The following is a 230,686-nucleotide window of genomic DNA, read 5'->3' on the forward strand; positions in this document are numbered from 1 at the left end:
CCAGTGTGGTGGCGATAGCGAGAAGGATACACCTGTTCCCATGCCGAACACAGAAGTTAAGCTTCTTAGCGCCGATTGTAGTGAAGGGTTTCCCTTTGTGAGAGTAGGACGCCGCCGCGCGATTGTTGTACTTATGGAGGTTTAGCTCAGCTGGGAGAGCACCTGCCTTACAAGCAGGGGGTCAGCGGTTCGAACCCGTTAACCTCCATATGAGTCGTTAGCTCAGTTGGTAGAGCATCTGACTTTTAATCAGAGGGTCACAGGTTCGAGCCCTGTACGACTCATAACATGCGGGTGTGGCGGAATTGGCAGACGCACTAGATTTAGGATCTAGCGCCTAACGGCGTGGGGGTTCAAGTCCCTTCACCCGCATAAAAAGCCGGCTTAGCTCAGTTGGTAGAGCATCTGATTTGTAATCAGAGGGTCGAGGGTTCAAGTCCTTTAGCCGGCATAAGAGAATGCGGAAATAGCTCAGTGGTAGAGCACCACCTTGCCAAGGTGGGGGTCGCGGGTTCGAACCCCGTTTTCCGCTTCGTCAAAGCGCCGGGGTGGCGGAACTGGCAGACGCACAGGACTTAAAATCCTGCGGTGAGTGATCACCGTACCGGTTCGATTCCGGTCCTCGGCATAGGTACAAATAATAAGATGCGCCCATAGCTCAACTGGATAGAGTGTCTGACTACGGATCAGAAGGTTAGGGGTTCGACTCCTCTTGGGCGCGTTTTCGGGAAGTAGCTCAGCTTGGTAGAGCACTTGGTTTGGGACCAAGGGGTCGCAGGTTCGAATCCTGTCTTCCCGATATAAGATTTAAGATTGTTTTGGGGCCTTAGCTCAGCTGGGAGAGCGCCTGCTTTGCACGCAGGAGGTCAGCGGTTCGATCCCGCTAGGCTCCATTTTATATTCGCGGTGTAGCTCAGCTGGCTAGAGCGTCCGGTTCATACCCGGGAGGTCGGGGGTTCGATCCCCTTCGCCGCGATTATTTTTTTAAGAGCTTGGACCTTTAGCTCAGTTGGTTAGAGCAGACGGCTCATAACCGTCCGGTCGTAGGTTCGAGTCCTACAAGGTCCATTGTGACATTGTTAGTATTTCTTATATTATGGAGGATTACCCAAGTCCGGCTGAAGGGAACGGTCTTGAAAACCGTCAGGTGTGTAAAAGCACGCAAGGGTTCGAATCCCTTATCCTCCTTTTTAAAATTATCGCGGGGTGGAGCAGTCAGGTAGCTCGTCGGGCTCATAACCCGAAGGTCGTAGGTTCAAATCCTGCCCCCGCAATTGTTTAAACAGTGTTTGAACGAAAATGAATAAGGTTCCGTGGTGTAGGGGTTAACATGCCTGCCTGTCACGCAGGAGATCGCGGGTTCGATTCCCGTCGGAACCGTTTTGGCTCGGTAGCTCAGTTGGTAGAGCAATGGATTGAAGCTCCATGTGTCGGCAGTTCGATTCTGTCCCGCGCCATCCTATTAATGCGGGTGTAGTTTAGTGGTAAAACCACAGCCTTCCAAGCTGTTGTCGCGAGTTCGATTCTCGTCACCCGCTTTAATGGGCCTATAGCTCAGCTGGTTAGAGCGCACGCCTGATAAGCGTGAGGTCGATGGTTCGAGTCCATTTAGGCCCATTGGGGAAGTACTCAAGTGGCTGAAGAGGCGCCCCTGCTAAGGGTGTAGGTCGGGAAACCGGCGCGAGGGTTCAAATCCCTCCTTCTCCGTTCTAAGTAGGCCCGTTGGTCAAGCGGTTAAGACACCGCCCTTTCACGGCGGTAACACGGGTTCGATTCCCGTACGGGTCATTTTTATTTTTTATGGAGGATTACCCAAGTCCGGCTGAAGGGAACGGTCTTGAAAACCGTCAGGTGTGTAAAAGCACGCAAGGGTTCGAATCCCTTATCCTCCTTTTTAAAATTATCGCGGGGTGGAGCAGTCAGGTAGCTCGTCGGGCTCATAACCCGAAGGTCGTAGGTTCAAATCCTGCCCCCGCAATTGTTTAAACAGTGTTTGAACGAAAATGAATAAGGTTCCGTGGTGTAGGGGTTAACATGCCTGCCTGTCACGCAGGAGATCGCGGGTTCGATTCCCGTCGGAACCGTTATTTTTTGCGGGTGTAGTTTAGTGGTAAAACCACAGCCTTCCAAGCTGTTGTCGCGAGTTCGATTCTCGTCACCCGCTTATGGGCCTATAGCTCAGCTGGTTAGAGCGCACGCCTGATAAGCGTGAGGTCGATGGTTCGAGTCCATTTAGGCCCATTGTTTTTTACAGGCCCGTTGGTCAAGCGGTTAAGACACCGCCCTTTCACGGCGGTAACACGGGTTCGATTCCCGTACGGGTCATTAATATCAATAAGCGGTAGAGAGCTACCGTTTTTTGATTTAATCCCTTTGGAAGCGTTGACAAACGTATTTTTATCATGTAATCTGTGATTAGTGGTATTAAAACTGAATGATTAGATGTTGGATAGTGATTGTTTAATTACAAGCTAAACCTAGTTATTTCTAAAAAGATGAATTTTTGTCGTCTTTTTTGAAGTGGTTAGGTTTTTTGTTTTTGAATAAGCGAATAGAAGCTGTTTTTTTATTCAGAAAGGGGGTTAAGATGTTAGTTCATAAGATACTTAATAATAATGTGATCATTACTGCTGATGATCGGGGGCATGAACTAATAGTTATGGGTAAAGGATTGGGGTTTCAAAAGAAGCCAGGTGATTTTATCTCCAAAGACTATGTAGATAAGATTTATCAGCTAAAAAATGAAACTAATTCTTTGCGATTTCAGGAGCTGTTGGCGGATATACCATTGGAATATTTAGAAATATCAGATGAAATTATTGAGTATGCGAAGAAAGAGATTAATGAAAGTTTGAATGAAACGATTTATATCTCTTTAACGGATCATTTGCATACAGCAATTGAACGAGTGAAAAAGAACGTGGAAGTTAAAAATGTTCTTTTGTGGGATATAAAGCGTTTCTTCTCTGATGAATTTAAGGTTGGTATGGAAGCAATTGAAAAAGTAAAAGAGCGATACGACATTCAATTATCAGAAGACGAGGCTGGTTTTATAGCCTTACATATTGTGAACGCGCAGCAAGATGGCGAGAGTCCGGGAAATACATACGAGATTACAAAGATTATGCAGGAAATTATGAATATTATAAAATATTATTTCAAAATCTCGTTTGATGAAACATCCGTTTATTTTTATCGCTTCACGACGCATCTTAAGTTTTTTGCTTATCGCTTAACAACGAAGAAACAGTATTTGGAAGAGACAGACAATGAACTGCTGGATGTTATCAAGGTAAAATATAAGAATGCCTACAGTTGTGTGAATACAATAGGTACTTATTTGCAGGATACGTATAATTACACAATTTCTAATGATGAAAAACTATATTTAACCATTCATATTGCACGTCTGGTGTCAAAGAACAGTTAAATTGTTTATAAAATATATAGTAAGGAGGATAGAGAAAAAAGTAATGTAAATACCCTGTGATGTCTGAAAAGACGTGGCTTTTGGATAGTGACATTAAGTTGGCTAAACCTTCAAATAACTATTGAAAAATAGAAAATGGAGGAAATAACAATGGGTAAATATCATGATTTAGCAGAAAAAGTAGTACAAAATGTAGGTGGGAAAGAGAATATTAACAGCTTAACGCACTGTATCACTCGGTTGCGCTTCAAATTGAAGGATGAGAGCAAGGCTAATGATGACGTACTTAAAAACATGGACGGCGTAGTTACAGTGATGAAGAGCGGCGGTCAGTATCAAGTAGTTATTGGAAACCATGTACCGGCGGTTTATGAGGAAGTAGTAAGTATCGCAGGAATTTCTTCAGATACTGAACAAGAGTCTTCAGGAGGAAATATTTTTAATCGTCTGATTGATATTTTGAGCGGCTGTTTCCAGCCATTTTTAGGGGCTTTAGCGGCTGCCGGTATGGTAAAAGGGTTTAATGAATTATTTGTCTTTTTAAAATTTTATGAGAATACCTCTGGGACTTATACAATGTTGAATGGTATTGGCGATGCAATCTTTTATTTCATGCCTGTTATTCTTGGTTACACGGCTGCTAAGAAATTTAAGCTGCACCCGATGGTGGGGATCGTTATTGGAGCAGCATTATGTTATCCCTCTGTTCAAGGTAGTGCATTACAATCTACGTATGAAATGACTGCCGGGATAGGAGGAGCTGCACCATACAGCTTGTTAGGTCTGCCTGCTTACGATACATTTTTGGGGATTCCTTGGGTAGGTGCCAGCTATACAAGTAGTGTTGTACCAATCATCTTTATTATTGCTTTTGCGGCTCAAATTCAAAAGCTTTTCAAGAAAATTATTCCTGAAGTGGTTCAGACATTCTTGGTACCATTCTTTGTATTATTAATTGCATTACCAATTGGGTTTCTGGTAATTGGTCCAATTATCAGTATGTTAACGGAGTTGTTAAGCGCAGGTTTCCAAGGCTTGATGGACTTTTCACCAGCATTATATGGAGTCATTCTTGGCTTCTTCTGGCAGGTATTGGTTATCTTTGGTTTACACTGGAGTGTTATACCATTGGCAATCATGCAAATTACACAAGATGGATTCAGTCAGGTTTTAACAGGTTCATTTGCAGCAAGTTTTGCTCAAACTGCAGTAGTTGCGGCAATGTTCTTCAAATTGAAAGATAAGAAGATGAAAGCTCTGTGTCCACCAGCAATTATCTCTGGGATTTTTGGAGTAACAGAACCAGCTATTTATGGTATTACATTACCTAAAAGGACTCCGTTCATTTTCTCAATGATTGGCGCAGCAGCAGGTGGTCTCTATCTAATGATTGATCAAGTAACTTCATATACAATGGGCGGATTGGGAATTTTCGGGTTTTTGAATTTTATCAATGGTGATGATGCAAGCGGTGTTGCCAATTCAGTAATAGGGATTGCTATTGCTGCAGCTATTGCTTTTGCTCTAACATTCTTCTTTTGGAAAGATGAGGCAGTTGAAGAAACAACAGCTACGGAACCCGTGCAAAAAGCAATGAAAGAAGCTGTTTTAAGCCCTGTGAAAGGAACAGTGTTACCTTTGGCAAAAGCAGCAGATCAGGCATTTGCTCAAGGCGCATTAGGTAAAGGGGTATTGATTAATCCAACAGAAGGGATTGTAAGAGCACCGTTTGACGCTACTGTAATGACCTTATTCCCGACAAAACATGCAATCGGTTTGATTTCTGATCAGGGAATGGAATTGCTGATTCATATTGGTATGGACACGGTTCAACTGGATGGGAAATACTTTGAAGCCCAAGCCGCACAAGGTGATAAAGTTAAAAAAGGTGATGTTCTGGTAACATTTGATATTGCTGCAATTAAAGAAGCTGGATTCAGTGTTGAAACGCCAGTTATTGTAACGAATTCAGGAGATTATCTGGATATTGTGGAGACACAAAACAGAGAAGTTACTTCAAATGATACGTTGATTACAGCGTTGGCTTAATTTAAAATAAAAATGAACAAAAAAATGAGATGATTTTTTTCGGAAGACGTTTTGGAGAGATGAGGGGTGTAATAAAACCGTACTCCTTCCAAAGCCTCTTCTGGCTCATCTCTATAGTAGGAGAGGATTTTATACATGGCATTTAGAAAAGATTTTTTATGGGGCGGCGCAACAGCAGCCAACCAGTGTGAAGGCGGATATAATGAAGGCGGCCGTGGTTTGGCGAATGTGGATGTTGTTCCAATTGGCAAAGACAGATTTCCGATTATCTCTGGACAGATGAAAATGTTTGATTTTGATGATAAGCATTTCTATCCTGCAAAAGAAGCAATTGATATGTACCATCGCTACAAAGAAGATATTGCATTATTTGGTGAAATGGGCTTTAAAACCTATCGTTTATCTATTGCCTGGACTAGAATTTTTCCAAATGGAGATGAGGCAGAACCTAATGAAGAAGGTCTGAAATTCTATGAAGATCTCTTTAAAGAATGTCACAAATATGGGATTGAACCATTGGTAACGATCACACACTTTGATTGTCCAATGCATTTGATTAAGAAATATGGTGCATGGCGCAGTCGTGAACTGGTTGGGTTTTACGAAAACTTGTGTAAAGTAATTTTCAATCGTTATAAAGGGCTGGTTAAATATTGGCTGACATTTAATGAGATCAATATGATTCTGCATGCACCATTTATGGGAGCAGGGCTTTATTTTGAAGAGGATGACAACAAAGAACAAGTGAAATATCAGGCTGCTCACCACGAATTGGTAGCAAGTGCAATCGCTACTAAAATTGCGCATGAAGTTGATCCTGAGAACAAAGTCGGCTGTATGCTTGCTGCAGGCAGCAACTATCCATATACACCAAAACCGGAAGATGTATGGGCAGGAAAACAAAATGATCGTGAAAATTACTTCTTTATTGATGTGCAGTCTCGTGGAGAATATCCAGCGTATGCATTAAAAGAAATGGAACGCAACGGGATTGAAATCAAAATGGAAGAGGGCGATAAAGAATTACTGAAAGCTCATACTGTAGACTTTATTTCGTTTTCTTATTACTCTTCACGTGTTGCAACCGTTGATCCAGAATTGCTGGAACAGACTCAAGGAAATATTTTTGCATCAGTTAAAAATCCTTATCTTGAAGCGAGTGAATGGGGTTGGCAGATTGATCCTCTTGGGTTAAGGATAACAATGAATGATCTGTATGATCGTTATCAAAAACCATTATTTATTGTTGAAAATGGCTTGGGTGCTGTTGATACACCTGATGAAAATGGTTATGTTGAGGATGATTACCGTATTGAGTATCTGGCAGCCCATCTTCAGGCTATGAAAGATGCTGTAGAATTAGATGGCGTAGATTTATGGGGCTATACAACCTGGGGTTGTATTGACTTGGTGAGTGCTGGAACAGGTGAAATGAAGAAACGCTATGGCTTTATTTACGTTGATCGTGACAATGAAGGAAATGGTACATTAAAACGTACGAAGAAAAAATCATTTGACTGGTACAAGAAAGTGATTGCCTCAAATGGTGAAGATCTAAGTAATTAAATAACTAAGCGGGCTGAGAAAAGTCTTGTTATTCATCTCAGCCCATTTCTATGTTTTTGAATGAAAACGATTTATTTTTTTATTTAAGCAAAAGGGTCGATAAGTTGTTCTCAATGTATCTTTATGATACTTCTGAGAAAAAACAGAAGGAGTAATGAGCAGATGGCATTTCCTAAAGACTTTTTATGGGGTGGTGCGACAGCTGCCAATCAATATGAAGGCGGCTATTTATCCGGAGGCAAAGGATTAAGTACTTTAGATGCGATTACAGGTGGGAGTCACACTGAGCCAAGAATGATTACGTATAAAACAAAAGATGGAAAAATCGGATCCTGTTCAAGAGAAAAATCTTTGCCTGAAGGGGTATCTGACTAGAAAGCGCTTAATAATAATAAGTGAAATTATTCTATGGATGGTTATCTAGAGGGAAATAAGGTTAATTTTAAAAATGAAAAAGTTAAATTACTATCAATAATTATGAAAAGTTTATTCGCTTAGTGTAGTTGCACTTTTCAAGCGTAGTCGTATCTGCGGTTCTTGTTAGACTGCGGTCTGAATAGGCTACATTTTGTTTGACAATTTTTCTGTGGAAATTAGAGTGTTAAAAAACACGATCTAGTGTGGTTTGTTGGCGAAGTGAACCATTGACAATGAGTTGGGGGATGTTATCCGGAGGGAATCGTCTGTGCCGTTTCTAGACTCAGGCGACAAAACGAAGACACATACCCCAGGAGGCTCATTGTCAAGGGCAACCGTAACAGAACAAACGGATGTATCACAACTATTTATAGAAACTGTCAAAAAACTGTTGCCATTCCAGTCCATGATACAACAGGCTTATGTGACTCTTAAACATTGTATCTGCGGTTCTCGTTAGACTGCGATCCTCGATACAAACGCGTTTATGTGAAGATGAAACGCGTTGGCTACCGGACCACAGGAAAAAAATTAATTGATTTATGCTCGTATTAAAAATCAATTAATACCAAAAATTGTAAGGAGTGCCATTAGTTCTTTGTGGTTCTACCACTTAGAAATACTGGACATCGGACCACGGGAAAAAAATTAATTGATTTACGCTCGTATTAAAAATCAATTAATATCAAAAATTATAAGGAGTGCCATTAGTTCTTTGTGGTTCTACCACTTAGAAATACTGGACATCGGACCATAGGAAAAAAATTAATTGATTCACGCTCGTATTAAAAATCAATTAATACCAAAAATTATAAGGAGTACCATTAGTTCTTTGTGGTTCTACCACTTAGAAATACTGGACATCGGACCACAGGAAAAAAATTAATTGATTCACGCTCGTATTAAAAATCAATTAATACCAAAAATTATAAGGAGTGCCATTATTTCTTTGTGGTTCTACCACTTAGAAATACTGGACATCGGACCACAGGAAAAAAATTAATTGATTCACGCTCGTATTAAAAATCAATTAATACCAAAAATTATAAGGAGTGGGAAATATGAAAAAAATGTTTAAAGTAATTGGAGTATTGGGGCTGTCACTATTATTTGCAACGGGGTGTGGTAATCAAGCAGAAGACGATGAGAAAACAACTACGGCTGAGAAACCTGAGGAGTTGACTATTTATGTTGTTCGTCATGGTAAAACTATGCTTAACACGACAGATAGAGTACAGGGGTGGTCTGATGCAGTTTTGACTCCAGCTGGGGAAGAAGTTGTAACAGCAGCAGGTATTGGTCTGAAAGATGTTGATTTTCAAAGTGCCTACAGTAGCGATAGTGGTCGAGCAATGCAAACAGCAAAAATGATTCTTGCAGAAAACGCAACTGCCTCAGAACTGCCATTAAATGCAGACGAGCGTTTTAGAGAGTTCAATTTTGGAACATACGAAGGTGATTTAAACCACACTATGTGGCAGGATATTGCTGACGATCAAGGTGTGACATTGGAAGAATTTATGAAAAATATGACACCGGAATCTTTTGCTGATAGTGTGGCAAAATTGGATGAAGGCAGGGATGAAGAAGGCTTAAACTGGCCTGCTGAAGATTATGAAACTATTACTGCTCGTTTAACAGCTGGTTTAGATGATTTAGTGAAAAAAGAGTTGGATACTGAAGGCTCCGGTGATGTGCTTGTTGTTTCGCATGGTTTAAGTATCTCTGCTTTGCTGGATACTTTATTTGATGACTTTGAGATTCCGGAAGGCGGACTGAAAAATGCCAGTGTATGTACAATCGTCTATAAAGACGGCAGCTACACATTAGATAAAGTAAACGATTTGAGTTATATAGAAAAAGGACAAGAGAAATAAACTATTATATTGACTGATTTAAACCTGAGCTATGCTCCTCATCCAAGAAATGTATAGCCGATCCAGTAGTAGTATTACATATGAGGCAACTGGATCGGCGATGAGCATTCCAAGAAGCTCAGGAGCACATTCTTACATGACCATAAGACATGCGCCAATAGAAATGAACAGCTGCTCGTTCTCATTCTTGCTATTGAAGCATGCAGGGGAACATTTCCTATCATTGAACATCATTTATAGACTATCTTTTAGTGTAAGTTATAGTTTTGTCAAAATGCCATTTCTAAGTATTTGTTACTTCGTTTTAAAAGATAGGATAATGAGTGAATTATAATCAAGTGATATAAAACTGACAAAAAAGTTTTATGTCACTTTTTTTGTTCAAATGACGTTTGATTATTCAGAATTTTCTAAAAAATATTGACATACACTGTCAAGAACGTAATAATTAATACTATCACTTCAAAAAAGAATAACTAGCGGAGGACTTTAGCTATGATAATTAAACCAACTTTACCTCAGGAAATGACCATTTTTTTTGATCAGGAAAATCAACCAAATAAACGGGTTCAGATGGGTGTAGTTACGCTGGCGCCTGGTGAGAAACGACCGATGGAAGGATTTTCCAGACATGATCAGGACGAATATTCCTATGTTGTTTCCGGTTTAGCACATACAATATTAGAAGATGGGCAGGATCTTGTAGGAAAACCTGGAGAAGCCCAACTCATTGAAGCAGGGGAAGGGCATATTAATTATAATGATGGAGATGAGCCGGCGGTTGTTGTTTGGATGCTTGTGGAACGAGAGTAAGAAAAAATGAAGTAGAAAGGGAGATAAGAATGAAAAAAGCAATTAAAGCACTAACGGGATTAGTGGCAGCAGGTATACTTATGGTTGGCTGTACAGGCAGCACTCAAAAAGAAAGTGGGATTGAAGAAACAACTCCGCTGCAGCTGATGTCTGCATCAGAATTGACAACATTGGATACATCTGTGATGCTGGACTTCCCTGATGCCATAGTACAGACAGCTGCTTTTGAAGGTTTATATGCTTTAGATGAGAATGATGAGATTATTCCAGCAGTGGCAGAGAGGATGCCGGAAATTTCTGAAGATGGTAAAACCTATACGATTTATTTACGTGAAGATGCAGTATGGAGTAATGATGATCCAGTAACAGCACATGATTTTGAATACGCCTGGAAGAAAATGATTGATCCGGCAAATGGGCTTGTGTACAGTTTTCTAATTGTAGAAACGATTGAGAATGGTTTGGAAATATCCAACGGGGAAAAAGAACCGGATGAATTAGGCGTTAAAGCGTTAGATGACTATACACTGGAAGTTATATTAGCGGATGCAAAACCTTATTTTACTTCAGTTTTAGCCTTTCCAACTTTCTTTCCTCAGAATGAAAAGATTGTGGAGGAATTTGGTGCTGACTACGGAACGACTAGTGAATCTGTTGTATATAATGGTCCGTTTCTAGTTGAAAACTGGAAACAGAATGATTTGAATTGGGATTTGGTAAAAAATGAAAAATACTGGGATAAAGACAATGTAAAATCCGAAGAGATCCATTATGAAGTAGTCAAAGAAGCTTCTACAGCATTGAATTTATTTGAAGATGGACAATTAGATGTTGCAACAATTACAGGGGAAATAGCTAAGCAAAACCAGGATAATGAAAACTATCACTCTTATCCGACGGCAACGATGAACTATATTCGGTTGAATCAGGAGCGTATGGGAAAAGACACACCACTTAAAAATGAAAACTTAAGAAAAGCTCTTGCTTTAGGAATTGATAAAGAAACACTGGTAAACAATATTATTGCGGATGGGTCAAAACCGTTATATGGTGCAGTAACGGAAGGTTTTGTTTCAAATCCTGAAACCGGAAAGGACTTTAGAGAAGATGCGGGTGATTTGATGGTCTATGATAAAGAAACAGCTTTAGACTATTGGAAAAAAGCACAAGCAGAACTTGGAGAAGAGATTGAATTGGAATTAATGGTTACTGATGATGGTTCCTATAAAAAAATGGGTGAAGGTATACAAGGTGCGCTTCAGGAATTATTTGATGGACTGACTGTCAATGTTAAAGCTCTTCCTACAGAAACTGCACTGAACTTCGGTCGGGAAAGTGACTATGACATGTTTTTGATTTACTGGACGCCGGACTATAAAGATCCTATTTCAACGTTGAAGATGCTTTATACTGGTAATGACAGGAATTATTCGAATGAAACCTATGATCAGCTGTTAGATGATGCGTCTCAAAAATATGCGATGGACCCGGTAAAACGCTGGGAAACACTGATTGCTGCTGAAAAAGAAGTGATTGAAGAAACAGCAGGGATGATTATTATCAGCCAAAATCAGCAATCAGTTATGCATGGCGAGCAAATAAAAGGTCTTAACTATCATACGTTTGCTGCCCCGTTAACATTAAAGAATGTTTATAAAGCAGAGTAGCGAATAGATAGAAAGCCGGAATTCCAGTCGTTTGGATTCCGGCTTTTTTGAGTGTGCCAGGCGTGGCACTTATCTAGCTGGTGAAAGTCCAGTCGCGGGTAGTTACCGCCAAGCGTAGCGAACCACAAGCCGAAGTCAGTAATGGCGGGGTGAAGGAAGTGGTGTAGCAAAACTTTGAGCCTACGAACAGAAACTTGATGAGGCTAAATGGTGGATGAGGTTGCTCAACAAACCGAAGTCCAAAAGGTAAACGTAAAACCAAGACAGTAAATCAAGAGGTTGTAAAGTGAATGTAGCGCCGTATACGAGACCCGTACGTACGGTGCAATGGGAGGGGCGGAATTTATTTCCCCTCTACCCTATTAAATAAATAATTTGCAGATACTGAAAAATGATAAGCCTTTATATTGCTCATTTTCAGATGCTGTAGACATAATAGTTTCTTAAATAGCTTGAAACGTGTACTATTAGGAAGATAGGGCAGCTCAAAAGAATCTATAAAAAACTGACTGATTAAAGAATCGGTATGCTTAACAAAGAGTCCCCATCATGGAGTATTCCGGCAATAAAAAGCCTAGCAAAGAAATGTGTCAGAATAATTATTGCATCTCAATGCTGTTCAGTGTAAAGTGTTCGCTTTGCCACCTAGGATGACGTAATTAACTTGATACAATGGAGTAAGAATAAAAACAGGCGGTGAATTCTTGTATATCAAGGATTTGGAGGTTTTAGGCGAATATATATTGAATTAGCGAAAATATAGGGGAGGAAAAGGATGTGAAAAAAATTTTTTCTAAAGATAAACTGGAAATGATAACTATCTCAGATGTTGAAGAAGAAATCCGTAATTTTATACTGGAAAAAAATCCAGATTTGACAATGGGGGCACAACTTACATACTCTCAGCTTTTGAGTTATCGATTAAGTTATGTCCGTACCCTTTTAGCCGATGAAACATTGAAAAATGAGCAGTTAAATCAACTGGTTTATAAAGAACTGAAGGGAAATGAGGATATTATAAACAGATCTGCCAAAACAAGTGTGGAGGAGCTGACATTAGGGCAGAAAGCAGCAGATGCGATAGCAAAGTTTGGCGGCAGCTGGCCGTTTATTTTTATATTTATAGTGGTGATTATTTTATGGATAATTCTGAATACTGCCGGATTTTTTATTCAGCCTTTTGATAAGTATCCTTTTATCTTATTGAATTTGGCTCTTTCATGTCTTGCTGCCATTCAGGCACCGATTATCATGATGAGTCAGAATCGAGAAGAAGAACGAGATCGGGAACAGGCTAAAAGTGACTACAAGGTGAATTTGAAAGCGGAGGTGGAAATAAATCTGCTTCATGAAAAAATAGATTATCTGATTAATGATCAGTGGCAGCATTTAGTAGAAATTCAAAATATTCAGCTGGAGCTTTTAGGAGAACTTCAGGAGCAATTGGAAAGAGTTAAAAATAAGAAAAGATAGTAATAATATAAATAAATTTTTCTTAGGTAATTTTGGATATTATATGCGGTAAAATAAAAATAAATTTGTTTTTTGAAATTTTTCCCGACCATATTACTTGAAAGAAAAGGATAGTCGATACTATAATAACATTATGAGCAATTCGTTTGACTCGCTTGGAAGGGGAGAGTTTTATTATGTTTGACTACACAGATACAATTTTATCAGTAATGCAGAGAGTCGAAGTGTATAACGAAATTTTTACAACGGTTTCCAAGGAAATACAACAAGAGGGCTATGAACAAATTGCAAACAGAAAAAAGAAAGATACGTATGTTTTTTGCAGAAACAATGTAAATCGGCTGTTTGTCGAAGATGAAAATTTTCGGAAAATCTTAAACCCTTATGATGGGAGATCGGCAACACAACTTTTATGCGAAGGCTTGGATGCATACAAAAGAGGCGTTTATTATTGGCTTGATGCAATGGATGAACATTGCATGATTGTGGATACTGTAAAATATGGACATGGAATTAATGGGATACAAACATCTTTTGATCTGATCAATCAGGCTTGTCGTGAAGCATGCGGCGGGATCAAAAGTGCACACAGTGTTCATAAAATGTAGATATTATTTCCAGAGATATTTGAATAATCAGATAACAGAGAGTATTTAAAGATTGCTTCAGCTGTCTTCAGAGCTGCACTGACAGTTTATGTTGTTGGTGCAGTGATGATAAAAGAAACAGGATTGTGTATTCTGCAATATGGCTTTAATCAGTTAGGATTAAAATGAAAGTGCTGAAGAATTTTTAGAGGGCGGGATGAGACTTTTCTTGGTTTTTCCAGCTCTTTTCTTATTTATCAAAAATTTTTCAGCCACTCAAAAATTAAGGCTGAGGAATAATTATGTCTTAATTTGATTTAAAGTGAGCTTTTTCAGAAATTGTTTGCTATACTGGTTACGTTACAAGTTCCCGAAAGGATTTGCAAAAGGTTTTATCTTCAAAAAAGAAATGAAACGTATGCAAAGATGCCTTGTAACCGAATATAAATTAGGGGGAATATCATATTATGGCAGAGAAACATTTATTTACATCAGAATCAGTTTCAGAAGGACATCCGGATAAAGTAGCTGATCAGATCAGTGATGCAATTTTGGATGCAATTTTGGAGCAGGATCCAAAGGCCAGAGTAGCCTGTGAAACATCTGTTACAACAGGTCTGGTTTTAGTTTTTGGAGAAATTTCGACAACAGCGTATGTGGATATTCAAAAAATTGTTCGTCAGACAGTGAAGGATATTGGCTATACTAGAGCAAAATATGGGTTTGATGGAGAAACAGTAGCTGTTCTTTCAGCAATTGATGAACAGTCGCCTGATATTGCACAAGGTGTGGATGAAGCCTTGGAAGTTCGTGGTACAGAAGCTGCTAAAGATGAAATTGGAGCAGGAGATCAAGGCTTGATGTTTGGATTTGCGGTGGATGAAACACCGGAGCTTATGCCTTTGCCGATTTCTTTAAGCCACCAGCTGGTTCGTCGTCTGGCAGATTTGAGAAAATCTGGAACTTTATCCTATCTTCGTCCGGATGCTAAATCTCAAGTTACAGTAGAATATGATGAAGCTGGATTGCCAGTGCGAGTTGATACAATCGTTATCAGCACACAGCACGATGAACATGCAACGCTGGAACAGATACAAAAAGATGTTAAAGAACAAGTGATCAATAAAGTAATCCCGGAAAAATGGTTGGATGATGAGACAAAATATTTTATCAATCCTACTGGTCGTTTCGTCATTGGCGGACCTCAGGGAGATGCAGGGCTGACAGGGCGCAAAATTATTGTTGATACTTATGGCGGTTATTCACGACATGGCGGTGGAGCATTTTCAGGAAAAGATGCAACAAAAGTAGACCGTTCAGCAAGTTACGCAGCTCGATATATTGCTAAGAACATCGTTGCAGCAGGATTGGCTAAAAAAGCTGAAGTACAGTTGGCTTATGCAATTGGAGTGGCACAGCCAGTATCAATTTCCATCAATACATTTGGGACGAGTGACATTCCTGAGAGTAAACTGATTGAAGCAGTTCGGGAAAATTTTGATTTACGTCCGGCTGGCATTATTGATATGCTGGATCTGGGTCGTCCTATTTATAAACAAACAGCAGCATATGGACATTTTGGTCGTACAGATATTGAATTGCCTTGGGAGCAGACAGACAAAGTTGATGCTTTAAAAGCCAGTTTAAAGGAATAAAAGAGGCGGCTCTGTTAAACAATTAGCAGAGCGGCTTTTTAATTTGTATAAAAGTAATGAAATTATTGTAATTTGAAAGAAAGTGGAAAAGTTTGAGCATCCAAGGAGAAGTATCCTGCCGGTTCAAATTTCTTCTGGAAGAATACGGAGATGAATGAATGGAACGACAGACAAATACGAAATTAGTAACAATTGGTGTATTTACAGCCACTTTTATGACAGCAATCGAAGGAACCATTGTTTCTACGGCCATGCCGACGATTGTTGGTTCGCTTGAAGGAATGGAAATTATGAACTGGGTATTCTCCATTTATTTGCTTACAAATGCTATGCTGACACCGGTTTATGGTAAACTGGCTGATAAAATCGGCAGAAAACCAGTATTTTTGATAGGGATCAGTATTTTTATTTTAGGATCTTCCTTATGCGGAATTGCTCCCAGCATGTTGACGCTGATTATAGCCAGAGCTGTTCAGGGAATCGGAGCTGGTGCAGTTATGCCGGTCGCTCTGACAATTATTGCAGATATTTATCCTACAGAAAAAAGAGCGAGAATCCTGGGCTTGAACAGTGCTGCGTGGGGTGTAGCCAGTGTGTTTGGTCCTTTGGCCGGTGGTTTTATTGTGGATACAGTCGGCTGGCATTGGATATTCTTTATTAATGTTCCAATTGGTCTTGCTTTGCTGGCATTAATCAGTGTGTATCTGATAGAAAACAAGCACGAAAAAACAAAGCAGCCGATGGATATTTTGGGTAGTGTGATGTTGATGATTTCTTTGCTGACATTACTGTTGAGTTTCCAAATGATTGGAGATGAAGGGTTCTCATTTAAGATCTTAATAGGTCTGATAGTCACAACTATTTTTATAGCAGTTTTTTTCTTTGTGGAAAAACGGGCAGAAGATCCGGTTATTGCACTCCATCTGTTTAAAAATAATTCATTTATGCTGGTTAATTTGATTGCTGCGTTAATCAGCGGTTTTCTGATGGGAGTTGAGGTTTATATTCCCATGTGGATGCAGGGCGTTCTAGGAACCAGTGCAGGGCTGGGCGGACTTGCATTGGCACCCATGTCCGTGTTGTGGATGGTCGGTTCTTTTGTCGGAGGCAGCTTAATGGTCAAGTTGAAAATGACTAAGGTTTTGCTGATTGGTCTGAGTATTATTTTGATTGGCGGACTTTGTCTTGTTTTACTTCCTGTTTCAGTACCAGTGATTCTATTTTTTATTATTTCGGCTGAGCTCGGTATTGGGTTTGGAATTACCATTACAACGACTACTGTAACTGCACAAAATGGTGTAGAGAGTACTGAGGTAGGAGTTGCCACTTCATTTAATACATTGTGTCGGACAATCGGACAGACGATTATGATCTCTGTTTTTGGTGTTTTGCTGAATTCTTTAATAGCTGTCAGTCTAAATCAAAGCAATTTGAGTGTGGATAAAGGGATGATGAATCAGCTAGTCAACCCGCGCACTGCCGGAGATATTCCTAAAGAAATTTTAGTACCGCTTAGAACTATTCTGTTTGACGGACTGCATGGTGTCTTTATCGCCGGACTGATGTTAGTCGCTGCCGCATTGCTGCTAATTCTTTTTTTACAGAGACCAAAAAGAGCAATTAGTGCTAAAATAAGGTAATGAAGAAAAGGTGAGGGGATTACAATGGCATTTTTACAGGTAAATATGTATTCAACTGTTTTGGGAATGGAAGTAATAATGAACGTTTTACTGCCGCAAAAAACAGTAAAGCTTATAGGAAGAAGCAGTCCGGGAAATACAACGGATGTACCAGTACTTTATTTGCTGCATGGCATGGGTGGTAATCACAGTGTGTGGGAGAGAAGGTCAAATATTGAACGTTACGCATCAGATCTTGGCATTGCTGTGATTATGCCCTCTACAGATCTTGGCTGGTATACAGATACGCAGTACGATATGAGATATTGGACATTTCTTTCACAGGAACTTCCCAAAATTTGTCATGAATTATTTCCTCAGCTAAGTAAAAAAAGGGAAAAAACATTTGCGGCCGGTTTATCTATGGGAGGATATGGAGCGTTGAAATTGGGACTCCTTCAATCAGATCAGTTTGCAGCCGTTGCTTCTTTATCAGGACCGCTGAATATTGCAGCACGAGTGGAAGATTTGTTGGCGATAAGAGGAAAGACCTATTGGGAAGGTGTTTTTGGTCCGCTGGAAAATTTTAAGAACTCAGAGCATGATTTGGTTTTTCTTCTTCAGAAAGCAATCAGAGAAAATCAGGCGCTTCCAAAGATTTTCCTGGCCTGTGGAGAGCAGGATCCATTGCTGCATGCCAGTCAGGATGTATCTGCTATTCTTGATGAAGCAACTATTTCTCATTTCTTTGAAACAGCTGCAGGCGAGCATGACTGGATCTTTTGGGATCAGTGGATACAAAAATTTCTTTTATGGCTTCCGCTTAATGAAGCGAATAAATAAAAAAATTATACTGATCCATCAGAAACGTCATTAACTTTTGTTGACGAGGCAATGAGTAAAATAATCGGAATCAATACACTTTAATTTGAAGTATATTGGTTCTTTTTTTATTAGTTTCTCATTTTTAGTGCATAATTTTTGAAAAAAATATATTTTATCCTTAGAATAAAAATGTAAGGAATTATAGTCTGAATGGAGGAAGAGGTGTTGAACAGAGGGAAAAAGCTTATTTTAGGCTTACTGGTTATTGTTGGTTTGACATTATTAGCTCCGTTAATTATCTACAATAGTCAGGCAGCAGTTCTTTCATTACCAAAAATGAAAATTACTTATTCTTTATTTATTGGTCAATACCTTAACCTGTATTTATTTTGGGCTAGTTTGATTTTATTTATTTTATTGATCACGCTCTTTTTTGTCATCCTTTTTTGGCCGAAGAAAGAAAGAGCTGTTACTGTCAAAGATTCTAATGGTGAAATGGAATAGGTTCACAAGAAGCAGTAATTACAGAACAAGATCAAAATGCAGTAAAAGGCGAACTGACTTATGATGCTAGGGTACTTCAAAAAATTAAGTGATTTCGCGGAAAATAAAAGTGAATTTGCTTCTAATCAAACTGATAAAGCGAAAAAAGCAATTAACAGAGAAATAGACCAAGCGAAAGAGCAAATGGAAACAAGGGTACAATTAATATGCAACTGAAAAAATCATGAGAAAGAAGGAATAGAAAATGGGATTGATATGGTCATTATTAGTAGGAGCGTTAATTGGTGTGATTGCAGGAGCAATTACAAATAAAGGTGAATCAATGGGCTGGATTGCAAACATTGTAGCAGGGTTAGTGGGATCTGCCATTGGACAATCTTTACTTGGCAGCTGGGGACCCAGCTTGGCAGGCATGGCATTAGTTCCGTCTATTATCGGTGCAGTAATTTTCGTCGCAGTTATTTCCTTCTTCTTTGGAAGAAGCAATTAAGCCCAATTTATTGATAAGATTGAATAATAAATGAGTTTTCTCCATGTGTCTGCGGTTATTCGCCGCATTAAAGAGCATGTAAGTGCTTCTGCATCTGCAATTCTTGCTACACTACACTACACTACACTACACTACACTACACTTCGTTTCGATCTCATCAATTTCTAAACGGCAGAGCCATTAAGAATTGAAGGACTTCGTTTCGATCTCATCAATTTCTAAATGGCAAAGCCACTAAGAATTGAAGGACTTCGTTCCGCTCCTCGAAACAGTCATTGTTTGCTTCGAGTTGTCAGTTCCACCCTTGTCAGATTTTTTAGTGGAAGAATAGAAGTGCGATAGTCAAATGAATTAGTAGATCATTCATTCCAGAAAGAGAAGCAATTAATCGCAGAGGCATGGAGCAGCTTTGCAGCATCAAGGGTCCGGGACATACTAAATGTCACAGACCTATTTTTATTTATAGAAAAAGAGTAAACCTACTTTTCTGTTTCCAGACTATTTAAAAAGAGAGTAATCATTTTTCTGAAAATATCTTTATGCTTTTCATTTTGTCTGTAACGGAAGCTTTCTTCAACATGTTTCAACTGATGCTCCTGGATAGACTGCTTCATCAAAACAACCTGTTGGCTTAAATACTGATCGCCGTTAAGAATTTTAGAGTAAATCTGCTGTTCTTCATGCGCATCCACTAATAATCCGAAAAGCAGATGTCGAAGAGAACTGACCGCAGTAAAGCTTGTTTCCACAGAAAAACCAGCCATCCTCAAGACTCCCAACATATTATTGTAGTGGATCAGTCGGGAAGGAGAAGAAGGGATTGTTTGTATCTCAATTTCCAAAGCACAAGGGATGCGTTGATACAGTTCATAATAGTTTTCCATATATAGGAACAAGGTGTCTTTCCAGTTTTCCTGTAGGTCAGGTTCCTGCAATTGACTTTCTATATCTTCAGCCATACTTTGCAGAAGGGCCTGCTTATTTTGAAAATACCAGTAAAGAGCGGGAGCCTGAACGCCAATCTTTTTTGCAATATTGCGCATGGACAGTCTTTTTATATCAGGGGTTTCTTCCAAAAGCTGGAAAGCTGTCTTGATAATTTTTTCCCGTGATAACTTTGTTTCCATTTTTCTCATCCTTTAGTCTGAAATTTAGGCAGATGGCTTGTATTTTTTGCACAGAAATGGTAAATTGTTATGCGGTCTATTTTACGGTGTTAAATAACTGGGATAAAGCTGTTAGTCTGTGTCTCGCTAACTGTCTGCTTCTATGTTTATAATAACACATTCCTCTTCAAATTAAAGTAACGTGCTGAAAGAGGGAATAGACTAGTTTTACAGGGAAGAAGGGGAATAAATGAACATTGTGATGGATTATGTAAAAAAGTATAAAAAAGAAACCATCATTGCGCTATTTACAGTGATTATCATGGTTATGTCTGCACTTTGGCAGCCAAAACTGCTTCAGCAGGTATTGGAAGCAATTATAAAAGAAGACGATAATCAGATGAAATCATTAGGAATGTATTTAATTGGGATTGCTGTTTTGGGCTTGATAGCCGGTGTATTTAACACAATTTTTTCTGCAAAAGTAGCCCAGGGAGTCAGTGCAGATATCAGAGAAGCAGCTTTTCGAAAGATCCAGACATTTTCCTTTGCGAATATTGAAGAATTTTCAGCAGGGAGTCTGGTAGTTCGGTTAACAAATGATATTACTCAAATTCAGAATGTCATCATGATTGCGTTACAGTCATTATTTAGGATTCCCATACTGTTTATCGGCAGTTTTGCTTTGGCAATGATTACACTGCCGCAGTTGTGGTGGATTATTATTTTATTGGTTGTTAGTGTTGTAATTATTACGATGCTCTCTTTTTCTCAAATGGGAAAGCACTTTACAATTATTCAGGATTTGATAGATAGAGTAAATTTACTGGCAAAAGAAAATTTACTTGGTATTCGTGTTGTGAAATCTTTTGTTCAGGAAAAAAATGAGTTAAAGAGATTTTCCAAGGTCAGTGATGATTTGACGAAGCATAATGTGATTGTTGGGACATTATTTTCTGTGATGATTCCATTGTTTATGCTGGTAGCCAATCTGGCAGTGGCAGGTGCTATTTTTTTTGTCAGTGATCTGGTCAAGGGAGATCCGACAGTTATTGGCGGGATGGCTTCTTTCATGAGCTATCTGATGCAGATTATGATGGCGATTATTATCGGTGGAATGATGATGATGATGACATCACGTGCTGCTGTTTCAATCAAGCGGATTAAGGAAATTATGGAAGCTGTTCCGGCTATTACTTATGTAGACGGTCCAGAGCAAGAACTTGACGGACAGGTTGAATTTGAAAATGTCACATTCCATTATCCCGGAGATGATATACCTACATTGAAGGATGTTTCGTTTTCGATTAAGCAAGGAGAACAAATTGGGGTAGTCGGTGCAACAGGAGCTGGGAAATCTACCTTGGCTCAATTGATTCCTCGCCTGTTCGATCCATCAGAAGGTACAGTTAAAGTAGGTGGTGTAGACTTGCGTGAAGTGAATGAACACAGTCTGCGTAAAACTGTTTCCTTTGTCCTTCAGAAAGCTATTTTATTTTCAGGAACCATCTCAGAGAATCTTCGTCAGGGAAAGAAGGACGCGGATGAAAAAGATATGAATCGTGCAACTCAAATTGCACAGGCTAGAGAATTTATTGAAAAACTTGGTTTGCAGTATGAAGCACCTGTTGAAGAACGCAGCAGCAACTTTTCAGGTGGTCAGAAGCAAAGATTGTCTATTTCCAGGGGGGTTATCGGAGAACCTAAAATACTGATTTTAGATGACAGCACCAGTGCGTTGGATGCCCGTTCAGAAGGTCTGGTAAAAGAAGCACTGGAAAATGATCTGGGGGATACGACAACAATTATTATCGCTCAAAAAATATCTTCTGTTGTGAATGCAGACCGCATTCTGGTCTTGGATAAAGGGCGTCTGGTTGGGGAAGGAACCCATAAAGAATTGGTAGAAACAAATGATGTGTACAGAGAAATTTATGAGACTCAAAAAGGAAAGGATGAGGATGAATGACTGATTTAATTAAAGCAAGTAAATTCTTTTATCATTATTTGAAGAAATACAAACTTTCCTTTCTGATTATTTTCATTACAATTGCAGTTGCCACTTATCTGCAGGTAAAGGCTCCTCAGTTTGTGGGTGAAGCAATAGAAGAGCTGACAATATATGCGCTCTCATTGAGTCAGGGTGTCGATGATAAGAGTGCATTCATCAATGTAATCTGGAAACTGTTGATTTTTTATGTGCTGACGAGTGCAGCAAACTTCATCTACAGTATTTTATTTACCCAAGTTGTAGGGGAATCAACAAACCGCATGCGTATAGGCTTGTTTAATAAATTGGAAAGATTGACGATTCGTTTCTTTGATTCTCACAAGGATGGAGAAATTTTAAGTCGATTTACCAGTGATCTGGACAATATTCAAAACAGCTTGAATCAGGCACTGCTTCAAGTGCTGACCAACGCGGCGTTAATAGTTGGTGTGATTATTATGATGTTCCGGCAAAATGTGGAGCTGGCATGGGCGACTATTGCTTTAACACCGGTAGCGATTGTCATTGCTGTAGTCATTATTCAAAAGGCACGAAAGTATGTGGATCTTCAGCAGGATGAAGTCGGAAAGCTGAATGGTTACATGGATGAAAAAATTAGCGGGCAGCGTGTCATTATTACGTATGGTCTTCAGGACGAGACGATTGACGGCTTTATGAAACAGAATAAGAAAGTTCGGGAAGCGACTTTTAAAGGGCAAGTTTACTCAGGTCTGCTGTTTCCAATGATGCAGGGAATGTCTTTAGTCAATACCGCAATCGTTATCTTTTTTGGAGGCTGGCTGGCGCTTAACGGGCAGGTGGATCGTGCAGCTGGTTTGGGACTGATTGTAATGTTCGTTCAGTATTCGCAACAGTATTATCAGCCGTTGATGCAGATTTCTTCTGGATACAGTATGATTCAGCTTGCGGTAACAGGGGCTCGCCGAATTAATGAAATGTTTGATGAGCCGGATGAGATCAACCCGGCTGATGGAAAAGAAATCAGCGGAGTCAATGAATCAGTTGCATTGAATCATGTTGAATTTGGGTATGATCCTGAAATTCCAATTTTGAAAGACGTATCAATTAAAGTTAATAAAGGTGAAATGGTCGCTCTAGTTGGGCCGACAGGCTCCGGCAAGACAACCATTATGAATCTGCTGAATCGTTTTTACGATGTGAATCAGGGCTCGGTTACTTTTGACGGGACAGATGTTAGAGAACTGAGCCTGGAAAGTTTGCGTTCTCACGTGGGAATTGTTCTGCAGGATTCTGTATTGTTCTCAGGAACAATACGGGAAAATATTGCTTTTGGCAAACCTTCTGCAACAGACGATGAAGTAGTCAATGCAGCAAAACAGGCAAATATTCATGAATTTGTCATAGGGCTGGAAAATGGCTACGATACACTGATTACGGAAGAAAACAATGTATTCAGTACAGGACAGAAGCAGCTTGTCAGCATTGCACGAACGATTTTGACAGATCCATCCTTGTTGATTCTGGATGAAGCAACAAGTAATGTGGATACGGTAACAGAGGCAAAGATTCAAAAGGCAATGGATGAAGCGATTAAAGGAAGAACGAGTTTTGTAATTGCTCACCGTTTGAAGACAATTTTAAATGCTGACCGAATTGTGGTGCTGCGTGATGGGAAAGTCATTGAAGAAGGCAGCCACCATCAGCTGTTGAAACAGCATGGATTCTACTCTGAGTTGTATCATAATCAGTTTGTATTGGAATAGAACAGATAAAGAGAACGTATGGAAACTTTCAGTTTCCATACGTTTTTTGTAAACAATAAAACAATGCAGATAAATAACTATTTTAATTTTACTCTATTAATAATAATGTTGATTAACTAAAAAAAGTATTATTTTCAGTAATGTATGTGTATACTAAAATATGGATATACAATTGTTTTGGGGATGTTACTTTTGTAAGAAAGTTAATAATTGTGTTTAGGGAGGCTTTTTAAATGCGTAAAAGGGTATTTTCTATTTATTTACTTCTTGGTGTATTTACATTAATAGGTTGTGGTAGTCAATATGATTCCACAAGTACAACTTCGGAAAATGCAAAGGACATGGTTAACAGCAGTACTATTGTAGACGAGGTGAAAGTATTAACATTAGCTCCTTCAGAAATGAGTGTTGAAGAATTGTGCAAAGTTTTCGGTTATGGAAAAACAGTTGATTTGATAGAAGACATTGACACTTACTACAGCGATTCAGATCAGGTAGTAATTCTTGATAGTCATACAATTCTGACAGGAAGTGCGATTATTGAAGGAACCCCTGTAGATGCAACTACAGACCAAAATAGTGTAACTATTAAAGAACTTAAATATTTACTAAATGATAAAAAGGGAGAAATTGATTCATTTTATGAAAAGGTGAAATAACTTACTAACTTAAATAAGGAGAGAAGCAAATAAAAAAAGTATTATTTTTAGTTTTATTTAGCGGTGTTTTTTTGGTTTCAAATCTAGAAGTTGATGCAGCTCAATACAAAGAGCCATAAGTTGCCATTGCTGAAGATCCGATTAAAAAAGGAATTTTGGAAAGTGGTGATGATTCTGAAATATTCTTTGGAGTCAGTGATACAGATAAGGTTGTTGAATTACCTGACGGGGCATTCCTGTATGGACAGGCTGTCGTAACGACGAACAATCAAGAAACAGAAATTGACAGTGAGAACGATTCAGAAGCTATATTAGTGGAAGAAGCTAGAGAGATATTAGAAGAAAGAGCTGAGAAGGCCGGAAATGTTCAAGGCCCTGTATTAGCAAGAGGAGTAACTCCAACATTTACTCATGTGCTTTTGAAGTATGGCGCAAGAGGGACAGGCACTTTCCCTAGTGGAATAGGTTGGCATTCAATTAGTTGCGTTTATCAATCAACTGATGGTGGTCCATATACAAGGTGGGAAACATTAGGGGACTCTGCTATGGTAGGAACAGCAACACAGGCGACACGGACTTTTAATGGAACCCTTTCAGGGACAGCTTTGCCATCGGGAGCTCTCTGGTATTTTTCTGGTGCTAATACAATTTATACTTATTATAATCATAACTCATATGTGGGACAAATATGGGAAGCGAGAAATATTTAAAACCAAAAAAATAAACTTTATAAAGAATCACTGAAGATAAAGGCTCATTGTCAACTAGTGTTGGTAAAAGAAATACGCTAGAAAAAGCAAACAGGGAACATATTAATCCATGTCACCCTGTTTGCTTTTTCAGTGTTGCTTTTGGTTTCTTCTTGAGGAAATAGGTTCCTCTATACAAAAAGATCCGCTCAGTGAAAGCAGCACTGACGGCAGTAGGTTACAAAAGCATTGAACTGAAAGCAGAGCTGTCTTTTGATGGAAACTTTTTGAAAAAAATTCTCTTCAAAAGAAAGGTTAGGGTCTAGAATATCTAAGGAATCTTTGGTCTGCTCGGATAAAGACGTTTTGAAACACTCCTGCAGGTTGGTTTTGGTCGACTTTACTTCTAACGGATTTCAAGATATCTTTCCTGTTTTTTTCAAAAAGAAAAAGTGCCGGTGAATATAACCTTACCAACACTAGATATTATAGAGCCTGAAAAAAATCATAGAATAAAAGAATGCCCACAACTTTTCTGAAGATGTGAACATTCTTTTATTCATTTCTACCTATTTTTTCTCAATACAATATAAAATCGGCGGATGATTCATTTGATTGATAAACTGATAACTCAGAACATTATAGTTCTGTTGTGGAAGGTTTCTGCAAAGAGCTTCAACCATAGACAGCTCCTCTTTACCTCCTTCGTGCCCATAATAGACGACCAAAATGATTCGTCCCTTAGATACCAGACGATCAAGGAGCGCATCAACAGCTGCTTTTGTCGTGTCAGGCTGAGTGATAATTTCTTTATCACTTTTTGGGAGATAGCCTAAATTAAAGATAGCTGCTTTAATGGGAGTTTCTATAGTAATTACATCCTTGATTGTCTCATGGCCCTGATGAAACAAGGTGGACTGCTCCATCAGCTTCTGCTCACTCAAACATTTACGTGTTGCATCAATTGCTGCTTTTTGAACATCAAAAGCATAGACTTTACCAGTGATTCCCACAAGTTTTGCCAATAGAGCAGTATCATGTCCATTTCCCATAGTGGCATCAACTACCTGATCGCCAGGCTGAATGATTTCTTCCAGCAGTCGGTGGCTGAAATGAAGGGATGTCTGAAGCATTATGCTAATACCTCCCCGTTAGTCCGGACATTGTATTTTCCTTGATAACTGTCGCGGTCTTTCAGTTCATTATCGATGGCATTTAATACTTCCCATTTCTTCAGACTCCACATAGGACCGATTAAAGAATCAAAAGGAGAGTCCCCGGTTAATCGATGAATAATTATTTCCGGGGGAATCATTTCCAGCTGATCACAGATCACAGAGACATAATCTTTACGGGTCATCAACTGAAGACGACCTTCATTGTAATCCCGCATCATTTTTGTGTTGGTCATCAAGTGAAGCAAGTGCAGTTTGATTCCCTGAATGTCTGAATCTATAATTGTTCGGCGGACATTTTCCCGCATCATATCCAGATTTTCCCCTGGCAGGCCATTAATCAGATGGGTACACACACGAATATTATGCTTTCTCAGTTTTTCTACGCCGTCTAAATAGGTTTGGTAATCGTGTGCACGGTTAATGGCATTGCTGGTTTCTTCAAAGGTTGTCTGAAGTCCTAGTTCTACCCATAAATAATAGCGGTTATTCAGCTCAGCTAAATAGTCTACTACATCATCAGGCAAACAGTCAGGGCGGGTTCCAATTGCCAGCCCGACAACACCTTTTTCGTTAACAACCTGTTCAAAGCGATGACGAATAACTTCAACAGGTGCGTGAGTATTGGTAAAATTTTGGAAATAAACAATGTATTGTTCCACATTTGGCCATTTTCCATGCATCATTTGAATTTCTTTTTGAAATTGCACTGGAAGCGGATCGTGAGGTGCAACAATCATGTCTCCAGATCCGGATACACTGCAAAATGTACAGCCGCCCTTAGCAACTGTACCATCGCGATTTGGACAGTCAAAGCCGCCATCAAGAGGCACCTTGAAAATCTTGCCGCCAAATTGCTGACGTAAAGCATAGTTCCATGTATGATAGCGTTTATTAAGATCATCAGTATAAGGAAAAGTTTTCATTTTTAGTCTTCTTTCTAAGATTGAATATTTTTAAATCGCCATATAAAACGCAGCTTCTGGTAAACGGGATAGCTGATTAAAAGCCATGAAAGACCAAAACAAAACCCTCCAAGTATGTCACTTGGAAAGTGAACGCCTAAGTAGACCCGGCTGATTCCAATAAAGAGGATACCAATTCCCAATAGGATTTGGTAAGTCAAGCGCAGAGAATCTTTTTTGACAAATAATGGCAATAATAGAATGATTGTACCATAGAGCAGGACACTTCCGGTAGAATGACCACTGGGAAAACTGTAGCTGTGTTCTGTTACTAGATGTTCCAGATCCGGACGTTCCCGTAGAAATATCAATTTTAGCAGCGAATTCAGAATACCTGCAGCAAAGCCTGTGTTAATCAAGAGCCACAGAGCTTCTGCATAATACTTTTTCAACGCAAGTACTCCTACAATTGTCATTGTTAAAATGGCAACAGTCAATGGATTGGCAAATTTTGTGTACCAGATAAATTCCTGATTAAGTGCAGGGTAAGGAGTTCGAATAATTGCAGTGAGTGTTTGATCAAAGCCGTTCAGCCATTCGGAGTAGAACTTCACTGTGTATCCAAGAAATATAAAAACGAGAAGAAAGCAGCTGCCGGCAAACTGATAATAAAGGTTGTTTTTCATTAATATAAGTCATTCCTTTTAGTCATTTGTTTTTCTACAGAAAATTTTTGACACGCTTATTCAGTATACCGCATTATGGTTTATTAAAAAATGAGTCGGAGCTTATTTAATAAATTTTAATGAAAAAAGCTGAAGCGAATAAATGATTATCTGCTTCAGCCCTATTATGTTCTATTTAGATGGAATACTGTGAAAATAACTATTCTTCGTATTCTTCATACTCTTCCTCATAATAATATATATCATAAACAGAGATATCTCCTGTATTAGTTTTTAGTTCAAATTCACTACCGTTTTTTCCGCGTTTATAAGTAGAGCTTTCTTCATCTAAAAGATCTACATCTCCCAGTTCGGATTCGGCTTTGATTGTGATATTATCTACTCCCTGGGGTAAATCGATTTCAATATCTCCGTGTTCCATCACAGCGTTCATCTTTTTAGGAAGATTCTCTCCAGCCAGGTAAATAGAGCCGCTTTTCCCGGTCAGCTCCACATCCCCCCGGAGATCAATGATATAGAACTCTCCATTTTTAGAATCTGCGGTTAATTTAGAAGTTTTTACATCGTTTAAGTCTATATTTCCACTTGAAGTAATGATTTCAACCTCATTACCTGTAAAGCCATAAATACTGGTATTACCATACTCACTTTTTAGAGATAGTTTCTCAATGCGGCTGTCACCATAAATATTAATATATCCATTCCTGCTGTTTATATTTATCTCTTCTGATGTATTAGAAATAAAATTGATATCGGCATGATCAATTGTTGCTTCCAACTTGGTAGTGATAAAATCATAGACGTCAATTGTGCCTGATGCATCACCATCAATAACCAAGCGCTCAATATCTGCTGGGATGGTCAGTTCAATTTGGGAATCTTCAAGATGGAAAAACTGAAAGTCAAACTGTTCAAAAGTTTCATTTTTTTGATTTCCGCTGACAGATACTGTGAGCGTTTCTTTTGATTCCTTTGCATCAAAGGAACTGTTAATGGGTGTAGTAACACTGCTTTGAGTATTCATGGACACCTGATTATCTGTTGAAGACCGCAGAATGTAAGCAGCATTGCCGGAAAGAGTTAAATGCAGCTCTTTGATATCTTTTTTATTTTTGATAGTATAAGCTTCCTGCTGATTTTTTACCATTGATATTTTCGCCCGCTGATAGAATACTGCACTGCCAATCCCGCCGACGGCTATTGCCAGAATACCGAGAATCAGAAAGAAAATAGTGACTTTTTTCATTATGCCCGCCCCCTAAACACTTTACCATGCCATTTGATGTAATTCTTTAATGAACTGAAGAATAACCGTGTAAGCGGCAATAAAATAACTACACCAATAATTCCGATACCGGAAAGAAAAATAGTGAAGAACAGCTGAAACAGTCCGGCATCATTAAATCCAACGATCAGTGAATATGTTCCTAGAATTGGTGAAAGAACCAGAACGATCGCTGCAATCCAACATGAAAAAACGACCGCGGCGAAAGCAACAAACATCCAGATCATAAACAGAAAATCAAAAGCCAGCAATGCACAGCTTTTAAAAACACGCATGCCTATTTTTTCAGGAGGCCGTGTATCAAAGAGTTCTTCTTTATAGGGATGTTCTGATACGAATTTTTCAAATTCAGTGTATTCGTCATATTCCTCTGATGAGGGAATCTCCTGCCAGCCATCTCTGGTCAGCTTTTTTTCAGGGATATCAATACCAAACTCCTTTAGGATTTCTTCTGCGATAGAACGGGGTTTTCCCAAACTTTTAGCAATTTGTTCTTCTGCTTCTCCAGCAGCTGTCCGTTCTTCAAAAAGTGTGTCATATTTTTCTAGAACAGCTGCCTGATGTTGAGGAGAAAGGGGTTTTAAATATATTTTGAGTTCGATCAAAAAATGCTCTTTATTCATACGATTCCCTCTTTTCATTCAATAATTTCTACGATGTTTCTCTCATGTACACTATAAGTTTTTACGAAAAGAATAACAAGTAGTTTTGCGGAAAATCGGTCTAAGGTAAAGAGTAAAGTAGGTCTTAAGACGGAGAGGATTTAATACTATAAAAACTAAACGTAAGAAATATTTCTAAAATGAATATAGATGTTATATTTTTATAAATCTTTTATTTTTTATTAAAAACATGTATACTTATAAAGAAGAATTTTTTTCTATTATAGATGGAGGACCTACTTATGAAAAAGCTGTCACGAAAAGAAAGAAGGAAAGCAGAACAACACTATAAAGCGGTTGAACAATTAAAAAAAGGAACTACGATATTCAGTTCAGCCTTGGCTGTCTCTTCTATTGCCAGTACAGCGGCTTTATTACCAGGTGTTGCAGAAGCAACAGATGGGGAAGCAGACAGTGCAGAAATTGCGCCATCGGCTACTGATACATATCTGGACAATATACAAACAACAAACATAGAAAACACAGCAGATGATTCCTGGGCGGAGGAGACCGCTTCTTCAGAAATAATAGACGACTCTGAAATGTCTATAGAGGAAACGATCCAAAGTGAAGCTGTAACAGAAGAATCGACAGCAGCAGAAGAAAATCCAGTCTCTTTAGATGAACGTACTGAACCTGCTCCTTTTGCAGCAGCAAGTGCGTCTGTCAGTACGTCCTCTTTTATAAACAGTATCTCCGGGCATGCTCAAACCGTTGCAGCAGCAAATGACTTATATACCTCGGTAATGATTGCTCAGGCTATTCTTGAAAGTGGTTCAGGGGCGAGCTCGTTAGCTCAGGCACCGTATTATAATTTGTTTGGGATTAAAGGAAGCTATAATGGTCAATCAGTATACATGAATACCTGGGAATATTTGAATGGGGAATGGGTCGCTAAAAATGAAGCGTTTCGTAAATATCCATCATTTACGGAATCTTTTCATGATAATGCCTATGTTTTAAGAAATACATCATTTCAGTCCGGCGTATATTATTATTCCGGCGCTTGGAAAAGTAATACAAGTTCTTACAGGGATGCAACAGCATGGCTGACAGGACGTTATGCAACTGATCCAGCATATGGTGCAAAATTAAATACTCTGATTGAGGCCAATAATTTGACTCAGTACGACACACCGTCAACCGATGGGAATACTGGAGGAAACACAGACAGTAGTACCGATGGAACAGGAACTGGCGGCGGTTCTTCGTCAAACAATCAGGATGTGATTCACACCGTTGTCTCCGGAGACAGCTTGTGGGCACTCGCCAGCAAATATGGAACGACCATTACCAATATTAAAAACTGGAATAATTTATTCGGCGACACTATTTATATTGGACAAAAGCTGGTTGTGCAAAAAGGTAGCGGGACATCTTCCGGAGGGAGTACTGGGGATACCGGCGGCTCATCCTCCGACAATAACAACAATAATTCTGATAATACCGGAACAACAACAAATACGTATTATACCGTGAAGTCTGGTGATAGTCTGTGGGTAATTGCTAACAGCAACGGAGTGAGTATAGCGAATCTTAGAAGCTGGAACAATATTAGCGGCGACCTGATTTATCCTGGTCAACGACTGATTGTGAAGAAAGGCAGCAGTACTTCCTCAGATGGAGGCACAGGAAGTACAGGGGAAAGTTCTTCAGACAATAATAATTCAGGCAATACTGGAACGACAACAGATACGTATTATACCGTGAAATCTGGTGACAGCCTGTGGGTAATTGCTAACAGCAACGGAGTGAGTATAGCGAATCTTAGAAGCTGGAACAATATCAGCGGCGACCTGATTTATCCCGGTCAACGCTTGATTGTAAAAAAAGGCGGCAGCACAGGAAATACCAATACCGGCGGCAGTTCTTCAAACAATAATAATTCAGGCAGTACTGGAACGACAACGGATACGTATTATACCGTGAAATCTGGTGACAGCCTGTGGGTAATTGCTAACAGCAACGGAGTGAGTATAGCGAATCTTAGAAGCTGGAACAATATCAGCGGTGATCTGATTTATCCTGGGCAACGTTTGATTGTGAAAAAAGGCAGCGGGGCATCCAGCGGCGGCAGCTCCGGCAGTACCAATAATTCCAACAGCTCAAGCAGCAAGACACATCTGGTGAAAAGCGGCGATACATTATGGGAGCTGGCTAACCAGTACTCTACAACAATTCAAAAAATTAAACAGCTGAATAATTTAACCGGAGATATAATTTATATTGGACAGCAGTTGAAAGTTGCGTAAAAGGATTGAAATGCGCAAGGAAATTTGTTAGTATAACGTCATATATAACTACAGCAATGATAAGGAGTAGTAGAAAGAACTCTGTTTTAGAGAGCGTATGGCTGGTGAAAATACGCACAGAAGCTTTTGAACTCGCCTTGTAGCTGATTCTTGTTGAATTAAACAGTAGATAAGAACGGCGGCGGCCGATAGAGCGCTGAAGATTTGTCTGTGCAAGCAGCAAATAAATTTAGGTGGTACCACGTTGTATTCAACGTCCTATGGGAAAGTTTTCCTGTAGGGCGTTTTTTTATTAAGGTGTTGTATTGCCGAAACTTGTAGCAGCGAATACAGTAATTAATGAATCAGGAGGAGAAAAATGAACTACGACCACAAGAAAATAGAGAAGAAATGGCAGAAGTACTGGGCCAAAAATAATTTGTTCAATACACATGATGATCCGGATCAAAAGAAATTTTATGCACTGGATATGTTCCCCTATCCGTCCGGTCAAGGACTTCATGTCGGTCATCCGGAAGGCTATACAGCAACAGATATTATATCCAGAATGAAACGAAGTCAGGGCTACAATGTTTTGCATCCAATGGGATGGGATGCTTTTGGGCTTCCGGCAGAACAATATGCTTTGGATACTGGAAATGATCCAGCAGAATTTACAAAGAAAAATATCGAAACGTTTAAACGCCAAATTAATTCTCTGGGGTTCAGCTATGACTGGAATCGTGAAATTAATACGACAGATCCTGAATATTACAAGTGGACACAATGGATTTTTACCAAGCTGTATGAACATGGACTGGCATACGAAGCTGAAGTGGCGGTTAACTGGGTACCTGAGCTGGGAACTGTGATTTCCAATGAGGAAGTGATAGATGGGAAAAGCGAACGCGGCGGTTATGATGTTGTCCGTAAGCCTATGCGTCAATGGATGCTGAAAATAACTGATTATGCGGATCGTCTATTGGACGACCTTGAGCTGGTTGACTGGCCTGAAAATATTAAGGAAATGCAGAGGAACTGGATTGGCCGTTCAGAAGGTGCTAATGTTACGTTTAAGATTGCAGACACAGATAAAGAGTTTACGGTATTTACAACGCGTCCGGATACACTTTTTGGAGCGACTTACAGTGTGCTTGCACCTGAACTGGCACTTGTACAGGAAATAACAACAGATGAACAACGCTCAGAGGTAGAAACATATATTGCAGAAGCCGCAAAGAAATCAGAGCTGAACCGAACAGATCTGGCAAAAGAAAAAACGGGTGTATTCACCGGTGCGTATGCAATCAATCCAGCAAATGGGACAAAAATCCCGATCTGGATTGCAGACTATGTTCTTTCTTCTTATGGAACAGGTGCAATTATGGCTGTCCCTGCTCATGATGAACGGGATTATGAATTTGCCAAAACATTTGGATTGGAAATTACTCCGGTTGTTGCCGGTGGAAATACAGCTGAAGAAGCTTATACAGGCGATGGGCTCCATATTAATTCAGCGTTTCTTGATGGATTGAATAAAGAAGAAGCGATTGTAAAAATGAACGACTGGCTGGAAGAGCAGGGTGTCGGTAAAAAGGAAATCAGCTATCGGTTGCGTGACTGGCTGTTTTCACGTCAGCGTTACTGGGGTGAACCAATCCCGATCATTCACTGGGAAGATGGCACGACGACGACCGTTCCTGAATCAGAATTGCCGTTGTCATTACCTAAAACGGATGATATCAAACCGAGCGGAACGGGTGAATCACCTCTGGCAAATATCGAAGAATGGATTAATGTTGTTGATCCTGAAACAGGAATGAAGGGTCGTCGGGAAACAAATACGATGCCTCAATGGGCAGGGAGCTCATGGTATCATCTGCGCTATGTTGATCCTCATAATAAAACAGCTATTGCAGATCCTGAGAAACTGAAGTGCTGGCTGCCGGTGGATATTTATATTGGCGGAGCAGAACATGCGGTGCTGCATTTGCTGTATGCACGCTTCTGGCACAAATTCCTGTATGATATCGGTGTAGTTCCGACAAAAGAGCCGTATCAAAAGCTGTTCAATCAAGGAATGATTTTGGGTCAAAGCTTCCGTGACAGTCGAGGTGCACTGGTACCTACAGATATGGTTAAAAAAGCTGAGAACAATGGCTGGGTAAGTATTGAAACTGGGGAAGAGCTGGAAGAAGCTCCGGCCAAAATGAGTAAATCACTGAAAAATGTGGTGAATCCGGATGAGGTGATTGAAAAATACGGAGCCGACACGCTGCGTCTGTATGAGATGTTTATGGGACCTTTGGAAGCAGCGATTGCCTGGAGTGAAAATGGTTTGGAAGGAAGCAGGAAGTTCCTCGACCGCGTTTGGCGTCTGATTGTTGATGAGAAAGGGAAAATGCGGGATCGTATCACTACTATGAACGATGAGAAACTGACAAAAGTTTATCATCAAACGGTGAAAAAAGTCACAGAAGACTATGAACAGCTTCATTTTAATACAGCGATTTCTCAACTGATGGTTTTTGTAAATGAAGCAAATAAAGCAGAGGTTCTGCCTTATGAATATATAGAAGGATTTGTTCAGCTGCTTGCACCGATTGTTCCTCATCTTGGAGAAGAGCTGTGGTCAATTCTTGGAAATGAAGAAAGCCTGACTTATGCTGCTTGGCCAACCTATGAAGAAAGCCAATTGGTTGAAGATGAAGTGGAAATTGTTCTTCAGGTAAATGGTAAAGTCAGAGAAAAACTGGTAGTTGCTCGGGGACTTGATCGAGGAATTTTGGAAGAACAGGCACTTGCTTCAGAAAGTGTGCAGTCCTTCATTGAAGGAAAGGCTGTGCGAAAGATTATCGTTGTACCAGATAAATTAGTCAATATAGTAGCAAATTAACTGATTGAAGGTTGGACCTTAGAGCGTGAGTGTATATTTATGATACGCTCTCTGAGGTCCATTTTTTTATTGAAAGCAGAGATTTTTTATGGAAGGATTAAGTCATATCACGTTTATCGTTAAAAACATTGAAAGAACAACTAAGCTGTTTAAAGAAGTGTTTGCTGCAGAAGAAATCTATTCAGGCGGAGAGGATGTATTTTCTGTATCAAGAGAAAAGTTTTTTTGGTTCAGGGGGTGTGGATCGCAGTTATGGAAGGAGAGTCTTTACCGTCAAAAACGTATAATCATGTAGCTTTTAAAATTGACAGGGACAAACTGGCTGAGTATTGGGATAAAATTGCTTCACTTGGATTGGAGATCAAAGATGGTCGAAATAGGATAAAGGAAGAGGGGCAGTCTATTTATTTTTATGATTATGATAATCATTTGTTTGAACTGCATACCGGAACATTGGGAGAGCGCTTAAACAGATACAGGAAGGGAAATAAATAGAGGCGGTTGCGGTGTCGTCAGCATCATGATACAATAACAAAAAAAGACAAGGTGGTGAATAGGCGTGATGGCAGTTATGGGAAAAATAACATACAAAGTCTTTGACTTTCTAGGGTTTATTTATTTTTGCTATAACATTATTTCCAATTTTTTCTTCCAAGGGACAAGTGTGTCTAAATATGGAAGAAAAATTTAAATAAAGAGACCATTCAGGCTTATTTACGCAGATATGTTAAAGATAATAAATAACAAACAAAGCCATGGGTATTTTTCCTGCGGCTTTTTTCTTTGATATGAACAAATCTGTTTTTAGTATGCTGAGCGGCAGAAAGAGGCAATAGATGTTAATACAACTACAGGGAATAGAAAAAAACTATAGCACATATCCGTTATTTGAAGAGCTGAGTTTAAAAGTTGAAAAAGGAGAACGGATTGGAATAGTGGGAACAAATGGTTCCGGAAAATCCACTATTCTTAAAATGATTGCAGGATTGGAGGCTGCAGATAAAGGCACGATCAGTATTCAAAAAAATGTAACTGTGGGTTATCTGGCTCAACTTCCTGAAGCTGAGCCAAAACCGGTTCGGGAATACTTGCTTGATTCGTTTGAGACTGTCAATCATATACAAAAACATCTGAAGTATTTAGAAGAGAAAATGACCGATCCGCAGGCTGATTTTGGGAAGCTGCTTTCACAATATGGCAAACAGCAGGAGTTGTTTGAAGCAGCAGGCGGTTACGAGGTAGAGAATCGTTTGGAGATGATTGCAAATGGATTGGAGGTAGCTAACCTTATGGATCAAAGTTTTGATGCATTAAGTGGTGGGGAACAGACAATCATTAATCTGGCACGTATTCTTCTTCAGCAGCGTGAAGTGCTGCTGCTGGATGAACCGACGAATCATCTGGATATTCAGCGAATCAGCTGGTTGGAAGGTTATCTGCTTCATGAAAAGAGAACTTGTCTGATTGTTTCACATGACCGTCAGTTTTTAAATCAAGTGGTTGAGAGAATCGTTGAGATAGAGGATGGTAAATGTTGGAATTATAAAGGCAGTTACTCTGCTTATAAGGAACAAAAAGAAGCGCGTATTGAAAAATTGAGGAAGGATTTCGCTGAGCAGCAAAAGGAAATTCAAAAGATAAAGCTGACGATCCGTAGATTCAGACAATGGGGGCATGAAGGAGATAACGAAAAGTTCTTTAAAAAGGCAAAAGAGTTGGAACGTCGTCTGGAAAAAATTCAAAAAATACCCAAACCCAAAGGAGATAGCCAGAAACTTGGGAAGGGTTCTTTCCGCATAGCTGATCGTTCAGGCAAAGAAGTCCTTATTGGCGAAAGGCTTAAAAAGGAGTATGATGATCGCGTGTTGTTTAAGAACAGCAGTTTTTCTTTATTTTGGAAAGAGCGGGTTGCGATAATCGGTGAGAACGGGGCCGGAAAAACAACATTGATGAAGCTGATTCTGGAAAAAGAATCTCTAGATAGTGGTGAGCTTAAACTGGGAAGTAATGTGAAGATTGGCTATTTACCCCAAGCTATTCAATACGATTATCCACAGCGGTCCATCTTACAGGAGTTTATGTATGAGTGTTCTTTGGACGAACAGGAGAGCAGGCGGCTGCTTGCTGGATATTCATTTTATAAGGAGGATGTGCTGACTCAACTGCGGTTTTTAAGCGGCGGAGAGAAAATCCGCCTCGAATTGGCAAAACTGATGCAGCAGAAAATTAATTTTTTGTTGCTGGATGAACCGACAAATCATCTGGATATTGAAACAAGGGAAGAGGTGGAAGAAATTCTAGAAGACTTCACTGGGACATTACTGGCTGTTTCGCATGATCGTTTCTTTTTAGAAAAAATATTTCCTGATTTTTTGGTGATTAAAGATGAACGAATCACTAAGATAACATGCAGCTATTCTGATTTTTTTAAACAGGAAATCTAAGTTGGGAAAATGAAAGATATAAAAAAAGGCAGAGATAAAATTAAATTTTACTCTGTCCTTCTTTTGTAGTCTTACACAGTCTTTTGATGCTGAACGGCTCAGCAACTTTCAGATTATTTATTATTCAGTAACATCTTCACCAAACCAGGTTTCAGATATTTCAGCGAGCGTCCCATTTTCACGCAGTATTTTGAAAGCCTCGTTAATTTTTTCAGCTAATTGCGGGTCGGTTTTGCGTATACCAACAGCAAATGTCTCGCTTTCGAAGGCTCCGGGAATAATGGAATAATTTGCAAGATTCTCTTCATGTGAAAGGTAATAGTTGGCATAAACCCGATCAATCAGGAGACCGTCAATACGACCGGATTTTAAATCCATGAAAGCCTCATTAAATCCATCATATAAAACAGCTGTCTGGTCTTTTACCAGATCTTTCAGGATCTCCGGCTCTTCTTCAAAGCCATGATACCCGGAAGAGCCGTTTTGAGCACCTAAAATTTTATCTTTCATATCAGAAAACTGGTTGATATTGTTCTTTTTCAATGATACAACAACCTGTTCATTCTTCATGTAATCGTTACTGAACAGCACCTTTTCTTCTCGTTCAGCTGTTTTTGAGTAGCCATTCCAAATTAAATCAATGGTCTGATTTTGCAGTTCGTTTTCCTTCATTGACCAGTCGATTGGCTGAAAATCAATCTCAATATCATACAAAGCAAAGACGGCTTTTGCCAAATCAACATCAAAGCCGATAATCTCTCCTGCTTTATTTTGAAAGCCCATAGGGACGAAGGAATCATCCAAGCCTATAATGATCCGTTTCTCCTGATTAATTCGTTCCCATTGGTCTCCGTCAGTCTTTTTTCTTCCGCAACCGACGATCAGTAAGGAGGAAATCAGCAAAATAGGGATCAGCCAATATACGTTCTTTTTCATAAAATTCTCCTCCTATTGAACAGGGGCGACCGTTAACAGCTGGTCGGCAATATTTTCAGCAAACTGCATATCGTGAGTCACAACGATTTGCGTGATGCCCTGTTCTTTCAAACTTAAAATGACTGCTTCCACTTGCTGACGCAGCTCAGGGTCCAGTGCGCTGGTAGGCTCGTCATATCCCAAGACTTTGGGTTTCATTGCAAGAGCTCGAGCCAAAGCTACCCGTTGCTTTTGACCACCAGACAGCTGATAAGGGAAAAGTTCCTCTTTTCCTGAAAGGCCAAATTTATTTAGCAGCTCCAGTGCCTCGGCTCTGCTTTCTTCCTTGGGCTGTTTCAGCGACAGGACAGGTGCTAATGTGATATTATCAAGTACTGAAAGATGAGGAAACAGTTGAAAGTCCTGAAAAACAATACCTACAACCTGATCTGCATTATCCATTGCAACAGGATCAAAGGTTTGTCCATCAATAGACAATTCTCCTGAATCAATGGTTTCCAGACCGGCAAGACAACGAAGTAATGTCGTTTTTCCACCACCGGAAGGACCGACAATTGTCAAAATTTCTCCATCCGGAATTTCTATAGATAATTGATCAATAATCATTTTAGTATCAAATCGTTTTGTTAAATTTTTTATGACCAGCATGTCTTTTCCTCCTTTTAGCGGTAATATTGATAGTATTTTTCGATTTTTTTAGACAGCAGCGTCAGAACAGCTGTGAATAATAGATAAATGACCCCGACCAAAGCCAGCGGCAATATGGTTACATCTCTGCTCATTGCAATTTTTCCGGCTCTTAACAGGTCTCCCAGTCCGATAACATAAATCAGTGAAGTGTCTTTCACCAGGTTGATGACCTCATTGCCAATGGAAGGCAGGACGATTTTAACGACCTGAGGCAGAATAATTTTTTGAATGGTCTGCAGTTTTGTCAGACGAAGCACTTTAGCTGCCTCATACTGCCCTTGAGGAATTGATTGGATACCCCCACGAAAAATTTCAGCAAAATAAGCAGCATAATTTAATATAAAAGCAAAAAGTGCTGCATCGTATCGTTCGAAAACAATTCCAACTAACGGCAAACCGTAAAAAACAAAAATCAACTGCAGTAACAATGGTGTTCCCCGCATCAGCCAAATATACACGTTGATAAGATAAGTCAGTGGCTTAAATCGACTTTGAAGTCCAAAGGCGACAATAATTCCCAAAGGAATTGACCCAAGCAAAGTAAAAATAAATACCTTAATGGTCATTCCAGCACCGCTTAATAAAGCCGGTAAAATTTCCCCTACATAATCCATGATACAACCTCCAGTAATTTCTTTATAAAGACTATGTTAAAAAATGAACCGTTTTACCGCTCATTTTAAAAACCAAAAACAATGTTGTGTTTTCCTCTTTTCATCAGACAATACAGTCTCGACCAAATAAAAAGAACCTCCCGGCATAAGAGCCAAGAGGACGAAAATATCGTGGTTCCACCTCATTTTACTTCTGTCTTGCAACAAAAGCCTCATGAGCAGTTGGCTGTATAAACCGACTGCTGCCTCGTTAACGGTGAGCTGCCGCATTTTCTTACTGAAAGCTTCAGAAAATGACTTCTTCAGATGTGTTCATTATTGTCTTTCTGCTGCTTCTTTCAGCGGTTGAAGCATTCTCTGTCAGTAAGGGGGCAATAATTACTCGTTCTGTTCATTAGTTTTAGATAATAAAAAAAAAGTCCTTCGGCATATCAAATGCCAAAGGACGAAATATCGTGGTTCCACCTTTGTTCACTGTTATCTCACAATAATAGTCTTAGAAAGTCTATGACTCTATGCTGTAACGGGCCGTCCCGGGTTTGTTTACTGAAGTTCAACAAACCAACTCCCAGATGTGGTTCACTTTGTCTTGTGCCTTTTTTCACCAACCAAAGACTCTCTTGAACAATGACGAAAGCTACTCTTCTGTTCTTTGTTTTTATTTACTTTATCATCGGGATTACAATCTGTCAATGTGAAAAGGAAAAAAATATGAAGCATATAAATTAAGCAAATAATTTTTTTCAGGTAAAATAGAATATAATAGGTATACGTGCAGTTTTTTTTGTACTTTTAGCGGGATTTATTTGGAGGAGGAAAGAGAATGAAGAAATTTGGTTTATTAATGGCAGCAGCTGTACTATTGCTTAGTGCCTGTAGTTCAGGGTCTAAAAATAAAAGTGAGTCTGGAAGCACGACTGAACCGGAGCAAGTGATTAATGTAGCTTCCGGTGGTGAATTATCAACTTTAGACAGTGCTCATTATACAGATGTTTACAGTTCCGATATGATTGGGCAGTTGGCTGAAGGGCTGTATCGTTTGAACAAAGATCAGGAACCGGAACCGGCGATGGCAGCAGAAGAACCGACAGTAAGTGAAGATGGGCTTGTTTATATATTTAAGTTAAGGGAAGCTGAATGGTCAAATGGGGAGCCGGTCACAGCAAAGGATTTTGTCTACTCTTTTAAAAATGTTGTTGATCCTGCGTATGGCTCAAGCAGCAGTAATCAGATGGATATATTTAAAAATGGACGAAAGATTCGTGAAGGTGAACTTACTTTAGATGATTTTGGTGTAAAAGCTGTGGATGATCAGACCTTGGAGCTCACGCTGGAATATCCGATTACGTACTTGTCTCAAGTTTTGACAGGTACACCGTTTATGCCGAAAAATGCAGAGTTTGCAGATGAAAAAGGAACTGCCTATGGTACTTCTTCAGATAACTTTGTAGGGAATGGCCCGTTCTTGATTTCCGGGTGGGATGGTACAACGGAAAGCTGGCAGCTGACTAAAAATCCGAATTACTGGGATCAGGAAAAAGTAAAGCTTGAGGCAATCAATGTACAGGTTGTGAAGGAAATTGCGACAGGAACGAATTTATTCGACAGTGGTGATTTGGATTATACTGGATTGGCCGATACCTATGCATTGCAATATAAGGATTCACCTCAGGCCTACTTTGTTCCCAAAGCATTGGTCGGTTATCTGAGTCCAAATCACAAGCGTGAAGTAACAGGGAATGTGAATGTTCGTAAAGCAATCCTGCAGGCTATTGACAAGGAGGCTTTTGCAGCAGATATTTTGGGTGATGGCTCGACTGCTTTAAATGGATTTGTACCCAAAGATTTTGCGAGAAATCCGGCAAATGGAGATGATTTCAGGAACGAAAATGGTGATTTGCTGCCCTATGATTTAGATGCGGCGAAGGAAAGCTGGGAAAAAGCGAAGAAAGAGCTTGGAAAAGAAACGATTGAACTGGAATTGCTTTCTGCTGACTCGGCAATTGCTAAAAAAACGATTGAATTTGTACAGGGGCAGCTGCAGCAGAATCTTTCCGGCTTGACAATCAACTTAAAATCTATACCGTTGCAAAACAGATTGGACCTTCAGACAGAAAGCGAGTTTGATTTGGTATTTGGAACATGGACACCAGATTATGCGGACCCAATTAACTTTTTGGAGTTTTATGATTCAAAGAGCGGATTAAATACAGCAGGATACGACAATTCAGCGTATGATGCCGGATTGAATGATGCACAAATCACACTTGCCAATGAACCCGAACAGCGCTGGCAGGAATTGCTGAAGCTGGAGAAAATGCTTGTTGAGGAAGATGCTGCGGTGCTTCCGCTGTATCAGGGAGCGATTGGTTATCTGAAAGCAGATCGACTAAAAGATCTTCAGGTATTTTCATTTGGTCGGACGATCTCTTATCGTATGGCTTATGTTGAGGAATAATGACTGATTGAAGAAACTAAAAATGAAAAAAGACACAAGGAACGGTTTGAAGTGACCCCAAAACGTTCTGTGTCTTTTTTCATTTAGCTGTTTATACATATGCTTTTTAATGAATAATCTCGGTAGGCAGTAATATTGTTTCCCTTTGTCCATCATCAACTGCTAAAACTCGTTCAGGATAATTTGAAGAGTAAGGAAAATCCAGATCAACTGCCATTTCTACATCGCTGAATTCTTGTGAAAAGTGGAGAGTTACCTTGTCGTTATTGGACAGAACATCAAAAGTGAGCATAGTTGTTAAAGGAATCACACCTTTTAGATTACGGTCAATAATAAACCAGATACTATCTATCAGCTCTCCCGGAAGAGTGGTCACAATGCCTAAAGAGGCATAACGGCTGCGATTTGTATCAAATGATTTAAACATAGAAATCCCTCCTTCATTTCACTTACTATTAGTATAGCGCAAACAACTGGAAGTTTGGAATGGGGTGCTTCTTTTTCTGTGTCTATAGTTCTTGCTGAGCTTCGTTTCAATTTCAACAATCTCTAAATGGCAAAGCCATTAAGAATTGAAGGACTCTGTTTTGAACCTCTGAGCAGTCATTGTTTGCCTCAAGTTGTCAGTTCCACTTTTGTCAGATTTTTTAGTGGAATGATAGGAGTGCGATAGTCAAATGAATTAGCAATTATTCATTCCAGAAAGAGAAGCAATTAATCGCAGAGGTATATAAAGTCTGGAACACTAGGGGCTGCAACATAATGTTACAGCCCCGATAATAATCCTTTGTTTGATAATAATCCTTTATTTCTGTAATAAAAAATTGGGTTGTGTAAAAGGATTTTTATTATTCTTTTTCTTCTCCGATCACTTCTGGTTCAGAAGTTTCTCCTGGAGTTTCTTCTTCTTCGTTGGACTGAGCTTCCGTAATGTTGACAATTTGTTCGTCACCATCAGTTACAATAGTGAATTTATCATTTTTTGGAAGATCAGCAACAGTTAATGAATCACCGATTGCCAACTTGGCAACATCAACTTCTACACGTTCAGGCAGATTTTCAGGTGTAGCGGATACAAGAACAGAATACAGATTTTGAGTAAGAGCTCCACCGGCTTTCACACCTTTAGCTTCTCCCACTAAAACAACTTCAGCTTCCACTTCTGTTTCTTCAGTCATGTTAACTGCCAGAAATTCAACGTGTTTAATCTTACCTGTAAATGTATCAAGCTGTGTTTTATACACCAAGGTATTTACTTTTTTTCCATCAATAGTCAATGCAATAACTGTGTTGGCACCATTATCGCGTAAGACCTTAGTTAATTCTTTCTCATCTACAGTGATTGGAGTGCTTTCGATCTGATAGCCATAAACAACTGCTGGAATTTTTCCTGAGTGACGTAACTCATTTCTAAGTGAACGGGGACGGACGGCTCTTTTCTGAACTTCTAATGAAACTGACATAACCTAAATTCCTCCTTTGATAGTGAGTGAATTTATTTGGTTAAACAAAATGCAACATAAAGAAATTCCAACGAACAAAAAAGGACTGATTACAACATAATCAGCCCTGGAACTTCACCTATGATACCTTTTCTCTTCCAGGTCATTACGCTGTTTTTGAGAAACCTATGATTCACTTTACTTATTAACCATAACGTGATTTTAACTTTAAGTCAAGGGAAGTGAAATTTTTGGCTTGAATTGAACAGATCTTAATGTATAATTAAGGATTATTATGTTAAGGAGCTGCTATGCGTTTAGATAAATTTTTGGAACAGCAGAATATAGGTTCTAAAAAGTCCGTCAGACGATTACTTCAGCGAAAAGCTGTAACCGTTGACGGTCAGATAGTAATAGAAGAAAATATAAATATTGATCCGACTGTCCATGAAATAAAAGTGGCGGGTAAAAGGATAAGAGGTGCAGGGCATTCCTACTTCCTGCTGAACAAACCGCAGGGAACAGTTACAGCTGTAAAGGATGCTGAACACCAAACAGTCATTGATCTTATCAGAGAAGAGGATCGAAAAACTGGTCTTTATCCAGTTGGCAGGTTGGATAGAGATACTGAGGGACTGGTTTTGATTACAGACAACGGACAATTGGGGTATCAGCTGCTTCACCCCAGCAGGAAAGTAACAAAGCGATATCTTGTTACGGTAAATGACCGACTGACTGAAGAAGATTGCCGGTGTTTTTCAAAGGGAATCGTTTTTATTGGCGGAATACAGTGTCTTCCGGCTGAGTTGGACATTCTTACTAGCTCTTCAGATAGAAGCAAGGCTTATCTGGATATCAAAGAGGGCAAGTTTCATCAGGTGAAAAAGATGTTCCTGTCCGTTGGGAAAAAAGTAACCTATTCTTAAGCGGATCAGCATAGGACCGATTGTTTTGGAGGATGATTTAAGGAGCGGAGACTATCGGTCGTTAAATCAGGAAGAAATAAGGCAGCTGCTTCCTGTTGTAAAAAAGGTAAATATAGATAGAAATGGGTAGTGAGGATGAAATACAAGACATTATTATTTGACGTAGATGACACATTATTGGATTTTCGGACAACAGAAAAGCGTGCTCTGTATACGTTGTTTTCAGAAGAGCAGCTTGAACTGACGAAGGAAATTGAACAGACTTATCAGGCAATCAATCATCAGTTGTGGCAGGATTTCGAGCATGGTAAAGTTGCAAAAGAAACCATCAGCGAAACGCGCTTCGGTTTATTGTTTGAGCAGCTGGGGAAAAAGGTTGATGGAAAAGCACTGGGTGCAAGATATCAGAAGCACCTAAGTGATGGTCATGATCTTCTGGGAAACAGTAAGAAGATTTTAGAAAAATTACAGCCAGATTATGATTTGTATGTGGTCACAAACGGGATTGCTGTAACACAATACAAGCGATTGAAAGATGCTGATCTTTATCCGCTGTTTCAGGATATCTTTGTTTCTGAAGAAATTGGATATCAAAAGCCGATGAAAGAATATTTCGATTATGTATTTGATCAAATCCCTGATTTTGATAAGGAAAAGACGGTCATTATTGGTGATTCTCTTAATTCAGATATTGGCGGAGGACAGCAGGCAAATATTCAAACGGTTTGGCTGAATCCAACCAGACAAGCAGGCAAACAGGAAATTCAGCCTACGTATGAAATTCAACAGCTGGATCAGTTGTTTTCGATATTAGGTTAAAGAAGGTTAAGAAACCACTAATCTTAGTATGTTTATTTTGAAAGAAGTTTGTTAAAAATTTTTTATTTATAAATCCAGACTTAAACGAACCATATCATTCAGAACTTGACCATTGTCAATAATTTCTTCATCATAATGGCGAATGAAAAAGTCTTTATCTATGCCTGTCATGCGAAATCCGCATTTCTGATAGAGATAAAGTTGGGCGAATCCTGTACTTCCTGTACCTACTTCCATCGTCTTAATTCCCTGCTTTCTTGCATAGTCAAATGCGAAGGCAATCATTTTTTGTGCATAGCCTTGATTTTGAAAGGCTTCGTCTACTGCAATGTTCACCAGTTCCAATGTATCAGGACGAGTTGGCAGCAGGACCATAATTCCAACCAGTTCAGGATTCAGAGCAGCAAATACTGTTCCCCTTTGTGTATAGTCGTCGATAAGTCGTTTGGATGGATCGGCTTTAAAGAGTAATCTGTAGTGATCATCTGTCAGTAGTTTGATTTTATCGAGCTTCAAATTTTTACCTCCAGTAAATTTTTATTGAATTCTAAAAAAGCTCATATTTTCTGTGGCATTCTTTCCGCTTTTCATTATAATAGATAAGGACGACAATGACTATAGCTGAAAAAGAAAGAGGTTTTCCTGCATGAAAAACAATCAACCGATAATCATTGGTGTAACCGGGGGCTCAGGGAGCGGCAAAACAAGTGTCAGCCGAGCAATTTTCAATTACTTTCCTGATCATTCCATCATGATGCTTGAGCATGATTCTTACTACAAAGATCAAAGCCATTTAAGCTTTGAGGAGAGATTAACAACCAACTATGACCATCCGTTTGCGTTTGATACGGATTTATTGATTGAGCACTTAAAGCAGCTGTTGAACTGCCAGCCTATAGAAAAACCGGTCTATGATTATGTGGCTCATACCAGAAGTTCGGAGACTGTTATACAGGAGCCGAAGGACGTGATTATTTTGGAAGGAATTCTGATTTTGGAAGATCCCAGACTGCGGGAGCTAATGGATATCAAGCTGTATGTGGATACAGATGACGATACTCGGATTATTCGGCGGATAAAAAGGGATATGGAAGAACGAGGACGGACACTGGATTCGGTGATTGATCAGTACTTGACCGTAGTAAAGCCGATGTACCATCAATTTATTGAACCTACAAAGAGATATGCCGATGTAATTGTTCCAGAAGGCGGAGAAAATCATGTGGCAATTGATTTAATTACGACTAAAATAAAAAGTATTTTGGATTAAGCTGACCATACAAGATAAAAAAAGCGGGATTTTCAAATTGAAAATCCCGTTTTTTCAGCTAATCATCATTTTGTCAAGCAGTGCTGTCTTAGTTGTGAAGGCCGGTGTGAATATCGTCGATGATTTTAAGCTGCTTCAAAAAATCTTTTCTCAAGACAGCCCATTTTTCATAATTTTGCATAGAAAATGTATGATTATTTGAGCGATTGTCTTTAACAATATTGAGCGAGAAGGCTTCATCATGGATACAGATAAAATCAAAGTTGAATGATTCGGCATTCTGATCATAAGTGTAACTACATTTTTTAATGTAGTCTAAGGCTTCCGCCTTTTTGGAAAGTATGGTACATCTTTCAAGTAAGTAGTTCAATTCAGACTTGTTGAAAGGTCGATTAGGTGAAATTTTAATCGAATAGATATTCATACAGCGCTCCTTCTATCAATAATGGTGATTCTCTAACCATCCCCCTAAAGTAAATAAGGGTCAGAAGCTGACCCCGAAATACAATATAAGTTTATCATAAAAGCTTTTGAATATCTATTCAACTTGAACTTTAACAGGAAAAAGGTCAAAAAAGGTCATGAATTGAAAGTTTTTTTTGCAGTTCTTTTTTTTTTGATAATATGTCAGTTATTCTACTATAAATTATCAAATATTTGCTTATTCTTTTAAAATCTTGAAAAACATTTCTGTACGAATCATGTTATAATTTGTAAAAAGATGTTATCCTCGGAAGGGGGAGATAAAAGAAATGATACGCAGGGGAGAAATTTTTTACGCAAATCTGTCACCAGTCGTTGGATCTGAACAAGGAGGAATCCGGCCGGTTTTGATTATTCAAAATAATAAAGGAAATTTATTTAGTCCAACATTGATTGTAGCGCCTATTACAAGAAATATCAGAAAAAAAATGCAGCCGACACAGGTTAAGGTGAACATTCCGCATGAAGAGGAACTAACTCCTTCGCTTATTTTACTGGAACAAATTCGGACACTGGATAAGGAACGAATTTTGCAGAAAATCTGCAAGCTGCAAGAAGGTGATATGGAAAAAGTAAATCAGGCGCTGAAGATAAGTATAGGAATTCGATAGGCTCTTTAGCTGATACATAGAATGATGAAGTGTGAAGAATGGGGAAGATGAGGTTATGACAAATCTTTATTTGTCCTGAGCTGCCAGTCCTGCTTGCCTAATAGTAAGCTAGCAGGATGGTATGCGAAGCTCTGATGGAGATAAATTTGTCAGAATTTATTCCATATACAATGAGATAGCTGACTGCAGAGGCAGAAGTGCCTAGCTTTTAGCATCGGGCAGGTATCATGCATCATCTGCTCTGACAAATCAATCGGAGTGAAATCCTTCAATTCTTAATGACTTTGTCATTTAGAAAGTAATGAGATCGAAACGAAGTCCTTCAATTCTTAGTGGCTTTGCCATTTAGAAATTGATGAGATCGAAACGAAGTGTAGTGTAGTGAGAACCGTAGAGCAGCTTGCAGGAACGTGCTGCTACTATGCCTTGAGTTGTCAGTTCCGCTTTTGTCAGATTTTTTTAGTGGAATGATATATGTGCGATAGTCAAATGAATTAGCGATCATTCGTTCCAGAAAAAGAAGCAATTAATTGCAGTGGCAACACAACACGTTCCTATGCGCCTTCCTACTTGATGCGCCACAAATTTTTGGTGATTAGGCAGGTGTTGTTCATCATAGCTCATAGGCACTAAATGTTATGTCTTGAGTAACCGCAGGTACAAAAGAGACTTTTACTTCTGGAACACTGTTTATTCAGTTTTAAGGGTCTGGGGCATACTAATGTCGCAGACCCATTTTGTTTGTTTATTTTTAAGGGGTTTGCTTTGCAGGATTTGAAATTTTATTTTTTCTCAGTATAGTAGAGTAGATAAGGAGGGTTTAATTTGAAAAAGATTCGCTATGGGATTTTAAGCACTGCGCAGATTGTTCCGCGGTTTGTTCAGGGGATCAGAGAAAGCAGACAAGGAGAAGCAGCAGCAATTGCATCCAGAGACTTGACAAAAGCAAAAGAGGCAGCGGAAAAGCTTGGGATACCAAAAGCCTATGGAAGTTATGATGAACTTTGCCGGGATAAAGAAATTGATGTGGTCTACATCGCAACATATAACAAAGGTCATTATTCAGCAGCCAGGCTGGCTTTGGAGAACCACAAGCATGTGCTTCTGGAAAAGCCTTTTACACTTTGTATCAGTGAAGCAGAAGAGCTATTTGAGTTGGCCGAAAAAAATAATTGTTTTTTGATGGAGGCACAAAAAGCTGTTTTTCTGCCGGTAACTGCTAAAGTTAAAGCTGCTGTCCAAGAGAATAAAATTGGAAAAGTTCTGTATATTCGATCCGTGACTGCTTATCCGAATATTGATCACCTGAAGTGGTTTCATTCAATGGATGCCGGTGGTGGTGCATTGCATGGATCAGGAAGCTACCCGCTTGAGTATATTCAGTTTATTCTGGGAGAAGCAATAGAGAGCTGTACCGGGCAGGCATCTATTGAGCCGGGAAAAACAGACGCACGTTTTGACCTCTCATTAAAATTTTCAAATCAGCTTTTGGCCAGTATATTTATAACTGTAAATCTTGACTTACCTAGTGAGATGACGATTTATGGTGAAAAGGGAAAAATAGAGATTCCATCATTTTGGAAAGCAAAGCAGGGAATGATTCATTATGCAGATGGAACAACAGAAAAACTAACCAGTACATTTAACAATGAATTTTCATTTGAAGTAGACCATGTCAATGATTGTTTGGAGAAAGGACTTCTGGAAAGTCCTGCTATGACAAAGAAAATAACTCTTGATACGGTGAAATTAGTGGAAGAAATGTACACCCGGTGGACTGAATAAAAAACGGATATGAAGCAGCAGAAGTATAAGAGTACCTGAAAGGGACTGAAACTGAAATCTTATACGTGAGTAAAGCGTCTATCATATTTTGTTTCAGGATAAAGTGCTGTGTAACTCCGGCTAAGAAACTTGGACAGGATTTTCTAAATAAAGAATAGTCATTCGATTTTTGGAATCCGGTTGAATTAAGGACAAAAGTGTGCTAGAGTAGTTCTCATGCGACGAGTTGACTCAACCTGACAGTTTCTGACTGTTCCGATTCATCGGCTTGAGGTTGGTTAAAACAGAGGCACAGAAGTTCAAGGTACCCCCTTGTTCATCAGCTACCGCATTTGTAGTGTGTCGGATAAAGTCTTTGTGGAGAAGTCGTTATCTATTTATAACCATATAAATACTGTGTAAAAAGAAGATGAAAATCTTCTTTTTTTTTGCAAATTTCCATAAAATATTGGAGAATTCAAGTTAAGTGCAGGTATGCTTTTTCTGTTATTTTTAAAATGTTTTGCACTTAAGGAAATAAAAAAGCCTGTAATGCCAGCTTTTAACAAAGCAGTGGAAAGAGGCTGACAAGAGAAACAGCTCAAATTTAGAGTTATAAAAAAGATATCTGATTAAGGTTGCACTTACAAAAGTGCAACTTTTTTGTGTTGTTACACTAATAAAATCAGGCTATAGTTGCAAATGTAAGGGAAGGAAATGAAGGTGGTGAAAGATGTCGCTGCACTTATCAAAACGAGAAATCAATCTGCTGCTGCTGCTTTTGGATATGGAAAACAGTATTACCACGAAAGAGCTGGCAGAGAAGTTTAAGGTTAGTGTCCGCACAGTCAAATATGATTTAGATAAAGTCCGTGAATGGTTTTGGGAGCGCGGAATTATACTGCAGGCACGAAGGAATAAAGGAATATGGCTGGACCTGCCTGATTCAAAACGATTGAGACTGAAAAATGAAATCCTTGAAGTTGATCGATTTGAAACATATCCTGATCAGGAGCTGAGGATGAATCAGCTGATTTTCTACTTGATTTTGTCAAAGGATTACGTAACATCTCAGAAATTATCTGATGAACTTCAAGTCAGCCGTAATACGATTTTAAAAGATCTTGATCGGCTGGAGACTTTTATTAATGAATATGGAATCACATTGAACCGGCAAAGCGGTCTGGGCTTTCTAATTTGCGGAGAAGAAAGCAAAATCCGTTTGCTAATGGAATACATCAGTCAGAAAGAAATTACTGAATATGATATTTATCAAATTATGAGCCACTTTGTTCAACCCGGAAATAAAAAATCAAAGCTGGAAGTCCATGTAGGTACAAACGCAATTTTTCGGGATATTTATCAAGTGGCATTGAGTAAAATGGCTCAATTATTGGACCCATCACTATTTGAGCATTTCAATTATGCAGAGCTTCTGTCAATTACATTACGTGTTTCAATTGCAGCTTCACGAATGCAGCTGAATCACACCATGAATGGCTATAAGATTTTATCAAACCAAAAGGAGCTTCTGAAAAAACAGGATCTGCCATTTTTGCTGATGGATAAAGTATTTGAATATTATGAACTGCCTCTGCTTGCTGACGAATACTTATATATATACAGTGATGTGTTTATTTCTGACAAAAATCAGGATATAGCGAAACTGACTGAAGAATTAATTAAAAATGTTTCTAATGAAATCAACTTTCCTTTTTTTAGAGATCGCCAGCTTTTTACGAATTTATTTGCACATCTGTCTTTGCGTTTAACAAAGAAGCATCAGTTTATCAATGAGTACAATCCTTTTGTTGATGATATCAAGACAAAATATCCGCAGCTTTTTGCTGCAATCGAATGTGGAAGTAATCGTACTATTGAGAACGCCGTTCATTTTATCAATGAATCATTTATTGCTTATATTGCATTGCATTTTCTGGTTGCCTATGAAAAAAATCAGCATGAAGTGAACACTGTGAGGATTGTTTATGTTTGTTCAACGGGGCTAGGTGTTACCAGCCTGATTGAACAGAAAATTCTGGAGGAAGTGTCGAATGTTGAGATAGCCGGATTTGCCTCAGTACTCAATGCTGCAGAATTGATTGAAGAAAAGAATCCTGACCTGATTCTTAGTATTTTTCCGATTGAGGGAATGAATCACCCTTTTATTAAAGTGAACCCTTTACCGACTGAAGGAGATATCCAGCTAATTCAGGAACAGGTAAATAAAATTTTGACCAGTGTTCGTGATGGAAGTATTCCTAGGCTGACGCCGCGCCGTCCCTTGAAAGAAAGAAAGGGAATTGAGGCTGAAAGCAGAGAGCTTTTGATGACAGGATACATTATTTATGAAGAGCTGCTGACAGCTTTTTCAGAAAGTCTGAATGAGGAATACAGAGAAGCTTTTTTGCTTCATGTGCTGTTGATGGTTCACAGAATAATGTTTGACGGGCAATATGAGAATGGCAGGTACAGCATGAAAGAAAAATTGATGGAAAGGAAAGTATTGGTAGAAAAAATTGAACAAATATTTGCCAAAAACAATTTAACTGTTAATCAGGCAGAGATCGTTGCTTTATTAAACTATATTAAAGAGAATCTGGGGTGATTCACAAGAGAAACACTCCAGAAGCGGCAATTATTGAGTCAGGGAAGGAAGCCAATTCATAAACAGAAATTAAGTAAAAGATATCAATGAAAAGGGTGTGAGGCTATGAATTTAACTGAAGAGGCAAAAAAAATCATCAATGATTCTGAATATCAGGCGGAACTGACTGAAATGATTGAACAGGCAAATCAGCTTCTGGAAGCGAACGGGATTGTTCCCACCGATTTACAGTGGACGGTTTTAATCAATCACATAAATGAAATGATTAAGCGTTCGAAAGCAGGTGAGAAAATGACAGGTATTGATCCGGAGCTGTTTGCGGAAGTATCGAGTGAAGCACTGTCTATAGCTGGTGAGCTGGTAAAAAGTATTGGGAATCTGATGATTGATGAAATGTATGTTTTATCCATTCATTTTGAAACGGCTAAACAAAATTCAGTTGAGTAAATCTAATAATTTTAGGAGGAAATAGGATGATAACAGTAGTAATTGCAGATCGTTTAGGAAAAGGACAAAATGTAGCGAAGGGTGTCGAAGCTGCCGGCGGACGTGCGGTAGTTGTACCGGGAATGGGTGCAGATATGCGTTTGGGTGATGTGATGCAGCAGGAAAATGCGGATATGGGCATTTCCTTTTGCGGGAGCGGCGGGGCAGGAGCTTTAACTGCGGCAACGAAATATGGCTATCCGGAGCGACATGGGATGCGTTCGATTGAGGAGGGGATTACAGCAATCAATGATGGGAAAACAGTCCTTGGTTTTGGATTCATGGATCAGGAAGAACTTGGAAAAAGACTGACAGAAGCATTCATTAAGAAACATGGAGAATAGCAATGAATGCTTAATACAGAAGCAGATTAACTGTATATCAGATGTCTAAAAAATGCACGAGGAGGAAGAGGAATGGGACTAACTAAAAAGATGTCACAGATCGTACAGGTAACAGGAAAAGGAGACAGTAAAGTCACCGCATTTGCCAGTGCATTGAGCAGTGTTTCGAAAAAAGTTCTTAAAGATTCAGAAGATGTACTGATTCGAATCGAACCGACAAATATTGCTGTTCTGTCTGCAAAAGAGAAAGAGTACACTGAACGATTTCTGTTCTTCTTCTTTCCGAGAAAACGAACAAATTATGAAGTAGAGTTAATGGTTGAGGTAGAAATCAGTTTGATTGAAGCAGCTGATATCGTTTTTACAAAAGTGGATTCAGAAGATCCGAATGGTGTAACGATTCCGTTTACATCAAGGAAAATTTAATTAGGGCAGGAGGAACAGGTAAGTGGATTTAATTATTATTCTATTTAAATCAGTTATTATTGGCGGGTTACTTGGCTTTGCGGCTGGGACCGGAGCGGCGAGAATGTTTCATGCTCCTCAAACTCAGGGGTTGGGTGCATTTAGAACATTAGGAGAAATGAATGCAGCAGAGGGAGATCCAGCTTCCCATTTTTCTTTTGGGTTGGGCTTTTTCTTTAATGCGTGGGCTTCTGCTGTGGGGGCAGGTGCATTTACTCAGGATGTCACACATCGAATCATTCCGAACTGGGCAGCTGCTGCATTATTGGTCAAAGATAAAGATGTCACAAAAACGATGCATGATCCTAAAAAAATGGGGATTACAGGAATGATTGCGGGAATTATAACTGTAGCTTTTTTAAACAGTACAGCTGCAGCTATACCGCCATCTCTTCAAGTAACCGCAGTGGCTGTTCTGGTTCCGGCTGCAACTATTTTAATAAATACAGTGATGCCGGTATTGTTTTGGCTGGCAGCTTTAGATGCAGGTAAACGTACAGGTTTTTGGGGAACATTATTTGGCGGACTTTCTCAGCTGGTTATGGGAAATGCAGTGCCCGGTGTAGTTCTGGGAATTCTAATTGGTAAAGGCGTCGATGAGCTGGGCTGGTCCAAGATGACGAAAGCTATGATGGCTGCAATTATTCTCCTGTTTATTTTCAGCGGCTTTTTCCGTGGATTTGATATGCAGATGATTGAGAGCTTTAAGCTGGAAGTACCAAACTGGCTGAATAATCTGCATGATGTATTTACTGTAAAATAAACTGATTTAAGTAAGGAGGAAGCAAGGTATGGATGTAAAAGAGAAACAAGAATGGTCTCAGGAAGAGATAGAGATTCAAGAATCATTGAAAGCAAAAAGCTTCTGGTATGCTGACTGGTCTTTTCCGATTTTAGTTGGTTTGATGGCAGCTGCAGTATTTGCAGGTACACATATGTATGTGGTCCATGGTGTAGGGGCTTTTAATGAAGTATCGATCGTGGCAATGCTGAAGGCTGGGCTTGACGGAGATTCTTATGGAGCTGCGGCAGCGTTTGGAGCCAGCTTCCTGTTTGCACGTATTTTGGAAGGCTCGCTGGTAGGGATTTTAGATTTGGGCGGTTCAATTCTGACAGGAATTGGTATTGGCGTACCAGCTATTTTATTGAGTATGAATATTACAGCGCCGATTGATAATTTTGCGTTGTCCTTGATTACCGGAGCTGTGCTGGGACTATTAGTTGGCGGTGTTATTATTCTGATTCGTAAATTTACGATTAATCAGGCGAATTCCACATTTGGAGCAGATATTATGATGGGAGCAGGAAATGCGGCTGGCCGCTTCCTTGGTCCGCTAATCATTTTAAGTGCAGCTGGTGCTTCAATCCCCATTGGTATCGGTTCGACGATCGGTGCATTGATTTTCTATGCATGGAAAAAACCGATTGCAGGCGGGGCAATACTTGGAGCGATGATTTTCGGAGCATTCTTTCCAGTAGAATTGCCGTAGTAATAAGTAGAAACTCTATTCATAAAATAGTGAAAAATCCGTTTACATTAGTATAGAACTATGTTATTATAAATCCGCAATGATTTATAATAACGTTATAATCTTTAATTGAACGGAGGAAGTTTAAAATGAATGGATTTGTATTGTGGATGGAACAGCACCTGATGCCTGTAGCCAATAAATTTGGCTCGCAAAAGCACATGGTGGCAATTAGAAAAGGGTTGATTGCAACAATGCCTTTAACAATCGTGGGGTCGTTTTTTACGCTGTTTCAAAATATTCCTATTGATTCGTACATGGAATTTATTGCACCTTATTCAGCTGTAATGGATATTCCTTCCCGATATACTATGGGAATTCTGGCTCTATATGCTACTTTTGGGATTGCATCTTCTTTAGCGCAAAGTTATAAACTTGACTCACTGATGTGCGGCATTTTGGCATTGGTTGCTTTCTTGGTGACGGCTGCTCCTCCAACAAGAGTGTTTGAGGATGTTCCAGATGTCATTAATGCCGGTCGTTACATTAATTTGGCAAACATGGGAGCAGCTTCTCTGTTTGGAGCAATTGTTGCAGCGTTGCTGACGGTGGAAATTTACCGCTTCTTTGTTTCAAGAGATATTACGATTAAAATGCCTGAGGGTGTACCGCCGGAAGTATCAAATTCATTTGTAGCGTTAATTCCAGGCACTGTTATCTTGTTGTTGTTCTGGGGACTGCGCCATATTATCGGCTTTGACTTAAACGGATTCTTAAGTAATCTGCTGATGCCGTTAAAAGGTATTCTGGCAGGAAACAGTTTGTTCGGAGGACTTCTAACAGTTTTCCTAATCTGTTTCTTCTGGGTTCTTGGGATTCATGGTCCGGCAATTATGGGACCGGTTATCCGCCCATTCTGGGATATGTCAATTGTTGAAAATAATGAGGCATTTCTAAATGGTATAAGTGCAGATGAACTGCCTAATATCTTTACGGAACAGTTTTTACAATGGTTCGTTTGGATTGGCGGTGCGGGAACGACACTGGCGTTAGTTCTTTTAATGGTCTTTTCAAAATCAGAGTACCTAAAAAGCTTGGGCCGACTATCCCTGCTTCCAGGAATTTTCAACATCAATGAACCAGTTATTTTCGGGACGCCGATTGTAATGAATCCAATTATCGGGATACCGTTTATTGTGGCTCCATTGGTAACAACTACATTATCTTACTTTTTAACAATTACGAACGTCGTTCCAATGATGGCTGTTCGTCTGGCCTTTACTTTACCGGCACCAATTGCTGCATGGCTGAGTACAGATTACAGTGTCATGTCAGCGATTCTGGTTTGTATCAACTTTGTCATTACACTGGCTATCTACTATCCATTCTTTAAAGTTTATGAAAAGCAGCAGCTTGATAAAGAATTGGAACTGGAAGAAGCAGCAGAAGCAGTATAAAAAGAATTTGTAAAAAGGGAAGCGGGCAGAATAAGGTTATGACAGTCTTTTGTAGACTCGATGTTTCAGCAACGTCCATTATTCTGTTATAGAGATAGTAAATGAGCCTGGTACGTGCATATGTTCCGGGCTCATCTCTCTTTCATTTTAGATAAAAGGCGCTAACAAACACTGCTATAGGAGGAGTAAGCGATGTGGGTATGGTTCATTCTTTTTTTTGTTATTGTACAGGCTGTGCTGGAGAAAAAGCTGCTGCCTGAAAAACTGACAAGTGTCCGATTGAGAACACTTTGCTTGTATTCAATAGGCGGAATTTCTTTGGCAATTGTTCTGGGTATTATAGCAGGACAGCCGATATTGATTGTAGGAACGACCACTATTTTCTTTGGATCTTTGGTATCATGGAAAAATCGAGATAAATTTGACAAGATGGAGCGTGGCAAAAGAATATGAAAAGAGCACTGGGAGTTTCAGTATATCCGAATCATAGTGATATGGAACAGGATAAAGCTTATTTAAAGAAAGCAGCAGAATATGGATTTACCAGAATTTTTATGAGTATGCTGGAGGTAACGGATGGGAAAGACACAGTCAAACAAAAGTTTCAGCATTTAATCAGTTATGCGAAAAAGCTTGGCTTTGAGACCATACTGGATGTTGTTCCCTCTTTATTTGATGAGCTGGAAATCTCTTATGATGATTTATCCTTTTTCCATGAGCTTGGAGCAGACGGAATCCGTCTGGATGTTGGCTTTGATGGAAATAAAGAAGCGAAACTAACTTTCAATCCATATAATTTGGCGATAGAATTGAATATGAGTAATGATGTTGCCTACTTGGATAATATTTTGACCTATGAAGCAAATAAGCCCTTTTTGTACGGCTGTCATAATTTTTATCCTCAGGAAGGTACAGCTCTGCCTTATGATTTCTTTGAAAAATGCAGTATACGTTTTAAAGAAAAGGGCATTCGTACTGCAGCCTTTATTACTTCTCAGTCAGGGAGCATTGGACCGTGGGATATCAATGATGGCTTGCCGACACTTGAGAGTCACCGTCATTTGCCGGTGGAGGTTCAGGCCAAGCACTTATTTGCTACAGGGCTGATTGATGATGTTATCATAGGAAATGCCTATGCATCAGATGAAGAGCTCGAAGTATTAGGCAATTTGAATCGCTATCAGCTGGAATTACGTGTTGAGTTTACAGATGCCGTGAATCCTGTAGAAAAAACAATTGTATTGGATGAACAGCATTTTCGCCGAGGAGATATCACAGTGCTGATGGCTCGCTCGACAGAAGTTCGTAAGAAATACAGTCAGGAAAAGAATTCTGCGCATGATAATAATCAGGAATTCAGCGTTGGCGATATTGTTATCGGAAATGATGCATTTGGAAAATACAAGAATGAGCTGCAGCTTGTATTGCAGCCGCATAAAGATACAAGAAAGAACAAGGTCGGCAGTATCATTGCCGAGGAACAGGTCTTGCTGGACTATATAAAGCCTTGGACAAAATTTAGATTAAAAGAAAAGTAGGGGGACTATATGGTCTATGATTTACTGATAAAAAATGGAAAATTAATTGGTGGACAAACAATTGATATTGCAATACTTGACGGAAAGATCGCTGAAACCGGTGTTTTTGTTGAGGGTAAAAGTAAGGAACAGATTGATTTAAAAGGAGAGTCTTTTATTTCTCCCGGCTGGATCGATGATCATGTCCATTGCTTTGAAAAAATGACACTGTATTATGACTTTCCAGATGAAATCGGAGTGAAAAAGGGTGTAACTACTGTGATCGATGCCGGAACAACCGGTGCAGAAAACATTCATGAATTTCATGATTTAGCTGTTCAGGCAAAAACCAATGTTTACGCACTTGTAAACATATCCAAATGGGGAATTGTCGAACAGGATGAGCTGGCAGATCTTACAAAGATTCAGAAAGAGCTGGTAAAGAAAACATTAACTGATCTGTCTGATTTTGTGATTGGTATAAAAGCTCGAATGAGCAAAACGGTGATTGGTGAGAATGGAATCAAGCCGCTTGAGCTTGCAAAGGAAATCCAGAAAGAGAATAATAATGTACCGTTAATGGTTCATATCGGTTCTGCCCCTCCTGAATTGGATGATATTCTGGAGCATATGTCTGCCGGCGATATTCTAACGCATTGTTTTAATGGAAAAGCCAACGGTATTTTGGATTCAGAAAAGGGCAAGATAAAAGATTTTGCCACAGCAGCGTATAATAAAGGGATCGTTTTTGATATTGGTCACGGAACTGACAGCTTTAATTTTACTGTTGCTGAAACAGCACTTAAAGAAGGAATAAAGGCAAAAACTATCAGTACAGATATTTACATCCGCAATAGGGAAAACGGACCGGTTTACGATCTGGCCACAACAATGGAAAAACTGCGTGTTGCAGGTTATGAGTGGTCGGAGATTATTAATAAAGTGACGGCAGCCCCAGCTGAGAGCTTCCATCTGAAAAGAAAAGGTCATTTGGTAACTGGTTACGATGCTGATCTTACCATTTTTACTATAGAAGAAGGCAGCAAATTACTGACAGACTCAAATGGCTTTACCAGAGAAGCAGCAGAGCTGATTAAACCTGTAAAAACAATTATCGGAGGTGTTGTTTATGACAATCAGTTATGAAAAGTTTAATCTAAAAGAAGTGATCAATGCTTCCGGACGAATGACTGTCCTTGGAGTTTCAAAGGTATCTGAAAATGTTTTGGCAGCTCAGAAATTTGGCGGAGAGCACTTCTTTGAAATGAGCGAATTAAGTATTCAAACAGGGAGCTATCTTGCTGAGTTGCTGAAGGTTGAAGATGCTCAAATTGTTTCCTCTGCCTCTGCGGGGATTGCTCAAAGTGTGTCGGCTCTGATTGGTCAAGGTTCCATTTATCATGCGTACCATCCTTATACAGATCGTATCAGCCGACGGGAAATTATTATTCCGAAAGGGCATAATGTCGATTATGGAACACCTGTTGAAGTGATGATTGCTCAGGGAGGCGGTGAGCTGGTTGAAGCTGGGTATGCAAATATGTGTACACCGGAACATATTGAAATGATGATTACTGAAGAGACGGCAGCTGTCTTATATATTAAAAGTCACCATACAGTTCAAAAAAGCATGCTAAGTCCGGCTGAAGCAGCAGAGATTGCCCATAAACATCAATTGCCGCTGATTGTTGATGCTGCTGCAGAAGAAGATTTGTTTAAATATATCGAGGCAGGAGCTGATCTGGTTATTTACAGCGGGGCGAAAGCGATTGAAGGTCCAAGTGCCGGAATGGTTGTCGGAAAAAAAGAATACATTGAATGGATTCGTCTTCAAGGAAAAGGGATTGGCCGCGCAATGAAAATCGGCAAGGACAACATTCTAGGGTTTACTCAGGCTGTGGAAGACTATTTGAAGAACGGCAGTGAATCCGGTGATTCGATGAAGGATCGTCTGGCTCCTTTTATCACTGATTTGAATAATATTTCCAATATAGATGCAAAAGTTGTACAGGACAGTGCAGGGAGAGATATCTATCGAGCAAGCATAAAAGTTTCTGGAAATAAAACGGCCAAAGAAGTGATTCGTGAGCTGAAGACAGAGAATCCGGCAATCTACACTAGAGAATATCAGGCAAATAACGGAATCATTGAGTTTGATATCCGTTCTGTTAATAAGGAAGAAATGGATAAGATCACTGTCCGCCTGACAGAAATTATGAAATAAAAACGGCTTTAGCTATGTTATTATGAAGAATATCGTATTAAATTATATACAGAAGGGGTTTACAAAATGTCATTAACACCAAATTATTTAGAAGATCGTTTATGTTTAAATGTTTTAGCAAACTCAGTAGAAAATGCAAAGGCCTGTTATGAAGCAGCCGAGGGACACGTTATTCTTGGTGTACTGTCTAAAAACTATGCAACAGATGAAGCTGCAATTGAGGATATGAAAAAATACGCAGATGCAACAAATAACGCGCTTTCTGTGGGACTTGGCGCAGGAGACCCGAATCAAAGTCAGATGGTTTCACGTATTTCCAAAGATTTACAGCCTCAGCATGTCAATCAGGTATTTACCGGAGTTGGGACTTCCCGGGCACTGCTTGGACAAAATGATACCGTGATTAATGGATTGGTTTCACCCACAGGAAAAGTAGGCTATGTTAATATCGCAACAGGTCCCCTAAGCTCACAGGCGCCTGCAGGAGAAGTTCAGATTGAAACAGCCATCAAACTTTTGCAGGATATGGGCGGCAGCTCAATCAAGTATTTTCCTATGAAAGGGCTGGCACATAAAGAAGAATATAAAGCAGTTGCAGAAGCCTGTGCAAAATATGATTTCTATCTGGAACCAACCGGAGGAATCGACTTGAAAAACTTTGAAGAAATCGTCCAAATTGCAGTAGATGCTGGTGTTAAGAAAATTATTCCGCATGTTTACAGCTCAATTATTGATAAGGAAACCGGGGATACAAAACCGGAAGATGTACGTTTACTGCTGCAAATGATGAAGAATACTTTAAAATAAACATAAAATCTAATTTTAAATAAATGGACAGGCAGGACAAGACAATGAAAATTTCAGCTTTTGGAGAAGTGATGATGCGTTTGACTCCGCCCGAATATTTAATGCTGGAGCAGACAAAAGAACTGAGAATGGACTTTACAGGAAGCGGTGTAAATATTTTAAGCAACCTTGCCCATTTTGGCTGTAAAACGAGTCTGATTACTAATCTTCCGGATAACCGTTTGGGTGAAGCGGCAAAAGCAAGTATGCGTCAGTTGGGAATCAGTGATAGATGGATTGGTCAATGCGGCAATCATATCGGTTCCTATTTTGCAGAAATGGGCTTTGGACCGCGTGCAACACAAGTGACCTATCAAAATCGACACAGCAGTTCTTTTGGTGTCAGTGATGATTTCGCTTATCCGTTTGAGGAGTTTCTGGAAGATACGGATTTGGTTCACATTTGCGGCATTTCTTTGAGCTTAACGGATCAAACAAGAGCTGCAGCTTTTTCTCTAGCAGAAAAAGCACATGCGCAGGGGAAAAAAATCTGTTTTGATTTTAACTTTCGCCCCAGTTTGAACCAAAATAATGAGAATGCATTTATGAGAGAACAATATGAACGAATGCTGCCTTATTGTGATATTGTGTTCGGAAGTCAGAGAGATCTGACTGATTTGCTGGGAATGACTGTAGATTTGGATTTGCTGTCTCCAGAACAGTTTCCGGAACTAGTCAGAAGATTTATGAAACGATATGCTGTTGAACAATTTGCAGGAACTTTTAGAACTAGAAAAGATGAGAAGTCTTACCTTTCCGGATTTTTATTTTCAGAAGGCGAGTATCAGCAGGCAGAAGCAAGAGAGATCATCAATCTGGATCGAATTGGTGCAGGTGACGGCTACGCCGCAGGAGTGCTTCTTGGCTACGCAGAAAAATGGCCGTTGGCAAAGACGGTAGAATTCGCTACTGCAAATGGAGTGCTTGCCCACACTATTCAGGGGGATGTTCCGCTGACAACCCGAAAGCAAGTCGAACATATGATGGAATATCCTGCAGTTGATTTGATTCGATAAGTAAGATAGACTGATAGACTGAAACGAAAGTTGATAAGTTACTTTCGTTTCAGTTCTTTTTTCATTATAATGAGAGAGATAGATTCAAAGTGTAATACAGGAGGAAATAAGATGCCCGAAGATTTTTGGATTGCTTTGCAAAATGAAAAAGTTATAGACAACATCCGCAAGCGTCCGGGGATGTATATTGGTGCACTTGGTCTTTCCGGCTTGGAAAGCATGATGATTCAGCTCCTTGATTATTTATTGGGGATGGCAGGAGCACCGGAAGTGTCGCAATTGGCGATCGAGCTTTCTGGTGAACAGATTCTTTTGTCATTTTCCAGCAAGCGGAAGTGGCTGTTTGGACAAAAAAACGAACAGTCTTCTTCTCCGTATCTGTTCCTGCAAATCATGCTGGCACTCTCTGAGCAGGTGGGGATCAGTATGCAGACGCCAAAAAAGCGGGAGATTCGTATTTATCAACAGGCTGCAGTAGTAAAAGAGGCGTCTCTTTCTTCCAAAGGAGAAGAATATCGACTTGAACTGGCATTTACACCGAATCCGGCGTATTTTGGTACACAGCAATTTTCTTACTTTATTCTATTTAATCGTTGTCAGCAGCTGGCAATGCTTCACAGCGGTTTAATGATTACATTGACAGATGGAAAAGATCAGAAAAATATACTCCATTATCAGCAGGGGCTTGTTGAATATATTTTTCAAAAAGACAACAGTCTGACTAGAGGCCGAAAACCTTTAATTATAAGGACCTCAAGAGAAGATGTTTTGATTCAGGCAGTTATTTCAAAGAATCCGTCAGCAAGCATCAGAGACAGTTTTGTCAACAGTCACCTGCCTGCAGATGGGGGAACACATTTGGATGGATTTATTCAGGGAGCAGTAGACGGAATGAATCAGTTTTTAGGAGAAACCAGCCGGATGAAAATCATGACGGTTGAAAATTTTCCTGAACGTTTTGATTTTGTACTTTCTATTAAAATAAAGCAGCGGCCCAGATATGCAGGGACAGTCAGACAGAAGATACGAAATCCAGAGCTGTATAAAATTGTCAGAGAAGCGATTTCAGAAGAGGTGTCTATTTTCTTGAGACGACATCCTTCCTGGTATGTAAGATAGTTTCAGGCAGGAAAGAAGACAGGAGGCTGAAGTATGAAGATATTCATTGACGGAGATGGATCGCCGGTAAAAGAAGATACAATCTCTATCGGACTTTCGAAAGAATTGGAAATAGTGGTTGTAACAAGTATTGATCATTATTCTCAAAAGGAATATCCGAAAGGCGTTTCATTTATGTATGTGGATAAAGGTGCTGATTCCGCAGATTATCGCATCCTTGAACTCATTAAAAAAGGAGATCTTTTGGTTACTCAGGATTATGGACTTGCCTCACTGGCTCTTCCCAAAGGTGCAGCGGTTCTGCATCAGCTGGGTAAGGAGTATACCCTTGATTCCATTGATCAGCTGTTGGAACAGCGGTATTTTAGTGCAAAAGTTAGAAAAAGCGGAGGTCGAACAAAAGGACCAAAGCCTTTTACAGCACAGGATCGGGAAAAATTTAGAGAAAAGCTGAGGGAAGTTATTCGAAGAGAGTTGGACAAACAGTCCAAACAAATCTAGCCGGCAATTGTAATGCTGGCGTAATGAATTTGAATTGATTCTATTACAAAAATCATTTTTATGCTAAAATAATGAAAAAGAATTTGGCTAATGGAATACATAGTAATAGATGGGAAAATAGGAGGAAAAGCATTTGAAGATTGTATTGTTATACGGAGGAAAAAGTGAAGAGCACGATGTATCTATTTTATCCGCTTTTTCTGTTTTAAATGCAGTTTATTATAATTATTATCAAGTTCAGCTGGTCTATATCAGTAAGGAAGGTCAATGGGTAAAAGGTCCGCTTTTAACAGAAGCTCCTGAAGACGAAGCAGTCTTGCATCTGTCTTGGAACCCACATGGAGGTGTCTCAGAAGAGGATAATTTTACCGGAGAAGTGATTATGCCCTGTGATATTAAAGAAGAGGACAGTATTGTCTTTCCGGTACTTCATGGACCGAACGGCGAGGATGGAACGATTCAGGGATTTTTGGAAACAATGGATATTCCTTATGTCGGTGCCGGTGTTTTAGCCAGCGCCACTGCCATGGATAAAATTATGACTAAATATCTTCTTCAGACAGCAGGAATTCCTCAAGTACCATTTGTGCCTGTTCTGGCTAATCAATGGAAAGAGAATCCAAAACATATTTTTGAACAATGCGAAGGATCACTGATTTATCCAATGTTCATTAAACCGGCAAATATGGGTTCCAGCGTGGGAATTTCTAAAGCGGAGAACCGAGTAGAACTTCAAAATGCGTTGAAAGAGGCGTATAAGTATGATTCTCGGGCTATTGTTGAACAGGGAATTGAGGCAAGAGAAATCGAAGTGGCTATTTTAGGAAATGAAGATGTGCGGACAACCATGGCAGGAGAAATCGTAAAAGACGTTGATTTTTACGATTATAATTCTAAATATATTGATAATAAAATAACTATGCAGATTCCGGCAGAGATTCCGGATGAGGTTCATCAGGAAGCACAAAAGTATGCGAAAAAGGCCTATCAGATTTTAGACGGCAGCGGTTTAAGCCGATGTGACTTCTTTTTAACAAGTAAAAATGAATTATTCCTTAATGAGCTGAACACGATGCCGGGCTTTACGCAGTTCAGTATGTACCCTTTACTATGGGAAAATATGGGACTAAAATACAGTGATCTGATAGAAGAGCTGATTCAACTGGCCTTGAATCGTTATAAGCAGCATCAAAGCTTGTACGGAAACTGATTGAGTATGGTCCATAACGAAGCTCCAAACTTATAACATTCAAATAACATTCAAAAAAATCCGAATAGATGGCGGAACAGAAGCAGATTCTTTGATAACAGGTCAAAATTGTTGAGAATCACTATTTTATATAAAATAGATGTTTCCTCGTAGGACACATATCACAGCTTTGGTCATACACAGGTACTTTTGCGAGGACTCGAAGAGCATTTAGTGCCTATGAGCTTTCTTGTCATTTTCATGAATCCCTTCTTATTTGTCATAAATCACTACGATTGACTTGTCAGAGTAGATGATGCATGATCGCTACACGGTGCTTGAAGCTGAATCCTTCTGTTCAGATCTCTTTCAGCAACTGTTTGGCATCTATAAAGTAAGGCTGTACAAGGAGCTGAAGCGGCTCCTTGTATTATTTTTTTGAAAAAACAATTTGCAAATGCTGATTTTTAGAATGATTCATATGCTGTGCCGGAGTATGAAGCTTAGATTTTCAGACTCTCTTATAAAAGAAAAGGAGAATGACCGATGAAACTTAGTTTTTGGGAAATAGCTGAAGCAACGCATGGGGAAAATAACTGGCAGCAATGGGAAGATCTTCCGATAACAGGTATTGAGTTTGACAGTCGTCTGATTAAGGAAGGGAATCTTTTCGTGCCGCTTTCAGGAACTAATGATGGACATTTATTTGCAGATCAGGCAGTTGCCAATGGAGCTGTTGCTGCATTTTGGAGCAGTAATGAAAAAGCACCTGAGGGTCTTGGAATTATCGAAGTTTCGGATACACTGGAAGCAATGCAGCAGTTGGCAATATATTATTTAAAGAAGCTTGCGCCGTCAGTTATCGGCATTACCGGCAGCAATGGGAAGACGACAACAAAAGACATGACAGAGGCAGTTTTGTCTCAGAAATTTCAGACTTACAAAACACAAGGAAATTACAATAATGAGATTGGACTGCCCTATACAATTCTCCATATGCCTGATGATACTGAGAAACTTATTCTGGAAATGGGTATGGATCATGCCGGAGAAGTTCGTTTTCTGTCCAAATTGGCGCAACCGGATGTTGCAGCGATTACGATGATTGGAGAGGCTCACATTGAACATTTAGGTTCAAGGGAGGGAATTGCAGCAGCCAAAATGGAAATTGTAGAAGGCTTGAAAACTGATGGACTTTTGATGGTTCCTAATGAGGAACCGCTGCTGGAGGATTTAACTGCTAATCTGACTCAGACTGTGGAAAAATTTGGCTGGTCCGCCGATGCTTTCTATCAGGGGGAAACAATAGAAACAGGAAAAGAACAGACAATATTTAAAGTTTCAGGTTCTGAGGAGGTTTTCAGTATTCCGCTTCCAGGTAATTACAATGTGACCAATGCGTTAATTGCTATTGGAATTGGGCGCTGGTTTGGGCTTTCCTATTCAGAAATACAAGCAGGTCTAAAAAGTTTTAATTTAACGAAGAATCGAACAGAATGGCTAAAAAGTGTGAACGGACTTGAAATCTTAAGTGATGTTTACAATGCCAATCCAACTGCGATGAAACTGGTCGTTGATAATTTTAGACAAATGCCGATCAACAGTGGCGGCAAGCGTGTAGCAGTATTGGGGGATATGCTGGAGCTGGGACCTGAATCAAAAGAAATGCATCGCTCTGTCGGCGAGTATTTAAATCCGGAAGAAATTGCAGAAGTCTTTTTATACGGTAGTGAAATGTATGATCTGTATAGAGCGTTGGAACCGAGATACGGGAAAAAAATTCATTACTATCCAAAAAATGAAAAGGACAGTATGATTCGATCGCTAAAATCTATTCTGACTCCACTGGATATGGTTGTATTAAAAGGAAGTAACGGGATGGGGTTATCGGAAGTGGTGACAGCTTTGTTAAATGAAAACTAGTTTTCATAAAACTTGCTGAAAAGTAATAATTGTGCTAAAATAAACTGTTGTCAGAAGATTTGAATTGGAATAGGTGACAGACAAAGACTGTCCGTATTATCTATATAAAACTTGAAGAGCTGAACGTTTCCGTTTGGCTTTTCTGTTGTCAATCTTCATACGATTGGATTTTTCGATAGAGTTAATAAGATGGTTTGATGAAAACATATAGTTTATTTCAGAATAAACAGAGCGGATGCCTCAGCAGTGAATGGTCGGTACCTGTTCAACAGAGCAAACTGTGCGACCGAGTTTATTGACTCATTGAAATGTTTAGTAACAGAGGGAATGCCCTCAAAGAATAAGAAATTAGGAGGATCACATTGAAATTTAACGAACTTGGTTTATCATCTACACTATTATCTGCTATTGAGCGTTCAGGCTTTGAAGAAGCAACACCGATCCAGGCAGAAACAATTCCTTTGGGATTACAAGGAAAAGACGTTATTGGTCAGGCACAAACAGGTACAGGGAAAACGGCGGCTTTTGGTCTGCCAATGCTTGAAAAAATTGATGCAGGCAAACGCATACTGCAGGGACTGGTTGTTGCACCTACAAGAGAACTGGCTATCCAGACTCAGGAAGAATTGTTCCGTCTTGGACGGGATAAAAAGATTCGTGTTCAAGCTGTTTACGGAGGAGCAGATATTGGTCGTCAGATCAAAGGGTTGAAAGACAATCCGCATATTGTGGTAGGAACCCCTGGAAGACTTATTGATCATATCAATCGTCGAACACTGAAATTAGGTACAGTTGAATTACTGGTACTGGATGAAGCAGATGAAATGCTCAATATGGGATTTTTGGAAGATATAGAAAAAATTATTTCGCAGGTTCCAAGTGAACGTCAGACCTTGCTGTTTTCAGCAACAATGCCGCCGGCTATCAAGAACATCGGCGTGAAGTTCATGAGAGATCCGGAACATGTGAAAATTAAAGCAAAAGAAATGACTGCTGATCTGATTGATCAATTTTATGTGCGATCAAAAGATTATGAGAAATTTGATGTAATGACAAGACTGCTGGATGTTCAGTCTCCAGATCTTACAATTGTTTTCGGGCGGACAAAACGAAGAGTGGATGAGCTTGCACGAGGCTTGGAAGCACGAGGCTACAAAGCAGAAGGAATCCATGGGGATTTGTCTCAGCAAAAAAGAATGAGTGTTTTACGTTCATTTAAAAACGGCAACTTGGATATTCTGGTGGCTACTGATGTGGCAGCCCGCGGATTAGATATTTCCGGGGTTACTCACGTTTACAACTACGATATTCCTCAGGACCCTGAGAGCTATGTACACCGTATCGGCAGAACCGGCCGTGCGGGTAAAGGCGGGATGTCAGTAACATTTGTTACACCAAATGAAATGGGCTATCTGCATGTCATTGAATCTTTGACGAAAAAGAGAATGTCTCCATTGAGACCGCCCACAGAAAAAGAAGCGTTTCATGGTAAATTAGGACTTGCAATGGAATCTGTAGGAGAAAAGTTAGAGCAAAATGGGCTGGACAAGTATCTGGCTTCTGCTGAAGTACTGCTGGAAAAATATTCTGCGCAGGATTTGGCAGCGTTGCTGCTTAAAACAATCTCTAAAGATCCGGAAGATGCTGTGCCGGTGAAAATAACACCTGAGCGTCCGCTTCCTTCACCGAAAAGCGGCGGCTTTAATAAAAATAAACGACACAGCAGCGGAGGTAATCGTCAGCGTAAAGATGGACGTTCTTCTCAATATCGTGGAAAGAATAATAAAAACAGCGGCGGCAGCAGCAGCGGTAACGGAAGTTACAACAAAGGAAAGAAAAATTATTCTTCCAAGCGCAGTAATGACAAGGGCAGAGGCTTTGTGATTCGCGAAAAAGGAAATAACTAAATGTAAAGATAGATATCAGGCTGCAGACAATGACCATTTAAGGTGTTGTTCACAGCCTGATATTTTTTTATTAAGACAGATCTTTTTCTTTGTTCTTACTAGTAGGAAAAATGACTGAAATTTGATAGAATAAATATAATTTATTGATTTGAAATGCGAGGCAGATTATGATAAAGGGGATAGGAATTGATATTGTTGAGCTTTCCAGGATTGAGCGGATTATTCAAAAGCAATCTTCATTTATCAAACGAGTCCTGACTGAAAATGAACGTTTGATGTTTCAACAACTTTCACAAAATCGTCAGATAGAATTTTTGGGTGGCCGCTTTTGCTGTAAGGAAGCTTTTTCAAAAGCTTGGGGGACTGGAATCAGCGGCGTTGGTTTTCAGGAAATAGAAATACTGAGCAACAGCAGCGGGGCTCCGGAGGTGACAAAATCGCCTCACATGGGAAAAGTTTTTGTATCCATTTCCCATACGGACTCACTGGCAATTGCACAAATCATTCTGGAAGAATGACAATGGGAACAATTGATTTAAAAGGAGGAGACGCAATGGTTACTGGGCATCATCGCCCCACCAGATTACTGATTGATACACAGTCAATTATAGAAAATGTAGCAAACGAAGTGGCAAGACTTCCTAAAGGGAGAGAGCTTTTTGCTGTTGTTAAGGCTGATGGATACGGGCATGGAGCTGTAGAGACTGCATACAGTGCAAAAAAAGGTGGTGCTTCCGGCTTTTGTGTTGCGTTGCTGGATGAAGGACTGGAGCTCCGGGAAGCCGGATTGACAGAACCTATTTTGATTTTGGGAACTGTAGATCCAATGTACATAGATTTATTGTTAAAATATGATTTATCCGTAACAGCTGCTACAAAAAAATGGTTGGTAGAAGCTGCAGCGCAACTTAATAAGCTTAATGCAGGAGTTTCCTTGAAGATACATATAAAATCGGATACAGGGATGGGCAGAATAGGCTTCACTTCTCTTGAAGAAACTCTGGAGGCTGTTGAAATAGTCAGAGAGAATCCTTTAATGGAGTGGGAGGGCATTTTTACTCATTTTTCCACTGCAGATGAAGCAGATGTATCCTATTTTAAGGAGCAGGAAACAAAATTTCGGGAGCTTATAGAGAAGCTGCCTGAACAGCCGCGATATATTCACAGCGAAAACAGTGCAGCTGCATTGTGGCATCCGGAAAGCCCAGGAAACATGATCCGCTTTGGGATCGCCATGTATGGTTTGAATCCATCAGGGGGCAAACTGGAAGATACCTATTTTTTAAAACCGGCACTAAGTTTGGAAACATCGTTGATTCAAGTCAAGGAAGTTGAAGCTGGTACAGGGATAGGATATGGCAAAACATATACAGCTACGGAAAATGAATGGATCGGAACGATTCCAATTGGTTATGCGGATGGCTGGCTGAGACATATGCAGGGGTTTAGTGTTTTAGTGAATGGGAAAAAGTGTGAAATCGTAGGAAGAGTGTGCATGGATCAGTGTATGCTGCTTCTGAAAGAATGGGTACCGGAGGGCACAAAAGTAACATTGGTAGGTGAAAATAGCGGGGAAACGGTTACGTTGCAGATGGTTGCCGAACATCTTTCGACAATTCATTATGAAGTAGCCTGTACATTTTCTCAACGCATACCAAGGGAATATAAATAGGGAGGACAACATGGTCAAACGTGGGGATATTTATTTTGCTGACCTCTCTCCTGTTGTTGGTTCTGAACAAGGCGGTATACGTCCCGTCTTGGTTATTCAGAATAATCTGGGAAATCATTTTAGCCCAACCATTATTGTGGCAGCTGTAACAGCGAAAATGGCTAAGCCCAAATTACCTACACACATAGGAATCAATTCAGAAGAGACCGGCATTGAAAGAGACTCAGTAATTTTACTGGAACAGATTAGAACAATCGATAAGGCAAGACTGAAGGAAAAAGTCTGCCACTTGAATTCGCAATTAATGTCTGCTGTAGACAGAGCTTTGGGAATTAGTGTAGGCATCATTGAATCAGAACCGGAAGAATCGGTAGGAACATACCAAATATAACAAATATGAATGACATACCAATTTATTGTGATACATAGTTAAAAAGCCAAACAAAACACATGTTTTTTCTTTTTGATAAATTACTGCAATAACACATAATTACAGCTCTCTAAAACAGTTTTACAGGAGCACAAAAAAAAGTTGGCAAGAGCAAAAGGTAATGTTACAATGGATTATGTATAATTGGGTAGAAAATAGATAACTTCAAGAAATTATTCATCAGTGTTTTTATTACGGTATAAAGGGGTTTTTTATTTGGTCATAATTGTTATAGGAATTTTGGTAATCGCTATGTTGGCTTTCTTCAGTTATGAGTTGTACAAGAGAGTGAACTTAAATCAGCTGAATTCAGAAAATTCAAAAATGCAGAAAAAAATTAATGTGTACAGACAACAGGAAAACAGTCGTCTGGTTGTTTCTCTTGTTATTGCAATGATTTTCATTTCATTTGTTTTACTGGGAATATTGTATCAGCAGTATCTTTTACAGCAGGACAATGAATCCCTAAAATCAGATGTGGCAGTATTGGAAAAGGAGACAGGCAGTGCAGGTGGTCTGGTGGAAGATTATAAGACAGGCAGCTTGAAACTGGCTGAATTTCCTTGGGGAACAGTTGTAGAAAGTCGTGATGCTGCAGCTCTGACAAATTATGAGCTGCAACTGTCAAGAGACTGGAAACCCTTTTTGGGTGAGGTAAGTGTAACGATCGTTAGAAGTCAGACAACTAAAACACTTACTATCTCAGTTTTCTCCTCTTCGCTGGCGAATACAGATTTCCAAACTGCTAAGAAAAATGTGGAGAAGTTTGTGGAGGAACTGGGAGCAGTACCTGAAATAAAGATGATAGATTTTAATTTTACATATCGTGACGAAACAAATACATTAACGAAACAATCAATCGTGTATGCTCAAGATGATTCAGAGGATCAGGGACTAAAAAGGATAGAGCTTAGTAAATAACGAAATATTTAGATGAGGTGTAATACATGGCAAAAAGACGGTTAATTAAAAAAATTAACGAAGTGTCCGATGAAGAATTGGCACAGGAAACGTTTGAAACAGAAAATGAAGGTACAGAGAGCAGATATTCCGCAGCTTCCAATGAACAGTTGGAAAAGCAAGATCAGGAAATTAAACATTTAAGAGAATTGTTGGAAGAGTATCGCTTACAGGAAGCGGAATTTGAGCAGGAAAGAGACGAGAATTTCCGTCTGTCCCAACAGAATAAACAGTTGACATTCAAAGTTGAAAATGATCAGAAGGAACTTGAAAAACTCACTGACAGAAATGATGAACTGGAGATGCTTCTGAATCAGAAAGAAGCTGAGATCAGCGAGTTAAAAGATGCTCAGACACAAGGGGCTTCAGAAGAAGTTCAAACATTGAGAAATCAGGTTCAGCAGCTTCAGCGCGACAATGAAGAAGCGCAGCAGCAGATCAGCAGTCTGGAAGCAGAACTGTTGGTTAAAAATAAAGAACTAGATACACGAATTACTGAAAAAGAACAGGAGATCAAGCAGCTGAATGCTGATTTATTATCCCGTGGAAGTACAACAGAAAAACAAGAAGCATTGGAGACGGTAAAAATGGAATTAGAAGAATTAAATAAAAAACTTCATAAAAGTGAAGACGAGAAACAGGCGCTTACACAAAAAATTGCCGATCTTCAACAGCAGCTTGCTCAATTACAGGAAGAAAACAGTCGCTTAAATGACAAAGCAATTTCTTTGTCTGCTGACAGCACATCTGTAGGAACAAACGGGCATATTGAAGAATTGAAGAAAGAACTTGAAGCTGTTCTTAAAGAGAAAAGTGAATTAGAAGTAACTCTTGGACGCATTCAGGCATTAAACGACAAACATGCAATTCAAAAGAATGTTTTTGAAGCAGAAGTTGCAACCTTGAGAGAAAGTTATAAACAAAAAGAAGAAGAACTTGAATCTGTTAAATCAGAATTGAATGTTCTTCAAAGCGGTGGAGCAGCTGGAGAAGCAAAAGGCGAGCAGCTTGCTGAATTGCTGCAGGCGAAACAACAAATCAATGATTTACTGCTGAAAAATCAGTCATTACAGGAAGATGCACTGAAATCTCAACAGGAAATCGGGGAAGTAATGGTTTCAGCGAAGAAAGAAGCAAACAGAATTATCAGCGAAGCTCAAGTTGAAGCAAAACATATGATTAATTCAGCTGAATTGGAAATGCTGAACATTGGAAATCGTGCGAAAAATATTTCTAATGAAGTAGAAGAATCCAAAAATGAAATTATGAGCGTTTATCGTGAACTGGAAGAGCGCCTGAGCAAACTTTCCCGTTTGGATAAAACAGGAAACTAATAAAAGATAAGGAGAGTTCGATATGGGGAAGAATAGAAATAAAATGATGTTGCTGTCACTCCTTTCAGCTGGAATCATTGGAGTTTCTGCCTATTTAATGAATTCAACTCTTATTGAGGGCTCAACACCTGATGAAACAGCAGCATCTTCCACAGAAGAGCCCAAAGGAGAAGTTACAATGACTTCTGTGACATCAACTGATGAAACTTCAAATGAAAGCAGTGCACCTGTTGAACAGATACCGGTAGTTGTAGAGCCTGAACCAGAAGTAGAAAATATACCAGTGGATCCGGCAAATATTTATACGGTTCAGTCAGGTGAAACACTTTGGGAGATCAGCCAGACTACTGGAGTATCTGTACAGGATTTGATGATTACCAATCAGCTGAGTAGTGCTGTAATTATTGAAGGCCAGGAATTAGTACTGTCAAAATAATAAGAATAAAAAGAGTTTTCGGTTTGGTAAAATCCGAAAGCTCTTTTTCAGCTTTTCTTATGGTAAATTGCGCCGCGTTTTGTTATTCTTATTAAGATAAGAGTGTAAATTGAGGTGCTACATGGACGAGTTTATAGAAAACCTAAAAAAGATGAGGGGCAAGGAAGAATCAACTGAGAATATGCCCAAATTGAAACGCCCGCTGATCAAAAAAAATCAGAATACAGAAACAATTAAAGAGAGACCAACTGTTCAGAGAGAAACTGCAGCATTGAAAAAGAGAAAACCAGCGGTTGAGCAGAAAGAGTTAAAAGAACAACAACCCGTTGTTTCAAAAAATAGTAAGAAGAGAAGACCGACAGATATTGAGCGCAAAACGCCTCCCAAAAGGAAACGAAAAAGAAAGCTTACAAAACAAGAAATTGAGCTTAGGAAAAAGAAAAAACAGAAGGAACAGATTATTGAAATCATTAAGTTTGTTGTTCCGGTCATTATCATGGCAACCATTGTTTTTATTTTTATTTTTAATACTTCTCCGCATATAGTTGATGGTGATTCAATGAATCCGACTTTACAGAGTGGAGACAAGGTGATTGCGAAACGAACGAAAACGCCAAACCGCTATGAGATTATTACATTTGATCCGCCGGTTGACAGTAATTTTCAATACGTAAAACGCGTAATTGGGATGCCGGGAGATGCAATCTGGATTGAAGGCTCCGACTTGTTTATTAATCAGACGGAAGGGGTTCCTGAAGGGGTTGTTTTAAATGCTGCCAACGAGCTTCCAGATGGTACTATAAAAGTATCCATTTCTCCGGAAACGGTGGTCCAGTTGTCTAAATTTGATAAAATTCCAGATGAATTCTACTTTGTACTGGGCGATAACAGAAATAACTCAAGTGATAGCAGAGAGTTTGGGCTAGTCAGCAAGTTTGCAATAGAAGGTGTGGTTACGTTCCGCTATAAACCGTTCAGCTCAATTGGCTGGGTTAGATAGAAGGAACAGCATATTTTCTGTACTTGGCTGATTGAGAGCTTGAATCGAAATATTAGGGAACAGAATAAAATCAAAAGAGGCATTGTCGATTATCAGCAGGAATAAACGACAATGCCTCTTTTAAAATCTAATTCATTCGATCAGCAATAGCGATCATTTTGTTAGAATTCTCAGTAAATTCTGGTTTTTTATATAAAATAGAGAAATTTTAGCACGTTTCTTTGCTATAATGGAGCTACAGAAGTAAGAATTTCTTACTTATTTATCAAGTAAATTGAGAATGATTTTTTTGACCTCATTCATATCATAATTGTTTCCTACATCAGAGAAGACATACGTTGTTTTTTGATTTTCTGCAATTGCTTCGTTATAAATATTAGACAGTAATATATCATAATAAGAATCTTCCTGATATAATTCAGCTTTGATAGGAAACTTATGTCCAAGCACATTTGTTAAATGCTGCATGACTAGTTCACCTATGGAAGGATTCAGAGAATGATACACACCAATGGTAATTTTTTCTTCATTGAGCTCTGCTATATGATTTAAAATAATTGTGTAATGTATTTGAGTAAAGCGATTGATGAAACGATTTTTCTCTTCGCTCGAATCAAATTTTTCAGAAGCAATTCTCATAGTTTCATCCACCTCATTTCCTGTGAAAGGATGCCTGTGTGCATTGATTATGGAAGTGATTGTCCAATAGTCGAAAGGTAGGATGAAACCGTCGAAATAGTAAAGTCTTGAATGCAGTTGAAACAGTAAATTTTCAATATAGGACAGGCGGTCATCTGAGGCGTACGTAGTTAGATAACCCTGCTGCTTCAAGTATTTTAAAATGACCTTATTCATATAGTTTAAATAAGAACTCTCTGTTCTCTGTGCTTCTGCCAGTCGAAAGGCAAAAGAAGAATTCGCAGAAAAATTGTTCATGGAGCAGAAGAAATCATAAAACATATAGGCTTCGTAGATAGTGTATGGACGATCGATTTTTTTCATGTATGTATGGAAAGCCAGATTTATCTCTTCAAACAGCGGACGGTCTGGATGATCATAATTTGGGCTGATAACCGGATTTAATTCGACAGTCATCCGGCGCAGTGAAATCTTCATCCATAATTTAATTTGGAATATTTCAGTGGGATCAAAGGTCACATTCAGAGACTCTTTTAACGTTTCAATAAAACCAAGATATTGATTGGACGTTTCTTTTTCCAGTTCAGTTTTATCTTCAAAAAGATACCAGAAAAAATTAAAAAAGAAATATCTGATTTGCTTTTCTTCTCCTACTATTTTTCCTCTTTTTATTTGTAAATGAAATTCTTTCAGAAGCTCATTCAATTCTGTGACTTTTCGATAATACGTTGCAGAGCTGATTGCATAGGATAATTGAAAATAATCGCAACTTACCTCGTTTTTTTGAAACAGTTGATTGACCATTTGAAATTTTATCGATTTATCAAGAAAAAGAAGAACAACTTTTTTTAGCGGGAAATCAAGTTCTTTGGTTAAAGAAAGGTGATCTCCGCTAGTGGTTATTCTCACTTGGTCACTAATTCCGTTTTCTTCAAGAAAACTTTGTAAAAAAGAAAGATATTCATTCAATGTAGGTAAACTGATTTGAAACTCTTCAATCAGCTTACTCTTTGTTGATTTTCCTTGATTATTGTACAGAAATAAAAGAATATCATTCATATAATCATATGGTTTTTCTAAAAAATCTCGTTTTAGCATAATCGACACCTCACTTTAAGCATACTTTATTCATGATAAAATGGCAATATTAATCTGAGAAAAGTATGTTATTGTTGGAAGGTGGATTTCTTTTTTTTAGGAAGTTATATATAATGAAAACACGGAATATGCAGTTATATTAAACAAAGTAATTCATTCAGCAGAGATTACTTGAAGGGAGATAGGTTTTTGAAGATAATAATTATCGGAGCCTCACACGGCGGACTTCAGGCAGCTTTCACTATAAAGCGATTAAACCCTGGAACAGACGTTATTCTGATTGAAAAAAGAAATGATATCAGCTACGTCTCCAGTGGTATCACTATAAAATTGAATCATATGGTAGATGATCTTGATGATGTACGTTATACTACTGCAGAGGATTTACACAAACTTGGAATAAGACTGTGTCTGGAATCAAAAGTTACTCATATAGAACCGGAAGGAAAAATAGTGATGTATGAGAAGCCGGATGGCAGCCAAGCAGAGGAGAACTATGATAAGCTAATCCTTGCGATGGGCTCCAACCAGTTTTCTTTGAACATGAAACTACCTGGTAATAATCAAATCACACACTTTAAAAGTTATGACAGCTCGCTGGAAGCATTGCACAAAATTGAGGCTGCGAACAGTATTTCAATTATTGGCGGCGGCTATATTGGCGTGGAACTTTCAGATGCTTTGAAGGATAAGGGAAAAGAAGTTCATCTTATTGAAAGTGCTGATACAGTTCTATTTCGTTATATTGATAAAGAGCTGGGGGAGATTTTGAAAAAAGAAATCGTTGAATCTGGGATACATCTTCATCTGAATGAAACGGTGCTGAGCTTTAATGCTAAAGAAGAAGAAATATTTTCTACAGTCACAACAAAAAAAGAAATTAAAAACGATTATGTAGTGATTGCGGTCAATGCACGTCCGGATACGGCGATCGTTCATGATTTTCTTGATTTGAATCCTAATGGCACAGTGCGTGTGAATAAGCATATGCAGACTAGTGATCCGAATATTTATGCTCTGGGGGATATTGTTTCTTATCCTGTTCATAACAGTTATCGGCAATCGTTTATCCCGTTGGTTAATAATGTTGTGAGAAGTGCCACAGTTGCAGCAGTGAATGTTATGGGAAATAAAATGAGCTTTAATACAACACAGAAGACAACAGCTACTCATGTTTTTGGGTATTATATTGCTAGTTCAGGTTTGACGGAGACCGAAGCAACGTTTGAGGGAATTGATGTTGAAAGTATCTTTCTGAAGCTTCCCTACCAGCTGCCTTACTTGAAAGAACAGGACAGTATTTATATAAAAATGGTGTTTTCAAAAGAAACAAATTGCCTTATTGGCGGTCAGCTGATGTCGAAAAAGGATGTTACACAAATTATCAATATTATTTCCTTAGCAATAGATAAGGAAGTCGGGTGGGAAGAACTGGTTACAATGGATTTCTATTTCAATCCGATTCTTAATCAGCCAATGGGTGTCATCAGTCAGGCTGCTTACGAGTTTATGCTTAGAAAATACAAAAATTAACGATTAATAAATAAAGGTTAGAGCGTTTATTCTTTGTTTCATCAATAGTGATGAAGCTTTGAGTAAACTGTTCTAGGCCTTTTTATTTATTCGGGAGCTGGGACATCACTGTGTTTTAGCCCTCTAAAATTGAATAAACCTCGTTCCAGTCTGTGTATACCTCTATGGTTAGCTATCTCCTATTTAAGATTGAATATCTGCATGTTCATGAGATCATCATTTCGTATACAGCTATCTCTTTGTAGACGGAATAGATTCTGACAAATTTATCCCTATCAGAGTGTTGCATACTATTTTACTAGTACGATTATCTTAGTGAGATTGGAAATTCTGAGAACTGATTTTCTACTATGGGAAAATCTTGTATCTACTTGGAAAAGCATTTGCATGTCTTGGATGAGCATAAGATATGCGACGAGCATTCGAAGAAGCGCAGAAGCAAGTTCTTGCACGACCTTAAGACATGCGACGAGCATTCGAAGAAGCGTAGGAGCACGTTCTTACTTGACCCTCAGATATGCGACGAGCATTCAAAGAAGCGCAGAAGCAAGTTCTTGCATGACCTTAAGACATGCGACGAGGAGTTGAAGAAGTGCAGAAGCAAGTTCTTGCACGACCTTAAGACATGCGACGAGCATTCGAAGAAGCGTAGGAGCAAGTTCTTGCATGACCTTAAGACATACGACGAGCATTCGAAGAAGCGTAGGAGCAAGTTCTTGCATGACCTTAAGACATGCGACGAGCATTCGAAGAAGCGTAGGAGCAAGTTCTTACTTGACCCTCAGATATGCGACGAGGAGTTGAAGAAGCGCAGAAGCAAGTTCTTGCATGACCTTAAGACATGCGACGAGCATTCGAAGAAGCGTAGGAGCACGTTCTTACTTGACCCTCAGATATGCGATGAGCATTCGAAGAAGCGTAGGAGCAAGTTCTTGCATGACCTTAAGACATGCGACGAGCATTCGAAGAAGCGTAGGAGCAAGTTCTTGCATGACCTTAAGACATGCGACGAGCATTCGAAGAAGCGTAGGAGCAAGTTCTTGCATGACCTTAAGACATACGACGAGCATTCGAAGAAGCGTAGGAGCACGTTCTTACTTGACCCTCAGATATGCGACGAGGAGTTGAAGAAGCGCAGAAGCAAGTTCTTGCACAACCTTAAGATATGCGACGAGCATTCGAAGAAGCGTAGGAGCAAGTTCTTGCATGACCTTAAGACATGTGATGAGGAGTTGAAGAAGCGCAGAAGCAAGTTCTTGCATGACCTTAAGACATACGACGAGCATTCGAAGAAGCGTAGGAGCAAGCTTTTAATACAGGAATGAATTATTGCTACCCCATCAGATTGTCGGTTCGCATACCATCTCACTAGCTGTTCCTGAAACAGTGGGGCTGACAAGTCTATCAAAGGTTTCTACATCAGTAGAAAATCCTTTAGAATCAGCATATGGAGAATATCTATAATCAATGTACCAGGAGCAGGAGGCACCATATTGAAAAGTACCTTTCAGCATAAAAAGATAGTGAGTGGAATAAAACAGATTTTTGATTACTTTTTAAGGAAAACAAGTAATTCTGTCTGGTTCTTTTTTGAGCTGAAAGAGGATTACTTTAGTTTTTGTCAAATAGGCTTAAAAGATTCTTCAGAAGTGCTGGGGAAAATTGCGACAGATTAAAATAGTTGTCTAAAAATTCACCAATTACGAGGTTTTCAAGTTGTTTGCCAGTAAAAATATGTGCTAAAGTAAGTCCGTCGTAAGGAAGCAGGTGGAATATGAAATATTTGAGAAATACATTAAACTTATTTATTTTAGACTGGAAGAGGATCTGGAAGAATCCGATTGCTGCATTATTAATTGCAGCCTTGATGCTTATCCCTTCCCTTTATGCATGGTTTAACATCAAGGCATTGTGGGATCCTTATTCAAATACAGGAGAATTGCCGATTGCTGTTTACAGTGATGACCAAACAGCTTCATTTCAAGGGAAGAAAATTAATATTGGAGATGAGGTTTTGGAGAATCTTCAGGAGAATAAACAGCTGGGCTGGCGTTTTGTTAGATCGAAGAAGGCGCTGGATGAAGGGGTAAAGTCAGGAAAATATTATGCAGGTATTTATTTACCGGAAGATTTTTCAGAAGATTTACTCAGTTTTACAACTGGAGAGATAACAAAGCCTGAGATTGTCTATTCTGTAAATGAAAAAATTAATGCTATCGCACCTAAAATTACAGATAAAGGAGCGGCTTCATTGCAATCTCAAATATCTTCAGAATTTATCAGTACGGCCGCCAGTACATTACTGAAAGTATTTAATGAGATTGGTTATGATATAGATGCGAATCTGGTCAGCATCAACAAAGTGAAGAATCTTATCCTGTCTGCTGATAATAATATTGATACAATTGACGGCTATGTTCAGCAAGTGGCGGAGCTCCATGGGAAAATACCTGAGATAAAGAAGAAAATTACTAAAGCAGATGAATTTATAACCTATATACCGAAGATTGATGCGTTGGCTGATAAGGTAGTGGAGCTGAATACCAATCTTCCTGTGATTAAAGAGCAGGCAAAAATTATTTTGACGCTGCAAGACAAAATCCCTGAAATTCAAAATGCAGGGAAGCAGCTGGCAATGATTGATGAAGATTTTACTTCTGTAGAGCAGGTGATGAATGAAGGAATAACAGAAGCCAAACAAGGACTGACAATTATCCAAACTGTTCAGCAGTCGCTGCCTGATATTCGAAAATTAGGCGAACAGGTAAACCAGTTAGGGACGGTTACCTTGGAAGGAGCTCAAAAGTTGCAGGAGGCTCTGCCAAGTATTGCAAGCAGCGTTCAGGTTACTTTAGAATCAATTCAGACGATCAGCAGCAATGTTTCTGCAATTACCAGCCAGATTCAGCAAATGTTGGCTGATAATGAATTGACACCGGAAGAACGGATCACCTTGAAGCAGCTGCTTCAACAGTTTTCCAGCAGTCTGAACGGACAGGTAACAGGAATTCAGCAGCTGTCGAAATTATTGACAGATATTCAGGAGTCAGCCGGCAATCAGGACCTGCAGGGAATTATCGGACAGCTGAATAGTATACAAACACTGGTTCAGGGACTGAAAAATCGAGTGGAGGGAATAAATGCAGACAACATTACAACTGCTGAACTTCAAACTATTCTTAACGAAATTACGACAGCAGCCGACAGAATTTCTTCAGAAGCCGCCAGCGTAGATGTAAATGGCATTACAACGACTGTTGGTACGATGCTGTCAAAACTGATTGAAACAATTACAACAGCTCAGGGATTACTGTCTCAGGCACAGCAAATTGATTTTGCTTCTTTGCTGAATTCTACGGAGAAGACAGTGTCCAATGCAATTGGTATTTTAGAAAAATATCAGGGAGAGCTGCCTGCTATTAAAAAGGAAGTCCATGATGCCAATATTCTGTTGAATGGTCATTTGGCTGCAATTGTCAACGGAATTAATGAGGGAGCAGCTCTTTATAATAATGAACTGCCCGTAATTGAGGAGAAACTGGATCTGGCTGCGGATTTCATTCAAAATGATTACCCAGGTATTAAAGCAGAAATCACAGATACATTGGCGATGGTGGATCAAAAACTTCCAGAAGTGGAAGCTGTGTTGAATGAAGCCAATGATCTGATTGAAAATGACTGGTCCCATATTAAAGCAGGACTTCACAAGGCTGCTGAAACAATCCGCAAAGGTGAAAGTGAAGTAGAGCTTGGAGAGATTATTAAACTGTTAAAACTTGATGCAGCCTCAGAAAGCGAATTTTTTACTGAACCCGTTGTGGTTAAACAAAACTCTATCTATCCGATTGCAAATAATGGCTCTGCCAGTACACCATTCTATACCGCACTTTGCTTATGGGTAGGTGCAGTGTTGTTCTCCAGTATTGCGACGACAGATTATTATCTGGAAGGAACCGATAAAGGAAAGTTTTCAAAACGGGAACAGTTTTCTGCCAGAATGCTGACATTTATTGTAATGGGTCTGGCTCAGGCATTGATCGTTACTCTTGGAAATTACTTTTTACTGGGGGTGGAGGTTAAAGCCCCGGTCTTCAGTATTCTATTTGCATTATTTATCGCATTGAGCTTCATGACGATAGTTTATGTTCTCGTGGCATTGTTTGGAAATGTCGGAAAAGGAATTGCGATCATTATTCTGGTTCTCTCTATCTCCGGTGGGGGTGGAAACTATCCAATTCAGGTTTCGGGTAAATTCTTTCAGTTTATCAACCCGTTTCTGCCGTTTACTCATGCAGTTGATCTATTAAGAGAATCAGCAGGCGGTATTTACTGGCCGAATGCCTGGAAAGCGATTGTTATTTTAGCGGGGATTATGCTGGTGGTAGGGATACTGGGGACGATATTTTACCCTCTTCTGGAGCCAAAAATGAAAAAACTTGGGGAATTATCACACAAGAGTCATATTTTTCATTAATGACTTATTATTTTCCGAACTGTATAAATTCAGGTAAAATAGGAGGTGTCGCAGTACATGGTTTCCACTTTCGAAATTTGCAGTATTTTGAGCAGATATAGATAATCATAAGTGCAGAATTGTGGTAAAAAACAATTGACATCTAATGAATAGGGACAGGGACTGAGATCGAATGAATCTTGGTCTCTGTTTCTGTTATGCGTAGGTTGATCCGTTCGTTAAATTTCCAAGGTCGCTGAATTTGGAAACTAGGTACTCCTAATAATGAAATAATGGGTCACCGGTGTTGGAAATAGGGGTTTTCTAAATAGTAAAAAGCTGATAAAAAATCTAATGTTTCAATGTACAAATCATTAATAACGGGGTATATTCTTTAGAATGTACTTAAGAGCAATGATGCGGTTGTGCCAAAGCTTTTTGTGCGACGAGTAACCGCCTCAACTTCTACGTAGGAAACATACTAGAGTTGACAGTCTTCACTAGGATTGCTTTAGCAGAGTAGACGAAGTCCTGTTACTTACTCGGTGAAGGACCTGGAGCTGCTTATATTTTGAAGATTGTTTGACTTATTTCCGAGATGTTGCCTGCAATTACTCGGCACAGTTTAGGACCGACAAGTGCTAGTTCTACTTTGCCACTTCTGCTTATATTCGTACTTTAGCAGAATGGTATGCGTAGCGGAGCGTAGAAGAACTGCTGTTTCTACGAGTCTAACGATTCTCGAGACAAAACATTACGCTGTATCCGTTATTCTGCGTCTACGATTTTCACTACACTACACGTTGTTTCGATCTCATCAATTTCTAAATGGCAAAGCCACTAAGAATTGAAGGACTTCGTTTCGATCCTCGAAGAATGGGGGACCGTGCTCCTACGCTTCTTCGAATGCTCGTCGTATGTCTGAGGGGCAAGTAAGAACGTACTCCTATGCTTCTTACGAATACTCGGATCATACAAAGACTGGAATACCGTTTATTCGGTTTTAGGGGGCTCAGACATACGTATGTCAAAGGACATTTTAAGATACAAACCAGAGATTCTAAAATAAGGCAGGGATTTGATTCTATGATAAAAGGGATATTTCATTTGTTTGAAAAGAAATATGGAGAAGGAAAGGATCGCAGAACCAGCTACGGCATTTTTGCAGGTATTATTGGTTTAACTTCCAATCTTTTGCTGGTGGCAGGGAAGCTGTCTATTGGTTTTTTCTCTGGGAGTGTTTCAATCATGGCAGATGCAGTAAATAATCTTTCTGACACGATTTCTTCAGTTGTAACACTACTGGGTTTTTACATTGCAGGAAAGCCGGCAGACAGAGAACATCCATATGGACACGAACGCTTTGAATACATCAGCGGTACGTTTGTCTCACTTCTAATTACATTTGTCGGCTTTCAGTTTTTACTGACATCTATTGACCGTATCAGAGAACCGCAAAGTATTAATTTTAACTGGATTATGCTGGTTGTTCTTTTAGTGTCTATCTTTTTGAAGGTTTGGCAGGGACTAGTCTACAAAAACATTGCCGGGGAAATTGATTCCAATGCATTAATAGCGGCGTCCAAAGATAGTTTGAATGATGTATTTACAACAGTCACTGTTCTGATTTCTACTGTTGTCGAGGGAATTACCGGTTGGCGAATTGATGGCTATATAGGGTTATTGATTGCTGGCTATATTATTTACAGCGGCCTGCAGCTGATTCGTGAGTTTATAAATGAGTTGATAGGGGTAAGACCGGATCAGGAAAAGATAGATGAAATGAAAAAGTTTCTATCTGCTGTTCAAGGGATCGTCGGGTACCATGATTTAATGCTTCATCAATATGGACCAAATAAAATTTTTGCGACAGTTCATATTGAAATAGATGATCGCTGGGATTTGAATCGCGCGCATCAGCTTATTGATCAGATTGAGGTTGCTTTTAAAGAACAATTGGAAGTAGAGCTGGTCTGCCACGTTGATCCTGTCAATCTTTATGATGAAAAGCAGCAGTTTGTCCATCAACAGGTAAAAATGATTGTCAAAGAAATTGATACAAATTTCAAAGCTCACGATATTCGTCTGGTTGATCATGAAGGAAAAAGCACTGTTCTGTTTGATTTAGTTGTTCCAAGTAAATATTTGATAAGTGATGAAGAAATATTGCGAATGATTCAGATAAAAGCTTATGATAAATTAGATGGTTGTGAAGTTGAAATTACATTTGATCACAATTATCTTCTTTAAAATTCTGTTATTTCTTTTTTTCTCAAAGAATTTTCTTTTTTGAAAAAAATCTGAGAAATTGAAAGGATATTCTCGTGTTAACATAGCTTTAAGGAGCTGATGATTATGAATCTGGCATTTCTTGCAGTGATGTATTTCTTTGTTGTCATTATTATTATTTTAGGTTTTTTATTATTTAAAGAAAAACAGCTGATGTATAAATTACTGGATGAAAAAGATCAACTGCAGGAAGATTTATCTGAGATGAAAGTGGAAAGAGTCCGTATGAATCATATGTTGAAAATGCAGGATGAGAGTATTGTCCATTTAATGGATGAGCCGGAATTGCAGGAAGGGACTTATTTAGATGAACCGGAGGAAGAGCTTTCCGAAAGAACTGAGATTGAACAACGAGTGGTAAGCGATGAGCTGGAAGAAGAGCTGAATGAAGAGCCATTTATCATTCTGAATAACGGAACATTTTCCAGATATGAAGATGAGTATTATCAAAATAGAGAACAGTAGTTAGTGCTGTTTGAAAAATTATAAAAGGATCGGGACAGACACAACGAAATTTATGTGTTTGTCCCGATCCTTTTTATTTGTCATAGGTCTGGCAGCTAGTTGTGCTTCAGAAACTGCTTGAAGCTTGGTACTGCTGTCATAACCTCTTTTTTAATGTGATGACTGTTTGCTTGCCGGATCCAGCCGATGTTCAATCATGCCAAGAATCCAGTCTGTCAGAATTGCCATCAGAGCAGTCGGCAGTGCACCAACCAGAATAATTGAAGTACCATTTGTGGCATTTGTTCCCCTGATGATAATATCACCCAGTCCCCCGGCTCCCACAAAGGCGCCGATAGCCGTAATACCAATGGCAACAACCAGTGCATTTCTGATCCCTGCCATGATGACAGAGACAGACAGAGGCAGTTCAACCATGAACAGGCGCTGAATTTTAGTCATTCCCATTCCTTTTCCGACATCCAGAATATTGTTGTCGACCTGACGCATGCCAGTGTACGTATTTTTGATAATGGGAAGCAGAGAGTAAAGAAAGACAGTTACGATAACCGTATTTACACCTAATCCAAGTCCAAGCATTAAAATGGAAAGCATAGCCAATGATGGAACCGTCTGAATCAGATTGGCAAGACTGATAATCCAGCCAGCCAGTTTAACTCTGCGGGAAATAAAAATCCCGATTGGAATCCCGATAATGGCTGCAAACAATACACCATATACTGAAATCAGAAAGTGACGCACGACTTGACTAAAGACATAGCTGCCGTTTTGGGCAAAGTAATAAAAGAACTGCTCGAAAAGATTCATATCCTGCAAATTTTCCATTAGTTTTCCCCCTGATCTGTTTCAAAATAGTGATTGTCTCTTAAAAAATTTTCTGCAACTGTGGCCGGCTCCATTAAGTCATTGTCAGCTTGAAAGTTCAGTTCCTGCATTTGTTCCGTGGAAATTTTTCCAGAGAGCTTGCTTAAAATATCCTTTAGCTCTGGATTTTCTTTTAAAATAGCATCCGTTGTCACAATACTTGCATCGTAAGGCGGGAAAAATTTTCGGTCATCTTCCAGCATAACCAGATTGTAGCTTCCAATCCGACCATCTGTAGAATATCCTAGAACAACGTCCATTTTTCCGACAGCTACAGCGTCATAAACCAGCCCAATCTGCATCGGAAAAACTCGCTTGAAGTCGAATCCATACTCCTGAACGAAGCCTTTATAGCCATCCCCCTGACGGTCAATCCATGATGTATCAGCTCCGGCTGTCAATTGATCAGCAACGGCTTTCAAGTCGCTGACTGTTTTCAAGTTATATTTTTCTGCAGTTTCCTGAGTTACCATAAACGCATAGGTATTGGCAAATCCGTAAGAAGGGAACCAGGTCTGCTGATAGCGTGACTGGAATTCTTTTTTTACAATATCAAAGGCTTTCTCAGGTTCCTTTTCAGGAGGCAGCTGCAAGGTTCCCGTTAAATCAGTTCCAGTGTAGCGGGCAGCCGAGATACTGGTATCTCCGTTCAGCATGGACTGATGTATCACGGTTGTCGTTGCCAAATTATTGATAATGACGGTACTCTTATCCGTGTAATGTTCGATCATTCCACTAACTATGTTGGCAAGTATCTGAATCTCGGAAGTAGAGCCGCCGGCAATACTGATGGTATCTTTATTATTTCCGCTTGCCAGCCCCGGCAATGAACAGCTCCCCAGAAATCCGACAGTAGAAAGAAGAAGTATGCTTAATAAGATATTTTTTAGTTTTCTCATTCTGATTCACCTCGTAATGCTGCCGGAGTCAGTTTATTTTCCAGCCACCCCAACAGGAAATCAGCAGTTAAAGCAATAAGTGCAACAGGGATTGTTCCGCCGAAAATTAAATCTGCACGATACAAATTCAGCCCGCTGAAGATAAAGTCGCCCAGACCGCCGGCTCCAATGTAAGAAGCTAAAGTCGCCCATGCGACTACGTATACAGCTGCCAGACGAATCCCAGCCATAATAGTTGGCGTGGCTATCGGCAGTTCCACCATAAAAATAGATTGAATATTTGTCATACCCATTCCTTTAGCAGCATCTTTGTAATCAGAACTGACCTCCTTGATCCCAATATAGGTATTTCTCAAAATCGGCAGCAGCGAATAAATGAATAATGCAACAATTGCCGGAAATCTTCCCACACCGAAAATAGGAATCATCAGTGCCAGCAAAGCCAGTGAAGGAACCGTCTGAAGTGCACTGGTCAAGCCAATAACGATTGCCGCAGTACGCTTTGTTCTGGTCAGCAAGATACCTAATGGAACAGCAAACAGAATACCTAAACCAAGAGAAACAGCTGAAATAAAGATATGCTCTCCCGTTCTGGTAATGAGTTCTCCGCCTTTTTCCATAAAAAATTCATACATTTGACTACACCTCCGTTTGAGAGGCTTGTGGTTCAACATCTTCACTCGTAGAATTTTCAGAAGCGATGGTGGCTAGCTCTTCCTCGCCCCAAATTACATCATAGACAATATCAACTAACGAAGCCCTTGTCAGAATTCCGGTAACCTTCTGTTTTTCATTAACAACAGGAACATACTTAACCCCGCGCTTCAGAATTTTCTGAAGAGTATCCCGCAGAAGAGAAGATTCTTTTACGAAGAAGACATCTGTATTTAGGATATCACTGACACTGGTTGCTTTGGTTCTTTTTCTGTCCAGGGTTTCAATATCAATAAATCCTTTTAAGATCCCCTGCCCATCTACAACCAGTAAAGTATCCACCCGTTTTTCTCTCATGACTTTAATTGCTTCGGACAGAGATTTTTCCGATGTAATAGTAATTGCGTTGTGTGACATAACTTCACCAACAGTTGTTGTGTTTGATTTTGCCTGAATCAGGCGGTCTTCCCCAATCAGCTCTTCAACAAATTCTGTCGCCGGAGCATTCAAAATATTATCAGGTGTATCAAATTGAATGACTTTTCCTTCACTCATGATAACAATCCGATTCGCCAGCTTCAGTGCTTCATCCATATCATGCGTAACAAAGATAATCGTTTTCCCAAGTCGTTCCTGCAAGTCCTTTACCAAATCCTGAAGAGAATCTCTGGTAATAGGATCCAAAGCACCAAAAGGCTCATCCATCAGGATAATGTCCTGATCTGCCGCCAGAGCCCGTACAACCCCAATCCGCTGCTGCTGGCCGCCGGATAATTCATGGGGATAACGATCCAGCATTTCTCTTGGCAGCTCAACCAGATCAATCATTTTTTCAGCGATCTTTTCACGCTCTTCCTGATCTGCTTTTAACAGTTTTGGAACCAGCGTAATATTCTCACGAATTGTCATATGCGGCATTAATCCGATACTTTGAATTACATACCCGATTTTGCGGCGAAGCTCCACAGGGTTCATTGTTAGAATATCTTTTCCATTAATCAAAATTTTTCCTTTGGTGGGATCTGTCATTCGATTAATCATACGCATCGTTGTTGTTTTTCCGCTTCCGCTTGTTCCGATAAAACAGATGAACTCGCCTTTGTCAAAATGCAGATTGACATCTTCGACAGCCACTTTGCCACCCTTATAAATTTTGTACACATGTTGAAACTCAATCAAAACAGTCACCTCTTTCTTATAATTCCTGCAATATCAGTATGTTTTAAACAGTTCTTGAAAACTAATAAGAAGGCCTTTTTTCTGAAAGGACTGGCTTTCCTAAAAGAAGTATATAATGACTATTTTTAGTCAAGAACAATTCATCGAGCACTCTGCGCTTCCTCAAGTAATGAACGAAAAGCAGCTGCTGTTTCATTGTAGCTGGTTGCTGAAATAAAATGAAACATACGTGAAGAAAACCAATATTTTAGGTAAAATAGCAACAACCTCTACTAACAGCATAACATAAAAGGTGAGAAAGTCGCTTATATATATTGACTTGAAGTAAGAGTTCGGAACAAGTATAGATTATTCTGCTGAACAGAGCGTATGTTGGAGAGTAATGACTAATTTAGAGTGAAAGGCCCATTTATAGAATAATTAAAGATGATTATGGAAGCCAATCAGTAGTTAAAAAATAGCGACAACCATTAGAGAATATGCTAATAACTGCTGATCAATGTATATATTAACTTATTATTTTTCCTGATAAATCTTTTTCTCGATTTCTTTCCTCTGTTCCTCTAAAAAAGGAGGGAGAGCAAGACTTTTTCCAAGATCTTCCAAGGTCTCATCTATAGTAAATCCCGGTGAGACAGTGGCAAATTCTACCCGGTTGCCACCGGGTTCCCGTAGATAGAGACTTCTGAAGTAACCGCGGTTAACAATTTTTTCTATTACTAAATCTAGTGATTTAGCTTTTTCGTAAAGTGCATCAAGAGCCTGGTCATCTGCTGCCGCAAAAGCAACATGGTCCATACTGCCTCTGCCCATTCTTGATTTTTCCTGACTGACAGAAGGGAGGATATCAATAAAATCTGTGTCGTTCAAGTAAATTCGCTGGTCTGAGCTATTCCAATCCAGCAGTCTATTAAAAAATGCCAGTGTCTTTTTCGGTTCTACCACATGAAATTCAGTTGACAGCAGTCCAAGAATTTGTTTGTCTCCCGGAATATCGTTTTCCACCTGATATTTTTCTTCTAAAAAAGGAAGATCAGTTTCAATCAGATGAATTTCTATCTGGTCGGGATCAAAAAAGTACAGTTTGTTTTCTCGCTGTTCAAAAGAAATTTGTGCTTCTGTTAATCTGGTTTTCCAAAATGGCAGACTGTCCTTTGGAATTTTTAATCCGATAGTGCTTAGAAAATGGTCGTTGTCATAACGCTGTCCCAATAGCGGAACAATAAAAAACGTAATAACAGAGCCTGGTGCACCATAATAATTGCCATAGTAGTCGTGAATCATTCTGTGATTATCCTGATTTACTGTATGTTTAACAAAACGCAATCCCAGCAACTCAATGTAAAATGACTGATTTGCTGAGCTGTTACGAGTGAGTAAAGATACATGATGAATAAATGGAATCATAAAAGGACCTCCTCTATTTAATTAAACTTACTAAAAATAAGTATAACTCGTTTTTAGTTTATTTCCAATCAATCTGTTTTACTCCGTTCCTCGCAACTTCCTTGAAATAGTGTTAAAATAGCCAAGGTATATGAATAGAGAATGAAGGTGGAAAAATGCTTAGCACAGAAAATTTTGATTTTGACCTGCCGGAAGAGCTGATCGCTCAGACTCCGCTAGTAGATAGAACTAGTTCACGTCTGCTGGTATTGGATAAAGAAACTGGAGAGATTGAAGATAAACATTTCAGTGAAATTATTGATGAGCTGGAAGCCGGAGATGCGTTGGTGATGAATGATACTCGAGTACTGCCGGCCCGTTTATACGGTGAAAAACCTGAAACCGGAGGACATTTGGAAGTTCTTTTGCTGACTAATACTGAGGGAGATACGTGGGAAACATTGATTAAACCCGCTCGACGGGCAAAAGTCGGCACACAGATCAGCTTTGGCGACGGTCGTTTGAAAGCCACAGTTGTGAAAGAATTGGATCATGGAGGAAGAATAATCAGCTTCGATTATCAGGGAATCTTTTTGGAAATTATTGAATCTCTTGGAGAAATGCCTTTGCCGCCATATATAAAAGAACGACTAGAGGATCCCGATCGCTATCAGACAGTTTATGCTAAAGAAAGCGGATCAGCAGCAGCACCGACTGCAGGACTTCATTTTACAAAAGAACTGCTGGAAAAAATTGAAGCAAAAGGTGTTCGACTTGTTTATCTGACTCTTCATGTAGGTCTGGGAACGTTTCGTCCGGTATCGGTGGAAAATATTGAAGAACATGAAATGCACAGCGAATTTTATAGACTAACAGAGGAATCTGCAGCAGTATTGAATGAGGTTAGAGCAGCTGGCGGAAAAATTGTTGCTGTGGGGACAACATCTATTCGCACACTGGAAACCATTGGGACTAAATTTGGGGGAGAAATCAAAGCAGACAGCGGTTGGACGAATATTTTTATTACACCTGGCTACGAATTTAAGGTCGTTCAGGCGTTCTCCACGAATTTCCATTTGCCTAAGTCTACTCTGGTGATGCTGGTCAGCGCCTTTGCAGGCAGGACATTAACATTAAGTGCCTATCAGCACGCTATTAATGAACAGTACCGATTTTTCAGCTTTGGCGATGCCATGTTTATAAAGTAAACGGTGATTTGATATAGAACCAATAAAAAAGAAGCGCAATGTGTTCATTGCGCTTCTTTAGCAGCTTATTTTTTCAAAGCAACGAGCATCATGCTTCCGTGCAGCAGAAGCGATGAAATATATTATATCAGATACCCAGTCATAATCATCAGTCTACAAGTAGCTAGCTTATAGAAATTATGTTGGACGGCAGATAAGCGTATATCGTCACTGTGAAATTGATAAAGCGGATTAGCCAGACTAATGATTTACTGATAAAATGTTGAACAAGAATTTAAAGAAGGTGTTATACATGTCTTCTCTTTTATTGCTCTGTTACTAGTCTGTTTCTTCTGAGTGGTCTATTCTTTTGAAAGTGAAGATTTTCTCGATAGGCACTTCGAAGACCTCTGCGATATCATGAGCTAATAATAGAGATGGGTTGTATCTATTACGCTCAAGTTGAATAATGGTTTGTCTTGATACGCCTACTTTGTCAGCTAATTCCTGTTGGGTCATACGCTTCATAGCTCTATAGACGTGAATGGAACTCTCAAAGGATGAGTTCTTCTTTTTTGGCAATGTAAATCCCTCCAATGACTGAATTGTAGTTAAATAATAGAAAGTGCATAGTCAATATACCATATCTTTGCTTTTGTTACAAATAATATAGCAAAAAAAGTATAGCAAAAAGCCAAGCTTCTCGAATAGCCTGGCCTTTTTTCTGGAAGGTATCAGTTATATTGAATTGTTTTACTTTTATACATGTAAAGTACGACTTGAATTTCTGTTTGATCCAATGAAACTTTTTAGTTAGATATCCGAGAATTCTCCGAATATCAAGTTTACCTTAATAAATAAACGTACATTTTTAGATGTATCTTTAACCATTTTCTCTACACATATAACAGATTAAAGGTGAATAATTTACTTCCAACAAACTTTAACTTATTTGAAACTTAATCTATTGAAACTCGAGAAATTCCTCAATATAACTGATTTTCCTCCTTCCTACATAAGTATAATACCACGAAAAGAAAGCGTTTTCAATAAAAAGCACTTATTTTTTTAACGAAAATTAAATTTATATATAAGCAACTATCATTTTCGTCAGTGTATCATTAAACCATACACAGCGCTCTCTGCCAGCTAAAATCTGTTCTTTTGAAAGCTCTTTCTGATGTGTTAATCTTTTTTTTATGTTTGTTCGTGAAATTTTTTAAAGCTTGATATAGCAGGGGTTAGAGCCGATTATCAGAGGTATTTATTGAAATCATAAAAAAATTCATGTTATAGTATATTGTAGAGTACTACTATTAAATAGGAAATAACTAAATGGGGGATAGGATGGAAATTCAACAAAAAGAGCTGGAAGAAGTATTGAAAGAAACAAAAGCAAACGAAGAAACAGGGTTGTCACAACAGGAAGCAGAGCAACGTTTAAAAGAAAACGGTGCGAATAAATTTGCTGACGCTAAAAAGGAGTCAATTTTAAAGAAATTTCTCCACAGCTTAACTGATTTTACAACAATTATTTTATTAGTAGCTGCAGCTATTTCATTTTATACAGCGGTTGTGACAGAGCATGATGAGTATTTTGAAGGAATTCTGATTATTGCAATTGTTATTATCAACTCAGTGTTGGCGATTGTTCAAGAAGGGAATGCAGAAAAATCGCTGGATGCTTTAAAAGATATGAACAAACAAACGAGTACTGTATTAAGAGATGGAAAAGTTGAAACAGTCAACGCAGAAAATATAGTTGTCGGCGATATTCTAATTTTAGAGTCCGGCTCAATGATTACCGCGGATGCCCGTTTAATAGAGTCCTCTCAAATGCGGGTGGAAGAGTCAGCCTTAACTGGAGAAAGTGAACCAGTGGAAAAGGATCCTATGTACATAGCGGATGAAGAGGATTCGTTAGGGGATCAGATTAATATGGTATTTAAGGGCTGTACAGTTTCGAACGGTCGTGGAAGAGCCGTGGTTACCGCAACTGGAATGGATACGGAGATGGGGAAAATTGCAGGCCTTTTAGGAAATGATACAAGGCAGAAAACCCCTCTTCAAATTCGGTTAAACCAATTGGGGAAACGAATTAGTATCATTGCACTGGTAGCTGCTGCTTTAGTCTTTGCGATCGGAGAACTTCAGGGAGAACCAATGCTGGAAATGTTTATGACCGCTGTTTCACTTGCTGTTGCGGCAGTTCCGGAAACACTAACAGTAATCGTGACGTTGACATTGGCTTACGGTGTTCAGAAAATGGCGAAGAAGCATGCAATTATTCGTCAGCTGCCGGCTGTTGAAACTTTGGGAACAGCCAGTGTAATTTGTTCAGATAAGACAGGAACATTGACCCAGAACAACATGCGGGTACGACGTGTATGGTCCCGTGGGGATGAAGTGACCGATACAGAAGATGCCATGACAAGTGAAGCGATGGAAGTACTGAAAATGGCAGCCCTATGTACGGATGTCACGGTTGAAAAAGAAAACGATGATTTGATTATCAAAGGGAATCCAACAGAAGCTGCAATTGTTCGCGCCGTTGAAGAAAATTATCATACAAAAGAAGAACTTGAGGAAAAATATCCTCGAATTGGAGAGATTCCTTTTGACTCAGAACGAAAAATGATGACGACTGTTCATCGAATGGGCAAAAAGTATATCTCTGTCACAAAGGGTGCTTTTGATGTGCTGCTCACTCGTTTCCGTTATGGGGATGTGGATCAGGCAGCTGTTGTCAATGACCGTTTTGGTAAACGGGCGTTACGGGTTATTGCAGTCGGTTATGCGATTCACGATGAGGAGCCTCAGGATATTACCTCAGAAGCGCTGGAGAAGAATCTGCGACTGCTTGGACTGGTTGGAATGATTGATCCGCCGAGACCTGAAAGTAAAGGTGCCATTGAAAAAGCACGGAAAGCAGGAATTAAGACGGTTATGATCACCGGAGACCATGTGGTGACTGCTGGGGCTATTGCAAAAGAGCTGGGCATATTAAGCAACAAAAGTGAAGCCTTGACAGGGGCGGAGCTGCGCAAATTGAGTGATGAAGAATTAGATGCCAGAGTAAAAGAGCTGTCCGTTTATGCACGTGTAACTCCTGAAGATAAAATTCGTATTGTTAAGTCCTGGCAGCGTACCGGAGCCGTTGTGGCAATGACCGGTGACGGTGTAAATGATGCGCCGGCATTAAAAGCCAGTGATGTCGGCTGTGCAATGGGAATTACAGGAACTGATGTTGCTCAAAGTGCATCAGATATGATTCTGACAGATGATAATTTTGCAACGATTGTTGATGCTGTAGCTCAGGGGAGAACTGTTTATCAGAATATTCGTAAAGCTATTAATTTCTTATTGAGTTGTAATATTTCTGAGATTTTCATTGTGCTGATCGCCATGCTTTTAGGCTGGGGGGCACCGTTTACTGCGGTTCAGCTGCTGTTTGTCAATGTTGTGGCAGATGGACTTCCAGGATTTGCATTAGGAAGAGAACCCGCAGAAAATGGGATTATGACTGAGAGGCCAATTCCGAGAGATGAAGGAATTTTTTCCGGAGGGCTCTGGAAAAAGATTGCTGTTAATGCCTCTGTTTTTACGGTAGTGACGTTGCTTGGTTTTTATTTAGGGGCGTTTGTAGATGGCGTGTCTCATTGGGTAAGTGCCAGTCATGAAGTAGGACAGACGGTTGCTTTTCTGGTTTTGGCTTATTCATCTATTATTCATGTATTTAATGTAAGAAGCCGTAATTCCATCTTTAGAGTCAGACTGTCTTCAAATAAATCATTATTTGAAATGGCAGTGTTGGCTGTGGTGATTACAACAACGATTGCATTGTTGCCTTTTACTCAGGAACTGTTTAATTTGGTTCCAATTGGGCTGACACATTGGGCATTGGTTGTTGCGTTGTCGGTAGTTCCGATTTTTGTGAATGAGTTGATTAAATTCCATTTTTCTCCTGAGGAAGAAGAGGAAATATAAGATAAAGAAGTGTAATCAGCAGAATACGTCTGAATCTTTAGACTTTGAAATGGCTAAATGATTTTTCGGCTGTACGGCAGTTTAAAATTTTATTTTATCTGATACTTTATGGATATTTTTCGGCTGACTGAAAAAAGCATTTTTCAGGTGCAGGTGAATTTTATGGAAGAATCAAAAAAAGTTTCATTCATTCCACATATATAGGTTGATAAAATTGAATAAGAGTATTATAGTGATTATCAAATGAATAGCTTAATGTAGCCAGTCTGAGGACCAAACAGACGTGGATGTAGTAAAGGTGTTCAGGACAGAGGACAGGCAATCTGTCCGCAGATAATCAGCTGTAAAAACAGATGAGAGGATCTGAATGGGCAAACCAGCTATGTTTGTTCATTTAGGTCTTTTTTATTAAAACATATTATGGCAAATGCTGTAGGAGGAGAACACAGTGACAAAGCAAGGGAAAACTGCAAACAGTCATCGCAAGTTGACAGCTGCAGGTGTGTTGGTAGCGATGGGTGTTGTTTACGGAGATATTGGAACAAGTCCTTTATATGTGATGAAGGCGATTGTTGGAGACAACGGCGGTATCACAGAAGTATCCGAAAATTTTATTCTTGGTGCGGTATCCTTAATTTTCTGGACGCTGACAATCTTGACGACAGTGAAATATGTCATGATTGCGCTGAATGCAGACAACCACGGAGAAGGTGGGATTTTTTCACTATATACGCTGGTTAGAAAAAGCGGGAAATATCTGATTATTCCTGCAATGATTGGCGGGGCTGCATTGTTGGCAGATGGTATTTTGACTCCGGCAGTAACAGTTACCACAGCGATTGAAGGGCTTAGAGGAATCCCGATATTTTTTGACCGGTTTGGCATGGATCAGAATGTTATCGTCGTTATTACTCTGTTGATTGTATTGATTTTATTCTCCGTTCAGCGTTTTGGCACAGATGCGGTAGGAAAAGCTTTCGGTCCAATTATGTTTCTATGGTTTACTTTTTTAGGGCTGGTTGGTTTAGGCAATTTTACTCAGGATTTGACAGTGATCAGAGCATTAAGTCCTTATTATGCCGTGAAATTGTTATTCAGCTCTGAAAATCATCTGGGTATTTTTATTTTGGGTAATGTCTTTCTGGCAACCACTGGAGCAGAAGCTCTTTATTCAGACTTAGGACACGTGGGTAAGAAGAATATCCGCTTCAGCTGGCCGTATATTAAGATTTGTCTATTGTTAAATTATTTTGGACAGGCAGCCTGGATTTTAGCATCACAGAATGATCCTAAAATTACCAGGATTGAAAATCTAAATCCGTTTTTCCAAATGATACCAGATTCACTGACCTTATTTGGTGTTATTTTCGCAACAATCGCTGCAATCATTGCTTCACAGGCGCTGATTTCCGGTTCCTTTACATTAGTTTCAGAAGCAATCAAATTGAAACTGCTGCCAAGAATGAGAATCATCTATCCCGGCTCGACGATTGGGCAAATGTATATTCCATCGCTGAATCTGCTGCTTTGGCTGGCTTGTTCAGCAGTTGTTGTGTTCTTCAGAACCTCCACTCGTATGGAAGCAGCCTATGGACTTTCTATCACTGTAACGATGCTTATGACTACTATTCTGCTGATGTTTTTCCTGAGACAAAAAGGAGTACCGGCAGCCTTTGTTTATTTGATTACGTTGTTCTTCGGCAGTATTGAAATAGTTTTCTTTATTTCCAGTATTGTAAAATTCTTCCATGGCGGTTACGTTGCTGTTGGAATTGCATTGCTGATTTTGGCAGTCATGACCATTTGGGAATGGGGGAATATCATTAAAGAAAAAACTTCAGATACAGTACCAATCCGGGACTATATGGATCAGCTGGCAGAGCTGAAAGAAGATAAAAGTCTGGAAATGTACCAGACAAATGTTGTCTTCATGACACCTGATTTAATCAGTGACGAAATCGGACGGGCAATCATGTACTCTATTTTGGATAAACGTCCAAAACGTGCAAAGGTCTACTGGTTTGTCAATGTAGCTGTAACAGATGAGCCGTTCACGAAAGAATATACTGTGGATATGATGGGAACTGACTATATTGTACAAGTACAGCTTTATCTTGGTTTCAGGGTGTCTCAGGAAGTAAATGTTTACCTGCACCAGATTGTCCATGACTTGATGAAAGAAGGTCGTTTGGCCAAACAGCCGCAGAAATACACTATCACACCGGGACGGGAGGTTGGCGATTTCCAATTTGTTCTTATTCGGGAAGAGCTGTCCAAAGTAACAGAGCTGAAGAAGTGGGATCGTCAGATTATGCAGATGAAGCTTGCGATTAAACGTATGACTATTCTTCCGGAAAACTGGTTTGGTTTGGAATATAGTGATGTACGTTATGAATCAGTTCCGCTGATTATAGGGACGACCAGAAAAACACATTTGGTTGAACGGAAACAAGGATTGACTGAACTTAAATAATTGTTAAAATTTATGAAGTGAATAGAATGCTAAACAGAAAAAAAGCAACCTTAGAAGAATGAATCAGCCCTCAAACCATCAAACTAAAAATTTAATGCTTGAGGGCTGGTTTGAAAGAAGGCTGCTTTTTTATTTTTACATTCGCCAGATTTGCTTTTTATCAGTATAATAGAGACAATAAAAAGGGACTGTTCTTGGCAGTGAATTTTTAGACTGGACAGGTGAGCATGAATGGACAAAGGAAATAAATATTTTTTTAAATTAAGCATACTTGCAATTGTACTGCTGATAGGTTCATTTTTTTATTATGAAAACAACCAGAAAAAGATGACGGAAAAATTTGATAAACTTATTCGTTCAGAGGAAGGGACTGCTGAAAGTTCTGCGGTGGAAGTTAATCAGGAGTTACTGACTGAGTCATCTGAAGAAGAGATTGGGAAAACTGCATCGTCAGCTGAATCAGAAATAAATCATACACCTCAAACGATGAAGGAGCCGCTGATTGTTAATGATATTGTGATTGTTAATAAGCGCTATCCATTACCCGAATCCTATGATCCAGGGGAGAACCAGGAGGCATTGGAAGCTTTTAATAAAATGAATGCGGAAATGAGAAATTTAGGGATGAATATTTCTTCTGAATACAGCGGCTACAGAAGCTACAAAGATCAGGAGGCTCTTTATCAAAACTATGTGGAAAGTGATGGAAAGGAAGAAGCAGACCGCTACTCGTCACGACCAGGGTATTCCGAGCATCAGACTGGGCTGGCATTTGATTTTATCAACAGTGCCGGAGAATTGGTCAGATCTGAAGAAGAAGCGGATTGGATTGATGAAAATGCACATCTGTATGGCTTTATTGTTCGCTATAAACCTGGACAGGAAGAGATAACCGGATACGTAGCAGAAGCATGGCATGTTCGTTATGTCGGTGAGAAAGCAGCTCAGGAGATAAAAGAAAGAAATACTACACTGGAAGAATATCTAAATGTTGAAGGCGGAGATTATGTCAGCGGGGAATAAGCATGTTTGATGTAACTGAAATAACTGAAAAGATGAACGCTAATCAGAAGATCAATTATGATCGCGTTTTGCAGAAATTAATTAAGCAGTGGAGAGCAGCAGAGTCACGACCAACTATACTGCTCCACAGCTGCTGTGCACCGTGCAGCACAACGGCACTGGAGTATTTAACTCAATATGCAGATATAACTGTTTACTTTGCGAATCCCAATATTCATCCACGATTGGAATATCTTAGAAGAGAGGCTGTTCAACAGCAATTTGTAGAGGAATTTAATAAGCAAACCGGAAATCAGGTAGGTTTTTTATCTGCCCCGTATGAACCAAACCAGTTTATACAAATGGTGAAAAAGAGACAGCTTGCAGAAGAACCGGAAGGCGGGAAACGTTGTTCTTCCTGTTTTCAGCTGCGTCTTGATATTGCAGCTGAAAAAGCTCAGGAACTAAATTATGACTACTTTGGGAGTGCGTTAACTTTGTCACCAAAGAAAAATAGTCAGCTGATTAATGAAATCGGAATAGAGATTCAAAAGTTCTATCAAACAAACTATCTGCCGAGTGATTTTAAAAAGAATAACGGGTATAAACGATCAATTGAGCTTTGCAGAGAGTATGAAATCTATCGGCAATGTTACTGCGGCTGTCTTTTTGCAGCACAGAAACAAGGAGTTGACTTGAAGCAAATCAGCAAAGGCGCACAGGAATTCCTAAAGAATCAGCCAGAGGACTGAATAATTGCTTCAAATTTACTTCTGTATTTATTGGACTGACGCTAACTGTCTATTCATTGGCAGCAGGTTTGTAAAAAAAGGAGGATAATAAAATGAAAATAGCAATGATCGCTCACGATCGAAAAAAGGATTTAATTGTTAAATTTTCCCTGGCATACAGAAATATTTTAGCTGAACATGAACTGTTTGCAACAGGAACAACTGGCGGGAAAATTGCCGAAGCAACAGGACTTCCTGTTCACCGCTTTAAATCCGGTCCGCTTGGAGGAGATCAGCAGATTGGTGCAATGATTTCAGAAGATAATCTGGATATGGTTATTTTTTTGAGGGACCCTTTGGCTTCTCAACCCCATGAGCCGGATGTTAATGCACTGATTCGTTTAAGTGATGTCTATGAAATTCCACTGGCAACCAATATCGGAACAGCAGAAATTTTGTTAAGAGGACTTCAGGCAGGGTTTGCAGATTTTCGGGAAATTGTACATGAAACTGATAACCGCCCGCTTTCTTTATAGATAATAGAGCAGCTTGTTTTAAAACAAGAGAAAAAAGATTAATATGTGTAAATCCATGTTGAAACTGGAAAAGAGGACAGGAGCTGTACTCCTCATACCAGACAGTGTCATGACAAAAGCATGAAGAAGATAGAAAGTGAAAAAATAAATAAAAATGCCCTTCTCTTAGTATGATCTGTCTTATGCAGCGGAAAAAAGGAGTTGGACAGGACTGCAGATGATAGGGCAAGTCGTGATACCCATTGAAAAGGCAGGGGAACTGAGGAAGGAATGGCGGTACTATATTAGCAGCCAAGGTGTTTCCGGCTGGCTTCCTCAATTCATTGTTGCGGATTCTGAACTTTTGCTTGATCTTGACAAAGTATATATAATCTTGAAAGGTGTTTTTGTACTTTTATAGTGGAGACAGTGTCCCATTTCATTGCCTTTGTGAATGGGATATGCTATAGTCCTTTTAGGCGCAGGCCTAAAATAAATCAGAGTAGAAAGTAAAGCGTTAAGTGCTGCGGGGATGGGATGTCGCCCTGTGGACGAAGGATTGCAATCGAAATCCGCGGTTTTATTTTCGCATTCGCTGCATTAATTGTAGCAGCTCTTAGAGGAGATGCTAAGGATGAAAAAAAGAGTTCTGGAAACAAGAAAGCTGACACTGTTGGCATTATTAATTGCTTTGGTAGTCGTTTTTACGCGCTTTCTGTCGTATGAAGATCAGTTTCTGAGAATCAGTTTTACGTTTATACCTGAATCGGTGATGGGGGTTCTTTTTGGTCCTCTATGGACTGGAATCGGCAGTGCGATTGCAGATGCAGTCGGTGTAATTCTGTTTCCTAAAACAGGGGCGTATTTCCCGGGGTTTACACTGAATGCTATTATTACAGGCGGGATTTATGGTTTTTTCTATTACAGGAAAGAACTGACTTGGCTGAGAGTTTTTATAGCAACTTTGCTGGTTACGGGCATTGTTCATCTGTTTCTAACGCCGCTGTGGCTGGGATTGATGTATGGCGTAGATCTGGCAAATATTGCCTGGTGGATTCCAAGAATCATTAAAAATAGTATATTTTTCCCTGTTCAAGTTGTCGGAACCTATCTGATAGGAACAAAACTTCCATATAAACAATTTTTGAGCAAATTAACTACCTCATATAAATAAGAAAAGGCTTTTCCGTCATCCCCGGAAAGGCCTTTTCTTATTACTGTGTCTGATCATTAAATTGTGCTTCATAGAGAGCACGATAATAGCTGTCAGAACGTGCAATCAGATTGTCATGACTGCCGATTTCAACAATTTTTCCTGACTCCATTACTAAGATTTTATCTGCATTTTTTATCGTTGACAAACGATGGGCAATGACAAAACTAGTTCGTCCTTTCATAATTTCCAAAAAGGCGGCTTGAATTTGCTTTTCAGTCAATGTATCCACAGAGCTTGTTGCTTCATCTAAAATCAGCATAGGGGGATTACTGATCATTGTTCGCGCGATGGTCAGCAGCTGTCTTTGTCCCTCAGAGATTTTGATCCCATGGCTTCCTATTTTTGTATCCAGCCCCTGTGGAAGTCGTTGAATAAATTCCAATGTGTGTGTTTTGTTCAGTGCGGTCGTAATCTCCTGATCGGTTGCAGCTGGATTTCCATAGGTTAGATTGTCTCGGATAGTTCCGTCAAACAGCCAGGTATCCTGTAAAACCATCCCAAAACTTTTTCTCAGGCTGTTTCTGGTAATAGAAGAGATAGAATGACCATCAATTGTGATTGTTCCGCTGTCTGCATCATAGAAGCGCATTAACAGATTTACCAATGTAGACTTTCCAGCTCCGGTTTTTCCTACAATGGCGATGGTTTCCCCTTCACTTACAGAAAGCGTGAAGTCTTCAATCAGTGGCTTTGAAGGAATGTATGAAAAATTGACGTGATTGAAGAGAACATTTCCTTTAACATTGGTAAGAGTGATCGCATTTAGATCGTCTGACTTCTCTGCGGGCTGTTCCAAAAGATTAAAGGTTCGGTCAATCCCGGCTAAAGCAGTCTGAATTTGGGTAATTACACCTGAGAGCTCTATAAAAGGCTTGGAAAATTGAGTGGCATAAATAGTAAAACTCGAAATAACCCCCACTGTGACAGTCATATTTCCAGATAACAAAAGCAATCCGCCAACTAGTCCAATCGCAATATAGGAAAGATGATCAATAAATCGGGATAAAGGATTTGTCAGAGAAGAAGAGAACTGCGCCTTTTGCCCCTGTACATATAAATCCTGATTCAGTGCTTCAAACCTGGTTTGAACTATAGACTCCTGTTGAAAGCTCTTGACAATTTTTTGATTTGCCACCATTTCTGAAACAAAGCCTGAAATGGAGCCCACAATTTTCTGTTGTGCAGCAAAATTTTTCTGTGAAGCAGCAGCGACCAGCCAGTTGACGATAAAAATAATCGGGGTTGTTATCAATACAACCATTGTTAAGCTGACGCTCATTCGTATCATGTATACAAAAGCAATAATAACTACTGCAGCACCTGAAAACAGCTGGTTGAACACAGCGGAAGAGGCTATCGAAATATTGTCCATATCGTTGGTAAAACGGCTGACGATGTCTCCGTGAGAATGCTGGTCATAGTAATTAAGAGGCAAAGTATTTAATTTTCTAAAAGTATCTTTACGAAGTTCAGCGACAGAAAGGTACGATACGCGATTTCCTAAAAGCTGAATCAGCCACTGGCTGATTACTGTAACAGACAGGATACCTGCTAAAAGACCAAGGATTGTATAGAGAGAAGAAGAAACTACATTCCCTTTTCCAATCATTGTATCTACAGCTTTACCAAGATACTCTGTTATTGCCACTGCTGCCCACCCGCTGACCAATCCAAGAAGCAGAGAGAGAAGAAGCTCCAATCGATAACGAAGAAGATAGGGCAGGAACTTTCTGAATGACCTTGTTGAAGCTTTTTTATTCAGCATGATCTGAGTCCTCCTGCGAAGTAACGATTTCCTGATAGTGTCTGGATGTATGCATTAATGCTTCATGACTGCCAAGCCCAACTGATTTTCCTTCTGCCAACACAAGAATCTGATCGGCATTTCGAATGGAGCTGATTCGCTGAGAAATAACAATGAGTGTTGTTTCTTTTAAATCACTGGCAAGTGCTGTCCGCAGTTTTAAATCTGTTTGATAGTCCAGCGCGCTCAGTGAATCATCAAGAATTAGAATTTCCGGCTTGCCAATCAATGCCCTGGCAATGGCCAGCCGCTGCCGCTGTCCTCCGGAAAAGTTTCTGCCGCCTTCATTAATAGGCGTGTCCAGCCCGAGATCCAGCTGTTCAACAAATTCACTGCATTGGGCAGTAGCCAAAGCATCCCAGCACTCTTTGTCTGAAGCATCTGTTTTTCCCCATTGAAGATTTTCCCGAATGGTTCCGGTAAAAAGGACAGAAGTCTGAGGAACAGTGGCGATTTTTTGCCGCAGCCGGTCTAGTGACCAGCCTTTTACATTTATTCCATCAACAGAAACTGCCCCTTCACTGACATCGTAGAACCGCGGAATTAGTTGGATAAACGTACTTTTCCCGCTTCCGGTAGCTCCGGTAATTCCAAGTGTACTTGCTTTCGGAATGGTAATGTTGATATCTGTCAGGGCCAATCCGGCAGCAGGCTGGTAACGAAAAGAGACCGAATCAAAGACAATGTCAGTATCTGCCTGATTTGCAGTGCTATTGTCCAGTGCATCAGCAGAGTCAGTAATACTTGGTATTAGTGCCAATACTTCATTAACTCTCGAAGCAGAAGCAGAAGCCCGGGTGAAAATGATGACTAGATTTGAGACGACAATCAATGCTAGGAGCATTTGATTCATATAGTTAATTAATGCCAAAACTTCTCCTTGCTGAAGTGAGCCGACAGATACTTTAATCCCGCTGATGTATAAGAGGAAGATAATACCCAGGTTCATAATCAAGGTCGTCGCAGGAGTGAGAAAAGCAGATATTTTCGAAACTCTCAAATAGACAGCTGCAAGTTTATCGGTTGTTTCATTCACATGCTGAATCTCTGTTTGCTGGCGGGAGAAAGCGCGAATAACACGGACACCGCTTAGATTTTGGCTGATCCTTTGATTTAACTGATCAAGTATTTGCTGTACCTTTTTGTATAATGGCACGGTTATTCTGATGATAACAAAAAGAATAAGACAAAAAACAGGCAGCAGCAGCAAAAAAATCAATCCCGCCTGCCAATCAATGTAGAAGGCCATAATTACAGAGCCGATGCTTAGGAATGGTGCACGTATGACTAAGCGGATCAGCATGGCCAGAGCCAGCTGAAGTTGATTGATATCGCTGGTCATACGGGTGATCAGGGTATCTGTTCCCAAGTCATTCAATTCGGTATGTGAAAGAGTGTTGATTTTCTTCATCAGCTGATTACGGAGCTCTGTTCCAAATCCCTGTGAGGCAATAGAAGAGTAATATTGACAAATCATCACACAGAACAGGCCAAGTACCGACATCAAAATCATCCAGCCTGCTGTTTTGAGGACATAAGCAGAATTATTTTCCTGTATTCCCGAATCTACCAGGCGAGCCATCATGAGAGGAAGAACCAGTTCGAAACAAGCTTCTAAAAATTTGAAGAAAGGACCTAAAATTATTTGTTTTTTATAGTTTTTTGCATATGTTAGTAATTGAACCATCTTTTTCCCACCTTTGTCTATTTATTGTATCTTAACTTTCCTTTCAAATAAAGGTGCTCGCTTTTTCAGTTAGGTATTTGCTACAATAAAGAGAGGTTTGTAATTTTTACGACAGCTGTCCACCGGCAAGTACGGACAGGATAGTTGATGGATTAAGGAGAAAATCAATAACCAACTCTGTTTTCCGCAAAAAAGAGGAGCGATTTCATTGCATCAATGGGTAGAACTTATTTTACTTTTCTTTATTTATTCTTTTATCGGCTGGCTTTGGGAGACTGTGTACTGCTCATTGAAAGCAGACCGATTTGTTTACAGAGGATTCCTGGCAGGACCATATTGTCCGATTTATGGGTTTGGTATTTTGGGCGTACTCTATTTTCTGGAACCATTTAAGAATAATCTTATTCTGCTATATTTCCTTTCTGCTATACTGGTCAGTGTGTTGGAATACCTTACCAGTTATTTTCTTGAAAAGATGTTTCATGCATCCTGGTGGGATTATAAAGATGTACCATTGAACATTAACGGTCGTGTGGCGCTGCCTGTTTCTGCTTTTTGGGGGATTGCCTGTGTTGTGGTTGTGCAAAGCATTCATCCCAGAGTAATGATTCTGGCAAATTTTTTAGAGGAACGATTCCGGTGGGGACTCCCAGTTGTGTTACTTGTAATTTTGGCCGCCGACATGATTTATACCGTAACGAACATGCAGCAGTTCAGGAAAATTACAGATGAACTGAATGAAGTGCTTGAAAAGAGAGCGAAAGAACTGTCTGCAGCGATGTTGGAAAGAGGAGAAGCTTTTGCTGCTGAACTGAATGAGCTAAGGCAGTCGGTTGAAAAAGAATTATCCGTAAAAATAACAAAACATCAGACATTTTTTGATGAGCTAAGAAAAAATACAGCAATTGATCAGCGTTTGAAACGCTTGAACTTCAGTCAGCGGCGTTGGATTAAGAATTATCCAAAATTGAAATTGAATACGTTAAACAACTCTGAAACAGTGAAGGGATTGGTTCGCTCTGTTAAGAACAAAAAAGAAAAAATGTAACAGATGTAAAAAAGTGTATTACAAGTGATTTTTAAGAGAATAACCGCTTATTTATTTCTAATTGATTAAAAAAAAACACTAATGGGTAGAGATCAATGTTACAGAAATTCTTAAGAAATCTTTAAAATGTAATAATTTGTAACACAGTTGAAACAATATAATCTCTTAAGATTAGTATAATAAATAGAGTTAGGATTTATTATAGGAAAGGTGTTGGATTCAGTGCGAATTAAAAGGCTGATGCCGTTTTTATCGGCAATCATCTTATTAAATCTGGCCTTCCCTTCTGTTATTGCTGCTGCGGAATCGTTGGATTCCCTTGAACAAGAGGAGCAGCAAGCAACGGAGTTGGGACAAATTCTTAATGCAGAGATAGATACGACATTAACAAATGTTAATGAAAAGTATGCTGAGATTGAAAAACTTAAAGAAGATATTGCCAGTGCAGAAGAGACGATCAAAAACTCTGAAGCAGAAATTATTGTAACAGAACAAAATATTGATCGCCGAAAAACTGCAATTGGGGATCGCATGAAAGCCATTCAGTTAAATGGGGAAACCCGGACTTGGCAGGTTCTTCTTGAATCTGAAAGTCTAACAGATTTTTTCAACAGAGCGTATGCAATGACTGTTTTGCAGAATGCAGAGAGAGAAAAGATCGAAAGCCTTGCCGCTGAAAAAGAAAAATTATCAGAACTGCAGGAAACTGTGAGAGTAAGTCAAGAAGAATTACAGACAAATGAAGCAAAACTGCAGGAAGAAGCAAATGCTATGGACATAGAAGTTGCTGCTTTAAAAGAACAGTTGGCAAGTAATGAAGAAACAATTCAATTAATTAATACTAAGAAGATTGCTGAGCAAAATCGTCTGTCTGAAGAACAGGCAGCAGCTGAGAGAGCGGCGGCAGAGGAAGCTAGACTGGCTGAGACTGCATCAGCAAACTCCGATTTATCTGCATCAGACGAATCACAGACATCGCCATCCACTGAAACGCCCGTTTCAGGCGGCAATACTAATACTGGAGAGAGTGCTGGAAGCGGTCAGGTCATGTATATGGAATCTACAGCTTATTCATATACAGAAGCAGGATCAGGTTTTATCACTGCCTTGGGAATAGACCTTCGAGTACAGAGCAATGTCATTGCAGTTGATCCGCGTGTCATTCCATTAGGATCACTTGTAATAGTTCAAGGCTACGGTTATGCAGTTGCCGGGGATACAGGCGGCGCTATTAAGGGACATATCATTGATGTTCACTTTAACTCAGTTTCTGAATGTATTAGCTGGGGACGACGTCATAATGTGAGAGTGGAAATACAATAGGAACTAAAGTAAAAGGTTGGGCTTGCGGGCTTAGCCTTTTTATATTTTTCTGATTGTGGACTTTCCCATCTATTTGTTTATATCAAAATCGTAAAAAAGATTTTAAGAATAACCGTCTTAGACTACAATAATAGAAGAGAAGTGACAGATAAGGAGTTATTTTATGTTAATTGACATAGAAATCATAGGGCTGCTGATGGTGGTTGTTTATGGAGGAAATTATTTCCTTTACAGAAGTCTCCAGAAAAAAACGCAGATTGAGGGACTGGAAAAACTGGCAATATTTTTTGGCATTAATATGTTGATTCTGCTGTTTTCAGGTAGTGTTATTGTTTTTACGCTGCTAGTACAGTAACAATGATTTCATGTATAAAAACAAAAAGATTGGAGCCGCTATGTTTAGAATAGGGGAATTTTCAAAACTGTCTCAAGTATCGATTCGAATGTTGAGATATTATGATGAGCAAGGACTGTTGCATCCGCATAAAGTAGATCAGGAGACTGGCTATCGGATATACCATGTTAATCAGCTTCTAAAAGTTCAAAAAATTATTTTATTAAGAAATATGAAATTTTCAACAGCTGAGATTAAAGAACTTATTGCTGAAGGAGTGACAGATGAACATTTCCAGCAAAGGCTGAAGGAAAAATACGCACAGATTGAGCAAGAAATTGCCGAGGAACAACGGCGTCTGTTTTATTTGTCGAAGACTCTTGAAAAAATGGAAAATCCTGATGAGAAAGATTTCCATGTGATTTTTCGAGAGCTGCCAAGTGAACCGATTGTCAGCTTGCGAAAACGTATTCACTCTTATTATCATGAAGATCCTTTATGGCAGGAATTTATAGAGCTTCTGGAAAGCGAAACGCTGGAATATCAAAAGCAGGCACCAGATAATTTTACGATTTTTCATGATGAGGGCTACCGTGAAGAAGATGTGGAGATAGAAATTTGTTTGAAGCTAAAAGAGACAGCAGAAGTTAAAGAACCATTGACCTGTTATCAGATAGAGAAAATCTCGTTAGCAGCATCGATTTTTATTTTAGGTCCTTACGAGAATATTAAAGAAGCTTATTTTTATTTTGCCAACTGGCTTTCAGAAAATGAAGAGTACGAAATGCTGAAGCCGACCAGACAAGTAAGTCACAGGGGACCCGAGACGGGAAGTAAGCCAGAAGATTATTTAATTGAAATTCAAATTCCAATTAAAAAAATCTCTTGATCCTCACATGATGGCAGGGTTTATCCTGTGATTACAGGAGGGATAAATATGGAGCAAAAAGCATTTACAGTACAGGCAATCGGTCATATTGAGAACAATGAAAAGAGTAGCTTTATCCAACTGCTGCCAAAGTATACAGAGGCGTTGGAAGGACTGGAAGGGTTTAGCCATTTAAAAGTAATTTACTGGCTGGATAAGATGGATCAGCCGGAGATGAGAGAGATTTTCCAAGTTGCTAGCCCGTACAAACAGGCACCGGATATTTTGGGAATCTTTGCAACACGCTCTCCGGTTCGACCCAATCCGCTGGCGGTTTCTACTTCTGGTGTGATTCATCTGGATAAGGAGAACGGCAGAATTCAGCTGGATTATATTGATGCGGAAAATAATAGTCCTCTGTTGGATATCAAACCTTACACACCAAGTGAAGATCGTGTCGAAACGCCACTGGTTCCAGAATGGAGTGCTCACTGGCCTAAAAATGTTGAGACATCGGGTGATTTTGACTGGGAAAATGAATTTAATTTTTAATGTTGGAGTCTGTTGCTGTTTATAACTAAAAGCTGAAAAGCAGAGTTGAAATTGAAGAAACATTGGGTGTATATGATGCACTCAATGTTTCTTTTTTCACAAGTTTAAAAACAAATGAAGAAGAAAAATGAAAATGAAGAAGAGAGACCCAGAATTCATGACGAAATATTCTATATAAGGTAAGATAGTAGTGAATAACATGATGGAGGAATTAGTGATGATTAAAATCATGATTGTAGAAGATGAAGCAACAATCCGCAGCCTGATTATGAAAGAACTGGAAAAATGGCAGCTGTCTGTGTTCGGTACGACAGATTTCCACCAAGTGTTTGATGATTTTGAAAGAGAAGACCCTCAGCTGATTCTTTTGGATATCAATCTGCCTGTCTATGACGGCTACTACTGGTGCCAGAAAATCCGGGAAGTATCGAAGCTCCCAATTATCTTTATTTCCAGCCGCAATACCAATATGGATATGATTATGGCAATGAATATGGGTGCAGATGATTTTGTTACAAAACCTTTTCAGCTAGATGTACTGGTGGCAAAAATCAACGCGCTGCTGAGACGTTCCTACAACTATTCTGAGCCGGGAAACGAAGTACTGGAACACAATGGCATTACGCTGAATTTGGATAACGGCAATATGAAAATCAACGGAGAATCTGTTGACTTAAGCAAAAATGAATATCGCCTTCTGTATATACTAATGAAGAAGCACGGGAAAATAATGACCAGAGAAAAGCTTCTGAGAGCTTTATGGGAAGATGAACGGTTTGTAGATGACAACACATTGACAGTGAATATCAATCGTTTAAGGAAAAAAATTGAAGAAGCTGGTATTGAAGGATACATTGAAACCAAGGTTGGTCAGGGCTATATTGTACCATAGTCCGGACAGGAGGATAGGATGACATTCTGGAAATATTTAAAAGATCAACGGATCGTTTTATTCGGCTGGTTCTTTTTGATTGGTTTGACCTGCCTGGTTGTATGGCTTTCTCCTGATACAAGGCTAAGTTTTTCAACGATCAGTTATTTAATTATACTGGAGCTGCTGTGTTTAATAGCACTGCTGGTCACGGATTTTTTATTGAAAAGGCGCTGGTGGCAGAAGTTGGACTTGTCTAAACAGCCGGCTCCTCTTGAGGAATATCTTAAAGGAGCAGCAAAGACAGAGGAGATACTGACTCAGGAGTATGTGAACAGCCTGCTGAATGAGCATCAGAAAGTAATGGAGAAAATCATTGATAATCAGCAGGAGCATAAAGAATATATTGACTCATGGGTGCATGAAATTAAGGTTCCGTTAGCTGCTTTGAAACTATTGTTGGATTCTGCAGAGGATGATCTTTCTGAGGACATCTATTCTTTGGCGGAGAATGAGCTGGCTAAGATGGATGAATATGTGGAACAGGTCCTCTATTATTCCCGGCTTGACAGCTTTTCAAAGGATTATCTGATTCAGGAATACTCATTAAAACAGGTAGTTCAGTCTGTCATAAAATCTCAGGCATACTCTTTTATTCAGAAAAATCTACGTTTCTCTCTGGAGGGAGAGGATCAAAAGGTTTTAACAGATGGGAAGTGGCTGGAGTTTATTTTCAGACAATTAATCAGCAATGCAGTGAAATATACACCATCTAGAGGAAAAATTACGGTTGTTTTTTCTCGGAACAAGGAAGGGATTAGTCTGGAATTAAAAGATTCAGGGATTGGTATTCCCGCAAAAGATATCAACAGGATTTTTGACAAAGGGTTTACGGGAGAAAACGGCAGACAGTCAGCACAGCATTCTACTGGTCTGGGATTATATCTGGCCAAACAGCTTGCAGACAAACTGGGTCTCGAACTATCTGCAGAATCAGTTGAACAGGAAGGAACCACTATGCTGCTCTTTTTTCCTTTTATTAATTATTATAATGAAATTCGCTGAGGTTGAATGATAAATAGAAAATGCAGTCCAAGAGGAGGTCATTACCGCCTTCTCTTTTTTAAGAGGGAATTTTTTTGTTTACTGTTGAGTAATTTTTATTCTAAGTTATTAAAAAGTATGTTTGACAAGGTAATCAGAAATGCCATATTTCTCAGCAACTTGAAGGGAAAATATCTCTGCATTCTTCGGCGCTCTCTTTTTTCACCATATTCTCATTTTACACGCTCCTTTTTTCTTGTTAGACTGTTGGAGGAATACTTAAGTTAGGAGAAAGGGATGGATATATTATTAGCACTTGTACCAATGTTTGCTTGGGGCAGTATTGGGCTGATCAGCGGGAGAATCGGCGGTGATGCAAACCAGCAGACGCTGGGTATGACAATAGGTGCAGGGGTGCTTTCAGTCATCATTTTTATTCTCATGCGGCCTGTCATTATGTTGCCGGTAATTGTTGTGGGACTTCTATCCGGTTTATTGTGGAGTGTTGGACAAAACCAGCAATTTCATGCGATGAAATTTCTTGGAGTCTCAGTTGGTCTTCCTATATCAACAGGCTTGCAGCTGATTGTTAATACAATTGCAGGTGCTGTCTTTTTTCGAGAATGGAAAACCAATAAGGATTTCGTTTTAGGCTTAACTGCTTTAGGGATGTTAATCAGCGGTGCTTATCTGACTGTAAGAAGAGATCAGTCTGATGACAGACCTGTTACTGACGGCCTGCCTGCCTTTGGAAAGGGCTTAAGAGCAGTTGTTATTTCAACAGCTGGATATTGCGCATATACCATTATGATTAATGCTGCCGGCTTGGACCCCTTGGCAATTATTTTTCCACAGAGTATCGGAATGCTTGCAGGTGCCGGCTTTTTCGCTTTTAAGAAAACAAAGGTGGATTCGTTTGTCTGGAAAAATACAGTCAGCGGACTTTTATGGGGTCTGGGGAATATTTGTATGCTTCTGACCATGCAGCAAATTGGTCTGGCTGTCAGTTTCTCTCTTTCCCAGATGGGAATTATTATCTCTACAATTGGCGGTATTTTCATTTTAAAAGAAGCAAAAACGAAAAAAGAAATCCGCTTCGTCATTTACGGCTGTCTGCTGATTATTGCAGGCGGTGTATTATTGGGGTATATGAAAGCTTAATTTGATTTTTAGGAGGATAACAATGTCAATTTTTAGAAAAAAAACTCTGACTGCTCCTTCAGCAGAAAGTAATGGAATGAAAAGAAATTTAAAAACGATCGATTTGATTATGCTGGGGATTGGAGCAATTGTTGGTACAGGTATTTTCGTCGTGACCGGTGTTGCCGCAAAAGAAAATGCAGGCCCTGCTCTGGTTCTGTCCTTTTTAGTTGCTGCAGTAGCAATTATTCTTTCCGGGTTGTGTTATGCAGAATTTGCGTCCAGAATACCGGTACTTGGCGGACCTTATGCATACATGTATGTTGTTTTTGGTGAGGTTGTTGCATGGATGACCGGGTGGCTGGTTATCTGTGAATTCTTTTTGGCAGTCTCTTCTGTTGCTTCTGGCTGGTCAGGATATGTACAGGGCTTTTTAAGCAGTATGGGAATTGAATTGCCGCAGGCTTTGAGCGGTGCCTATAACGCAGCCGAGGGAAGTTATGTTGACCTAATTGCTGTAGTTGTGTTGATTTTTGTAACGTTCTGGGTTTCTCTAGAAGCGAAAACTGCGTTGCGTCTAAATAATCTGATGGTTTTTGTAAAATTCGGCATTATTGCGCTATTTGTTCTAGTGGGTATTTTTTATGTGAAGCCTGATAATTGGCAGCCGTTTATGCCGTTTGGTTTTTCCGGCGTATTGAGCGGAGCAGCAGTCGTTTTCTTTGCTTTCCTTGGCTTTGATGCAGTCAGTATGGCAGCTGAAGAAGTTGAAAATCCTCAAAAGGATATTCCAAAAGGGATTATTGGCTCCATTATTATTACGACTGTTTTATATATCGTTGTTACACTGATTTTGACTGGAATTGTACCCTATACTTCTTTGGGGGTAAAAGATCCGGTGGCATTTGCCATGCGTTTTGTTGAAATGGATGCAGTTGCAGGGATTATTTCTGTGGGTGCTATTTTGACTCTGCTGACAGTAACGATTGCCATGATGTACAGCCTTGCCCGGATCATTTATGCAATTAGTAAAGATGGGCTGCTGCCAAAATTCTTGGGAAAAATTGATGAGAAAAGACATACACCGAAAAATGCAACCTATGTTGCCGGAGCTGCAACGATGATTTTTGCAGGAATCTTTCCTTTAAACCTGCTGGCTGAGCTGACAAATATTGTTACGCTAATGTACCTTATTGTTATGGGATTTGGTATCATTCGCTTGAGAAGTATGATGGGAGAGCCGAAAGAAGACGAGTTCCGCATTCCATTTGTTCCCGTTATTCCAATCGTATTAATCATTGTGAGCGGCGGACTGATGCTTCAGCTGCAGGCAGCTACGTGGAAGGTTTTTGCTGTAGCGCTGGTTCTGGGAATTGTGATTTATTTTGCCTATGGGTATAAGCACAGTAATCTTCATAATAAGAAAATATAGAGAAATTAAGTGGGAGAAAGCAGCAATGCTTTCTCTCTCTCTGTTCCTTTTCAAGGACAAAATCTGTTTGTTTCTATAATGAAAAGGCTTGAGAAAAACCAGTATTTATAGTGAAAATTCAACGAATTATGTTATACTGTTTAGGAGTAAAAAGAAGGTACTTCTGAAAACTAAAAAAGGAGGATGTTTCTAAATGACGCAAAAAGAAACATTTTATATTACAACACCTATATACTATCCAAGCGGACAATTACATATCGGTAATTCTTATACAACAATCGCCTGTGATGCTTTAGCTCGCTATAAACGTTTAATGGGGTTTGACGTTTTTTATTTAACAGGTGTGGATGAACATGGACAGAAGATTGAACAAAAAACAAACGAACTTGGTGTAACGCCCAAAGAGTATGTTGATAAAATGGCCGCAGATGTCCAGAAGCTATGGAAGACACTGGATATCAGTTACGACAAGTTTATTCGTACTACTGACAGCTACCACGTGAAGGCTGTTCAGCAAATATTCAATCAGCTGCTGCAACAGGGCGATATTTATTTAGGCGAATATGAAGGCTGGTATTCAATTTCTGATGAAGAATATTTCACTGAAACTCAACTGGCTGAAGTGTACCGTGACGAAGAAGGAAATGTTATTGGCGGGAAAGCGCCAAGCGGTCATGAAGTAGAGCTTGTAAAAGAAGAATCTTATTTCTTCCGTATGAGTAAATATGCGGATCGTCTTCTTGAGTATTATAACGAGCATCCCGAGTTTATTCAGCCTGAATCACGTAAAAACGAAATGATCAATAACTTTATCAAACCCGGTTTGGAAGATTTAGCAGTTTCCAGAGCAACATTCTCTTGGGGAATTCCATTGAAAAATGATCCAAAGCATGTAGTTTATGTGTGGATTGATGCATTATCCAATTATATAACTGCCTTGGGTTATGGCTCTGATGATGACAGTCTGTTCCAAAAATACTGGCCTGCAGATGTGCATATGGTTGGAAAAGAGATTGTTCGATTCCATACCATTTACTGGCCGATTATGCTGATGGCTCTGGATTTGCCTTTGCCTAAAAAGATTTTTGGCCATGGCTGGCTGTTGATGAAGGACGGCAAAATGTCCAAATCAAAAGGAAATGTTGTCTATCCGGATATGCTGGTTGATCGCTATGGCTTGGATGCGTTGCGCTACTACCTTCTGCGTTCGATTCCTTTTGGCAGTGACGGTGTATTCACGCCGGAAGATTTTGTTTCACGTATGAACTATGATCTTGCCAATGATTTAGGGAACCTGTTGAATCGTACAATTGCAATGATTAATAAATACTGTGACGGATATGTTCCAGAATATGCATCTAAAGTAACACCGTTTGACAGTGAGCTTTCCACTACAGCTGCAAATGTGATCGGCAAATATCACGAAGCAATGGAAAAGATGGAGTTCAATACAGCTATTGCAGAGCTTTGGGCACTCATTTCACGTGCCAACAAATATATTGATGAAACACAGCCGTGGATTCTGGCTAAAGATGAAGAGAAGAAAAATGAATTGAACAGCGTGATGATTCATCTGGCTGAGTCATTGAGAATCGTTGCCATTCTTTTACAGCCGTTTTTAACTGAAACACCGAAGAAAGTTTTTGATCAGCTGGGACTTGATTCTGAAAAAATGAGCATGGAAGCCATTCATTTTGGCGAGTTTCCTGAAGGTGCAAAAGTTGTCACAAAGGGAACACCTATTTTTCCTCGTCTGGACTTGGAGACTGAAGTAACGTATATTCAAAAGAAAATGTCTCGAAAAGCACCAAACCAAGAAGAAGAGATTAAATGGGATCCAGAAGAGACAACACTGGTTTCTACGAAAGAGAAGGAAATTAAATACGAAGATTTCGATAAAATAGAAATAAAAGTGGCAGAGGTTATTGACTGCAAAAAAGTAAAAGGTGCTGACAAGCTGCTGCAGTTTCGTCTGGCTGCCGGAGATGAACAGGATCGTCAGATTCTTTCAGGCATCGCTGAGTTCTATCCTGATCCAAGTGTTTTAATTGGGACTAAGGTCGCTGTTATTGCCAACCTGAAACCCAGAAAAATGAGAGGTCAGATCAGTCAGGGAATGATTCTTTCTGCTGAAGATAAAGATGGTAAGCTTCAAGTGATTGAAGCACCAAAAGATATGCCGAATGGGTCAATTATTGCATAAAGTAGATTGGGACAATCATCTGTTTTGATGGTTGTCCTATTTTCATAACATACAAAAAGGATCAAACCGTAATGAAATTACTCATTTACGATTTGATCGTACGAACAGCAGTGTATTAATAGTTTGTTTTCCTTGTTTTCCTTGTTTTCTTCAAACCAGGGATTTTGCTTGGAAGGAAGAGAACAAAGAGAGTGTGCGGCATACTGACAATGGTTACCATTAAACTGTGGCTGGTGAAATATTGTTGATAAAGCCATTTCAGTAAAAAATGAAAGCCTGTAATCCCAATTGTTAACAGCAATAGAGTAATCCAGCGGGAATTGATATCTAGTAAGGATTGGCTGAGACGGGCAAGTAGCGGATAGAGATAGAAAAAAATCCCAACTAGCGTAATGCGCCAGTTTTTTGCGGCAGCGCCGATATTCAATACAAAAAATAAAATGGAGAGCAACATGGTAATTGGCGGGAAAAAGGCAACGAGCGCAGAATAGATACTGCCCCACAAAAGCATTAAGGGTCCTTTTACGACAGCTGTAACCCCAATCAAAAGAACAATTAAAAGTATTTGTTGAAACATGCTGGCGTATGTAAGCATGGCAAAAAGTATCAGAAGAATCCAATGCCAGAGTGTCTGTGTCTGATCTTTTCGATTTGCAGTTGCCTTTTGTGCAATCATCGATTTGAACAGGTTGGAAGTATCACTTTGTTTCAACTTAAATCAACTCCTAACTACAGTAAATGTAAGAGCAGTGTAACAGGAAATTGAAGAAAGAGCATCAGGCTTGAGGCGGAGGAGAATAAGCAGGAAGATGTCGGGAGCAGGGATTAGTTGTGTGGTTTAATATACGTACTTTGAAAGAGCTTCACCAGCAATACGATAAACAGGTGCCTGCAGCTTTTCTTATTGTCTAGCTGCATACACCAGCTCACTCAATGATAAGATAAACTGCCTATAGTGACAGAGAGCGTCACTCTGTCAGTTTCCTATATCATTCGTGAGCTAAACAGGCGCTTGCAGCTTTTCTATTGTCCAGCTGCATACGCCAGCTCACTCAATGATAAGATAAACTGCCTATAGTGACAGAGAGCGTCACTCTGTCAGTTTCCTATATCATTCATGAGCTAAACAGGCGCTTGCAGCTTTTCTTTCTCCCTGTTTCTGTTAAAATATGGTAGAGTGATAATGGCAAGGAGGAAGTTAGATGATTTTTGATTCACATACCCATTTGAATGCAGAGCAATTTAATGAGGATATACCGGAGACTATTGAACGTGCACAAGAGTTAGGTGTGACAGAAATGGCTGTTGTCGGTTTTGATACACCTACTATTATAAAATCGCTGGAGCTAAGCAAGAAGTACAAGGATATATACAGTATTATTGGCTGGCATCCAACTGAAGCAGGGAGTTATACTGCTGAAATTGAAAAAAATTTGCAGGAACGTTTAACGACACCTAAAGTGGTTGCGCTGGGTGAAATAGGTTTGGATTATTACTGGATGGAGGATCCGAAAGAGGTTCAGGATAAAGTATTTCGCAGACAGATTGCCATAGCAAAGGAAATGAAGCTGCCGATTAGTATTCACATGCGGGATGCCATTGAGGATACCTACAAGGTCCTAAAAGAAGAAGATGTCAGAGATATCGGTGGAATTATGCATAGTTATAGCGGCGATGAGGAATGGATGAAAAAATTTCTTGATCTGGGAATGCATATTTCCTTTAGCGGAGTTGTCACCTTTAAAAAGGCAGTTGAGATACAGGCGTCTGCAAAAGAGGTTCCGCTGGATCGTATGCTGGTTGAAACTGATGCTCCTTATTTGGCTCCGGTTCCTTACAGAGGGAAACGAAATGAACCAGGCTATACACGTTATGTTGTGGAGAAAATAGCTGAGATGAGAAATATGAACTGGGAAGAGTTGGCGCAGCAGACGAACCAAAACGCTCATCAGCTTTTTAAGATTGAAAAATGACAGAGAAGATGAAAATTGAGGAAATTATAGTCGTCGAAGGAAAAGATGACACCCGTCGGCTGTTGGAAGTCGTCGATGCAGATACAATTGAAACTATAGGTTCTGCGATTAATGAAGATATTTTGGCTCAAATCGAGCATGCACAGGAAATGCGAGGGGTCATTGTGTTCACTGATCCGGACTATTCAGGAGAAAAAATCCGTAAAATCATTATGGAGGTCGTGCCGGATGCAAAGCATGCTTTCTTATCCCGTCGTCTGGCTGAACCTCAAAAAAGAGGAAGCAGTTTAGGTGTGGAACATGCCAGTGATGAAGCCATTATCGAAGCGCTGAGAAAAGTGGTCACGCCGACATTTGAAACAGATAATTATCAGGAAATTTCTAGACAGATATTACTGGACTATGGTTTAATAGCAGGAGCCAATGCAAAAGAACGCCGGGAACGACTAGGTGATGAACTGCGTATCGGCTATACAAATAGTAAGCAACTGGTAAAACGCCTGCAAATGTTTCGAATCACTGAAACAGAATTGAAAGAGGCAATGGCAAAAGTGGAGGAATCACTGTGAAGGACTATAAAGATATTGCAACTCCCTCCCGGACAAGGGAGATACTAAAGGAACACGGCTTTTCATTTAAGAAAAGCTTAGGACAAAATTTTTTGACGGAACCAAATATTCTAAGAAAAATTGTAGATACAGCAGAAATTGATCAACAGACCAATGTAATCGAGGTTGGTCCGGGAATTGGTGCGCTGACAGAACAACTGGCAAGGAATGCAGCGCAGGTATTGGCTTTCGAAATCGATGATCGCTTGATCCCTGTACTGGAAGATACGCTGTCTCCTTATGATAATGTGACCGTGGTTCATGAAGATGTACTGAAGACGCATTTGTCTGCAGAGACTGCCAGAGTCTTTAAAAATGATGAATTGCCGCTTAAGGTGGTAGCAAATCTGCCATACTATATTACGACGCCTATCATGATGCATTTTTTAGAATCAGATCTGGATGTTTCAGAAATGGTTGTCATGATGCAGAGAGAAGTAGCCGATAGAATTTCTGCGATTCCGGGGACAAAAGCCTACGGTTCATTATCCATCGCTGTTCAGTATTATATGGAAGCAGCAGTGGCATTTATTGTGCCAAAGACTGTCTTTGTTCCTCAACCGAATGTAGATTCTGCAATCATTACATTGAAAAAGCGGGAAACACCTGCAGTTGATGTCAGTAATGAAAAAGAATTTTTTAAACTGACAAAAGCATCCTTCCAGTTAAGAAGAAAGACACTTTGGAATAATCTGACCCATTATTATGGAAAAGATGAGACTACAGTGGAATGGTTGAAAAAAAGTTTGGAAGAATCAGAGATTGATGCTTCCCGAAGAGGTGAAACACTCTCTCTGGAAGAGTTTGCCCGACTAAGCAATACTATGGAAAAATATAAATCGTAAAATAAACAGACCCAGTCAAATATGCTGAAACCTGCGGCAATCAGAGGAGAATCTGGAAGCTGAGGGCAGGGCTCTTTGATTGGTTTTTTTATTTTGTTAAAGTTTCTTTCCATGAATGAAATTGGAAACGTAATCATCCGGAGGGTGTCTTGACACATCTCTTGTTTTTGCATAGAATAAGAATCAACAAATGTGTCAAGACATATACGGGAGGAAATTATGAGAAAAAAATCAGTTAGAGAATTGACTATTTCAGCGCTTCTGATAGCGATGGGAATCATTATTCCTATGGTAATGCCAAGAATTACCATAGGACCAGCTTCCTTTACTTTAGCAAGTCATGTTCCGGTATTTCTGGCGATGTTTATTTCACCAACAGCAGCAATTGCGGTTACTTTGGGAACAGGCTTTGGATTCTTTTTGTCTGCAACACCAATTATCGCATTAAGGGCATTGTCTCATTTAGTTTTTGCAGTGATTGGAGCTGTTTATCTAAATAAACATCCAGAAGTCGCACTGCATTCTGATAAATTTTCATTGCTTAATGGTCGTTTCCAGTTATTCAATTTAGTGATTGCTGTCATTCACTCGGCTGCTGAGCTGGTTGTTATCACTGTTTTCTATACGCTGGGCAACTTACCGGGAACCTATTATTCTGATGGTTATATCTACTCAATTCTTCTTTTGATGGGTGTGGGTGGAATCATCCACAGTCTGGTTGATTTTAACCTTGCCTACTTTATTGCCGGCAGTTTAAGTAAAACGACGGATATTCCTGTCTTCACAAGCGCAAAAAGGCTGCTGTCGCGTTCCTCAACCGTAAAATCATAATAAAATAAGCAGACTCCATGTCAGTTTAATAGGCACGGAGTCTGCTTTTTCTGTTTAAATCTGATTTCAATAGTGGCTAAGACACTGAATTATTTAGAAGCAGCCAATGTTTCGTCAAAATCAAAAAGATAATTAAGCACCGGGCAGCCTAGCCTTTAAATTATCTTTTTCAATTGCTGTAATATGATTTGCCTGCTGTAAATCACTAATCAACGCGGCAGAACAGTTAAACGTCAATGCCAAATTAATGAAGCGGGAAAGGCTTTCCAGTTGTAATATCATTTAGTAAATGGGTGGTTAATGTATTTTTCAAAAAGATAATTTTTCCATTCGGTCAAAGGCTTCTTTCAGCTCTTCAAGATCCTGTGTTGCCGCTAAGCGCACGTGACTGTCACCAGTCGTCTCTCCAAATGCTTTCCCGGGAATGACCAATACTTTTGTTTCCTTTAACACCTTTTCTGCAAAAGCAATAGAGTTTAAGCTGGTTTTTTCAATATTGATAAATGCATACATGGTTCCTTTTACTGGAAGCATGGAAAGGAAATCAATTTCAGCAACTCTTTTTTGAATGTACTCAAGTCGTTCCTTGAAGACAGAGACAACTTCAGGGATAAGTGTTTCTGAGTGTTTCAATGCATAAATTCCCGCTTGCTGGGAAAGGGTAGGAGCGGAATAAGTTACACTTTCATTAATTAGTTTAGCCGCAGCATTAATGTAATCCGGTGCAATCATATAGCCGATTCGCCAGCCAGTCATTGCAAATGCCTTTGAGAAGCTGCTGAATGTAATTGTATGCTCCGGTGCAAAGGCTGCCATCGGGGTAAACTCATCATAAAAACAGAATGCTTCATACACTTCATCAGAAAGGATATAAAAATCATGTTTAATGGCTAAATCTGCAATAGCTTTAAATATTTCTGTTGAAAAAACTGCTCCGGTCGGATTATTTGGCGAATTGATAATAATCGCTTTTGTCTTGTCTGTAATTGCCTGTTTTAAAAGTTCAATATTCAATTGAAACTGGTCTTCTTCATAAGTAGGAACAAAAACCGGGATACCACCGGCAAAAACAACCTGATCTCTGTACGGTGAAAAATACGGTTCATGAATAATCACTTCATCTCCCGGATCAAGTATTACCTGCAGAGTCAAATACATTCCATGCAAGGCGCCTACTGTGGCACGAACCTGTGAGGGAAGAAACGATAAATTGTACTGCTTTTTATAGAACGCAGCCACAGCATCAATAAATGCGCTGCTGCCTCCAGAAGCCGTATATTTTGTATGACCGGCTTTGGCATCAGTAAATGCTGCATCAATGATTCGTTCGTCTGTAATCAAGTCAGGATCGCCTAAAGAAAGGTCAATTAAATCAGGTGTTTGTTTTGCCAAAGTGGCGATATCCATTAAAATATTTTCTACTGGTTGCTGATGTCGTATAGCGATCTTTGAAATATCCATTTTCCATCACTCTTTCTCAGTTAATTAAATAATCAAAAGCAAGCTGCCGATTCTTATTCTTCATATGTATAGAAAAAGGAGGTTGAGACAGAAGTGTTCTGTCTCAAGAACCAGGTAGGTAACATGCATTATCTACTCTGACGAGTCAATCGTAGTGATTTATGTCAATAAGTCGGACTATACGAAAATTGTCAAGGAACACTAGTCATAAAATGACTAGCTGTGAATTGATACCTCCCTGGAGCTACTCATATTTTTAGTATAGTTCGACTTATTTCCAGAACTGCTGTCTCTACGAGTCTAACGATTCTCGAGACAAAACATTACGCTGTATCCGTTTTTCTGCATCTACGGTTCTCACTTCGTTCCGATCCTCGAAGCATGGAGGGGCTTTGCTTCTACGCTTCTTCGAATGCTCGAATCATACAAAGAATGGAACACCGTTTATTCAGTTTTAGGGATCTCAGACATACTTATGTCACAGTCCCTCTGAAAATCAAACACATAATTTTAGGTTTCCAATATACTTAAGTGATTATTAGTCAGCCAGACGCTGTCTATTTTATAACACTTTACGTAAAAAGTCTTGTGTACGTGAATTTTTTGGATTACCGAAGATTTCTTCCGGCGTTCCTTCCTCTTGAATGACGCCTGCATCCATGAAGATGACACGGTCAGCTACTTCTCTGGCGAAGCCCATCTCATGTGTGACAACCACCATAGTCATTCCCTTAACAGCCAGAGCTTTCATTACGGATAGTACTTCTCCAACCATTTCAGGGTCTAAGGCAGAAGTAGGTTCATCAAACAACATGACATCGGGATTCATTGCAAGAGCACGGGCAATTGCTACACGCTGCTGCTGTCCACCAGATAAACTGGAAGGATAGCTGTCCTTTTTCTCCTTCAATCCAACCTGCTCCAGAAGAGCAAGGGCTTTGGTGTTTGCCTGCTCGGGAGATTCCTTTTTCACTTTAATCGGGCTGATTGTCAGATTTTCCAGAACGGTTTTATGCGGAAACAAGTTAAAGCTTTGGAAAACCATGCCCATTTTTTGACGAAGTGCGTCGATATCTGTTCCTTTATCCAACAGATTTTTACCTTCAAATTCAATTTTTCCGTCAGTCGGCTGCTCCAATAAATTCAGACAGCGAAGGAATGTACTTTTACCACTGCCGGAAGGACCGATAATTACCACCACTTCACCGGCATTTACTGTTAAATCAATTCCTTTTAATACTTCATTTTTATCAAAAGATTTATGCAGATTTTCAATCTTAATCACTCGTACTCATTCTCCTTTCAGCCACACCCAACAGACGGGAAATGGTAAATGTCAATACAAAGTAAATTAGTGATACAACCAGATATGGCAGGAACGGCTTGAAGCTTGCACCTTGAACATTTCCTGCTTGGAAAATCAGCTCGGATACACCGATGACAGAAACAACCGATGATTCTTTGATTACTGTAACAAATTCATTTCCCAGTGCAGGAAGAATATTTTTGATTGCCTGAGGCAGAATAATGTAGCGCATTGCCTGGGGCTGAGTCATTCCCAGTGAACGTGCAGCTTCCAGCTGACCTTTGTTTACCGCATTGATTCCGGCACGTACAATTTCAGCAACATATGCACCGCTGTTCAGTGAAAGTGCAATACATCCGGCTGCCAGCTTAGATAAATCCAGTCCCAAAACGCCGGTTCCGAAGTAAACAATAAAAATTTGAACCAGTAAGGGTGTTCCTCTGACATATTCAATATAAATAATAGCCAGAGCTCGCAGGATTTTTGATTTAGACAGTTTCATCAATGCCAGAATCCCGCCAAGGATACCACCGAAAAGCACACCGATAAAGGCAAGAAAGATTGTATAGCCGGCACCGTTCAGATAAAACCTGCCATATTTTTGAATAAAGTTTTCATTATCTTCAAACATTAAAGCTGCGGCATCCTTTTTGTAGCCGTCCAGTAAATTATTATCCTTGATGGTTTGAATAGAAGCATTTACTCTTTCTTTTAGAATAGGAGTGTTTTTAGCCATTGCAATAGCTGTTTGCTTTTCGCCTTCCACGAATTCTACATCCGCAAACACCAGGTCGTCATTACGATCAACATACGCTTCAGCAACAGGTCCTTCCAGAATAACTGCATCGACCTTTTTATTTTTCAAGTTCATAATGATATCCGGAACCTTTTGAAGCGAAGTTGGGATGGAACCAGTCAGCTCGTTTTTTGCCAGTTCCTCCTGAGTACTTTGTTTTTGAACACCGACTTTTATTCCTTCAAAGTCGTCTGTTGTTTTAAAGGTGTTCTGGTCTTCTTTTCTAACAATCACTCGTTGTTGCACATTCATATAGGCCGTTGAGAAGTCTACTTCTTTCAGTCGTTCAACTGTGGGAGCCATACCGGAGATGATTAAATCAATTTTGCCGGTTTTCAGTGCACCGAGCAAGGCGTCGAATCCCAGCTCTTCAATTTTCAGATCTACACCAAGATCATCTGCGATTTTCTGTGCGATTGCAACATCAAAACCAACAATTGTATCCTTTCCATCTACATTAGCATGGAACTCATAAGGAGCATAGTCGGCAGATAAACCGACAATTAATTCTCCTCTATCCATGATTTTGTCATAAACTGCATCAGTTTCTTCTGCAAAAGCTGTCTTAATTGGAAGTAATGATAGAACGACTATCAGTACAGGCAGAATAAGGGTAAAAAATTTTTTCCAAGTTTTCATAAACTGAACTCCTTTGATAAACTATTCAATAAATATTCTTAATAATCGGTGTAAATGTATAAAAATTTATTGTTTTCAGATGTTTTTTATCATATCATAGTTTGTATTAAAGGAAAAGAGGAAATTACACCTCAGAAAAAAGGTTGAATAAAAATAGTTTAAGGAGTAACAAATAGATGGAACAGTCATTAATTGTTAGAGGTGCACCTCAGGAATATGAGTGCCGTGAAGGAGCATGGAATGGATTGGAAGACCATTTGCAGAGAAGAAATTTAAAGCGGGTTTTGATTTTGCATGGAAAGAATTCATGGCAAGCGGCAAAGCCGTTTTTTCCAGAATTTGAGAATATATACAGTAAGTTTATGGCATATGGCGGCAGGTGTACGGATAAAGAAATCGCAAAAGCAGCTGTATATGCTAAGGAAGAGAGAATGTCTGGAATTGTTGCAGTCGGAGGCGGAACAGTTTCTGATCTGGGAAAAGCAGCAGCATACCAGTTAGGAATTCCAATCATTATTTTGCCTACTTTAGCGGCTACTTGTGCTGCGTATACACCACTAAGTGTTGTGTATAAAGAGGATGGAGAAATGGATCGGTATGATGTTTATCCAGTGAGCAATTCGCTGATTTTAATTGAACCCTCCGTTATCCTTCATTCACCTGTTAACCTGATGGTGGCGGGAATCGGCGATACACTGGCAAAGTGGTATGAAGCTGATACAATGATTTCACAGCTGACGGTTCAGCCGATTGAAATTGGCGTTGCCTCGTTTGCTGCGAGACAATGCAGGGAGATACTTCTGAGGGACAGTGAGCAGGCGATTGCAGCGATGAAGACTGGAAAACTGAATCAGTCATTTTTAAATGTGATTGAAACGAATATTCTGCTCGGCGGTATGGTTGGCGGATTTGGTGATGACTATGGACGAACTGCAGGTGCACATTCTATTCATGACGCGCTCACACTTTTACCTGACAGCCATCATCAGCTGCATGGCAATAAAGTGGCTTATGGTGTTTTTGTACAATTGGTAATTGAAGATAAATGGAATGAAATTGAAGAATTACTGTCGTTTTACCGTTCAATGAATTTGCCGGCATCTCTGAAAGAATTGGGGTTTTCACTTTCTGATGCTGAGTATAAAGCTGTCGCTGAGCGGGCAGCTGCTCCTCATGAAACAATTCATTATATGAAGGAAACAATTACTCCGGAGGTCGTTTATCAGGCAATGCAGGCACTTGAAGTATTTATGGCAGAAAAAAATTCTGCATAAAAGACAGCGGATATTGAATAAAAAAAGAAGATGAAGAAATCTGAAGCAGCAATACCAAACAAACTACAGTATATAAAAATTTAGATAAATGGCAGGACAGAAGTAACTTCTCTGACAATAAAAAGAAATTCACCAAAAATTTGTGAAGCAATTTTAGTGAATTCTTTTTTATTGCTTGAAGCTGAGCACTTCTTATACGAAAATTAAACACCTCAAAAAACAAAAAAGGCTACCTCCTACTTCATTCGTAGTTAGCCAGATTTGGTTTAGATCACTTTGACACCTGTAAGTGTTAGAGTAGTCTTTTTCTCTTGTAACTCTCTTTCTCCAAGTTCTTGGTAACGGGATGCATCGGAAAACATCCGATATAATAATTCGTACCATCAAATGTACAGTTGCTATGACTGTTTTTTTGTGTCCGGTATTCCTTCTTATCCGAAAGAAAAATGCCTGTATTCGATTGGGTTTCCCTTGAAAAAATGTACAGAAGGAGCTATTCTATTTATAGAAATAATTTATTTTTATACGCAGGTTCTGTGACCTAATGATTGGTACAGATCTTTTCATGCGACGAGTAACCGCAGGGGCAAATAAGTAGAACGATCTAGCTTGTCCCTCAAGGTTAACTTGGAGAAGAACCTCAATAAGCGATCGATCTACAAGCTCTTCTGTCCTCTTTAGTATGACAGGAAATAGCGTGTAGGTCGATCGTTTTTTATTTTCATTCTGTTTGGTGTGGGCGATAGCCCTCATGAGTGTTTGTCCTGGCTTCTTTCATAAAAGATACCTTAAATAAATAAAGGAATCCTTAGAAATCTTGCAATGAGAATGGAAAAACAGTATGATGGGGAAGGATGAATTTTGATATAGAAAGCAGGGAAATGAATGACTGAACCAGCCGTTCGTTATCGGTTAATAAAAAAAGAAAAACATACAGGTGCACGTCTGGGAGAATTAATCACTCCGCACGGTACATTCCCGACACCTATGTTCATGCCTGTAGGTACCTTGGCAACAGTTAAAACAATGGCGCCGGAAGAATTGAAAGAAATGGGTGCAGGGGTAATTCTCAGCAATACATACCATTTATGGCTTCGACCAGGAGAAGATTTAGTGGAAGAAGCAGGCGGACTGCATAAATTTATGAACTGGGATCAGCCGATTCTGACTGATTCAGGCGGATTTCAGGTGTTCTCACTGAGTGATATGCGGAATATTTCTGAAGAAGGGGTTCACTTTAAGAATCACTTAAATGGTTCTCCTATGTTTTTGTCACCGGAAAAAGCAATTGATATTCAAAACAAGCTTGGCTCGGATATTATGATGAGCTTTGATGAATGTCCTCCTTTTGATGAAAGCTATAATTATGTGAAAGATTCAATTGAGCGCACCAGTCGTTGGGCGGAACGAGGACTGAAGGCTCATAAAAATCCCGATCGTCAGGGATTGTTTGGCATTATTCAGGGAGCTGGCTTTGAAGATCTTCGTCGTCAAAGTGCTAAAGACTTAATCAGCATGGATTTTCCGGGCTATTCCATTGGCGGTCTTTCTGTAGGCGAACCGAAAGAGGAAATGAATCGAGTTCTTGAGTTTACCACTCCGCTGATTCCGGAAAACAAACCTCGTTATCTCATGGGAGTTGGTACGGCGGATTCATTGGTTGACGGTGTTATTCGCGGAATCGATATGTTTGACTGTGTTCTGCCTACACGAATTGCCCGTAATGGCACCTGCATGACATCTCAGGGAAGACTAGTTGTCAAAAATGCGCAGTATGCAAGAGATTTCCGTCCTCTGGATGAAAAGTGCGACTGTTATACCTGTAAAAATTATACACGTGCTTATATACGTCATCTAATCAAGTGCGATGAAACATTCGGTATTCGACTGACTTCTTATCATAATCTGTACTTCCTGTTGAACTTGATGAAGCAGGTCCGTCAGGCGATTATGGATGATCAGCTTCTGGAATTCAGACAAGTCTTTTTTGAAGAGTATGGTTTCAATAAGGAAAATGCGAAAAGTTTCTAAGAATTGTAGTAAAATGCTAGTGTTATCTTGTATTATTTGTTACAGTTAAGAGTGATTATATGAACAGTGAGGTGAAAATAATGGGCAACGGATTTACTATGATTTTGACATTAGTCGTCTTAGGTGGAATGATGTTCTTTATGACTCGTTCTCAAAAACAGCAGAAGGAACATCAGATACTTTTGAATAACATGAAAGTTGGCGATAAAGTAGTTACAATCGGTCGTTTGCATGGTGTTGTTTCTGAGATTGATTCTGTGAATAAAACAGTTTTTATTGACTGTGAAGGAATTATTTTAGAGTTTGATCATAGCGCTATTCGAACAGTGAAACCAAATACTACTTCAACTTCGGAACCAATTGAACAAATGGAAGAACCGGCTGCAGTTGTTTTGGAGAAAGAAGAAACGATTACAGATATTGATACGGATGATAGTACTGAAGAGCAAGAGGAAACAAAAGAATAGTCGTTGCATAAAGGGGCAAGTTCGTTTTCAAGCAGTTTTGTATGCTTGGAATGAGTGTGAATGAGAAGACAGGAGGGGATGAACAGTCATATCGGCTGCTCTATCCTCTTAAAAGCCGAATAGGTGACGAGACAGAAGGGGCTCTATAACGACCTCTTCTGTCTCGAGCTCTTTTTTTCACTGGAAGTTTTTGGGAGGGGATTAAGATAGAAAAGTTATCCTGGCATCAAAAGGTGCTTTTGTCTAAAGAAATAAAAATGAAATGCCGCTCCTTTCATGAAGATGGGTACAATGCTGTGGATGAAGCGCAGCTGCTTAATTATTTGATTGCATATCGCTGGAAGGACAAGGCGAAATTATCAATTAAAGAATGCAAAAGTGACATTTTACATATTCAGCCAAATGATTTTTTTGATTATCAGCAGCTGATGGCACAAACCAGTCCCTTTCGTTTTAACGACTGGAAAGATATTCAAGATCTTTTATAGTCAAACGGATGAGTTGGATTGGAATTTTATTTATTGGTTGGCTGTTCTCCAGTTGAGCAGAAAGCAGCTGCTATTGGAACATAGGACTGTTTATTCAGCAATAGATATAAGAAAAAGAATATATACGATCAGGCGGTGAGAGGACTGTCTGATCGTTTTTTTTAGAGAGGAAAATAAAAATGACAAATTTAATTAAATAAACGCTGCAGCTGTCGTCTCCAGAGGACTTTCAGCAACAGCGTACAAAAGCAGGACTATCTCCAAGAAATCCATAATATATCAGTAAGGCATTACAAAACAGTTATTGCTGTGTTACTCTGTGGCAGGATGAAAAAAACTGGTTGGTACGGGACGAATTATCGGGGATGGAGGGACTGTCTATCAGGTAGTGAACATTGCTGTTGACCCTGAGTATCAGGGAAAAGCTCTGGTAAAACAGATTATGGCAGAACTGAAGTGTCATATTGATTCAGAGATTCCTGACGAAGCATATGTCAGCCTGATTGCAGATGGTCAAGCCAAATGTTTATATTGTCAGTTTGATTTTGAAGAAACGATGCCTGAATCAGAAGTCATGTATTATAAAAGAACATGAATTACGCAATAATATGCCTTTATTGTGGAATATTGAGCAATCGGAAAATAAACTTTATTAAAAAATAAAAATAGACAACTTACTTATAAGATGTGGGTGGGACAAAAACGATCAGTTCCGAGAATTAAGAAGGAATATCCGAAAATTGTCAAGGAACACTATTCATAGAATGAATAGCTGTGAATTGATACTTACCTGGAGTTTCTCATATTTTCAGGATCGTTAGGCTTAATTCCGAAGGGGTTGCTCCTGCGGTTACTCGTCACAAAAAGAATTTTTGCTTTTATACCGCCGTTTATTCGGGGGTAGATACGAAGAGAGTTTGGAATTTTATTTCTGGCCTACGCTCGTTTGTCCTTATTATTATAATTCTTTTGTTGCGAAAACATTTAGATAAATAATTTTTTTGAAACTGTGAAAAAAATCACAAAAAACTGTTTACAAGAGAAAAAGAATGTTGTATGATATGAATGTGAAATAGTTAACAAGAAACTTAATGATAAATTATTTTAGGAGGATTACAATGGCAAAGACAAAGAAAAAAGAGGAAGCTCCGGTAACTGACGTTCAAGCGATGATCGACGAGCTTGCTGCAAAAGGGAATGTAGCTTTAAAAGAAATGGAGAGCTTCGATCAGGAAAAAATTGACCATATCGTTCATGAAATGGCAATGGCTGCTTTAGATCAGCATATGCCTTTAGCTAAAATGGCTGTTGAAGAAACAGGTCGTGGTATCGTAGAAGATAAAGCAATCAAAAACATGTATGCTTCAGAATATATCTGGAACAGCATTAAGCACAATAAAACAGTTGGCGTAATCAGTAATGATGAGCAAACAGGTTTAATTGAAATTGCCGGACCAGTCGGAGTTGTTTGTGGAGTTACTCCAACGACTAACCCAACATCAACAACTATCTTTAAAGCAATGATCGCTTTGAAAACAGCAAACCCAATTATCTTTGCCTTCCATCCAAGCGCTCAAAAATGTTCAGCTGAAGCAGCTCGTATCGTTCGTGATGCAGCGATTGCAGCAGGTGCGCCTGAAAACTGTGTACAATGGATCGAACAACCATCAATTGATGCAACATCTATGTTGATGAATCACCCTGGTGTTGCAATTGTATTGGCAACTGGTGGTCCTGGAATGGTTAAATCAGCCTACTCAACTGGTAAACCAGCTTTAGGTGTTGGTGCCGGTAATGTGCCAGCATATATTGAAAAATCTGCAAAAATCAAACGTGCAGTAAACGATCTGATCGTTTCAAAAGCTTTCGATAATGGTATGATTTGTGCTTCTGAGCAAGCAGTTATCGTAGATAAAGATGTATATGCAGCAGTTAAAGCGGAATTCGAAGCGCATCAAGTATACTTTGTTAAACCAAATGAATTACAAAAACTTGAAGACGCTGTAATGAACGAAGGCAAATACGCAGTAAACCCTGCAATTGTAGGATATTCTGCTGAACACATCGCAAAATTAGCTGGTATCAAAGTACCTGCCGGAACAAAAATTCTAGTTGCAGAACTTGAAGGTGCCGGACCTGAATATCCGTTGTCACGTGAAAAACTTTCTCCTGTATTGGCAATGATGAAAGCAAAAGATTCAGCTCATGCGTTTGATCTTTGTGAAGCAATGCTTGAATTAGGTGGACTGGGACATACAGCAGTTATCCATACTGAAGATGAAGATCTGCAAATCAAATTCGGTATCCGTATGAAAGCTTGCCGTGTATTGGTTAACTCTCCATCTGCTGAAGGTGGTATCGGTAATATCTACAACGAAATGATTCCTTCATTGACATTAGGTTGTGGTTCTTACGGTAAAAACTCAGTTTCTAAGAATGTATCTGCAATCAATTTGATCAATATCAAAACTGTGGCGAAACGGAGAAATAATATGCAATGGTTTAAATTACCACCAAAAATTTTCTTTGAAAAGAACTCATTACAGTACCTGCAAAAAATGGAAAATGTTGAACGTGTTATGATCGTTTGTGACCCGGGGATGGTTCAATTCGGTTATGCTGATACCGTTCGTAAAGAATTACAAAAGCGTAAAAACGATGTGAAAATTGAAGTATTCTCTGATGTGGAACCTAACCCATCTACAAATACGGTTTATGCCGGAACAAAAGTTATGGCTGACTTCAAGCCAGATACAATCATCGCTTTAGGTGGGGGATCTGCAATGGATGCGGCGAAAGGAATGTGGATGTTCTATGAACACCCAGATACTTCATTCTTCGGTGCAAAACAAAAATTCCTGGATATCCGTAAACGTACGTACAAGATCGACAAGCCTGAGAAAACTCAGTTTGTATGTATCCCTACAACTTCAGGTACTGGTTCAGAAGTAACACCATTTGCCGTTATCACTGACAGCGATACGCATGTGAAGTATCCATTAGCTGATTACGCTTTGACACCGGATGTAGCAATCATTGACCCTCAATTTGTTATGTCAGTTCCTGCATCAGTAACAGCAGATACTGGTATGGATGTATTGACACACGCGATCGAATCTTATGTGTCTGTTATGGCATCAGATTACACTCGTGGATTGAGCCTGCAGGCAATTAAATTAGTCTTCGACTATTTAGAAAAATCAGTGAACACTCCTGATATGGAATCTCGTGAAAAAATGCATAACGCTTCTACAATGGCTGGTATGGCATTCGCAAACGCATTCCTGGGAATTTGTCACTCAGTAGCACACAAAATTGGTGGAGAATACGGTATTCCTCACGGACGTACGAACGCAATTCTATTGCCTCATATTATCCGTTATAATGCCAAAGATCCTTCAAAACATGCTATGTTCCCTAAATATGACTACTTCCGTGCAGACACAGATTACGCTGACATTGCGAAATTCCTGGGTCTGAAAGGTAAGAACACTGCAGAATTGGTTGACGCACTAGTAAATGCTGTTGCTGACCTGGGTAAAGCAGTAGGAATCGACATGAGCCTGAAGGCACAAGGTGTAACTCAGGAAACATTGGATTCTACAGTAGATCGTATGGCTGAACTGGCTTATGAAGATCAATGTACAACTGCCAATCCTAAAGAACCATTAATCAGTGAACTGAAACAAATCATCATTGATGCATACAATGCATAAAAACTAATATACGGACCTGTTCGGAGAGAAATCTCTGGGCGGGTTTTTTTTATGTTAACATTGACTGGTGTATTGACCAAATTAAAAGTAAATTATGATTTTAATCCAAGGAATGTACAGCCATGAGACTACTTGACATGAGACGAGCATCCGAAGAAATGTAGAAGCAAGTTCTCACCTGACCATAAGACATGCGCCGAGCATTCAAAGAAGTGCAGAAGCAAGTTTTTAGATGACCATAAGACATACGCCGAGCATTCGAAGAAATGTAGAAGCAAGTTCTTACATGACCCATAAGACATGCGCCGAGCATTCGAAGAAGCGTAGAAGCAAGTTCTTACATGACCCATAAGACATGCGCCGAGCATTCGAAGAAGCGTAGAAGCAAGCCTTTAATACAGGTTTAAAGCTGTTTGTTCTTGTCATTGAAGCATACAGGTTAATACTTTCTATCATTGAACATCATTTATAAACTATCTTCTATTGTAATTTAAAATTTGGTTAGTGCACTAGAATATTTCATGTTTTTAACTGCTGATATTTTTTAGTAATCAAGATGAACAATTGAAGAAATTTGAAAAAGATTGAGACGCTTGGATTATTCTGGCTGGTATCTGTGGAGGTTATTATGCCAGTGATTCTTTACTTAAGTTTCTCATACAGCAGAATGTAAGATGAAGCAACGTTACAAAGGTGCAGCTTTAGTGAAACTGATTTGGTTGGATGACTTCTATTGGGAAACACAGAATTTTTATCTGTATGACCTGGTTTATAAGGTAAACAGATACTGGAATGCAGAAGGACAGCGGATTTTTTCCGCTGTCCTTCTGCATGTTTTTCTAATTATCGATTCGTTTACTAGGGTGTGTCTGGAAAGTATAGTGAAATCTGAATTTTCCAGAAATTTTTGGTGGAAATCTAGAAAGAAAGCGCAGGTTATGTGGTGCATAGGCGAGAATTTCTGACGACGAGTTCCAGAAAAATAGCGGAAATATTCGTCACTCATGTTTTCAGACACGTCCTAAAACAGATTAAACAATGCAATTGCTGCAATGGCATTATTGACAAAATGGACGGCGATAGCCACCTCAAGTCGTTCTGTTTTTTTGTATGCATAAGCCATGATAAAGCCCAGCAATGCATAAATCATAAATTCAATAAGTGTAGTTGCTGAATGCATTAGTCCAAAGATGATTGAACTTACAGCCAGTCCAATAAATGGATGCTCTTTAAACATTAAGCCCATAATCCCGCCGCGAAATACGATCTCTTCCATAATCGGTGCAGCTACAGCAATTAACATGAAAAGAAGAATCGGACTTTCTCCAGAAAAAATTTTGCCAATTAATTCATCATTCGCTGTTGTTTTCTGTCCGTAAAGGATTTCTCCAAGGAAGGTACCTCCAATAACTACCACTCTTCCTGCTATATAGCACAACAGAATAAATCCTATATTTCTTTTAGTCAGCCAATCCCATTTAAAGTTGCACAATCCCAGCTTTTTTGCCAACTGCATTGTGATCACAATGGTGGCAACGGTGATAATAATTGTAATAAAAATATTCATCGGAGAGAGAGAAGTCTGTCCTCCTATAAGGGTAAAGCCTTTGATTATGCCAAAAGCAGTTGTTCCAAGCTGGCTTAAAATAAAAAGCCCAAAAACGATTAAACTATTCCTTAAAAATTTCATTTTTTCCTCCTAAATAATTGAAGGCAACTCAAAATATATTTACCTAAAACCTCCAAATTCTTGATATACGAGGATTCATAACCTGATAGTGGTTCCCTCTCTTTGTAACTAGGTGGTGAAGTAAACGTTTTACACTGAGCCGCATGGAGCTGCAATTCTGGTGTGTTTCTTTGCGGTACTTTTTATTGCTGGAATGCTCAAGGGTGAAGGCTATCTGTCAAGAGTACCAGTTATTTAATTGGTTAGTTTTTCATAGATTCTTTTGAGTTGCCTAATTGAAACCAATATCTAAGTTTAGCAAAAACAAACAGTACTTATCAAGTTAATATTTAAAGAAGAGGGGAAAAAATAAATTAAAATAGATTGGAAACTGTGAGTAGAATATTATTTTTTTGTAGTGAATTCCCGAAGAATGAGCTGTGAATCTTTGGAGCAGGAAGAAAATAGGCTGCTTATACAGCTTCCACAGCCATTTATGTTTGTCTTTAAATTGTTATTGACATAGCAGGCGCTTACATGATACGATGAACGAAATAGTGATCAAAAAGAAGCTGCTTTTTGATCATCATCTGTTTTACTGGAAATGATATCAGACAAATAAATGAAAGGAGAGAGCATAATGATGAATTTGACTCGTGTTATTATTGAATTGAAGAATGGTTGTGTGGTTGATGTTGCTATGAATGTGTGTAAGAATCATCTTATGCGTTCTTTGTTAACAGTATAGATTTGTCTGTTTTCAGATAGATAAACCGCCATTCATTTCTTTGATAGGCGGTTTTTTGGTGCGTTTCAGTAAGGATTAATAAATAGCGGAGGTGTTGCCAGTGAGCGGAAAAAAGAAAGAATTCAGAATAACTAAATAACGGGAACGTAAAACATTTTGCGTTCCTGGAAAATTAAAGAAAATGAGGAATCAGAATGTTAACAATACAAGGAAAATATAATGAAGCAACAATTTATACAGATCAGGTCAGTGAAGGGACGATTGGTCAGATTATAGGGCTGTGCAATCAGCCGTTTACGAAAGGAAGCAAAATCCGAATTATGCCCGATACTCATAGCGGAACAGGCTGTGTAATTGGTACAACTATTGAAATAGGTGATAAAATTGTTCCGAATTTAGTCGGTGTGGATATCGGCTGCGGGCTTTATGTTGTGAAGCTTAAAAAGAACTGCAAATTAAATTTTGATAAACTGGATCGAATTATTCGATCTAAAATTCCCAGTGGACATAAAACTCATTCTCAACCAATTTGTTCGTTCGAGCTTGGCGAAGTTCATGCGCCTATTCATAAAGGCTGGGCTTTGAGGAGCTTGGGTACGCTTGGCGGTGGAAATCATTTCATTGAAGTCAATGAAGGCAAAGACGGCTGCTATTTAGTTATTCACAGCGGCAGCCGCATACTTGGAAAGGAAATCGCTGAACACCATCAGGAGGTTGCTTTCCAACAGCTGTCACAAGTGAGAAAAGAATTGAAGCTGGAAATGAAAAAGGCACAGGGATTTGGTGATTTAAGTAAAGCAGAAGCACTGAGAGTTGAAAGAGAGACTGTAAAAATACCGTATGAATTGTCCTATTTAACTGGACGAACAATGGACCATTATCTATCGGATATGAAAATTGCTCAGGCGTATGCAGCTGAAAATCGCAGGTTGATGGGTGAAATCATTTTAAAAGGAATGAAGTGGAAAAAGTCTGTGATTAAAGACTTTGACTGTCCGCATAACTATGTGGATTTAGAACATGGCATTCTTCGTAAAGGAGCTGTTTCAGCGCAAAAAGGTGAACAGCTAGTTATTCCTTTGAATATGAAAGACGGCAGTATTATCGGAACAGGCAAAGGAAATCCAGAATGGAATTTTTCGGGTCCTCATGGAGCGGGAAGACAAATGAGTCGTTCAGAGGCAAAACAAAAAATCAGCTTGGAAAGCTATCAGCATGTCATGAAAAATATCTGGACGACCTCTGTATCAAAAAAGACAATTGACGAGGCCCCAAAAGCTTATAAATCAGTAAAGCAGCTGCTTGAGGATATCCAGCCTGCTGTCAATGTACAGGAAATTATTCAGCCGTTGTACAATTTCAAAGGATGAGCATCAATCATTGTGTTTCTAATTGGCAGCTGAAAATTCAAAGATTGCGAGCTGGAAGCTGCATTAGTGATTGAAGATATAGCCCATTGGAAAGAGGGAAGAAATGGAACAGACGAAAATTATTATGAAAAAGAGATTGGTAATTGCAGATCAGGATAAATATAGTAAAGGGAATGAAATGGTTTCCTTAAAGGATGTCAATAAAGAACAAATACAGCAGTTAAGCCGCCAGCTATGGCGTTCTTTTAAAAATACACCGGATGATCGAGGCGAGAGTTTGTCGGATTGGGAAAAAGAAGTTTCAGAAAGCTTTAAGGGAAAATACGGTGAGCTTCTCAGAACATATTCTTTTATTTCTAAAGATACTGAGTCAGACCAAGTCTTGGGAACTGCAATTGTTTCACTGTTCAGAGAAATTCCGCTGCTAATTTATCTGGCTGTTGACCCGGATCGTCAGGGAGAAGGGCTGGCTGTGAAAATGCTGGATAAGGTAGTGGAGACAATGGTAGTTTCAGATGTGTACAAAGAGTTGTATCTAGTTGTCATACCAGAAAATCACAGAGCGAAGGAAATCTATGAAAGATATGGCTTTTTAACTGTCGGCAGCAGCTGGGATGAAGTATTGAACAATATGAGAGGCAGCTGAGCTGCTTCTGTGGTTACTCGTAGCAATCTTTTATGTACCGAGTAGCCACAGGGATATACAAAGACTGGAGCACTGTTTGTTCGACTTTAGGAGGCTGGGACATACTAATGTCAGGTCTCCTTCTTTTATTATAGAGCAAACATCAGTCATACAGACTAGCATATCCGCATGTAAAATGATCAAAAAAGAAGGTCACCGAATATTTCCCTATTTGAACATAGTTTTCCTTTGTTACGTGAATGGTTTGTGTAAGCTGGTTGGTTAGTATATTTCTGGTATTCTGTGTAATAAAAATAGAAACAACGAATAGTGAGACAGACAAGATAATTGTTTTCATTAATAGAGAAACGACCTTCAGATGTTCGCCATTGTTCCAGCATCTGAAGGTCGTTTTGCTTTTCATTTGTTTTAAGAGCTTCGTTGAGCAAAATGCTGATAGGGAATACCTCGACTTTCACACCAGTCAATGATGGAACGATCGAAGATGATGTCAGCAGTTGCAAGTGCTGATGTATTATTTTTACCAAGAAGCGTGTAAAGCATTCTTATTTCAGCTTCCCATTGTTGAATCAGGTCAATGGTTGCATCTACACCGTCAGATAGTAAATGCTTGAGGATCGTGCCGGAAATACCGACACTTTTTGCTCCCAAGCTTAACGCTTTAACAACATCTAGAGAATTCCTTACACCTCCGGATGCGAGAATAGTCAGCTCCTTTTGAAAATTACCAGATTCCAGCAGTGAAATGATAGTGGACTGACCCCAGTCATTTAGAAAAGTCAGCTCTTGTTTTTTTCTGCGTGCATTTTCAATTTGAGTGAAACTGGTTCCGCCCTGACCGCTGACATCTACTGTCTTGACTCCAGCAGCAAGCAGCTGTTCCAATGTTTCACTGCTCATTCCAAAACCAACCTCTTTAACAATCACCGGCACATTTATCGAAGCTGTAATTTCCTGGATAGTTTCCAGCCAACCGGCAAACTGTCGATCGCCCTCTGACATAACCAGTTCCTGCGGTGCATTGACATGAACCTGCAGACCATCAGCACCAAACAGATCAATGGCCCGCTCAGCATCTTCTAAAGAAGTTCCGGCACCAATATTGGCAAAAATTTTTCCCAGCGGATTTTCTTCCCGAATAACGGTATAGGTATCTGCTAAAGCAGCGTCTTTAAGTGCTGCGCTCACAGATCCTGTTGCAACCAGTACACCGGTTTCTCTGGCAATTATTCCCAGCTGCTGGTTAATTTTCTTAGCCCGTTCACTTCCGCCGGTCATCGCATTGATATAAAACGGCTGGGGAAAAGTCATCTGACAAAAAGAAGTGGAAATATCAATTTTTTCAGTACTTGTTTCAGGAAAAGAATGATGAATAAACCGCAGATGATCAAAATCATTTTCCCTTTCTTTATGAAAAGCTTTTGCCAACGATAAATGCTCATCTTTTCGATTTTTCATATTCTTCTCCTCCATAAAAATAGACATGCAGCGGCAGCGGAGTAATTCCCTGTGTTTCCCAGGCATTAATTAACGGCAGAATACCAGAATTTTGTTTAAATAATACGATGCCGCAATCACCTCCGCCTGCACCGGAGGATTTAGCAGCACCACCAAATGTTTCTGCCAAATCACAGAGCCTTTTAAGAGCAGGTGTTTCAATAATAACACCGGTAAGAGAGGTTAGCTGTTGTAGCAACTGTCTGTTTTCTCTTAATGCGCTTTGAATGGCAGTCAGATCATGGCGTTTAAATCCCTGAATCATTTTTTTTACACATTCTTTACTCTTATCTAAAAAAGAATGATAGGATAATTCTTTGTCTCCTTTTGACTGATGGACCTGATCCACCAAGTCAGAAGTAGATGCGGGACTTCCTGTCCAACCAATCAGAAGTCGTAAGTTTTCCGGTACAGGTAATGGTTCGATCATCAGACTGGGCCAGTCTTTTGTCAGCAGCTCGCGTAAAGAGACGGATTCGAGCTGCTGCTGTACCCATTTACGCTCAAAGGTGGAAAAGGCAATCCAGCCGCCATAACAGCTGGCTGCAATATCTCCACATGAGCCATTTCCCTGAACAGATAAATGGGCAAGCGCAGAAAGCTTGAAAATTTGCTTGTTATCCAAATTTAAGTGATAGAACTGATTCAACACCTTAACTGTAGCTACAGTCACTGCTCCGCTGGAACCCAGCCCGTATTTGCGTCCATTGGCATTATCCAATTCACTGGTAACTTTCAAGTGGTAAAAAGAAAGCTTCATATTTTCTTCCTGTGCGAACTTTTCTGTCAAGCGAATAGCAGCGAGAATATAATGAAAAGGATTGTCTCTTGTATCCAATACCAGTTCATTTTCTTTTCTTGTCCAGCGGATTGGTATGGAGCGGTACTGTTCTGACTGAATACTGCCGTTTCCTTCTGCCTCGTCAAGAGTAATTGTGACAAACTGGTCGATAGCAACAATAACTGCCGGATGCCCGGGCTCAACAACTGCATATTCACCCGAGATAAACAATTTTCCCGGAGCTGAAATTTCAATCATGCGACAACGACCTTTCTGAAGATAGTATCTTTAAGCCTGGACCGGAATCAGCCAGTATCAGTTGTTTTTTATCAAAGTACTCGGAAAAAAACTGAAACAGCTGCTCGCGATCTTTTCTTTGTACGAGGATTTTTACATTTGGACCGGCATCCATCGTGAAATAGCAGGGTATACCTTCAGTGCGGGCTCTTCTTACTAAGTTCATAACTTTTAAAGAATCTGGTGACCAGTAAGTAAATGGAGGGGTAGCCCCCAGTGTTGTTGCATGCATCCGTAAGGCATTGGCTTCTGCTGTTTTTCCAAGAGAAATAAAATCTTTATTTTTAATCGCCTGTTTTGCAGCAGACAAATCATCAGCTGCAGCTTTCAGCCACCCCTCATAGAAAACGGAGGTTTCAACTGTTCGCTTCATCCCATCTCTGCTTGAAATATCTTTTTGTGCATCATTGACAAGTACGAAAAGCATGGACAGATCATTTTCCCATGAATCAGCCGGAATTTGTTCAGCATAGGACGTACTATCTGAGTCTCCTTGTTTCCATTCGGCAAAGCCGCCAAAAATACTGCGGCAGGCAGAACCTGAACCCCGTCTGGCAAGGATGGACAACTCTTTAGGTGATAAATCTAAATTAAGGGCAGCACTGCAGGCACCCGCCAAAGCCGCCAGTCCGCTGGCTGATGAGGCCAAACCGGCAGCAGTTGGAACGAAATTATGACTTTTGACATGAGCGAATAAATCTGTTTGATTGTTCTTTCGTACAATATCTAAAAAGCGGCTGATTTTTTCAGTCTGCTTTTCATTCTGCAGCTGATCGTTGAGATAAAACTGATCTTTTAGGAGTGCAGAATCAAAGGAAACAGTTGTTTCAGTATAGAAAGTATCTAATGTCAATGAAAGACTGCTATTCATCGGTAAAATCAGCTGGTCATCTTTCTTTCCCCAGTACTTAATTAAAGCGATATTGGTATAAGCTCTTGCTTTTCCGACTTTCATGCCTGTTCATCCTCCAATGATTGAATCCAAGTTGTGACAGCACCATTTTCTTTAAACGATGATGCAATCTTTTCAGCAGTTTCCTGTGAATCTGCCAATGCGATGACACAGCCTCCGCGTCCTCCCCCGGTTAGCTTGGCACCCAAAGCTCCTTGTATTTTTGCTGCCTGTATCAGCCGGTCAATTGCTGGATGGCTGACTGTCAGCTCAGATAAAATTTTTTGTGCCTGATCCATTGTCTGTCCCAGAAGTTGACTGTTTTCTTCCAGGATAGCATTGCGGCTTTCTAAGGTGAGCTCTCCGAGCTTCTGAATGTGAGTACTGGTCTCCTTATTGTTTAATTCGAATAGATGAGCAACATCCTGAACAGCTGCTCTTGTCTGTCCTTTGATTCCAGTATCTGCAACAATCAGAAAGGTGTTTTTCAGATTCATCGGAAAGGTCTGTAAAGGTTGGCCTTTGATAAAAAATAGAGGCTGAGATCCGCTTACAGCCGCCCCATCGATTCCGCTTGGATTGCCATGGGCAATTTTTTCGGAATGATTAATCAGCTCAGTCAGTTCTTCCAGCGTATAAGTGTAACCATAATAATCAAAGATGCTGCGTATGACAGAAACGGCTACTGCAGCACTGGAGCCCATTCCTCTTTCAGGAGGGATGGTACTGGTGATTGTAAAAGAAAAAAATTCCTTTTTTTTCAAGACATTCAGTGTTTGAGTTATCGCTTCCCGAATATTTTTTAATGTGGCGGGGATGAGGGAAATCGGTCCTGAATAATAGCTGCAGTCAATAGTCATCGTATCAGAAGGGACAGCGGTCGTAGTTACATGAGCAGCGGGGAAAGGGAAAGCAATAGCCGGTTCCCCATAGACCACTGAGTGTTCACCGATTAAGATGATTTTCCCAGCAGCCTTGCCAATTCCTTGTTTAATTGTTTTCATTTATTTAACTTCCTTTAAGCATAGTAGTGAATAAAGTACAGAAATAGCTGAATGAATTAATATCAGGACGTATCTGAGAACTCTAGTGGCGAACGTCTTCAAAAAATAGATAGGAGTTGATTTTATTAAAAGAAAGAGTGTTCCCGCATTCTTCGTGTTGGTATATGCATACAGTTATATCTTTATAACGGAATGAATTCTAACAAATTTATCCCTATAAAAGCTTCGCATACTAGCAATCTCTTAGTGGTGAACACAAATGGTTGCCTAGTTATTTCAATCAGAGCATTGCCTAGCATCCTGTTAATGCTCCTAGATGAGTGAGCATCTTCAAGGATATTTATCGAGGCTGCGCATATAGCATGTCCTGTATGTTCCTGAGACATGTGACGAGCATTTGAAGAAGCATAGGAGCAAACTCCTGATAAAGATCTAAATTTTAACCCATGTATCTCTATCAGAGTATTGCCTACCATCTCACTAGTTTATTTATCTTAGTGAGACTGGCAATTTCATTAGATGTTCCTACATCAGTAGAAAATCCTTGTATCACGAGTCTTACCTCGTTTGCTTCTCGATACAAATGTGTCTATTTTGAGAAGCGTTGGTAATTCGGATACCTCAATAATTTTCAGATACGCCATAGATAGTTTATTTCATTTATTCAATCCGTATTGTTTAATGGTATTTACTGTTCTGTGTGCCTAGAAAAGCAGATGTGCAGTGATCCATGGAGCCGCATATAAGATCATGAACTGTACTCCGTAATTGACCCCCATATTATTCAACGTGCCGCAGACAATTCCCACAAGCAGAACGCCGAATACATTGATAAAACCTGCATCCATGTAGGCTAATAAAAAGATAAAGGCAACAAACAAGCCTAAAATTGCTTCATGTGGTATTTTCTTCAAAACAAAAGCTGTCATCTGCTGTGCATATTTCATCGCAATTAAATAGGTAGCAACTGAAGCAATCACAGATGCCAGTATAATAGCAAAAATAAATTCATTTTTTGATAGCAGATGGTGGATATTATTATCCAGAGTGAAGACAGGAGGTGCATTAAACAATGCATTTGCCGGTCCAACTGCAACAGGAGACAATGGAATCCCTAAAGCAATCAGGGGAATAATCACTCCGGAAAGATAGGTTGCATGGGACAGTGCACTCATTGATGTAATTGCCATGCTTGCTCTTTTTACTGGATCCTTTTCTCTGTTGGCTGTGATTTCGCCAAATAGAATAGTCAGTCCAACTGGACTCAGGAAAAAGAGGAAATTTGACAGTAAAGAAACGACAGCACTGGTTCCAGCTTCTTTTTTGGTAATTGTTTTTAAAGGATGCATTAATGCGCTATTTTCATCTGCTTTTTTGATAAAAATATCTTTTTTATCATGACGCGGCAGTTGAACCCGCTTCTGTTTGTTCAGTAATCCGAGTAAAGAAACAATCAGCGGACCAATGGTAATACCTAAAAAGAAAGATGTAGTCACTGTTTTTTCCTGTGGTACGGCTCCGATTCCCCAGTATAAGTAACGAAGGCCTTGAAACAGTAATGCCAAAGGAATAATACTGATCAATGCAAATATTTTGTTTTTGCCAATCAGTGCAAGGAAAACTGCACCGACAACAAACAGCAGAGAGGCATAATCTTTTACTGTTTCTGAGAACGGAGCAAGGATATTTGCCAGCAGCAGGCTGACAGGAATAGCAACAGCTGTTCCAATAACAGAGCCGGTCGCCATTTTTTTAATACTTGCAGCGGCCATACCTTTTTCTTTCAGAAACAGTGCATGTTCAATCATTGGAGTGGACATGACACCGCCGGGCAACCCAACCAAAGCCGTGGGAATAGCATTCATCAAATTTAATGTAATAATGGCTGAAATGAAAAATGTAAGCACGACAATAGGTTTGACACCTGCAAGTACAATGGCAAGCGTAACAGGCATTAAAACAGAAGTTTCATCTGTACCGGGTACAAAGCCGATAAATGTATAGAGGATAATAGCACCGAAAATTGCCAGCAGCATCTGCAGAAGTAAAGAAAAATCCATTTTATTTCTCCTCCTGTACAGTACGTTTTGGTTTAATTAAGAGCGTTGAGATAAGAAATCCGGCTACTGCACCGCCAAGTCCGAAAAACAACTGCTTTGTCTGATCGGAAGAAGGAGCGATAAAATAGGCACCCATTGTAAATCCACTACAAATAATAATTGAAATGATCAGGTCTTTAATTGCGACCAAATCTCCCCAAACCTCTATAAATTCTTTTTTCACGATTATTTCTCCTTTCGATTTGTAAAGTCATCCGGTTAGAATCAAATGAACCTGCTCAAAAAACAAAAGTACCTGATCTTCAATGCAGGAACTGGGGGTTGCAACATAACTAATATCATTCGGAAATCTGAATAAATGGCGGGACAGAAGCAAAAGGTTCTTTTGTATCTGTGGTTATTCGGTACACATAAAGACTGCAATGAATAACCGTAGGAGCAGTCTTTGTATGTCTCGAGTAACTGCAGAGACAACTTCTTCGATAATAAGCCGAAATTGTTGAGAATCACTATTTTGTAAAAAAATAGATGTTTCCTCGTTGAACACTCGTCATAGCCTAGGCCATATGCAGAGAGGTCTGCGATTATTCAAAATATAGCGGTATGTTCCCGCAAGCTTTTTTGTTATTTTCGTTATTCCTTCTTGTTGTCATAAAGCACTATGATTGACTTGTCAGAGTAGATGCTGCATGATATCTGCTTAGTGTTCGAAGCTGAGCCCTCCTGTCCCGGACTCTTTTATCCCAAATAAAAAGCAGACGGAAAGACTCGCCTGCGATTCTAATATTTTCACAAGTTAACCCTCACCAGTTTATCTAAAAAGAAAAGGTAAGTAAAATTCTTTCTCCTATTTCTAAAGAAAAAATTAAATTCAAATGTACTTGTTTCTTCTTATTTGTAAAAGCGGAAAGCAAATTGGTTCCGACCTATTTTACAATGATCCCAAGTGTCTCTGCAAGAATCAAAGCCTGTTCTGCATTGACAATTACGCCATGTATAAATTCTGGAGACACTGCTATCGTATCAAACTGATTTTTTGAAAGATCAAGATTCTTTAACAGTGTGTGGAACCACTGACTTTGTGTTAATGTGCAGTCTGTTAATCGAAGGTATTGCCAGTCAATCTCAGAGAAATCACTTTGTCTTAAACTGGAAGCAGCAAAATGAACAACTTTCATTGTTGAAGCAGCAAATGAAGAATAGTCCAGCATACAGTCGGTAAAAAGACAGTCCTTCAAATAGCTTTCTGCAAAATTTGTACCTGTTAATTTGCATTGGCGGAACTCTACCTGATGAAAGCCGGCACCAATCCACTCAGTGTTTGAGAAATCGCAATTTTCAAAAATAACATTTATGCATTCAAATTGTTTAAGAAAGCCGGAAGAAATCTGGAGCCTTTTGAAATAACTTTCCTTGAAAAATAAATGGTGAAAATCTGCACCGTCTACCCGCTGATTTTCTATGTAAATTGTTTCAATAATGGATTCGTCTTCAAAAGTTGGAGAATTCTCTGTCAGCCCGGCAGGAAGAATAGGCACAATTCTCTTTTTTTCTTTCATATAAATTCTCCTTCATTAATTAAAGTTATCTCATTATATACTAACACTGAGATTTATTTTTATGAAATCATAAATGAAAAATGAGGATTCTTAGAATAGAATGAGGATACACAGCATAAATTATTAAGTATTTTCCTAGAAGGTGCCGTGTAACAAAGACTTTGAGATATTAATATTTTTCTTGAAGTAATTTCTTTGGGGGATTATTAAGATAGCATAAGATTTTTCTTGATTTTTTAATATTAAGAATGTAAACTATAACCCATAGCATAAATAATTATTAAATTCTGAGTTTTCTGAAAAATGAAGACGACTATTCTTAGGAGGAAAAGGGATGAAGTTAAAGAAGTCATTTACTTTAGGTGCAGTAACATTACTTAGTACGACACTCTTGCTTGCAGCATGTGGAGGCGGTGGAGGAACAACTGATGATTCAGCAAGTTCTTCAACTAATAATGGAACAGCCAGCGGAGAACAAATCTACCGTGTGATCGAGCAGCAGGAAATGCCAAGTGCAGATTTATCTGTAGCGACAGACGTTATCAGCTTTACTGCATTAAACAATGTGTATGAAGGATTATATCGTTTGGATCTGGATAACACACCGATCCCAGCAGGAGCAGCAGAATTGGCAGAAGTCAGTGATGACGGTTTAGTTTATACATTGAAGCTGAATGAGGAATCAAAATGGTCAGATGGTGAACCTGTAACAGCAGAAGACTATGTCTTTGGCTGGCAGCGTACCGTTGATCCTGCAACAGCTTCAGAATACGGCTACATGTTTGCACCAGTTAAAAATGGCGACAAGATTGTAAATGGTGAAGCAGACAAAGAAGAATTGGGAATTGAAGCAGTCAGTGATTATGAACTTAAAATTACTTTAGAATCTGCTACTCCTTATTTTGATTACCTATTAGCCTTCCCTTCATTCTTCCCGCAAAGAAAAGACATTGTGGAGCAATATGGAAAAGAATATGCAGCAACAAGTGAAAATGCTGTTTATAACGGTCCATTCGTGTTAGACGGATTTGATGGTCCGGGGACTGACACTGAGTGGTCATACAAGAAAAATGCAGACTACTGGGATGCTGACACAGTTCAATTGGAAGAAGTTCAAGTAAGTGTTGTTAAAGAAGCACCAACTTCACTGAACCTATTCCAGGACGGACAGACAGATGACGTAATCTTAACTGGTGAGCTGGCACAGCAAATGGCAAACGATCCAGAATATGTAAGCCAAAAAGAAGCAACAACTCAATATCTTGAGTTGAACCAGATTGATGATGATTCTCCATTTAAAAATGAAAATCTGAGAAAAGCAATTTCTTATTCTATCGACCGTGAAGCGTTGGTTAATTCAATTCTGGGTGATGGTTCAGTAGCTCCTAAAGGACTAACACCTGCTGATATGTCTAAAAACCCTGATACTGGGGCTGACTTTGTTGAAGATGCAGGCGATGATATTGTTGCCGATGCAGACAAAGCAAAAGAGTATTGGGAAAAAGCGAAGAAGGAATTGAATATTGATTCACTGAAATTTGATATCCTTTCTTCTGATACAGATTCTTCCAAGAAAGTAACTGAGTACATCCAAGGTGCTATTCAGGAAACTCTTGACGGAGTTACTGTGACATTGAGTCCTGTACCATTCTCTGTACGTCTTGATCGTTCAAACAAAGGCGACTTCGATGTAGTTATGGGCGGATGGGGAGCAGACTATGCTGATCCAAGCAGCTTCCTGGACTTGTTTATCACAGACAACTCTTACAACCGTGGTAAATACTCAAATACTGAATATGACAATTATTTGAAATCAGCTTCTACTACAAATGCCAACAATCCTGAAAAACGCTGGGATGACATGGTAAATGCTGAGAAGATTATTGTCGGTGAAATGGGTGTCATTCCACTTTACCAAAAAGCAGAAGGTCACCTTCGTGCAGCTAAAGTAAAAGATGTTGGGTTCCACCCTGCTGGAGCACAATATGATTACAAATGGACATACATTTCAGAATAAAAATGAAATGAGCCGTTTATAGCAAAAGGACCCTTGTCTTCTTAAAAAGGCAACGGTCCTCTTGCTATCTTTGCTTAGAAAAAGTAAAATAGTAAAGAAACAATAGCTGGAATCAGTAAACATCCCCCTGTTGTAAGCCAGTACAGCCGATGGGCTTTACCGATTTCTGAAAATGGGATATATTCTTTCGGTTCGTTTTTCTTTCTCAGATGAAGCGTTTTTTTCATGAAGTACTGAAAATTATCAAAAAATCCTGAGGACATAATCCATAGGGCCATACCGATAATGAGAAAGAAAAGTGAAACGATGAAGAATGTATCTGATATTGATTGGATAGTCACTGATTTTTTTATCAGGAACAGATAGATAAAAATGCAAAAACTTGAAATAACGAATGTGGTAAAAGACCATTTTAACTTTTTCATGAGGTCATCCTTGTCTATATTAGTTTTATTGTCTATACTTTATCGAAAACAGCTGTTGAAGTCAAAATAATTTCGGAGGTGTCATTCTTGAACAGTTTTGGGAAATATTTTCTTAAACGTGTCTTCTTCATGATAATCACATTGTGGTTAATCGCAACGATTACGTTTTTCTTAATGCAATTATTACCTGGTACTCCATATACCAACCAAGAAAAACTTAGTCCTGAAACAATTGCCATGTTGAACAAGCAGTCCGGGCTGGATAAACCGGTTATCGTTCAATACGGAATTTATCTAAAAAATCTTTTGGTAGGTGATTTTGGGATTTCGTTCCAATTTAAAAATCAGCCGGTAGCCAAACTCTTGATTAATCGTATCGGTCCGTCTGTACAATTAGGAGGACAGGCGATTCTATTCGGTACATTTGTAGGTATACTTCTGGGGATTATTGCAGCAATGCGCCAAAATACCTGGGTGGATACTTTGGCAACATTAATGGCAATTTTAGGGCGTTCGATTCCCAACTTTGTCTTTGCCGTGCTGCTGCAGTATGTGTTTGCAATGAAATTGGGTATACTGCCTATTGCAAAATGGGAAACATTTGCTTCAACAATTTTACCGACAATCGCATTAGCGATGAGTCCTATGGCAGACTCAGCCAGATTCATTCGAACCGAGATGGTGGAGGTGCTGCACAGTGATTATGTAGAGCTGGCTCGAGCAAAAGGTTTAAGCCGCTGGCAAGTGGCATTCAGACACGGTTTGAGAAATAGCTTGATCCCGTTGATCACTTTGTTGGGACCTTTGGCTGTTGGTTTGATGACAGGTTCACTGGTAGTTGAAAATATCTTTGCTATCCCGGGAATCGGGGAGCAGTTTGTTAAATCAATCATGACAAATGACTATCCGACAATTATGGCTGTAACGATACTTTACTCCACTTTATTGGTTATAGTTATTCTTGTTGTCGATTTGTTGTATGGATTGGTTGATCCGAGAATCCGTGTTTCAGGAGGTGACCGAAGCTAATGGAAAGTATTAATTTGAATAAAGTACCAGATACGATTAAAAATATTTCTGCTGATGAATTTCAGCTTCTTGATGCTTCGACGACTAAAGAGAGAGAACGGATTGCAATGCCGTCTTTGAGCTTCCTGCAAGATTCATGGCGCCGTTTAAAGAAAAATAAAGCTGCGGTTATTTCAATGGCTGTTTTAGTGGTCATTGTAATTATTTCTATTGGTTCAATTTGGTTATCTCCACATGATCCGACAAAGCAGAATATCTCGTATATTAACCTGCCGCCTAAAATTCCGGGTTTGGATGGAATTAATGGCTTGAATGGTAAAGCGGTTGTTGCAGGACAGATTGTAGATAAATACGCACAGGCAAACGTTCCAGATGATCTGCGTTTTTATTTGGGAACAGATGGACTTGGACGTGACGTTCTGAGCCGTTTGCTGATGGGAACACGTGTATCGCTGTTGATTGCATTCATTGCAGCTGTACTGGATATTTCGATAGGGGTAACCTATGGACTGATATCAGGATTGCTTGGCGGTCGTGTTGATACAGTAATGCAGCGTATTCTGGAAGTTCTTTCCGGGATTCCCAATCTGGTTGTTATGATTTTGATGCTGACTGTCTTTGATCCAGGTATTCTTTCAATTGTTTTGGCCATGGTCGTGACCAACTGGATATCGATGGCCAGGATTGTTCGAGCCCAGACCTTGAAATTGAAGGATCAGGAATTTGTTTTAGCTGCTCAGACTTTGGGCGAATCCCGTCTGAAGATCGCTGTAAAACATATCCTGCCTAATATTTCAAGTGTCATTATTGTTCAAATGATGTTCAGTATTCCAGCAGCAATTTTCTTCGAAGCATTCCTGAGTTTCATCGGTTTAGGTCTGAGACCGCCGACTGCTTCACTAGGTACGTTGTTGAATGAAGGATATAAGACCTTCAGATTCCTGCCATACCTGATGTGGATACCAGCAGCAACATTATCTGTAATTATGATTTGTTTCAATTTACTGGCTGACGGTTTGCGTGATGCCTTAGATCCTAAGATGAAAGAGTAGAGTGAATGACTATGGAAAAAGTATTGGAAGTAAAAGATTTACACATATCTTTTGATACATTCGCAGGAAAAGTCAATGCCATTCGCGGTGTGAACTTTGATCTTCATAAAGGTGAGACACTGGCTATCGTTGGTGAATCAGGCAGTGGTAAGTCTGTAACGACTAGAACAATCATGCGCCTGTTAAGTGACAATGCGAATATCGATAAGGGTGAGATTCTGTTTAAAGGATCTGACATCGTTAAAAAGACTGAAAAAGAAATGCAGACGATTCGTGGGAAAGAAATTGCGATGATCTTTCAGGATCCCATGACTTCTTTAGACCCGACAATGCCGATTGGCAGACAGGTTGCCGAATCGCTGATTAAGCACAATAAAGTTTCAAAAAGCGAAGGATTGGCTCAGGCGCTGGAATTGTTAAAGCTTGTAGGGATTCCGAATGCTGAAAAGCGTTTGAAGAACTATCCTCACCAATTTTCAGGCGGTCAGCGTCAGCGGATCGTTATTGCGATCGCTTTGATTTGTTACCCAGAAATACTGATTGCGGATGAACCAACGACTGCGTTGGACGTAACAATTCAGGCGCAGATTCTGGAATTGCTGAAAGATTTGCAGCAAAAAATCAGTACCTCCATTATTTTCATTACCCATGATTTAGGGGTTGTGGCCAACGTAGCTGATCGTGTGGCAGTTATGTATGGTGGTCGTATTGTCGAAGTCGGGACTTCAGAAGAAATCTTCTATAATCCGCAGCATCCATATACATGGGGACTGTTGGGGTCAATGCCGACTTTGGAAGGGACTGAGGAAAAACTTTATGCGATTCCCGGTTCTCCTCCCGATTTGCTGGATCCTCCCAAAGGGGATGCCTTCTATCCAAGAAACGAATTTGCATTGAAAATTGATGCGGAGCAGGCTCCTCCATATTTTGAAGTCTCTCCTACGCATAAAGCTGCGACATGGCTTTTAGCACCGCAAGCACCAAAAGTAACTCCTCCAGCAGAAATACAAAGACGTTGGGCTCTTTATAACGAACGTCATCATTTTTCAGAAACAGGAGGAGCTAATTAATGAATGTTGAAAAACGTAAATTACTTTTAGATGTTAAAGGGCTGAAGCAATATTTCAATGTTGGTCGTCCAGATGAAGTAAAAGCAGTAGATGACATTAGTTTCCATATCTATGAAGGTGAAACATTTGGATTGGTTGGCGAATCAGGCAGCGGGAAATCAACAACTGGACGAAGTGTTATTCGTCTGTACAATCCGACAGCTGGAGAAATCATTTTTGATGGAGAAAATATCGCTGATATTCGCTCCAAACAGAAGATGCAGGCGTTTAGACGGGAAGTTCAAATGATTTTTCAAGATCCGTATGCTTCTCTAAATCCTAGAATGAAAGTAAATGACATTATCGCTGAAGGATTAGATATTAACCATCTGGTAAATAATGATAAAGAGCGGACAGCGAAGGTTGAAGAATTGCTTAAAGTAGTTGGACTTGATCCGAATCATGCATCTCGTTACCCTCATGAGTTTTCTGGCGGACAGCGTCAGCGAATAGGAATTGCCCGCGCATTGGCAGTTGATCCTAAATTTATTATTTGTGACGAGCCAATTTCTGCATTGGATGTATCGATTCAGGCTCAGGTTGTAAACCTGCTTCAGGATCTGCAGAAAGAGTCAGGCTTAACTTATTTGTTTATTGCCCATGACTTGTCAATGGTGAAACATATCAGTGACCGTATTGGTGTAATGCATAGCGGAAAACTGCTTGAAATGGGTTCAAGTGATGATATCTATAACTTCGGTGTTCATCCTTATACAGAAAGTTTACTTTCTGCGATTCCGTTGCCGGACCCTGACTACGAACGTACACGTAAACGGATTATTTATAAACCGCAGCCGGAAGATGGAAAAGAGCGCAAATTGCGTGAAGTGGCTCCAGAGCACTATGTTTACTGTTCAGAAGATGAAGTTGAAATGTATCATGAAAAAATTGAAAATAGAAAAGCACAGGCACATCAGTGAGGTGTGGCGCTTTTTAAAACTGAGTAATAGGATGAGAGATTCCAAAATTTTTCGGATGATTATTTTGTTGTTATACAGTCAGAGAAAGTATCGGATGATTCTGACTTTTAAGTTCTCTGACTGGCCATACAAAGGAGTTTGGGACAGAAATAACGTTTCAAACTCTCTTCATATCTAACCCCGAATAAATGGCGGTACAAAAGCAGCTCCTTCGGAATTAAGCCGAATGATCCTGAAAATAATAGCAGCTCCAGGAAGGTATCCATTCACAGCTATTCATTTTATGAATAGTATTCCTTGACAATTTTCGGATATTTTTTCTTGATTCTCGGAGCTGATCGCTTTTGTCCCGACCTCTTTTGTATTATATTCGGTGTATAAATGAAAATAGAGAAAATATAAGCTGGCTGGATATGGAACAACTTGTTGGAAGTCTTCTATTCGCCAAGGGTTCTTTATTCGTTGGCTCATACAGGGCGGTGGATTGGTGAAAGTATTAAAGGCCTATAAATATAGACTTTATCCAACTCCTTCCCAAATTGAATTTTTTGAAAAAAATTTTTACAGTGTCAGTCTGGTTCATAATTTATTGCTGCAGGATCGGATCATGCAGTACAGAGCTTCTAAAAAAAATCCCGATCTGCATTTAAAGCCTCCCACTCCTGCAAAATATAAGAAAGAATATCCTTTTTTAAAGGAAGCCGACAGCCTTGCGCTGGCAAATGCGCAGGTCTATTTGGAAAGAGGGTTAAAATATTACTATACGGGAAAAAATGTTGGTTTTCCCAAATTGAAATCCAGGAAAAATCCGGTGACCTCCTATACGACGAATAATCAGGGAGGAACAATAAAGATTATCGGTTTAAATTGTTTGAAAATTCCGAAATTAAAAACATTTGTGAAAGTTAAGGCACATCGGGAGATAAAGGGTAAAATTAAATCTGCAACGATTTCCAAAACTCCCAGCGGTAAATATTTTGTTTCTCTTCTTTGTGAGGAAAAAATTCATTGCAAGGAAAAGACAAATAGGGCTGTGGGAATCAGTCTTGGGCAGACAGAATTTGCGGTTTTATCAAATGGTCAAAAAATAGATAATGACCAGCTGACTGACGAAATAGAACAGAGAATTCGACGAGAGGAAAAGAAACTGGCAAGAAAAAAACACTTGGCTGGTACAAAAGGATTGGATTTGCTGAATCAAAAAAACTACCAGAAGCAAAAAATGAAGGTTGCTAAATTAAGGGAGAAACTTTTGAATCAGCGTCATGATTTCTTAAATAAAGTAACAACAGAACTGATTGATACCTATGATGTTATCTGTGTGGAAGATGCCCATAAGGAGGACTTCTGCAGAAACTACAAACTGAATAAGCGAGTCTCCGATGTCTCATGGGCTTTGTTTGTTTCTAAACTGGAGTATAAAGCGACGTGGCATGACAAGCAGCTGATCAAGCTGAAAAAATGTGATGAAAAGATGGCTGTCAGCTTAAAGAATGGACTAATTGGTGATGTTGATCTGGAACTGGCAAAGGAAGATTCTGAAACAGATGCCAGTATTCAACTGCTGCTTCAAGGATTAAAAAATAAGTAAGTATAAAAACTGTAGGGACTACAGGGATAGCCTAGGGCATATAAGATAATCCAAATTATCTCTTTCTAGGAAGCATTCTGATTTCAGACATGCAGTTCACTAATTATTAAATGGACAAATACGTCACCTTGGCTAATCAGTGAGGGTGACTTTTTTATTTAACGAAGCAGTTGAAAATGATAAAAAGAAGCGGAACTTCTGCATAGTCGTTTGTTTTTCTGAAAATAGAAGGTCTCTCAAGAACATGAATAATATTAGAAATAATCACTATTTGTACTTTACTAATGCCATAAAACATGCCGCGAATGAAGTGTTGATTTGGTTTGGAGAGACTCAAAGAAAGATTTTTAGAAAAAGAGAAGCAAAATCGTTTAGATTGATACAGTTCAGAAGAATTCAGGGTAAAATATAGGCAGTTCCTTGTTATAAAGAATTTGTTTAGATTGACTTCTCTTTTTTCATATTAGTTTTTATTTTGGATAAATTCAAAAATTTAAAATGTTGACAAACAATCAAATTTGTTTTATACTATCTTAGTTGAGAAATAAAAGCAGAAGCACCCGCTTCTCGCCTAAGTTGAGCATATCACTGGGCCGGATAAGTAGATTCCTTATATCAGTAAGATATAAGTGTGAGCTAACGCGGGTTCTTATGGGACCGGCTTTTTTTATACTCTTTTATGAGAGGAAAAATCGGATCAATTACTCTGCTTGATGTTCTCTAAGAAACTTGGAGGTGAATGACCATAGCAAAGGATATGATGGTGAACGACGGCATTCGTGCGCGTGAGTTACGATTGATCGGACAAGATGGTGAACAATTAGGTGTAAAGACTAAAGCTGAAGCTCTACAAATAGCTGAAGCTGCGAACCTAGACTTAGTCCTTGTTGCTCCAGGAGCAAAACCACCTGTAGCACGGATAATGGATCATGGTAAGTTCCGTTTTGAACAGCAGAAGAAAGAGCGTGAAGCTCGTAAGAAGCAAAAAGTGATCAACGTAAAAGAAGTTCGTTTAAGTCCGACAATTGATGTCAATGACTTTAACACAAAACTTCGTAATGCACGCAAGTTTTTGGAAAAGGGAGACAAAGTGAAAGCTTCGATCCGTTTCAAAGGCCGTGCCATTACCCACAAAGAGATTGGTCAAAAAGTTCTTGATCGTTTAGCTGAAGAAACTGCAGATATTGCTACAGTGGAACAGAAAGCGAAAATGGATGGACGCAGCATGTTTCTAACGCTGGCACCGAAAAACGACAAGTAATTCGAGAAATATCAATGGATATGTTCGTTAGAACAAAAGATTTTGAGGAGGAAATTAGTCATGCCAAAACAAAAAACACACCGCGGATCAGCGAAACGCTTCAAGCGTACTGGTAAAGGCGGATTAAAAAGATTTCGCGCGTTTACAAGTCACCGTTTCCACGGTAAAACTAAAAAACAACGTCGTCAATTACGTAAAGCAAGAATGGTATCAGCTGGCGATTTCAAACGTATTCGCCAACAATTAGCGAGAATGAAATAATAGAAGATTGTAATAATCTCTATGTGACTTGAGCGTTGTAACAAAGTGAGAATCGTAGAAGCAAAAGCAGTTAATTCTGAGAAATATCTAAAAATTACTTTATAAATTTTTGAGATATTACGATTTATTTCCAGGATGTTGTCTGCGATTAATTCACTCCTTTCATTCAAAATTTAAATTTTGAAAGGCTGCAATTATTTGAGCGGCCGATTCTTGTAACGAAAAATAAAAAAATTCAAAGAGATATAGATATTTAGGAGGAAATCAACATGGCACGTGTTAAAGGTGGAACAGTAACCCGTAAACGTCGTAAAAAAATCCTTAAGTTAGCGAAAGGCTACTACGGATCCAAACATACTTTATTCAAAACAGCAAAAGAACAAGTAATGAAATCTTACAGTTATGCATACAGAGATCGTCGTCAGAAAAAACGTGATTTCCGTAAATTATGGATTGCTCGTATCAACGCAGCGGCTCGTATGAATGGCTTAAGCTACTCAAAATTGATGCACGGTTTGAAATTGGCTGAAATCGACATCAACCGCAAAATGTTAGCTGACTTGGCTGTTAATGATGCAGCAGCATTTACTGCATTAGCAGATCAAGCAAAAGGTGCTTTAAATAAATAATTTAACTATATAATTTTTAAGGGGTGTGACATAGTTTGTCACACCCCTTAAAAATCGAATGAACAGGGTTCCAGTCTTTATATGTATTTGCGATTAATTACTTCTTTTTCTGGAATGAATGATCACTAATTTATTTGACTATTGTGCTTATATCATTCCAATAAAAAACTTGCAAAAATGGAACTGATAATATTGAACTCAGTTAGTTGGACTCTTCCAATACCCGGTTGATAAAAGGAAGCGAGGAATATCCGTTCTTTTACCAGTCTAAAAACCATACTCTGAATGAATTTTTGCTGTGGGTTAGAAAATCCCAGGACAAGTTTTTTCTGAAAAAGCAACCACTTCTTCTTTTACTAGATGTAAATCAATTGATCTCATGATAAAGTGAAGTTGCTCCTCTCGTTGTTTAACCGTTGTTTTGTGATGATTCAACGTTAACATAGAAAGAGGGGTATTTTTTTATTTTATTTCTGATTAAAATAGGGGCAAATCACATGTTTTTTATTGTGATTTGCCTCTTTGGTTTTTCTATTCCTATTCTTTGGATAAATTCAAAGTATTGTTTGTGCTCCTATTGTTTAATTAATCAAAGCATAATATGAATACAACCTCATTCGGAAAGCGCTTTCTTGAGATTCTATAGTTAGAGCAATAGTAGTAGTCCAATAGAGAGGTATACATAACTGAGGTATACAAGCTATTTTTGAGGAATAAAATCAAGTTTTATAAACTAATTGATTGTTACGCATGCATGTCTATATGGAAGCATTAATAAGAGTTATCCACTATCAAATGAAGTTAATAATTTAGAATTAATATAGGAAAGGTCTATACTTCTTCATCTTTTTCTACTAAATTCTGGAAATTTATGTATAAAATCAAAAATTTTTTTTCGTTATTTTAAACAATTTATAGATGCTTTAAATGTGAATTAATAGAAATATAATCATTGTGAAGCTTTTACTTTCTAAACAGCATCAATTATTTGCTGGAAAATTAAAAGAGTATAAAAAATGTAGATGAACAACAGTTTTCATTTGGAAATACAAAGAATTGAAATATTTATTTTGGGATGAAAAAAACTAACTAAATATAATTTAATAGTACTTTTTTATCTGATAAACAAGAAGTTCTTTATTGATGAATTAAAGAATAAAGAAAGCGCGTTATATTTAAAACTATCAGTTTTTGAAAAAATAATATTCATTTTAAGGTTTGTTAATGAAAAAAGCATAAATTGAATAACACTATTTTTTTTATAGTAATAGATCGTTATTTAAAAGCATTGTTAGAAATATTTAGAGAACAATTAATAGACATACTATAGATACAGTGTTATTTTAATAAGGATTATATAGGGGGGACTCAAAATATGAAGAAATATTATGATTTTATAAAAAATTGGTATATATAAAAACAGACGATGAAAGCTTGATGGATATTCAATGAAAAAATAGTTGTAGGAAGTTAAAAAATGGTGATTGTCATTTGAAAACCAGCTTTAAAAAGTAAAGATTGAGGGGAGAAGAAAATGATCAAATATAAATTTGTAGAAGCAAATGTAGATGCTAATTTTAAATACTTAATTCAAAAAGAGATTGGGGGGAGAATAGAGCCACACTGGCATAATGAAATAGAACTTAATTATGTCAAAAGTGGAAAAATTGATTATTTTCAGATTTCAGATAGGATTTACTCGCTGGAAAAAGGTGATTTTATTGTAGTTAACTCGGAAGTACCACATTCAGCAAGAATAAAATATCGCAAAGAAAATGTGGTACTTACAATTTTTCTTGTAAAGTCGTATATGTTTTCGCTTTTGGGAAGGGATAGCAAGTTTAATTTAGGAAAATCAAATTCAAAAAAAATTGCGACCTTCTTTGAAGATTTTATTGAGGTTGCCAATAATGAGCAAAATTTGATTAATAAAAAAATGGGTCTATATGGCTATCTCAATCTGATTCTGTATGAAATGTATTCAAAATCAAAGGATACAGAAAGTGCAGGAGATGAATCATTGATTCAAAAGAAAATGATGGATAAAGATATTAAAGTAATCAAAGAATTTATAGATTCTCATTATTTGGAGGATATCTCTCTGGATGATTTATTTTCTCTTTCAGAATTATCGGAGTCAAAAATCAGAAAAGAGTTCAAATCAGTATTTGGTATGACCATATATAAATACATTTTATTTAGGAGATTGAATGATGCTAAATTTCAATTGCTTGAAACGGATTTAAAAATCAAAGATATTGCAATACAGCTGGGATTTTATGATGCAAAATCCTTTATACGAAACTTTAAAAATTATTACAAAATGACACCGCAAAATTTTAGAAAAAAAAATATTGGGAATAAAAAAAATAAAAATGAGAACTTTGACTGATTGTTACATGTTATCTTTGACTAAAGAAGTTGTTAACTGGAATACATAGAATTTAGCACATAATCTGATCTTGATATATTTTTGATCCAGATGTGTTTTATTCAGTATAGATAAAAATATATTCATTTAGTCGTTAAAGATATTTTTAAGTCTGATTTATTTGTTTTTTATGTTTATGTGAAAAAGGTTACGAAATAACAAAATTATAATTGGTATAGATGTAAACTTGAAATAAACAAATTATTGAATAAAAGGAGCTGTATCAAAAAGAAATGATTTATCTAGGCACGTAAATTCTTTTAATAAAATTAGAAGGATGTGATATCAAAAAGACATAAAGTGTACATCTAGGTATGTGAGTTAAAATGTACAAAGTATTTTTGGTAATAGGCAAGAAAGTATCAAAGGGGGTGATTTTAAAATGAGAAGTGTTGTAAGTATGTATTACAGCTACGATTTCCACTTCGAATATAAAAGACAAAAGCACAGTATAGGGCTAAGAGATTTTTTATTGTAGCAGTGGGGAGCTGTCAGCTGATTTTAGAATAGCTGGATTATTAATAGATCCCAAGTACAGTTATTCTTAATAAAATTTGAATAAGGAATGCTACTGATACTAATAAAAATCCAGATTAAAAAACAAATTATAGAGAGTATATTTCTCTTTTTAGTTTTTTCAATCTGTTTTTTATTGTCAAAAATTAGTATTTTCATTAGATGATAATCGGTAATTAGTTTCGTAAAGGAAGTTAAATTGTTCTAATATAATATTTTTGCTTCCTTAATGTTTGCTATCAAAAAATTGAAAGAGAAGTGATATTTAATGAAAAGTAGAGATTATAAGAGATTATTTAACAGTAAAAGTCGAAAACGCTCGTTAAGCAGAAAATCTGTTTTGATGAATGTTGCAACAACTGGGATTCTTTTGACAAGTGCAGTAGTACCGGCAACATTGTTAGTAGCACCTCAGACAGTTGAAGCGGCTGCTCTTCAAGGTGAAATATTTACTAATTTAATTGCAAATAATAATAGTGGTACTTCATTTGAAACACCTTACCCTATAGAGGGAGTAACTAGGCAAGTAAATTTTACGATTAGCGGAAATGAATTAGCTGGAGCTTCGGTAGCGCTATCTGGTAATAAGGCTGCTGTACTAGCAATACCAGAACCATTAGTTGGGTTAGTTTCTCCAAATGGGCAAGCACATATTAATACAAGTGTGACATTAAGAATGGATCAGATAGGATTCATACAAACCTTGGTTGGTGCCGCCAACACATTCCTTTCATTTACTGAAAATGTTATTAATGGTGGTTTTGGCAGCATGACAGGTATCACATTTAATGTTGATGAAATTCACAATCAACTGGATTTACTTAATAATTTAGCTCAGTTTGGGCAAGCTGATTTTTATGTAGACGAGTATTTGACAAGTAATGAAAAAGAAATAGTAGCGCAATTTGATGATGGTTTAGCGTTAGTTATTGCGCAACGTATTAATATTATTTTGGAAAATCTGAAAACTGCTACAAACAGTCTTCAGGCGACTGGAAATAATATATTTTCTTCTACAATAGCAGCAGCAATAAATGCCGCCTTGATTGCTCCAAAAGCTGCATTTGTTAGTGCCATTAATGTTGCTATAGGTGTTGTCAATACGACTGGAAATATTGCTAATGAATTTGGAGACGGCGTATTATTAGGCGATACTTCTATAGATATTCCAACGCTAATTACTGACCCTACATTTGAGCGGTTAGAAAGTTACGGAGTTGATACTACAGTTCCTTATAATGCTGTTTTTAATGGAACAGTTGTTAAAGACAATTTGATTGACCTGGATTGGGTGATCAACAGTGATGGAAAAACCTCTGTTTGGTATGAGAACAAGATTACTTTACAAACGCCAACAGCAGAAATTTCAGGAAACAGTGTGGATGGATACACGGTAACAGGTGAAGCAGATCCTAATGTGACAATAGAAATTACAGATCCTGATGGTAACGTTGTGAGAATCGGGCAAACTGATGAAAATGGTAATTATGTGGTGGAGATCCCAGCAGATAAAGTAAGTCCATTAGAAGAATTAACAGTGGTTGCCAAGGATGATAAAGGGAATGAAAGTGCACCTGCAAAAGTAGTTGTACCAGAAGATATTACTTTACAAACACCAACAGCAGAAATTACAGGAGACAGTGTGGATGGATACACGGTAACAGGTGAAGCAGATCCGAATGTGACAATAGAAATTACAGATCCTGATGGTAATGTTGTGGGAATCGGACAAACTGATGAAAATGGTAATTATGTGGTGGAGATCCCAGCAGATAAAGTAAGTCCATTAGAAGAATTAACAGTGGTTGCCAAGGATGATAAAGGGAATGAGAGTGCACCTGCAAAAGTAGTTGTTCCGGAAGATATTACTTTACAAACACCAACAGCAGAAATTACAGGAGACAGTGTGGATGGATACACGGTAACAGGTGAAGCAGATCCTAATGTGATAATAGAAATTACAGATCCTGATGGTAATGTTGTGGGAATCGGACAAACCGATGAAAATGGTAATTATGTGGTGGAGATCCCAGCAGATAAAGTGAATCCATTAGAAGAATTAACAGTGGTTGCCAAGGATGATAAAGGGAATGAAAGTGCACCTGCAAAAGTAGTTGTTCCGGAAGATATTACTTTACAAACACCAACAGCAGAAATTACAGGAGACAGTGTGGATGGATACACGGTAACAGGTGAAGCAGATCCTAATGTGATAATAGAAATTACAGATCCTGATGGTAACGTTGTGGGAATCGGACAAACCGATGAAAATGGTAATTATGTGGTGGAGATCCCAGCAGATAAGGTAGAACAATCAGAAGAATTAACAGTGGTTTCCAAGGATGATAAAAATCATGTTAGCCCTCCAGCCTATGTAGTAGTTCCGGAAGATGAAGAAACAGACGGCGACTCTGATGGCGACTCAGACGGCGATTCCGATGGAGACTCGGACGGAGATTCCGACGGCGACTCAGACGGCGACTCCGATGGCGATTCCGATGGTGACTCAGACGGTGATTCCGACGGCGATTCCGACGGCGACTCAGACGGCGATTCTGATGGCGATTCCGACGGTGACTCAGACGGCGATTCCGACGGTGACTCAGACGGCGATTCCGATGGTGACTCAGACGGCGATTCCGATGGCGATTCCGACGGCGACTCAGACGGAGATTCCGACGGCGACTCAGACGGTGATTCTGATGGGGATTCCGACGGCGATTCCGACGGTGACTCAGACGGGGATTCCGATGGGGATTCCGACGGTGACTCAGACGGCGATTCCGACGGCGACTCAGACGGCGATTCTGATGGTGATTCCGACGGAGATTCCGATGGGGATTCCGACGGTGACTCAGACGGGGATTCCGATGGGGATTCCGATGGTGACTCAGACGGCGATTCTGATGGTGACTCAGACGGGGATTCCGATGGGGATTCCGACGGTGACTCAGACGGGGATTCCGACGGTGACTCAGACGGCGACTCCGACGGCGATTCCGACGGCGACTCAGACGGCGATTCCGACGGCGACTCAGACGGCGATTCTGATGGCGATTCCGACGGTGATTCCGATGGGGATTCCGACGGTGACTCAGACGGTGATTCCGATGGTGATTCCGACGGTGACTCAGACGGCGATTCCGATGGCGACTCAGACGGTGATTCCGACGGCGACTCCGACGGCGATAAAGATAACCGCTCTGGCAATCGTTTTAACGACAATTCAAAAGATGGAACCAATCTTAAAATTTCCCATACTAATGGGAGAGCAGGTTCTGGAGCAAAAAGTGGATTTTTCCCTAAAACCGGCACGGATGCAGGTGTTGGAATGTCTATAATTGGGAGCTTACTAGGTGGATTTTCCGGACTAGGATTCTTGAAATCTAGAAAAAATAGAAAAAAATAACTAACTTTTAAAATATTTTATGAGCTGTGGTATTAGTCATATTGATAATGTCACAGCTCATAAAAATAATTAACCGATGTACTTTAGAAGAAAATACTTGATTAGAAACAAGAGGATGCCCAAAAGTTGGATAGTATCCATTTCATGAGGATATTGATTTTTGTTCACTTTATTTTTATATTTTAACAATGTTTACATAGTTTGATATTTTTTGAAACAAAATTTTTTTCACATTTTTTTTTTCTATTTAAAGAAGTAAAGGATGAATTAATTTATGATTGCAGGTACATTAAACCAATTGTTAGAGCTTTTTGAAGCTCATCAAAATTCAGAGCTTCAAGCTACCACGTTTATTTTAAGTTATGGCAATCGTTCTGAACGTTGCTATGTCAAAGAATTTTATGGAAAAACATTTAAGCAAAGCTGGGAAAAACTTTTTTTATTTTATCGAGCTTTGCCAGAAACAAATGAGTATGTACGTATTGATCTAATTATAGAAGAAAGTAAAACTACTTTAGAGCAGCTGATTGAAAAAATTGGTAAAATCAAGCGTAATAATTATATAACTTTTGGCTTCCGAGTTGAGGGGTTTAAAAAGAGATGTTTTTTGAAAGAAGAGATCACATCCAACGCATTATTTGTTCCAGATGAAAATCATAAAATCGGGCAAAATTTACCTAACTTACGAATCGATATTTCAAACTATAAATCATATGTAAAGAGAAAATATCGTGTGGATGATTATTCATTAAACTATCTAAAAAAATCATCAATATACACCTTTACTACACAAGCATATTTTATTGAAGAGAATAAAATTTTTGAACTGAAGGATTATGGTTTTGGAAATCACTTTAGAGTAGTAGAGGAAGAAAATTTTCAAGAAATTTTGGATGATGTTATTCGTAGAGGGGCTGCTTATTTGTTGGAGCAATTAAAAGAGGATGGCAAATTTATATATGGCTATTTTCCTTGTTACGATAAAAACATTCGTAATTATAATGCAATTCGACACTTTTCTTCATTGTATGCACTATTTGAAGCTGGGGAACTTTTGAATAATCAGGAAATGATTAAAAAAGCATATCAGGGTTTAATTTGGGGCTTTGACTATTTATTGGACGTAATTGACGGTGACAGCTTAATCAAAGATCAAATTGGATCAACTGTCGAATATAAACTTGGTGCACAGGCAACGGCTATTCTTGCTTCGGCAAAATATACACAGATTACTGGTGATACGCAATTTTTCAACATGATGCGTACGCTTGCACATACGATAGAAAAAAGATTTATCACCGAAAATGATGATACGATTCATGTTCTTGATAAACTACTTGAAGTTAAAGATAGATTTAGAATCATTTATTATGATGGTGAGGCTCTGTTTTCCATGCTTAGGGCATATGAATTAATGAATGAGGAAGAAATTTTTAATATTTGTCAGAGAATGATGACGCATTTTGTTGATAATAATTATGAAAAATATCATGATCATTGGTTAAGTTACGCAGTCAATGAATTTTTAAAACATGAACAGAAAAATGAGTATTATACCTTTGGCTTAAAAAATGCTTTAAGCAGAATTGATTTTATGGAAAATAGGGATACCGCTTATCCGACAATGCTGGAACTATTAGTTGCAGCAGCTAAAATGGTGCTTAAGTTAGATAATTATGATAAACAACGAGAAGTGGTTTCTGCTGAAGAATTTACAGCAGGAAAAAAACGTATTTTTGAAGTAATGGATTATCGTGCATATCATGAAATAGTTACTGGAACAATGTTTCCTGAATTTGCCATGTTTTTTCAGTCGCCTGAAAAGATTCAATACGGTTTCTTTGCTAGACATGATCGTTTTAGAATGAGGATCGATGATGCAGAGCACTTTTTATCAGGCTTGATTAACTATCGAGTACTTCGCTTTGGAGGTGTAGAGGAATGAAATTCTATGGACTAATAAGATTCCTGGTTCTTTTTATTTTAGCAGCATATACTTTTTTGATTAGAAAAAAGATCAGAAAACGAAGGAAAGGGCGATTGTCAGATTCTTTGAAAAATTATTCCAAGGATATAGACGGACTGTATCCTTGGGAAAAAAATACCGATAATTCGCCTAAAAGTATTCCTGCAAATGCAAAACGATTTAAAGAAAAGGAAAAAATTAAGAGAGGGCGTTGGTGATACTTTTTTCAGAATAGACTCTGAACAGGTTTGAAAACTCAAACGGCAAATTTGTTTGAAAAAATTAAGAGCTGATCTGTTGATAATATTAAAGCTTATTCATACCTATAGTTCGATAAACAGCCAGTACAGGGGTAACTCGGAAAAGTTCATCCTTAACCGGAGTCAAACTAGCTGTAAAGTAGTACAACATTTAATTAAGCTTGCTTCTTTCAAGGAATATTTATTGAAGTTGTGCATATCATTTCACTAAAGACTTCTACAAAAGCGGGGAATCCTTGTATCTACGAGTCTTACCTTGTTCGATTCTTGATACAAACGCGTTTGCTTGGAAAAGCGTTGGTATATCTTGTATGGAGCAGATCATGTGAAGAAGCGTAGGAGTAAGTTATGCAAAAAGTCTTAAGACATGCACTAATATAAATGAACAGTTGCTCTAATTATTGGATGAATGTTTCACATTCAAAGATTGCCGTTCGCATAAAGCTATCTCTTTGTTTCTGGAATAAATTTTGACAAATTTATCCCCATCGGAGCTTTGCCTACCATCCCACTAGCTGTTCGGTCTTATTATTGAAGTATATAAGTTAATATTTTCTATCATTGAATATCCTTTATAGACTATCTTTTATTATAATTTGGGCAGCGTATTAACCCTATTTAAGAAATGATTATTTTCTCATTCAACAGCTTATCTACATTCAGTTAGTTCCTGATAGAGGAGAAAATCAAAAAAATCTCTTTCTTGGAACAAAGCAAGCGAAGTATAGTATAGTGCATTGCAAGGTGGCTTGGAATGTAGTGGAATTTTCTTTATATGATTGATAAATAACCGAAGGAAAGCGCTCTAGGTCCCTGAGTTTTATTTATATTAAGGTAGTGTACAATAATCAATTAGAATTTTTATGTAGTTGAGGTCTTTTTACTTAAATTAACCAAAGACATATAGAAGCCGAGAGGAAAGAATGTATATGACAGATTTAAAGAATAATACACAAAATATTGCATGTCTAGCATTTTCTAACACAAGTTTATTGAATAAACGACCGGCTGGGAATAGATCGTCACCTTATGGAACATCACATTTGCTGTTGTACTTAAGTATTTTAATTGATTTGCAAGAGAACAAACTTTCACCAGAACAAACGATTATTTTTCCAGAGAGAGTAGAACGTGAACAAAAATCTTTACGTTCCACCAATGCTCATAAAGGAGAAGAGCGTCTGTTGATTGATGTATTGAATCAGGCAGTCTCTTTGAATGCACCAGATTGTCTAGTTGCTTTGATGGAAATATATGGCGGACAAAAAGGGGCGAGAAAGAAGATTGATGAATTGGGAATTAAGTTGAATATTTCTCGTATTTCCCGTACTTCTTTAACAGGTCGTTTAGTAGAAAAGCAAAAGTCTAATCTATTTGATTATTTCAAAATTGCTTCTGCTTATCTGAATTTAGCAAGAAACAGCTTCGCCTATATTAGAAATCGCATACATGTGATTGGAACTGAGGTATATTATCCGCAGTCAGAAGCTGATTTAAAAGGAGACGTACTTGCTAGTATTTTTTGGGGAACGAATCAAAACGATTGTATGATATTTAAAGAAATTGATAATGAGCTGTATTGTTCATTGGTAATCAATGGTACAAACTATACACATACCTCTGAGACTGCATACTTACCGTTTATTGAAGAAACCTGTTCACCTAAAGAAATAGTGTTGTCTAAACCGATCATTAATTTTTTAGCAGACACATATTTTGGTGAGTTTCAGACAGAAGTGCGCAAAAGGAAGAAACGTACGGATGCTTTACAGAAATATGGATATGGGTATTCTTTTCAAAAAATTGGTGAAAAATTATCTGCAAATGACTATAACATAATTACATATGAAGGTGTCTTGATTCAACCAGAAGAGGAGTGCTTTAATAAAAGAAAGATTTTTTATTTAGGTGGCGATAAACAACAAACGATCAATGAACTGAAAAAAAGGCATATTCATTTAGCAAATCTCGGAAATAATCATGCGAAAGATTATGGGGATGAAGCATTGTTGGAGACGATCAAAGCATTTAATCAGAATGGGATTGCAACAGTGGGGGCAGGAAGAAATCTCAAGGAGGCGGTGAAGCCGATTCTTCTTCGTCATGATAATCAAAAAATAGCAATTTTTTCAGGCTATTGGTATCGAAAAGGCAGGGATCGGTATTTTGATTTTTATGCAACAAATCGATCAGGCGTTGCTTCCTTGGATGGGGTATTGTTAGAAGCTATTAGAGCATTTAAAGAAGAGAATTCAGAAGTGTTTACTATTGTATTGGCTCATTGGGGAGAGGATTTTAGAAATTTAGCGCAGCGACAAAAGAATTTGGCGAAACGATTAGTTTCAGCGGGAGCTGATTTAATTATTGGAAGTGGTCCACATAAAATTCAACCGGTTGAAATAATAGATGGAACTTTAGTATTTTATAGTTTAGGAAATGGTGTTTTTAATAGTGACGGGAAAGAATTGTCAAAACCAGGAAATTTACCCTATAGCTATTTTCTTAACTGGCATTTAACAGATCAACTGATTCGGGTGTATCCTTTCTGGAATTATAATTTAGCTAATTTTTGGCAACCATATTTTGTTGAAAAAGCAACTCAGAACCAGGTAATAGAAGATATCGGAAAATTAGATAATTCATCTTTACTGGAAGCTCCTCAATTTGATGAAGCTGGACACCTTTACTATCCTGTAAAAATCAATGCTGCTTCTCATGAACAGGAAAATCACCAAGTAAATGCAAATTGGTTAAAAAAGAATATATCCGGCTCTTTTTTAGATGGGTATCTGCCAGCAGGCACCTTTGATTATATAACAATTTCTGAAGAGGATCTCAAAACTGTTTCTTGCGAACAGGCACTTTTTGTTTCTCTAAGTACTAAGGACATGAAGGCTTTGTATCATGATGAAAAATGGTTTCCTGCTCATCGTAATAAAAAATTAATAGAAGTGGGATGTCCGGAAAAAATAGGCTTGATTCTTACCGATACACCAATTGAGGAGTATAGAGGAAAGGTGCCGCAGTTTATTGTTTCGAATACTTTAGCTGCAGCCTCATTACTAGCAGATTGTATCGTAGAAGCCTATCAGGGGCAAATGATCACTATTACGGGGAGTGTGGGAAAAACTTCAGTAAGACTACTTTTGGAACAACTATTAGCAGAGGAATCACCATTAAGCAATACTAAAAATTCAAATTTACATTTTGCAAATTTAAGACTTGCTCTGGCGCTGAGTCGACAGCCGGCTAAGGCAATTTTTGAAATTGCTGTTGGAGGGATGAATCGTTTGGCATACGGTAATGAGGGGTATCGTTATAGAAGTGATGTGGCAATTTTAACCTCTTTTGGAATGGCTCACTCTAAATACGGAATCAATCGTAACCTTTCTTTAAAATCGGAAATTTTCACTAGTGTTAAAAATGGCGGTACAGCTATTATCAATGGGGATATAGAAGAAAAATATCTTTGGAAATTTTTGAGACAGGCAAGACGTCAAGCTTTAACAATAAAATCATATAGCCTAATTAATGAGCAGGCGGACTGTTATTTGGTTGAGAAAAAGGTTGGAAAAGATCATACGGAAGTAATCCTTTCTTTAAATAGAAAAATACAACGATTTTCGATGGCTGCTTTCAGTGATGGACAGATTCAAAATGTAATGGCCTCTTTGCTTACTTTAGACACACTTGGTTACGATGTAAATAAATATGTTCATTTATTGGAGACGAAAAATAATTTGCCACGTAATTTGGAAGAGGTTGTAGTCAAATATAATGGCAAGCAGTTTACTTTGATTGATGACAGTCATAACAGTTCTATACTTGCCGTAAAAAATGGTATACGAGCATTTAAAGAAAGACAACAGTTTTATAGTGGAAGTAATCTGTTGGTTCTTGGTGAAGTAGCAGAATTAGGTGATTATAGTTTTGATCAGCATTATCAGTTGAAAGAAGAGTTAGCTGACTGTAAAGCAACTCAGATTTTCTTATGGGGCGAGGCATTCAAAAAAATAGCAGAAGAATTGCCTGATGCACAATGGGTCGCGGATAAGAACCTGTTGGCAGAACATGTTCAACCATATTTAACAGATAATTCTTTAGTTTTTGTCAAGGGGTCAGCTTCCAGTAAATTTTATAAAGTAGCAGATGAAATAAAAAAATTATCTTTTTAGAGTGAAACAGGTGTATCTTTGTTTTATTGTTAACGATAGTATTTATGTACAAAATTATAGGAACATACAATAATATCTTCTATACATAAAGAAGATATAGAATGAAAGGAAAGGCGCTGTATCAAATTAAAAAACTGAATAAACAGCATTCCAAAGCTTCCCTATGTATCGATGATTGGAACAGAGACCTTCAATTCTAAATGGCGTCTTCATTTAGAATTGGGTGAATTTTGACAAATGTATATCAGAGCTTCGTCTACTAGCAATCTCTTAGTGATGAACATAAATGGGTGCACATCTATTTCAATCAGAGCATTGCATACCATCCTGCTAATGCTTCTAGATGAGGCGAGCCTCTATTCAAGGAATATTTATCGAGGCTGCGCATATAGCATGTCCTCCATGTTCCTGAGACATGCGACGAGCATTTGAAGAAGCGTAGGAGCAAACTCCTGATAAGGATCTAAATTTTAACCCATGTATCTCTATCAGAGTATTGCCTACCATCTCACTAGTTTATTTATCTTAGTGAGACTGGCAGCTACCTCCAAAAAGTGATTGAATGTATACACATTCCTCAGATTGTCGGTTCGCATACCATCCCACTAGAGGTTCCTGCATCAGTAGAAAATCCTTGTATCTGCGAGTCTTACTTTGTTCGATTCTCGATATAAACGCTTCTATTTGGAAACGTGTTGGCGGATCTCCAGCTGTTTTTGAAGCTGTTCGTTCTTGGTTTTGAAGTATACAAGTTAAAATTTTCTATCATTAAACATCATTTATAGACTATATTTTATTATAATTTATAATTCGGTCAATACAGTAGATAAAAAAATAAAGTGTGCAAACTAAAAGAAAACACACTAGGAGGGACAGTATTATGTCAAGAAGAGCACGGAGAACCTATACTCAAGAATTTAAACAACAAATGGTTGATTTGTATCAAGCTGGAAAATCTCGAGCAGAGATTATCCGAGCATATGAACTTACGCCATCCTCCTTTGATAAATGGGTGAGACAGGCTGCTTTGACTAAGTCATTTAAAGAGAAAGACAATCTGACTCCTGAACAAAAGGAATTAGCGGCTCTACGTAAAAAGAATCAGCAGCTGAAAATAGAAAATGATAGTTTAAAGCAAGCGGTGCTGATATTTGGACAAAAAGAGAAGTGATTACACATAATAAGCATAAATATTCTGCATTGGTGATGTGCAATATTTTAGGGCTCTCCCGCCAAACTTATTATTATAAAGTAAAACCAAAAAAGGACGAAGCAGCACTGGAAGAAGCTGTAACGGAAGAATTTATGAAAAGTTGGAAAGTATATGGTACAAGAAAAATCAAATAGGCACTGCTTAACTAGGGCATTTAACTGAGCCAACGAAAAAATGAATCAGATTATGAAACACTGTGGGTTACAGTCAAGTTACACAACCGTACCCTGTAGGGAACATGCGACAAAAAGTGATGAGTCGGCTGAGAAAATATTCTCAATTGAGAATTAAAAAAACTACTGGAAGCCATTGTGACTGATTTGACCTATATATAAGTAGGAAACAGCAAGTATTATGTTTGCATAATAATAGACCTGTTCAATCAAGCGATATTTGGCTGTTCAATTGAAAAATATAAAGATGTGAAACTGGTTCAATAAGCATTTCATCAAATTAAGCAACCACTAACAGAAGCGGGGCTCATTCATACTGAGTGAGGAAAGGCGTTTGACAAACAAACTATCATCGAGCTGCTGACCAATTTTGAAATCGAGCACTCATTAAGTAAAAAAGATTGTCCTTATGATAACGCAGCAGCAGAATTATCGTACAAATCGATGAAAAAGCAGAATTAGTTCAACCGCATCAGTTTGAGAGTCTTCGGTAACTGTAATTGGAATTATCTGAGATTGCATGGAACATTAAGTTACGAGATACCAGCAAGGCTATCTAAATCTGAGATTGGCGGGGTGGAAACCTTGATGATTCGTTTGGATATGATAGCGATGAGGCAGCTTAATGGTTCATAATTAGCTTTTGCTGGTACTCCTCCTATCCAAGGAGGCTTATTATTGAGGTCAATCGAGTAAGAATACAAGCTGAAAATAGACACCTTATAAAATTGTCAAGAAAAGGGTTGACCTTTCGATTTTTAACGAATTGATTAGTTTACCTTGTAGTATAGACGAATGGTCTGAGACTCCGCTATAATAGAATAAAATGAAAAAAGGATGATGACATTTTATGGACCCTCAGATAGGTACCTTGCTGCCTGTACTGTTTATATTGTTATTGCTTTCGGCTTTCTTTTCTTCAAGTGAAACGGCTTATTCTTCGCTAAACAGAAAAAGAATTATGAAGATGGCTGAAGCAGGAGATAAACGAGCGATGGTTGTGCTGGAACTGCTTAATGATTTTGATTGCTTTTTTTCGGCAGTTCTGATTGGAAATAATATTGTAAATATTGCCAGCTCCTCAATTGCGACATTACTGTTTGTGGCCTATTTTGGAAATATCGGTGTGATGCTGTCAACGGTCGTCATGACTATTGTTGTACTGACTTTTGCAGAAATTTTTCCAAAGACGATAGCAAAAGAATCTCCTGAATATTTTGCTGTTCTGTTTGCACGACAGCTTAAGGTCCTGATGATAATTTTATATCCGTTGACTCTGTTTTTTTCAGAAATTAAAAAGCTGTTGATAGTCTTGCTTCCCGGAAAAAATATGGGTCCTTCCATTACTGAGGAGGAGTTGCTGACTTTGGTTGAAGAGGCTGCTCAAGAAGGTTCTATAGATGAAGAAGACGAGATTTTGATAAAAAATGTTGTGGAATTTAATGATTTGGAAGTGCAGGATATTTTTACTCCCCGATTGGAGATTGTTTCAGTCAATAATAAAAAAACGCTGGAAGAGATTTCTGATATTTTTCGGGAAACAGGGTTATCTCGGCTGCCTTACTATGAACAGTCCATCGATGAAGTAACTGGCGTGTTAAACCAAAAAGACTTTTACTATGATGTACTGGTTGGAGAGAAGAAACTTGCTGAGGTTGTAAAGCCGGTACTGTATATTCCGAAAAGTATGCGTATTTCAGAGTTGATGAAAAAGTTTCAGATTGACCAATGCCATATTGCAATTGTTGTTGATGAATATGGCGGAACAGAAGGTCTGGTTACATTGGAAGACGTGGTTGAAGAACTGGTTGGTGAGATTTGGGATGAATTTGATGACAGACAGACTGAATTTAAAAAACTGAATGAAAAGCAATACTTGGTAAAGGGATCAGCTGAATTTGATGTCTTGGAAGAGCTCTTCGATATTGAAAATGATACCTCTTCATCAACGCTGGGGGGATATATCATGTCTACACTGGGGCATGTGCCTGTGGCAGGAGAAAAGCTGAGGATTGGTTCACTGAATCTCGAGATTAAGAAAATGCAGGATCATCGAGTGGATGAAGTGCTGATTACCAAGATACTTTAAAAAAATGAAATAGCAGTAAAAAGCTAAGACTGGCGGCTCCGATACAAAATTGGAGCTGCCAGTCTTAGCTTTTACATTCATCAGTCTTTATAGGGAGTTGCAGTTTCTTTCAATACATCATTTAATTCTTCTATGTTTTGTCGCCCTTGCGTTTGCAGCCATTCTCTGGCAGCTGCTTCTCCATTTTTAATGAATGGTTCCACACCATTGGCCCAGGTAGCCCGTCCGCAGAGAACGCCATTAAAGGTCGAGCCTGCTTCCTTGGCAAAACGTAGAGTCTCCTTGAATAAGTCTGCAGAGACACCTGCACTTAGGAAAATAAACGGCAGGTTGGTTGCTTTACTCTGTTCAATAAAATAGTTCTGAGCTTCTTTTTTACTGTGAACAGCATCTTCTCCGAAGCCCTCAACAAAATTCATATTAACAGGTACTTCGACTTTGAGAACATCCACATGATACTGAGGTTCAGCGAAGACCTTCATCATTTCGATGACTTTATGAGGTTTAACCTGTGCATATTCTCTGGATTTGGGATCTGCAATGCTGTCATCATAAGAAACCAGTTCAAGAAAGAAAGGGAGATCTTCTGCAACACATTCAGAAGCAATGCGTTCAACAAATGCTTTTTTTCGATCGTTAATTTCATTATTTTCATCCACATCATAATATAGCAAAAATTTGCAGGCGTCCGCACCAGCTTCTTTTAGCCGGCGAACAGACCAGTGATCAAGTAAATCAGGAAAGCGTCCTTTGACAGAACTGTCATACCCTGTTTTTTCATAAGCCAGAAGAAGTCCAGCTTCATTATATCGTACTTTACTTGCAGGCAAACCATATTCGGGGTCCAGCAAAATAGAAGAAGCATAGGGAGTTAACTCTTCTGAAACGAGAGCTTTAAATGTTTCGATTTCTTCAGCTTCAGCTGAGGGCTGAAAAGCTGTCATCATTTTTTTCAGGGCACCGCGTTGGTCAATTGCCAGTGCTGCGATGATACCATCCTTATTTGCCAGTCTATCCATGGCAGCCTGTTTTTCTTTTGAATAAGTCAATGTGTTTCCTCCTAGAGTTCTTTTATGTGTATTTGTTTGAAATAATCATCGAATTTTTTTATATTGATAGAGCCAGTCTGAGCTTCCAGCGTATTTAGCAGACCAGCTGTCATTGAGGTTTTTATGGCAGTTTCCAAGTCCTGTTGTTTGAAGAGAGCAGCAGCAATTCCTGCAAGGGAAGCATCGCCTGAGCCAACCGGACTGACAACATCAATTTTCGGCAGAGAAGCTTTAAAAAGCGTTTCTTTATTCTTGATCAAGGCTCCTTCGCTGCCAAGTGTGACAATGATATATTCAATGTCGTCAAATAATGGATCGTTCAGATAATCTCTCAGTACTTCGATATCCTTGCTTGCCTTTTTTTGTAGAAGTTCAGCAATTTCATGATGGTTTGGTTTAATTAGAAAAGGCTTATGTTTTCCTGCAAGTGCATGGTACATATAGTTTCCGGAAGTATCAAGCAGCACTGGGCGCTTTTCTTTTGCAGCCAGTGCTAATAATTGCTGATAAAAATCCGGAGAAAATCCTTCAGGCAAACTTCCTGAAATCGTAATTAACTCTGTATCTTTAATCAATACAGAAAAATGCTCAAGAAAAGCACTGATTTCTTCTTCTGAGATGGTAGGACCGGCTTCCAAAACTTCTGTTTGCTTATTCTCTGATAATATGGCAATACAGTTGCGGGTTTCGCCTTTAATTGGTGAAAAAGAATGTTGAATTTTTGCATAGTCCAATCCTTCTTTTAAGAGTTCGCCAATATGGCCGCCGATAAAGCCGGTCGCGAGAACAGGGATGTTCATCTGCTTTAGGACTCTGGTAACATTCAGTCCTTTTCCGCCGGGCGTTTTAGTTATTTTGGCTGTTCGATTAACGGTATCCAGTTGAAAATGATCAACAAAATAAGAAATATCAATAGATGGATTAAGTGTGACTGTTAAAATCATTTGTCCGACTCCTAATCTGTATATTCTCCACGGTCCCATTTTTCCAGAAATTCGTCAAAAAGATGTTCATCGCTGATTTTATCTGCATTTTTTGTTTCAATCTCTTTGATTCGTTCAATCAATTTTTTATTTTCAGGAGTAGGCTGATAATCTGTCTTTAAAAATTCCTGAATAATATCACAGATTAAAAGTTCTCCGGCAATTTTTCCGCCAAATGCAATGACATTGGCATTAAGCTCTTGCTTGGCATATACAGCAGTTGTCATATCTCTGACCAGTGCCGCACGAATACCAGGGACTTTGTTGACAGCATTTGTAATGCCGACTCCTGTTCCGCAAATGGTTACTCCAAGATCCGCTCGCCCGCTTGAGACCAACAAGCCTACTTTGCGTCCGTAAATCGGGTAGTGAGTTCTTGAAAAATCATAGGTTCCAACATCCAGTACTTCATGTCCCTGACTTTTTAAGAAGTCGGAAACCGCAATTTTTGTATCTGTTACAATATGATCGCAGCCTATAGCTATTTTCATTCCATTCTCCTCCTAAAACATTTCATTAAGCATATCTACACGAATTTGATGACGTCCGCCTTCATAGTGAGAAGTCAGAAACGCATAAACAATATTTCTGGCAAGATCCTCACCAACAATACCGCTGCCAATCGTAATAATACGGGAATTGTTATGTTCCCGTGTCATATAGGCTGAGCGTTCATCTGACACTTCAGCAGCAATGATACCATTATGCTTGGTTGCAGCAATAAAACTGCCGGCTCCGTAGCGGTCAAATAAGATACCAAATGCATCTTCCTGTTCTCTGATTTTTTCAACCACTCGTTCTGTCGATTCAACAAAGTCTACAGAGTCATCGGCTGTTGTGTCCAATACATCAAATCCTTTTTCCTGCAGATAAGTCAAAATCATATGTTTCATTTGCTGTCCGTCTCTATCTGCACCCAGTATTACTTGCATATCTGTTCCTCCTAATGAATAATTTTAATAATTTCTCCGTATTTAGCTGATAACTCATCTGAAATACTGCTGTCCGTAATTAGGTAATCTGCTTTTGACAGAGAATAAAATTTGTAAAAATCCTGTCTGTCCAATTTGAAATGATCGGCAATAATATATTTTTTATGTGCACTTTGCAGAATGATTCTCTGAGTGACACCCTCGTCTTCATTTGAGTTTGTAACCGCATCATTTAAGATACCATTGACACCAATAAATGCTTTGTGTACCTGAATGCTGGCAACTGTATCATTGGCAATGGTTCCTACAAAAGCACCGGTCTTTGAGCGGTAAGAGCCGCCGATTAAAATCAGTTCAAACCGATTGTCATTTTTGAATTTATCAAATACGTGAATAGAGTTTGTCACAAATTTGGCGAAATCACAGGTTAAGTAATCATAAACCAGCTCGATGGTTGTCCCAGGACCTAAAAAAACTGTATCTCCGGTTTTAATCTGCTCGGCAATTTTCTTTGCAACTTCTTCTTTTTCTTTCAAATGAATATTTTTCTTTTCAATGTGACTCAGTTCAAAGAAGCTTAATTCCTTTTTATTCATTGCTTTTGCACCGCCGTGAACACGAATCAGCTTGCCTTGCTTCTCTAACTCTTTTAAATCTCTTCGGACTGTCATTTCAGTTACCTTGATCTTTTCAGTGATATCACTGACTTTGACAAATTCCTGTTTATCTAAAAAAGCTAAAAGAGCTTTTTGACGTTCTTCTTTGATCAAGCTTTGCTCCTCCTTTTTGTTTTTAAATGTTCGTTTATGTTTAAATAGAACTTATCATCAAAAATCAATTCTGTCAATGCTAATATCTTTTGTTTTTTTATTATTTTTGATTGACATCTATATGAAAGCGGTATATCATTTGTTTGTGAAGAACAAAATAAAACAAAATCGAACAAAGGAGAGAGGACTTAGTTATGAACAAAGAAGAAGTTGCAATGATTGGTTTTGAAGTTGTCGCATTTGCCGGAGAAGCACGATCCAAATTAATTGAAGCTTTAGGTGAAGCAGAAAAAGGAAATTTTGATGTTGCTGATCGTTTAGTGGAGGAAGCAAACACTAGCTTAGTTGAAGCGCACAAGTCACAGACTCAGATGCTGGCTGCTGAAGCACGGGGTGAATCGATTGAAGTAGGTTTTATTATGGTTCATGCGCAGGACCATTTGATGACAACCATGTTGTTGAAGGATACGATCAAGCATCTATTCAATATTTATAAAAAATAAATGGAGAAAAAGGGGGAATTTAGCAATGAATGCATTAGTTTCGCGAATTGAAAAAATGAAACCGACATTTGAGAAAATTTCAAATAATCCTTATTTACGGGCAATCAGAGATGGGTTTATCAGTTTGATTCCGGTAATATTGTTTTCCAGTATTTTTCTTTTAGTTGCATATGTACCGAATATTTTTAATTTTTATTGGAGTTCTGGAGTAGAAGAAGCGATTATGAAAGCCTACAACTATTCAATGGGAATTCTGGGTTTGCTGATGTCGGCAACAGTTGCAAAGAGCTTAACCGACAATTTTAACAGCAAACTACCGAAAACAAATCAGATTAATAATGTATCGACAATGGTTGCAGCTATTATTTCATTTTTACTAATTGGTGTAGATCCGCTGGACGGAGGCCTGGCGACTGGCTATATGGGGACGAAAGGACTGTTGTCAGCGTTTGTGGTAGGTTTTGTTGTACCTAATATTTACCGCTTCTGTGTCAAGAATAACATCACTGTAAAAATGCCTGAAGAGGTTCCCGGAAATATTTCTCAGACATTCAAAGATCTGATTCCTATTTCTTTATCTGCAGTCTTTTTTTGGTTATTTGACTTAGGATTCAGAAGCTTGGTTGGAACAAATTTCTCTGAAAAAATTATTGAGTTGTTCCAGCCGATCTTTAGTGCGGCGGATGGGTATTTTGGCTTGGCTCTGATTTTCGGTGCGATGGCATTTTTCTGGTTTGTTGGGATTCATGGACCGTCTATTGTTGAACCGGCTGTTGCTGCGATTTACATTACGAATGTAGAAACAAATCTGCAGCTTTATCAAAATGGGGAGCACGCCTCCCGTATTTTGGCACAGGGTACTCAATATTTCGTTGCAACATTGGGTGGAACCGGAGCAACTCTGGTTATTACACTAATGTTTGCTTTTCTGGCCAAATCGAAGCAATTAAAAACAATTGGACGTGCATCATCTGTTCCGGTTTTGTTTGGTGTAAATGAACCAATGCTGTTTGGAGCACCGATTGTATTGAACCCGATTTTCTTTATTCCGTTTATTTTAACACCGATTTTGAATGTTTGGCTCTTCAAATTTTTTGTAGATGTTCTAGGTATGAATGGCTTTATTTATAATCTCCCGTGGACAACACCAGGGCCTATTGGATTGATTATGGGAACTGGCTTTGCGTTGCAGGCAATTATTTTAATGCTGGTATTACTGGTGGTAGATTTTGCTGTTTATTTTCCGTTCTTCAAAGTTTATGACAACGAACTGTTGGAAAAAGAACGTAATCAGGAAAATGAAGTAGTTGAAGAAAAGCTGGAAGCAGTGGAAGCAAAGCAAGTTACTGCAGCTGCGGCTGAAGCTATGGCAGAAACGACGACAGAGAAAAAGATTTTAGTTTTGTGTGCGAATGGTGCGACCAGTGCCATGCTGGCAAATGCAATTAAAAAGGGTGCAAAGGAGAAAAATATTCTGCTGGATTCCACTGCGATGGCTTATGGTCAGCATAAGGATTTAATCAGTGAATTTGACTTAATCATTTTAGCTCCTCAGATGGCTTCCATGCTGGGTGAGCTTCAGGAAGATGTGAAGAATTATCATACGAAGGCAGCATCAACATCTGGTGCAGAATATGTGGCTTTAGCCAGAACGCCGGAACAGGCTGTGAATTTTGTGTTTGAAAATCTAGCTTAGCTGTAAAAAGAAGAAAGCATTTTCCTGGAAAGGGTGAGGGAAAACAGCTGACTCTAAAAAAATTCAAGGAGGAAATTATGCAAAAATTCCCAAAACAATTTATCTTTGGTGCAGCAACTGCTGCTTATCAGGCGGAAGGAGCAACGCAGACAGGCGGTAAAGGGAAAACTTATTGGGATGACTATCTGAAAGAACAAGGGACCTTTAATCCGAATACTGCCAGTGATTTTTATCATAAATATGAAGAGGATTTGAAACAGGCGCATGCTTTTGGGATAAACGGTATTCGTATTTCGATTGCATGGACCAGAATTTTTCCAGAGGGAACAGGGAAAATCAGCCAATCTGGTGTGGACTATTATCATAAGGTGATTGATGCCTGTTTGGAAAACGGAGTAGAGCCTTTTGTAACGCTGCATCATTTTGATACCCCTTATCCTTTATATAAGCAAGGAGACTGGCTGGCTCAGGAGATGCTGGATGCATTTGTAGCATTTGCTGAATTCTGTTTCGAGGAATACGGCGGAAAAGTCAGCTATTGGATTACGATTAATGAGCCGTGGTCAGTCGTTGCCGGTCAATATATTATTGGTCATTTTCCGCCAAATATTCAGTATGACATTCCAAAAGCTGTACAGTCTATGCATAACATGATGGTGGCTCATGCAAGAATTGTGAAAACTTTTAAAGAAAACAAGTATGCAGGAGAAATTGGAATTGTTCATATTCTGGAATCAAAATATCCAATCACTGATACTTCTGAAAATAGAGATGCTGCTGAGAGAGAACACATACTGGCCAATAGATTCCTGCTGGATGCAACCTTTATGGGCAGATATTCGGCAGATGTGATGTGTGTGATTCAAGATATTTTGGAACAAAATAATGGAAAACTGGAAACAAGACCAGAGGAATTTGAACTTTTGGCTTACGCTGCTGAGAAGATTGACTTTCTGGGGATTAATTATTATGCCAGCCATTTCTTAAAAGCATATGAAGGCGAGAGTCAGATTCATCATAATGGTACAGGTGAGAAAGGCAGCAGCATCTTTGCTTTAAAAGGTATCGGCGAACGTGTTAACAATGTGGAAATACCTACAACAGATTGGGACTGGCCGATTTACCCACAAGGGCTGCTGGACATGCTGCTGAATGTAAAGGAAATTTACCCGAACTATAAGAAAATTTATGTGACAGAAAATGGGATGGGTGATAAGGATATTTTGGTGAATGGAACCGTTCAGGATGTGGGACGGATTGATTATGTACGTCAGCACCTAGAGGCAATCCTGGATGCAGTAGAGCGGGGAGTAAATGTTCAGGGCTATTTTATCTGGTCTCTGATGGATGTCTTCTCCTGGACAAACGGATATAATAAACGTTATGGTCTGTTTTATGTAGATTTTGAAACACAACAGCGCTATCCTAAAAAAAGTGCCTACTGGTATAAGGAAATAGCAGACAAAAAAGAACTGATATAAATTAAAAAGATGCTGAGATGGATTTCACTAATGAAATCTGTCTCGGTGTCTTTTTCAGCTATGAAAAGAGGGTGTGATATATATGAATGGTACGCTATAATGCACCACAGAATGGAATGCAAAAAAGCACTCAACTATGGACCAATCATCTGTCATACTAAGCAAGAGGATAAATGAAGGAAAATGTAAGAAGCACAGACTTTCTCAAGCAGTCAGACTATGAAAAGGAGTATAAAAAATATCGTGGGATAGCCAAGGTAATGAAGCAGTTGGAAGAAGATTACGAAGTAGCGATTCCTGCTGGAGAAAACAGCTGTTTAGCCAGCCTGTTTGTGATTTATCCAGCAGGAGAAAATACTGGTATTAGAGAAGCTGTTAAGAAATGCGATATAAATTCTCACGAGAAGCAACACACTTGTCCTTTGGAAAAATGTGAACGTTGAAAAAAGAAAAAATTCCGGAGACTGTCAATGAAATGTTTTGGAAAACGTGATACACTCATTTTAGAAAGTGAGGGGATTTGATGATTCGTTTTGCAAAAAAAGAAGACGGAGCAGCAATTGCTCCACTCATTCTTGTTATTTTAAAGGATATGGAGCTGCCTATCTTGGATGCGGCTTCAGAAGAAACAATTTTAGCAATACTTGAAGAAGCTATTGCAGATCCGGTCTATCGATATGGATATACGCGTGGTCTGGTGTACGAACAGAATGGAGAAGTTGCCGGTATTGCATTTGGTTATCCGGCCGAAGATGAACCAGTTATTGATAAACCGCTGGCTCAAATATTGAAAAAATTTGGTTTTAATGAGAATACTCAACTTTTTGTAGATGTGGAAACCTTGCCGGGTGAATGGTATTTGGATACAATTTCTGTCAGTGAAAAATACCGCGGTTTCGGAATTGGTTCAAAATTGCTGGAAGCACTGCCCAAGATGGCTGAACAAAACGGTAAAAAGATTATTGGTCTCAGTGTGGACAAAATGAATCCTAAAGCAAAGAGGCTATATGAGCGTAAAGGGTTCAAAGTAGTTGAAGAGAGAATGATCAGCGGACATCTCTATGATCATATGCAAAAAAGAATTGATTGAAATTTCATTTTAAAAGTAAAGAGGTTGTACCAAACACTCATGAGTGTTTGGTACAACCTCTTTACTTTTCTTAACAAGCACCATCTTCCCAGTCAATCATCATCTGTCTGTTTCTGCTGCTGCATTTCTTCTTGTTATACAGCCAGTAATCCAGCACTGCAGCAATACAAATACATAAGGGAGCATCCTCATCATTTTCCACTTCCAGACAAAAATAATTTCCGGAAAACAGTGTTGCTTTGCTCATTTCCATAATCTTGTGATTATTATGATGAATCGTATAGTAATGATTTCGGATATCACCGATCACCGTCCAGCGAAGCTGGTTAATATAATAAAAATCAGTTGAAAGGTTTAATATTTTTTTTAACGTGCCGACTTTTTCAAAGCCTTTATAGATATCGAAACGAGTACCGAAAAAAAGAGAAAGCTGTTTGATGCTGGCAACCAGTTCACCATTCATGGCATAAAGAGAAAGAGCATCTCCGCGAGTTCCCCAACGTCCCACCAGCAAAAATAAAGATTTTCCATTTTCGTCTTTCACAAGAGTCCGAGTCACATTACTTAATTGTTTTTCCTGAATAAAATATTCAGACACGAAGCTCCACCTCTTTTCAGATTCATCGACAAGTGTTACAAGTCTTCACGAATCGCCTGTAAAATTGCCTCTCCGACTCCATTTTCCAAATTTGTTGATGTAGTATATTTTGCGTAGTCTTTCACTTCAACTTCAGCATTACCCATTGCAAAACTGACACCCGCCCATTGAAGCATACTGACATCATTAAAGTTGTCTCCAATGGCCATAACTTCTTCGGCGTCAATACCATGCTTTTTAGCAATATTGGCAACAGCGATTCCTTTTTGTGCATTTTTATGATTCACTTCAATATTATTCTGCGCGGAGGAAGTAATGACAATATCCGGCAGCTTTTCAATTTTTAGACCGACAGGACCTAAAACTTTTGGTCCTTCAATACTAAAGCCAATAATCTTCAGAACCTGAATGTCTTCTTTTTTAATCGCTTCACGGATACTGTCTACATAAGTAATTTCCAATAAAGACAGGTGAGCTGCTGCCATGGCAATTGCTACTTTATAGGTAAGATGAGGCATTGTATCGGCGATGTGAGCCGCAAAATTCTCAATTCTTTTTTCCTGTCTTTCAGAAATAATTCCTTCATTTGTTGAAATTTCATAATAAATCTCTGTTTGGTCCAGTAAGTCAAGGATTTCATAGACCGTATCTTTTTCAATCCCGGAAGTAAAAATTGATCTTCCTGTTTTATCAAAAACTTGAGCACCATTTAAAGTGATCATTGCACACTCGATTCCGGCATCATCCAATGGAGGTTTTGCCTCTGCGTAGGCCCGGCCTGTTGCGACCATAAATTCGATTCCCTGACGAGCTGCTTCCCGAATAGCAGAAGCATTGTCTTCTGAAATAGCCATTCTTGAATCTAATAGTGTCCCATCCATATCTGATGCAATCAACTTAATCATAAATTATTTCCACCTCATTATTCATTTTACTTATGTATAGTTTACCATGTTTTCGATTTTACCGTTATAATAAAATTCCCTTGAATGTTGGAAAAAAGTCAGATATGCTTAATAGGTAAAGGAATAACGCTATTCTCAGCTTTATATATATTTTTTGAAAATCGATTAAAAAAATGAACGGTGTGCTGAGAAAAAACAAACAGGGAGTGACATCAGATGAAGACAATTATTCATAACAGCTGGCAGGAGATGCTGGAAGATGAATTTAATCAGCCTTATTACAGCGAACTGAGAGAGTTTTTGAAAACAGAATATGCTTCTCAGGTAATTTATCCGGATATGTATCACATTTATTCAGCATTGGAACTAACCCCTTATGAAGAGGTTAAAGTCGTTATTCTGGGACAGGACCCCTATCATGGACCGAATCAAGCTCATGGATTGAGTTTTTCCGTTCAACCTGGAATTAAAACACCGCCCTCTCTTGTAAATATCTATAAAGAGCTTCAGGATGATTTAGGATATACACCTGCTAGCCATGGGTTTCTGGAAAGTTGGGCGAAGCAGGGCGTTCTACTGTTGAATACTGTGTTGACTGTACGGGCCGGACAAGCCTACTCACACCGCGGACAGGGCTGGGAGAAGTTGACGGATGCAGTCATCCAGAAACTGAATGAGCGGGAAAAACCAATTGTGTTTATCTTATGGGGAAAGCCGGCACAGGAAAAATCACGAATGATAGATACCAGTAAGCATGTGATTATTACAGCACCGCACCCAAGTCCCTTATCAGCTCATCGCGGGTTCTTTGGTTCAAAGCCGTTTTCGAAGACAAATGATGCCTTACTAGCTCTGGGGGAAGAGCCAATTAACTGGCAGCTTCCTGAAACAGTGTCTTAAAACAGCGAGTAACTGTTATAGTATAGAATTCCTAGGTTTGTGAAAATGTTATCAGAATAGGAGTTTTCCATTAGTACAGCAAGAAAAAACTGTTATTTTCTTTCATTATGGTGTATGATTAATTCTGTAAAAATAATATTGGAGGGTATATCGTGGAATTATTCGATAACTTAAAATTTAAAATTGTTCGTAGGAATATCAAAATCGTCTTTCCGGAAGCGACTGATTCACGTATTTTAGGAGCAGCTGCTAGATTGAAAGCGGAAGAATTAATGGAACCGATTTTGATTGGCAATCCGGAAGAAATTGTTGAAGCTGCTCATGCCCGCGGGATTAAAACATCCAATTTCACAATTATTGATCCTGATACTTATGATAAATGGGATGAGATGGTAGAGGTATTTGTTGAGCGTCGTAAAGGAAAAGTCAGTAAGGAAGATGCTGAAAAGATTCTGAAAGATGTGAATTATTTTGGTACAATGCTGACATATATGGGACTGGCTGACGGAATGGTCAGTGGAGCTATTCATTCAACGGGAGATACTGTACGTCCGGCACTGCAAATCATTAAAACAAAACCAGGCATCAGCCGTACAAGTGGTGCAATGATTATGGTTCGCGGTCGTGATCAGGAAAAATATATTTTTGCTGACTGCGCCATCAATGTGAACCCTACAGCACAGGAACTGGCTGAAATTGCTGTAGACAGTGCAAGAACAGCTGAATTATTTGATATTGAACCAAAAGTTGCCATGATGAGCTTTTCAACTAAAGGCTCTGCGAAATCTCCAGAAGTTGACAAAGTGGTGGAAGCAACTAAAATTGCCCAGCAGATGGCTCCTGAATATGAAATTGATGGGGAATTACAGTTTGATGCATCTTATGTAGCTTCTGTTGCACAATTAAAAGCACCAAATTCAAATGTTGCTGGAAAAGCAACAGTGTTTGTATTCCCGGAAATACAATCTGGAAATATCGGGTATAAAATTGCTCAACGTTTGGGTAATTTTGAAGCGATTGGTCCAATTTTACAAGGGTTGAATAAACCTGTATCAGATTTATCCCGTGGGGCTAATGAAGAAGACATTTATAAATTGTCTATTATTACAGCTGCTCAAGCATTAATGGATAAATAAAATCTGAGCTAAAAAAGTTTCTATTACGTTTGAAAGTAAGAGATAAATACTTCTCTCAGGTAGTTAAAAGAGGTTGTGACAAAGCTTCTCCATGCGACGAGAAATCGCAGGAGCACATGCACGAACTTAATTGCGACGAGTAACCGCAGGAGTAGAAGTGTTCTCCTTCAAGAATCAAGTAGGTATCATGCATCATCTACTCTGACAGGTCAATCGTAATAATTTATGACACCAAGTCGGAATATACGAAAATTGTCAAGAGACTGGGACATAACTTAAAAAGTTATATTCCAGTCTCTTAAAATCCAGATAAACGGTGGGAGCAGAAGCAACTCCTTCGGAAATAAGCTGAAATTCTCTAAAATTTGTGGTGCAATTTTCGTGAATGCCTTCTTATTTCTCGGAGTTAAACACTTCTGTCACAACCTCTTGATACCTCCCTGAAGCTGCTTATATTTTCAGTAACGTTCTTCCTTATTTCCGAGATGTTGCCTGCGATTACTCGGCACAGATTAGGACCGACAAGTGCTGGTTCTACTTTACCACTTCTGCTTATATTCGTACTTTAGCAGAATGGTACGCGTAGTTTCGATAAGTATTCCTTGAATGAAACTAGCTCATTTGATGTAGTAGAACTGTATGCGTAGCAGAGTGTAGAAGAGCTGCTGTCTCTACGAGTCTAACGATTCTCAAGACAAAACATTACGCTGTATCCGTTTTTCTGCGTCTTCGGTTCTCACTATACTACACTACACTTCGTTTCGATCTCATCAATTTCTAAACGGCAAAGCTACTAAGAATTGAAGGACTTCGTTCCGTCCTCGAAGCATAGAGAGAGGATTCGGAACACCGTTTATTTGGTTTTAGGAATCTCAGACATACTTATGTCACATTCCCTTTTTAGAAATTAAAGGGATTATACTTATTGGAGTGGATAGAAAGTTATTCAGGATAAGCTGTGACTCTTTTATTATCAAAAGCCGGTCTAAAAAGTTTGGTAAATCAAAAAAGAGGTATTTATTTTACTAATTTGATTTTTTTATTTATCCGGTAGTGAACTAAGTTTGCTTGAGAGAGTTGAATTTTTACCTGATTAACAGCTTTTTATAGCGGGTTAAACGGATCAATTCATTCCAAGAATGATTTATTAGAATTTTCTTTTTTTATGAGGGATATTGCTGTTCCTGTTTAAAATATGGTAGTAGAATAAATGTGTCTTTTACTTGGGTATCTGCTGCAGACAACAGAATTTATCCGGGAATATCAGCGAATACTGCTTTTTTGAGATTCAAAAACAATTGTCGTGTATTTTGAAAACTGGGGAAGTATATAGAGTCAGTTGCTTTTTAAGGGAACTCCTACTATATTTAATAACAAAATAGTCGAGTAGATTGCTGATAAAAAGATGGGAGTACTTAAACAACCTAGTTTGAGCTCCAAAAGTGAATAGCTATAAGAAAAAACACGGAAACAATTTTTTGCTTCGGTGTTTTTTTGGTTTCCGGAGACAGGAACCAGCAGTTCAGTAGGAATTAGTGAAAATATTTCTAAATGGCAAATGAAATACTGTTTATTCAGAAGCTTTATGTATGCTATACTCTCAAAAAGGGGCGATTCATATGAAAACAATTGGACTTATCGGTGGGATGAGCTGGGAGAGCACTGTCAGTTATTATCAGCAGATTAATGAGATAGTAAAAAAAGAAGCTGGAAGTCTCCATTCTGCAGAATGTCTGCTTTACAGTGTAGATTTTGCTGAAATTGAACAGTATCAAAGCCAGGGAAATTGGAAAAAAAGCGGAGAAGTATTAACTGGAATTGCTGTTAAACTGGAACAGGCAGGAGCTGATTTTATTGTAATTTGTACGAATACAATGCACAAAGTTGCCCCAGAAATACAGGCAGCACTTTCTATTCCAATTCTTCATATTGCTGAAGAAACGGCTGAGCATCTGAATAAACAAAATATCTGTAAGGTTGGGCTTCTTGGAACCAGATACACAATGCAGGAAGATTTTTATAAAAATAAATTAATAGATTTTGGAATAGATGTTTTGATTCCGGAAGAGCAGGATATGGACAAAATCAATCAAATTATTTTTGAAGAGCTTTGTCTGGGAATAATTTCTGAAAAATCAAAAAAGATTTATCTGGAGATTATTGCCAAATTGAATAGTGCCGGAGCAGAAGGTGTTATTCTTGGCTGTACAGAAATAGGTTTGCTGGTAAAGTCTGAGGATATGGATGTACCGCTATTTGATACCGCAAAGATTCATGCGGAAAGTGCAGCATTGTATGCGTTGAACTGACACTGTATGTAGTTGCTATGGGGAGTAATAAGCCCTTTTGCATTATCAAGTTAAAGAAGAACAATGGGAGGGTGATTATATGGAAATTATAGTGGACAGCAGTCAGGAAACAGAAGAGCTGGCAAAAACAATTGGCAGGGCTGCAAACGCCGGGGATATTATTATTTTATCTGGTGATCTGGGTGCAGGTAAAACAACACTGACTAAAGGAATTGCTTTGGGGTTGGGTATTACTCAAATGATCAAAAGTCCTACCTATACGATTGTACGAGAATATCTCAATGGGCGTCTACCTCTTTATCATATGGATGTTTATCGGGTAGAGAGCGGAATAGAAGACCTTGCTCTTGATGAATATTTTGAAGGCTCTGGACTGAGTGTCGTAGAATGGGGAGAAATGTTAAAAGAAGAATTACCGAATGAGTATTTGAGGATTCAAATAAATAAAGACTCTGCAAAAGAAGAAAAACGGATGATTTTGATTGATGGGATTGGTTGTAATGGTCAAGCTTTTCTAAGCAGAATCAGTGAAAGTGCGGGAAAGAATTTATGGATAAAGAACAAATAGAGATTACGGTGAGAGAAGCTGTGCCTGATGATGCTGAGCAGCTGGTGGATGTGTTGGGAAGAGTCGGTCGGGAAACAGCTTTTCTGGTAATGGACGGGAACGGTCCAGCAGTTACTGTTGAGGAAATGGCGCATAACTTGGAGGATCTATATGAATCACCTAATAATATACTAATGGTTGCGCTGTTAGGAGATCAGATTGTGGGAACTGCTTCAGTGAGCGCTTCTGATAAGAAAAGGGTGGAACATATTGGTGAAATCGGTATCAGTATTTTAAAAGATTACTGGGGATTTGGTTTAGGCAGTCTGATGATGGAAGAGCTGATTATCTGGGCGAAAGAAGGCGGCATTATTCGACGACTGGAATTGACAGTTCAACATCGAAATATTCGTGCTGTCCAATTATATGAAAAAAAGGGTTTTATAACTGAGACCATTATGCCTCGAGGCGCAAAGACAGATGACGGAGAATTTTTGGATGTTCACTTAATGGCTCTTCTGGTTGACTAAGAGATCAAATAGAATAAATATCTAAATAATAAAAAAATGAGATTTTCGAGGGTTATTGTTTGCTTTTTCATTTTATTGATAGTATTATAATGACACAACAACTAACAACCCTTTTTATTTTTCATTTAACTCCTTGCTCATCCTTATTTTATAAGGATGAGTATTTTTTTATTTTTTTTAAAATAAACTATAAAAAAATTGTAATAACCTATTATTTTCTCAAACGATTGATATAGGGAAGCTTCTCCAGTTCCAAAGCATCCGTTGTTAACTTTAAGTATGAAATCAATTATATTTATGTTATTATTAAGTAAACTAAAAATGAAGCGGCTAATTGAAAAGGGAGATGAGGGAATGGAAGACAAGCAAAAAATCACTGAATTGCTGAAATTGAAGCAGGAAGAAGATTTTGTAGCAACACAACATTATAAAGTGGCACGAAGCAAGAAGGAGATAGCTGACATTCAGAAAAGTTATGGGGATCAGTTCTCTCATTCAGATCAGCTGTTTGAGCAATTGACAAAGATGTTTCAAAACAGCAGATCAAAGCGGGTGTTTGATGAATTATTTATAGAAGCAAAAAATGAGCAGGAATGTCTTTGCAGGAGGACTGAAGCTGAAAAAGAGATATTAGATGTTAAAGGAGAAGAGCTGGAAGCTCGTGAAAATCAGCTATATTATGAGATAAGTCGCTTATCTGCTGAATTAGAGGCAGAATACGGGGAATAAATAAAAAAACAGAATGTAAAAATCCTGACTGTTATAGCAGAAAGGATTTTTACACTCTGTTTTTATTTTGATATATTCTTTCTAAGTTGAGAATGACAAGCAATTGAAAAGCAGGAAATGAATAGAATGAACGATAGATAGAACAATTCGAACATGAAGCCCCCTCAGAGAAGCTTCTTCTGATGAAAATCCTGATGTAACCGCCAATAGAATTTTATAGGCAATTTCTTGTGCCACTTTTCATTCTTCAAAATACCCCTGGAAGGTTTACCTGATTCTTGGGAAGGAAGTACACAAGATATATAGAAAAAGTATTGAGCAGTTATTCCAGAACGGGTTTATGGAATAAATTTGATTTTGAAAGGATTACAGATATGGAAGGGCAAATACATACTTATTTTGAAAGTGTTCCTGCCTTAATGACTTATAACCAGGTCTAGTAAAGGTATAAGGAGAAAGAAGCTTTTGAAGCAGCCTGGGCAGCTGCCTCATTATTAATACAGAACATTCAGCTTTTAACTTGGGAAAGAGGTATAGATATAGCCTGGCGGACAACTAAAAATTTCTTTGACAGCGAGCTTCGCTTAAGCTTTGGAATTCCTTCTGATGAGCAAATAGTTGGTAGTTTTCAGCTGACCAAAGCTCTTGGAAAAACAACCAAAACGAGACGAAGAAAAGCATTATCAGAGTGAGTTCAGCTGTGGTCATTATGAGAAAATATAAGGAGCTGGCAATAGGTCGTCAAAGGGTCTTTGGCTTATAAAGATAATTATTAATAAAATGTATTCTCTGTTTTCATCTGGCAGAGGATGCATTTTTAGATAACCAAATAAACTGCTTAGTTCAAGCTATTCCTATTATATCCTTCGTGAGGATTAATCAGCCGACTTAATCAAGGCCTGTTTAAGATCCTGAATCAGGTCTTCAATAGCTTCAATTCCGATGGACAATCGAAGTAAATCGTCCGTTAAGCCATAAGATTCCCGCAATTCTTTAGGAATATCAGCATGGGTCTGTGTGCTTGGATAAGTAACAAGGCTTTCAACACCTCCGAGACTTTCTGCAAAGGTAAAAATGCTCAGTGCTTTTAAGAATGCGGGAATCTGTGTTGCGTTCTGCAGCTTCAAACTGATCATGCTTCCTTTTTCTGGGTAAAATACTTCTTTAATGAGCGGCGTCTGGCGTAAAAATCGGACGAGTGTTTGGGCATTTCTTTCCTGTTGCCTAATGCGAAGGGACAAGGTTTTTAATCCGCGAATCAGCAGCCATGAATCAAAAGGAGACAGGACGGCGCCCGTTGTGTTTAAAGCGAATGCTAATTTCTCTCCTAATTTATCTGAGTTTGTTATTACAGCCCCAGCAAGCAGATCATTGTGTCCTCCGAGAAATTTGGTAGCAGAGTGAACAACAAGATCTGCACCAAGACGCAGCGGCTTTTGCAGAATCGGTGTTAAAAAGGTGTTATCAACAATCAGCAGGGTATGATTGGCTTTTGTCAGTTCAGAGACTTCAGTTATAGACAGCTCTGACATCAATGGATTCGTTGGGGTTTCAATAAAAACAGCGGCAATGTCTGAACTGATTGCTGCGTGAAGTTCGGCAATAGAATTGAAATAAGTAAACTGATATTGGCCGTTTTCTTCCAGCGAATGAAAGTATCGATAGCTTCCGCCATAGAGATCTCTGGAAACCAAAAAATGACTGTTGCAGGGGAACAATTCAAAGACAAGCTGAATGGCACTCATTCCTGAACTTGTGGCAAATCCATAACGGCCCTGTTCCAATTCAGCCAAGGCCGTTTCTAAAACTTGACGGGTTGGGTTGGCGGTTCGTGTGTAATCAAAGCCGGTGCTTTGACCAAGCTCGGGATGGGCGTATGTTGTAGAGAGATAGATTGGTGTACTGACTGCACCAGTCTGTTTATCCGTATGATTGCCAATTTGAGCCAATTTTGTAGCTTCCTTCCAATCCTTTTTTTCAATAGTTTTCTTCATAAGCTTCCTCCTCAATTGTATTAAATCCATAATCCCGGATATGTTTTTTTAGTGTATCCAAATAGCGCTGTCCCAGCAGAGACAAGTGGCTGCGCCGGCTTCTAATCCAGCCGATTTCAATACGTTCAGGAACATCCAGTGGAATAGCAACAATGCTGTCATCATTTAATTCACGACTGATAATTCCGGAGCTGAATGTGTATCCATTAAGCCCAATCATCAAATTGAAAATAGTTGCCCGATCACTTACTTTAATATGCTTTTTACAGGTACGTGTACTTAAAATTTCTTCGGCAAAATAAAAGGAGTTGCTGTTGCCCTGCTCAAAAGAGAGATAGGGAAGCTCTGACAATTCTTCAAGAGTAACCTTGTTCTTGTGAGCCAGCGGATTATCTTTACTGATAAAAATATGCGGTGCAGCATAAAATAAAGAAGAAAAGGCTAAATTTTTTTCTTCAAACAGCTTTTCAAGTACCTGTCGGTTAAAATTATTTAAAAAGAGGATACCAATCTCGCTGCGGAAGCCTGCAACATCTTCGAGGATATTCTTTGTCTCCGTCTCTCTCAAACTGAATTGATAGCTGTCATCTTCATATGTTTGAATAAACTCCACAAATGCATGAACAGAAAAAGCATAATGCTGAGAAGAAATTGATAGTCGAGAAGCTTGTTTTTCGGAATGCTTGTATCTCTTTTCCAGAAGATCTACCTGATCGATGATCTGTCTGGCATAAGATAAAAATTCCCGCCCTTCTTCAGTTAATGCAACTCCGAGCTTGCTTCGATGAAGAAGACAGATGTTCATTTCATTTTCCAGCTCCTTGATGGCATTAGATAAAGCAGGCTGTGATAAAAATAGACTTTTCGCCGCTTCATTAATAGATCCGATTTCCGCTACTTTTTCAAGATACTCCAACTGCTGTATACGCATATGTCTGCTCCTTTCATTAATTGGTAAAAAAAAACGCCCTTTTTCTGTATAAGAAAAAGGACGAATAATTTCGTGATACCACCTTTGTTTGTTACTGCTTCACAGTCAGCAACCTTAGCCAGTACGAGTTCATAAAAAACTGATACTGCGTTGCGATATCGGGCACCTCCGTCAGCAGTTCATAAATCCACTCACTGCTGAATGCTCAAAGACCATCTTCCAAATGATTGCCAATGCTCCTTCTCACCACTGGGAGCTCTCTGTATAAGGTTCTCTAAATGTACTCTTCTTTTCTACGCATTAACTATTGGTTTCTACTATAGCCAAAACTTATCTTCCTGTCAAATGATTTATCCATTGAATTCTCATTTTTTTCTTATAATTAAAATCTATTACAGGTTATAAATTTTAACAGTTAGTCAGGATACAGACGGCTGTGATAAAGTGTTCCCCATAACTATTGAGGAGGCGTATCTATGAAAACAACGGTTGTGGGATTTCCAAGAATTGGAGAAAATCGTGAATTGAAAGCAGCGACAGAAAATTATTTCCGTGGAGACAGCACACAAGAAGAGTTATTAGAAAAGGGCAGACAATTAAGAAAGACGCACTGGCAGCTTTTGAGGAATACAGGAATCTCATACATTCCAAGTAATGATTTTTCTTTTTATGATACAGTGTTGGATACTGCTGTTTTGTTGAATATTATTCCGAAGCGATTTTTGGAGCTGAAGCTTTCTCCTTTAGATACTTATTTCGCTTTGGCGAGAGGGTATCAGGCAGCAGCAGGTGATGTGACTGCATTGCCGATGAAAAAATGGTTTAACACCAATTATCATTATCTGACACCTGAATTTGAGCAGGACACCGAAGTCCGAGTTGTCGGAACCAAGATTTTTGATGAATATCTGGAAGCAAAGGAACTGGGAATTGAAACCAGACCTGTTATTTTAGGACCGTTTACTTTGATTCAGCTTGCTGATTTTACAACAACAGAAAAGGCAAAGCATATTCCGGCACTGATTTCTGCATATAAAGAGATTATCTTAAAGCTGAACAGTTTAGGTGCGCACTGGCTGCAACTGGATGAGCCTGCTCTGGTAAAAGATTTGTCAAATGAAGATCGTGACTTGTTTTTAGCAATTTACGAGTCGTTCACCAAAGAACCAAGAGAAATCAAACTGCTGCTGCAGACTTATTTTGGCGATGTCCGAGATGTTTATGCTGATTTGTTGACACTTGATGTAGACGGTATCGGACTGGATTTTGTTGAAGGGAAACAGACAGAAGAATTCGTTCGGTCGTTCGGCTTTCCTCAGAATAAAGTGTTATTTGCCGGTATTATAAATGGGAAAAATATCTGGCGGAATGATTATCAAAAGACTGTTGCGTTACTAAACGGCTTGCCAAAAGAGCAGGTTATTTTATCGACCTCCTGTTCATTGCTTCATGTGCCGTTTTCTATCGAGCAGGAAGAATTTCCTGAAGAAGTCTCTCAGCATTTTTCTTTTGCAAAGGAGAAGCTGAAGGAATTGTCACAGCTGTCTCAAATTGTCAGCCAATCAACAGGAAGAGTAACCGAAAATCAGCAGCTTTTTCAAAAAGAACGAGTTCAGAAAAATGAGGCTCTGGCTGATAAGCTGGCAGCTTTAACTGAGCAGGATTTTCATCGTCAAATATCTTATGAGGAGAGAGCTCAGACTCAGAAAATTGAGCTGAATCTTCCGTTGCTGCCGACTACAACCATAGGCTCTTTCCCTCAGACTCGTGATGTGAAAGCCGCTCGGGCAAGATTCAAAAGAGGGGAACTTGATCAGCTATCCTATAAGAGCTTTTTGCGGAAAAAGATTGCTGACTGTATCGAATTTCAGGAAGATATTGATCTGGATGTACTGGTGCATGGAGAGTTTGAGCGGAATGACATGGTTGAATATTTTGGTGAAAATTTGGAAGGCTTCCTGTTTTCAAAAAATGCCTGGGTTCAGTCTTATGGCACACGTTGTGTGAAGCCGCCGATTATCTGGGGAGATGTTTCAAGAAAACAGGCAATTACCGTTGAATGGTCTGCCTATGCTCAGGGGCTGACTGCCAAACCAGTGAAGGGCATGTTGACGGGACCGGTAACGATTCTAAACTGGTCATTTCCGCGTGAGGATATATCACTGAAAGACAGCACTCTTCAAATTGCTTTGGCTATTCAGGAAGAAGTGTTGGATCTGGAAGCAAATGGCATCAAAATTATCCAGATTGATGAAGCTGCATTACGGGAAAAACTCCCATTACGAAAGAGTGACTGGTATAAAGAATATCTGGACTGGGCCATTCCTGCATTTCGACTGGTTCACAGCAAAGTAGCTCCGCATACACAGATTCATACGCATATGTGCTACAGCGAGTTTGCGGATATATTACCTGCGATTGATCAAATGGATGCAGATGTTATTTCTTTTGAAGCCTCTCGTTCAAATTTGGCTTTGCTGGATGAGTTGAAATCTCAAAAGTTCCAGACAGCGGTGGGACCCGGTGTGTACGATATTCATTCGCCAAGAGTTCCTTCTGTTGCTGAGCTGACTGCGACAATTGAAGAACTGCTGAAAAAGATTTCGGCAGAAAAATTGTGGATCAATCCTGATTGCGGATTAAAAACACGCGGTGAAAAAGAAACAGTTAAAAGCCTGGCAAATCTAACTAAAGCTGCTATTCAGACAAGGGAGGCGCTTGTTTATGAACCAGTCAGAGAATGAAAGTCCCAGACTTTCTTTTGAAGTCTTTCCTCCAGGTTCACAGGCAACATTTGACAGCTTGTATAGATCATTACATCAGATGGAGGACCTGCGTCCTGATTTTATCAGTGTGACCTGCAGCAACAAGCTGCTTTCCTTAAAAGACACGACCGTTAAAATTGCGGAACACATTCAGAGCCATCACGAAGTTCCGAGTATTGTTCATTTAAGTGCGGCTTATTTGAGTAAAACAAACGTTGACGAGGTTTTGGAATTGCTTCATCAAAAAGGAATTCAAAATATTTTGGCGTTAAGAGGGGACCTCTATCCGGAGGTTCCCCGCAGCAAAGAGTTTCTTTATGCAGCTGACCTAATTTCTTATATCAAGGAATGGGACCCAGAATTTTCTGTTACCGCTGCCTGTTATCCCGAAGGACATCCTGAGTCGGCAAATACGCTGGAGGATATTTATCATCTGAGAGAAAAGGTTAATGCCGGAGCAGACCAGCTGATTACGCAACTGTTTTTTGATAATGAACGCTTTTATCATTTTCAGGAAAAATGCTGCCTTGCAGGGATTCAAGTACCGATATTGGCTGGGATCATGCCGATTGTCAACAAAAAGCAGGCAGAACGTATTATTCGTACGGCGGAGGTTCAGCTGCCTAAGAAATTTCTCGCTATCCTGGATAAGTATGCAGATAATCCGGTGGCATTGCGGGCTGCAGGACTGGCTTATGCTATTGATCAGATTGTTGATTTAGTTACTCAGGGAGTTTCCGGTGTCCATTTATATACGATGAATCAATCAGATATTGCCAGAAGTATCTATCATGCGACTCACTCGCTGTTTCAACGAAGAACGGAAAGCTCTGTATCTAATAAACAAAAACACGCTTGAAACCAACGTTTCAAGCGTGTTTATAACATCACAAATAAATAGTGGATAAAACAAATATTGAGCTTAGATGAAGCTCAAAAAAGAAATGAGGATGTAATTGACAATTATATTGATGGAAATATAGAAAATAATTTCTCAGACCTGTTAGTAAATGCTAGTGAAGAGTATAATTATTTATTAATAGCAAAGCGAAACATTGCTTGGTTAGATACTCTTGAAAAAGAATTAAATGAAACAGCTCCGATTTTTATAGCTGTTGGAGCAGGAGATTTGTATGGAGAAAATGGATTAATCTCTCTTTTGGAACAAACAGGTTATCTTTTAGATAAAGTGGTATAGTATGAATAGAAAATTATTTGGTTATGTGAAGAAAGCACTTGGTCGATTGGATCATAATATTTGAATATAAACTTTTTAGGAAAGGAGTTAGTCAAATTATGGAAAAGAACGTTCTTAGGGAAAAGTGGCAGCATTATAATCAGAAAAGTACGATTAATTTTAGCAGTATAGAAGATAAGGGAGTCGAACAATATCCTGTGATTTGCTTTGAACCAAAGGAAACCATTATCATGCGTGGCGATTTTCCAGAATATGTCTACTTTATTCTTAGTGGAATTGTCGTTGGTGCTCGAAACTATGAAGATGGGAACGAATATGATTATTTCCAATTAGAAAAAAGTAATGGAAGCGTGGGCTTACTCGAAATTTTGGCTCAAAAAGAGGAAACTATCGCAACGATTACTTGCTTGACCAAAGTAGAGGCGGTTCGAGTTCCTTCCTCGGTTGTTTATGAATGGGTGATGGAGGACATAGAATTGTTACAGTTGAGTGCAGGGCTCTTAGCAAAAGATTTATATGATCGTTCGGGGAATGATGGCTTACTTTATCGTTTTGAAGGAGTGAACCGATTGCGTTATTTTCTTGTCTCTTATTATGAGGAAAAACGAAATAGTGAAGTTAAGTTAGTCGAAGTACAAGAAAGTCGTGAAAAAATTGGTAACAAATTAGGAATGAGTGTACGCACAGTAGGACGTTCATTAAAAAATCTACGCGAGAATCATGAGATTATAAGCGAGCAACGGAAAATATATATTGGTGTTGAGGAATATCACCGACTCAAAGAGCAATTGCAATATTTTTAAAAATGAATTCATTGATTTTTATCACGAAGGGACATGTGACCTTTCGTGATTTTTTATTTCTGATTATACTGATGATGAAATTAAGAAAGCTCTTACATTTGTGTGAGAAAAAAATTGAAAGTGGGAAAAGATATGAAGCGAGGAATAAGATATGACTTTGGTTTACAGGCATTAATGCTGATTCCAGTTGGCGTTTCTTTAAATGTTGTCGGATATCAGCTGTGTACAATTTTGAAATTCCCAGTCTTTATTGATCAGATTGGTACGTATTTAGTATCGATGGTGGCCGGTCCTTGGGTAGGGCTAGTAACAGGGTTTTTAGGAAATGTTGTCAATGGGATGTTGAATCCAGTAGCGATTCCGTACGGGATTGTCTCAATAAGCATTGGCCTATTTGCAGGATACTTCTCAAGATTTAATTTTTTTAAGAATATTTTTGGCATACTGATTGCTTGCGCTGTACTGACTATCGTTTCAGCTGGTTCGGCAGCTATAGTAACGGTCTTTATGTTTGGTGGAATTACAGGAGCAGGCACAGATTTAGTTACAGCCGCATTTTTGGCAGCAGGTCAACAATTATGGGATTCTGTATTTTCTACCAATATATTGACTGGAACAATCAATACTATTTTAAATTTCTTTATCAGTTATTTAGTGGTTAAACGAATCCCTCCACGATTTTTAATTAAGTTAAATTATGGGCTTCCATATATTAAAAAGGAGGCGTTGAAGCATGGATAGTATAGTTGGAAAATGGCATCCTTCGACTAAATTAATGATTGTTTTAACTGTAATAATTGTTAGTATGTTTTCAACGTTACCAACTGTTCAATATGTGCTTTTTGGAGTCGCGTTGGTTTTAAGCCTGTTTTCAGGAACAATAACTAACTTTTTTAATACTTTCTTTAAATCAGTTTTTGTAATTGTTTTATTTATTTTCTTAGTTCAAGTGTTCATCGTTAAAAATGAGGATAGTCAATCGCTATGGTGGTTTATTGGATATTCTCAGATGGGAATGGATACAAGTGTTGGACTAACTTCTCGAATTGTGGCGATTAGCTCGATTATTATCTGGTTCTTTCAAGTAACTAGCGTCAAAGATATTGTTGCCGCTTTAGAAAAAGCCCGCATTTCTAAGAAAGTAACTTTTGTGATTGCAGCAACCATTCAATTGATCCCACAGATGTCAAAATTGTCGCAAACTATAACAGATGCACAGAGGGCAAGAGGAATTGAAACGGAAGGTTCTGTGTTTATACGTATGAAAGCTTTTGTGCCTATGATGGGTCCACTAGTGTTAACATCCATTCAACAAACGGATGAACGCGTACTAACTTTAGAGGCAAGAGGGTTTTCAGCACCAATGAAAAAGACAACGTACTATTCTATCAAAAAAACACCATCGGATTATTTGATTGTCATATTTTGTTTAGCTGCGTTGATTGTGTATTTTGTGGGGGGACCATTATGAGTTTAATCGAATTGAAAAATGTGACGTATAAATATCCGTTAGATGTTGAACCAGTAATTAAAGATGTATCGCTATCATTTGAAAAAGGCAAGGTGTACGGACTTATCGGAAATAACCAAGCAGGGAAAACAACGCTTTGTAATATTATTCGTGGCTTTATTCCTACTTTGTTCTTTGGTGAGTTAACAGGTGAAGTGACTTATAAAGAGAAATCTGTTCAAGAATACAATGTAGGCGCATTAGCTGCTGAGATTGGGTACTCTTCGCAAAATCCATTTACTCAAATTTCTGGGGTTAAGGATACTGTAGAAGAAGAGATTGCTTATGGTATGGAAAACATTGGGATTGCACCGGAGATTATGAAAGTTAAAGTACAAGAATTGTTGGAACTGTTTACTCTAGAAATACTTAAAGAAAAAAATCCGTATGAGTTATCTGGCGGTCAAAAACAACGTGTTGCATTGGCTTCTGTTGTGGCTTTAGATCCTGAAGTCATCATTTTGGATGAGCCGACTTCTCAACTTGATCCTCAGAGTACGGAGGAAGTCTTTCAAATTATTTCGATGTTAAAAGATCAAGGTAAGACAATTATCGTGGTGGAGCATAAGGTGGATTTACTGGCGGAATATTGTGATGCAATCATTTTGTTGGAGAATGGACATGTGGTGAAGAGTGGCGAAACTCACCAGCTGCTGAACGACAGAACGATATTGCAGCATGGGGGTTCTTTGCCACAAGTAGCATTGTTCTTTTTGGAGCAGCTAGGGTATGATACACAAATACCAATTACAATGGACGAAGCAATTGTAAAATTAAAGGAGGTCGCTTCAAAATGAGTTTCTTAAAATTAAGTGAAGTTAGTTATAGCTACCCAAATGGTTTTGAAGCAACTCAAAAGGTTTCAATGGAGTTTCAACTAGGTGAAGCTGTTGCAATTATTGGTCAAAATGGTGCCGGAAAAACGACCACAGTTAAGCTGATGAATGGCTTGTTACGGCCAACGAAAGGGGAAGTCTTGATTGATGGGAAATCAACGAATGTCTTTACTGCAGCTCAAATGTCGAAGCATGTGGGTTATGTTTTTCAAAATCCCGATGACCAAATCTTTCAAGAGACTATCGAAAAGGAGATTGCTTTTGGTCCTAAAAGTCAAAAATTAGCTGTTTCGGTTATCAAAAAGAAAGTTAAGGAGGCCGCTGAGACATGTGGATTGACGGAGGTCTTAAATGAGCATCCTTATAATTTGTCTTACTCTAAGAGAAAGTTTATTACAATTGCTGCAATCATAGCGATGGATCCAGAGGTTATTGTTTTGGATGAACCAACAGCAGGGCAAGATAGAGAATCCACTGAGCTTTTGGGCAGAATTATTAAAGAATTATCTGCTAAAAATAAAGCTGTCATAACGATTACTCATGATATGGAGTTCGTAGTAAAAGAGTTTCAGCGTGTATTAGTTTTTGCAGATAAACAATTACGCAAAGAAGGAACACCTAGAGAAGTATTTTGGGATGAAAGTCTATTGACTTTGAGTGGACTAAAGCAGCCTTATATTTGTCAATTAGCCAAAGCGTTAGAATTTAAGAATATTTTGACGATGGAAGAACTAGGAAAGAAGGTACTTGGACATGAAAAAAATTCTGATTGATTGCGATCCTGGTCATGATGATGCGCTTGCGATTATAATGGCATTGGCTAATGCTGAAAAATTAAAGGTCTTAGGCATAACAACGATTGGTGGAAATCAGACTTTAGCCAAGGTGACAAAGAATGCGCGAAATATCTTACATTTTCTGCACTCAGAAATCCCATTAGCAGCAGGACAAGAAGGGCCGTTGGTAAAGTCATTGAAGACGGCACCTGAAGCTCATGGCGAAAGTGGAATGGAAGGACCTTATTTTGAAGGAGCAGAGTATCCTGTAAGTCAGATGAATGGTGTAGAGTTTCTTTATCGAAAAATACTGCAGGCAGAAGGGAAAGTGACGATTGCGGCTTTAGGTCCGTTAACTAATATAGCTTTACTTCTTAAAAGCCATCCAGAGGTTCTTCCGTTGATAGAAGAGATTGTGTTGATGGGTGGGGGAATCAGTCATGGCAATCAAACTCCGTTAGCTGAATTTAATATTTATGTTGATCCTGAAGCAGCTGAGATTGTTTTTCAAAGTGGCTTACAAATCGTTATGGCGGGGTTAGATGTAACAGAAAAAGCAGTCATTACCGTAGCTGAAATTGATCAGTTACACGGTCGAGGGCGTGTCAATCAACTGGCTTATGAACTTTTGTCATTTTATAATACCTCTGGCCGTCAATTTGGGTTTATTGACTCACCTCTTCATGATTTATGTACAATTGCGTATTTATTGATGCCTGAAATTTTTACGGGTACAGCTGCTGATATCCATGTAATTACAGATGATTCGCTAGCTAGAGGGTTGACTTATGGTGATTTTAGACGTGCTTTTGATTTACCAAAGAATACCCTTGTTTTACAGGAAGTTGACCGAGAAAAATTTGTAAAACTGTTGATGGACGCATTAGATAGATTGGATGCATAGGAGGAAAGTAAATGAAGAAAATTCTTGTAATCGGCTCAATGTCTGTTGATTTAACGATTGAAACAAATCGTATGCCAGAACAAGGTGAAACGATAAAAGCTGATTTTCTCGAACTATTTTGTGGTGGGAAAGGAGCAAACCAAGCTGTCTCAATTGCTCGTTTAGGTGGGGCAGTGGACATTCTTGGCTGTGTCGGTCAAGATGCCCATGGTGAAATGGTAGTGGAAAATATGAGAGAAAATCAAGTGGATACAGAGATGATTAGTATGAGTTCTTCGGCTTTAACGGGAACTGCTCACATATTTTTAATTAATCATGACAATCGTATTGTTGTAGTTCCCGGAGCAAATAATGAGGTAACGCCTGAATTTGTTGAAGAGAAATTAACCAAGCCGCTTTCTGCTTACGGAATGGTTATTCTACAAAATGAGATTCCGAATGAGACGATTCATTTTATTGTGAAGCATTGCAAAGAAGAGGATGTCCCTATTTTATATAACCCAGCCCCAGCTGATAAAACAGCGAGAGCTTTGATGGATGACTTAACCTTTTTAACACCTAATGAGAATGAGTGTAAACAAATCTTTCCTCAATTGACTATAACAGAAGCTGTTGAGAAATTTCCGAATCAGTTGGTGGTGACACTAGGCTCTGAGGGCGTTATCTTTCATGATGGACAAACAATTCGTCAGATTCCAGCGTATAAGGTTAAGGCAATAGATACAACGGGTGCTGGAGACACCTTCAATGGCGCTTTTGCGCTAGAAATAATTCGCAGAAAATCAATTGCAGAAGCTATTCAACTGGCTAATAAAGCGGCAGCTATTTCAGTAACCAAAAAAGGCGCACAGGGTGGAATGCCAACCGAAAAAGAGATGAAACAATTTGATTAAGAAATAAAAACAAAAAGCAGAGCTGTGGGAAAGGGCGGGAGGATTTAATGAAAAACAATCTATTACTATGTATTGTAATCGCTTCAATAAACTTGATAGGTACCTTGTTGATTGGAAAGTTAGCTATCGGTCAATTTATTTGGATCAGTTTCCTTGCATTACAATTTTATTTTATAGGAAATATTGCTATGCAAAAGAGAGCTTGTTTTGAATTACTTGCTTCGTTTACCGTGGGACTTTTTTGGGGGCAGCTTTCCAATATGCTTTGGCATTATTTTTCTGATTCATTGACCTATTTTGCTATCAATTTTATTGATGGTGGCATACTCATCTTCCTATTAAGCGCAGGGGCGCTGATTTTGTTTGATAAAAAATTACCTGGGCGCTTACCGGCAACATTTACTGGGTTAACAGTGACTGTTTTGTTATTGGGACGGCCAGTACCATTTATTGGTCAAGGACTTTTAGGAGATAGACCGATTATTATTGGTCTATGTATCGCATGTGGAATGTATGCATATGGTTTGCTTATGGCCGTCATGGTGGATGTTGTCTACAGCAATTTGGTTAGAAAAATTTATGGAGAAGGCGAGAGGTAATGTGTGGAAATTTTTCTTAATACAGCTGATTTTCATCAATAAAGAATTTTCGAACGACTGAGTAGAATACATAAATTAATGATGGAAAGATAAGGAGAATGAGAAAATGACGTTGACAGAAAACTTACAGGAAACCATTTTATATATTAAGAATCAGGGAGTAAAAGAAATCGATTTTGCATTAATCTTAGGTTCAGGGTTGGGTGAATTGGCAGATGAGATACAGGATGTTGTAAAGATTCCTTATCATAAAATTCCTCATTTTCCAGTTTCAACAGTGGTCGGACATGCGGGTCAGTTAGTTTATGGAACGTTGTCTGGAAAAAAAGTACTGGCTATGCAGGGCCGTTTTCATTTCTATGAAGGGTATTCTATGGAGACGGTTGTTTATCCAGTACGAGTGATTGCGATGCTGAAAGCCCACTCCTTAATTGTGACTAATGCAAGTGGAGGGGTCAACACAACGTTTGAACCAGGTGACTTAATGCTGATTACAGATCAAATCAATAATATGGGAACCAATCCTTTAATTGGGATGAATGTGGATGAAATGGGTCCACGCTTTCCAGACATGAGTCAGGCTTTTGATGGAGCTTATCAGAAGATTGCGGTGCAAGCAGCGGAAAAGTTAAATATTCAATTGAGGAAAGGGATTTATATGGGGGGGACAGGGCCTTCTTATGAGACACCAGCTGAGATTCATTTTGCACGGAAAATTGGAGCTGATGGAGTAGGAATGTCAACAGTACCTGAAGTAATTGTGGCGGTGCACAGTGGTTTAAGAGTTTTGGGCATCTCTTGTATTACGAATCTTGCAGCAGGCATGCAAGAAGTTCTTAATCATGAAGAAGTTATTGAAACAACGGAACGTGTGAAAGCTGATTTTAAAACTTTAATCAAAGAAATTCTGCTGACTATCTGAGGAGAATCTATAAGTGCAGCCTACGTAAGGTTAAATGTTGGGTGGAGAAGATAGCATTAGAGAATGAAATGTTTTTTGAAACGTACGAACTATTCCTGTTTTTCCATCGTCGCTCAAACAGAAATAATTAGCAGAAGCCAGTTTTTTATTAAGAAGGAAACTCAGTAGAGAAGATAGAGCACATTCTTTAAGCGTTTCTTTCTTTTTTTGCGCCATGAAACTTGTTAATTTACAATTTAACGAGAAAAACTGTCTGAAAAGTTGTGAAAAACAAATAAAAACGCTTGCAATATTGGGAATTTATTGTATAATTAAATTATAAAGTTGTGAAAAAACAATTCGGGAGGCCTTTATAATGGATAATGCCAAAATCATTAAGCGACTAGAAAAGCCAAAGAGAAAAGTAGATGTAGTTCTTGATACGGATACATATAATGAGATTGATGATCAGTTTGCGCTAGCTTACTTAATTCAGTCGGAAGAAAAATTGAACTTAAAAGCTGTTTATGCAGCTCCATTTCTTAATCACCATTCTGAAAGTCCAGAAGATGGGATGCAAAGAAGTTATCAAGAATTATTTAATTGCTATAAATTGATGAATGAAACGCGATATCATGAAGTGACATTTAGAGGTTCTACTCAGTTTTTGAAGGATGAACAAACCCCCGAAGAGTCAGATGCTGTTAGAGATTTGATTGACCGTTCAAAGAATTATTCTGAAGAAAATCCTCTATACGTGATAGGTATTGCAGCAGCTACTAATCTAGCTTCGGCTATTTTATTAGATCCAACTATTATCAACCGGATTGTTATTTTATGGTTAGGTGGTTTGAGCTATGATTGGCATGATAACAAATCATTTAATTCAGGACAAGACGTTGCAGCAGCTCGTGTACTATTAGATTCTGGGGTGCCATTAGTTCAATTTCCAGGAAAGAATGTGATTTCTGCTTTTACAACAACAGGTCCCGAATTGGAATATTGGTTAAAAGGAAAAAATAAATTCTGTGATTACATGATTGAGAAAACAGCAGAGGAAGCTCGAATTTGTTATGGCGGAAGTGTTTGGTCAAGAGCTATCTGGGATGTAGTTCCTGTTGCTTGGCTTCTAGATGGGGAGTTTATGCTGGACACTCTAATTAAAAGCCCAATAATGCAATACAATGATTATTACAGCTTTGATTCTAGACGTCACTTTATCAAGTATGTTTATCGTATTGAACGAGATAATTTGATGGATGACTTGTTTACTAAGTTGTCTAAGATTCCTAGTTAATAAACCGTGAAAGGAAGGTCCGGTATGGCTGAAACAACTGCTAAGGAAATGAAAAGAGTAAGTAAAAAGAACTATCTAGGTAAGACTGAGCCTTGGTTTTATCTACTACCCTCACTTGTTGCAATTGGTTTGTTTACGTACTATCCCTTTGTTACTAATATTTTTGACAGTTTGCATATCGTAGATTCTTTCGGCAATCGCCGTGCTTTTGTAGGAATAGAGAACTATCAAGCGATTTTAAGGAATCCCAAATTTTTACAAGCAATAGGAAATACTGTTTTGTTTTCAGCTATAACAATTCCGGCGTCATTAATTATCGGACTCATCTTGGCGTTAGTTGCGCGAGAAAAAAGAAGGACTTCACCCATTTATGAAGCGATGTACTCGTTACCAATGGCGATGTCTTTAGCGGCAGTAGCGATGATTTTTCAATTAATGTTGAATCCTACGTTGGGAATGGTCAATAAAATTTTTGGCGTAGATATTAATTGGCTTAAAGACGTAACCACTTCTTTGTCTTCCTTGATTTTTATTGAAACATGGTTGAATATCGGTTTTAATTTCTTGTTTATGTTGACTGCTGTGAGAGGGATTCCTGATGAAATTTTAGAAAGTGCTGAGATAGACGGCGCAGTTGGATTTACTAGACTTTACAAGATTATTATCCCGTACATCTCACCAACAATTCTATTTTTACTTGTTTCCTCAATTGCTAAGGCAATGATTACTAGTGGCTTAACGCTGATTTTAACGCAAGGTGGGCCAGATGGAGCAACTGAAACAATTGTTTCTTTTATCTACAAAAATGCTATTTTAAATCAGAATTATAATATTGGTTATGCAGCTTCAGTAGTTGGCTTTGTCATTACACTTCTATTTGTAGGTCTGAGCTTTATTTATGAGAAGAGAGGAGTTCATTACGGATGAAAAAAACAAGAAGTGTGGGGTATCAATTGTTCGCCTTGATCTTAGGGAGTATCGTGTTAATCCCAGTTTTGTATGCCCTTTCAGTTTCGTTTATGAAACCTGATGAGATTTTGAGTAGAGATGTTAATTTGTTGCCAAGAAGCTTTTATTTAGGAAACTATATTGCAGCATTCCAAAAAACAACGCTTACTCGTTTTTTACTCAATTCCTTTGTAATGACAGTTGGATCTTCAACGGTTAGATTAGTGACAGCTGGCACAGCAGCATTTGCCTTGTCCTTCTATAACTTTAGAGGAAAGCAAGCTATGTTTTTGTTGATTATCGGAACGATGATGATCCCACCTGATTTACTGATTGTCAAAAACTATCGGACTGTTGCCAATATGGGCTTAATTAATACATATTTGGGTATGATGGTCATTTTCTTTGTTACAGCGTTAAATATTTTTGTGATGAGACAACATTTTTTAGCCTATTCAAAATCAATTTATGAAGCAGCTAAAATTGATGGCTGTAGTAATTTTGAGTTCTTTATTCGAGTATTGCTGCCCTCTTCAAAACCAGTTTTAATCACCACTTTTATTTCATCATTTGTAGGTATCTGGAACCAATACTTATGGCCATTACTAGTCACAAATCAAAATGAAATGCGGACAGCTCAGGTGGCAGTTACCTTGTTGAATTTTCCAGATGAGAGCCCTCACGGAATTATCATGGCTGCCTCTGTATTAATTGTGATACCAACTGTTGTCGTATTTATAACCTTCCAGCGTTATATCAAAAAAGGTATGATGGCTGGCGGAGTTAAAGGATAGAAGGGAGAAAAAAATGAAAAAAATAGTAGTAGGTTTCATGTGTGCAATTGCTTTAGCTGGATTGTCAGGTTGTGGAAACAAAGCAGAGAGTGATGGGGACAAGAAAGAGGATATTGCATTGGTGGAAGATTTTTCTGGAACTGAAATTGTCTTTTGGCACGCTATGTCAGGAAGTAATGGTGAGGCGTTGGATAAAATTGTCAAAGATTATAATGACACGGTAGGAAAAGAGCACGGCGTTAAGATAAGTACAGTTTTCCAAGATACCGAGATTGCCAGTAAGGTGAAACTTGCCTCTTCAACAAATGATGATAAGAATGCACCGGATATTATTCAGACTGTCGGGATGGACTTACCGTCAATCTCAACTTTACCGCAAATCGTGCCAGCACAAACTTTTTTTGATGATAAAAAATCAGAGCTTAAAACGGCTGCTTATTATGATCAACTTTTACGAACGTTTACGTACGAGGACAAGATCATTGGTGTTCCGATGAATGTTTCAACCTTACTTTTATATTATAATGAAGAATTGTTGAAAGAAGCCGGCTTTGACCATGCACCAAAGACGATTGATGAGCTGGCCAAGTATATTGAAAAATTAGGAAAAATTGATGGTATCAATGGCTTAAATACGCAAATTACACGTTACCAACTAGTTAATTTTATTGTAAGTCAATTCCCAGAGAGTTTTGTTGGAGATAACGAAGGTGGACGTAAAGCGCCTATGACAAAGCTAATTATGGATGAGGATGGAACTTTGGATAAATTCTTGACTGAATGGCAAAAAGTGATTGATAGTGGTGGTTATAAGCATATTGAGGATAATGCGAATGAAGAGTTTGCTACTGGAATCAATGCAATGGCGCTTCTTTCTTCTTCTCGACTAGGAGCAATCAAAACACTTACGGCAGATAAATTTACTTTCCAAACAGCCTTTTTACCAAAAGTGAGTGCATCAGATACAAGTGGAGCAAGTATTGGCGGAAGCTCATTAGTTTTATACAATCGTGGGGATAATAAAAAATTGTCTGCGGCCTGGGATTTTATTTCATACGCAACCTCTGCAGATGTTCAAGCAGAATGGTCACAAGCGAGCGGCTACATTCCTGTTAATGTTGCGACCGAAGAACTACCTGAAATGCAAAAATTTTATGAAGAAAATCCGCAATTCAAGACGGCTCTGGAACAATTGAAGTCATCAGATCCATTATCACAAGAACCATTTGATTTAGTTAACTGGGAAATCAATGACATTGTTGCTGATGCTATGCAAAAATTTGCTGAGGGTAAATTAACTAAAGAAGAAACAGCAAAAGAAATTGTCGGAAAATCTAACACGGCATTAGAGGAATATCATAAGGCAAATGGATAATGATAAATTTTCTGGGACATTAGTGACTTTGACTAGTGTCCCAGAAACTATAATTGAGCTTAAACAGTCAAATAATGAACACACATTGACCTCTAGCTCAGGTCCAAAATTTTTGTAGAAAGTTAGTGATGGGATGACAATCAAGTATATTTTTTGTGATATCGATGGGACATTGATTCAAAAAAGAGAGGTGATGACTGAAGCTTTTATAAAAGAGGTACGCAGAACAACAGAAAAAGGAATCTTTTTTACATTTGCTTCAGGACGACTGCCGTATCGAATTCAACCGCTACTCGATGTGTTAGGCTTAAGTAATCAGCCGTATGTTGCATGCAACGGTGCGTTAGTTAAAAAGGGACAAAGAATTTTATTTCAAAAAAAGTTTTCGTTATGTATTCTGCGAAAGCTTGTTGAAAAAGCACTAGATGCAAATATGACTGTATTATACGCGATTGATGAAATAGAATATGTGATGGCAGAAAATACAGCGACTCAGAGAAAGAGGATCGAGCGTGGAACGTATCATCCATTAAGAATGCCAACGGAAGCAGAATGGAAAGAATTAGAAATCATTAAGCTAAATGTATTGAAAGATGATAGTTTACAGACAATCGAATTGTTTGAAGAAGATTTTGAGGAAGTTAAGGAAGATATTTTAATTACAAGATATGGGATGCATGGTATTGAGCTGGTAAGCCAAGGAGTAAATAAACAAGCAGGGATAGAAATTATTTTAAATGAGTTACATGGCACACAACAGGAAGTAGCGACCATCGGGGATAATGAGAATGATTATGAAATGATTCAAGCAGCAGCATTAGGCATTGCAGTGGGAAATGCGATTCCTGAATTACAAGAAAAGGCAGATTACAACGTCTCAGGGATTGCAATTGAAGGGGGCGAGGAAGCCTTAAAAAAAATAAGGCAATATATAGAAAGGAAAAACTCATGAGATTATCAACTTCAACAAATATTTTATTTGAAAGAGCTTACGGGGAGCCTATTGACCCCCTACAATGTATGGAAATTTGTAAGCGAGCAGGCTATGAAGTATTAGATTTCTGTTTCCATGATTTAACTACTTATGATAGTGAATTTATGACAGAAAATTGGAAAGAGTACATGTATCGAGTGAAAGCTAAAGCAGAAGAATTAGGGATTGAATTTAGCCAAGGGCATGCTGTTGTTTATGATTTTTGTAGACCTGAGTTGGATCACGGGCATTTTGAGACTGTTTTAGAAAAATGTATTGAGGGTGCTGGGATTTTGGGCATTAAATGGCTTGTTATGCATCCTTCAACTGTTATGGATACAGCAGAGCCCTACAAGGATTCAAGACAAGAGAATATCTACTTTTTTACGAAATGGTGTGAGTTTGCAAAGCAGCATCATGTAGGAATTGCAATTGAAAATATGTGGGACTGTCATATTTCACCAATCAAATTGTATTGTAACACTGCAGAAGAAATGGTGGATCTGATAGATGCAGTTCCTGGTTTGGGAGCTTGTTGGGATGCAGAGCATGGTGCGATTATGCAGCAAAATCAGGCAAAAGCGCTACAACTTCTGGGTCATCGTTTAAAATCTACTCATATTTCAGACTACACAAATACTCAGGATATTCACTTGTTGCCGTATCTAGGAAAAACGGATTGGGATGAGGTCATGGCGGCTTTTGCAAGTATTGAATATGATGGTGATTTTGATTTGGAAATTCATCGCTATCTAACTAAAATGCCTATGGAAAATGTTGAGAGTGCGATTTGTTTAAGTTTTCAAATAGGTCAAGGTCTATTAAGATTGGCTGAAGGTAAAAAGGAGACGAATTGAGAATGGAAGATTTTTTTTATCGTGTACCAAAAATTGAACTACATTGTCATCTAGATGGATCAATTACACCCAAAGTAATTCGGAAAATGTATGATTTATCATCGACACCATTAAATCTGACAGATGAAGAATTAAAAAGAAAAGTAAGTGCACCAAAAAAGTGTCAAAATTTGACGGAGTATTTGTCTTGTTTTCCAATGGTAACCGCTGTCTTAAATACGCGAACTGCATTAAAGCTTGCTTTGATGGATTTAATGGATCAGGCTTCAAAAGAAAATGTTCTTTATCAAGAAATACGATTTTCTCCTAAATATTTATCATCAGATGGTTTGTCGATGGAGGAAGTTATAGAAAGTTTAGTGCAAGCAAAAAGTGAAATAGAGGACAATTATTCTATTTCGATTGGTTTAATTGCCTGTTGTATGAGAGGACACTCAGAGGAAACAAATTTAGAAGTAGTTCGTCTTGCTAAAAAGTATCAAAAGTTTGGTTTAGTGGGAATTGATTTGGCTGGTAATGAGATAAAGTATCCAACAAAAGAATATAAAAAAATATTTTCTTATGCAGAAACCGTAGGTCTCTCCTACACTATTCATGCTGGTGAAACTGGGAACATTGAGAATGTCCATTATGCAATTGAATTTGGAGCAAAAAGAATAGGTCATGGAGTTGCTTTAGCAAAAGATAGGTCAATGATGAAATTAGCTGAAGAAAAAGAAATTCTTCTAGAAATGTGCCCTGTATGTAATATTCAAACCGGAGCATCAGAAGACTGGGGAAATTATCCAACCACTCTATTTGATGAAATGGGCGTAAAATATTGCTTTAATACAGATAATCGAACAGTTTCGAACACAACAATGACGAGAGAATTTACAGAGATAGATAAAAACAAACAAAAGATGAGTGAGTCTGAAGTGAAGAATCAAACACTTCTAGCAGTTGATTATCTATTTATCACTGAAGCTGAGAAAAAAAATTTAAGAGAGCGCATCCGAACATTCTATATTTGATTTTTTAGTAATAATTAAAAAATGAGTGCGGTCCTATTATTTAGTGGAAATGATAGTGATAGCATCTGGTTTAGCAGATTTCACAGAGGGATTCAAGGAAATATGTTTATTGAATCCCTGATGCTTTTAACGTTAAGTTAAATAACGAAAAGTAAAAAATAAGGGATTGATACAATGTCAATAAAAGAAATTCTATTACGTGTATGTCTGGCATTACTTTTTTCTGCATTAATTGGTTATGAAAGGGAAAAGAGTCAAAGTAATGCCGGAATAAAAACACATGCTTTGGTAGGGGTGTCTTCAGCTTTGGTCGCTATTACTCAATCAGAAATAGGTCGCCAGGCTTTAGTTAATGCGTTGGCTAATCCAACAATGGCTAATTTTTTTAGTACCGATCCTGCGAGGCTGACGGCTCAGGTTATCTCTGGGATAGGATTTCTTGGGGCAGGGACGATTATTGTCACTAGGCGTAGTATCTCTGGGCTCACCACAGCAGCGTCCATTTGGTCGGTTGCTTGTTTAGGTATCTCAGTAGGCATGGGATATGTTAAAATATCAGTAATTGGGTTTTTAGCAATTTTTAGTATATTATTTCTATTGAAGCGTTTTGTTAATCTCTCTGTGCCGACCAAACTGATTATCAAATACACAGGTGGACTATCAACACTGGATAAAATTCGTTCAGATTTAGATAAGCTAGATTTACAATTCACGACAATAAAATATGATGTTCAGGTTTATGGTGATATCAGACTTTATACGAATATTTTTGAAATAAAATCTTTAGATCAAAAATATTTTGATAAGCTCTTGGATGTATTTGCACATAATCAAAATATTATTAATTGTGAGAAAACCAAATTTGATAAGTAGGAGGAGGGGGACATTTGACTAAAATTGAAAGAAGACATAAAAAAATTCTGGAGATATTATCAACCATTCCGTTAGCGACTATCGCGGAACTTTCAGAAACGATTGGCGTCTCTAGTGAAACAATACGTAAAGACTTGAAGGTTCTCTCTGAAGAAAAAATGATTTTTCAAACACATGGTGGGGTTGCCTTAGCTAGAGGAAGAAATGTTAGTCAACCATTTGATTACCGGATGCAGATCAATAGTCAAAGTAAACAAAAAATTGGTAAAAAAGCAGTTAATTTGGTAGAGACAAATGATGTCATCCTATTAGAGAACAGCACAACTTCCTTAGCATTGGCTAGAGAGCTATCTAAGAATAAGGAGTTACTAGATAGTCTGACCATTGTTACTTCATCATTTAAAATTGCTGCGCAATTAGATGATACATTTAAAGAAATGAAAACAAATTGTCGATTATTTTTTGTTGGAGGATGGACAAATTTCGAGCAGCACGGAACATTTGGGTTGCATACAATAGAAACTTTGAAATCAATACATGTAACCAAAGCATTTTTGAGTGGTGCGGCTTTAGATGAGGAACTCAGATTGAGTGGCTATAATGATGAAGATGTGGCGTTTCAAAAGAGTGCAATTGTTTATTCGCAACAAGTTATTCTAATGATTGAAAAAGGGAAGTACCCAAAATCTGGATTTTCAAATGTGGGTAGTATTGAGGATATAAACTATATTGTGACAGATATTGCATTCACTAATGAGCGGAAAAGAAAATTAGAGTTGGCGAATGTCAAGTTAGTGGATGTAAATTCATTTGAAGATTAAGCTTGTGAAAGAATAGACAAAAATAAGCAAACTAGGAATCTAGAAGAATTAGATAAGTAATCAATACTCTAAATTCTATACAAGCTAAAACGAAGACTGTAGACTAAACTTAGGGCAAATTACCTTTTAAAAGTTGAAAAACTGTTTATAGCAGACATCCGAAATGGAGGACTCTCTGGTTTAAGATTGTTCAAGTAAATACTGTAAAAAAGAAGCAACAGAAGTTATTTTTCTTAATGATGGTGCAGAATAGCACTATTGTAAATCTTGCACATTAAAAAAATTATTGCTGCCTAAGTATTTCATTTATTTTTACCGATTTTGTTAACTATAGCTTGTTACGCTTTTGCTTGTAAAATAGGAGCTTTTGTTGCAATGTGGCGATTACTCCAAGCGAGAAACATAATTAAATTTATTATTCTAGTCTAATCACGTTTATCTTTAAAAATAAGTCCTTGTTCTAGCATGTATAAAATAAATTTCAATTCATCATTTGAATATCCTTGCCAACGAGTCTCCCTGGGGATGACTTCTAGTTGGCAGAGGCGATAGCTGAAGTTCAGCCTATCCCCCTGCTTATTATCAAGGATTCGCTTCGCCAATCTCTTGTTACGGTAAGCAATGGGTGTTTCATAGCCTAATCCTAATGAGCCGTGGAGTTGCAGATGGCTCCACCAATGGATATAAGCAAATAATTGAAAGGTCAATTCTTGAAGCATTTGAAACGTATTCGGATAGATAAATTCAACGTTTGTTGATTTATAGGTAGACTTTGTTCCGGCATTATCATGAGGACTTCCTTTTCGACTCAACAATCGTTCAATTTGAAAAGTTTTTAGAATGGTTTCAATCGTTTGATTATCCAATTCTTTTCCTCAATTGGTATGAAAATACTGAACAGAAGTGAGGGGCTAAGAAATACGGCTAAACACCTGCTTCACAAGGGAGGCATCCTTTCTTGGTTCACAATAACAGCCAGTAATTTTTCGATTGAATAAGTCCAGCATCAAACAGATATAGTGCCAGTTTTCTCCCACATGAACATAGGCTAAGTCTGTGACAATCGCTTCTAATGGTTCTTGATTTAAAAGCCCTGCCTGAGTTTATTGTCAATTTTGCTTTTGCTGGTAACGGATGGTGTTGGCTTAAATCGAGCACATGTGTAATTGGAGGTTAAGCATCAATGTTTCATCAACTTTCCAATTTTACGCCTACTAAGAATTACCCCCTGATATTCACGTTCTTTTTTTATTTTTCGTGTCCCGTAATTTTTTCGACTCTGAATAAAAATGGTTTCCACTGATTCTTTTAAGTCAGCCTTGTCTTGACATAATGTGATTCCTCCCAGTGTGTTTTCTTTTCGTTTACACACCTTGTTTTTTTATGTCTAGCTTATTGGACTTTATCCGACTAAAGAGGCTATTTTCTTTCTAGCGCAAAAATATTTTCGCCTTATCGTTAGCTTTAACGAACCTTGTAGACGGATAGCTATTTCAAGAGCCTATTATAGTGCATTTAAGCTTACAGAATTGTTTATCCAATATGAGTACAATGAGTTATATAGCAGTTTTAAAGGTAATTCTGCTCGTAAAGCAACTTGGAATTTTATTGGAGTAAACAATAGATTAAAAAGGCTGAATATTGATTTTCAAGGGGGGCACCTATTGGATTTAAGAAAAAGGGCTGATTATAATTCTGAATATAAGGTAAATAAGGCTGATGTCAAATATGCTAATAAATTATCTAAAGAAATAATTGATAAGTTAGATTATCAATTAACATCCAGATAATTGTTAAAAGAGGACTAAACAGATCTTCTTTTTTTACGCACTTTTAATCGGCTTCAGTACAAACTTCCGGATAAAACTATCCAGATTTCTCATGACAAACTTCTTAATAACCAGCTGTTTTTTGGAATTATAATGTCCAAATACAGAAAGCTCAAAAATATTAATAAGAAACGAAGTACTACCTCTATTTTTATTTACATTTTTTCATCAAAAAGGTAAGTGTTAACATTGTGGTATGGTGGTTGTCAAAAATCAGTGTTTATTGTGGAGCAGTTGTAAAAAAAATAGAAAAACAGTGTTTGGCACAAAACAAAAAAGAAACCCTACAATAACAAGGTTTCTCGGCATAACAATACATCACAGGAGGGATTCGAACCCCCGACCGTCCGCTTAGAAGGCGGATGCTCTATCCAGCTGAGCTACTGTGACAGTTGAGTGAAAACTATTTAAATATGTTGCTCTCTCAAAATCAGCAACATCAATATGTTATCAGAAAACGAAGACAGTTGCAAGAGAAAAATGAAGTTTAAAAATAACTGTTGGATTCTTTAGTGAGATAAGGAAAAACGGACTGAAAAAAGAAGCTGAAACTATTAGAAAAGAGTGGAAATAAAGACGATTTGGGCGATTAAAGGAACTCTTGCGAATCGCTATCAGAGTCTTTGTTTGAAAACAAGCAGACCGAGTATTTATAAGTCTGATCTGCTTGCTATAACAGATTAATTAACGAATTAGTAGAAACGTGTATGACTGACCTTCCATTGTTCCAGTTTGATATTCAACCAAAATCCATAGATACCCAAGGTGATAACAGTCAGCAGCAGCCATTTAATCCAATTTCCGAACAGTCCGACTGCCGTTCCTGTGAACTGACAACGTCTGCCTTCTATGACTGTGTGTTCAATTTTCCAGCGATACATTATACAAATCCCCCATGGTGCACAGATACCAAATGTAAGAGCTGTGATTAGCCATGCAATAATAGCTGTTCCAATATAAGTCGCCAGACCTCCGTCAAAGTATGAGTCTTTCATCTTTCCCCTCCTTTAGTGATTCATTTTAATCCTACCATAAATCGCCGAAGGAGCAAAAATATTTCTGTAAGCTGTGAATGCTTTACTTGGCTTAGTGGTTAACTTAAGTAAACAGTCTGACTGTTTACAGCTTTGATGAACATTCGAACAGCTCAACTTTTGGTGCAGAATGAATCGGTAATGTATATATAAGCAACCCTGTATATATTTGCAGTTTTTAGGAGATTTTACTGAGTGCACTGGTTTCCTTTCGGGACTGTCTTGGTGAAATACCCAGAGTTCTTAAAATTTTAGTTGGAGCTTCGTAAAGTATTGCAGTGTACATAATTGGCAATATAGCCACGGAAAGATAGAATTGCCGAGCAACTATCTTTGCATCAAGTTCTTAATTAAAATAACAGCTGCATAAATTGTAGGACTTTCCAAACGGCAGGCAGTCTGTTTAAAATACAAGGTGATCTTTGTCAATTCAGAGATAATCATGTTCTCTTGATAAATATCTTTTAGAGCATTTTCGTGAATAATGGTTAGAAAGTGTAATGTATTTTTTTGTGCTCTAAAGAAAGTTGAACAATAAGGACATATGCTCCCAAAGGAATTGATCAAACTCATGATTATAGCTATGCAGAGATTCTTATGGGCATGCAACAATTATCGGGAAAAATGATTGTGGTCGGCGTCTGACTGGTTGAGCTTGAAACGGCAACATCTTCTGGAGGAACGGTCATTGTAGTTGAAATGGCAGATAAGATTGCGTCTGACTTTGACTTGACAAAAAAATTACTGTTACGGAACATCTGTTTCGTACGGGGATTCAAATAATGACAGAAACTATGTGCCTGGAAATTATAGATAAAGGAAACCTGGAGGAATAGAGTCAGAGAGCGGTAAAATAGAATGGTTTATATAAGTTTTCGTTGACTGTGATTCCTGTTTTTGGTATGATGTTAATGTTGTAATTGTGGTCTTCACAGCTACAACCGCTCTGAACAAGTTTTTAAGCACAACAATCTGTCACTTGGGATGGCGAGTCTAAGTCTAAACGAAGGAGGTGCTGTATAGCATGTACGCAATTATTAAAACTGGTGGTAAACAAGTAAAAGTTGAAGTTGGTCAAGCAATCTATGTTGAAAAACTGAATGTAGAAGCTGGAGAAAAAATTGTTTTTGATGAAGTAATCTTAGTTGGTGGCGAATCAACAAAGGTTGGCGCTCCAACAGTTGCAGGTGCAACTGTTGAAGGAACTGTTGAAAAACACGGCAAACAAAAGAAAGTGGTAACTTTCAAATACAAGCCTAAAAAACATTCTCATCGTAAACAAGGTCATCGTCAACCTTATACAAAAGTAGTTATCGATGCAATCAATGCTTAATTCCTCATTAATAGGAAGGAAGGCGTAACTTATGATTAAAGGTTCTTTCAAACGGAATGAAACAGGAATGATTGTTTCATTTGAATTAAGCGGACATGCTTCGGCAGCAGAGTATGGTGAGGATATCATCTGTGCAGCTGTTTCAGCTTTAACAATTAATACGGTCAATGGAATTGAAGCATTAGCTGGATTTCAGCCGATTGTTGATATTGATGAAGTTGAAGAAGGATACATGTACGTTGAAACAGTTTTTGATGTGAACCAGGAGCAGACGAATATTTCTCAGATATTATTGGAAAACCTGTTGCTTGGTCTTCAGGGGATTCAGGAAGAGTATTCTGATTTTGTTCAAATTATTACTGAAAATTAGGAGGTGCAACCAAATGTTAAAAATGAATTTACAATTTTTTGCCCATAAAAAAGGTGGAGGTTCTACTTCCAACGGACGTGATTCAGAATCTAAGCGTCTAGGTGCGAAAAGTGCTGATGGTCAAACAGTTACAGGTGGTTCTATTTTATACCGTCAACGCGGTACTAAGATTTATCCAGGTGTAAATGTTGGAATCGGTGGAGACGATACATTATTTGCAAAAGTTGATGGAGTTGTACGTTTCGAACGTAAAGGCCGTGACAAAAAGCAAGTATCCGTTTATCCAGTAGCTAACTAAGCTTTTATTTAATCGGCTAGAATCCTTGTGCGATAAGGGTTCTAGCCTTTTTCTTTTTTATTATTTGGTGATTGAATGCCATTTTGAATGCCATCAGCTTAGAAATTAGCAAATTTAGCTAGTTTTTCGGCTGTGGCATTTTTTTGTTTACTGCTTAAATGAGTGTATATAGAGTTAGTCATTTCCAAACTGGCATGGCCTAACCTCTCTTGTGTTTCTTTCATAGGCACGCCAGCCTCATAAAGCATTGAGGCATGAGTATGCCGCCAGCCATGTGTACCGATGTTTGGCAATCCAACAAACGCCGAAAGTCTGGAAGATCGCTGGTATAATGCTTGACGTTGTGAGTAATTGCCTTGGTAATCTGAAAATATGATGTTTTTGTTTGTGGTATTGGCTTGAAAGAAAAATTCTTTTTGGCGAAGCTGCCAACGTTTCAGCATCCTACAAGTTTTATCATCAATAGAAATTACTCTAATAAGAAGATTTTGTCTTAGGAGGTAAGACAGAATAACCATTTTTTGTTAGTGATAATGTTTTATTGATTGTTAGCAATCCTTTTTCAAAATCCATATCTTTCCAAGTTAATGCTAAAGCTTCTCCACCACGGATACCACTAAATGCTAATAATCTATACATAGTTAAGTCCCACTCCGCAAAATATTTATAGAGTAAATTCTTTTTGTTGACCTGTTTAACTTTAGTCTCCAAATAAGAAAGAACCTGTTGTACTTCTTCACTGGTATAAAATTTTATTTCCTTTTTCAAGGTACAGACACTGGCAATTTGTACTGTCAGCGACCATATTATTACTGGTGAAGAAACAACAGCAGAAGAAAGATAAACAAATTTAATGAAATGATTGAAGTGGGTCTGGAAACTGCGACTCAAAGCTAGTTTAAAGAAGAAATTAATGACTAATACACAATTAAGTGTACTTTTTTCAGAGTGCTATTCTACTATATAAATTCTGTTAAATGATTCTGTTCATGAAAAGTGACCTTTGACCCTAGTATAAGCAAGGGAAATAATACTTACTCTTGTTTATTTAGTAGGATTTGTAATAAAAATGAACATATATTAAAAGAGAGTGTTAACTCCGAGAAATAAGGCGAATCATGCGAAAATAGTTTTCCATAGTTAGGAAAATTTTGGAAGCGACGCAAAGATGATTCAGTGGTCTGCGCCGGACTGGGGGGTGATTGTTCGATGAAGAAATTGCATTTTTTTTATATGTTTATCTGATTTTTCCCTTATTTAGTCTTGTTTTTTTTGAGGATAGATGTCATTATTAATGGTGAGTTATTTTTCGTTATTTATAGATGTTATTGTTTACTTTTGGAAAATAAAATTTATTTTTGCATAAATTACTCATTTCAAATCTGTTCTTTTCTCCTATGATGGACATATCAATTATGTCAGGAGAATGTTGAGATGAAAAACTTATGGGAACTTATCCAAGAAATGAATGCAGGAAATAAAATGGAGAGCGATTTACAGTTAGCAACAGATATTACTGGTCTTGAATTGGATGAGCTGCAGCAGTTCTGTACTGCAGAGATTACAGCTGATATATATAGCAGTTCTTGGTAATTATTAAGCAGGAGTTGATTTCTTTGAGGGAAAAAAAGGCACTGATAAAGTATTTATATACTGATTTTGAACAGTCACGCTTTTTCAGAGTCTATCAGACTAGCTTTACTGTCTCTGTTCAGAAAAAGCTGAATAGAATTTTTGAAAAAGATCAGCATAGCTGGGGGAAAATTTACTTATTAGTACGAAGACTAACTAAAGATCAATGGTCTGAAAAAGATGTGGCGATAGGGTTCTATGTTGAAGTGCTGAATTTATGTTTTAGTCTATATGATGATTTGATGGATGGGGACAAGAATAGCACCCTTGATAAAAAAGCCTATTACCAACTAACAAGACTGTTGTTGGAGTCTTTAGAACTACTTTCTACTTTTGTACCTGGGGAAGCGGTCAACAGTCTGATCCAAAAACTGAATACGGCAATTGATGGAGAATGGATTGATGTGGAAAGTCAGCTGACGAATGAGTCTTCTGAACAAGATTATTTTGCAGAGATGTTAACTAAAACAACATCTGTGTACCAGTATATTTTTAGCTTGGCTAGTGAGCAGGACCCTATTTTTTGTGAGAAGGTTGCTAACAAGCTGGGAATCTCCCGACAGCTGATTAATGATACCTTAGATTGTGTCAATTCAGAAAAAAGTGATTTGCGAGCAATGAAACCAACCCTTCCGTTAATTATGGCAAATAAGCATAGTCAAGCAAATGGAGGGTTATTGTTTGAACAGCTAAACGCTTATTCAGCTAGTGGGGGAATGGATATAGGATTAGAGAAGCAACTTCATCTGTCTATCAGAAAAAGCGGGGCCCTTCAATATTGTTTGATTGTTGCATATAAAGCGCATCAAGAGGCTTACGGGCTGGTAAAAGACCGATTCCACAAAGATAAAGCAAAAGAAACAGAAAAATTGTTTCGATATTTGGACTGGAGGAAAAAGGATGAGGAACAAAATTAATCCAGTTCGATTTATTCCGATAGGGATTCTATTTTCTTTTATTGTCTATTTTATAGAGCGCAGTGATTATTTGGCAGGAATAAAGAGCACTGATGATTTTCAGATGTTCAATTTTCAATTTATTGTGGGGGCATTTTCGATTTTTTTAGGTTGTCTTGTTTTAATGAAATCACAAGCAACAAAAGTAACAAAGGCTTATTTTTGGCTCACGCTATTGATGGGGGGCATTTTTCAAACCTTAAGTTCTACAGATCCTTTGCTCATCTATCTGGAAAGAATTTTTGTAGCACTTTCCCCTTTGGTTTTGTTTCATTTTTTTACAACATTTATAACTATCGATGAACAACCAATTGTTAAGAAATTGAGAATCATACTGTTATTATTTTCTGGATTCAGTCTAATCATGTTTTTAATCGATTTCTACATAAATGAAATATACGTTATTGGGTTAGTGTTGGCCGTTTCATTCAGCATTTATAGCTATTTTAAATTCAAAGGAAAACAGCGCTATCTATCGCAACGTTTTTCCAGATTACTGTTGAAGAGCGCAATACTTTCTTTTTTTCCTTATACTTTTAGTGTCGTATTTGAAATGCCAGATTTTTCCAATGGACCTGTTGAATTTCTTGTTTTGTTTTTTCCTATATTTATCTTGCCAACAACGATTGCCTACATTCTAATCAAAAATAATACATTAATTATTAGTACGAATTATACTCAATTTCTAAAAAAAGTCTTGTTAATCATTCTTTTGCTGGCGGCGAATAGTGTGGTGTTGTCTTTCCAAGAGGTTCCTTTTGAGAGGCAGCTGCTGCTTAATGGGTTATTACTGTTGATGCTTTTTGTCTACCAATATGTTTCTGAGCTGTTTTCGATTCAGGAAATTGAAAAAATAGATAAAATGAATGGAAATCTTGAAGCAGAAAAGCTTAAAATCTTTCATCAGATTACGTATGAAGATTATTTTAGCTCTTTAGGGGACTTGGTTACAGAGTTAGTGAATCGAACGGTTGAGACAGATGGTTTGATGATTATCTGGAAGGATCAAATGACTCATTTTATGTTGAAACAGGAAGGTCTTTTTAAAGATTTTGTATTAAATAAAGAATGGATTAAGACCTTTCAGACGAGTGAGAATATTATTATTTGGCATAAAAATCCCTATCTTTTTTTTGAACTCTTCTATAACAATCAAGTACAGGGATGGTTAATACTCGGCAAGCAAAATCAGCGCTACCGAGCGAATGAAGTATCGGCCTTGAAATTATTAAGTGAGACGGTGAGTGAGCTGCTTGGAACCAGTGAGCTGTTAAATCAGGTAACCAGCAAAGTACAAAAGCTGCCTCAAATTAAATATGATCAATATATTCAACTCAAGATATTATACAGTAATGAACGGATTCAAAAAGATTTTACGCACTATCTGCACGATGATATATTGCAGAATCTGCTGGCTATAAAAAATATTGTCTCTACGATGGAAGAGAGTATAGTAAAAGAGTTTATTATTGAAAATGTAGTGGAGTTAAATACTTCGATTCGGGAGAAAATGTTTGATATTTATCCGTCAATGCTGGTTGATATGTCGTTGCAGGAAAGCCTGGGTATTTATTGTGAAAAGCTGAGAAAGGATCAAAGCCTTAAAAATGAAAATATAAAAATAAAGTATGTCTATGAAGAAAGTATCTACATGCCAAAGGAGTATAAATTTACTGTTTTTAGAGCTGTTAAAGAGCTGATGCAAAATGCAATGAAGCATGCCGAAGCAAAGGAAATCTTACTGGAAATCAGTCAGTTAGCTGAAACGGTTAAAATTTGTATCACAGATGACGGTGTTGGTTTTAATGTGAAGGAAAAAATAGAAGAAAACTTCTATACCAATCATATTGGCTTGCTATCAGTAAAGCAGGATATTAATGCGATTAAGGGAGATATACAGATTAGAAGTAAAAAGAAGAGTGGAACAGCAATTGAAATCATGATTCCAGTTGGAGAAAGGGGTGGAGAATATGAAAATTTTAATGATTGATGATCATGGCGGGTACGCAAAGAGTCTACAGTTTTATTTATCCTTTAATCCTAAAATAGAAAAATTTTCGTACTATCTTAACGCAGAGGGCTTATCAGAAACCCTTAAAAAAGAAAAACCAGATATTTTACTTTTAGATATTCAGCTAAAGGGAGAGAACGGACTTAAGGTGGGGCAGCGAGTATTAGAGGAGTTTCCTGAACAGAAGATTATTTTTCACTCAGGGCACGATTTGTTAGAATACCATAGCCAAGCTATTAATATGGGGGCGAAGGCCTTTATTGATAAAAATAGTGATCCTGAAAAGCTATTTGATGTTATGAATATAGTGATGGCGGGAAAAACTGTTTTTCCTAAATTTTATACAGATGTAGAGCCGCTGACGGATCGCGAGAAGGAAATTCTGCAGCTGACCGCAGATGGTTTGAAACAAAAAGAGATTGCAGAGGCTTTATTTTTGAGTGTGCGTACAGTGGCCAATCATATCCAGTCAATCAATGAGAAATTCCATGTCAACTCCTCCATCTCTGCTGTGGTAAGGGGAATTGAGCTTGGGATTGTAGATAAATTTTGAATAATGCATTAAATCACAACAGACAGAAGCTGCTTGAGAAAAGCAGCTTCTGTCTGTTTTTGTCTACTTAAAAAGAAGTATTCAACTAGCAATGCTTCTATAGTTCCCCCGATTTGGGTAAGGATTTATCGAATGAAAGTAAGGCAGAATTCGCCTAATTAAGAAACAAAAAAACTTGAAGAGTAACCGAAGCAGGGCATCTTCATTTTTTGAGAAAGCGTGCATTATTTACCTATAAAAGACTGCATGAACTACTCATACGGAAACAGGGTGTGCTGACTATAATAAATGTATCAAGTAAACAAAGAATATCAACGACAACGTTAGGAGAGAAAAATATGAAAGTAAAGAATAGTAAAAAATTGTCACTTATTATTGGGGTGTTTCTAATGGTTATTGGAATTATTGCCTATTCAATAAATACGCAACTTAAGAAAAATGATGAGGAATTGTATCAAGCTAAAATAGCTTATCCAGAGATTTATGACTCTATTAATTCACTAAGTTTTCATTCCTTCGAAACAGAAGTGAAGGATGGTGAGCTGTTGGTTTATATTGGGCGTCCTGATTGTGGAGACTGTAATGAGTTTGAACCGGCTTTTCTTTCAATGGTTGAAGAAAGAAATTTAGAACAAGAGATTAGTTATCTTAATGTTTCTAAGCTGAGAAAAGATGAGGGGAAATGGGAAGACTTTAAAGAAACCTATGGCGTGATGTACACGCCAACAATTGCATATTTTAAAGATGGACAATTAGTTAGCAAGGTTGAATGGACACCGGAAAAAGGAAGTGTTTTATCGGAATTTGAAGCTTGGCTGGATGCGTACACATACAGTTAAAATGGTTAAAATACAGGAGGTGGAATAATGAGTAATTTATTACTAAAAACAACAAACTTAACTAAGAAATATAAAAATTTTACAGCATTGGATGAAGTGAATATGTCCATTTATGAAGGCGATATCTATGGATTTATTGGCAAGAATGGTGCTGGAAAAACAACGCTGATTCGAACGATTACCGGCTTGATTTTTCAGACATCAGGTAGCTATGACTATCTAAAAAAAGGGATAACAGTTAGTGCAGTTATCGAGGCACCCGCAATATATCCAGATTTGAGTGCTTTTGAAAATTTAAACTATGCAGCAACTCAGAAAAATGTTAAGGAACCAGATTGTGTGAATAAGACCTTAGATTTTGTTGGTCTAAATACAACAGGAAAAAAGAAGGTTCGAGATTTTTCTCTAGGGATGCGTCAAAGACTGAGTATCGGAATGGCCATCATAAATAACCCGGATTTACTAATATTGGATGAACCAATCAATGGCTTGGATCCAGCTGGGATTATTGAAATGCGAAAAATGATTCAGAGAATTAATAAAGAATTAAAAACAACGATTCTAATCTCAAGTCATATCTTATCTGAGTTGGCAATGGTAGCAACTAGATATGGGATTATTCAAGATGGACGGTTGGTAAAAGAGTTTTCCAGCGAAGAGTTAGCAACGGAGCTGACCTGCAAATATATTTTGGATGTATCAGATAAGGAAGCTGCACTGCAGCTAATTGAGGAGAAAAATATAAACGTAGTGGGTATGGAAAACAATAAAATTATTTTCCATACGGACAATGAAACACTGAACATTTTCTGTGAAAAATTATCTGATCGTCAAATCAGTGTTTATCAGCTTCAACATGTAAAAAAAGAATTGGAAGATGTATTTTTGGAAATTGTAGGAGGAGATTATCATGTATCAGTTAATTAAGGCAGACTTGTACCATGTCTCAAGAACTAAGGCCTTTTATATCACCCTGTTGTGTGCGTTGTCAGTCACGTTGTTTTTTACTCTGACAACAGCAATAGATGATCGGATGATGTTCATTCAGAGCTTGATGATTAACGGAACTGTGCTTCTCCCAATGCTGTTTATTCCGATATTTATGTTGGTGTGGCAAAAGGATTTTGTTAGTAGGACAGTTAACTCAGTCCTTATCTCTGGTATCTCAAGAGAAAAATATTATTTTAGTAAATTAGCAACAACCTATCTGTTGGGAACCTTGCTGGTTGTTGTATACAATGTATCAACACTTATTTTTAGTCTGGGCATTCAAGGTAGTATTCATTTTCTGGAAATTCTAGGAATCCTGGGACTTCAAACGATATTATACCTTGTGGTTCTGGCAATTGGGTTGTTTTTATATAGTCTAGAGAATTCAGCAGCGTTGTCAACAGCAGTATATGTCTTAATTATTCTACTGGGGGAGAATGTTGTGACCATCTTCTTAGAACAGTTAGGAGCAGATGCACAAAAGATATCACAATACTTTCTATTTAAAAATCTGGGTGCAGTTGTTCAGTTGAACGAGATGAGTCAAGACCAATTGGTGAAAGTTTTTGTAGGAGCACTGCTGCTTCTGATTGTTGCTATGACGTGTACTGTTACGATGCTTCAAAGAAAAGAATTGAAATAGCGAGGAGGGAAAATGAGATGAAAAAGAAAATGCTGTTAATAGTAATTTGTGTCGCAGTTCTGGGTGTATTCATCTTTAACTATGTTAGTGAAGATAAAATTTCTGTAAATAAGGAATGGGACTTAACCTCTGAGCAGGTCAAAAATATCACGTTAAAAGGAATCAGCCAGGATATTGACATTTATATAGAAAAGAGTGACAGGAATCATCTGTCTATAGAAGGTCAAATGCCAGTCTCATTTGCAGAAAAGTTGTCTACACTGAATCCGAATGAACAAGAGATATGTCTTGATTTTTCCACATCGATTGGCTTGAGTGTTGCTAAACTAAATGGTGATAAATTAAGAATGACGATTTATGTGACTGACGAAAAAAATCTGGAACAACTATTAGTTCAGATGAATAAAGGCAATGTCAATGTGAATGTACCTGAAACCTTTGCTAAGGCCTATAAACTGAAAACTAATCAAGGCAAAGTCAATCAGCCGGATCAGCAGAAAGCCACGCAGGGACTAATCAAAGTTGAACTTGGCTTTGGAGACATAACGGTTAAGGAGATTTAGGAGGGATAACGAATGTTTGCACATACGATGCAGAATATGATCAATGACTGCGGCTTGGCGGCGTTGGAGACCATCTTTAAGCAATTGAAAGTAAAGAATGTAGAATTAACATTAAGTGAATCCATGGATTCAAATCAGCAAGGGCTGTCACTACTTCAGCTGCAGGAAATTATGAAAAGTAACGGTGTATATAGTGAAGCATACAGAGTCACTGATTTTCATGAACTGAGCGGTCAAAGATTTCCTATCGTTTGTATGATTAAAAGAGATGATTTACCCCATTATGTTGTTGTACACCAATTGAACCAGCAACAGATCATTTACTCAGATCCAGCAGAGCCTCAGCTAATCACAATAGATGTAGCAGCATTTATAGAAACGTTTATGGGGTATGCAATTTGTATTGAAGATGTTCAAAAAATGAAAAGTCAGACTAAGAAAAGCAATAGTCAACTATATAAACAAATCATTCAGACTCTACCCTTTTCTTCAAAGTTTGAAATTGGTGTGTTGACTTTTATGAAATACCTCATTCCGTTAAGCTTGATAGCGTTCATGCAGTACGCAATGATTTATCAGATGGAAAGTATAACAATGCCTTACTTTGGTATGATTGCTCTGTTCTTTCTGACCTTGATGTTGATTTATTATCAAATTAGCCAAAAGGATATCCAAATAAAGACTAAGCTGGAAAACCAGTTTCAACAAAAGGTTCTGATGGAATATTATGAAAAGCAAACGAAAAATGTCACTGAAAAAAGAAATATGGACAATATCATGGGACATTTCTGGAACTTATTAATATCAGTCACAGGCATTTTGAATAAGCTGTATTTAAAATTTGATTTGGCCTTTGTTTTCACGCTATGTCTGCTTATTTTCAGGGTTGATATCCTACTGGGAATTGTGGTTGTTGCATGGCTGGCAGTCTTTGTCGTAATGGTTAGCAAGCGAGCAAAGAAAATTCAGAATTTTGAAAAAGGAGTAGTATCAGGCTCCAATGCACTTTCTTCAACTATTGAAGAGCAGCTGCGCTTATCATTGGATGTACATTTATTTTCAAAGGAAGAAGAAGCGAGCGAGAAAGTTCGGGATAAAATGGCTGATTACTTTAATAAGAAGCTGATCAGCAATGAACTATCAACAGCAATTGATTCGATTTTTGAATTTATTAGCACCTGCATTACTTTGAGTATATTCGGTTTTCTGATTTATGCGTATACATTTAATAAAAATCAGTCAATTACCATGCTATTTCTCAGTGTTTTTATCATTACGCTGGTTCTTTCCAGATTGAGACCGATTGTCCAAATTTGGTTAAGAATTCAAAAAAGTGAGCAGGCGGTAACGTATATTCAAAATAGCTTGGCTATAGACAATCCTACTGGGGAAAATGAAATAACCGATATCGGTACTAAAACGATCGAACATCTTAGTTTGAAGAATCTTTCATTTTCATATAACGAAGCCAATAAATGTTTATCTGGAATCAATATAAATTTTGAAAAAGGAAAGATGACAGGGATTTCAGGTAAAAATGGCTCTGGAAAGAGTACCTTAATGAAAATCATTTTAGGCGTACTAAAGCCAGATAGTGGAGTAATCCGAATCAATAATAAAAAGTTTTCGTCTCTACATGGAACGAACATCACTGAAGCCGTAAATGCTTATTTTCCGGAAATGGGTACATTCAAAAACACAGTTGAGCGAAATATAAAATTCGGCCTTAGCAACACTCAGGCACTGAAAAACCAGCGAATAGATTATTTAAAAGAGTGTATGGGTTTGGAATTGGCGGATGACCATGTGATTCACGCCCAAGGCGGAAATCTCTCCCAGGGGCAAATTCAAAAAATTCTTCTTTTAAGAACATTATATGAAGAGAAGTCTGTTTATATGTTTGATGAGCCGACAACCAATCTGGATCAAAAGTCAGTAGATGCCTTTATAAAGGTCTTAAAAGCCTTGGCTGCTACTGAAGATAAAATCATCATTTTAATTACTCATGACTCTTACTTATTGGAACAATGTGATCAAATTGTAGTGATAAGTGAGGAGGTGTAATTATGAAAAGAATGAAACTTGTGTTGCTGGCAATATTGCTCTTAGTGTCAGGGGGTTTTTGCTTAACGCACTTGACCTTTGCCGACAAAAATCAAGAGTTTGAAGAAATTAGTATTACTGAGGTAGAAAGCAGAGTCGCGAAAGAAAAAGATATGATCGTTTATTTCGGCAAAAATTCCTGTGAAGCCTGCAGAGTATTTACGCCAATATTATCGGAAGCTGCGAAAAGAAGTGGTAAAAAAATTTTATTCCTAGATGGTGATAACTTTGCGACCAAAGAGTTCAGCGAAAAATATAATATTTCCGGGACACCAACGTTAATAATAATAAAAAACGGTAAGGTACTAAGATATGAAGGGGTGATGGAGCTGGAAGAAACGCTTAGTATATTAGAAACATAGCAATGAATCAAGAAAAGGAGAGGGGGGAGCAATCATGAAAAAATTAACAAAGACAGAACAACAAAGCGTAAAAGCTGGTTGGGTATGTGTATTGTGGGGAGCAATCTGCTGGGGTTAAGAGCCTCAATAAAAACGAAAGAAAGGAGAAAAACCATGAAAAAACTAACAAAGACAGAACAACAAAGCGTAAAAGCTGGTTGGGTATGTGTATTATGGGGAGCAATCTGCTGGGGTTAAGAACCTCAATAAAAATGAAGGAAAGGGGGATAACTATGAAAAAATTAACAAAGACAGAACAACAAAGCGTAAAAGCTGGTTGGGTATGTGTATTATGGGGAGCAATCTGCTGGGGTTAAGAGCCTCAATAAAAACGAAAGAAAGGAGAATAACTATGAAAAAGCTAACAAAGACAGAACAACAAAGTGTAAAAGCTGGTTGGGTATGTGTATTATGGGGAGCAATCTGCTGGGGTTAAGAGCCTCAATAAAAACGAAAGAAAGGAGAATAACTATGAAAAAGCTAACAAAGACAGAACAACAAAGTGTAAAAGCTGGTTGGGTATGTGTATTGTGGGGAGCAATCTGCTGGGGTTAAGAACCTCAATAAAAACGAAAGAAAGGGGGATAACTATGAAAAAATTAACAAAAACAGAACAACAAAGTGTAAAAGCTGGTTGGGTATGTGTATTATGGGGAGCAATCTGCTGGGGTTAAGAACCTCAATAAAAACGAAAGAAAGGAGAATAACTATGAAAAAATTAACAAAGACAGAACAACAAAGTGTAAAAGCTGGTTGGGTATGTGTATTGTGGGGAGCAATCTGCTGGGGATAGTATAGAATAAAAGATACCTTGAAAAGCAACGAGTGGCTGCTTTTCAAGGTATCTTTTTACTTTTTTAATGAATAAGTGAAGCTTTCAAATCTTTAATGATGTTTGTATTTGCAATGGGGCATTATACAGCCAGCTAGAATCGCCGCCAAAGTTGTATACTTTATCATTTTTTACTGCCTTCAGATTTTTCCAAACATTTTCCTGAAACAGATGGAGAGATAGTTAAGGATGGAACGCCGGAAGACCAGTAGCTAACTAAGCTTTTATTTAATCGGCTAGAACCCTTATGCGATAAGGATTCTAGCCTTTTTCTTTTTAATAACTTGGCGATTGAATGCCATCGGTTTAGAGATTAGCAAATTTAGCTAGTTTTTCGGCTGTGGCATTTTTTTGTTTGCTGCTTGGCAGACGACAATCTTTGAATGGAGTCTGCCCTCTTGATCCAGTAGAATGCTAGACGAATGACAACCATTGAATGTGAAACATTCATTCCAGTGATTTATTCTAGGCTTATGAATGCTGAAAGCCAATTGAATAACCTGTCAGATGTTGCTTGTCCTTAGTTTCTTCACAAATACATGCTATACTAAGGTAGTGGCAGGAAGAGGTAATAATATGAAAAAGTTGTATCCTGTAAAAGTGTATGTATCTGATTCCATGTTATACTCTACCAAAAGAAAGGCGATGTTAAATAAACGATCGAACAGGCTAATCACCGTTCGATACATCGCAGCTGGGCTAAAGACAATCAGACAATTGTCAGACAAAAAATTTATTTATGATATAAACTTTTTGTCATTTCCCGATATTGAGTGGACCATTGCACAATGTCGTTTATCTAATGTTTTGTAAAATAATTATTGTCAACTAATTCAAATGGTTGTATCGTCTGTTTTCATCTTTATGAATAGTGAAGCTGCTAAGCAATTTGTTAAGGTAAGATTCAAAGAAAATAAAGAAAAGAGGCTATCTTATGAGTTACTACTGGAGTAAAAAAGAAGAATTTTCTGAGAAGAGTAAAGCGTTTCATGAGGGACAAGAAGTATCATTTATCTATAAGAAGGAAATAAGAAGTGGAAAAATAGAAGTGCTGAGGGTTAATTCTGCAGTAATTAGTGTGAAAGGAATTAAAATCCCGGTAGAGAAGACTGAAAGAACAGTAATTAATTATGCCAAGTTAATGCCGACTTATAAATAAGTGTCTTTGAGGATATGCGGGATATTGATATAAAAAGGAGGATAGTTAAGTAATGACTCCTCTTTTTTGTATGTTAACAGACCAATCGAGACAGTCTTTCTTTGATAGTTAGCTCCATACTTCATGTCGTCATTGTACATTTTTTTCTCATCCATAAACAAGATAATCCAGTCACCGGCATTATCTGCTGTTTATATCAAATCGGGATTGGCTGATAATTTTTTAGGGTAATCGAAATTTAAAATTCGAAAACTCTTAGTAATAAGTTGCAATTATTAAATTATTTTTATTTATCGAGCGAAAACATTGCATTTTAAGCAAGAATTGTGTATCTTCAAAGCATAAAGACAGTAGTTTCAGTATTTTAGAGATTATTGTAAATAAAAAAGAAAGGAATTAGCCAATTATGTATACTGTAAAAGTACTGCATGGATATATCAGTACGAATGGACGACGAACCAGAGACAAAGAATGTGCACGAAGATTTAAAGATATGCGACAGGCAGAAATGTTTGCTGAAAAGATCGGCGGACGGGTAAAGGAGCTAGGGACTGACAGTGAAAACAGAGCGAAACAGGAAATACTGTAAAAACTTGGTAAACTGCATAATAAATAATGACTGCATTTAAAGTTGAAACAAACCCGAAGATAGGTTGTTTCAACTTTTTTATTTTGGCAAAAAACAACTTCATTACATTATAATGTTTCAAATATGCAGGCAGTGTGCTAAACTATGGTTGGAAGCGTAAACAAAAAGATATTGGGGGATAAAATATGGTTAAAAAGAAAAGTAAACTCGTCTCTTTGATAATGATGATGTTAGGAATTATTTTATTTGGTGTGTCATTTTCAAGCATGTCTCCAGATAAGCAAGCCTACGCAGAGGAATCACAACTTTCTTATCGAAACGTGATGTATTATGGCGACTGGTCGATTGAAGACAGTGAAGGGAATTTTTTTCCAAAAGATATTCCAGCTGAAAAATTAACTCATTTAAATTTTGCTTTTTTAGATTTTGATGTAGAAGGAAATCTGGAATGGACCGATGAGTTTGCTGCTTTAGGTACAAACGGAGGAAACAATAGCGTAGAAGAATACGCACCAAATGCTGGTTTGCTGAATGCATTGCAGGAGCTTCGTCTGAGAAATTCAAATTTAAAAGTAGGTATTTCTGTCGGCGGCTGGACAAAATCCGGAGACTTTGCGCTTAATGCACAAAATGACACATATCGAAAGAAACTGGTAGATAATCTGCTTGCTTTTGTTGAATACAATCAAATGGATTTTCTTGATATTGATTGGGAGTATCCGGGAAGCGTGCGAGCGCCAGATTTGGTTGACAGCAAGGAAGATGAGGGAACACCGGATGCTTCTGAGGCAGATCGGGAAAATTTTGTCATTTTATTAAAAGAGTTGAGAGCAGGATTGGATACATTAGGGCAAAAAACGGGTAAAACCTACGAGCTTTCAGTGGCACTGGCGGCCGGACCATATACTTTAAACAAGGGAACGGATATAGCCGAGGTCTTTAAAGTCGTTGATTATGCCAACTTAATGACTTATGATATCCATGGCGCCTGGGAAAATGCCACCAATCATCACACTGGATTATATACGAGTTCCAAAGCGCCTCAAGGAGATGGCAAACCTTGGTCATTCAGTACGGATGACAGTGTGAAATTCTTTTTAAGTAATGGTGCGATACCTGAAAAAATTGTGATTGGGGCTGCTTTTTACAGTAGAGGTTGGGGAAATGTAGAGAATGACGGACCAGATCCGGTAAATCTGCCTGGATTATTTGGAAGTGCAGATTTTGCTGTAACAGATGCGGATGGAGGCGAAAGCCGTGGTGCTGAAAACGAAAAACCTCTGATAAATGGTGACGGTGGACGAAATGGCGGGATCTGGGCTTATCGTTCCTTTGATCAACTAAAAGTGAAGTATCCTGATTTGACCGAATACTGGGATGAGGAATCTAAAGCTTCTTATATGTACAGCAAAGAATCAAAAGTATTCTTTACCTATGATAGTATCCGCTCCATTCAGGAGAAAACAAACTATATTCGTGAAAACGGACTGGGCGGGATGATAACCTGGATGCAATCACAGGATGCACCATCCAGCACTGAAAGTGAGAAGCGAGATACACTGACAACAGCTATCTACAATGGGTTGTTTACTGGAATAGCTCTTCCTTCAAGAGAATTACAATATCTGCCATTAGCTGTTGAATCTTCGGTGATACCGCTTACGGATGGAAACGAAGGCTATAAAGTAACTCTTACTAATAATGAAGTTTTGAAAGAAACGGATGTCGTTTTAGCAGCAACAGAAAAGAATAATAAAACACTGAAAAATCCAGTAATTATTCTGCCTGTGGATGGAGAGCAATACAGCTTATCCTTGGCAGTCACTGATGCTGCTCTTCCGGAAAAGCATACTACTCAAACTCTGGATTTGTCTGAAATAGGAGTTGCATTTGTTCTGCCGGGAGAAACGGTTGCTTTCAATATCTATACCAATGCAGCATTCGCTCATATGGAACGTATCAGCTATCTGAATGTGGGACAGAGAATCGTACCAGATGGAAAAGTATATAATACACAGATGGTTTATGAGTTGCCTGAAGTTTATGATAAAGCCGGGGAAATTACAGTTGCTTTGAAAGATGCAGCGGGTCAGCTTTTAGCTGAGAAAAAAGTTTATTCAGGAGAGGTCGGTACAGCATTTGAAATCAGCAGTCCTGAAATTGAAGGCTATTATTCCGAAACAAAAGTGATCTCCGGAGTATTCAAGTATTCGCCACAGGAAATCACGATGACCTATCTGCTGGATAATCCTGCCGCATTGATTGGAAAAGTACGGATCAGCTATGTTACAAAAAATGGCGAGAAGCTGGCGGATGATGTGGAAATTGTCGGAGTAATTGGAGCTGCTTATCAAACGGAAACAAAAGCATTTGACGGATATCAATTGATTGAAACTCCTGAAAATAATTCTGGAAAGTTTACAGAAGAAGATCAGCATGTTACTTATGTTTATGACAAGTTTATGGAAGAGTCGACAACGTCTGAAATAAGTTCTTCTGCAACGGATTCAACAACAGCTGTTTCCACTACTGATTCAACAGCAACTAAGAAACCAGAGGGCAGCTACCCTAAGACCGGCGAGACGGACCAAATGGCTTATCGTATCCTTGG

At 38.5% G+C, this 230,686-nt stretch carries 203 protein-coding genes, 26 tRNA genes, 1 rRNA gene, 6 pseudogenes, 2 riboswitches and 6 other annotated features (1 of these 244 cut by a window edge); of the genes and pseudogenes, 185 read left to right on the plus strand and 51 right to left on the minus strand.

What is annotated here, in order from left to right:
* The first annotated feature begins 4 nt into the window (after positions 1-4).
* The 41 genes and pseudogenes from rrf (at position 5) to IW492_RS00205 (ending at position 18,972) form a co-directional block, all read left to right on the plus strand.
* Positions 5-120 (plus strand): 5S ribosomal RNA (rrf, locus tag IW492_RS00005).
* A 15-nt stretch (positions 121-135) separates the two neighbouring features.
* Positions 136-208 (plus strand) — tRNA-Val (locus tag IW492_RS00010).
* Positions 209-211: 3 nt separating this feature from the next.
* Positions 212-284, plus strand: a tRNA-Lys gene (locus IW492_RS00015).
* A 6-nt stretch (positions 285-290) separates the two neighbouring features.
* Positions 291-372, plus strand: a tRNA-Leu gene (locus IW492_RS00020).
* A 6-nt stretch (positions 373-378) separates the two neighbouring features.
* Positions 379-451: transfer RNA gene (locus IW492_RS00025), tRNA-Thr, on the plus strand.
* 9 nt (positions 452-460) lie between these two features.
* Positions 461-532 (plus strand) — tRNA-Gly (locus tag IW492_RS00030).
* Between the two features lie 10 nt (positions 533-542).
* Positions 543-628: transfer RNA gene (locus IW492_RS00035), tRNA-Leu, on the plus strand.
* Between the two features lie 19 nt (positions 629-647).
* Positions 648-721, plus strand: a tRNA-Arg gene (locus IW492_RS00040).
* Between the two features lie 4 nt (positions 722-725).
* Positions 726-799: transfer RNA gene (locus IW492_RS00045), tRNA-Pro, on the plus strand.
* 21 nt (positions 800-820) lie between these two features.
* Positions 821-893, plus strand: a tRNA-Ala gene (locus IW492_RS00050).
* A gap of 9 nt (positions 894-902) precedes the next feature.
* Positions 903-976, plus strand: a tRNA-Met gene (locus IW492_RS00055).
* 18 nt (positions 977-994) lie between these two features.
* Positions 995-1,068, plus strand: a tRNA-Ile gene (locus tag IW492_RS00060).
* Positions 1,069-1,098: 30 nt separating this feature from the next.
* Positions 1,099-1,188, plus strand: a tRNA-Ser gene (locus IW492_RS00065).
* 12 nt (positions 1,189-1,200) lie between these two features.
* Positions 1,201-1,274: transfer RNA gene (locus tag IW492_RS00070), tRNA-Met, on the plus strand.
* Between the two features lie 33 nt (positions 1,275-1,307).
* Positions 1,308-1,380 (plus strand) — tRNA-Asp (locus IW492_RS00075).
* 4 nt (positions 1,381-1,384) lie between these two features.
* Positions 1,385-1,457: transfer RNA gene (locus IW492_RS00080), tRNA-Phe, on the plus strand.
* Between the two features lie 10 nt (positions 1,458-1,467).
* Positions 1,468-1,538 (plus strand) — tRNA-Gly (locus tag IW492_RS00085).
* A gap of 5 nt (positions 1,539-1,543) precedes the next feature.
* Positions 1,544-1,617 (plus strand) — tRNA-Ile (locus IW492_RS00090).
* 2 nt (positions 1,618-1,619) lie between these two features.
* A tRNA-Ser gene (locus IW492_RS00095) sits at positions 1,620-1,707 on the plus strand.
* A 9-nt stretch (positions 1,708-1,716) separates the two neighbouring features.
* Positions 1,717-1,788: transfer RNA gene (locus IW492_RS00100), tRNA-Glu, on the plus strand.
* 14 nt (positions 1,789-1,802) lie between these two features.
* A tRNA-Ser gene (locus IW492_RS00105) sits at positions 1,803-1,892 on the plus strand.
* Positions 1,893-1,904: 12 nt separating this feature from the next.
* Positions 1,905-1,978, plus strand: a tRNA-Met gene (locus IW492_RS00110).
* Positions 1,979-2,011: 33 nt separating this feature from the next.
* Positions 2,012-2,084, plus strand: a tRNA-Asp gene (locus tag IW492_RS00115).
* 9 nt (positions 2,085-2,093) lie between these two features.
* A tRNA-Gly gene (locus tag IW492_RS00120) sits at positions 2,094-2,164 on the plus strand.
* Between the two features lie 3 nt (positions 2,165-2,167).
* A tRNA-Ile gene (locus IW492_RS00125) sits at positions 2,168-2,241 on the plus strand.
* A gap of 12 nt (positions 2,242-2,253) precedes the next feature.
* Positions 2,254-2,325 (plus strand) — tRNA-Glu (locus IW492_RS00130).
* A 262-nt stretch (positions 2,326-2,587) separates the two neighbouring features.
* Entirely contained in the window at positions 2,588-3,430 is an 843-nt protein-coding gene (licT, locus tag IW492_RS00135; RefSeq protein WP_202063981.1) for a BglG family transcription antiterminator LicT, read from the plus strand.
* A 150-nt stretch (positions 3,431-3,580) separates the two neighbouring features.
* The gene (locus IW492_RS00140) at positions 3,581-5,479 is read left to right on the plus strand and encodes a beta-glucoside-specific PTS transporter subunit IIABC (RefSeq protein ID WP_202063982.1); all 1,899 of its coding nucleotides are present in this window, start codon (positions 3,581-3,583) and stop codon (positions 5,477-5,479) included.
* Positions 5,480-5,614: 135 nt separating this feature from the next.
* Positions 5,615-7,045, plus strand: a complete 1,431-nt coding sequence (locus tag IW492_RS00145; RefSeq protein WP_202063984.1) for a 6-phospho-beta-glucosidase — start codon at positions 5,615-5,617, stop codon at positions 7,043-7,045.
* A gap of 162 nt (positions 7,046-7,207) precedes the next feature.
* Positions 7,208-7,408: pseudogene (locus IW492_RS18475) on the plus strand (family 1 glycosylhydrolase); the annotation flags it as partial.
* Positions 7,409-7,730: 322 nt separating this feature from the next.
* Positions 7,731-7,922 (plus strand): hypothetical protein, encoded by a 192-nt coding sequence (locus tag IW492_RS00155; RefSeq protein ID WP_202063986.1) that lies wholly within the window; start codon positions 7,731-7,733, stop codon positions 7,920-7,922.
* Positions 7,923-8,523: 601 nt separating this feature from the next.
* Entirely contained in the window at positions 8,524-9,339 is an 816-nt protein-coding gene (locus IW492_RS00160) for a histidine phosphatase family protein (RefSeq protein ID WP_202063988.1), read from the plus strand.
* 495 nt (positions 9,340-9,834) lie between these two features.
* Positions 9,835-10,152 carry a cupin domain-containing protein gene (locus IW492_RS00165; RefSeq protein ID WP_202063990.1) on the plus strand — a complete coding sequence of 106 codons (318 nt, stop codon included), beginning with the start codon at positions 9,835-9,837 and terminating at the stop codon, positions 10,150-10,152.
* Positions 10,153-10,181: 29 nt separating this feature from the next.
* Positions 10,182-11,819, plus strand: coding sequence for a peptide ABC transporter substrate-binding protein (locus IW492_RS00170; RefSeq protein WP_202063992.1), 1,638 nt, complete (start codon positions 10,182-10,184; stop codon positions 11,817-11,819).
* Between the two features lie 759 nt (positions 11,820-12,578).
* Complete coding sequence (locus IW492_RS00175) at positions 12,579-13,292, plus strand: DUF1003 domain-containing protein (RefSeq protein ID WP_442896281.1); 714 nt, start codon at positions 12,579-12,581, stop codon at positions 13,290-13,292.
* 176 nt (positions 13,293-13,468) lie between these two features.
* On the plus strand, positions 13,469-13,900 hold the full coding sequence (locus IW492_RS00180) for a hypothetical protein (protein WP_202063993.1): 432 nt from the start codon (positions 13,469-13,471) through the stop codon (positions 13,898-13,900).
* Between the two features lie 334 nt (positions 13,901-14,234).
* A riboswitch (SMK box riboswitch) is annotated at positions 14,235-14,346 on the plus strand.
* Positions 14,347-15,534 carry a methionine adenosyltransferase gene (metK, locus tag IW492_RS00185; protein ID WP_202063994.1) on the plus strand — a complete coding sequence of 396 codons (1,188 nt, stop codon included), beginning with the start codon at positions 14,347-14,349 and terminating at the stop codon, positions 15,532-15,534.
* Positions 15,535-15,692: 158 nt separating this feature from the next.
* Positions 15,693-17,174, plus strand: a complete 1,482-nt coding sequence (locus tag IW492_RS00190) for an MDR family MFS transporter (RefSeq protein WP_202063995.1) — start codon at positions 15,693-15,695, stop codon at positions 17,172-17,174.
* A gap of 24 nt (positions 17,175-17,198) precedes the next feature.
* Positions 17,199-17,996 (plus strand): alpha/beta hydrolase, encoded by a 798-nt coding sequence (locus tag IW492_RS00195; protein WP_202063996.1) that lies wholly within the window; start codon positions 17,199-17,201, stop codon positions 17,994-17,996.
* A gap of 207 nt (positions 17,997-18,203) precedes the next feature.
* A complete protein-coding gene (gene amaP, locus IW492_RS00200) occupies positions 18,204-18,482 on the plus strand; it encodes an alkaline shock response membrane anchor protein AmaP (protein WP_202063997.1) in 279 nt (92 codons plus the stop codon).
* Positions 18,483-18,726: 244 nt separating this feature from the next.
* Positions 18,727-18,972, plus strand: coding sequence for a GlsB/YeaQ/YmgE family stress response membrane protein (locus IW492_RS00205; RefSeq protein WP_202063998.1), 246 nt, complete (start codon positions 18,727-18,729; stop codon positions 18,970-18,972).
* A gap of 479 nt (positions 18,973-19,451) precedes the next feature.
* On the opposite strand, the gene IW492_RS00210 is transcribed toward IW492_RS00205, so the two are convergent.
* Positions 19,452-20,099 (minus strand): TetR family transcriptional regulator, encoded by a 648-nt coding sequence (locus tag IW492_RS00210; RefSeq protein ID WP_202063999.1) that lies wholly within the window; start codon positions 20,097-20,099, stop codon positions 19,452-19,454.
* 229 nt (positions 20,100-20,328) lie between these two features.
* Between IW492_RS00210 and IW492_RS00215 the strand changes: the two genes are divergently transcribed.
* The 4 genes from IW492_RS00215 (at position 20,329) to IW492_RS00230 (ending at position 25,182) form a co-directional block, all read left to right on the plus strand.
* A complete protein-coding gene (locus tag IW492_RS00215; RefSeq protein WP_202064001.1) occupies positions 20,329-22,047 on the plus strand; it encodes an ABC transporter ATP-binding protein in 1,719 nt (572 codons plus the stop codon).
* The gene (locus tag IW492_RS00220) at positions 22,044-23,813 is read left to right on the plus strand and encodes an ABC transporter ATP-binding protein (protein ID WP_202064002.1); all 1,770 of its coding nucleotides are present in this window, start codon (positions 22,044-22,046) and stop codon (positions 23,811-23,813) included. Before IW492_RS00215 ends, IW492_RS00220 begins: the two co-directional genes overlap by 4 nt.
* Positions 23,814-24,046: 233 nt before the next feature.
* Positions 24,047-24,472: a hypothetical protein gene (locus tag IW492_RS00225; protein WP_202064004.1), complete on the plus strand. Its 426-nt coding sequence runs from the start codon at positions 24,047-24,049 to the stop codon at positions 24,470-24,472.
* 155 nt (positions 24,473-24,627) lie between these two features.
* A complete protein-coding gene (locus IW492_RS00230; RefSeq protein WP_202064006.1) occupies positions 24,628-25,182 on the plus strand; it encodes a hypothetical protein in 555 nt (184 codons plus the stop codon).
* A gap of 548 nt (positions 25,183-25,730) precedes the next feature.
* Here the strand turns inward: IW492_RS00230 and IW492_RS00235 are convergent.
* The 5 genes from IW492_RS00235 to IW492_RS00255 form a co-directional block, all read right to left on the minus strand.
* Complete coding sequence (locus IW492_RS00235; RefSeq protein WP_202064008.1) at positions 25,731-26,294, minus strand: class I SAM-dependent methyltransferase; 564 nt, start codon at positions 26,292-26,294, stop codon at positions 25,731-25,733.
* The gene (locus IW492_RS00240; protein WP_202064010.1) at positions 26,294-27,262 is read right to left on the minus strand and encodes a TIGR01212 family radical SAM protein; all 969 of its coding nucleotides are present in this window, start codon (positions 27,260-27,262) and stop codon (positions 26,294-26,296) included. The genes IW492_RS00235 and IW492_RS00240 overlap by 1 nt, the downstream gene beginning before the upstream one ends.
* Before the next feature lie 14 nt (positions 27,263-27,276).
* A complete protein-coding gene (locus IW492_RS00245) occupies positions 27,277-27,927 on the minus strand; it encodes a phosphatase PAP2 family protein (protein ID WP_202064011.1) in 651 nt (216 codons plus the stop codon).
* Between the two features lie 199 nt (positions 27,928-28,126).
* Positions 28,127-29,173: a DUF4097 family beta strand repeat-containing protein gene (locus IW492_RS00250; RefSeq protein ID WP_202064013.1), complete on the minus strand. Its 1,047-nt coding sequence runs from the start codon at positions 29,171-29,173 to the stop codon at positions 28,127-28,129.
* A complete protein-coding gene (locus IW492_RS00255; protein ID WP_202064015.1) occupies positions 29,173-29,835 on the minus strand; it encodes a DUF1700 domain-containing protein in 663 nt (220 codons plus the stop codon). The genes IW492_RS00250 and IW492_RS00255 overlap by 1 nt, the downstream gene beginning before the upstream one ends.
* 281 nt (positions 29,836-30,116) lie before the next feature.
* Here IW492_RS00255 and IW492_RS00260 point away from each other — a divergent pair, with 281 nt between their 5' ends.
* From IW492_RS00260 to abc-f, 4 genes and pseudogenes are all read left to right on the plus strand, one after another.
* Positions 30,117-32,126: a muramidase family protein gene (locus IW492_RS00260; protein WP_202064022.1), complete on the plus strand. Its 2,010-nt coding sequence runs from the start codon at positions 30,117-30,119 to the stop codon at positions 32,124-32,126.
* 47 nt (positions 32,127-32,173) lie between these two features.
* Positions 32,174-32,390: a binding site (T-box leader), on the plus strand.
* 94 nt (positions 32,391-32,484) lie between these two features.
* A complete protein-coding gene (leuS, locus tag IW492_RS00265) occupies positions 32,485-35,001 on the plus strand; it encodes a leucine--tRNA ligase (RefSeq protein WP_202064029.1) in 2,517 nt (838 codons plus the stop codon).
* 88 nt (positions 35,002-35,089) lie between these two features.
* A pseudogene (gene fosX, locus IW492_RS00270) lies at positions 35,090-35,496 on the plus strand (FosX/FosE/FosI family fosfomycin resistance hydrolase).
* Positions 35,497-35,837: 341 nt separating this feature from the next.
* A complete protein-coding gene (gene abc-f / locus IW492_RS00275) occupies positions 35,838-37,445 on the plus strand; it encodes a ribosomal protection-like ABC-F family protein (protein WP_202064031.1) in 1,608 nt (535 codons plus the stop codon).
* Positions 37,446-37,565: 120 nt separating this feature from the next.
* Here abc-f and IW492_RS00280 read toward each other — a convergent pair whose 3' ends face one another.
* Genes IW492_RS00280 through IW492_RS00290 form a run of 3 tightly spaced genes read right to left on the minus strand, consistent with a single transcriptional unit; the run spans position 37,566 to position 39,685 of the window.
* The gene (locus tag IW492_RS00280) at positions 37,566-38,381 is read right to left on the minus strand and encodes an amino acid ABC transporter substrate-binding protein (protein WP_202064033.1); all 816 of its coding nucleotides are present in this window, start codon (positions 38,379-38,381) and stop codon (positions 37,566-37,568) included.
* 12 nt (positions 38,382-38,393) lie between these two features.
* Positions 38,394-39,029: an amino acid ABC transporter ATP-binding protein gene (locus IW492_RS00285; RefSeq protein WP_202064035.1), complete on the minus strand. Its 636-nt coding sequence runs from the start codon at positions 39,027-39,029 to the stop codon at positions 38,394-38,396.
* A gap of 14 nt (positions 39,030-39,043) precedes the next feature.
* Positions 39,044-39,685, minus strand: coding sequence for an amino acid ABC transporter permease (locus IW492_RS00290; RefSeq protein WP_202064036.1), 642 nt, complete (start codon positions 39,683-39,685; stop codon positions 39,044-39,046).
* Positions 39,686-39,838: 153 nt separating this feature from the next.
* Positions 39,839-40,089 (minus strand) — a binding site (T-box leader).
* Positions 40,090-40,123: 34 nt separating this feature from the next.
* Positions 40,124-40,347: a binding site (T-box leader), on the minus strand.
* Between the two features lie 161 nt (positions 40,348-40,508).
* On the opposite strand from IW492_RS00290, the gene IW492_RS00295 reads away from it, so the two are divergent.
* Positions 40,509-42,143 (plus strand): peptide ABC transporter substrate-binding protein, encoded by a 1,635-nt coding sequence (locus IW492_RS00295; RefSeq protein ID WP_202064037.1) that lies wholly within the window; start codon positions 40,509-40,511, stop codon positions 42,141-42,143.
* Positions 42,144-42,249: 106 nt separating this feature from the next.
* Here the strand turns inward: IW492_RS00295 and IW492_RS00300 are convergent, their stop codons facing one another.
* Both IW492_RS00300 and IW492_RS00305 read right to left on the minus strand, forming a co-directional pair.
* Positions 42,250-42,570 carry a DUF960 domain-containing protein gene (locus IW492_RS00300; RefSeq protein WP_202064038.1) on the minus strand — a complete coding sequence of 107 codons (321 nt, stop codon included), beginning with the start codon at positions 42,568-42,570 and terminating at the stop codon, positions 42,250-42,252.
* A 421-nt stretch (positions 42,571-42,991) separates the two neighbouring features.
* Entirely contained in the window at positions 42,992-43,606 is a 615-nt protein-coding gene (locus IW492_RS00305) for a 50S ribosomal protein L25/general stress protein Ctc (RefSeq protein WP_202064039.1), read from the minus strand.
* A 290-nt stretch (positions 43,607-43,896) separates the two neighbouring features.
* Here IW492_RS00305 and IW492_RS00310 point away from each other — a divergent pair.
* Together IW492_RS00310 and IW492_RS00315 are read left to right on the plus strand one after the other, a co-directional pair.
* Positions 43,897-44,641, plus strand: a pseudogene (locus IW492_RS00310) (16S rRNA pseudouridine(516) synthase).
* 5 nt (positions 44,642-44,646) lie between these two features.
* Positions 44,647-45,330, plus strand: a complete 684-nt coding sequence (locus IW492_RS00315) for a YjjG family noncanonical pyrimidine nucleotidase (RefSeq protein ID WP_202064040.1) — start codon at positions 44,647-44,649, stop codon at positions 45,328-45,330.
* Between the two features lie 66 nt (positions 45,331-45,396).
* On the opposite strand, the gene IW492_RS00320 is transcribed toward IW492_RS00315, so the two are convergent.
* On the minus strand, positions 45,397-45,846 hold the full coding sequence (locus IW492_RS00320; RefSeq protein WP_202064041.1) for a GNAT family N-acetyltransferase: 450 nt from the start codon (positions 45,844-45,846) through the stop codon (positions 45,397-45,399).
* 130 nt (positions 45,847-45,976) lie between these two features.
* Here IW492_RS00320 and udk point away from each other — a divergent pair, with 130 nt between their 5' ends.
* The gene (gene udk / locus IW492_RS00325; protein ID WP_202064042.1) at positions 45,977-46,600 is read left to right on the plus strand and encodes a uridine kinase; all 624 of its coding nucleotides are present in this window, start codon (positions 45,977-45,979) and stop codon (positions 46,598-46,600) included.
* A gap of 88 nt (positions 46,601-46,688) precedes the next feature.
* On the opposite strand, the gene IW492_RS00330 is transcribed toward udk, so the two are convergent.
* A complete protein-coding gene (locus IW492_RS00330) occupies positions 46,689-47,024 on the minus strand; it encodes a hypothetical protein (protein WP_202064043.1) in 336 nt (111 codons plus the stop codon).
* A gap of 328 nt (positions 47,025-47,352) precedes the next feature.
* On the opposite strand from IW492_RS00330, the gene IW492_RS00335 reads away from it, so the two are divergent.
* The 27 genes from IW492_RS00335 (at position 47,353) to lepB (ending at position 74,361) form a co-directional block, all read left to right on the plus strand.
* Positions 47,353-47,694 (plus strand): type II toxin-antitoxin system PemK/MazF family toxin, encoded by a 342-nt coding sequence (locus tag IW492_RS00335; RefSeq protein ID WP_202064044.1) that lies wholly within the window; start codon positions 47,353-47,355, stop codon positions 47,692-47,694.
* Positions 47,695-48,519: 825 nt separating this feature from the next.
* Positions 48,520-49,479, plus strand: a complete 960-nt coding sequence (locus IW492_RS00340; RefSeq protein WP_202064045.1) for a Gfo/Idh/MocA family protein — start codon at positions 48,520-48,522, stop codon at positions 49,477-49,479.
* 712 nt (positions 49,480-50,191) lie between these two features.
* The gene (locus IW492_RS00345; RefSeq protein ID WP_202064046.1) at positions 50,192-52,066 is read left to right on the plus strand and encodes a BglG family transcription antiterminator; all 1,875 of its coding nucleotides are present in this window, start codon (positions 50,192-50,194) and stop codon (positions 52,064-52,066) included.
* 105 nt (positions 52,067-52,171) lie between these two features.
* On the plus strand, positions 52,172-52,513 hold the full coding sequence (locus IW492_RS00350; RefSeq protein WP_202064048.1) for a PRD domain-containing protein: 342 nt from the start codon (positions 52,172-52,174) through the stop codon (positions 52,511-52,513).
* 26 nt (positions 52,514-52,539) lie between these two features.
* Entirely contained in the window at positions 52,540-52,896 is a 357-nt protein-coding gene (locus tag IW492_RS00355; protein ID WP_202064050.1) for a glycine-rich SFCGS family protein, read from the plus strand.
* Between the two features lie 72 nt (positions 52,897-52,968).
* Positions 52,969-53,322 carry a DUF4312 family protein gene (locus IW492_RS00360; protein ID WP_202064052.1) on the plus strand — a complete coding sequence of 118 codons (354 nt, stop codon included), beginning with the start codon at positions 52,969-52,971 and terminating at the stop codon, positions 53,320-53,322.
* A 22-nt stretch (positions 53,323-53,344) separates the two neighbouring features.
* Entirely contained in the window at positions 53,345-54,124 is a 780-nt protein-coding gene (locus IW492_RS00365; protein WP_202064054.1) for a DUF4311 domain-containing protein, read from the plus strand.
* 28 nt (positions 54,125-54,152) lie between these two features.
* A complete protein-coding gene (locus tag IW492_RS00370) occupies positions 54,153-54,851 on the plus strand; it encodes a DUF4310 family protein (RefSeq protein WP_202064056.1) in 699 nt (232 codons plus the stop codon).
* Between the two features lie 128 nt (positions 54,852-54,979).
* Complete coding sequence (locus IW492_RS00375) at positions 54,980-56,287, plus strand: PTS sugar transporter subunit IIC (protein WP_202064058.1); 1,308 nt, start codon at positions 54,980-54,982, stop codon at positions 56,285-56,287.
* 192 nt (positions 56,288-56,479) lie between these two features.
* Complete coding sequence (locus IW492_RS00380; protein WP_202064059.1) at positions 56,480-56,740, plus strand: hypothetical protein; 261 nt, start codon at positions 56,480-56,482, stop codon at positions 56,738-56,740.
* Positions 56,737-57,825, plus strand: coding sequence for a DUF871 domain-containing protein (locus tag IW492_RS00385; protein ID WP_202064060.1), 1,089 nt, complete (start codon positions 56,737-56,739; stop codon positions 57,823-57,825). Before IW492_RS00380 ends, IW492_RS00385 begins: the two co-directional genes overlap by 4 nt.
* A gap of 9 nt (positions 57,826-57,834) precedes the next feature.
* Positions 57,835-58,950, plus strand: a complete 1,116-nt coding sequence (locus IW492_RS00390) for an amidohydrolase/deacetylase family metallohydrolase (protein WP_202064061.1) — start codon at positions 57,835-57,837, stop codon at positions 58,948-58,950.
* Positions 58,934-60,028 carry a DgaE family pyridoxal phosphate-dependent ammonia lyase gene (locus tag IW492_RS00395; RefSeq protein WP_202064062.1) on the plus strand — a complete coding sequence of 365 codons (1,095 nt, stop codon included), beginning with the start codon at positions 58,934-58,936 and terminating at the stop codon, positions 60,026-60,028. Before IW492_RS00390 ends, IW492_RS00395 begins: the two co-directional genes overlap by 17 nt.
* A 66-nt stretch (positions 60,029-60,094) precedes the next feature.
* Positions 60,095-60,835: a 2-dehydro-3-deoxy-phosphogluconate aldolase gene (gene dagF / locus IW492_RS00400; RefSeq protein WP_202064063.1), complete on the plus strand. Its 741-nt coding sequence runs from the start codon at positions 60,095-60,097 to the stop codon at positions 60,833-60,835.
* A 44-nt stretch (positions 60,836-60,879) separates the two neighbouring features.
* Complete coding sequence (locus tag IW492_RS00405) at positions 60,880-61,890, plus strand: sugar kinase (protein WP_202064064.1); 1,011 nt, start codon at positions 60,880-60,882, stop codon at positions 61,888-61,890.
* A gap of 111 nt (positions 61,891-62,001) precedes the next feature.
* Complete coding sequence (locus IW492_RS00410; protein WP_202064065.1) at positions 62,002-63,009, plus strand: hypothetical protein; 1,008 nt, start codon at positions 62,002-62,004, stop codon at positions 63,007-63,009.
* Positions 63,010-63,042: 33 nt separating this feature from the next.
* Positions 63,043-63,510 carry a YaiI/YqxD family protein gene (locus tag IW492_RS00415; protein ID WP_202064066.1) on the plus strand — a complete coding sequence of 156 codons (468 nt, stop codon included), beginning with the start codon at positions 63,043-63,045 and terminating at the stop codon, positions 63,508-63,510.
* A gap of 133 nt (positions 63,511-63,643) precedes the next feature.
* A complete protein-coding gene (locus IW492_RS00420) occupies positions 63,644-64,720 on the plus strand; it encodes a D-alanine--D-alanine ligase (RefSeq protein ID WP_202064068.1) in 1,077 nt (358 codons plus the stop codon).
* 525 nt (positions 64,721-65,245) lie between these two features.
* Entirely contained in the window at positions 65,246-66,622 is a 1,377-nt protein-coding gene (locus tag IW492_RS00425; RefSeq protein ID WP_202064069.1) for a UDP-N-acetylmuramoyl-tripeptide--D-alanyl-D-alanine ligase, read from the plus strand.
* 362 nt (positions 66,623-66,984) lie between these two features.
* The gene (gene cshA / locus IW492_RS00430) at positions 66,985-68,529 is read left to right on the plus strand and encodes a degradosome RNA helicase CshA (protein WP_202064070.1); all 1,545 of its coding nucleotides are present in this window, start codon (positions 66,985-66,987) and stop codon (positions 68,527-68,529) included.
* A 167-nt stretch (positions 68,530-68,696) separates the two neighbouring features.
* The gene (acpS, locus tag IW492_RS00435) at positions 68,697-69,047 is read left to right on the plus strand and encodes a holo-ACP synthase (protein WP_202064071.1); all 351 of its coding nucleotides are present in this window, start codon (positions 68,697-68,699) and stop codon (positions 69,045-69,047) included.
* 35 nt (positions 69,048-69,082) lie between these two features.
* Positions 69,083-70,201, plus strand: a complete 1,119-nt coding sequence (gene alr / locus IW492_RS00440) for an alanine racemase (protein WP_202064416.1) — start codon at positions 69,083-69,085, stop codon at positions 70,199-70,201.
* A gap of 10 nt (positions 70,202-70,211) precedes the next feature.
* Complete coding sequence (locus tag IW492_RS00445; protein ID WP_202064072.1) at positions 70,212-70,592, plus strand: type II toxin-antitoxin system PemK/MazF family toxin; 381 nt, start codon at positions 70,212-70,214, stop codon at positions 70,590-70,592.
* A 255-nt stretch (positions 70,593-70,847) separates the two neighbouring features.
* Positions 70,848-71,552 (plus strand): hypothetical protein, encoded by a 705-nt coding sequence (locus IW492_RS00450; RefSeq protein ID WP_236671731.1) that lies wholly within the window; start codon positions 70,848-70,850, stop codon positions 71,550-71,552.
* Between the two features lie 26 nt (positions 71,553-71,578).
* Positions 71,579-72,925, plus strand: coding sequence for a hypothetical protein (locus IW492_RS00455; protein ID WP_202064073.1), 1,347 nt, complete (start codon positions 71,579-71,581; stop codon positions 72,923-72,925).
* Positions 72,926-72,947: 22 nt separating this feature from the next.
* Complete coding sequence (locus IW492_RS00460; protein ID WP_236671732.1) at positions 72,948-73,361, plus strand: LysM peptidoglycan-binding domain-containing protein; 414 nt, start codon at positions 72,948-72,950, stop codon at positions 73,359-73,361.
* Between the two features lie 121 nt (positions 73,362-73,482).
* The gene (lepB, locus tag IW492_RS00465; protein ID WP_202064074.1) at positions 73,483-74,361 is read left to right on the plus strand and encodes a signal peptidase I; all 879 of its coding nucleotides are present in this window, start codon (positions 73,483-73,485) and stop codon (positions 74,359-74,361) included.
* Between the two features lie 258 nt (positions 74,362-74,619).
* Here the strand turns inward: lepB and IW492_RS00470 are convergent, their stop codons facing one another.
* Complete coding sequence (locus IW492_RS00470; RefSeq protein WP_202064075.1) at positions 74,620-76,098, minus strand: helix-turn-helix domain-containing protein; 1,479 nt, start codon at positions 76,096-76,098, stop codon at positions 74,620-74,622.
* 189 nt (positions 76,099-76,287) lie between these two features.
* Between IW492_RS00470 and IW492_RS00475 the strand changes: the two genes are divergently transcribed.
* The 5 genes from IW492_RS00475 (at position 76,288) to IW492_RS00495 (ending at position 84,838) form a co-directional block, all read left to right on the plus strand.
* A complete protein-coding gene (locus IW492_RS00475; RefSeq protein WP_202064076.1) occupies positions 76,288-77,631 on the plus strand; it encodes an FAD-dependent oxidoreductase in 1,344 nt (447 codons plus the stop codon).
* A gap of 1,493 nt (positions 77,632-79,124) precedes the next feature.
* Entirely contained in the window at positions 79,125-79,307 is a 183-nt protein-coding gene (locus tag IW492_RS00480) for a hypothetical protein (RefSeq protein WP_202064077.1), read from the plus strand.
* A gap of 98 nt (positions 79,308-79,405) precedes the next feature.
* A complete protein-coding gene (locus tag IW492_RS00485) occupies positions 79,406-82,105 on the plus strand; it encodes a YhgE/Pip domain-containing protein (protein ID WP_202064079.1) in 2,700 nt (899 codons plus the stop codon).
* Positions 82,106-83,170: 1,065 nt separating this feature from the next.
* On the plus strand, positions 83,171-84,334 hold the full coding sequence (locus IW492_RS00490; RefSeq protein ID WP_202064080.1) for a cation diffusion facilitator family transporter: 1,164 nt from the start codon (positions 83,171-83,173) through the stop codon (positions 84,332-84,334).
* Positions 84,335-84,439: 105 nt separating this feature from the next.
* Positions 84,440-84,838, plus strand: coding sequence for a hypothetical protein (locus IW492_RS00495; protein WP_202064081.1), 399 nt, complete (start codon positions 84,440-84,442; stop codon positions 84,836-84,838).
* Positions 84,839-84,988: 150 nt separating this feature from the next.
* Here IW492_RS00495 and IW492_RS00500 read toward each other — a convergent pair whose 3' ends face one another.
* The 5 genes from IW492_RS00500 to IW492_RS00520 all read right to left on the minus strand — a co-directional run bounded on the left by IW492_RS00500 (position 84,989) and on the right by IW492_RS00520 (position 89,841).
* Positions 84,989-85,663 carry an ABC transporter permease gene (locus tag IW492_RS00500; RefSeq protein WP_330927508.1) on the minus strand — a complete coding sequence of 225 codons (675 nt, stop codon included), beginning with the start codon at positions 85,661-85,663 and terminating at the stop codon, positions 84,989-84,991.
* Positions 85,663-86,601, minus strand: a complete 939-nt coding sequence (locus IW492_RS00505; RefSeq protein WP_202064083.1) for an osmoprotectant ABC transporter substrate-binding protein — start codon at positions 86,599-86,601, stop codon at positions 85,663-85,665. Before IW492_RS00505 ends, IW492_RS00500 begins: the two co-directional genes overlap by 1 nt.
* On the minus strand, positions 86,598-87,236 hold the full coding sequence (locus IW492_RS00510; protein WP_202064084.1) for an ABC transporter permease: 639 nt from the start codon (positions 87,234-87,236) through the stop codon (positions 86,598-86,600). Before IW492_RS00510 ends, IW492_RS00505 begins: the two co-directional genes overlap by 4 nt.
* A gap of 4 nt (positions 87,237-87,240) precedes the next feature.
* Positions 87,241-88,434, minus strand: a complete 1,194-nt coding sequence (locus IW492_RS00515; protein ID WP_202064085.1) for a betaine/proline/choline family ABC transporter ATP-binding protein — start codon at positions 88,432-88,434, stop codon at positions 87,241-87,243.
* A gap of 516 nt (positions 88,435-88,950) precedes the next feature.
* Positions 88,951-89,841: a VOC family protein gene (locus IW492_RS00520; protein ID WP_202064089.1), complete on the minus strand. Its 891-nt coding sequence runs from the start codon at positions 89,839-89,841 to the stop codon at positions 88,951-88,953.
* A gap of 155 nt (positions 89,842-89,996) precedes the next feature.
* Here IW492_RS00520 and queA point away from each other — a divergent pair, with 155 nt between their 5' ends.
* A complete protein-coding gene (gene queA, locus IW492_RS00525) occupies positions 89,997-91,028 on the plus strand; it encodes a tRNA preQ1(34) S-adenosylmethionine ribosyltransferase-isomerase QueA (RefSeq protein ID WP_202064097.1) in 1,032 nt (343 codons plus the stop codon).
* A 318-nt stretch (positions 91,029-91,346) separates the two neighbouring features.
* Here the strand turns inward: queA and IW492_RS00530 are convergent, their stop codons facing one another.
* The gene (locus IW492_RS00530; protein WP_202064099.1) at positions 91,347-91,589 is read right to left on the minus strand and encodes a helix-turn-helix transcriptional regulator; all 243 of its coding nucleotides are present in this window, start codon (positions 91,587-91,589) and stop codon (positions 91,347-91,349) included.
* A gap of 765 nt (positions 91,590-92,354) precedes the next feature.
* On the opposite strand from IW492_RS00530, the gene IW492_RS00535 reads away from it, so the two are divergent.
* The 7 genes from IW492_RS00535 (at position 92,355) to IW492_RS00560 (ending at position 100,889) form a co-directional block, all read left to right on the plus strand.
* Positions 92,355-94,994, plus strand: a complete 2,640-nt coding sequence (locus tag IW492_RS00535; RefSeq protein WP_202064100.1) for a cation-translocating P-type ATPase — start codon at positions 92,355-92,357, stop codon at positions 94,992-94,994.
* 514 nt (positions 94,995-95,508) lie between these two features.
* Positions 95,509-97,467 (plus strand): KUP/HAK/KT family potassium transporter, encoded by a 1,959-nt coding sequence (locus IW492_RS00540; protein WP_202064427.1) that lies wholly within the window; start codon positions 95,509-95,511, stop codon positions 97,465-97,467.
* 231 nt (positions 97,468-97,698) lie between these two features.
* A complete protein-coding gene (locus IW492_RS00545; protein ID WP_202064102.1) occupies positions 97,699-98,490 on the plus strand; it encodes a M15 family metallopeptidase in 792 nt (263 codons plus the stop codon).
* A 2-nt stretch (positions 98,491-98,492) separates the two neighbouring features.
* Positions 98,493-99,221 (plus strand): epoxyqueuosine reductase QueH, encoded by a 729-nt coding sequence (locus tag IW492_RS00550; protein WP_202064104.1) that lies wholly within the window; start codon positions 98,493-98,495, stop codon positions 99,219-99,221.
* Between the two features lie 92 nt (positions 99,222-99,313).
* On the plus strand, positions 99,314-99,736 hold the full coding sequence (gene mgsA, locus IW492_RS00555; protein ID WP_202064105.1) for a methylglyoxal synthase: 423 nt from the start codon (positions 99,314-99,316) through the stop codon (positions 99,734-99,736).
* A gap of 217 nt (positions 99,737-99,953) precedes the next feature.
* Positions 99,954-100,136 carry a hypothetical protein gene (locus IW492_RS17900; protein ID WP_236671733.1) on the plus strand — a complete coding sequence of 61 codons (183 nt, stop codon included), beginning with the start codon at positions 99,954-99,956 and terminating at the stop codon, positions 100,134-100,136.
* 75 nt (positions 100,137-100,211) lie between these two features.
* Positions 100,212-100,315, plus strand: a riboswitch (THF riboswitch).
* A gap of 25 nt (positions 100,316-100,340) precedes the next feature.
* Positions 100,341-100,889, plus strand: a complete 549-nt coding sequence (locus IW492_RS00560; RefSeq protein ID WP_202064107.1) for a folate family ECF transporter S component — start codon at positions 100,341-100,343, stop codon at positions 100,887-100,889.
* Between the two features lie 40 nt (positions 100,890-100,929).
* Here IW492_RS00560 and IW492_RS00565 read toward each other — a convergent pair whose 3' ends face one another.
* Positions 100,930-102,696, minus strand: a complete 1,767-nt coding sequence (locus tag IW492_RS00565) for an ABC transporter ATP-binding protein (RefSeq protein WP_202064109.1) — start codon at positions 102,694-102,696, stop codon at positions 100,930-100,932.
* Positions 102,686-104,422, minus strand: coding sequence for an ABC transporter ATP-binding protein (locus IW492_RS00570; RefSeq protein WP_202064111.1), 1,737 nt, complete (start codon positions 104,420-104,422; stop codon positions 102,686-102,688). Before IW492_RS00570 ends, IW492_RS00565 begins: the two co-directional genes overlap by 11 nt.
* 208 nt (positions 104,423-104,630) lie before the next feature.
* On the opposite strand from IW492_RS00570, the gene IW492_RS00575 reads away from it, so the two are divergent.
* From IW492_RS00575 to metG, 10 genes are all read left to right on the plus strand, one after another.
* Positions 104,631-105,470, plus strand: a complete 840-nt coding sequence (locus tag IW492_RS00575; RefSeq protein ID WP_202064113.1) for a putative ABC transporter permease — start codon at positions 104,631-104,633, stop codon at positions 105,468-105,470.
* A 210-nt stretch (positions 105,471-105,680) separates the two neighbouring features.
* Entirely contained in the window at positions 105,681-106,793 is a 1,113-nt protein-coding gene (locus IW492_RS00580; RefSeq protein WP_229441854.1) for a 3D domain-containing protein, read from the plus strand.
* A gap of 163 nt (positions 106,794-106,956) precedes the next feature.
* The gene (locus IW492_RS00585; RefSeq protein WP_202064115.1) at positions 106,957-107,148 is read left to right on the plus strand and encodes a hypothetical protein; all 192 of its coding nucleotides are present in this window, start codon (positions 106,957-106,959) and stop codon (positions 107,146-107,148) included.
* A gap of 40 nt (positions 107,149-107,188) precedes the next feature.
* On the plus strand, positions 107,189-108,016 hold the full coding sequence (locus IW492_RS00590) for a MerR family transcriptional regulator (protein WP_202064117.1): 828 nt from the start codon (positions 107,189-107,191) through the stop codon (positions 108,014-108,016).
* Between the two features lie 48 nt (positions 108,017-108,064).
* A complete protein-coding gene (locus tag IW492_RS00595; RefSeq protein ID WP_202064118.1) occupies positions 108,065-108,547 on the plus strand; it encodes a TrmO family methyltransferase domain-containing protein in 483 nt (160 codons plus the stop codon).
* 217 nt (positions 108,548-108,764) lie between these two features.
* Positions 108,765-109,439 (plus strand): two-component system response regulator SapR, encoded by a 675-nt coding sequence (sapR, locus tag IW492_RS00600; RefSeq protein WP_202064120.1) that lies wholly within the window; start codon positions 108,765-108,767, stop codon positions 109,437-109,439.
* Positions 109,440-109,457: 18 nt separating this feature from the next.
* Entirely contained in the window at positions 109,458-110,483 is a 1,026-nt protein-coding gene (sapS, locus tag IW492_RS00605; protein WP_202064122.1) for a two-component system sensor histidine kinase SapS, read from the plus strand.
* A 276-nt stretch (positions 110,484-110,759) separates the two neighbouring features.
* A complete protein-coding gene (locus tag IW492_RS00610; RefSeq protein WP_202064124.1) occupies positions 110,760-111,623 on the plus strand; it encodes a GRP family sugar transporter in 864 nt (287 codons plus the stop codon).
* A 22-nt stretch (positions 111,624-111,645) separates the two neighbouring features.
* Positions 111,646-113,034, plus strand: a complete 1,389-nt coding sequence (locus IW492_RS00615) for an amino acid permease (RefSeq protein ID WP_202064126.1) — start codon at positions 111,646-111,648, stop codon at positions 113,032-113,034.
* A gap of 193 nt (positions 113,035-113,227) precedes the next feature.
* On the plus strand, positions 113,228-115,237 hold the full coding sequence (metG, locus tag IW492_RS00620; RefSeq protein ID WP_202064129.1) for a methionine--tRNA ligase: 2,010 nt from the start codon (positions 113,228-113,230) through the stop codon (positions 115,235-115,237).
* A gap of 115 nt (positions 115,238-115,352) precedes the next feature.
* Here metG and IW492_RS00625 read toward each other — a convergent pair whose 3' ends face one another.
* Positions 115,353-115,949, minus strand: coding sequence for a hypothetical protein (locus IW492_RS00625; RefSeq protein ID WP_202064131.1), 597 nt, complete (start codon positions 115,947-115,949; stop codon positions 115,353-115,355).
* 490 nt (positions 115,950-116,439) lie between these two features.
* Between IW492_RS00625 and IW492_RS00630 the strand changes: the two genes are divergently transcribed.
* From IW492_RS00630 to IW492_RS00645, 4 genes are all read left to right on the plus strand, one after another.
* The gene (locus tag IW492_RS00630; protein ID WP_202064133.1) at positions 116,440-117,210 is read left to right on the plus strand and encodes a TatD family hydrolase; all 771 of its coding nucleotides are present in this window, start codon (positions 116,440-116,442) and stop codon (positions 117,208-117,210) included.
* A complete protein-coding gene (rnmV, locus tag IW492_RS00635; RefSeq protein WP_229441845.1) occupies positions 117,207-117,779 on the plus strand; it encodes a ribonuclease M5 in 573 nt (190 codons plus the stop codon). Before IW492_RS00630 ends, rnmV begins: the two co-directional genes overlap by 4 nt.
* A complete protein-coding gene (gene rsmA / locus IW492_RS00640) occupies positions 117,776-118,663 on the plus strand; it encodes a 16S rRNA (adenine(1518)-N(6)/adenine(1519)-N(6))-dimethyltransferase RsmA (RefSeq protein WP_202064134.1) in 888 nt (295 codons plus the stop codon). The genes rnmV and rsmA overlap by 4 nt, the downstream gene beginning before the upstream one ends.
* A 219-nt stretch (positions 118,664-118,882) precedes the next feature.
* Positions 118,883-119,494 (plus strand): hypothetical protein, encoded by a 612-nt coding sequence (locus tag IW492_RS00645; RefSeq protein ID WP_202064136.1) that lies wholly within the window; start codon positions 118,883-118,885, stop codon positions 119,492-119,494.
* Positions 119,495-119,803: 309 nt separating this feature from the next.
* Here IW492_RS00645 and IW492_RS00650 read toward each other — a convergent pair whose 3' ends face one another.
* The 3 genes from IW492_RS00650 to IW492_RS00660 all read right to left on the minus strand — a co-directional run bounded on the left by IW492_RS00650 (position 119,804) and on the right by IW492_RS00660 (position 123,696).
* Positions 119,804-120,955 carry a pyridoxal phosphate-dependent aminotransferase gene (locus IW492_RS00650; RefSeq protein WP_202064138.1) on the minus strand — a complete coding sequence of 384 codons (1,152 nt, stop codon included), beginning with the start codon at positions 120,953-120,955 and terminating at the stop codon, positions 119,804-119,806.
* 562 nt (positions 120,956-121,517) lie between these two features.
* Entirely contained in the window at positions 121,518-122,240 is a 723-nt protein-coding gene (locus IW492_RS00655) for an amino acid ABC transporter ATP-binding protein (protein WP_202064139.1), read from the minus strand.
* On the minus strand, positions 122,233-123,696 hold the full coding sequence (locus tag IW492_RS00660) for an ABC transporter substrate-binding protein/permease (protein WP_202064141.1): 1,464 nt from the start codon (positions 123,694-123,696) through the stop codon (positions 122,233-122,235). The genes IW492_RS00655 and IW492_RS00660 overlap by 8 nt, the downstream gene beginning before the upstream one ends.
* Positions 123,697-123,872: 176 nt before the next feature.
* Between IW492_RS00660 and IW492_RS00665 the strand changes: the two genes are divergently transcribed.
* The 7 genes from IW492_RS00665 (at position 123,873) to IW492_RS00695 (ending at position 132,637) form a co-directional block, all read left to right on the plus strand.
* Positions 123,873-124,970 carry an iron-containing alcohol dehydrogenase family protein gene (locus tag IW492_RS00665; protein ID WP_202064143.1) on the plus strand — a complete coding sequence of 366 codons (1,098 nt, stop codon included), beginning with the start codon at positions 123,873-123,875 and terminating at the stop codon, positions 124,968-124,970.
* Between the two features lie 885 nt (positions 124,971-125,855).
* On the plus strand, positions 125,856-127,001 hold the full coding sequence (gene tgt / locus IW492_RS00670; protein WP_202064144.1) for a tRNA guanosine(34) transglycosylase Tgt: 1,146 nt from the start codon (positions 125,856-125,858) through the stop codon (positions 126,999-127,001).
* 59 nt (positions 127,002-127,060) lie between these two features.
* The gene (gene yajC, locus IW492_RS00675) at positions 127,061-127,468 is read left to right on the plus strand and encodes a preprotein translocase subunit YajC (protein ID WP_202064151.1); all 408 of its coding nucleotides are present in this window, start codon (positions 127,061-127,063) and stop codon (positions 127,466-127,468) included.
* 200 nt (positions 127,469-127,668) lie between these two features.
* The gene (locus tag IW492_RS00680) at positions 127,669-127,956 is read left to right on the plus strand and encodes a post-transcriptional regulator (RefSeq protein WP_202064440.1); all 288 of its coding nucleotides are present in this window, start codon (positions 127,669-127,671) and stop codon (positions 127,954-127,956) included.
* 337 nt (positions 127,957-128,293) lie between these two features.
* Entirely contained in the window at positions 128,294-128,551 is a 258-nt protein-coding gene (locus IW492_RS00685) for a GNAT family N-acetyltransferase (protein ID WP_202064442.1), read from the plus strand.
* Between the two features lie 523 nt (positions 128,552-129,074).
* On the plus strand, positions 129,075-131,672 hold the full coding sequence (gene adhE / locus IW492_RS00690; RefSeq protein WP_202064152.1) for a bifunctional acetaldehyde-CoA/alcohol dehydrogenase: 2,598 nt from the start codon (positions 129,075-129,077) through the stop codon (positions 131,670-131,672).
* 674 nt (positions 131,673-132,346) lie between these two features.
* On the plus strand, positions 132,347-132,637 hold the full coding sequence (locus IW492_RS00695; protein ID WP_202064153.1) for a hypothetical protein: 291 nt from the start codon (positions 132,347-132,349) through the stop codon (positions 132,635-132,637).
* Between the two features lie 56 nt (positions 132,638-132,693).
* On the opposite strand, the gene IW492_RS00700 is transcribed toward IW492_RS00695, so the two are convergent.
* A complete protein-coding gene (locus IW492_RS00700) occupies positions 132,694-133,362 on the minus strand; it encodes a CPBP family intramembrane glutamic endopeptidase (RefSeq protein WP_202064154.1) in 669 nt (222 codons plus the stop codon).
* A gap of 921 nt (positions 133,363-134,283) precedes the next feature.
* Here IW492_RS00700 and IW492_RS00705 point away from each other — a divergent pair.
* Complete coding sequence (locus IW492_RS00705; RefSeq protein WP_202064156.1) at positions 134,284-135,459, plus strand: RtcB family protein; 1,176 nt, start codon at positions 134,284-134,286, stop codon at positions 135,457-135,459.
* Positions 135,460-135,562: 103 nt separating this feature from the next.
* A complete protein-coding gene (locus tag IW492_RS00710) occupies positions 135,563-136,105 on the plus strand; it encodes a GNAT family N-acetyltransferase (protein ID WP_202064157.1) in 543 nt (180 codons plus the stop codon).
* Between the two features lie 142 nt (positions 136,106-136,247).
* Here IW492_RS00710 and IW492_RS00715 read toward each other — a convergent pair whose 3' ends face one another.
* The 8 genes from IW492_RS00715 to IW492_RS00750 all read right to left on the minus strand — a co-directional run bounded on the left by IW492_RS00715 (position 136,248) and on the right by IW492_RS00750 (position 144,195).
* Positions 136,248-136,442, minus strand: a complete 195-nt coding sequence (locus tag IW492_RS00715) for a hypothetical protein (protein ID WP_236671735.1) — start codon at positions 136,440-136,442, stop codon at positions 136,248-136,250.
* Positions 136,443-136,513: 71 nt separating this feature from the next.
* The gene (gene fni, locus IW492_RS00720) at positions 136,514-137,563 is read right to left on the minus strand and encodes a type 2 isopentenyl-diphosphate Delta-isomerase (RefSeq protein ID WP_236671736.1); all 1,050 of its coding nucleotides are present in this window, start codon (positions 137,561-137,563) and stop codon (positions 136,514-136,516) included.
* Entirely contained in the window at positions 137,544-138,641 is a 1,098-nt protein-coding gene (locus tag IW492_RS00725; protein ID WP_202064159.1) for a phosphomevalonate kinase, read from the minus strand. The genes fni and IW492_RS00725 overlap by 20 nt, the downstream gene beginning before the upstream one ends.
* On the minus strand, positions 138,634-139,635 hold the full coding sequence (gene mvaD / locus IW492_RS00730; RefSeq protein WP_202064160.1) for a diphosphomevalonate decarboxylase: 1,002 nt from the start codon (positions 139,633-139,635) through the stop codon (positions 138,634-138,636). The genes IW492_RS00725 and mvaD overlap by 8 nt, the downstream gene beginning before the upstream one ends.
* Positions 139,632-140,576: a mevalonate kinase gene (mvk, locus tag IW492_RS00735; protein ID WP_202064164.1), complete on the minus strand. Its 945-nt coding sequence runs from the start codon at positions 140,574-140,576 to the stop codon at positions 139,632-139,634. Before mvk ends, mvaD begins: the two co-directional genes overlap by 4 nt.
* Before the next feature lie 704 nt (positions 140,577-141,280).
* Positions 141,281-142,636 carry a tripartite tricarboxylate transporter permease gene (locus IW492_RS00740; RefSeq protein WP_202064165.1) on the minus strand — a complete coding sequence of 452 codons (1,356 nt, stop codon included), beginning with the start codon at positions 142,634-142,636 and terminating at the stop codon, positions 141,281-141,283.
* 1 nt (position 142,637) lies between these two features.
* Positions 142,638-142,859 carry a hypothetical protein gene (locus IW492_RS00745; protein WP_202064167.1) on the minus strand — a complete coding sequence of 74 codons (222 nt, stop codon included), beginning with the start codon at positions 142,857-142,859 and terminating at the stop codon, positions 142,638-142,640.
* Positions 142,860-143,562: 703 nt separating this feature from the next.
* Complete coding sequence (locus IW492_RS00750) at positions 143,563-144,195, minus strand: pentapeptide repeat-containing protein (RefSeq protein ID WP_202064169.1); 633 nt, start codon at positions 144,193-144,195, stop codon at positions 143,563-143,565.
* Between the two features lie 334 nt (positions 144,196-144,529).
* Between IW492_RS00750 and IW492_RS00755 the strand changes: the two genes are divergently transcribed.
* Positions 144,530-146,212 carry a peptide ABC transporter substrate-binding protein gene (locus tag IW492_RS00755; RefSeq protein WP_202064171.1) on the plus strand — a complete coding sequence of 561 codons (1,683 nt, stop codon included), beginning with the start codon at positions 144,530-144,532 and terminating at the stop codon, positions 146,210-146,212.
* A gap of 74 nt (positions 146,213-146,286) precedes the next feature.
* Here IW492_RS00755 and IW492_RS00760 read toward each other — a convergent pair whose 3' ends face one another.
* Positions 146,287-146,637, minus strand: coding sequence for a DUF3899 domain-containing protein (locus tag IW492_RS00760; protein ID WP_202064173.1), 351 nt, complete (start codon positions 146,635-146,637; stop codon positions 146,287-146,289).
* Positions 146,638-146,724: 87 nt separating this feature from the next.
* Here IW492_RS00760 and opp3b point away from each other — a divergent pair, with 87 nt between their 5' ends.
* The 15 genes and pseudogenes from opp3b to IW492_RS00835 all read left to right on the plus strand — a co-directional run bounded on the left by opp3b (position 146,725) and on the right by IW492_RS00835 (position 170,721).
* Positions 146,725-147,666, plus strand: a complete 942-nt coding sequence (gene opp3b, locus IW492_RS00765) for an oligopeptide ABC transporter permease (RefSeq protein ID WP_202064175.1) — start codon at positions 146,725-146,727, stop codon at positions 147,664-147,666.
* The gene (gene opp3C / locus IW492_RS00770; protein WP_202064177.1) at positions 147,666-148,718 is read left to right on the plus strand and encodes an oligopeptide ABC transporter permease; all 1,053 of its coding nucleotides are present in this window, start codon (positions 147,666-147,668) and stop codon (positions 148,716-148,718) included. Before opp3b ends, opp3C begins: the two co-directional genes overlap by 1 nt.
* A 5-nt stretch (positions 148,719-148,723) precedes the next feature.
* Positions 148,724-149,788, plus strand: coding sequence for an ABC transporter ATP-binding protein (locus IW492_RS00775; RefSeq protein ID WP_202064179.1), 1,065 nt, complete (start codon positions 148,724-148,726; stop codon positions 149,786-149,788).
* On the plus strand, positions 149,788-150,747 hold the full coding sequence (locus tag IW492_RS00780) for an ABC transporter ATP-binding protein (RefSeq protein WP_202064188.1): 960 nt from the start codon (positions 149,788-149,790) through the stop codon (positions 150,745-150,747). Before IW492_RS00775 ends, IW492_RS00780 begins: the two co-directional genes overlap by 1 nt.
* 487 nt (positions 150,748-151,234) lie before the next feature.
* Positions 151,235-152,338 carry an RNA-guided endonuclease TnpB family protein gene (locus IW492_RS00785; protein WP_202064189.1) on the plus strand — a complete coding sequence of 368 codons (1,104 nt, stop codon included), beginning with the start codon at positions 151,235-151,237 and terminating at the stop codon, positions 152,336-152,338.
* A gap of 542 nt (positions 152,339-152,880) precedes the next feature.
* Positions 152,881-153,014: a sequence feature (ribosomal protein L20 leader region), on the plus strand.
* Between the two features lie 63 nt (positions 153,015-153,077).
* Positions 153,078-153,599 (plus strand): translation initiation factor IF-3, encoded by a 522-nt coding sequence (gene infC / locus IW492_RS00790; protein WP_202064190.1) that lies wholly within the window; start codon positions 153,078-153,080, stop codon positions 153,597-153,599.
* A 60-nt stretch (positions 153,600-153,659) separates the two neighbouring features.
* Positions 153,660-153,860, plus strand: coding sequence for a 50S ribosomal protein L35 (rpmI, locus tag IW492_RS00795; protein WP_202064191.1), 201 nt, complete (start codon positions 153,660-153,662; stop codon positions 153,858-153,860).
* 269 nt (positions 153,861-154,129) lie between these two features.
* A complete protein-coding gene (gene rplT / locus IW492_RS00800; protein WP_202064192.1) occupies positions 154,130-154,489 on the plus strand; it encodes a 50S ribosomal protein L20 in 360 nt (119 codons plus the stop codon).
* Between the two features lie 1,534 nt (positions 154,490-156,023).
* Positions 156,024-156,881: an AraC family transcriptional regulator gene (locus IW492_RS00805; RefSeq protein WP_202064193.1), complete on the plus strand. Its 858-nt coding sequence runs from the start codon at positions 156,024-156,026 to the stop codon at positions 156,879-156,881.
* Between the two features lie 823 nt (positions 156,882-157,704).
* Positions 157,705-160,845, plus strand: a complete 3,141-nt coding sequence (locus tag IW492_RS00810) for an adhesive domain-containing protein (protein ID WP_202064194.1) — start codon at positions 157,705-157,707, stop codon at positions 160,843-160,845.
* A 274-nt stretch (positions 160,846-161,119) separates the two neighbouring features.
* Positions 161,120-162,790 (plus strand): hypothetical protein, encoded by a 1,671-nt coding sequence (locus IW492_RS00815; protein ID WP_202064196.1) that lies wholly within the window; start codon positions 161,120-161,122, stop codon positions 162,788-162,790.
* A complete protein-coding gene (locus tag IW492_RS00820; RefSeq protein WP_202064197.1) occupies positions 162,787-163,029 on the plus strand; it encodes a hypothetical protein in 243 nt (80 codons plus the stop codon). The genes IW492_RS00815 and IW492_RS00820 overlap by 4 nt, the downstream gene beginning before the upstream one ends.
* A 971-nt stretch (positions 163,030-164,000) precedes the next feature.
* Positions 164,001-167,246 (plus strand): CapA family protein, encoded by a 3,246-nt coding sequence (locus IW492_RS00825; protein ID WP_202064200.1) that lies wholly within the window; start codon positions 164,001-164,003, stop codon positions 167,244-167,246.
* Between the two features lie 880 nt (positions 167,247-168,126).
* A pseudogene (locus tag IW492_RS00830) lies at positions 168,127-169,268 on the plus strand (IS3 family transposase).
* 214 nt (positions 169,269-169,482) lie between these two features.
* Entirely contained in the window at positions 169,483-170,721 is a 1,239-nt protein-coding gene (locus tag IW492_RS00835) for a hemolysin family protein (protein ID WP_202064202.1), read from the plus strand.
* Positions 170,722-170,801: 80 nt separating this feature from the next.
* On the opposite strand, the gene lacD is transcribed toward IW492_RS00835, so the two are convergent.
* From lacD to IW492_RS00860, 5 genes are read right to left on the minus strand one after another with little or no spacing between them, the layout of a single operon-like run.
* Entirely contained in the window at positions 170,802-171,770 is a 969-nt protein-coding gene (gene lacD / locus IW492_RS00840) for a tagatose-bisphosphate aldolase (RefSeq protein WP_202064204.1), read from the minus strand.
* A gap of 11 nt (positions 171,771-171,781) precedes the next feature.
* On the minus strand, positions 171,782-172,714 hold the full coding sequence (locus IW492_RS00845; RefSeq protein ID WP_202064205.1) for a hexose kinase: 933 nt from the start codon (positions 172,712-172,714) through the stop codon (positions 171,782-171,784).
* Between the two features lie 11 nt (positions 172,715-172,725).
* Complete coding sequence (gene lacB, locus IW492_RS00850; protein WP_202064209.1) at positions 172,726-173,244, minus strand: galactose-6-phosphate isomerase subunit LacB; 519 nt, start codon at positions 173,242-173,244, stop codon at positions 172,726-172,728.
* A gap of 12 nt (positions 173,245-173,256) precedes the next feature.
* Positions 173,257-173,685, minus strand: coding sequence for a galactose-6-phosphate isomerase subunit LacA (gene lacA, locus IW492_RS00855; RefSeq protein ID WP_202064217.1), 429 nt, complete (start codon positions 173,683-173,685; stop codon positions 173,257-173,259).
* 11 nt (positions 173,686-173,696) lie between these two features.
* Positions 173,697-174,455, minus strand: a complete 759-nt coding sequence (locus IW492_RS00860) for a DeoR/GlpR family DNA-binding transcription regulator (protein ID WP_202064219.1) — start codon at positions 174,453-174,455, stop codon at positions 173,697-173,699.
* A gap of 194 nt (positions 174,456-174,649) precedes the next feature.
* Between IW492_RS00860 and IW492_RS00865 the strand changes: the two genes are divergently transcribed.
* From IW492_RS00865 to IW492_RS00885, 5 genes are all read left to right on the plus strand, one after another.
* Positions 174,650-174,958: a PTS lactose/cellobiose transporter subunit IIA gene (locus tag IW492_RS00865; RefSeq protein WP_202064221.1), complete on the plus strand. Its 309-nt coding sequence runs from the start codon at positions 174,650-174,652 to the stop codon at positions 174,956-174,958.
* A gap of 25 nt (positions 174,959-174,983) precedes the next feature.
* The gene (locus tag IW492_RS00870; RefSeq protein ID WP_202064223.1) at positions 174,984-176,654 is read left to right on the plus strand and encodes a lactose-specific PTS transporter subunit EIIC; all 1,671 of its coding nucleotides are present in this window, start codon (positions 174,984-174,986) and stop codon (positions 176,652-176,654) included.
* Between the two features lie 77 nt (positions 176,655-176,731).
* Positions 176,732-178,135, plus strand: coding sequence for a 6-phospho-beta-galactosidase (lacG, locus tag IW492_RS00875; RefSeq protein WP_202064225.1), 1,404 nt, complete (start codon positions 176,732-176,734; stop codon positions 178,133-178,135).
* A gap of 173 nt (positions 178,136-178,308) precedes the next feature.
* Positions 178,309-178,578, plus strand: a complete 270-nt coding sequence (locus tag IW492_RS00880) for a hypothetical protein (RefSeq protein WP_202064227.1) — start codon at positions 178,309-178,311, stop codon at positions 178,576-178,578.
* Between the two features lie 80 nt (positions 178,579-178,658).
* The gene (locus IW492_RS00885; protein ID WP_202064229.1) at positions 178,659-179,225 is read left to right on the plus strand and encodes a GNAT family N-acetyltransferase; all 567 of its coding nucleotides are present in this window, start codon (positions 178,659-178,661) and stop codon (positions 179,223-179,225) included.
* 70 nt (positions 179,226-179,295) lie between these two features.
* Here IW492_RS00885 and IW492_RS00890 read toward each other — a convergent pair whose 3' ends face one another.
* Together IW492_RS00890 and IW492_RS00895 are read right to left on the minus strand one after the other, a co-directional pair.
* Positions 179,296-179,823 (minus strand): LURP-one-related/scramblase family protein, encoded by a 528-nt coding sequence (locus tag IW492_RS00890; RefSeq protein ID WP_202064235.1) that lies wholly within the window; start codon positions 179,821-179,823, stop codon positions 179,296-179,298.
* Positions 179,824-179,858: 35 nt separating this feature from the next.
* Entirely contained in the window at positions 179,859-180,728 is an 870-nt protein-coding gene (locus tag IW492_RS00895) for a Cof-type HAD-IIB family hydrolase (RefSeq protein ID WP_202064236.1), read from the minus strand.
* 216 nt (positions 180,729-180,944) lie between these two features.
* Between IW492_RS00895 and IW492_RS00900 the strand changes: the two genes are divergently transcribed.
* From IW492_RS00900 to IW492_RS18570, 7 genes and pseudogenes are all read left to right on the plus strand, one after another.
* Positions 180,945-181,628, plus strand: coding sequence for a uracil-DNA glycosylase (locus tag IW492_RS00900; protein WP_202064238.1), 684 nt, complete (start codon positions 180,945-180,947; stop codon positions 181,626-181,628).
* 152 nt (positions 181,629-181,780) lie between these two features.
* Positions 181,781-182,764, plus strand: coding sequence for a phosphate acetyltransferase (gene pta, locus IW492_RS00905; protein WP_202064239.1), 984 nt, complete (start codon positions 181,781-181,783; stop codon positions 182,762-182,764).
* 1,619 nt (positions 182,765-184,383) lie between these two features.
* Complete coding sequence (locus IW492_RS00910; RefSeq protein WP_202064241.1) at positions 184,384-185,073, plus strand: aspartate/glutamate racemase family protein; 690 nt, start codon at positions 184,384-184,386, stop codon at positions 185,071-185,073.
* A 79-nt stretch (positions 185,074-185,152) separates the two neighbouring features.
* The gene (tsaE, locus tag IW492_RS00915; RefSeq protein ID WP_202064244.1) at positions 185,153-185,641 is read left to right on the plus strand and encodes a tRNA (adenosine(37)-N6)-threonylcarbamoyltransferase complex ATPase subunit type 1 TsaE; all 489 of its coding nucleotides are present in this window, start codon (positions 185,153-185,155) and stop codon (positions 185,639-185,641) included.
* The gene (locus tag IW492_RS00920; RefSeq protein WP_202064246.1) at positions 185,623-186,150 is read left to right on the plus strand and encodes a GNAT family N-acetyltransferase; all 528 of its coding nucleotides are present in this window, start codon (positions 185,623-185,625) and stop codon (positions 186,148-186,150) included. The genes tsaE and IW492_RS00920 overlap by 19 nt, the downstream gene beginning before the upstream one ends.
* 354 nt (positions 186,151-186,504) lie before the next feature.
* Complete coding sequence (locus IW492_RS00925) at positions 186,505-186,879, plus strand: DUF3958 family protein (RefSeq protein WP_202064248.1); 375 nt, start codon at positions 186,505-186,507, stop codon at positions 186,877-186,879.
* A 458-nt stretch (positions 186,880-187,337) separates the two neighbouring features.
* Positions 187,338-187,571, plus strand: a pseudogene (locus IW492_RS18570) (hypothetical protein); the annotation flags it as partial.
* A gap of 183 nt (positions 187,572-187,754) precedes the next feature.
* On the opposite strand, the gene IW492_RS00935 reads toward IW492_RS18570, so the two are convergent.
* Positions 187,755-188,873 (minus strand): PLP-dependent transferase, encoded by a 1,119-nt coding sequence (locus IW492_RS00935; protein WP_202064250.1) that lies wholly within the window; start codon positions 188,871-188,873, stop codon positions 187,755-187,757.
* Positions 188,857-189,804 carry a LysR family transcriptional regulator gene (locus tag IW492_RS00940; RefSeq protein WP_202064251.1) on the minus strand — a complete coding sequence of 316 codons (948 nt, stop codon included), beginning with the start codon at positions 189,802-189,804 and terminating at the stop codon, positions 188,857-188,859. The genes IW492_RS00935 and IW492_RS00940 overlap by 17 nt, the downstream gene beginning before the upstream one ends.
* Positions 189,805-189,857: 53 nt before the next feature.
* Positions 189,858-190,109: a binding site (T-box leader), on the minus strand.
* Between the two features lie 171 nt (positions 190,110-190,280).
* On the opposite strand from IW492_RS00940, the gene metE reads away from it, so the two are divergent.
* From metE to IW492_RS01045, 21 genes are all read left to right on the plus strand, one after another.
* Positions 190,281-192,548, plus strand: a complete 2,268-nt coding sequence (gene metE, locus IW492_RS00945; RefSeq protein ID WP_202064252.1) for a 5-methyltetrahydropteroyltriglutamate--homocysteine S-methyltransferase — start codon at positions 190,281-190,283, stop codon at positions 192,546-192,548.
* Positions 192,529-193,428 carry a methylenetetrahydrofolate reductase [NAD(P)H] gene (gene metF / locus IW492_RS00950; RefSeq protein WP_202064253.1) on the plus strand — a complete coding sequence of 300 codons (900 nt, stop codon included), beginning with the start codon at positions 192,529-192,531 and terminating at the stop codon, positions 193,426-193,428. Before metE ends, metF begins: the two co-directional genes overlap by 20 nt.
* 57 nt (positions 193,429-193,485) lie before the next feature.
* Entirely contained in the window at positions 193,486-193,767 is a 282-nt protein-coding gene (locus IW492_RS00955; protein ID WP_202064254.1) for a TraB/GumN family protein, read from the plus strand.
* A 98-nt stretch (positions 193,768-193,865) separates the two neighbouring features.
* Positions 193,866-194,570, plus strand: coding sequence for a Crp/Fnr family transcriptional regulator (locus IW492_RS00960; RefSeq protein WP_202064255.1), 705 nt, complete (start codon positions 193,866-193,868; stop codon positions 194,568-194,570).
* Between the two features lie 132 nt (positions 194,571-194,702).
* On the plus strand, positions 194,703-195,311 hold the full coding sequence (locus tag IW492_RS00965; RefSeq protein ID WP_202064260.1) for an ECF transporter S component: 609 nt from the start codon (positions 194,703-194,705) through the stop codon (positions 195,309-195,311).
* Positions 195,304-196,041 carry an energy-coupling factor transporter transmembrane component T gene (locus IW492_RS00970; protein WP_202064262.1) on the plus strand — a complete coding sequence of 246 codons (738 nt, stop codon included), beginning with the start codon at positions 195,304-195,306 and terminating at the stop codon, positions 196,039-196,041. Before IW492_RS00965 ends, IW492_RS00970 begins: the two co-directional genes overlap by 8 nt.
* Positions 196,038-196,877: an energy-coupling factor ABC transporter ATP-binding protein gene (locus IW492_RS00975; protein ID WP_202064264.1), complete on the plus strand. Its 840-nt coding sequence runs from the start codon at positions 196,038-196,040 to the stop codon at positions 196,875-196,877. Before IW492_RS00970 ends, IW492_RS00975 begins: the two co-directional genes overlap by 4 nt.
* Complete coding sequence (locus IW492_RS00980; RefSeq protein WP_202064266.1) at positions 196,874-197,689, plus strand: energy-coupling factor ABC transporter ATP-binding protein; 816 nt, start codon at positions 196,874-196,876, stop codon at positions 197,687-197,689. Before IW492_RS00975 ends, IW492_RS00980 begins: the two co-directional genes overlap by 4 nt.
* Positions 197,670-198,596 carry a nucleoside hydrolase gene (locus tag IW492_RS00985; protein ID WP_202064267.1) on the plus strand — a complete coding sequence of 309 codons (927 nt, stop codon included), beginning with the start codon at positions 197,670-197,672 and terminating at the stop codon, positions 198,594-198,596. The genes IW492_RS00980 and IW492_RS00985 overlap by 20 nt, the downstream gene beginning before the upstream one ends.
* A gap of 11 nt (positions 198,597-198,607) precedes the next feature.
* A complete protein-coding gene (rbsK, locus tag IW492_RS00990; protein WP_202064268.1) occupies positions 198,608-199,489 on the plus strand; it encodes a ribokinase in 882 nt (293 codons plus the stop codon).
* Positions 199,490-199,536: 47 nt separating this feature from the next.
* Positions 199,537-200,088, plus strand: a complete 552-nt coding sequence (locus IW492_RS00995) for a DUF1097 family protein (protein ID WP_202064272.1) — start codon at positions 199,537-199,539, stop codon at positions 200,086-200,088.
* Between the two features lie 106 nt (positions 200,089-200,194).
* On the plus strand, positions 200,195-201,010 hold the full coding sequence (locus IW492_RS01000; protein ID WP_202064273.1) for a purine-nucleoside phosphorylase: 816 nt from the start codon (positions 200,195-200,197) through the stop codon (positions 201,008-201,010).
* A 355-nt stretch (positions 201,011-201,365) separates the two neighbouring features.
* On the plus strand, positions 201,366-202,286 hold the full coding sequence (locus tag IW492_RS01005) for a nucleoside hydrolase (RefSeq protein ID WP_202064274.1): 921 nt from the start codon (positions 201,366-201,368) through the stop codon (positions 202,284-202,286).
* Between the two features lie 24 nt (positions 202,287-202,310).
* The gene (locus IW492_RS01010) at positions 202,311-203,213 is read left to right on the plus strand and encodes a carbohydrate ABC transporter permease (RefSeq protein ID WP_202064275.1); all 903 of its coding nucleotides are present in this window, start codon (positions 202,311-202,313) and stop codon (positions 203,211-203,213) included.
* A complete protein-coding gene (locus IW492_RS01015; protein ID WP_202064276.1) occupies positions 203,210-204,028 on the plus strand; it encodes a carbohydrate ABC transporter permease in 819 nt (272 codons plus the stop codon). The genes IW492_RS01010 and IW492_RS01015 overlap by 4 nt, the downstream gene beginning before the upstream one ends.
* A gap of 13 nt (positions 204,029-204,041) precedes the next feature.
* Positions 204,042-205,403: an extracellular solute-binding protein gene (locus IW492_RS01020; protein ID WP_202064277.1), complete on the plus strand. Its 1,362-nt coding sequence runs from the start codon at positions 204,042-204,044 to the stop codon at positions 205,401-205,403.
* Between the two features lie 133 nt (positions 205,404-205,536).
* Positions 205,537-206,355 (plus strand): HAD family hydrolase, encoded by an 819-nt coding sequence (locus tag IW492_RS01025; RefSeq protein ID WP_202064278.1) that lies wholly within the window; start codon positions 205,537-205,539, stop codon positions 206,353-206,355.
* The gene (locus IW492_RS01030) at positions 206,352-207,233 is read left to right on the plus strand and encodes a sugar phosphate isomerase/epimerase family protein (RefSeq protein WP_202064279.1); all 882 of its coding nucleotides are present in this window, start codon (positions 206,352-206,354) and stop codon (positions 207,231-207,233) included. Before IW492_RS01025 ends, IW492_RS01030 begins: the two co-directional genes overlap by 4 nt.
* A gap of 2 nt (positions 207,234-207,235) precedes the next feature.
* Positions 207,236-208,246, plus strand: coding sequence for an adenosine deaminase (gene add / locus IW492_RS01035; RefSeq protein WP_202064281.1), 1,011 nt, complete (start codon positions 207,236-207,238; stop codon positions 208,244-208,246).
* Positions 208,247-208,420: 174 nt separating this feature from the next.
* Positions 208,421-209,119, plus strand: coding sequence for an MgtC/SapB family protein (locus tag IW492_RS01040; RefSeq protein WP_202064282.1), 699 nt, complete (start codon positions 208,421-208,423; stop codon positions 209,117-209,119).
* Between the two features lie 14 nt (positions 209,120-209,133).
* On the plus strand, positions 209,134-209,940 hold the full coding sequence (locus IW492_RS01045; RefSeq protein WP_202064284.1) for a DeoR/GlpR family DNA-binding transcription regulator: 807 nt from the start codon (positions 209,134-209,136) through the stop codon (positions 209,938-209,940).
* Positions 209,941-210,365: 425 nt separating this feature from the next.
* Here IW492_RS01045 and IW492_RS01050 read toward each other — a convergent pair whose 3' ends face one another.
* The gene (locus IW492_RS01050; protein ID WP_202064286.1) at positions 210,366-210,806 is read right to left on the minus strand and encodes an IS3 family transposase; all 441 of its coding nucleotides are present in this window, start codon (positions 210,804-210,806) and stop codon (positions 210,366-210,368) included.
* A gap of 314 nt (positions 210,807-211,120) precedes the next feature.
* Positions 211,121-211,312 carry an IS3 family transposase gene (locus IW492_RS18575; RefSeq protein ID WP_202064287.1) on the minus strand — a complete coding sequence of 64 codons (192 nt, stop codon included), beginning with the start codon at positions 211,310-211,312 and terminating at the stop codon, positions 211,121-211,123.
* 292 nt (positions 211,313-211,604) lie between these two features.
* Between IW492_RS18575 and IW492_RS18245 the strand changes: the two genes are divergently transcribed.
* The gene (locus tag IW492_RS18245) at positions 211,605-211,730 is read left to right on the plus strand and encodes a hypothetical protein (RefSeq protein ID WP_269160902.1); all 126 of its coding nucleotides are present in this window, start codon (positions 211,605-211,607) and stop codon (positions 211,728-211,730) included.
* A 355-nt stretch (positions 211,731-212,085) separates the two neighbouring features.
* Here the strand turns inward: IW492_RS18245 and IW492_RS01060 are convergent.
* Positions 212,086-212,159 (minus strand) — tRNA-Arg (locus tag IW492_RS01060).
* A 302-nt stretch (positions 212,160-212,461) separates the two neighbouring features.
* Positions 212,462-212,764 carry a DUF898 family protein gene (locus IW492_RS01065; RefSeq protein WP_202064289.1) on the minus strand — a complete coding sequence of 101 codons (303 nt, stop codon included), beginning with the start codon at positions 212,762-212,764 and terminating at the stop codon, positions 212,462-212,464.
* Between the two features lie 968 nt (positions 212,765-213,732).
* Positions 213,733-213,808 (plus strand) — a sequence feature (ribosomal protein L21 leader region).
* A gap of 19 nt (positions 213,809-213,827) precedes the next feature.
* Between IW492_RS01065 and rplU the strand changes: the two genes are divergently transcribed.
* The 3 genes from rplU to rpmA are packed head-to-tail and all read left to right on the plus strand — an operon-like array spanning position 213,828 to position 214,804.
* The gene (rplU, locus tag IW492_RS01070; RefSeq protein ID WP_202064290.1) at positions 213,828-214,136 is read left to right on the plus strand and encodes a 50S ribosomal protein L21; all 309 of its coding nucleotides are present in this window, start codon (positions 213,828-213,830) and stop codon (positions 214,134-214,136) included.
* 31 nt (positions 214,137-214,167) lie between these two features.
* Positions 214,168-214,506 carry a ribosomal-processing cysteine protease Prp gene (locus IW492_RS01075; RefSeq protein WP_202064292.1) on the plus strand — a complete coding sequence of 113 codons (339 nt, stop codon included), beginning with the start codon at positions 214,168-214,170 and terminating at the stop codon, positions 214,504-214,506.
* A gap of 13 nt (positions 214,507-214,519) precedes the next feature.
* Positions 214,520-214,804: a 50S ribosomal protein L27 gene (gene rpmA / locus IW492_RS01080; protein ID WP_202064294.1), complete on the plus strand. Its 285-nt coding sequence runs from the start codon at positions 214,520-214,522 to the stop codon at positions 214,802-214,804.
* A gap of 98 nt (positions 214,805-214,902) precedes the next feature.
* Here rpmA and IW492_RS01085 read toward each other — a convergent pair whose 3' ends face one another.
* Both IW492_RS01085 and IW492_RS01090 read right to left on the minus strand, forming a co-directional pair.
* Positions 214,903-215,322 (minus strand): tyrosine-type recombinase/integrase, encoded by a 420-nt coding sequence (locus tag IW492_RS01085; protein ID WP_267491766.1) that lies wholly within the window; start codon positions 215,320-215,322, stop codon positions 214,903-214,905.
* Complete coding sequence (locus IW492_RS01090; protein WP_202064298.1) at positions 215,279-215,572, minus strand: tyrosine-type recombinase/integrase; 294 nt, start codon at positions 215,570-215,572, stop codon at positions 215,279-215,281. The genes IW492_RS01085 and IW492_RS01090 overlap by 44 nt, the downstream gene beginning before the upstream one ends.
* On the opposite strand from IW492_RS01090, the pseudogene IW492_RS18480 reads away from it, so the two are divergent.
* The 16 genes and pseudogenes from IW492_RS18480 to IW492_RS01165 form a co-directional block, all read left to right on the plus strand.
* A pseudogene (locus tag IW492_RS18480) lies at positions 215,568-215,701 on the plus strand (purine-nucleoside phosphorylase); the annotation flags it as partial. The gene IW492_RS01090 and the pseudogene IW492_RS18480 sit on opposite strands and share 5 nt — an antisense overlap.
* Positions 215,702-216,238: 537 nt before the next feature.
* On the plus strand, positions 216,239-216,397 hold the full coding sequence (locus IW492_RS01095; protein WP_202064300.1) for a hypothetical protein: 159 nt from the start codon (positions 216,239-216,241) through the stop codon (positions 216,395-216,397).
* Between the two features lie 23 nt (positions 216,398-216,420).
* Positions 216,421-217,353, plus strand: a complete 933-nt coding sequence (locus IW492_RS01100; RefSeq protein WP_202064302.1) for a polyprenyl synthetase family protein — start codon at positions 216,421-216,423, stop codon at positions 217,351-217,353.
* A complete protein-coding gene (locus IW492_RS01105; RefSeq protein WP_202064303.1) occupies positions 217,337-219,382 on the plus strand; it encodes a sensor histidine kinase in 2,046 nt (681 codons plus the stop codon). The genes IW492_RS01100 and IW492_RS01105 overlap by 17 nt, the downstream gene beginning before the upstream one ends.
* On the plus strand, positions 219,363-219,956 hold the full coding sequence (locus IW492_RS01110; protein WP_202064305.1) for a response regulator transcription factor: 594 nt from the start codon (positions 219,363-219,365) through the stop codon (positions 219,954-219,956). The genes IW492_RS01105 and IW492_RS01110 overlap by 20 nt, the downstream gene beginning before the upstream one ends.
* Positions 219,957-220,294: 338 nt before the next feature.
* Entirely contained in the window at positions 220,295-220,795 is a 501-nt protein-coding gene (locus IW492_RS01115) for a thioredoxin family protein (protein ID WP_202064307.1), read from the plus strand.
* A gap of 27 nt (positions 220,796-220,822) precedes the next feature.
* On the plus strand, positions 220,823-221,722 hold the full coding sequence (locus IW492_RS01120) for an ATP-binding cassette domain-containing protein (protein ID WP_202064311.1): 900 nt from the start codon (positions 220,823-220,825) through the stop codon (positions 221,720-221,722).
* Positions 221,706-222,428 carry an ABC transporter permease gene (locus tag IW492_RS01125; RefSeq protein WP_202064312.1) on the plus strand — a complete coding sequence of 241 codons (723 nt, stop codon included), beginning with the start codon at positions 221,706-221,708 and terminating at the stop codon, positions 222,426-222,428. Before IW492_RS01120 ends, IW492_RS01125 begins: the two co-directional genes overlap by 17 nt.
* A 17-nt stretch (positions 222,429-222,445) precedes the next feature.
* Entirely contained in the window at positions 222,446-222,991 is a 546-nt protein-coding gene (locus IW492_RS01130; RefSeq protein ID WP_202064313.1) for a DUF4097 family beta strand repeat-containing protein, read from the plus strand.
* A 12-nt stretch (positions 222,992-223,003) separates the two neighbouring features.
* Positions 223,004-225,055 (plus strand): ATP-binding cassette domain-containing protein, encoded by a 2,052-nt coding sequence (locus tag IW492_RS01135; protein ID WP_202064318.1) that lies wholly within the window; start codon positions 223,004-223,006, stop codon positions 225,053-225,055.
* A 2-nt stretch (positions 225,056-225,057) separates the two neighbouring features.
* Positions 225,058-225,456 carry a thioredoxin family protein gene (locus tag IW492_RS01140; protein WP_202064319.1) on the plus strand — a complete coding sequence of 133 codons (399 nt, stop codon included), beginning with the start codon at positions 225,058-225,060 and terminating at the stop codon, positions 225,454-225,456.
* A gap of 205 nt (positions 225,457-225,661) precedes the next feature.
* Positions 225,662-225,931 carry a hypothetical protein gene (locus IW492_RS01145; RefSeq protein ID WP_202064320.1) on the plus strand — a complete coding sequence of 90 codons (270 nt, stop codon included), beginning with the start codon at positions 225,662-225,664 and terminating at the stop codon, positions 225,929-225,931.
* Positions 225,932-226,903: 972 nt separating this feature from the next.
* Positions 226,904-227,140, plus strand: a complete 237-nt coding sequence (locus IW492_RS01150; protein WP_202064321.1) for a hypothetical protein — start codon at positions 226,904-226,906, stop codon at positions 227,138-227,140.
* Positions 227,141-227,261: 121 nt separating this feature from the next.
* Positions 227,262-227,486, plus strand: a complete 225-nt coding sequence (locus IW492_RS01155) for a hypothetical protein (protein WP_202064322.1) — start codon at positions 227,262-227,264, stop codon at positions 227,484-227,486.
* Between the two features lie 406 nt (positions 227,487-227,892).
* On the plus strand, positions 227,893-228,075 hold the full coding sequence (locus IW492_RS01160) for a hypothetical protein (RefSeq protein WP_202064323.1): 183 nt from the start codon (positions 227,893-227,895) through the stop codon (positions 228,073-228,075).
* Between the two features lie 185 nt (positions 228,076-228,260).
* Positions 228,261-230,686, plus strand: partial view of a glycosyl hydrolase family 18 protein gene (locus IW492_RS01165; RefSeq protein ID WP_202064325.1) — the 5' portion only. 58 nt of this gene lie beyond the right edge of the window; only the first 2,426 of its 2,484 coding nucleotides appear in the window; it begins with the start codon at positions 228,261-228,263; its stop codon lies off the right edge, out of view.

The organism is Enterococcus sp. BWB1-3 (genome assembly GCF_016745275.1).
GTDB lineage: Bacteria > Bacillota > Bacilli > Lactobacillales > Enterococcaceae > Enterococcus_L.

Excerpts from the sequence above, each read along its gene's own strand:
- IW492_RS00535 (WP_202064100.1), top strand. The coding sequence starts at position 92,355 with ATGGAAATTCAACAAAAAGAGCTGGAAGAAGTATTGAAAGAAACAAAA.
- IW492_RS00825 (WP_202064200.1), top strand. The coding sequence starts at position 164,001 with ATGACAGATTTAAAGAATAATACACAAAATATTGCATGTCTAGCATTT.
- IW492_RS00220 (WP_202064002.1), top strand. The coding sequence starts at position 22,044 with ATGACTGATTTAATTAAAGCAAGTAAATTCTTTTATCATTATTTGAAG.
- IW492_RS00520 (WP_202064089.1), bottom strand. The coding sequence starts at position 89,841 with ATGATTCCATTTATTCATCATGTATCTTTACTCACTCGTAACAGCTCA.
- IW492_RS00250 (WP_202064013.1), bottom strand. The coding sequence starts at position 29,173 with ATGAAAAAAGTCACTATTTTCTTTCTGATTCTCGGTATTCTGGCAATA.
- IW492_RS00160 (WP_202063988.1), top strand. The coding sequence starts at position 8,524 with ATGAAAAAAATGTTTAAAGTAATTGGAGTATTGGGGCTGTCACTATTA.
- IW492_RS00335 (WP_202064044.1), top strand. The coding sequence starts at position 47,353 with ATGATACGCAGGGGAGAAATTTTTTACGCAAATCTGTCACCAGTCGTT.
- fni (WP_236671736.1), bottom strand. The coding sequence starts at position 137,563 with ATGAAAAATCGAAAAGATGAGCATTTATCGTTGGCAAAAGCTTTTCAT.
- IW492_RS00410 (WP_202064065.1), top strand. The coding sequence starts at position 62,002 with ATGCCCGAAGATTTTTGGATTGCTTTGCAAAATGAAAAAGTTATAGAC.
- mvaD (WP_202064160.1), bottom strand. The coding sequence starts at position 139,635 with ATGAAAGTCGGAAAAGCAAGAGCTTATACCAATATCGCTTTAATTAAG.
- IW492_RS01135 (WP_202064318.1), top strand. The coding sequence starts at position 223,004 with ATGTTTGCACATACGATGCAGAATATGATCAATGACTGCGGCTTGGCG.
- IW492_RS00885 (WP_202064229.1), top strand. The coding sequence starts at position 178,659 with ATGATTCGTTTTGCAAAAAAAGAAGACGGAGCAGCAATTGCTCCACTC.
- IW492_RS00805 (WP_202064193.1), top strand. The coding sequence starts at position 156,024 with ATGATCAAATATAAATTTGTAGAAGCAAATGTAGATGCTAATTTTAAA.
- IW492_RS00285 (WP_202064035.1), bottom strand. The coding sequence starts at position 39,029 with ATGCTGGTCATAAAAAATTTAACAAAACGATTTGATACTAAAATGATT.
- IW492_RS00650 (WP_202064138.1), bottom strand. The coding sequence starts at position 120,955 with ATGGATATTTCAAAGATCGCTATACGACATCAGCAACCAGTAGAAAAT.
- tsaE (WP_202064244.1), top strand. The coding sequence starts at position 185,153 with ATGGAAATTATAGTGGACAGCAGTCAGGAAACAGAAGAGCTGGCAAAA.
- dagF (WP_202064063.1), top strand. The coding sequence starts at position 60,095 with ATGTCATTAACACCAAATTATTTAGAAGATCGTTTATGTTTAAATGTT.
- abc-f (WP_202064031.1), top strand. The coding sequence starts at position 35,838 with ATGTTAATACAACTACAGGGAATAGAAAAAAACTATAGCACATATCCG.
- IW492_RS01030 (WP_202064279.1), top strand. The coding sequence starts at position 206,352 with ATGAGATTATCAACTTCAACAAATATTTTATTTGAAAGAGCTTACGGG.
- IW492_RS00705 (WP_202064156.1), top strand. The coding sequence starts at position 134,284 with ATGTTAACAATACAAGGAAAATATAATGAAGCAACAATTTATACAGAT.
- IW492_RS00910 (WP_202064241.1), top strand. The coding sequence starts at position 184,384 with ATGAAAACAATTGGACTTATCGGTGGGATGAGCTGGGAGAGCACTGTC.
- IW492_RS00540 (WP_202064427.1), top strand. The coding sequence starts at position 95,509 with ATGGGTGTTGTTTACGGAGATATTGGAACAAGTCCTTTATATGTGATG.
- IW492_RS01120 (WP_202064311.1), top strand. The coding sequence starts at position 220,823 with ATGAGTAATTTATTACTAAAAACAACAAACTTAACTAAGAAATATAAA.
- IW492_RS01010 (WP_202064275.1), top strand. The coding sequence starts at position 202,311 with ATGGCTGAAACAACTGCTAAGGAAATGAAAAGAGTAAGTAAAAAGAAC.
- IW492_RS01005 (WP_202064274.1), top strand. The coding sequence starts at position 201,366 with ATGGATAATGCCAAAATCATTAAGCGACTAGAAAAGCCAAAGAGAAAA.
- IW492_RS00280 (WP_202064033.1), bottom strand. The coding sequence starts at position 38,381 with ATGAAAAAGAACGTATATTGGCTGATCCCTATTTTGCTGATTTCCTCC.
- IW492_RS00195 (WP_202063996.1), top strand. The coding sequence starts at position 17,199 with ATGGCATTTTTACAGGTAAATATGTATTCAACTGTTTTGGGAATGGAA.
- IW492_RS00485 (WP_202064079.1), top strand. The coding sequence starts at position 79,406 with ATGAAATATTTGAGAAATACATTAAACTTATTTATTTTAGACTGGAAG.
- IW492_RS00615 (WP_202064126.1), top strand. The coding sequence starts at position 111,646 with ATGTCAATTTTTAGAAAAAAAACTCTGACTGCTCCTTCAGCAGAAAGT.
- IW492_RS00350 (WP_202064048.1), top strand. The coding sequence starts at position 52,172 with ATGAATTTAACTGAAGAGGCAAAAAAAATCATCAATGATTCTGAATAT.
- IW492_RS00345 (WP_202064046.1), top strand. The coding sequence starts at position 50,192 with ATGTCGCTGCACTTATCAAAACGAGAAATCAATCTGCTGCTGCTGCTT.
- IW492_RS00665 (WP_202064143.1), top strand. The coding sequence starts at position 123,873 with ATGGAACAGTCATTAATTGTTAGAGGTGCACCTCAGGAATATGAGTGC.
- IW492_RS00820 (WP_202064197.1), top strand. The coding sequence starts at position 162,787 with ATGAAATTCTATGGACTAATAAGATTCCTGGTTCTTTTTATTTTAGCA.
- IW492_RS01150 (WP_202064321.1), top strand. The coding sequence starts at position 226,904 with ATGAAAAAGTTGTATCCTGTAAAAGTGTATGTATCTGATTCCATGTTA.
- IW492_RS00390 (WP_202064061.1), top strand. The coding sequence starts at position 57,835 with ATGGTCTATGATTTACTGATAAAAAATGGAAAATTAATTGGTGGACAA.
- IW492_RS00405 (WP_202064064.1), top strand. The coding sequence starts at position 60,880 with ATGAAAATTTCAGCTTTTGGAGAAGTGATGATGCGTTTGACTCCGCCC.
- rpmI (WP_202064191.1), top strand. The coding sequence starts at position 153,660 with ATGCCAAAACAAAAAACACACCGCGGATCAGCGAAACGCTTCAAGCGT.
- IW492_RS01000 (WP_202064273.1), top strand. The coding sequence starts at position 200,195 with ATGACGTTGACAGAAAACTTACAGGAAACCATTTTATATATTAAGAAT.
- IW492_RS00165 (WP_202063990.1), top strand. The coding sequence starts at position 9,835 with ATGATAATTAAACCAACTTTACCTCAGGAAATGACCATTTTTTTTGAT.
- IW492_RS00295 (WP_202064037.1), top strand. The coding sequence starts at position 40,509 with ATGAAGAAATTTGGTTTATTAATGGCAGCAGCTGTACTATTGCTTAGT.
- IW492_RS01140 (WP_202064319.1), top strand. The coding sequence starts at position 225,058 with ATGAAAAGAATGAAACTTGTGTTGCTGGCAATATTGCTCTTAGTGTCA.
- IW492_RS00935 (WP_202064250.1), bottom strand. The coding sequence starts at position 188,873 with ATGAAGAAAACTATTGAAAAAAAGGATTGGAAGGAAGCTACAAAATTG.
- IW492_RS00645 (WP_202064136.1), top strand. The coding sequence starts at position 118,883 with ATGAGAAAAAAATCAGTTAGAGAATTGACTATTTCAGCGCTTCTGATA.
- IW492_RS00300 (WP_202064038.1), bottom strand. The coding sequence starts at position 42,570 with ATGTTTAAATCATTTGATACAAATCGCAGCCGTTATGCCTCTTTAGGC.
- IW492_RS01015 (WP_202064276.1), top strand. The coding sequence starts at position 203,210 with ATGAAAAAAACAAGAAGTGTGGGGTATCAATTGTTCGCCTTGATCTTA.
- lepB (WP_202064074.1), top strand. The coding sequence starts at position 73,483 with ATGGACGAGTTTATAGAAAACCTAAAAAAGATGAGGGGCAAGGAAGAA.
- IW492_RS00550 (WP_202064104.1), top strand. The coding sequence starts at position 98,493 with ATGTTTGATGTAACTGAAATAACTGAAAAGATGAACGCTAATCAGAAG.
- rplU (WP_202064290.1), top strand. The coding sequence starts at position 213,828 with ATGTACGCAATTATTAAAACTGGTGGTAAACAAGTAAAAGTTGAAGTT.
- IW492_RS00245 (WP_202064011.1), bottom strand. The coding sequence starts at position 27,927 with ATGAAAAACAACCTTTATTATCAGTTTGCCGGCAGCTGCTTTCTTCTC.
- IW492_RS00865 (WP_202064221.1), top strand. The coding sequence starts at position 174,650 with ATGAACAAAGAAGAAGTTGCAATGATTGGTTTTGAAGTTGTCGCATTT.
- IW492_RS00470 (WP_202064075.1), bottom strand. The coding sequence starts at position 76,098 with ATGCTAAAACGAGATTTTTTAGAAAAACCATATGATTATATGAATGAT.
- IW492_RS00815 (WP_202064196.1), top strand. The coding sequence starts at position 161,120 with ATGATTGCAGGTACATTAAACCAATTGTTAGAGCTTTTTGAAGCTCAT.
- IW492_RS00965 (WP_202064260.1), top strand. The coding sequence starts at position 194,703 with ATGAAGCGAGGAATAAGATATGACTTTGGTTTACAGGCATTAATGCTG.
- IW492_RS01105 (WP_202064303.1), top strand. The coding sequence starts at position 217,337 with ATGAGGAACAAAATTAATCCAGTTCGATTTATTCCGATAGGGATTCTA.
- IW492_RS01130 (WP_202064313.1), top strand. The coding sequence starts at position 222,446 with ATGAAAAAGAAAATGCTGTTAATAGTAATTTGTGTCGCAGTTCTGGGT.
- IW492_RS00920 (WP_202064246.1), top strand. The coding sequence starts at position 185,623 with ATGGATAAAGAACAAATAGAGATTACGGTGAGAGAAGCTGTGCCTGAT.
- IW492_RS00415 (WP_202064066.1), top strand. The coding sequence starts at position 63,043 with ATGAAGATATTCATTGACGGAGATGGATCGCCGGTAAAAGAAGATACA.
- metG (WP_202064129.1), top strand. The coding sequence starts at position 113,228 with ATGACGCAAAAAGAAACATTTTATATTACAACACCTATATACTATCCA.
- alr (WP_202064416.1), top strand. The coding sequence starts at position 69,083 with ATGGTTACTGGGCATCATCGCCCCACCAGATTACTGATTGATACACAG.
- IW492_RS00140 (WP_202063982.1), top strand. The coding sequence starts at position 3,581 with ATGGGTAAATATCATGATTTAGCAGAAAAAGTAGTACAAAATGTAGGT.
- IW492_RS01085 (WP_267491766.1), bottom strand. The coding sequence starts at position 215,322 with ATGGTTATTCTGTCTTACCTCCTAAGACAAAATCTTCTTATTAGAGTA.
- rbsK (WP_202064268.1), top strand. The coding sequence starts at position 198,608 with ATGAAGAAAATTCTTGTAATCGGCTCAATGTCTGTTGATTTAACGATT.
- licT (WP_202063981.1), top strand. The coding sequence starts at position 2,588 with ATGTTAGTTCATAAGATACTTAATAATAATGTGATCATTACTGCTGAT.
- metF (WP_202064253.1), top strand. The coding sequence starts at position 192,529 with ATGAACCAGTCAGAGAATGAAAGTCCCAGACTTTCTTTTGAAGTCTTT.
- acpS (WP_202064071.1), top strand. The coding sequence starts at position 68,697 with ATGATAAAGGGGATAGGAATTGATATTGTTGAGCTTTCCAGGATTGAG.
- IW492_RS01110 (WP_202064305.1), top strand. The coding sequence starts at position 219,363 with ATGAAAATTTTAATGATTGATGATCATGGCGGGTACGCAAAGAGTCTA.
- IW492_RS00545 (WP_202064102.1), top strand. The coding sequence starts at position 97,699 with ATGGACAAAGGAAATAAATATTTTTTTAAATTAAGCATACTTGCAATT.
- IW492_RS01155 (WP_202064322.1), top strand. The coding sequence starts at position 227,262 with ATGAGTTACTACTGGAGTAAAAAAGAAGAATTTTCTGAGAAGAGTAAA.
- IW492_RS01040 (WP_202064282.1), top strand. The coding sequence starts at position 208,421 with ATGTCAATAAAAGAAATTCTATTACGTGTATGTCTGGCATTACTTTTT.
- IW492_RS00205 (WP_202063998.1), top strand. The coding sequence starts at position 18,727 with ATGGGATTGATATGGTCATTATTAGTAGGAGCGTTAATTGGTGTGATT.
- IW492_RS00455 (WP_202064073.1), top strand. The coding sequence starts at position 71,579 with ATGGCAAAAAGACGGTTAATTAAAAAAATTAACGAAGTGTCCGATGAA.
- IW492_RS00510 (WP_202064084.1), bottom strand. The coding sequence starts at position 87,236 with ATGTATGAATTTTTTATGGAAAAAGGCGGAGAACTCATTACCAGAACG.
- IW492_RS00370 (WP_202064056.1), top strand. The coding sequence starts at position 54,153 with ATGGATGTAAAAGAGAAACAAGAATGGTCTCAGGAAGAGATAGAGATT.
- IW492_RS00590 (WP_202064117.1), top strand. The coding sequence starts at position 107,189 with ATGTTTAGAATAGGGGAATTTTCAAAACTGTCTCAAGTATCGATTCGA.
- IW492_RS00360 (WP_202064052.1), top strand. The coding sequence starts at position 52,969 with ATGGGACTAACTAAAAAGATGTCACAGATCGTACAGGTAACAGGAAAA.
- sapR (WP_202064120.1), top strand. The coding sequence starts at position 108,765 with ATGATTAAAATCATGATTGTAGAAGATGAAGCAACAATCCGCAGCCTG.
- IW492_RS00660 (WP_202064141.1), bottom strand. The coding sequence starts at position 123,696 with ATGAAAACTTGGAAAAAATTTTTTACCCTTATTCTGCCTGTACTGATA.
- IW492_RS00375 (WP_202064058.1), top strand. The coding sequence starts at position 54,980 with ATGAATGGATTTGTATTGTGGATGGAACAGCACCTGATGCCTGTAGCC.
- rnmV (WP_229441845.1), top strand. The coding sequence starts at position 117,207 with ATGACAGAGAAGATGAAAATTGAGGAAATTATAGTCGTCGAAGGAAAA.
- IW492_RS01065 (WP_202064289.1), bottom strand. The coding sequence starts at position 212,764 with ATGAAAGACTCATACTTTGACGGAGGTCTGGCGACTTATATTGGAACA.
- IW492_RS00190 (WP_202063995.1), top strand. The coding sequence starts at position 15,693 with ATGGAACGACAGACAAATACGAAATTAGTAACAATTGGTGTATTTACA.
- IW492_RS00995 (WP_202064272.1), top strand. The coding sequence starts at position 199,537 with ATGAAAAACAATCTATTACTATGTATTGTAATCGCTTCAATAAACTTG.
- IW492_RS00570 (WP_202064111.1), bottom strand. The coding sequence starts at position 104,422 with ATGGTTCAATTACTAACATATGCAAAAAACTATAAAAAACAAATAATT.
- IW492_RS00260 (WP_202064022.1), top strand. The coding sequence starts at position 30,117 with ATGAAAAAGCTGTCACGAAAAGAAAGAAGGAAAGCAGAACAACACTAT.
- lacA (WP_202064217.1), bottom strand. The coding sequence starts at position 173,685 with ATGCAAGTAATACTGGGTGCAGATAGAGACGGACAGCAAATGAAACAT.
- lacG (WP_202064225.1), top strand. The coding sequence starts at position 176,732 with ATGCAAAAATTCCCAAAACAATTTATCTTTGGTGCAGCAACTGCTGCT.
- IW492_RS00585 (WP_202064115.1), top strand. The coding sequence starts at position 106,957 with ATGTTAATTGACATAGAAATCATAGGGCTGCTGATGGTGGTTGTTTAT.
- leuS (WP_202064029.1), top strand. The coding sequence starts at position 32,485 with ATGAACTACGACCACAAGAAAATAGAGAAGAAATGGCAGAAGTACTGG.
- IW492_RS00960 (WP_202064255.1), top strand. The coding sequence starts at position 193,866 with ATGGAAAAGAACGTTCTTAGGGAAAAGTGGCAGCATTATAATCAGAAA.
- IW492_RS00700 (WP_202064154.1), bottom strand. The coding sequence starts at position 133,362 with ATGAAATTTTTAAGGAATAGTTTAATCGTTTTTGGGCTTTTTATTTTA.
- IW492_RS01025 (WP_202064278.1), top strand. The coding sequence starts at position 205,537 with ATGACAATCAAGTATATTTTTTGTGATATCGATGGGACATTGATTCAA.
- IW492_RS00975 (WP_202064264.1), top strand. The coding sequence starts at position 196,038 with ATGAGTTTAATCGAATTGAAAAATGTGACGTATAAATATCCGTTAGAT.
- IW492_RS00235 (WP_202064008.1), bottom strand. The coding sequence starts at position 26,294 with ATGCTTCAGACATCCCTTCATTTCAGCCACCGACTGCTGGAAGAAATC.
- IW492_RS00395 (WP_202064062.1), top strand. The coding sequence starts at position 58,934 with ATGACAATCAGTTATGAAAAGTTTAATCTAAAAGAAGTGATCAATGCT.
- queA (WP_202064097.1), top strand. The coding sequence starts at position 89,997 with ATGCTTAGCACAGAAAATTTTGATTTTGACCTGCCGGAAGAGCTGATC.
- IW492_RS01075 (WP_202064292.1), top strand. The coding sequence starts at position 214,168 with ATGATTAAAGGTTCTTTCAAACGGAATGAAACAGGAATGATTGTTTCA.
- rpmA (WP_202064294.1), top strand. The coding sequence starts at position 214,520 with ATGTTAAAAATGAATTTACAATTTTTTGCCCATAAAAAAGGTGGAGGT.
- IW492_RS00775 (WP_202064179.1), top strand. The coding sequence starts at position 148,724 with ATGACTATGGAAAAAGTATTGGAAGTAAAAGATTTACACATATCTTTT.
- IW492_RS17900 (WP_236671733.1), top strand. The coding sequence starts at position 99,954 with ATGATAGGGCAAGTCGTGATACCCATTGAAAAGGCAGGGGAACTGAGG.
- rplT (WP_202064192.1), top strand. The coding sequence starts at position 154,130 with ATGGCACGTGTTAAAGGTGGAACAGTAACCCGTAAACGTCGTAAAAAA.
- IW492_RS00710 (WP_202064157.1), top strand. The coding sequence starts at position 135,563 with ATGGAACAGACGAAAATTATTATGAAAAAGAGATTGGTAATTGCAGAT.
- IW492_RS01095 (WP_202064300.1), top strand. The coding sequence starts at position 216,239 with ATGAAAAACTTATGGGAACTTATCCAAGAAATGAATGCAGGAAATAAA.
- tgt (WP_202064144.1), top strand. The coding sequence starts at position 125,856 with ATGACTGAACCAGCCGTTCGTTATCGGTTAATAAAAAAAGAAAAACAT.
- IW492_RS00880 (WP_202064227.1), top strand. The coding sequence starts at position 178,309 with ATGAAGGAAAATGTAAGAAGCACAGACTTTCTCAAGCAGTCAGACTAT.
- IW492_RS00560 (WP_202064107.1), top strand. The coding sequence starts at position 100,341 with ATGCTAAGGATGAAAAAAAGAGTTCTGGAAACAAGAAAGCTGACACTG.
- IW492_RS01020 (WP_202064277.1), top strand. The coding sequence starts at position 204,042 with ATGAAAAAAATAGTAGTAGGTTTCATGTGTGCAATTGCTTTAGCTGGA.
- IW492_RS00895 (WP_202064236.1), bottom strand. The coding sequence starts at position 180,728 with ATGATTAAGTTGATTGCATCAGATATGGATGGGACACTATTAGATTCA.
- IW492_RS00630 (WP_202064133.1), top strand. The coding sequence starts at position 116,440 with ATGATTTTTGATTCACATACCCATTTGAATGCAGAGCAATTTAATGAG.
- lacB (WP_202064209.1), bottom strand. The coding sequence starts at position 173,244 with ATGAAAATAGCTATAGGCTGCGATCATATTGTAACAGATACAAAAATT.
- IW492_RS00780 (WP_202064188.1), top strand. The coding sequence starts at position 149,788 with ATGAATGTTGAAAAACGTAAATTACTTTTAGATGTTAAAGGGCTGAAG.
- infC (WP_202064190.1), top strand. The coding sequence starts at position 153,078 with ATGACCATAGCAAAGGATATGATGGTGAACGACGGCATTCGTGCGCGT.
- IW492_RS00460 (WP_236671732.1), top strand. The coding sequence starts at position 72,948 with ATGGGGAAGAATAGAAATAAAATGATGTTGCTGTCACTCCTTTCAGCT.
- IW492_RS00505 (WP_202064083.1), bottom strand. The coding sequence starts at position 86,601 with ATGAGAAAACTAAAAAATATCTTATTAAGCATACTTCTTCTTTCTACT.
- IW492_RS00870 (WP_202064223.1), top strand. The coding sequence starts at position 174,984 with ATGAATGCATTAGTTTCGCGAATTGAAAAAATGAAACCGACATTTGAG.
- IW492_RS00305 (WP_202064039.1), bottom strand. The coding sequence starts at position 43,606 with ATGTCAGTTTCATTAGAAGTTCAGAAAAGAGCCGTCCGTCCCCGTTCA.
- mgsA (WP_202064105.1), top strand. The coding sequence starts at position 99,314 with ATGAAAATAGCAATGATCGCTCACGATCGAAAAAAGGATTTAATTGTT.
- IW492_RS00740 (WP_202064165.1), bottom strand. The coding sequence starts at position 142,636 with ATGGATTTTTCTTTACTTCTGCAGATGCTGCTGGCAATTTTCGGTGCT.
- IW492_RS00355 (WP_202064050.1), top strand. The coding sequence starts at position 52,540 with ATGATAACAGTAGTAATTGCAGATCGTTTAGGAAAAGGACAAAATGTA.
- IW492_RS00715 (WP_236671735.1), bottom strand. The coding sequence starts at position 136,442 with ATGAAAACAATTATCTTGTCTGTCTCACTATTCGTTGTTTCTATTTTT.
- IW492_RS00610 (WP_202064124.1), top strand. The coding sequence starts at position 110,760 with ATGGATATATTATTAGCACTTGTACCAATGTTTGCTTGGGGCAGTATT.
- IW492_RS00725 (WP_202064159.1), bottom strand. The coding sequence starts at position 138,641 with ATGATTGAAATTTCAGCTCCGGGAAAATTGTTTATCTCGGGTGAATAT.
- IW492_RS00425 (WP_202064069.1), top strand. The coding sequence starts at position 65,246 with ATGAAACTTAGTTTTTGGGAAATAGCTGAAGCAACGCATGGGGAAAAT.
- adhE (WP_202064152.1), top strand. The coding sequence starts at position 129,075 with ATGGCAAAGACAAAGAAAAAAGAGGAAGCTCCGGTAACTGACGTTCAA.
- IW492_RS00495 (WP_202064081.1), top strand. The coding sequence starts at position 84,440 with ATGAATCTGGCATTTCTTGCAGTGATGTATTTCTTTGTTGTCATTATT.
- IW492_RS00760 (WP_202064173.1), bottom strand. The coding sequence starts at position 146,637 with ATGAAAAAGTTAAAATGGTCTTTTACCACATTCGTTATTTCAAGTTTT.
- IW492_RS00925 (WP_202064248.1), top strand. The coding sequence starts at position 186,505 with ATGGAAGACAAGCAAAAAATCACTGAATTGCTGAAATTGAAGCAGGAA.
- IW492_RS00810 (WP_202064194.1), top strand. The coding sequence starts at position 157,705 with ATGAAAAGTAGAGATTATAAGAGATTATTTAACAGTAAAAGTCGAAAA.
- IW492_RS00380 (WP_202064059.1), top strand. The coding sequence starts at position 56,480 with ATGTGGGTATGGTTCATTCTTTTTTTTGTTATTGTACAGGCTGTGCTG.
- IW492_RS00980 (WP_202064266.1), top strand. The coding sequence starts at position 196,874 with ATGAGTTTCTTAAAATTAAGTGAAGTTAGTTATAGCTACCCAAATGGT.
- IW492_RS00385 (WP_202064060.1), top strand. The coding sequence starts at position 56,737 with ATGAAAAGAGCACTGGGAGTTTCAGTATATCCGAATCATAGTGATATG.
- IW492_RS00500 (WP_330927508.1), bottom strand. The coding sequence starts at position 85,663 with ATGGAAAATTTGCAGGATATGAATCTTTTCGAGCAGTTCTTTTATTAC.
- metE (WP_202064252.1), top strand. The coding sequence starts at position 190,281 with ATGAAAACAACGGTTGTGGGATTTCCAAGAATTGGAGAAAATCGTGAA.
- IW492_RS00565 (WP_202064109.1), bottom strand. The coding sequence starts at position 102,696 with ATGCTGAATAAAAAAGCTTCAACAAGGTCATTCAGAAAGTTCCTGCCC.
- mvk (WP_202064164.1), bottom strand. The coding sequence starts at position 140,576 with ATGAAAACAATTAAACAAGGAATTGGCAAGGCTGCTGGGAAAATCATC.
- IW492_RS00170 (WP_202063992.1), top strand. The coding sequence starts at position 10,182 with ATGAAAAAAGCAATTAAAGCACTAACGGGATTAGTGGCAGCAGGTATA.
- IW492_RS00750 (WP_202064169.1), bottom strand. The coding sequence starts at position 144,195 with ATGAAAGAAAAAAAGAGAATTGTGCCTATTCTTCCTGCCGGGCTGACA.
- IW492_RS00490 (WP_202064080.1), top strand. The coding sequence starts at position 83,171 with ATGATAAAAGGGATATTTCATTTGTTTGAAAAGAAATATGGAGAAGGA.
- IW492_RS00900 (WP_202064238.1), top strand. The coding sequence starts at position 180,945 with ATGAAGACAATTATTCATAACAGCTGGCAGGAGATGCTGGAAGATGAA.
- IW492_RS00290 (WP_202064036.1), bottom strand. The coding sequence starts at position 39,685 with ATGGATTATGTAGGGGAAATTTTACCGGCTTTATTAAGCGGTGCTGGA.
- IW492_RS00225 (WP_202064004.1), top strand. The coding sequence starts at position 24,047 with ATGCGTAAAAGGGTATTTTCTATTTATTTACTTCTTGGTGTATTTACA.
- IW492_RS00595 (WP_202064118.1), top strand. The coding sequence starts at position 108,065 with ATGGAGCAAAAAGCATTTACAGTACAGGCAATCGGTCATATTGAGAAC.
- IW492_RS00330 (WP_202064043.1), bottom strand. The coding sequence starts at position 47,024 with ATGAATATCTATTCGATTAAAATTTCACCTAATCGACCTTTCAACAAG.
- IW492_RS00755 (WP_202064171.1), top strand. The coding sequence starts at position 144,530 with ATGAAGTTAAAGAAGTCATTTACTTTAGGTGCAGTAACATTACTTAGT.
- udk (WP_202064042.1), top strand. The coding sequence starts at position 45,977 with ATGAAAAACAATCAACCGATAATCATTGGTGTAACCGGGGGCTCAGGG.
- IW492_RS01115 (WP_202064307.1), top strand. The coding sequence starts at position 220,295 with ATGAAAGTAAAGAATAGTAAAAAATTGTCACTTATTATTGGGGTGTTT.
- IW492_RS00240 (WP_202064010.1), bottom strand. The coding sequence starts at position 27,262 with ATGAAAACTTTTCCTTATACTGATGATCTTAATAAACGCTATCATACA.
- IW492_RS00445 (WP_202064072.1), top strand. The coding sequence starts at position 70,212 with ATGGTCAAACGTGGGGATATTTATTTTGCTGACCTCTCTCCTGTTGTT.
- IW492_RS00970 (WP_202064262.1), top strand. The coding sequence starts at position 195,304 with ATGGATAGTATAGTTGGAAAATGGCATCCTTCGACTAAATTAATGATT.
- sapS (WP_202064122.1), top strand. The coding sequence starts at position 109,458 with ATGACATTCTGGAAATATTTAAAAGATCAACGGATCGTTTTATTCGGC.
- IW492_RS00215 (WP_202064001.1), top strand. The coding sequence starts at position 20,329 with ATGAACATTGTGATGGATTATGTAAAAAAGTATAAAAAAGAAACCATC.
- yajC (WP_202064151.1), top strand. The coding sequence starts at position 127,061 with ATGAACAGTGAGGTGAAAATAATGGGCAACGGATTTACTATGATTTTG.
- metK (WP_202063994.1), top strand. The coding sequence starts at position 14,347 with ATGGCAGAGAAACATTTATTTACATCAGAATCAGTTTCAGAAGGACAT.
- IW492_RS00695 (WP_202064153.1), top strand. The coding sequence starts at position 132,347 with ATGAAGCAACGTTACAAAGGTGCAGCTTTAGTGAAACTGATTTGGTTG.
- IW492_RS00835 (WP_202064202.1), top strand. The coding sequence starts at position 169,483 with ATGGACCCTCAGATAGGTACCTTGCTGCCTGTACTGTTTATATTGTTA.
- IW492_RS00940 (WP_202064251.1), bottom strand. The coding sequence starts at position 189,804 with ATGCGTATACAGCAGTTGGAGTATCTTGAAAAAGTAGCGGAAATCGGA.
- add (WP_202064281.1), top strand. The coding sequence starts at position 207,236 with ATGGAAGATTTTTTTTATCGTGTACCAAAAATTGAACTACATTGTCAT.
- IW492_RS01125 (WP_202064312.1), top strand. The coding sequence starts at position 221,706 with ATGTATCAGTTAATTAAGGCAGACTTGTACCATGTCTCAAGAACTAAG.
- IW492_RS00315 (WP_202064040.1), top strand. The coding sequence starts at position 44,647 with ATGAAATACAAGACATTATTATTTGACGTAGATGACACATTATTGGAT.
- IW492_RS01160 (WP_202064323.1), top strand. The coding sequence starts at position 227,893 with ATGTATACTGTAAAAGTACTGCATGGATATATCAGTACGAATGGACGA.
- opp3C (WP_202064177.1), top strand. The coding sequence starts at position 147,666 with ATGGAAAGTATTAATTTGAATAAAGTACCAGATACGATTAAAAATATT.
- IW492_RS00845 (WP_202064205.1), bottom strand. The coding sequence starts at position 172,714 with ATGATTTTAACAGTCACACTTAATCCATCTATTGATATTTCTTATTTT.
- IW492_RS00145 (WP_202063984.1), top strand. The coding sequence starts at position 5,615 with ATGGCATTTAGAAAAGATTTTTTATGGGGCGGCGCAACAGCAGCCAAC.
- IW492_RS00210 (WP_202063999.1), bottom strand. The coding sequence starts at position 20,099 with ATGGAAACAAAGTTATCACGGGAAAAAATTATCAAGACAGCTTTCCAG.
- IW492_RS00985 (WP_202064267.1), top strand. The coding sequence starts at position 197,670 with ATGAAAAAAATTCTGATTGATTGCGATCCTGGTCATGATGATGCGCTT.
- IW492_RS00180 (WP_202063993.1), top strand. The coding sequence starts at position 13,469 with ATGTTTGACTACACAGATACAATTTTATCAGTAATGCAGAGAGTCGAA.
- IW492_RS00255 (WP_202064015.1), bottom strand. The coding sequence starts at position 29,835 with ATGAATAAAGAGCATTTTTTGATCGAACTCAAAATATATTTAAAACCC.